This window comes from Pseudoduganella sp. OTU4001 (assembly GCF_038440195.1).
GTDB lineage: Bacteria > Pseudomonadota > Gammaproteobacteria > Burkholderiales > Burkholderiaceae_D > Rugamonas.
Genome location: NZ_JASATG010000001.1, coordinates 225,581 through 437,148, shown reverse-complemented (window position 1 = coordinate 437,148; position 211,568 = coordinate 225,581). Strand labels below are relative to the sequence as shown.

General features: G+C 63.2%; 198 protein-coding genes and 14 tRNA genes (1 of these 212 cut by a window edge). 119 read left to right on the top strand and 93 right to left on the bottom strand.

The genetic code is table 11. The features are described 5' to 3' along the window. Positions 1-81: 81 nt before the first annotated feature. Positions 82-1,443, bottom strand: coding sequence for a diguanylate cyclase domain-containing protein (locus tag AAHE99_RS02020; protein ID WP_342113865.1), 1,362 nt, complete (start codon positions 1,441-1,443; stop codon positions 82-84). Positions 1,444-1,713: 270 nt separating this feature from the next. On the opposite strand from AAHE99_RS02020, the gene AAHE99_RS02015 reads away from it, so the two are divergent. Both AAHE99_RS02015 and AAHE99_RS02010 read left to right on the top strand, forming a co-directional pair. Beyond that, positions 1,714-2,517 (top strand): SPFH domain-containing protein, encoded by an 804-nt coding sequence (locus AAHE99_RS02015; protein WP_342113863.1) that lies wholly within the window; start codon positions 1,714-1,716, stop codon positions 2,515-2,517. 49 nt (positions 2,518-2,566) lie between these two features. Then, positions 2,567-3,394 (top strand): substrate-binding periplasmic protein, encoded by an 828-nt coding sequence (locus tag AAHE99_RS02010; RefSeq protein ID WP_342113861.1) that lies wholly within the window; start codon positions 2,567-2,569, stop codon positions 3,392-3,394. On the opposite strand, the gene AAHE99_RS02005 is transcribed toward AAHE99_RS02010, so the two are convergent. The 6 genes from AAHE99_RS02005 to AAHE99_RS01980 form a co-directional block, all read right to left on the bottom strand. Beyond that, positions 3,395-3,859 carry a hypothetical protein gene (locus tag AAHE99_RS02005; protein WP_342113858.1) on the bottom strand — a complete coding sequence of 155 codons (465 nt, stop codon included), beginning with the start codon at positions 3,857-3,859 and terminating at the stop codon, positions 3,395-3,397. 2 nt (positions 3,860-3,861) lie between these two features. Next, complete coding sequence (locus AAHE99_RS02000; protein ID WP_342113856.1) at positions 3,862-5,154, bottom strand: esterase/lipase family protein; 1,293 nt, start codon at positions 5,152-5,154, stop codon at positions 3,862-3,864. Positions 5,155-5,309: 155 nt separating this feature from the next. After that, positions 5,310-6,503, bottom strand: a complete 1,194-nt coding sequence (locus AAHE99_RS01995; RefSeq protein ID WP_342113854.1) for an aminotransferase-like domain-containing protein — start codon at positions 6,501-6,503, stop codon at positions 5,310-5,312. Between the two features lie 15 nt (positions 6,504-6,518). After that, positions 6,519-6,980: a RidA family protein gene (locus AAHE99_RS01990; protein WP_342113852.1), complete on the bottom strand. Its 462-nt coding sequence runs from the start codon at positions 6,978-6,980 to the stop codon at positions 6,519-6,521. Positions 6,981-7,048: 68 nt separating this feature from the next. Continuing rightward, positions 7,049-7,981 carry a DMT family transporter gene (locus tag AAHE99_RS01985; protein ID WP_342113850.1) on the bottom strand — a complete coding sequence of 311 codons (933 nt, stop codon included), beginning with the start codon at positions 7,979-7,981 and terminating at the stop codon, positions 7,049-7,051. After that, entirely contained in the window at positions 7,978-8,955 is a 978-nt protein-coding gene (locus tag AAHE99_RS01980; protein ID WP_342113848.1) for a threonine dehydratase, read from the bottom strand. The genes AAHE99_RS01985 and AAHE99_RS01980 overlap by 4 nt, the downstream gene beginning before the upstream one ends. 102 nt (positions 8,956-9,057) lie before the next feature. Between AAHE99_RS01980 and AAHE99_RS01975 the strand changes: the two genes are divergently transcribed. Then, positions 9,058-10,494: an aminotransferase-like domain-containing protein gene (locus AAHE99_RS01975; protein WP_342113846.1), complete on the top strand. Its 1,437-nt coding sequence runs from the start codon at positions 9,058-9,060 to the stop codon at positions 10,492-10,494. Here AAHE99_RS01975 and AAHE99_RS01970 read toward each other — a convergent pair. From AAHE99_RS01970 to AAHE99_RS01870, 21 genes are all read right to left on the bottom strand, one after another. Continuing rightward, positions 10,491-13,469: a beta strand repeat-containing protein gene (locus AAHE99_RS01970; RefSeq protein WP_342113843.1), complete on the bottom strand. Its 2,979-nt coding sequence runs from the start codon at positions 13,467-13,469 to the stop codon at positions 10,491-10,493. The two genes, AAHE99_RS01975 and AAHE99_RS01970, sit on opposite strands and share 4 nt — an antisense overlap. A gap of 43 nt (positions 13,470-13,512) precedes the next feature. Then, complete coding sequence (locus AAHE99_RS01965; protein WP_342113842.1) at positions 13,513-14,769, bottom strand: LytR C-terminal domain-containing protein; 1,257 nt, start codon at positions 14,767-14,769, stop codon at positions 13,513-13,515. Positions 14,770-14,782: 13 nt separating this feature from the next. Next, entirely contained in the window at positions 14,783-15,736 is a 954-nt protein-coding gene (locus AAHE99_RS01960) for a type II secretion system F family protein (RefSeq protein WP_342113841.1), read from the bottom strand. 9 nt (positions 15,737-15,745) lie between these two features. Then, the gene (locus AAHE99_RS01955) at positions 15,746-16,723 is read right to left on the bottom strand and encodes a type II secretion system F family protein (protein WP_342113839.1); all 978 of its coding nucleotides are present in this window, start codon (positions 16,721-16,723) and stop codon (positions 15,746-15,748) included. 3 nt (positions 16,724-16,726) lie between these two features. After that, positions 16,727-18,100: a CpaF family protein gene (locus tag AAHE99_RS01950; RefSeq protein ID WP_342113836.1), complete on the bottom strand. Its 1,374-nt coding sequence runs from the start codon at positions 18,098-18,100 to the stop codon at positions 16,727-16,729. A 36-nt stretch (positions 18,101-18,136) separates the two neighbouring features. Beyond that, entirely contained in the window at positions 18,137-19,297 is a 1,161-nt protein-coding gene (locus AAHE99_RS01945) for an AAA family ATPase (RefSeq protein ID WP_342113834.1), read from the bottom strand. Between the two features lie 13 nt (positions 19,298-19,310). Beyond that, the gene (locus AAHE99_RS01940; protein ID WP_342113832.1) at positions 19,311-19,841 is read right to left on the bottom strand and encodes a TadE/TadG family type IV pilus assembly protein; all 531 of its coding nucleotides are present in this window, start codon (positions 19,839-19,841) and stop codon (positions 19,311-19,313) included. A gap of 7 nt (positions 19,842-19,848) precedes the next feature. Continuing rightward, positions 19,849-20,310 carry a TadE/TadG family type IV pilus assembly protein gene (locus tag AAHE99_RS01935; protein ID WP_342113830.1) on the bottom strand — a complete coding sequence of 154 codons (462 nt, stop codon included), beginning with the start codon at positions 20,308-20,310 and terminating at the stop codon, positions 19,849-19,851. Between the two features lie 5 nt (positions 20,311-20,315). Continuing rightward, on the bottom strand, positions 20,316-21,902 hold the full coding sequence (locus AAHE99_RS01930) for a TadE/TadG family type IV pilus assembly protein (protein WP_342113828.1): 1,587 nt from the start codon (positions 21,900-21,902) through the stop codon (positions 20,316-20,318). Positions 21,903-21,911: 9 nt separating this feature from the next. Further along, on the bottom strand, positions 21,912-22,187 hold the full coding sequence (locus tag AAHE99_RS01925) for a hypothetical protein (RefSeq protein ID WP_342113826.1): 276 nt from the start codon (positions 22,185-22,187) through the stop codon (positions 21,912-21,914). A 9-nt stretch (positions 22,188-22,196) separates the two neighbouring features. Beyond that, entirely contained in the window at positions 22,197-23,729 is a 1,533-nt protein-coding gene (locus AAHE99_RS01920) for a type II and III secretion system protein family protein (protein WP_342113823.1), read from the bottom strand. 13 nt (positions 23,730-23,742) lie between these two features. After that, positions 23,743-24,585, bottom strand: coding sequence for a Flp pilus assembly protein CpaB (gene cpaB, locus AAHE99_RS01915; RefSeq protein ID WP_342113821.1), 843 nt, complete (start codon positions 24,583-24,585; stop codon positions 23,743-23,745). Between the two features lie 9 nt (positions 24,586-24,594). Continuing rightward, on the bottom strand, positions 24,595-25,908 hold the full coding sequence (locus AAHE99_RS01910; RefSeq protein ID WP_342113819.1) for an ATP-binding protein: 1,314 nt from the start codon (positions 25,906-25,908) through the stop codon (positions 24,595-24,597). Positions 25,909-25,920: 12 nt separating this feature from the next. Beyond that, positions 25,921-26,538 carry a methyltransferase family protein gene (locus AAHE99_RS01905; RefSeq protein WP_342113817.1) on the bottom strand — a complete coding sequence of 206 codons (618 nt, stop codon included), beginning with the start codon at positions 26,536-26,538 and terminating at the stop codon, positions 25,921-25,923. Further along, a complete protein-coding gene (locus AAHE99_RS01900) occupies positions 26,535-27,119 on the bottom strand; it encodes an A24 family peptidase (protein ID WP_342113815.1) in 585 nt (194 codons plus the stop codon). The genes AAHE99_RS01905 and AAHE99_RS01900 overlap by 4 nt, the downstream gene beginning before the upstream one ends. After that, the gene (locus AAHE99_RS01895; protein ID WP_342113813.1) at positions 27,116-28,168 is read right to left on the bottom strand and encodes a phosphatase PAP2 family protein; all 1,053 of its coding nucleotides are present in this window, start codon (positions 28,166-28,168) and stop codon (positions 27,116-27,118) included. The genes AAHE99_RS01900 and AAHE99_RS01895 overlap by 4 nt, the downstream gene beginning before the upstream one ends. Continuing rightward, complete coding sequence (locus AAHE99_RS01890) at positions 28,165-28,341, bottom strand: Flp family type IVb pilin (protein WP_342113812.1); 177 nt, start codon at positions 28,339-28,341, stop codon at positions 28,165-28,167. Before AAHE99_RS01890 ends, AAHE99_RS01895 begins: the two co-directional genes overlap by 4 nt. A 73-nt stretch (positions 28,342-28,414) precedes the next feature. Beyond that, positions 28,415-28,588 carry a Flp family type IVb pilin gene (locus AAHE99_RS01885; protein ID WP_342113810.1) on the bottom strand — a complete coding sequence of 58 codons (174 nt, stop codon included), beginning with the start codon at positions 28,586-28,588 and terminating at the stop codon, positions 28,415-28,417. Positions 28,589-28,658: 70 nt separating this feature from the next. Continuing rightward, positions 28,659-28,802, bottom strand: coding sequence for a hypothetical protein (locus AAHE99_RS01880; RefSeq protein ID WP_342113807.1), 144 nt, complete (start codon positions 28,800-28,802; stop codon positions 28,659-28,661). 247 nt (positions 28,803-29,049) lie between these two features. Next, on the bottom strand, positions 29,050-29,736 hold the full coding sequence (locus AAHE99_RS01875) for a response regulator transcription factor (protein WP_342113805.1): 687 nt from the start codon (positions 29,734-29,736) through the stop codon (positions 29,050-29,052). Between the two features lie 7 nt (positions 29,737-29,743). Further along, positions 29,744-31,405, bottom strand: a complete 1,662-nt coding sequence (locus tag AAHE99_RS01870) for a sensor histidine kinase (protein ID WP_342113803.1) — start codon at positions 31,403-31,405, stop codon at positions 29,744-29,746. 154 nt (positions 31,406-31,559) lie between these two features. On the opposite strand from AAHE99_RS01870, the gene htpG reads away from it, so the two are divergent. After that, positions 31,560-33,440 (top strand): molecular chaperone HtpG, encoded by a 1,881-nt coding sequence (gene htpG, locus AAHE99_RS01865; protein ID WP_342113802.1) that lies wholly within the window; start codon positions 31,560-31,562, stop codon positions 33,438-33,440. Here htpG and AAHE99_RS01860 read toward each other — a convergent pair whose 3' ends face one another. The 3 genes from AAHE99_RS01860 to AAHE99_RS01850 form a co-directional block, all read right to left on the bottom strand. After that, positions 33,441-33,863, bottom strand: a complete 423-nt coding sequence (locus AAHE99_RS01860) for a GtrA family protein (protein WP_342113800.1) — start codon at positions 33,861-33,863, stop codon at positions 33,441-33,443. Continuing rightward, positions 33,863-35,725: a hypothetical protein gene (locus AAHE99_RS01855; RefSeq protein WP_342113798.1), complete on the bottom strand. Its 1,863-nt coding sequence runs from the start codon at positions 35,723-35,725 to the stop codon at positions 33,863-33,865. The genes AAHE99_RS01860 and AAHE99_RS01855 overlap by 1 nt, the downstream gene beginning before the upstream one ends. Positions 35,726-35,938: 213 nt before the next feature. Further along, positions 35,939-36,157: a hypothetical protein gene (locus tag AAHE99_RS01850; RefSeq protein WP_342113796.1), complete on the bottom strand. Its 219-nt coding sequence runs from the start codon at positions 36,155-36,157 to the stop codon at positions 35,939-35,941. Between the two features lie 21 nt (positions 36,158-36,178). Here AAHE99_RS01850 and AAHE99_RS01845 point away from each other — a divergent pair, with 21 nt between their 5' ends. The 6 genes from AAHE99_RS01845 (at position 36,179) to AAHE99_RS01820 (ending at position 43,817) form a co-directional block, all read left to right on the top strand. Continuing rightward, positions 36,179-37,636 carry a hypothetical protein gene (locus AAHE99_RS01845; protein ID WP_342113794.1) on the top strand — a complete coding sequence of 486 codons (1,458 nt, stop codon included), beginning with the start codon at positions 36,179-36,181 and terminating at the stop codon, positions 37,634-37,636. Positions 37,637-37,705: 69 nt separating this feature from the next. After that, positions 37,706-38,902, top strand: a complete 1,197-nt coding sequence (locus AAHE99_RS01840) for a hybrid sensor histidine kinase/response regulator (protein ID WP_342113792.1) — start codon at positions 37,706-37,708, stop codon at positions 38,900-38,902. Then, positions 38,895-39,902 carry an ABC transporter substrate-binding protein gene (locus AAHE99_RS01835; protein ID WP_342113790.1) on the top strand — a complete coding sequence of 336 codons (1,008 nt, stop codon included), beginning with the start codon at positions 38,895-38,897 and terminating at the stop codon, positions 39,900-39,902. The genes AAHE99_RS01840 and AAHE99_RS01835 overlap by 8 nt, the downstream gene beginning before the upstream one ends. A gap of 6 nt (positions 39,903-39,908) precedes the next feature. Next, the gene (locus tag AAHE99_RS01830) at positions 39,909-42,440 is read left to right on the top strand and encodes an ATP-binding protein (RefSeq protein ID WP_342113788.1); all 2,532 of its coding nucleotides are present in this window, start codon (positions 39,909-39,911) and stop codon (positions 42,438-42,440) included. Continuing rightward, positions 42,430-43,287, top strand: a complete 858-nt coding sequence (locus AAHE99_RS01825) for an RNA polymerase sigma-70 factor (RefSeq protein WP_342113786.1) — start codon at positions 42,430-42,432, stop codon at positions 43,285-43,287. Before AAHE99_RS01830 ends, AAHE99_RS01825 begins: the two co-directional genes overlap by 11 nt. 86 nt (positions 43,288-43,373) lie before the next feature. Next, complete coding sequence (locus AAHE99_RS01820) at positions 43,374-43,817, top strand: carboxymuconolactone decarboxylase family protein (RefSeq protein WP_342113784.1); 444 nt, start codon at positions 43,374-43,376, stop codon at positions 43,815-43,817. Between the two features lie 3 nt (positions 43,818-43,820). Here the strand turns inward: AAHE99_RS01820 and AAHE99_RS01815 are convergent, their stop codons facing one another. From AAHE99_RS01815 to kynU, 5 genes are all read right to left on the bottom strand, one after another. After that, positions 43,821-44,408: a CHRD domain-containing protein gene (locus tag AAHE99_RS01815; protein ID WP_342113782.1), complete on the bottom strand. Its 588-nt coding sequence runs from the start codon at positions 44,406-44,408 to the stop codon at positions 43,821-43,823. 36 nt (positions 44,409-44,444) lie between these two features. Beyond that, positions 44,445-44,999: an RBBP9/YdeN family alpha/beta hydrolase gene (locus tag AAHE99_RS01810; RefSeq protein ID WP_342113780.1), complete on the bottom strand. Its 555-nt coding sequence runs from the start codon at positions 44,997-44,999 to the stop codon at positions 44,445-44,447. Next, positions 44,996-45,664 carry a ribonuclease T2 family protein gene (locus AAHE99_RS01805; RefSeq protein WP_342113778.1) on the bottom strand — a complete coding sequence of 223 codons (669 nt, stop codon included), beginning with the start codon at positions 45,662-45,664 and terminating at the stop codon, positions 44,996-44,998. The genes AAHE99_RS01810 and AAHE99_RS01805 overlap by 4 nt, the downstream gene beginning before the upstream one ends. 143 nt (positions 45,665-45,807) lie before the next feature. Beyond that, positions 45,808-46,650 carry a tryptophan 2,3-dioxygenase gene (gene kynA, locus AAHE99_RS01800; RefSeq protein WP_342113776.1) on the bottom strand — a complete coding sequence of 281 codons (843 nt, stop codon included), beginning with the start codon at positions 46,648-46,650 and terminating at the stop codon, positions 45,808-45,810. Between the two features lie 5 nt (positions 46,651-46,655). Beyond that, positions 46,656-47,900 (bottom strand): kynureninase, encoded by a 1,245-nt coding sequence (gene kynU / locus AAHE99_RS01795; protein WP_342113774.1) that lies wholly within the window; start codon positions 47,898-47,900, stop codon positions 46,656-46,658. A gap of 637 nt (positions 47,901-48,537) precedes the next feature. On the opposite strand from kynU, the gene flhD reads away from it, so the two are divergent. From flhD to AAHE99_RS01720, 15 genes are all read left to right on the top strand, one after another. Further along, a complete protein-coding gene (gene flhD, locus AAHE99_RS01790; protein WP_055936061.1) occupies positions 48,538-48,855 on the top strand; it encodes a flagellar transcriptional regulator FlhD in 318 nt (105 codons plus the stop codon). A gap of 10 nt (positions 48,856-48,865) precedes the next feature. Next, positions 48,866-49,414, top strand: coding sequence for a flagellar transcriptional regulator FlhC (flhC, locus tag AAHE99_RS01785; RefSeq protein ID WP_342113771.1), 549 nt, complete (start codon positions 48,866-48,868; stop codon positions 49,412-49,414). Next, the gene (locus AAHE99_RS01780; RefSeq protein WP_342113768.1) at positions 49,389-50,156 is read left to right on the top strand and encodes a class I SAM-dependent methyltransferase; all 768 of its coding nucleotides are present in this window, start codon (positions 49,389-49,391) and stop codon (positions 50,154-50,156) included. Before flhC ends, AAHE99_RS01780 begins: the two co-directional genes overlap by 26 nt. A 95-nt stretch (positions 50,157-50,251) precedes the next feature. Beyond that, positions 50,252-51,112, top strand: coding sequence for a flagellar motor stator protein MotA (motA, locus tag AAHE99_RS01775; protein ID WP_342113766.1), 861 nt, complete (start codon positions 50,252-50,254; stop codon positions 51,110-51,112). A gap of 18 nt (positions 51,113-51,130) precedes the next feature. Next, positions 51,131-52,069, top strand: coding sequence for a flagellar motor protein MotB (gene motB, locus AAHE99_RS01770; RefSeq protein WP_342113764.1), 939 nt, complete (start codon positions 51,131-51,133; stop codon positions 52,067-52,069). Between the two features lie 11 nt (positions 52,070-52,080). After that, the gene (locus AAHE99_RS01765) at positions 52,081-52,629 is read left to right on the top strand and encodes a chemotaxis protein (RefSeq protein ID WP_342113762.1); all 549 of its coding nucleotides are present in this window, start codon (positions 52,081-52,083) and stop codon (positions 52,627-52,629) included. Positions 52,630-52,663: 34 nt separating this feature from the next. Beyond that, positions 52,664-53,029 carry a response regulator gene (locus tag AAHE99_RS01760; protein WP_028104148.1) on the top strand — a complete coding sequence of 122 codons (366 nt, stop codon included), beginning with the start codon at positions 52,664-52,666 and terminating at the stop codon, positions 53,027-53,029. A gap of 14 nt (positions 53,030-53,043) precedes the next feature. Then, positions 53,044-55,287: a chemotaxis protein CheA gene (cheA, locus tag AAHE99_RS01755; RefSeq protein ID WP_342113758.1), complete on the top strand. Its 2,244-nt coding sequence runs from the start codon at positions 53,044-53,046 to the stop codon at positions 55,285-55,287. Further along, a complete protein-coding gene (locus AAHE99_RS01750; protein WP_342113757.1) occupies positions 55,284-55,763 on the top strand; it encodes a chemotaxis protein CheW in 480 nt (159 codons plus the stop codon). The genes cheA and AAHE99_RS01750 overlap by 4 nt, the downstream gene beginning before the upstream one ends. Positions 55,764-55,832: 69 nt before the next feature. Beyond that, entirely contained in the window at positions 55,833-57,536 is a 1,704-nt protein-coding gene (locus tag AAHE99_RS01745) for a methyl-accepting chemotaxis protein (RefSeq protein ID WP_342113755.1), read from the top strand. 27 nt (positions 57,537-57,563) lie between these two features. Then, on the top strand, positions 57,564-58,436 hold the full coding sequence (locus tag AAHE99_RS01740; protein ID WP_342113753.1) for a CheR family methyltransferase: 873 nt from the start codon (positions 57,564-57,566) through the stop codon (positions 58,434-58,436). Between the two features lie 10 nt (positions 58,437-58,446). Continuing rightward, positions 58,447-59,046 (top strand): chemoreceptor glutamine deamidase CheD, encoded by a 600-nt coding sequence (gene cheD / locus AAHE99_RS01735; RefSeq protein ID WP_342113751.1) that lies wholly within the window; start codon positions 58,447-58,449, stop codon positions 59,044-59,046. Between the two features lie 17 nt (positions 59,047-59,063). Then, positions 59,064-60,143: a protein-glutamate methylesterase/protein-glutamine glutaminase gene (locus tag AAHE99_RS01730; RefSeq protein ID WP_342113749.1), complete on the top strand. Its 1,080-nt coding sequence runs from the start codon at positions 59,064-59,066 to the stop codon at positions 60,141-60,143. Between the two features lie 112 nt (positions 60,144-60,255). Next, positions 60,256-60,645, top strand: coding sequence for a chemotaxis response regulator CheY (gene cheY, locus AAHE99_RS01725; protein WP_028104141.1), 390 nt, complete (start codon positions 60,256-60,258; stop codon positions 60,643-60,645). Between the two features lie 67 nt (positions 60,646-60,712). Continuing rightward, the gene (locus AAHE99_RS01720) at positions 60,713-61,924 is read left to right on the top strand and encodes an EAL and HDOD domain-containing protein (protein ID WP_342113740.1); all 1,212 of its coding nucleotides are present in this window, start codon (positions 60,713-60,715) and stop codon (positions 61,922-61,924) included. Between the two features lie 123 nt (positions 61,925-62,047). On the opposite strand, the gene panC is transcribed toward AAHE99_RS01720, so the two are convergent. Genes panC through AAHE99_RS01700 form a run of 4 tightly spaced genes read right to left on the bottom strand, consistent with a single transcriptional unit; the run spans position 62,048 to position 65,107 of the window. Then, positions 62,048-62,887 carry a pantoate--beta-alanine ligase gene (gene panC / locus AAHE99_RS01715; RefSeq protein ID WP_342113738.1) on the bottom strand — a complete coding sequence of 280 codons (840 nt, stop codon included), beginning with the start codon at positions 62,885-62,887 and terminating at the stop codon, positions 62,048-62,050. 14 nt (positions 62,888-62,901) lie between these two features. Next, positions 62,902-63,819 (bottom strand): segregation and condensation protein A, encoded by a 918-nt coding sequence (locus tag AAHE99_RS01710; RefSeq protein WP_342113736.1) that lies wholly within the window; start codon positions 63,817-63,819, stop codon positions 62,902-62,904. A 20-nt stretch (positions 63,820-63,839) separates the two neighbouring features. Then, positions 63,840-64,049 (bottom strand): DUF3460 family protein, encoded by a 210-nt coding sequence (locus AAHE99_RS01705; protein ID WP_342113734.1) that lies wholly within the window; start codon positions 64,047-64,049, stop codon positions 63,840-63,842. A 50-nt stretch (positions 64,050-64,099) separates the two neighbouring features. After that, positions 64,100-65,107 (bottom strand): porin, encoded by a 1,008-nt coding sequence (locus AAHE99_RS01700; RefSeq protein ID WP_342113732.1) that lies wholly within the window; start codon positions 65,105-65,107, stop codon positions 64,100-64,102. A 164-nt stretch (positions 65,108-65,271) separates the two neighbouring features. Here AAHE99_RS01700 and AAHE99_RS01695 point away from each other — a divergent pair, with 164 nt between their 5' ends. From AAHE99_RS01695 to AAHE99_RS01675, 5 genes are all read left to right on the top strand, one after another. Next, on the top strand, positions 65,272-67,125 hold the full coding sequence (locus AAHE99_RS01695) for a hypothetical protein (protein ID WP_342113731.1): 1,854 nt from the start codon (positions 65,272-65,274) through the stop codon (positions 67,123-67,125). A gap of 48 nt (positions 67,126-67,173) precedes the next feature. Further along, positions 67,174-67,353, top strand: coding sequence for a hypothetical protein (locus AAHE99_RS01690; protein WP_342113729.1), 180 nt, complete (start codon positions 67,174-67,176; stop codon positions 67,351-67,353). A gap of 48 nt (positions 67,354-67,401) precedes the next feature. After that, the gene (locus AAHE99_RS01685) at positions 67,402-68,304 is read left to right on the top strand and encodes a DMT family transporter (RefSeq protein ID WP_342113727.1); all 903 of its coding nucleotides are present in this window, start codon (positions 67,402-67,404) and stop codon (positions 68,302-68,304) included. A gap of 326 nt (positions 68,305-68,630) precedes the next feature. Next, the gene (locus AAHE99_RS01680; protein WP_342113725.1) at positions 68,631-68,984 is read left to right on the top strand and encodes a hypothetical protein; all 354 of its coding nucleotides are present in this window, start codon (positions 68,631-68,633) and stop codon (positions 68,982-68,984) included. A gap of 168 nt (positions 68,985-69,152) precedes the next feature. Further along, positions 69,153-71,129 (top strand): TonB-dependent receptor, encoded by a 1,977-nt coding sequence (locus tag AAHE99_RS01675; RefSeq protein ID WP_342113723.1) that lies wholly within the window; start codon positions 69,153-69,155, stop codon positions 71,127-71,129. A gap of 424 nt (positions 71,130-71,553) precedes the next feature. Here AAHE99_RS01675 and AAHE99_RS01670 read toward each other — a convergent pair whose 3' ends face one another. Together AAHE99_RS01670 and metG are read right to left on the bottom strand one after the other, a co-directional pair. Then, positions 71,554-72,033 carry a GNAT family N-acetyltransferase gene (locus AAHE99_RS01670; RefSeq protein WP_342113721.1) on the bottom strand — a complete coding sequence of 160 codons (480 nt, stop codon included), beginning with the start codon at positions 72,031-72,033 and terminating at the stop codon, positions 71,554-71,556. Between the two features lie 3 nt (positions 72,034-72,036). After that, entirely contained in the window at positions 72,037-74,190 is a 2,154-nt protein-coding gene (gene metG, locus AAHE99_RS01665) for a methionine--tRNA ligase (RefSeq protein WP_342113719.1), read from the bottom strand. An 82-nt stretch (positions 74,191-74,272) separates the two neighbouring features. Between metG and apbC the strand changes: the two genes are divergently transcribed. The 3 genes from apbC to AAHE99_RS01650 are packed head-to-tail and all read left to right on the top strand — an operon-like array spanning position 74,273 to position 76,810. Further along, the gene (gene apbC, locus AAHE99_RS01660; RefSeq protein ID WP_342113717.1) at positions 74,273-75,355 is read left to right on the top strand and encodes an iron-sulfur cluster carrier protein ApbC; all 1,083 of its coding nucleotides are present in this window, start codon (positions 74,273-74,275) and stop codon (positions 75,353-75,355) included. An 11-nt stretch (positions 75,356-75,366) separates the two neighbouring features. Further along, complete coding sequence (locus AAHE99_RS01655) at positions 75,367-76,413, top strand: hypothetical protein (RefSeq protein ID WP_342113715.1); 1,047 nt, start codon at positions 75,367-75,369, stop codon at positions 76,411-76,413. Positions 76,414-76,423: 10 nt separating this feature from the next. Then, positions 76,424-76,810 (top strand): DUF4399 domain-containing protein, encoded by a 387-nt coding sequence (locus tag AAHE99_RS01650; protein ID WP_342113713.1) that lies wholly within the window; start codon positions 76,424-76,426, stop codon positions 76,808-76,810. On the opposite strand, the gene AAHE99_RS01645 is transcribed toward AAHE99_RS01650, so the two are convergent. Next, a complete protein-coding gene (locus tag AAHE99_RS01645) occupies positions 76,803-77,429 on the bottom strand; it encodes a Crp/Fnr family transcriptional regulator (protein ID WP_342113710.1) in 627 nt (208 codons plus the stop codon). The genes AAHE99_RS01650 and AAHE99_RS01645 overlap by 8 nt on opposite strands. Positions 77,430-77,513: 84 nt before the next feature. On the opposite strand from AAHE99_RS01645, the gene gltX reads away from it, so the two are divergent. The 18 genes from gltX (at position 77,514) to AAHE99_RS01555 (ending at position 88,592) form a co-directional block, all read left to right on the top strand. Continuing rightward, complete coding sequence (gene gltX / locus AAHE99_RS01640) at positions 77,514-78,923, top strand: glutamate--tRNA ligase (RefSeq protein ID WP_342113708.1); 1,410 nt, start codon at positions 77,514-77,516, stop codon at positions 78,921-78,923. Between the two features lie 75 nt (positions 78,924-78,998). Then, positions 78,999-79,074, top strand: a tRNA-Ala gene (locus AAHE99_RS01635). 37 nt (positions 79,075-79,111) lie between these two features. Then, positions 79,112-79,187: transfer RNA gene (locus AAHE99_RS01630), tRNA-Glu, on the top strand. Between the two features lie 26 nt (positions 79,188-79,213). Then, a tRNA-Ala gene (locus AAHE99_RS01625) sits at positions 79,214-79,289 on the top strand. A gap of 37 nt (positions 79,290-79,326) precedes the next feature. After that, a tRNA-Glu gene (locus tag AAHE99_RS01620) sits at positions 79,327-79,402 on the top strand. Positions 79,403-79,427: 25 nt separating this feature from the next. After that, positions 79,428-79,503: transfer RNA gene (locus AAHE99_RS01615), tRNA-Ala, on the top strand. A 31-nt stretch (positions 79,504-79,534) separates the two neighbouring features. Next, positions 79,535-79,610: transfer RNA gene (locus AAHE99_RS01610), tRNA-Glu, on the top strand. 114 nt (positions 79,611-79,724) lie between these two features. After that, positions 79,725-80,228, top strand: a complete 504-nt coding sequence (locus tag AAHE99_RS01605; RefSeq protein ID WP_342113707.1) for a hypothetical protein — start codon at positions 79,725-79,727, stop codon at positions 80,226-80,228. Between the two features lie 82 nt (positions 80,229-80,310). Further along, positions 80,311-81,408 carry a cytochrome c oxidase subunit II gene (locus tag AAHE99_RS01600; RefSeq protein WP_342113705.1) on the top strand — a complete coding sequence of 366 codons (1,098 nt, stop codon included), beginning with the start codon at positions 80,311-80,313 and terminating at the stop codon, positions 81,406-81,408. Positions 81,409-81,419: 11 nt separating this feature from the next. Further along, positions 81,420-83,222 (top strand): cytochrome c oxidase subunit I, encoded by a 1,803-nt coding sequence (gene ctaD, locus AAHE99_RS01595; protein WP_342113703.1) that lies wholly within the window; start codon positions 81,420-81,422, stop codon positions 83,220-83,222. Then, positions 83,219-83,830 carry a cytochrome c oxidase subunit 3 gene (locus AAHE99_RS01590; protein WP_342113701.1) on the top strand — a complete coding sequence of 204 codons (612 nt, stop codon included), beginning with the start codon at positions 83,219-83,221 and terminating at the stop codon, positions 83,828-83,830. Before ctaD ends, AAHE99_RS01590 begins: the two co-directional genes overlap by 4 nt. A gap of 3 nt (positions 83,831-83,833) precedes the next feature. After that, positions 83,834-84,490, top strand: a complete 657-nt coding sequence (locus AAHE99_RS01585) for a heme-copper oxidase subunit III family protein (protein ID WP_342113699.1) — start codon at positions 83,834-83,836, stop codon at positions 84,488-84,490. Positions 84,491-84,499: 9 nt separating this feature from the next. Next, positions 84,500-84,835 carry a cytochrome C oxidase subunit IV family protein gene (locus AAHE99_RS01580; RefSeq protein WP_342113697.1) on the top strand — a complete coding sequence of 112 codons (336 nt, stop codon included), beginning with the start codon at positions 84,500-84,502 and terminating at the stop codon, positions 84,833-84,835. Positions 84,836-84,874: 39 nt separating this feature from the next. Next, positions 84,875-84,950: transfer RNA gene (locus AAHE99_RS01575), tRNA-Glu, on the top strand. A gap of 29 nt (positions 84,951-84,979) precedes the next feature. Further along, positions 84,980-85,055 (top strand) — tRNA-Glu (locus AAHE99_RS01570). 46 nt (positions 85,056-85,101) lie between these two features. Beyond that, the gene (gene earP / locus AAHE99_RS01565) at positions 85,102-86,238 is read left to right on the top strand and encodes an elongation factor P maturation arginine rhamnosyltransferase EarP (protein WP_342113695.1); all 1,137 of its coding nucleotides are present in this window, start codon (positions 85,102-85,104) and stop codon (positions 86,236-86,238) included. 65 nt (positions 86,239-86,303) lie between these two features. Continuing rightward, entirely contained in the window at positions 86,304-86,879 is a 576-nt protein-coding gene (locus AAHE99_RS01560; protein ID WP_342113694.1) for an elongation factor P, read from the top strand. A 135-nt stretch (positions 86,880-87,014) separates the two neighbouring features. Beyond that, positions 87,015-88,592, top strand: coding sequence for an amidase (locus AAHE99_RS01555; RefSeq protein WP_342113692.1), 1,578 nt, complete (start codon positions 87,015-87,017; stop codon positions 88,590-88,592). Between the two features lie 75 nt (positions 88,593-88,667). Here AAHE99_RS01555 and dbpA read toward each other — a convergent pair whose 3' ends face one another. From dbpA to AAHE99_RS01515, 8 genes are all read right to left on the bottom strand, one after another. Beyond that, positions 88,668-90,080, bottom strand: a complete 1,413-nt coding sequence (dbpA, locus tag AAHE99_RS01550) for an ATP-dependent RNA helicase DbpA (protein ID WP_342113690.1) — start codon at positions 90,078-90,080, stop codon at positions 88,668-88,670. Between the two features lies 1 nt (position 90,081). After that, the gene (locus AAHE99_RS01545; protein WP_161026129.1) at positions 90,082-90,315 is read right to left on the bottom strand and encodes a hypothetical protein; all 234 of its coding nucleotides are present in this window, start codon (positions 90,313-90,315) and stop codon (positions 90,082-90,084) included. An 82-nt stretch (positions 90,316-90,397) separates the two neighbouring features. Next, positions 90,398-90,940, bottom strand: a complete 543-nt coding sequence (locus AAHE99_RS01540; protein ID WP_342113686.1) for a hypothetical protein — start codon at positions 90,938-90,940, stop codon at positions 90,398-90,400. Between the two features lie 47 nt (positions 90,941-90,987). Next, positions 90,988-91,064: transfer RNA gene (locus AAHE99_RS01535), tRNA-Met, on the bottom strand. A gap of 48 nt (positions 91,065-91,112) precedes the next feature. Continuing rightward, a complete protein-coding gene (locus AAHE99_RS01530) occupies positions 91,113-92,264 on the bottom strand; it encodes a class I SAM-dependent methyltransferase (protein WP_342113684.1) in 1,152 nt (383 codons plus the stop codon). 74 nt (positions 92,265-92,338) lie between these two features. Further along, positions 92,339-93,277: a hypothetical protein gene (locus AAHE99_RS01525; protein ID WP_342113682.1), complete on the bottom strand. Its 939-nt coding sequence runs from the start codon at positions 93,275-93,277 to the stop codon at positions 92,339-92,341. Positions 93,278-93,339: 62 nt separating this feature from the next. Further along, a complete protein-coding gene (locus AAHE99_RS01520; RefSeq protein WP_342113679.1) occupies positions 93,340-93,552 on the bottom strand; it encodes a hypothetical protein in 213 nt (70 codons plus the stop codon). 32 nt (positions 93,553-93,584) lie between these two features. Beyond that, positions 93,585-94,073: a putative metalloprotease CJM1_0395 family protein gene (locus AAHE99_RS01515; RefSeq protein ID WP_342113678.1), complete on the bottom strand. Its 489-nt coding sequence runs from the start codon at positions 94,071-94,073 to the stop codon at positions 93,585-93,587. An 83-nt stretch (positions 94,074-94,156) separates the two neighbouring features. Between AAHE99_RS01515 and AAHE99_RS01510 the strand changes: the two genes are divergently transcribed. Then, entirely contained in the window at positions 94,157-94,321 is a 165-nt protein-coding gene (locus tag AAHE99_RS01510; RefSeq protein WP_342113674.1) for a hypothetical protein, read from the top strand. Here the strand turns inward: AAHE99_RS01510 and AAHE99_RS01505 are convergent. The 3 genes from AAHE99_RS01505 to AAHE99_RS01495 all read right to left on the bottom strand — a co-directional run bounded on the left by AAHE99_RS01505 (position 94,310) and on the right by AAHE99_RS01495 (position 102,087). Further along, a complete protein-coding gene (locus AAHE99_RS01505; protein WP_342113672.1) occupies positions 94,310-98,125 on the bottom strand; it encodes an AAA family ATPase in 3,816 nt (1,271 codons plus the stop codon). The two genes, AAHE99_RS01510 and AAHE99_RS01505, sit on opposite strands and share 12 nt — an antisense overlap. Continuing rightward, a complete protein-coding gene (locus tag AAHE99_RS01500; RefSeq protein ID WP_342113670.1) occupies positions 98,122-99,411 on the bottom strand; it encodes an exonuclease SbcCD subunit D C-terminal domain-containing protein in 1,290 nt (429 codons plus the stop codon). Before AAHE99_RS01500 ends, AAHE99_RS01505 begins: the two co-directional genes overlap by 4 nt. Before the next feature lie 66 nt (positions 99,412-99,477). Further along, a complete protein-coding gene (locus AAHE99_RS01495; RefSeq protein WP_342113667.1) occupies positions 99,478-102,087 on the bottom strand; it encodes a sensor domain-containing diguanylate cyclase in 2,610 nt (869 codons plus the stop codon). 212 nt (positions 102,088-102,299) lie between these two features. Between AAHE99_RS01495 and AAHE99_RS01490 the strand changes: the two genes are divergently transcribed. From AAHE99_RS01490 to AAHE99_RS01455, 8 genes are all read left to right on the top strand, one after another. Further along, positions 102,300-103,532: a winged helix-turn-helix domain-containing protein gene (locus AAHE99_RS01490; protein ID WP_342113665.1), complete on the top strand. Its 1,233-nt coding sequence runs from the start codon at positions 102,300-102,302 to the stop codon at positions 103,530-103,532. Further along, positions 103,529-104,521: a DUF2804 domain-containing protein gene (locus AAHE99_RS01485; protein ID WP_342113663.1), complete on the top strand. Its 993-nt coding sequence runs from the start codon at positions 103,529-103,531 to the stop codon at positions 104,519-104,521. The genes AAHE99_RS01490 and AAHE99_RS01485 overlap by 4 nt, the downstream gene beginning before the upstream one ends. A gap of 17 nt (positions 104,522-104,538) precedes the next feature. Continuing rightward, the gene (locus AAHE99_RS01480; protein WP_342113660.1) at positions 104,539-106,896 is read left to right on the top strand and encodes a bifunctional acetate--CoA ligase family protein/GNAT family N-acetyltransferase; all 2,358 of its coding nucleotides are present in this window, start codon (positions 104,539-104,541) and stop codon (positions 106,894-106,896) included. Between the two features lie 192 nt (positions 106,897-107,088). After that, positions 107,089-107,676: a hemerythrin domain-containing protein gene (locus AAHE99_RS01475; protein WP_342113659.1), complete on the top strand. Its 588-nt coding sequence runs from the start codon at positions 107,089-107,091 to the stop codon at positions 107,674-107,676. Positions 107,677-107,754: 78 nt separating this feature from the next. Continuing rightward, positions 107,755-110,268 (top strand): DUF349 domain-containing protein, encoded by a 2,514-nt coding sequence (locus AAHE99_RS01470; protein ID WP_342113657.1) that lies wholly within the window; start codon positions 107,755-107,757, stop codon positions 110,266-110,268. Beyond that, positions 110,265-110,717 carry a molybdopterin synthase catalytic subunit MoaE gene (moaE, locus tag AAHE99_RS01465; RefSeq protein WP_342113655.1) on the top strand — a complete coding sequence of 151 codons (453 nt, stop codon included), beginning with the start codon at positions 110,265-110,267 and terminating at the stop codon, positions 110,715-110,717. The genes AAHE99_RS01470 and moaE overlap by 4 nt, the downstream gene beginning before the upstream one ends. A 54-nt stretch (positions 110,718-110,771) precedes the next feature. Continuing rightward, positions 110,772-113,354, top strand: a complete 2,583-nt coding sequence (clpB, locus tag AAHE99_RS01460; protein WP_342113653.1) for an ATP-dependent chaperone ClpB — start codon at positions 110,772-110,774, stop codon at positions 113,352-113,354. Next, positions 113,335-113,949 carry an HD domain-containing protein gene (locus tag AAHE99_RS01455; protein ID WP_342113650.1) on the top strand — a complete coding sequence of 205 codons (615 nt, stop codon included), beginning with the start codon at positions 113,335-113,337 and terminating at the stop codon, positions 113,947-113,949. Before clpB ends, AAHE99_RS01455 begins: the two co-directional genes overlap by 20 nt. Here AAHE99_RS01455 and AAHE99_RS01450 read toward each other — a convergent pair. Next, on the bottom strand, positions 113,920-114,708 hold the full coding sequence (locus tag AAHE99_RS01450; RefSeq protein WP_342113648.1) for an AraC family transcriptional regulator: 789 nt from the start codon (positions 114,706-114,708) through the stop codon (positions 113,920-113,922). The genes AAHE99_RS01455 and AAHE99_RS01450 overlap by 30 nt on opposite strands. A gap of 75 nt (positions 114,709-114,783) precedes the next feature. Here AAHE99_RS01450 and AAHE99_RS01445 point away from each other — a divergent pair, with 75 nt between their 5' ends. Further along, entirely contained in the window at positions 114,784-116,010 is a 1,227-nt protein-coding gene (locus AAHE99_RS01445) for an MFS transporter (RefSeq protein WP_342113647.1), read from the top strand. Here AAHE99_RS01445 and AAHE99_RS01440 read toward each other — a convergent pair. The 10 genes from AAHE99_RS01440 to soxC are packed head-to-tail and all read right to left on the bottom strand — an operon-like array spanning position 116,000 to position 124,256. Beyond that, complete coding sequence (locus tag AAHE99_RS01440) at positions 116,000-116,428, bottom strand: DsrE family protein (protein ID WP_342113646.1); 429 nt, start codon at positions 116,426-116,428, stop codon at positions 116,000-116,002. The genes AAHE99_RS01445 and AAHE99_RS01440 overlap by 11 nt on opposite strands. After that, complete coding sequence (locus AAHE99_RS01435; RefSeq protein ID WP_342113645.1) at positions 116,425-117,399, bottom strand: MBL fold metallo-hydrolase; 975 nt, start codon at positions 117,397-117,399, stop codon at positions 116,425-116,427. The genes AAHE99_RS01440 and AAHE99_RS01435 overlap by 4 nt, the downstream gene beginning before the upstream one ends. Beyond that, a complete protein-coding gene (locus tag AAHE99_RS01430) occupies positions 117,396-117,800 on the bottom strand; it encodes a hypothetical protein (protein ID WP_342113644.1) in 405 nt (134 codons plus the stop codon). Before AAHE99_RS01430 ends, AAHE99_RS01435 begins: the two co-directional genes overlap by 4 nt. Before the next feature lie 12 nt (positions 117,801-117,812). Further along, positions 117,813-119,531 carry a thiosulfohydrolase SoxB gene (soxB, locus tag AAHE99_RS01425; RefSeq protein ID WP_342113643.1) on the bottom strand — a complete coding sequence of 573 codons (1,719 nt, stop codon included), beginning with the start codon at positions 119,529-119,531 and terminating at the stop codon, positions 117,813-117,815. 5 nt (positions 119,532-119,536) lie between these two features. Further along, the gene (soxX, locus tag AAHE99_RS01420) at positions 119,537-120,148 is read right to left on the bottom strand and encodes a sulfur oxidation c-type cytochrome SoxX (protein ID WP_342113642.1); all 612 of its coding nucleotides are present in this window, start codon (positions 120,146-120,148) and stop codon (positions 119,537-119,539) included. A 13-nt stretch (positions 120,149-120,161) separates the two neighbouring features. After that, on the bottom strand, positions 120,162-120,968 hold the full coding sequence (soxA, locus tag AAHE99_RS01415; RefSeq protein WP_342113641.1) for a sulfur oxidation c-type cytochrome SoxA: 807 nt from the start codon (positions 120,966-120,968) through the stop codon (positions 120,162-120,164). 12 nt (positions 120,969-120,980) lie between these two features. After that, positions 120,981-121,292 carry a thiosulfate oxidation carrier complex protein SoxZ gene (soxZ, locus tag AAHE99_RS01410; protein WP_342113640.1) on the bottom strand — a complete coding sequence of 104 codons (312 nt, stop codon included), beginning with the start codon at positions 121,290-121,292 and terminating at the stop codon, positions 120,981-120,983. 36 nt (positions 121,293-121,328) lie between these two features. Continuing rightward, the gene (gene soxY, locus AAHE99_RS01405; RefSeq protein WP_342113639.1) at positions 121,329-121,787 is read right to left on the bottom strand and encodes a thiosulfate oxidation carrier protein SoxY; all 459 of its coding nucleotides are present in this window, start codon (positions 121,785-121,787) and stop codon (positions 121,329-121,331) included. Between the two features lie 34 nt (positions 121,788-121,821). Beyond that, positions 121,822-122,922, bottom strand: coding sequence for a c-type cytochrome (locus AAHE99_RS01400; protein WP_342113637.1), 1,101 nt, complete (start codon positions 122,920-122,922; stop codon positions 121,822-121,824). Next, entirely contained in the window at positions 122,922-124,256 is a 1,335-nt protein-coding gene (gene soxC / locus AAHE99_RS01395; protein WP_342113635.1) for a sulfite dehydrogenase, read from the bottom strand. The genes AAHE99_RS01400 and soxC overlap by 1 nt, the downstream gene beginning before the upstream one ends. Before the next feature lie 169 nt (positions 124,257-124,425). On the opposite strand from soxC, the gene AAHE99_RS01390 reads away from it, so the two are divergent. The 5 genes from AAHE99_RS01390 to AAHE99_RS01370 all read left to right on the top strand — a co-directional run bounded on the left by AAHE99_RS01390 (position 124,426) and on the right by AAHE99_RS01370 (position 130,310). Further along, positions 124,426-125,958: a methyl-accepting chemotaxis protein gene (locus tag AAHE99_RS01390; protein ID WP_342113633.1), complete on the top strand. Its 1,533-nt coding sequence runs from the start codon at positions 124,426-124,428 to the stop codon at positions 125,956-125,958. A 40-nt stretch (positions 125,959-125,998) separates the two neighbouring features. Beyond that, positions 125,999-126,499 (top strand): ribonuclease E activity regulator RraA, encoded by a 501-nt coding sequence (gene rraA / locus AAHE99_RS01385; RefSeq protein WP_342113631.1) that lies wholly within the window; start codon positions 125,999-126,001, stop codon positions 126,497-126,499. A gap of 214 nt (positions 126,500-126,713) precedes the next feature. Next, positions 126,714-128,012 (top strand): isocitrate lyase, encoded by a 1,299-nt coding sequence (gene aceA, locus AAHE99_RS01380; RefSeq protein WP_342113630.1) that lies wholly within the window; start codon positions 126,714-126,716, stop codon positions 128,010-128,012. 48 nt (positions 128,013-128,060) lie between these two features. Continuing rightward, complete coding sequence (locus AAHE99_RS01375) at positions 128,061-128,975, top strand: 23S rRNA (adenine(2030)-N(6))-methyltransferase RlmJ (protein WP_342113628.1); 915 nt, start codon at positions 128,061-128,063, stop codon at positions 128,973-128,975. Between the two features lie 66 nt (positions 128,976-129,041). Continuing rightward, complete coding sequence (locus AAHE99_RS01370; RefSeq protein WP_342113626.1) at positions 129,042-130,310, top strand: EAL and HDOD domain-containing protein; 1,269 nt, start codon at positions 129,042-129,044, stop codon at positions 130,308-130,310. Here AAHE99_RS01370 and AAHE99_RS01365 read toward each other — a convergent pair whose 3' ends face one another. Both AAHE99_RS01365 and AAHE99_RS01360 read right to left on the bottom strand, forming a co-directional pair. After that, the gene (locus tag AAHE99_RS01365) at positions 130,311-131,036 is read right to left on the bottom strand and encodes an SAM-dependent methyltransferase (RefSeq protein WP_342113625.1); all 726 of its coding nucleotides are present in this window, start codon (positions 131,034-131,036) and stop codon (positions 130,311-130,313) included. 70 nt (positions 131,037-131,106) lie between these two features. After that, positions 131,107-131,724: a Maf-like protein gene (locus tag AAHE99_RS01360; protein ID WP_342113621.1), complete on the bottom strand. Its 618-nt coding sequence runs from the start codon at positions 131,722-131,724 to the stop codon at positions 131,107-131,109. A 117-nt stretch (positions 131,725-131,841) separates the two neighbouring features. Between AAHE99_RS01360 and AAHE99_RS01355 the strand changes: the two genes are divergently transcribed. The 31 genes from AAHE99_RS01355 (at position 131,842) to AAHE99_RS01205 (ending at position 152,931) form a co-directional block, all read left to right on the top strand. After that, the gene (locus AAHE99_RS01355; RefSeq protein WP_342113620.1) at positions 131,842-132,339 is read left to right on the top strand and encodes a YceD family protein; all 498 of its coding nucleotides are present in this window, start codon (positions 131,842-131,844) and stop codon (positions 132,337-132,339) included. A 135-nt stretch (positions 132,340-132,474) separates the two neighbouring features. Beyond that, positions 132,475-132,657 (top strand): 50S ribosomal protein L32, encoded by a 183-nt coding sequence (rpmF, locus tag AAHE99_RS01350; RefSeq protein WP_028104096.1) that lies wholly within the window; start codon positions 132,475-132,477, stop codon positions 132,655-132,657. 86 nt (positions 132,658-132,743) lie between these two features. After that, entirely contained in the window at positions 132,744-133,844 is a 1,101-nt protein-coding gene (gene plsX, locus AAHE99_RS01345; protein ID WP_342113610.1) for a phosphate acyltransferase PlsX, read from the top strand. Next, complete coding sequence (locus tag AAHE99_RS01340; RefSeq protein ID WP_342113607.1) at positions 133,798-134,784, top strand: beta-ketoacyl-ACP synthase III; 987 nt, start codon at positions 133,798-133,800, stop codon at positions 134,782-134,784. The genes plsX and AAHE99_RS01340 overlap by 47 nt, the downstream gene beginning before the upstream one ends. Positions 134,785-134,876: 92 nt before the next feature. Further along, a complete protein-coding gene (gene fabD, locus AAHE99_RS01335) occupies positions 134,877-135,818 on the top strand; it encodes an ACP S-malonyltransferase (protein WP_342113605.1) in 942 nt (313 codons plus the stop codon). A 15-nt stretch (positions 135,819-135,833) separates the two neighbouring features. Beyond that, complete coding sequence (gene fabG, locus AAHE99_RS01330; RefSeq protein ID WP_342113603.1) at positions 135,834-136,580, top strand: 3-oxoacyl-ACP reductase FabG; 747 nt, start codon at positions 135,834-135,836, stop codon at positions 136,578-136,580. Positions 136,581-136,723: 143 nt separating this feature from the next. Next, positions 136,724-136,963: an acyl carrier protein gene (gene acpP, locus AAHE99_RS01325; protein WP_055936274.1), complete on the top strand. Its 240-nt coding sequence runs from the start codon at positions 136,724-136,726 to the stop codon at positions 136,961-136,963. Positions 136,964-137,002: 39 nt separating this feature from the next. After that, complete coding sequence (gene fabF / locus AAHE99_RS01320) at positions 137,003-138,247, top strand: beta-ketoacyl-ACP synthase II (protein WP_342113587.1); 1,245 nt, start codon at positions 137,003-137,005, stop codon at positions 138,245-138,247. Between the two features lie 128 nt (positions 138,248-138,375). Further along, complete coding sequence (locus AAHE99_RS01315; RefSeq protein WP_342113586.1) at positions 138,376-138,708, top strand: protein YgfX; 333 nt, start codon at positions 138,376-138,378, stop codon at positions 138,706-138,708. 23 nt (positions 138,709-138,731) lie between these two features. Beyond that, complete coding sequence (gene rpoE, locus AAHE99_RS01310) at positions 138,732-139,310, top strand: RNA polymerase sigma factor RpoE (protein ID WP_342113585.1); 579 nt, start codon at positions 138,732-138,734, stop codon at positions 139,308-139,310. A gap of 11 nt (positions 139,311-139,321) precedes the next feature. After that, on the top strand, positions 139,322-139,546 hold the full coding sequence (locus AAHE99_RS01305) for a hypothetical protein (protein WP_342113584.1): 225 nt from the start codon (positions 139,322-139,324) through the stop codon (positions 139,544-139,546). A gap of 105 nt (positions 139,547-139,651) precedes the next feature. Next, entirely contained in the window at positions 139,652-141,136 is a 1,485-nt protein-coding gene (locus tag AAHE99_RS01300) for a DegQ family serine endoprotease (RefSeq protein ID WP_342113583.1), read from the top strand. A 192-nt stretch (positions 141,137-141,328) separates the two neighbouring features. Beyond that, entirely contained in the window at positions 141,329-141,628 is a 300-nt protein-coding gene (locus tag AAHE99_RS01295) for a hypothetical protein (RefSeq protein WP_342113582.1), read from the top strand. Then, on the top strand, positions 141,628-141,870 hold the full coding sequence (locus AAHE99_RS01290; protein ID WP_342113581.1) for a glutaredoxin family protein: 243 nt from the start codon (positions 141,628-141,630) through the stop codon (positions 141,868-141,870). The genes AAHE99_RS01295 and AAHE99_RS01290 overlap by 1 nt, the downstream gene beginning before the upstream one ends. A gap of 137 nt (positions 141,871-142,007) precedes the next feature. Further along, the gene (gene lepA / locus AAHE99_RS01285) at positions 142,008-143,801 is read left to right on the top strand and encodes a translation elongation factor 4 (RefSeq protein WP_342113580.1); all 1,794 of its coding nucleotides are present in this window, start codon (positions 142,008-142,010) and stop codon (positions 143,799-143,801) included. Then, positions 143,798-144,724, top strand: coding sequence for a signal peptidase I (gene lepB, locus AAHE99_RS01280; protein ID WP_342113579.1), 927 nt, complete (start codon positions 143,798-143,800; stop codon positions 144,722-144,724). The genes lepA and lepB overlap by 4 nt, the downstream gene beginning before the upstream one ends. Before the next feature lie 21 nt (positions 144,725-144,745). Next, positions 144,746-145,123 (top strand): DUF4845 domain-containing protein, encoded by a 378-nt coding sequence (locus AAHE99_RS01275; RefSeq protein WP_342113578.1) that lies wholly within the window; start codon positions 144,746-144,748, stop codon positions 145,121-145,123. 6 nt (positions 145,124-145,129) lie between these two features. Further along, a complete protein-coding gene (gene rnc, locus AAHE99_RS01270) occupies positions 145,130-145,918 on the top strand; it encodes a ribonuclease III (protein ID WP_342113577.1) in 789 nt (262 codons plus the stop codon). Between the two features lie 17 nt (positions 145,919-145,935). After that, on the top strand, positions 145,936-146,838 hold the full coding sequence (era, locus tag AAHE99_RS01265; RefSeq protein WP_342113576.1) for a GTPase Era: 903 nt from the start codon (positions 145,936-145,938) through the stop codon (positions 146,836-146,838). Positions 146,839-146,886: 48 nt separating this feature from the next. Further along, positions 146,887-147,708, top strand: coding sequence for a DNA repair protein RecO (gene recO, locus AAHE99_RS01260; RefSeq protein WP_342113575.1), 822 nt, complete (start codon positions 146,887-146,889; stop codon positions 147,706-147,708). A gap of 8 nt (positions 147,709-147,716) precedes the next feature. Beyond that, entirely contained in the window at positions 147,717-148,475 is a 759-nt protein-coding gene (gene pdxJ, locus AAHE99_RS01255) for a pyridoxine 5'-phosphate synthase (protein ID WP_342113574.1), read from the top strand. Continuing rightward, complete coding sequence (gene acpS, locus AAHE99_RS01250) at positions 148,472-148,870, top strand: holo-ACP synthase (RefSeq protein ID WP_342113573.1); 399 nt, start codon at positions 148,472-148,474, stop codon at positions 148,868-148,870. The genes pdxJ and acpS overlap by 4 nt, the downstream gene beginning before the upstream one ends. After that, on the top strand, positions 148,863-150,716 hold the full coding sequence (gene uvrC / locus AAHE99_RS01245) for an excinuclease ABC subunit UvrC (protein WP_342113572.1): 1,854 nt from the start codon (positions 148,863-148,865) through the stop codon (positions 150,714-150,716). The genes acpS and uvrC overlap by 8 nt, the downstream gene beginning before the upstream one ends. A gap of 65 nt (positions 150,717-150,781) precedes the next feature. Beyond that, entirely contained in the window at positions 150,782-151,372 is a 591-nt protein-coding gene (gene pgsA, locus AAHE99_RS01240; protein WP_342113571.1) for a CDP-diacylglycerol--glycerol-3-phosphate 3-phosphatidyltransferase, read from the top strand. Positions 151,373-151,452: 80 nt separating this feature from the next. Beyond that, positions 151,453-151,528: transfer RNA gene (locus AAHE99_RS01235), tRNA-Gly, on the top strand. A gap of 76 nt (positions 151,529-151,604) precedes the next feature. Beyond that, positions 151,605-151,680: transfer RNA gene (locus AAHE99_RS01230), tRNA-Gly, on the top strand. A gap of 47 nt (positions 151,681-151,727) precedes the next feature. After that, a tRNA-Gly gene (locus tag AAHE99_RS01225) sits at positions 151,728-151,803 on the top strand. A 17-nt stretch (positions 151,804-151,820) separates the two neighbouring features. Continuing rightward, a tRNA-Gly gene (locus AAHE99_RS01220) sits at positions 151,821-151,896 on the top strand. Between the two features lie 45 nt (positions 151,897-151,941). After that, positions 151,942-152,015 (top strand) — tRNA-Cys (locus AAHE99_RS01215). Between the two features lie 85 nt (positions 152,016-152,100). Next, on the top strand, positions 152,101-152,352 hold the full coding sequence (locus AAHE99_RS01210; protein ID WP_342113570.1) for a hypothetical protein: 252 nt from the start codon (positions 152,101-152,103) through the stop codon (positions 152,350-152,352). A gap of 75 nt (positions 152,353-152,427) precedes the next feature. Beyond that, a complete protein-coding gene (locus tag AAHE99_RS01205; RefSeq protein ID WP_342113569.1) occupies positions 152,428-152,931 on the top strand; it encodes a hypothetical protein in 504 nt (167 codons plus the stop codon). 1 nt (position 152,932) lies between these two features. On the opposite strand, the gene AAHE99_RS01200 is transcribed toward AAHE99_RS01205, so the two are convergent. The 8 genes from AAHE99_RS01200 to AAHE99_RS01165 are packed head-to-tail and all read right to left on the bottom strand — an operon-like array spanning position 152,933 to position 159,664. After that, positions 152,933-153,364 carry a nuclear transport factor 2 family protein gene (locus tag AAHE99_RS01200; protein WP_342113568.1) on the bottom strand — a complete coding sequence of 144 codons (432 nt, stop codon included), beginning with the start codon at positions 153,362-153,364 and terminating at the stop codon, positions 152,933-152,935. Continuing rightward, positions 153,361-154,137 (bottom strand): SDR family NAD(P)-dependent oxidoreductase, encoded by a 777-nt coding sequence (locus AAHE99_RS01195; protein ID WP_342113567.1) that lies wholly within the window; start codon positions 154,135-154,137, stop codon positions 153,361-153,363. Before AAHE99_RS01195 ends, AAHE99_RS01200 begins: the two co-directional genes overlap by 4 nt. Next, the gene (locus tag AAHE99_RS01190) at positions 154,125-154,655 is read right to left on the bottom strand and encodes a DUF3833 domain-containing protein (protein WP_342113565.1); all 531 of its coding nucleotides are present in this window, start codon (positions 154,653-154,655) and stop codon (positions 154,125-154,127) included. Before AAHE99_RS01190 ends, AAHE99_RS01195 begins: the two co-directional genes overlap by 13 nt. Then, entirely contained in the window at positions 154,600-155,862 is a 1,263-nt protein-coding gene (locus AAHE99_RS01185; RefSeq protein ID WP_446728884.1) for an MFS transporter, read from the bottom strand. The genes AAHE99_RS01190 and AAHE99_RS01185 overlap by 56 nt, the downstream gene beginning before the upstream one ends. Before the next feature lie 20 nt (positions 155,863-155,882). After that, on the bottom strand, positions 155,883-156,395 hold the full coding sequence (locus AAHE99_RS01180) for a chalcone isomerase family protein (RefSeq protein ID WP_342113563.1): 513 nt from the start codon (positions 156,393-156,395) through the stop codon (positions 155,883-155,885). A 16-nt stretch (positions 156,396-156,411) separates the two neighbouring features. Next, positions 156,412-157,626, bottom strand: a complete 1,215-nt coding sequence (locus AAHE99_RS01175) for a cyclopropane-fatty-acyl-phospholipid synthase family protein (RefSeq protein WP_342113562.1) — start codon at positions 157,624-157,626, stop codon at positions 156,412-156,414. After that, positions 157,623-158,387 (bottom strand): DUF1365 domain-containing protein, encoded by a 765-nt coding sequence (locus AAHE99_RS01170; RefSeq protein ID WP_342113559.1) that lies wholly within the window; start codon positions 158,385-158,387, stop codon positions 157,623-157,625. Before AAHE99_RS01170 ends, AAHE99_RS01175 begins: the two co-directional genes overlap by 4 nt. Then, positions 158,384-159,664 carry an NAD(P)/FAD-dependent oxidoreductase gene (locus AAHE99_RS01165; protein WP_342113556.1) on the bottom strand — a complete coding sequence of 427 codons (1,281 nt, stop codon included), beginning with the start codon at positions 159,662-159,664 and terminating at the stop codon, positions 158,384-158,386. Before AAHE99_RS01165 ends, AAHE99_RS01170 begins: the two co-directional genes overlap by 4 nt. A gap of 94 nt (positions 159,665-159,758) precedes the next feature. Here AAHE99_RS01165 and AAHE99_RS01160 point away from each other — a divergent pair, with 94 nt between their 5' ends. Then, positions 159,759-160,364 (top strand): TetR/AcrR family transcriptional regulator, encoded by a 606-nt coding sequence (locus tag AAHE99_RS01160; RefSeq protein ID WP_342113554.1) that lies wholly within the window; start codon positions 159,759-159,761, stop codon positions 160,362-160,364. 15 nt (positions 160,365-160,379) lie between these two features. On the opposite strand, the gene AAHE99_RS01155 is transcribed toward AAHE99_RS01160, so the two are convergent. After that, positions 160,380-161,279, bottom strand: coding sequence for a LysR family transcriptional regulator (locus tag AAHE99_RS01155; RefSeq protein WP_342113552.1), 900 nt, complete (start codon positions 161,277-161,279; stop codon positions 160,380-160,382). 108 nt (positions 161,280-161,387) lie between these two features. Between AAHE99_RS01155 and AAHE99_RS01150 the strand changes: the two genes are divergently transcribed. The 5 genes from AAHE99_RS01150 (at position 161,388) to groL (ending at position 165,257) form a co-directional block, all read left to right on the top strand. Next, the gene (locus tag AAHE99_RS01150) at positions 161,388-162,152 is read left to right on the top strand and encodes an SDR family NAD(P)-dependent oxidoreductase (protein ID WP_342113550.1); all 765 of its coding nucleotides are present in this window, start codon (positions 161,388-161,390) and stop codon (positions 162,150-162,152) included. 88 nt (positions 162,153-162,240) lie between these two features. Continuing rightward, a complete protein-coding gene (locus AAHE99_RS01145; protein ID WP_342113548.1) occupies positions 162,241-162,510 on the top strand; it encodes a hypothetical protein in 270 nt (89 codons plus the stop codon). 23 nt (positions 162,511-162,533) lie between these two features. Continuing rightward, positions 162,534-163,163 (top strand): diguanylate cyclase, encoded by a 630-nt coding sequence (locus AAHE99_RS01140; RefSeq protein ID WP_342113546.1) that lies wholly within the window; start codon positions 162,534-162,536, stop codon positions 163,161-163,163. Between the two features lie 147 nt (positions 163,164-163,310). Further along, the gene (locus tag AAHE99_RS01135; protein ID WP_342113544.1) at positions 163,311-163,625 is read left to right on the top strand and encodes a co-chaperone GroES; all 315 of its coding nucleotides are present in this window, start codon (positions 163,311-163,313) and stop codon (positions 163,623-163,625) included. A 27-nt stretch (positions 163,626-163,652) separates the two neighbouring features. Then, the gene (gene groL, locus AAHE99_RS01130; RefSeq protein WP_342113543.1) at positions 163,653-165,257 is read left to right on the top strand and encodes a chaperonin GroEL; all 1,605 of its coding nucleotides are present in this window, start codon (positions 163,653-163,655) and stop codon (positions 165,255-165,257) included. 54 nt (positions 165,258-165,311) lie between these two features. Here groL and AAHE99_RS01125 read toward each other — a convergent pair whose 3' ends face one another. From AAHE99_RS01125 to AAHE99_RS01105, 5 genes are all read right to left on the bottom strand, one after another. Further along, positions 165,312-165,473, bottom strand: a complete 162-nt coding sequence (locus AAHE99_RS01125) for a hypothetical protein (protein ID WP_342113542.1) — start codon at positions 165,471-165,473, stop codon at positions 165,312-165,314. 114 nt (positions 165,474-165,587) lie between these two features. Continuing rightward, on the bottom strand, positions 165,588-167,765 hold the full coding sequence (locus tag AAHE99_RS01120) for a beta-glucosidase family protein (protein ID WP_342113541.1): 2,178 nt from the start codon (positions 167,763-167,765) through the stop codon (positions 165,588-165,590). A 151-nt stretch (positions 167,766-167,916) separates the two neighbouring features. Continuing rightward, positions 167,917-169,200, bottom strand: coding sequence for an ABC transporter substrate-binding protein (locus tag AAHE99_RS01115; protein WP_342113540.1), 1,284 nt, complete (start codon positions 169,198-169,200; stop codon positions 167,917-167,919). Further along, positions 169,197-170,624, bottom strand: a complete 1,428-nt coding sequence (locus tag AAHE99_RS01110) for a sensor histidine kinase (protein WP_342113538.1) — start codon at positions 170,622-170,624, stop codon at positions 169,197-169,199. Before AAHE99_RS01110 ends, AAHE99_RS01115 begins: the two co-directional genes overlap by 4 nt. A 6-nt stretch (positions 170,625-170,630) precedes the next feature. Then, positions 170,631-171,308 carry a response regulator transcription factor gene (locus AAHE99_RS01105; protein WP_342113536.1) on the bottom strand — a complete coding sequence of 226 codons (678 nt, stop codon included), beginning with the start codon at positions 171,306-171,308 and terminating at the stop codon, positions 170,631-170,633. 263 nt (positions 171,309-171,571) lie between these two features. Here AAHE99_RS01105 and AAHE99_RS01100 point away from each other — a divergent pair, with 263 nt between their 5' ends. From AAHE99_RS01100 to AAHE99_RS01090, 3 genes are all read left to right on the top strand, one after another. Further along, positions 171,572-172,774 carry a sugar MFS transporter gene (locus AAHE99_RS01100; RefSeq protein ID WP_342113888.1) on the top strand — a complete coding sequence of 401 codons (1,203 nt, stop codon included), beginning with the start codon at positions 171,572-171,574 and terminating at the stop codon, positions 172,772-172,774. A gap of 119 nt (positions 172,775-172,893) precedes the next feature. Beyond that, a complete protein-coding gene (locus tag AAHE99_RS01095; protein WP_342113534.1) occupies positions 172,894-175,557 on the top strand; it encodes a TonB-dependent receptor in 2,664 nt (887 codons plus the stop codon). Between the two features lie 77 nt (positions 175,558-175,634). Further along, entirely contained in the window at positions 175,635-176,591 is a 957-nt protein-coding gene (locus AAHE99_RS01090) for a glycoside hydrolase family 6 protein (RefSeq protein ID WP_342113532.1), read from the top strand. 33 nt (positions 176,592-176,624) lie between these two features. Here the strand turns inward: AAHE99_RS01090 and AAHE99_RS01085 are convergent, their stop codons facing one another. Both AAHE99_RS01085 and AAHE99_RS01080 read right to left on the bottom strand, forming a co-directional pair. Continuing rightward, on the bottom strand, positions 176,625-176,972 hold the full coding sequence (locus AAHE99_RS01085; protein ID WP_342113530.1) for an energy transducer TonB: 348 nt from the start codon (positions 176,970-176,972) through the stop codon (positions 176,625-176,627). A 121-nt stretch (positions 176,973-177,093) separates the two neighbouring features. Continuing rightward, on the bottom strand, positions 177,094-177,561 hold the full coding sequence (locus AAHE99_RS01080) for an Lrp/AsnC family transcriptional regulator (protein WP_342113527.1): 468 nt from the start codon (positions 177,559-177,561) through the stop codon (positions 177,094-177,096). 132 nt (positions 177,562-177,693) lie between these two features. On the opposite strand from AAHE99_RS01080, the gene AAHE99_RS01075 reads away from it, so the two are divergent. Further along, positions 177,694-181,227: an indolepyruvate ferredoxin oxidoreductase family protein gene (locus tag AAHE99_RS01075; protein ID WP_342113886.1), complete on the top strand. Its 3,534-nt coding sequence runs from the start codon at positions 177,694-177,696 to the stop codon at positions 181,225-181,227. A gap of 12 nt (positions 181,228-181,239) precedes the next feature. On the opposite strand, the gene AAHE99_RS01070 is transcribed toward AAHE99_RS01075, so the two are convergent. After that, positions 181,240-182,055: an NAD-dependent epimerase/dehydratase family protein gene (locus tag AAHE99_RS01070; RefSeq protein WP_342113525.1), complete on the bottom strand. Its 816-nt coding sequence runs from the start codon at positions 182,053-182,055 to the stop codon at positions 181,240-181,242. Between the two features lie 179 nt (positions 182,056-182,234). Here AAHE99_RS01070 and AAHE99_RS01065 point away from each other — a divergent pair, with 179 nt between their 5' ends. The 5 genes from AAHE99_RS01065 to AAHE99_RS01045 all read left to right on the top strand — a co-directional run bounded on the left by AAHE99_RS01065 (position 182,235) and on the right by AAHE99_RS01045 (position 191,133). After that, complete coding sequence (locus tag AAHE99_RS01065) at positions 182,235-185,189, top strand: polysaccharide lyase family 8 super-sandwich domain-containing protein (protein ID WP_342113523.1); 2,955 nt, start codon at positions 182,235-182,237, stop codon at positions 185,187-185,189. 68 nt (positions 185,190-185,257) lie between these two features. Then, complete coding sequence (locus AAHE99_RS01060; RefSeq protein ID WP_342113521.1) at positions 185,258-185,935, top strand: PEP-CTERM sorting domain-containing protein; 678 nt, start codon at positions 185,258-185,260, stop codon at positions 185,933-185,935. A 26-nt stretch (positions 185,936-185,961) separates the two neighbouring features. Further along, on the top strand, positions 185,962-187,023 hold the full coding sequence (locus AAHE99_RS01055) for a LacI family DNA-binding transcriptional regulator (RefSeq protein WP_342113519.1): 1,062 nt from the start codon (positions 185,962-185,964) through the stop codon (positions 187,021-187,023). Positions 187,024-187,183: 160 nt separating this feature from the next. Then, positions 187,184-189,622, top strand: coding sequence for a TonB-dependent receptor (locus AAHE99_RS01050; RefSeq protein WP_342113517.1), 2,439 nt, complete (start codon positions 187,184-187,186; stop codon positions 189,620-189,622). An 80-nt stretch (positions 189,623-189,702) separates the two neighbouring features. Beyond that, complete coding sequence (locus tag AAHE99_RS01045) at positions 189,703-191,133, top strand: glycoside hydrolase family 88/105 protein (RefSeq protein WP_342113515.1); 1,431 nt, start codon at positions 189,703-189,705, stop codon at positions 191,131-191,133. A gap of 421 nt (positions 191,134-191,554) precedes the next feature. Here AAHE99_RS01045 and AAHE99_RS01040 read toward each other — a convergent pair whose 3' ends face one another. The 6 genes from AAHE99_RS01040 to AAHE99_RS01015 are packed head-to-tail and all read right to left on the bottom strand — an operon-like array spanning position 191,555 to position 198,522. Next, positions 191,555-193,276, bottom strand: coding sequence for an MFS transporter (locus AAHE99_RS01040; protein WP_342113513.1), 1,722 nt, complete (start codon positions 193,274-193,276; stop codon positions 191,555-191,557). Continuing rightward, positions 193,257-194,387 (bottom strand): N-acetylglucosamine-6-phosphate deacetylase, encoded by a 1,131-nt coding sequence (locus AAHE99_RS01035; protein WP_342113510.1) that lies wholly within the window; start codon positions 194,385-194,387, stop codon positions 193,257-193,259. Before AAHE99_RS01035 ends, AAHE99_RS01040 begins: the two co-directional genes overlap by 20 nt. Then, positions 194,387-195,160, bottom strand: a complete 774-nt coding sequence (locus AAHE99_RS01030) for a DeoR/GlpR family DNA-binding transcription regulator (protein WP_342113508.1) — start codon at positions 195,158-195,160, stop codon at positions 194,387-194,389. The genes AAHE99_RS01035 and AAHE99_RS01030 overlap by 1 nt, the downstream gene beginning before the upstream one ends. Continuing rightward, positions 195,154-196,449: a D-tagatose-bisphosphate aldolase, class II, non-catalytic subunit gene (locus AAHE99_RS01025; RefSeq protein WP_446728883.1), complete on the bottom strand. Its 1,296-nt coding sequence runs from the start codon at positions 196,447-196,449 to the stop codon at positions 195,154-195,156. The genes AAHE99_RS01030 and AAHE99_RS01025 overlap by 7 nt, the downstream gene beginning before the upstream one ends. Next, on the bottom strand, positions 196,449-197,396 hold the full coding sequence (locus AAHE99_RS01020) for an ROK family protein (protein ID WP_342113505.1): 948 nt from the start codon (positions 197,394-197,396) through the stop codon (positions 196,449-196,451). The genes AAHE99_RS01025 and AAHE99_RS01020 overlap by 1 nt, the downstream gene beginning before the upstream one ends. After that, positions 197,383-198,522 carry an SIS domain-containing protein gene (locus tag AAHE99_RS01015; protein ID WP_342113503.1) on the bottom strand — a complete coding sequence of 380 codons (1,140 nt, stop codon included), beginning with the start codon at positions 198,520-198,522 and terminating at the stop codon, positions 197,383-197,385. Before AAHE99_RS01015 ends, AAHE99_RS01020 begins: the two co-directional genes overlap by 14 nt. A gap of 168 nt (positions 198,523-198,690) precedes the next feature. Between AAHE99_RS01015 and AAHE99_RS01010 the strand changes: the two genes are divergently transcribed. Further along, a complete protein-coding gene (locus AAHE99_RS01010; protein WP_342113502.1) occupies positions 198,691-199,968 on the top strand; it encodes a glycoside hydrolase family 88 protein in 1,278 nt (425 codons plus the stop codon). A 29-nt stretch (positions 199,969-199,997) separates the two neighbouring features. Continuing rightward, a complete protein-coding gene (locus AAHE99_RS01005; protein WP_342113500.1) occupies positions 199,998-201,302 on the top strand; it encodes an MFS transporter in 1,305 nt (434 codons plus the stop codon). Here AAHE99_RS01005 and AAHE99_RS01000 read toward each other — a convergent pair. Further along, on the bottom strand, positions 201,290-202,447 hold the full coding sequence (locus tag AAHE99_RS01000; RefSeq protein ID WP_342113498.1) for a glycoside hydrolase family 88 protein: 1,158 nt from the start codon (positions 202,445-202,447) through the stop codon (positions 201,290-201,292). The genes AAHE99_RS01005 and AAHE99_RS01000 overlap by 13 nt on opposite strands. Positions 202,448-202,549: 102 nt before the next feature. Between AAHE99_RS01000 and AAHE99_RS00995 the strand changes: the two genes are divergently transcribed. The 4 genes from AAHE99_RS00995 (at position 202,550) to AAHE99_RS00980 (ending at position 209,976) form a co-directional block, all read left to right on the top strand. Then, entirely contained in the window at positions 202,550-204,733 is a 2,184-nt protein-coding gene (locus AAHE99_RS00995) for a glycoside hydrolase family 88 protein (RefSeq protein WP_342113496.1), read from the top strand. A gap of 15 nt (positions 204,734-204,748) precedes the next feature. Next, entirely contained in the window at positions 204,749-207,145 is a 2,397-nt protein-coding gene (locus tag AAHE99_RS00990; RefSeq protein ID WP_342113494.1) for a polysaccharide lyase 8 family protein, read from the top strand. Between the two features lie 51 nt (positions 207,146-207,196). Continuing rightward, positions 207,197-208,540 carry an MFS transporter gene (locus AAHE99_RS00985; protein ID WP_342113492.1) on the top strand — a complete coding sequence of 448 codons (1,344 nt, stop codon included), beginning with the start codon at positions 207,197-207,199 and terminating at the stop codon, positions 208,538-208,540. Positions 208,541-208,638: 98 nt separating this feature from the next. Then, complete coding sequence (locus tag AAHE99_RS00980; protein WP_342113490.1) at positions 208,639-209,976, top strand: 3-oxoacyl-ACP reductase; 1,338 nt, start codon at positions 208,639-208,641, stop codon at positions 209,974-209,976. A gap of 17 nt (positions 209,977-209,993) precedes the next feature. On the opposite strand, the gene AAHE99_RS00975 is transcribed toward AAHE99_RS00980, so the two are convergent. After that, positions 209,994-210,215 carry an MFS transporter gene (locus AAHE99_RS00975; RefSeq protein WP_342113488.1) on the bottom strand — a complete coding sequence of 74 codons (222 nt, stop codon included), beginning with the start codon at positions 210,213-210,215 and terminating at the stop codon, positions 209,994-209,996. A 253-nt stretch (positions 210,216-210,468) separates the two neighbouring features. On the opposite strand from AAHE99_RS00975, the gene AAHE99_RS00970 reads away from it, so the two are divergent. After that, the gene (locus AAHE99_RS00970; protein ID WP_342113487.1) at positions 210,469-211,050 is read left to right on the top strand and encodes a substrate-binding domain-containing protein; all 582 of its coding nucleotides are present in this window, start codon (positions 210,469-210,471) and stop codon (positions 211,048-211,050) included. A gap of 19 nt (positions 211,051-211,069) precedes the next feature. On the opposite strand, the gene AAHE99_RS00965 is transcribed toward AAHE99_RS00970, so the two are convergent. Continuing rightward, positions 211,070-211,568, bottom strand: partial view of a substrate-binding periplasmic protein gene (locus AAHE99_RS00965; protein ID WP_342113484.1) — the 3' portion only. It continues 326 nt past the right edge of the window; only the last 499 of its 825 coding nucleotides appear in the window; the start codon falls outside the window, past its right edge — the gene reads right to left on this strand; the stop codon is at positions 211,070-211,072.

The following is a 211,568-nucleotide window of genomic DNA, read 5'->3' as shown; positions in this document are numbered from 1 at the left end:
CCCCCCCCCCCCCCCCCCCCCCCCCCCCCCCCCCCCCCCCCCCCCCCCCCCCCCCCCCCCCCCACTTCTATCGCTCGGATGTCAGATCTGGCCCCGAATTGCGCGGGCGGCTTCGATGGCGGTGGTGGGGGGGCGCGTAGCGCGCACCTGGTTGCGGCCGTCTTCCTTGGCGACGTACATGGCGCGGTCGGCGGCGACGAAGAGGGATTCGATATTGTCGCTTGGCGTCGGGCACAGCGTGGCGACGCCGATGCTGACGGTGATGAAGGGCGAGGTTGCGGAACGCGGGTGCGGAATGCGCAGCGACTCCACATGGGTGCGGATCGATTCGGCCATCTGGAAGGCGGCATCGGCGTCGGTCTCGGCAAACAGCAGCACGAATTCTTCGCCGCCGTAGCGCGCTGCGAGGTCGGTCACGCGCAGTGCGTGGCCGCCGATGGCCTGCGCCACCTGCTGCAGGCAGACGTCGCCCTGGGCGTGGCCCAGGGTGTCGTTGTACAGCTTGAAGTGGTCCACATCGAGCACCACCAGCGACAGCGGGGCGCCGGTGCGCATGGCGCGCTGCCACTCTTTCTCCAGGAAGGAGTCGAAGTGGCGCCGGTTGGCAATCTTGGTCAGCGGGTCGATCATCGCCGCGCGCTGCAGCGCGTCTTCCGACAGCTTGTGGTGGGTGATGTCGTGCAGCAGGCCGATGAACAGCGGCTGGCGCAGGAACATCGGGGTCAGGGTCAGGTCCATGCACACCGACTTGCCGGTGCGGTGGCGGATGATCACTTCGCGCGTGCCGTGGCTGTGCGCCGTTTCCGGATTGGCGGCGTAGCGGGCGAAGTATTCCAGGTATTCGTCGGCCACCAGTGGGTTCAGCAGGTCGGAGATCGACTTGCCTGCCAGCTCGTGCGCCATATAGCCCAGGTGCTGGTCGCAGGCCGGGTTGGTGAACTGGATGCGGCCGTCCGCTTCGATGATCAGCAGGCCCTCGGCCATATTGTTGACGATGGTGCGCAGGCGCTCCGACTGCTCCTGCTGCGTTTCGGTGGCAAAGCGGATCTGCAGCTGGGTGCGCACGCGGGCGCACACTTCGGCCATGCGCAGCGGCTTGCCGATGTAATCGACCGCGCCCAGTTCAAAGCCGGTCACCACGTCTTCCTGCTCGTTGCGGGCGCTCATGAACAGCACCGGGATGTCTTCGGTAGCGGGGTGGGATTTGAGCTGGCGGCAGGTTTCGAATCCGTCCATGCCGGGCATGATCACGTCCAGCAAGATCAGGTGCGGGTGCACGCGGCGCGCGATTTCAAGCGCGCGTTCGCCGGAGTTGGCGACGTACGTCTGGTAACCCTGCTCGACCATCAACTTGCGCAGGACGGAGAGGTTGTCCGGCGCATCATCAACAATCAAAATCACGGCATCCCGCCGTGGGGAAAAGCTGGTACCGCCTTGATTCATGCTGACTAGGGGTGAGTAGGATGTGCTTTGGATGATACCGTGTTGCCAACTGGAATTGTGAAAATTCAAGGAAGGTTTTGCTGAAATAAGACGAAGAATTAATGATAGTTGGTCAAAGTTTCCGACAAGCTAAGGGGTTTTGTGACATTTTGTGATCATTGCGCGAGCGCGTTGGCAAAGAATTAACGGTAATTTCCGTGATTTTTCTATGATTTTTTTGTGTTGGTAAAGCAATAAAATGCAGGCTCACTTAACTCATTGAGAAAGATCATGAAAAAAATTGCGCTGCTGATGGTTCCTGCCCTGTTTTCGGTTGTTGCGCTGACAGGCTGCAAGGTGATCGACACCGGCGAAGTAGGGTTGCGCGTCAACTTCGACAAGACGGTGGAGGCGGAGGAGCGCGTGGCGGGCAGCTTTAACCAGACCATCGTGGGTTCGATCCTGACGTTCCCGATCAAGGACGTCAGCGTCGATGTGCGCGACCTGATGCCGCTGGCGGCCGACAACTCCACCATGAAGGACTTCGACCTGGCGGTGATCTACAACATTACGCCGTCGGCCGTGTCGGACCTGTACATCAACAAGAGTCGCGCCTTCCACACGCAAGATGCGAGCGGCGACATCTACCTGATGCACGCCTATATTTCGCAGACTGCGCGCAATGCGGTGTACAAGGTGGCGCGCAAGTACGAGGCGCTGAACATGAACGACAACCGGACCCAGATCGAGCAGGAGATCCAGGCTACCATGATCGCCACCCTGGCCGATGAAAAGCTGAACGGCATTGTGATTTCCCAGGTGCGCGTGGGCAGCATGGTGCCGAGCGATGCGGTGAAGCAGAGCGCCGATAACCTGGTGCGCGCCAAGAACGAGGAGAAGACCAAGGAAGTCGAGGTGCAGATCGCGAAGAAGGAGGCGGAACGTATCGCTGCCCTGAACGCGAATGCGGGCGCCATCTCCTACATGCAGGCGCAGGCGCAAATGCGGATTGCTGAAGGCATTGCTGCGGGCAAGGTGCAGACTGTGGTCATTCCGTATGACTTCAAGGGCATGGTCAACATCACCAGCAAGTAAGCCTGCCGTGTCATAATCCCCTTAGTGCAACCGGCTAAGGGGAAGCAGCATGCAGTTCGTGTCGCGTAGCTTGTGCCGCCTGGCGTTGGCGGCTTTTGCATTGCAGGGATTGTGGCTGCCGGCGTGGGCGCAGAAGGGCGGTGCGCCGGCCTGCCCGGCGCGGCCCATCGTCGTCGGCCTTTACGAATTCGGGAATTTCTACCGCTCCGGCGTCGGCCTTGATAAGGACCTGGCGGACGAATTGAGCAAGCGTAGTGGCTGCAAATTCGTCTCCAGGGTGATGCCGCGGCGCGCGATCTGGACCGGCATGCAGGCCGGTACAGTCGATATGACCCTGTCCGCCGCCGCCACGCCAGAGCGCCTGGTGTTCGCATGGGCGGCGCCGTATATGCTGGTCAAGAATGTGGTCGTGCTGCGCAAGGATGCCGACCCGAATGTCCATTCCATGTCCGACTTCATCGCCTCGCCCGAGCTGAGGCTGGGCTTCGGCCGTGGATTTGCGGCCGGCCCGGCGTACGAGGATTTTGTCACCCAATTGCGCAACATCGGCCGTGTCGAGGACGTGGACGAGGGCGACCGGCTGTATGCGATGTTCAAGGCCGGCCGTTTCCAGGCCTTGCTGGCGCCAAAGATGGTCTACGCCCATTACCTGAAGGACGAAATCATGGCCGGCGCCATCCGGGTGGAGGATTGGGGCAATGGCCGGCAGCATGGGCCGGCCCATCTCATGATGGGCAAAAAGCTGTTCAGCGCCGAGGATGCGCGGCGCTGGGGTGATATGCTGAAAGCCATGACGGCGGACGGCACCATGGCGCGCCTGCTGGCGCAATACGTCGGCAAGGACGATGCGGTGAAGATGCTGCTGACGGCGCCGTAGTTATTGGCGTAGCGTGGGGGCTTCGTAGCTGCCCAGCAGCGGCAGTTCTTCCGCAGTGAAGCGGCGCGAGCGTTCGCCGGCGCAGTCGGATGCGCGCGTTTCGCAGGCGGAGCGCAGTGCTTTCACGCGGCGCTGCCACTCGGATTCGGCCGCTTCCATCGCCGCCAGCTCGATGGCTTGCGCTGCGGGCAGCTGCGCGGCACGCAGCCGGTGGGCTTCGTTTTCGCCGCGCCCGCTGAGGCGCGCCTGCCGCACCTGGACTTCAACGGAATGGATGGACGCTGCTGTCTCGGCGGCTGCTGCGGCGGCAGTGGCGCCGGCCGCTGGCGTGGCGGCGCCGGCGCGCACCGGCGATGCGGCCGGCTTGAAGGCCGCTACGGCAGCAGGGACGCTGCGTGTCCCGCCATCCCCCCACAGTGCAATCACAATGGCGGCAATCGCCGCAATGGCAAGCACGAGCCGCATGGTCAGAGCCTCGAGAGGATGGACAGCAGGTTGTCGTAAATCGGATAGACCGCCCATGGCGCGGCATCCCATCCGATCACATCGAAATGGTCGTACTGGTCGTAGTAGCCGATGTAGTTCCAGCTGCCCTTGGACGGCGTACCGTCGAACAGGCGTTGCGGCTGTCCGTCCGGTCCGCGCATGCTGCTGGTATTGACCACGCCATCATTGGCATACCAGTCCGGTGCGCGGTACGAGCCCATGCCGCGCTGCAGGATGGACGGCACCACCCATTCGCCCGCCGTGTTCTTCAGGAAGAAGATCATGTCGTTGCGCGCGTACTGGTAGGCGCTGCTTTGGAAGGGTGCAATCACGCGGTCGGTGTTGTTGCAGCACCAGTGGCCTTGCTCGGTAGCGCGCGAACCGATCGAGAAGTAGTAGACGTTGGGCGATGTCTTCACCCATCCGTTCAACTGGGCGGCACCATCGGGGCCAAGGTCCCATTGCGCCGCATCGTGGTTGGCTAGCTGCCAGAACGGTGCGCCGCGGGTGCGGCCGATATAGTCGCCGATGGATTCGGCCGGCCCCTGCGCCAGGCCGTATTGTTCGAGCCGGAATTTATAGCCGGTGCCGCCGGAGCCGCCCAGTCCCGCCACTTCGACGATGCTGCCGGCCAGCTCGGACACCTTGGGCACAAAGTCCACCACCACATCGCGCAGGGTGGTGCCATTGTGCGGCGACGAGATGGTTGTCGCGCTCTTGACCCAGCCCGTCTTGCCCCCGCTATACAGCGTGCCGCCGCCTTCGCTGCCGGCGCCATTGGGCGGGCCGTTCTCCAGCAGCTGGATCAGGGTGCGCACAGTCTGGCCGCCCTGGCTGTGGGCGACGAGATGCACCGGATGCTGGGCATCCCATTGCGGATAGAGCGCGAGCGGATAGTTGTTCGGGTTGTTGGCAGGATCGGCCGCCCAGCATTTGCCGGCCGGCTTCTGGATATGACCCGCGGCCGCATGGTCCGCCGTATGGCGCACGCCATAGTCGGCGCAGCCGCCCTTGATCTGGTAGTACAGCTCCACTGCGCGGTCCCAGTTCGAGCTGACCGGACCCATGGCGGCCGTGAATACCGGGCGCTGGGTGGCGCGTATATGCGCGGCGACGTCGTTGAACCCGCCCCAGTATTTGAAGCCGGTGGCGGCGAAGGTGTCGGGGCCGAAACCAAGGAAGCCATGGACCAGGACAATCGGGTCGTTGTTGGCGGCTTGGACGGAGGAGGCGGCCAGCACGGTGGCCAGGGCGATGGAAGTGAGCGTTTTCATGGGCTCATTTCATCACGGGGAGAGAGCGCACGGTTGCATGACAACCGTGCGTTTGGAGCCAATCGCATGCCGCGGCGAGCCACGGCTACGGTCGCGCCCGTGTCTCGATTTCGCCCCTAGGGGCAACCCCAAGGTGGACACGGGCTGGGCTGTTGTTACATGCGGGCTTTGATCAGCTTGCCCAGCACTTCGATGCCGGCGCGGATGCGCTCTGGCGGCACGGTCACGAAGGACAGGCGCAGGGTGTTGGTGGCTGGTTCGTTGGCGTAGAACGGGGCGCCTGGTACGAAGGCGATCTTGTTCTTGATGGCTTCGTCCAGCAGTTCCATGGCGTTGATGTGCTTTGGCAGCTCAACCCAGATGAACATGCCGCCGTCCGGCTTGGTCCAGCTGGCTTCTTTCGGGAAGTGCACGTCCATCGCGTCCAGCATGGCCTTGCATTGGTCGCCGTACAGCTGGCGGATGGTCGGGATGTGCTTGTCCAGGAAGCCGTCCTTCACCACTTCGTGCACCACCATCTGGGTCAGCTGGGCGGTGTGCAGGTCGGCGGCTTGCTTGGCCAGCTCGAGGCGGCGCACCATCGGCAGCGGGGCCACCACGTAGCCGAGGCGGATGCCTGGGGTCAGCACCTTGGAGAAGGAACCCATGTAGATCACGCCTTCCGGATTCATGGCGATCATCTTCGGGCTTGGCTGGCCGGAGTAGGACAGCGCGCCGTATGGATCGTCTTCGATCAGCGGCAGGTTCAGGCGGGCGCAGGTCTCCACCAGTTCCTGGCGGCGTTCCACCGACAGCGAGCGGCCGGTCGGGTTCTGGAAGTTCGGCAGCGCGTACAGCAGGCGCGCGCCGTCGGCGATCGAATCCAGGGCGGACGGGATCAGGCCGTGATCGTCGGAAGGGACCGAGTGGAACTCTGGACGGTACACCGAGAACGCCTGCAGGGCGCCCAGGTAGGACGGGGTCTCGACCAGCACCTTGCTGCCTTCGTCGATCAGCACTTTGCCGATCAGGTCCAGCGCTTGCTGGGAGCCGGACACCATCAGTACCTGCTCGGGGGAGATCTTGGCGCCGTTCTGCGACAGCGAGTCGGCGATCCATTGGCGCAGCGGCATGTAGCCGTCGGTCGGGCCGTATTGCAGGGCGACTTTGCCGTTGGTCGACAGTACTTTGTCGAAGGCCGCTTGCATGATTTCGACCGGGAAGGTGGCTGGCGATGGCAGGCCGCCGGCGAAGGAGGTGATTTCCGGCTGCTGGGTGACCTTCAGGATTTCACGGATGAAGGATGCCTGCATGCCTTTGGCGCGCTCGGAGAAGTTCCACTGCAGTGGGTTTGGGGTCTCGATTTTCATAATAATTTCTCAGGTTTAAGCGATTTCGGCGATCAGTTCAATTTCTACGCAGGAGCCGCGCGGGATTTGCGCTACGCCGAAAGCGGAGCGGGCGTGCTTGCCGGCGTCGCCGAACACTTCGCCCAGCAGCTCGGAGCAGCCGTTGGTGACCAGGTGCTGTTCGGTGAAATCAGGGGTGGAATTCACCAGGCTCATCACCTTGACGATGCGCTTGACGCGGGTCAGGTCGCCGCCGCAGGCTTCCTGCAAGGTGCCCATCAGGTCGATGGCGATCGAGCGTGCTGCCTGTTTGCCTTCTTCGGTCGAGATATTCTTGCCCAGCTGGCCCACCCATGGGTTGCCGTCGGCTTTCTTGGCGATGTGGCCGGAAATGAACACCAGGTTGCCGGTCTGTACGTACATGACGTAGGCGGCAACCGGGGCGGCTGGCGGGGCCAGGGTGATATCGAGCGACTTCAGTTTTTCGTAGACAGACATGTGATTTCCAAGAAAAAAGGTTCCGTGAATACGCTATTGTACTCTGCGCATTGCCGAATTCGTCACGGTCAACGGGCCACTTTCATGCGTTTTCCTGCGCCGACGACGGCAATAACGGCAAAAGTGAACAGAATATGCTCAATATGCAAAGTTTCATTCAGGACCAGGGCGGCGCCGGCCAAAGTTAATCCGGGCTGCACCAGCTGCACCTGGCCGACGCGCGCCACGCCGCCCAGGGCCATGCCGCGGTACCAGAAGAAGAACCCGATGAACATGGAGAACACGGAGACGTAGCTGAAGCCCAGCCAGGCGCTGGCTGGTGCGGCAGCGATCATGGCCCAGTCGCGCCACAGCAGCCAGGCGGTGGCGGGAGCGGCGACCGGCAGGGACAGCACCAGGGCCCAGCCGATGACCTGTTCGCCGCCCATGGTTTGCGACAGGCGTCCGCCTTCGGCGTAGCCCATGGCGGCCAGCAGCACGGCGGCGAACACGGCCAGGTCGGCGCGGTGCAGGCCGCCGCCACCCTGGCGCAGGGCGAAGCCGATCACCAGGGCGCTGCCGAGCGCCGCCATGGTCCAGAAGCCGGCGGAAGGGCGTTCGTGGCCGCGCAGGGCGGAAAACAGGGCGGTGGCCAGCGGCAGGATGCCGACCAGCACCGCGCCGTGCGAGGCGGGCAGGGTGCGCATGGCGATCGAGGTCAGCAGGGGGAAGCCGATCACGCAGCCGACGGTGACGGCTAGCAGGGTAGGCAGCTGGGCTCTGGCCGGCAGGGGCGCGCGCTTCCAGCGCAGCCAGGCGATCGAGAGCAGGGCGGCCGCCAGTGCGCGCGCCATGGCGACGAAGACCGGGTCGAGGTGGGCCACCGCCAGCCGCGTGAACGGGAGCGTCAGGCTGAAGATGGCGACACCGATCAGGCCGAGCAGCATGCCGCGCGTTTCAGGGCTGGCGGGGGCGATGCTGCGTGGCGGCCACGATGCGCCGTCGTGCGAATGCGGCGTCATGGCAACACCTCCGATAAAACGCGCATCACCTTCTCCGCATCCAGATTGGCGCCGGTCAGCGGCAGCCCGACCTTTTGGCCGGCCACGCGCGGATCGTGTTTTAAGCGCAGTGCCGCCGCCAGCGCCGCCGCGCCCGCACCCTCGGCCAGGTTGTGCGTGGCCCGGTAGTACAGGCGGATGGCACGAGCCACTTCCTCATCGCTGACCGTCACCACGTCATCGGCATAGCGCTGCACAAGCTCCAGCGAGCCCGGGTCAGGCCGGCGGCAAGCCATGCCATCGGCCAGCTGGGTGCTGACCGGCGACTCCCGTAATTCACCGCTGCGGAAGGAATCCAGGTAGCCGGTCGCATGGCTCGATACCACGCCGACCACACGCGTGCGCAGCCCCAGCGCCTCACGCGCCGCGATGGCAGCGCAAAAGCCCGAACCCTGGCCGATCGGCACAAACACCGTATCCAGCGCCGGCTGGCCATGGAACAGTTCCATCCAGTAGCTGGCCACGCCCGCCACCAGGTCCGGATGGCATGGCGGCACCATATGCAAGCCGTGCTTGCGCGCCAGCGCGTTGGCGTATTCGCGGCTGGCCTGGAAGTCGTCGCCGTATTCGATCAGCTCCGCCCCCATGCCGCGCATGGCCGCGTTGGACTCGGCGCTATTCCCATGCGGCACCACGATGGTGGCCTTCACGCCGTGGCGGCGCGAGGCGAAGGCGATCGATTGCCCGTGGTTGCCGCGGGTGGCCGAAATCACGCCGGGCAGGCCGGGCTCGCGCTGCAGCAGGCGGTTCAGGTATACCAGGCCGCCGCGCACCTTGAAGGCGCCGGTCGGCGTGTGGTTTTCGTGCTTGACCCAGGCTTCGGTGCCCAGGGCTTCGTTCAGCAACGGCCAGGAAAACTGCGGCGTGGCGGGCATGGCGCCGTAGACGATGGCAGCGGCGGCGTCGAGGTCGTTACGGGATGGCAGCAGGTTCATGGCGCGGTTTCCTTTTTGGGGTAGATGGGTGTATCGTAGAATAAGTAACCAGTACAGTACCAATACACTTGCACGGATAATTTCACGCACTGTGATGGTGATATGACCAATACAATCCTGTTATCCCGCGAAGGCGGGGAGTCGCTCAGCGACCAGATCGTGCGCAGCGTGGCCGCCCGCATCGATGACCGCGTGCTGCGCGCCGGCACGCGCATGCCGTCCATCCGCCAGTTCGCCACCAGCCACGGCGTGTCGCCGTTCACCGTGGTGGGGGCCTACGACAAGCTGGTGGCGCGCGGCTACCTTGAGTCGCGGCGCGGCGCCGGCTTCTTCATCCGCGACCGCGCGCCGCTGCAGGCGCCGCAGCCGTCGGCCAGCGCGGCCGGCCTGGCGCCGCCCGACAGCACCCACTCGCTGGACGTGGTGTGGCTGGTGCGCAATATGTTCCGTACCGTGCCGCACCAGTACATGCCCGGTACAGGCGTGCTGCCGGCGGACTGGCTGGACGGGGTGGCGATCGGCAATGCGCTGCGCGCTATCAGCCGCCAGCACAGCAGCATCCTGCTGAATTACGGCGTGCCGCAGGGTTATCTGCCGCTGCGCCAGCACCTGCAGCACAAGCTGGCGGAATTGGAAATCGGCGCCGCGCCGGAACAGATCGTGACCACGGCCGGCGTGACCCAGGCGCTGGACATGGTGGCGCGCGAGTTCACACGTCCCGGCGATACGGTGTTCGTGGACGATCCGGCCTGGTTCCTGATGTTCGGCTCCTTTGCGGCGCTGGGGGCGCGCGTGATCGGCATCCCGCGCCTGGCCGACGGGCCCGACATCGCGCAGCTGGCCGAACTGGCCGCCATCCACAAGCCCAAGCTGTACGTGATCAACTCGGTGCTGCACAACCCCAGCTCCACCTCGCTGTCGGCAGCCAAGGCGTTCCAGATCCTGCGCATCGCCGAGGAGCACGGCATCACCATCGTGGAGGACGATATCTACTGCGACCTGCACCCGGGCAGCAGCGTGCAGCCGGCCACGCGCATGGCGGCGCTGGACCAGCTGAAGCGCGTGATCTACCTGGGCGGCTTCTCCAAGACCATGGCGGCCAACCTGCGCGTCGGCTTTATCGCCACTTCGGAGGAACTGGCGCTGCGCCTGGCCGACCGCAAGATGCTGCAGACCCTGACCACCAGCGATATCGGCGAGCGGGTGGTGCACAAGGTGCTGTCGGAAGGCAGCTACCGCAAGCACACGGAGCGCATGCGCGCGCGGCTGGACGGCCTGCGTGCGCGCGTCGTGCGGCAGCTGGAAAAGACCGGCATGCGCATCGCCAGCGCGCCGCCGGCGGGCATGTTCGTGTGGGTGGATGCGGGGTGCGACACCAATGTGCTGACCGAGAAGGCCATGGCGGAGGGATTGCTGCTGGCGCCGGGTAGCCTGTTCTCGCCAAGCCAGCTGCCGTCGCGCTACATGCGCCTGAATATCGCCGCGCTGCAGGCACCGGAAATCTGGCGGTTCCTGCAGCGCGAACTGGGCCGTACTTAATCGATGTTGCGCGAGGCGGAGGTTTGGACTCCGCTTGGCGACGTCACCGTGACGATGAAGCGGCCCGGGTTATCGACTAGTGGACAGCTGATGGTGACGTTATATGTCGGGATCGACAGCGGCTGGCCAACTCCAAGCACCACGTTCGGTACGATCGCTCCGGCCGGGAAGGTGCCGCCACCGTTGGTCGTTTCAAACTTGATGGTGGAGCCGGCCGGCATCATGAGGCCGTTCAAATCGCTGACCAGTACCACGACGTCGACCGCGGCGCCAGGCGAGCAACTGATCGTGGTGGCTGGCGCGATGGCGATATTTGCGCTGCTGGTGCTGAATTGCTGCACCAGCGCCGACGATACATACAAGGTCTGGTTGCTCGGCTGCTGCGGCGAGCGCAATACGCCGTTGTAGACTCCGTCGCCGGCCGTGGTGCACAGGCCGTTGGAGTTGGGGCCAACGCAAGCCTCGCCGGCATCCCAGCGGCCGTTTTCATTATCGTCGCGGTAGATGTCAGGGCTCTTGTCGAGGAAGGTATCGCCGGCGTCGTAGGTATTATTGCCGTTGTTGTCGATCAGGTTTTCCTCGCCCAGCGCGAAGGCCATGATGGTGACGCGGCCGCCGGTCGGGCGCGGGTTCGCCGAGTACAGCGGCACCGTGCAGAGGCCATCCTTGGTCACGCAGGAGGCGCCGATATTGCCGCCTTCCGCCGTGAAGTTGACCGCCGTGCCATCCGGGACCGGGTTGCCGAAGTGGTCGCCCAGGATGACTTTGACCGTGCTGCACAGCTGGTCGATGACCCAGCCTTCGCAGTTGCCGATGGCGGTGGATAGCGAGAAGTGCGCCTGGTCCGGCACGCCGTTCGATACCACCAGCAAGCTGGAGACGGTGGTCAGCGGCGGATTGCTGTTGGCGACCTTGGCCACCACGCGCACCGATGTAGGCTGCACGCCATTGCTCACCGTTGTGGTCACGGTGCCGTCGGCGGCGGAGACGACGGCGGCTGGACTGAGGCTCAAGCCGCCGGTCGTGGTGGTGGTGCCGCTGTCGGAGAAGGTGAAATTGACCATGCGTCCCGACAGGGCCGAGCCATTGGTGTCGAACAGCTGGAATTTGACCGTGGCCGATTCCGGGCGGCCCGGGCCGCCGGTGCCCTTCAGCGCGATATTGGCGGTGTCGACGCCGACAAACTTGATCGAACCGACCGATGGCGGCAGCACCGTCACGTTGCCGCTGGCGCTAAGGGTGGCGTTCGGCAGGATGGCCGTGGCGGTCACGGTGTCGGTCGCGGCACAGCCTTTGTCGGTATAGCTGGCGATGGCGACACCGCCTTGCGTGACGACCGGCGTGCCGATGGTGGCTTTGCCGGAGGCGACGCAGGAGGAGGTGAAGCTGACGGCAACCGGCTGGGTATATGGCGCACCGCCGCTCTGCAAGGAGATGGTGATGCTGGCGTTGCCGCCGGCCGGCACCGAGGTGGGGTTGAACGACATGGTGCTGAAGCTCACGACCGGGAAGGTGACCGTGTAGCCGCTCGATACCCTGAGATTGCTGCCACTGACGGTCGTTGCGGCGCTGGCGGTAAAGGCGCCAGCCTGGCTGCCGGCGGCCAGCTGCACGCTGGCGACGCCGCTGGCATCGGTCAGCGCAGTGCCGGTGGCGGGCGAGAATACCCCCGACAAATCGGTGCTGGTAAAGGTCACCACGGCATTAGGCACCGCCAGGCCCTGGTTGTCGCGGACGGTGGCCTGCAGGCGTGCCGGCCGCGTCGGGGTCAGCGCATTGAAGGCGGCGCCGCTGTTGTCCAGCATGGCCAGTACCACGGTAGGGGCGTTGCTGCCGCCCGGCAGGCTGACCGTATAGTTGGCCGAAGCGCGCGCGCTGCTGCTGCCGCTGCCGTAGCTGGCGTTCAGGGTAAAGGCTCCGGCCAGTGCACCGGCCCCCAGCTGGGTGCGCGCGACGCCGCTGGCGTCGGTCAGGGCGGTAGGGGTGTTCAGCACTGCCGTGCCGTCAGTGCTGCTGAAGGTGACCAGGGCGCCGGCAATCGGCAGGTTCTGGTTGTTCTTCAGCGTGGCGCTCACGCTGGCGCCTTTGGATGGCGTCAGGGCGTTAAAGGCGGCGCCGCTGCTGTCGGTCATCGCCAGCGCCATGGTCGAGGCGCTCTCGCTGCTGCCGGCGAAGCTGACCGTGTAGTTGGCGCTGGCCTTGGTGGCCGGCGCGCTGGCGGCATAGGTGGCGGTGACGGTATAGGCGCCGGCCTGGGTGCCGGCCGCCAGCTGGACGCTGGCCATGCCGTTGGCATCGGTCAGTGCGCTGCCGGAGGTCGGCGTGAATACGGCGCTGCTGTCGGTGCTGGTGAAGGCGACGACCGCGTTGGCGATGGCCTGGCCCTGGCTGTTTTTCAGCAGGGCGGTCAGCTTGGCGCCCTTGGATGGCGTCAGGGCGTTGGTGGCGGCGCCGCTGGTATCGGTCATCGACAGCGCGATGCTGGGGGCGTTACCGGTCGGGAAGGACACGGTATAGCTGGCCGTGCCCTTGATCGTTGGCGTGGCGCTGTAGGTGGCTGTGATGGTGAATGCGCCGGCCACGGTGCCCGCCGCCAGTTGCACGCTGGCGGCGCCGCTGGAGTCGGTCAGCGCGGTGCCGCTGCTCGGCGAGAACACGGCGCTCGGGTCGGTGCTGGTGAAGGCGATCACCGCATTCGCCACAGCCTGGCCCTGGGCGTTTTTCAGCACCGCGGTCAGTTTGGCCCCTTTGGCAGGTGTCAGCGCATTGAAAGGCGCTCCGCCGGAGTCTGTCATGGCCAGCGTCAGCGTGCCCTCGGTGGTCGGCGTGCCGCCAGTGCCGGGACTGGTGCTGCCGCCGCAACCGGGCAAAGCGCTTGTGCGCGACGGGTCGATGTTCTGGCATCCGTCGTTGCTGCCGCCACCACCGCATGCCGCCAGCACGAGTGCCAGCAGGCAGGCGACCAGGAAGTTCATCAGGCTGTTCGTCCTCAATTGCGTCAACATGTGCGACCCCTTTTTAGTTGTTGTCGTCGTCGTGCAGGGCTACCAGCGACAGGCCGGCGGCTTCGGTAGCTGCGGTCAGGCTTTGGCTGGCATCCTTGCCCAGCACCAGGCGTACGTCGCTGGCGGTCAGCTGTTTGCTGGTCAGCTGCGCCTTGCCTTGCAGGGCTTTCTGCAGGCTGGCGGCCTGCTTTTCAAAGCCCGGGCTGTACTGGATGGTGGTGGCGACCTGCTTGTATGGCTTGTCGTTGCTCAGGCGGTCGACCGGGATGCCCATGGCGCCCAGCAGGTGGCGGAAGCGGCGCGCCATGCCGGTGACGCCGTTGCCGTTGGAGACTTCCAGGCGGGCCATGCGCAGCTTGGACGCTTGCGGCACGGCTTGCGCGGCAGGCTTGGGTGCGGCAACGGCCAGCGCCGGTGCGACAGGGGCGGCCACAGGTTCGGGCGCGGGGCGGGTCTTCAGCTCGAAGACGTTGGAGGCTACCTTGACCAGTTCCATATGGCTGCCGATCTCGCGGGCGGAGCTGGGGATGACGGTCAGCAGCTGCGGTTCCTTGCGCGGGACGGCGGCGACAGGCGCCGTGGTCTGCGCATCCGCCGCCGGGGTCACCGTCGCCACGGCAGGCGTGGCGGCGGCCGCGGCGGCGGTTTGCGCAGGCGGGATCGCCGCAGAACGTGCGGCTGCTGTTTCGGTTACCGTGACAACGCCTGGTGCGCTGGCTACGACCGCTGGCGCAGCCGCCGCGGCCGGTGCGGCGGCGATTTGCGGCTCGTCGGCGGCCGGCATTGGTGCGTTGCGCAGCGAGGCTTCCGCCAGCTGCAGGTTCTGGAACGCTTTCGGCCCGGCGCCCAGCGCCATGGCCCGGCGCAAGGTCTTGGCGGCCCCGGCATGGTCGCCCATCAGGTGCTGGACATAGCCCAGGTTGGTGTGCGGCTGGGCTTCGCCCGGATAGTCATTGACCAGCGCCACCAGGGCGCGCCGGGCCGACTCCAGGTTGCCCTGCTGCGCCTCCAGCACCGCCACCGCGTTGCGCGCCTCCAGCTGGTTCGCATCCAGCGCCAGCGATTGCGCATACGCCCCCAGCGCCAGTGCCAGCTGGCCGCGTTCGTGATGGAAGCGCGCCAGCCGGTTCCAGCTGGCGGCCTGGTTGCCCGGCATATCGCCGCGCACCACCGGCGATACGGCCAGCGGCCGCTGTGCGGTAGGAGCATTGCACGCTTGCAGAAGGCCGCAACCCACTACGGCCAACGCGATTGGCTTGAGCTTGATCATGGCGAATCCTTTCTTAGCCGTTGCCGGCCATCGTTGGCAACAGCACGCGATAGATGGAAATGAAGGCAGGCCCCATCAGTACCACCAGCAGCGATGGGAAGATAAAGAAAATCAAAGGGAACAGCAATTTCAAGGCAATCTTGGCGGCGGCTTCCTCGGCACGCTGGCGGCGCCGTGTGCGCAGCTGGTCCGACTGCACGCGCAGCGAATCGGCGATGCTGGTGCCGAAGCGCTCGGCCTGGATCAGCATGGCGACCAGCGCATCGACATCCTCCACCCCGGTACGCAGCGCCAGGTTGCGCAGCGCGCGCTCCTTGGCCAGGCCGGCGCGCAGTTCGAGCGTCACCAGGTGCAGTTCATCGGCCAGGATCGGGCTCTTGATGCCGATCTCGTCGCCTACCCGCAGCAGGGCCGCGTCCATCGCCAGGCCGGCTTCCACGCACACGGTCAGCAAGTCCAGCGCATCGGGGAAGGATTCGAAAATTTCCAGCTGGCGGCGCTGGATTGCATAGTGCAGCAGAATGTTCGGCAGGTAATAGCCGGTGCCGGCAGCCAGCAACAACCAGAACATCAGGCTGTTGCCAGTCATGCGAGAGTTCATCAATACCAGCGCACCATACATAGCCAGTGGCAGGATAATCGCCAGCGTGGTTTTCGCCGCGAAATACAGCACACCCATCGACGAATGGCGCAGCCCCGCATTCATGAAGCGTGTGCGCAGCGCAGACTTCTCCCATTCTTCCGTTTCGGCGCCGGACAGTTTGGCGATCGGCGCCAGCATGGCGGCGATGCGCGCCAGCAGGTTTGGATTGATGCGTTCGCGGCGGCGTGCCGTGCTTGGCCGTTCCGTCACCTGTTTCAGGCGGCCTTGCACCGGGTCGGTGCTGAAGCGCGACATGACCAGGTAGGCGCTGCCGAACACCAGCAGGAACACCAGGGCGAGGAAGGCGATTTGAATTAAAGTCATCTCAATCTCCTAGACGCGAATCCGGATAATCTTGCGCATGACGAATACGCCGGCAATCATCATCATGATGGCGGTGGCCACCATCTTGCGACCGGCCGGGTCGGTGTACAGCACCGACAGGAAGCCGGGGTTGGTGAGCTGGATCATCAGGCCCGCGCCGAAGGGCAGCAGCCCCAGTACCCAGGCCGACATTTTTCCCTCGGCCGACAGCACGCGGATCTGGCCCAGCAGCTTGATGCGCTCGCGCACGATGCGGCTGATGTTGTCCAGCAGTTCGGCCAGGTTGCCGCCGGTCTCGCGCTGGATCAGCACCGCGATCACGAAGTAGCGCAGGTCGGTGCTGGGCACGCGCGTGGCCAGGTTCATCAGCGCGTCGTGCATGGAGATGCCGAAGTTGACTTCGTCGAACGTGATGCGGAATTCGTCGGCAATCGGCTCGCTCATTTCGTCGCCCACCATTTTCATGGCGGTAGGGAATGCATGGCCGGCGCGCAGGGCGCGGCCGATCAGGTCCAGCGCATCGGGCAACTGATGGTCGACTTTCTGCAGCCGCTTGGTCTTTTGGTTGATCACCCAGAGCAGCGGCAGGCTGATGGAAAAGGCCATCAGCCCCAATACGGCAAACAGCGGCAGGTTCAGATAGAGCGTCAGGCCGCCCACCAGTACCGGGCAGATCACGGACAGCACGATCAGGTCCGATACCGTCCAGGTCAGGCCCGATTGCTCCAGCAGGCGGTCGACCTGGCTCACGCGCGGCATCTGCAGTAGCAGGCGCTGGAGCAGCGGGGATTCGCTCAGCAGGCGCTTCTTGATCATTGACTGGTTTTCGCCGCCCGTGTGGCCGCCGGCCGACATCATGCGCAGGCGACGCGCGATGCGCTCGGCCTCCGGACCCTTGGCCGAGTTCCAGGTCAGGTACATGCCCTCAATCAGCAGCACCACCGCCACGAACACCAGGATGCCGGTAATGTAGTAGAGATAGTCCATGACTTACATCCTCTTTTGCATGGTAGGGTCGAACATGTCGTCGGCCAGGCTGACGCCGAAAGTGCGCAGGCGTTCGCCGAAGCGCGGCCGCACCCCGGTGGCGCTGAAGTAGCCCTGCACCGAGCCGTCGGCGCCGACGCTGGTCTGCTTGAAGCAGAAGATCTCCTGCATGGTGATCATTTCGCCTTCCATGCCGGTGATCTCCTGGATCGACATCAGCTTGCGCTTGCCGTCGGTCAGGCGCGCCACCTGCACCACCACGCCGATGGCGGAAGAGATCTGCTGGCGCATGGCTTTCACCGGCAGGCCGGCGGCGCCCATGCTGATCATGTTTTCCAGGCGGGTCAGTGCGTCGCGCGGGGTGTTGGCGTGGATGGTCGCCATCGAACCTTCGTGGCCGGTGTTCATGGCCTGCAGCATGTCCAGCGCCTCGGCGCCGCGCACCTCGCCCAGGATGATGCGGTCGGGGCGCATGCGCAGTGCGTTGCGGACCAGGGCGCGCTGCGTCACCTCGCCCTTGCCTTCGATATTGGGTGGCCGCGTTTCCAGGCGCACGATGTGCGGCTGCTGCAGCTGCAGTTCGGCCGCATCTTCGATGGTGACGATGCGTTCGCTGTGGCTGATGTAGCCGGAAATGGCGTTCAGCATGGTGGTCTTGCCGGAACCGGTACCGCCCGAGATCAGGATGTTCACCTTGCTCTTGCCCAGCGCCTGCAGGATGGTGGCCATGGCCTCGGTCATCGAGTTGAAGCTGATCAGCTCCTGCAGACCGAGTGGATCGGCCGAAAAGCGCCGGATCGACAGCACCGGGCCGTCGATCGCCAGCGGCGGGATGATGGCGTTGACGCGCGAGCCGTCGGGCAGGCGGGCATCCACCATCGGACTCGATTCGTCGATGCGGCGTCCCACGCGCGAGACGATCTTGTCGATGATCTTCATCAAGTGGGCGTCATCGTTGAAGCTGACCGAGGTCAGTTCCAGGCAGCCCTTGCGCTCGACATAGACCTGGCGCGCCCCGTTGACCAGGATGTCCGATACATTGGGGTCGGCCAACAGCGGCTCCAGCGGCCCGAAACCCAGCACCTCGTACTGGATGTCGCGCGTCAGCGTACGCCGCTCGCTGTCGTTGATCACCACCATGTTCTCTTCCAGCAGGCGCTCCACCAGGATCTTCAGTTCGTCGCGGATCTGGTCCTGGGTCAGGCGCTGCATGCCTTCCAGGTCGACCCGGTCGAGCAGGGTCTGGTGGATGCGGTGCTTGAGCTGCTGGTAGGCGCGGTTGTCAATCGCGTCGGCATTACGCAGGCTGGCGACGTTGCCATTGACAGGCGGCGTGGCGCCAAGGCGGTTGCGGAGGGTTTGGGCTGGGATCTGCATGATCGGCTCCGTGGTTTTTTATTGCGTTCCTGGGGGCTAGGCGCGCTGGAGAATGCGGGACAGCCAGCCGCGCGATTCGCTCGCGCTGTCGCCGGCAAGGGTACGCGCCAGGTCCTGCAATGCTTTGGAAATCGGACTGGTGCGCTGCAGCTGCAGGATCGGCACGCCCTGGTTGACCGAGGCTGCTGCGGCTTCATAGTGGTTCGGAATGGTGCGGTACATGTCCATGCCGTAGGCTTGTTCGCAGTCGCGCAGGCGGATGTCGCCACTGTTCGAATGGCGATTGACGATCAGGTGGATTTTGTCCTTGCGATAGTCAAGCGAGCGAAAAACTTGCAGCAGCCGTTTGCCGTCGCGGATATACGGCAGCGTGGCCTGCAGGATGGGGAAGATCATGTCGGCCTGGTCCAGCGCGCGCACCGAAACGGCGTCCAGGCTGCGGCCGATGTCGAGCAGGACGAAATCGTAGTGCTGGCGCGCCAGGCGCAGCAGGGCGTCCACATGTTCGGGGTGCACGTCGTTGGCCTGGGTCGGGTCGTCCGGCGCCGCCAGCACGTGGAAGTTCGGGGTTACCTGCACCATGCTGGAAAACAGCAGCGAGGCGTCCAGGCGATGGATCTGCTGCGCCACGCTGGCCACGCTGGCGGCCGGGCGCTGGTCCGAGACGAACAGGGAGGCGTCGCCGAACTGCAGGTTGAGGTCGAACAGGGCCACCTTCTTGCTCTCGGCCGCGGCCAGCGCGTAACCCAGGTTGGTGGCCAGGAAGGTGGCGCCGCTGCCGCCCTTGCAGGAGATGAACGCCAGTACCTTGCCCAGCGCGCGCGTGCTGTAGCTGCGCTTGTCGTCGATGCGGCGCACGGCAGCCTGCAGCGCGTTGCCATCGATCGGCATCGGCATCACTTCGCGCACGCCGGCGCGCATCGCCTGCAGCAGGAAGTCGGGGGTCTGCTGGGTGCAGGCCAGGATCACCGCCATGTCGGGATACTGGGCGCTCAGGGTTTCCAGCCGGTCCAGGTCGTCGCCATTCAGCAGCGGCTGCGCCACCAGCAGCAGGTCCGGTGAGCCGCTCTCGAAACGCGGCAGCTTTTCCAGCAGGCCAGGCAGCACGTCCACCTGGTCGGACTGGCTGCGTTCGCGCAGGATGCGGGCAATCTCGAACAGTTGCTTATCGTTGCTGGAGATGGCGGTGATCTTCATGATAGGTCTCTATCTAGTTGGCAAAGCCCATGCTTTCGGCGTAGACGGTGGTGGTGGCCCGTGGCAGGGTGGTCGCTATTTTCGAGACGCTCATCTTGCCGGGTTTGAAAATCACGGGCGTGTAAACCACGTTTTGGACCGAAACTTCCACGTACATGATGCATTCCGTGGTGCGGGTGGCGTCGATGCAGGCGGCCAGGTTGTCGCCGGCGTCGAGCGGTGTAGTGGTCACTTCATCGATGCCGTTGGCTTGCAGGTAGCGGATGAAAATATTTGCGTCGGTAACTTCCGGACCGCCGGGCAGCGTGGTGGAGCCGAACAGGGCCAGCCGCTTGATGGTGCTGGTTTGGTCGACCCAGCGCACGGTGGCTTCGCGCGCGCCGCGACGGGTGATTTCCTGCATGCTGCTGTAGACGAACAGCATGCGGCTGAATTCGAATATGGCGTAGATCAGCGCAATCAGCAGCCCGCCGATCAGGGCGAATTCCACCGCGGCGGCGCCGCGCTGGCGTTTCAGGGAAGGCAGCAATGGGCTGGCTCGCATGGCATCCTCACAGCATATAGCGCATGGTGGTGCGCGGTGTCAGGTAAATGTTGCGCACCGAATTGCCGATCAGCGGAATGGTCTGGCCGATGCTGACTTTATAGTTGACGATCTCGACGCGGATGCTGGCCGGTGCTTCGTTATCGGCACAGTCGGGAGTCTCCTTGTTGGTGGAGTCGATGCAGGTAACCAGCACCTTGCTGCTGTTGAAGTCGGGCACCTTGGCCGCGGTGGCGGCGGCCGCCACCAGGTCCTGCGCCTTGCCGACCGAGATGGTCTTGATGCCGGCCTTCTTGGCCACGCTCATATAGCGGGCGCCGTCGCGGGTGGCCTTGGATAGCGCGTCGTAATAGGCAAAGGCGCGTCCCAGCTCCCAGGTGCCCGCCAGCAGCAGGACCAGCAGGGACGCCACCAGCGCGAATTCGATCAGGGCGGCGCCGGATTGCTGGTTTGATGGACGGGTGCGCATGGCGTTCACTTATACAGTTTGACTTCGGACGAGGGCACCGGTTCCACCAGGCCCGTAAATTCCAGGAACAGTTCGTTCGCGGCAATGTCGGCCGGTTTCAGCATGAAGAACTTGCCGATGCCGACGGCGTCCATCACGCCGCAGGAGGCGCTGCCGGTTGGCGGCTTGCTGCAGTCGATCAGGACGATATTCAGGATGCGGCGGTCTTCGACGCCGGGTCGGCCGGTGGGCGCCAGGAAGGTTGGTCCGCTGGCCTGGTTGTAGGGAGCCGCGTATTGCGAGGTAAAGCCGTTACCCACGGTGTCGGGGTATTTGTCGGTACCGCTCTCCTTGATGTAGTCGATCGCCGTGCCGAGCGAACCATACATCTTGCTGGTGGTCTTGGTGCTGTTGGCCTGCGCCGGCAAAATGGCGGTGCTGCCGTCGGACTGCACGGCCGGGGTGTAGGCCCAGGTCACGCCATGCCCGGCATAGCTGGCTTGCGGCGAGTTGACCAGGGCGCCTCGGTCGAAGGAGATCGAGGGCCAGATATCGGTGCCCTTGGCCGTGGCTTCATGAGGCAGGGCATAGGCTGGCGTCTTCAGGCCGCTCTTGACAGGATCGGTGACGGTGTTGATCGACATCTGGCTGGGCAGGCTGGTGCCGCCGGAGTCCTGCCAGTTGGCCGGCGGATTGCCGGCGCCGGAACTGAAGGGCTGGATATTCTTGTCTGGCGGCGCGGTAGCCGGGTCGCACTTGGAGCCGCCGGAATAGTCGTTAAAGCGCGAATTGAAGGCTTTCGACAGCGTGGCAGCCACACCGGTATTGGTGTACACCTGGCCGATGCCGGTCGGCAGCACGGCGCTGTTGCCCGCACAGATGAAGGGGGCGGTCACATTGGTCGAGGAGTTGGCCGGGACACAAGTTGGCGGCGAGTTGATGGGGTTGATGGTGTAAGGGTCGGAGCTGGCGCCACCCAGCGTACCCAGGCCGAACAGGTTATACGACATGCCGCGGCGGAAACCATATTCGACGATTTCTGTGAAGGCGCCGTAGTTGTAGTTGGCTGTGCGGCGGGTCGGGTCGATGGCGCAGATTCCGATCGGCGTCACGGTGTTGACGAAGCGCCCGGCCACGGCAATGCTGTAGGTCGAGGTGCTGTTGTCGCCGGCAATTCTCATCAGCCACGTATTGATCGTGGTGGAGGCGCCGCCATTGCCGCCGCTGCGGGTATCGACTTCGACGAACGTGCGGCCGGTGGCGTTGCCCTTGCTTTGCGCCAGCGTGTACCACGGTCCTTCGGGGTTGTCGGCGAAACGGAAATTGGCGGACGTCATCGTCATGGTCCGGCCAAAGTCGTAGCGGTTCTTGCTGGCCAGCGCAATGCCGGAAGCGACCGCCTTGTCCAGCCCCGCATCGGTATTGTCGAGGTCTTTGCCGGCCGCCAGGGCAGCCGAATCGGCCATGTTCTGCAGTTCGGTCTTGACGATGTACAGGTGGCCCAAGTCGATGACCAGGCCGGACACCGGGATCAGGACCAGCATCAGCATCAAGCCCGTCATCACGGCGACGGAGCCGCGCTGCTGGTGTCGATTGGGGACGGGCTTGCGCATGGCGCCCTCCTACTTGCCCAGGCCAAGGGTGAAGCCGCCGGTGTTCTTCTCCGGCGCTTTGAACGATTTGGTGTACTGGTCGTAGCCCAGCTTGGCGGTACTGGCAGGCATGCCCGACACCGTTGCCATATTGCGGTCGGCGGCCGGATTGATGACCTGGGCATTCTTCATGTCGGTCAGCGAGTGGCCCAGCACCTGGTCGGTATGCGGCGCGGGCGCGCTGCAGGCGGCCAGCGCCAGCGGCAGCAGGACGGAGCCGGCGCGCAGGTAGTAGCGATGGTTCATGGTGCCCTCCTAGTTCAGGTCAAAGCCGCCGCCGGCAGGCTTGGCGGGTGGGTTCTGTGGCTTGCTGCCCTGCGGTGCGGGGCCTTCCATCTTGCCGTTGAAGATGCGGGAAACGCGTTCCGGATCGGTCACCTGGGCGGTCGGCAGGCGCTCGGCGAAGTCCGGCGGCAGCGGTTTGACCAGGCGTGGCGTGACCACGAACACCAGCTCGGTGCGGTCGTTCTGGAAGTCGTTGGAGCGGAACAGGGCGCCCAGCACCGGTACTTCCCCGAGCACGGGCACGGCCTTGATATTGGTGCTGGAGTTGTTCTTGATTAATCCGCCGATGGCAAAGCTCTGGCCGTCGTACAGCTGCACCACGGTGGAGGCGCGGCGCGTGGTGAACGAAGGCAGGATGGCGCCGCCCGTGATGCCGGCGGCGGTAATGCCCACGCCTTCCTTGTTCAGTTCCGATACCTCCGGCGCCACTTTCAGGTTAATGCGGCCATCCGCCAGCACCGTCGGCGTGAAGCGCACCGCCACCCCGAATTCCTTCTCTTCCAGGGTGATGCGGGTAAAGCCACCTTCCGGTGTGGAGGCCACTGGGATGTAGATGCGGCCGCCAGCCAGGAAGCTGGCTTCCTGGCCGCTGATGGCCATCACGTTCGGTTCGGCCAGCATCTTGACCAGGCCGTCGCGCTTCTGCGCGTCGATGGTGAGAAAGTTGCCGTTGCGTTTGTTGAAGGCGTCCAGCAGGCCCGGATTGCCGGTCAGCAGGTTCGACAGCAGGGTGTAGGTCCAGTTGCCGATCGCATGGCTGGCGCCGATGCTGGCGCCCAGCTGGTCGACCAGCGATTTGGACACTTCGGCCACCTTCACTTCCAGCATGACCTGCTGCGGTGCGGCGATCGTCATCATATTGATAATCTTGATCGAGGTCGCCCCTTCGGCACCGCCAGCAGGCGCGGCGCCGCCGGCGGCCGGGCGTGGCCGCGTGACGTAGGCGTTGGACAGCTGCAGCACATGGTCGGCCACCACCACGTCCGGCACCACGCCGCTCAGCATGATGGAGTCGGCCGCCGGGGTCACCTTGACCATGCCTTTCTGGCCGGTCAGCTTGTCGATGCCATCCTGCAGCGTCACCACGTCGGTGCTGACGGTCAGGTCGGCGATGATGGTGTCGCCGGTCTTTTGCCACAGGATCAGGTTGGTGGTGCCGACGGTACGGCCCAGCATGTACAGTTCTTTCGGATTGAGCAGGATCACGTCGGCAATGCGCGCATCGCCCACTGCCACCCGCGCCGCCGGATGCTGCAGGCGCACGATGCTGGACTTGCCCTCGGCCAGCTGCATGGCCGGGGCCAGCTCGGTACGGCCTTCAGCCACCGGCATCGAACCCTGTTCCGGTTTCTTTGCCTCCAGCGTGCCCCGGGCCTTGATCTTGGGCTTCTGCGTGACCACGGCCGCTTCGGCAGCCACCTGGGCGGCGGCAGGCATGGGCAGGGCGGGCAGGACCAGCAGGGCGCCACAGATGGCCGGTACAGCGGTGCTTATTCTTTTCATGGGTAGGCTCCGTTCAGAATTGTTGGCTGCTGCGATCCAGTCCTTTGATCAACTCTACTTTGACGCCTGGCGGCGGCACATTGGCCACCTTGCGTACCGGGGCGGCGGGCTTGGGGGCTTCAGCCTTGGGCGCCGGCGCTGCCGCGACCTGCGCGCCCAGCAAGGTAGTCTTGGTGGCGCCCTTGGTCAGCACCGGATTGGGGTCGATCTGGTTGCGCAGCACCAGCGACAGGCTGCCGACGCTGCGCGCCAGGTCCAGCTTTTCCACTTGTTCCGGTGTCAGTTCCAGCGTCACCGCATTGACCACCTTTGGCTTGGTCTCGTCGCGAGAGGATTCCTGCGCCACGGCCAGCACCAGGATGCGCTCCAGCACGATCTTGGAAATGGTCGGGTCCTTGCCGCCGCTGCGGCTGCCTTCTTCCTGGGTGTTGACCAGGATGTCGACGTAGTTGCCGGGCAGGGCAAAGCCGGCTACGCCCACCACGTCGTTGACGCGCACCGTCATGGCGCGCTTGCCTTCGGCCACCACCGCCGACAGGCCGCCCTGGGTGCCGGGCGGCGCCAGCTTGGTTTCCAGGATCGGTTCGCCGCGCGTGATGCTGCTCTTGGTGACGCGCGACTCGAGCAGCTTGTCGTCCTTGATGGCGCCGGGCGGCTGCACCGAGGCCGGCCAGTCCACCAGCCGGATCATGTCCGGCGTGATGCGGGCGCCCAGGCTGATGTCAACCTGGGCCACCGCCACTTTGGCGGTGGCTGTGGTGGCTTGGGCGTTGATCCAGCGCGCCGCCACCACCACAGCCACGAAGGCCAGGCCGATGGCTACCACCATCATGATCATTGCTCGCGTATTCCTCATGATTTTCCCCTATGCCGCAAAATAGTTGTTCCAGGCCCATTCCAGCGCATCGACATCGAGGGTGGGCAGGCGTCCTTCGTAGGCGGCCAGGTCGCGCAGCTGCGAGACCAGGTCGCGTGGGTAGCAGGCCATCAGGGGCCGCTGCTGCAACTGGTGGTGGCGCATCAGCCAGGCAAAGGTTTCGGCCTCGAACGGCACCGAGTAGCGCTGGCACACCTGGCGGAACACGGTTTCGTATTGCTCCGGCTGCAGCGGGCCGACATGGATCTTGTAGCCCAGGCGGCGCAGGAAGGAACCATCGGCCAGCGATTCCGGCGGCAGGTTCGACGAGAAGATCACCACCACATCGAACGGCACCGGGAACTTGTAGCCGTTCTGCAGCGACAGGTAGTCGACCTGGCGATCCATCGGCACGATCCAGCGGTTCATCAGCTCCACCGGCGAGCAGCGCTGGCGGCCCAGGTCGTCGATGATGAAGATGCCGCCGTTGGCTTTCAGGTGGGGCGGCGCCTGGTACAGGCGGGTGGCGGGATCGAAGCGCAAGTCCAGCATATCGAGCGTCAGTTCGCCGCCGGTAATCACGGAAGGGCGCTGGCTACGTACCCAGCGCTGGTCGCGCGGTGAGCGTCGGTCGAACAGCATGCCTGGTGGCGCAATATCCTCAATTGCGGTATGCACCACGGGGTCGAACACGGGGATGATGTCGCCGTCCACCAGCAGTGCGTGCGGAACGGCGATCTGGCCATGCAGCAGCCCGTTCAAGCGCTCGGCCAGGTAGGTCTTGCCGCTGCCGGCCGGGCCGTGCACGAAAATGGCGCGGCCGGAATTCATCGCGGCGCCCAACTGGTCCAGCACCGCAGGACTGGCGACAATACCGTCGAATACTTTACGGATATGGTCGCGCTTGATGCGCATATTGGCCACGCTATTGCCTTTTACCCGCTCGGCGTAGTCGGCAAAGGTGACCGGGGCCGCGCCGGCGTAGGCGTCGCGCCGCACGAATTCGGCAGCGCGGGCGCGGCCGATGTCGGTCAGGTTGTAGACGATGTCGGCATCGGTGTTGCTGATCCCGCGGCGCATCATCTCGATCAGCTTCTCGGTGCGCATGAAGGCGATCACCGGGTCCAGTACCGACAGCGGCAGCTTGAGGTGGCTGGCCAGCTCATTCAGCTTGACCTGGCCGCGCTGGTACAGGATCTTGGAAGTCAGTTCCACCAGCAGCAGGAAGGGCAGGCCGGTCTCTTCCACCGTGCGCGGCGCAGGAACCCGCAGCGGGTCGTCGGCCCAGGGGCGCTTGCTTGGTTCTTCAAAATCGGCAGGCATGGCAGCCCCCTTTCAAAATACCATCGGCAGGACGCGGTACTTTACGCGCCGCATATACAGGACGTAATTGCTGTCGAGCGCGAGGAAGCGCTCTTCGCGGTGCAGGCGCGCCACCAGCAGCGCGGCAGCTGCCAGGCAGGCCACGATGTTGCTGATGCTGGTATTCGACAGCACGTAGCCGATATAGCTCAGCAAATAGCTGGCATACAGCGGATGGCGAATCACGCGGTACAGTCCCGTGGTCTTGATTTCGCGCCGTGCCGCGACCAGGCCGAAGCTGCGATTCAGCGATAACAGGCCGGCAATCTGCAAGAGCACGGCAGCGACGATCAGCGCACGTCCGGCCGGCAGTACGCCTTCGGTGGATGGAATGAAGAGGAAGGGGGCGCCGGTCGACATGATGGCCAGCGCCCAGTCGAGCGGCGAGTGCGACACGGCGGCCGGCTCCGAGCGCAGTACGAACAGGACGGCGACCAGGGTTTCGGAAGCGACGAACAGCAGGTAGGTCCAGTCGCCCGAGTTCTGGAAAGCGCGCAGGTGGGCAGCGGAGAACAGCAGCCAGACGCAGGCCAGGGCCGTGGTGGCCAGCACGTTGACGGCGCGCGAAGCCAGGATATTGGTCGTGTTCATAGTATGCTCCAGCCGAGGTAACGGGTCAGCAACAGGTAGGCAACAGTACCGGTGGCAATCGCCACGGCATAGGGCAACTGGCCAGTGGCGGCAACCGGCGCATCGACGCGGGCGCTGCCACCCGACATGCTGCGCAAGACGCTGCCAAGCACCATCACCTTGACATTGGAGCCCACCTTGCGCAGGCTGCCCTGGAACAGCGCCACCAGCAGCGCCAGCACGCCGCCCGCCAGCACGCTGGACAGACCGGCGCCGAGCGTGTCGAGCGGGCCGAGGAAGGCGCCGATGGCGGCCATCAGCTTCACGTCGCCAGCACCCATGGCGCCCAGCGCATACATAGGCAGTAGCAGGAACAGGCCAAGCACCATGCCGGCCGCGCCTTTCAGCAGGCCAATGGCGCCAAACGGCACGCTGAACAAGCCGGCGCCCGGCGTCACAGTGGCCTGCAGCGCCAGGCCCGCCAGCATGCCTGCCAGTACCAGCTGGTTGGGTATGCGGCGGCTGCGCACATCGGTCGCTACCGCCCAGGCCAGCAGGCCGGCCAGCAGCAGCGCGGGCAGGGCGCTACGGAGGTCCATCATGGTGCGCTCCGTTGGACGATGCGGCCGCAGGCGTGCCAGATGATCCATGCACCCAGTCCGCCGGCATAGCCATCCAGCGCGTAATGCCAGGCCAGGTGCACCGAACCGATCATGACCAGCATGGCAAACACGGTGAGTGCGATTCCTGCTGCGCGGTTCAGGCGCCAACCCAGCAAGGCAAGCAAGACGGCGGTGCCCACATGCATGCTGGGCATGGCGGCAATACTTAGCGCGTTCGTACCGGCGTGGGTGTTGAAGTCGTTCCAGAGCATGTCCTGCACTTGCAGTGCCAGTACCGGGATGGACTGGTCGGCTTCGCGCAGCGCCGCCAACTGCGCCGCGAAAGGGTCGGCGCCTGGCACGACGAAACCGTAGAAGCACGGGCCGACGGACGAAAACATCAATGCCACCACATTTCCCAGCACAATCCAGCTCACGACAAAGCTGAGCAGGAACTGCATGCGCAAGGTGCGGCGCTCCATATTGAAGGCCAGCCAGTACACGCACGACAGCATGATGAAGAACCACAGGTGGTAGTTATAGTTGACGATGGCAGTCATGACCGGATGGCCGAACACCGGCTGCAGCCATTCCCATGGCTGGCGTCCGAAATGCAGCCACGCGTCGGCGGCGGCGAGGCGCGCATCCCAGGCGAAAGGCTGGAACATCGGTACGGCGGCTTTCACCACGGTGAAGCTGGTGGCGAACAGGGGGATGAGGGCCAGCACGGGCAGCGCGAACAGCAAGCGCTCGACGCTCAAGTAGGCGCGCAGGTTCTGATACAGATAGTGCACCAGGCGCGCCGGGCGTTTGAACAACATGACATAGATCGTGTAGCCGCACAGTGCAAACACCAAGCCCATGGCCAGGCTACCCAGGTAGCCGCCCAGTCCCAGGTTCTGGTGGTATTTTTCAGGGAAGGCCCAGGCCAATGCCAAGGCCAGGGAAAAGTGCAAGGCCACGACGGCGATCAGTACGGCGTGCTCGGCATACAGCTTGCGTAGCAAGGCGCTGCGGGCCGCACTGGGCGTGGTGAGTACAGCGCTCATGACATGGCCTTGGAAACTTCGGTGGAAACGTATTCGAACAGGGTACGCAGCTGCGTGCCGACAAAATTGACGCTGATTACGATCACGACGGCAATCAGCCCGCCCAGCAGGGCATATTCAATGGCAGAAACTGCGTGCTCGTTGCGGATGAAACGTTGGATGGCGGACTTCACGATCATCCTCCCGGCAAGTTAAAAAAACGCCTGGGGAAGCGGGGGGGGCAACCCCAGGCACAGGCACATGCTGTTAGCTGTTGGCGGCTTTGAGCTCGGTGCCGATTTTGTCGAAAGTTTTGTCCAGCTCGGTGCCGATGATCTTCACGGCAGCGATGATCACAACGGCAATCAGGGCGGCAATCAGGCCATACTCGATAGCGGTTACACCTTGTTCATCGCGGATGAATTTTTGAATGGCTTTCATGATGATTCCTTTCAGTACTAGTTAGAGTGGTGCACCAAAGTGTTTGCAGCTCCACGGAACAGTGCCCGCTTCACCTGCCTTTTCCAAGCGCTAGAAGCACAATGATGCCGACGACAACTGTCAGTGAGGCTACAAGTACATATTCGTAGAACATGCTGCCGCGCTCATCTGTAATGAAGCTTGCGATTGCTGGCGGTAACAGTGGATCACGCATTCTGTACTCCGGACATGGTTGTGTTGGCCTTGCCTGGTTCTAGTCTCAGCCGACATGTCTGCCGTGCTGATGAGTTCACTTTAGGCTTGGGCGTTTTGACTTCCATCAAACATCTGTCCTTTTGTGGGCAGGACAGCTGTCACTTTTTTCTGTGACAAATCGGGACATTTGTCCCGGCTCAATGAAGATGTGTAGATAGAAAGATTTTTGGCGCCACTGCCGGTAGGGCTAGTGGGCAAAGTTGACGCTACAGGTCGGCCTGGTCGAGCCTGTGCTTGGTAGCAAAAACGTAGAGATCCAGGCGGTTTGACACGCCCAGCTTGTGATAAATCGCGGTCAAATGGTTGCGCAAAGTGTGCTCGGAAATAAACAACTGTTGCGCCAAAGCCTTATTTACGGCCCCCCCACCTGTGGCAATCAGGCTACAGATCCGGCGCTCCTTGGCGGTGAGCTGGGCAATCTTGTCCATGTCGGGATCCTGGCGCCGCGTGGCTTGCGGATTGCGCATGGCTTCGAATACGCGGCTCAGCATCACGCCGTCCAGCCACAGTTCGCCTTCATGGACTTTCTCGATCGCCTTGAGCACGGTTTCCGCCGGCTCATCCTTGCTGACCACGCCGCGCGCGCCCAGCATCACGGCTTTGTCCAGCAGTTCGCGGTCGCGCGTGCCCGACAGTACCAGTACGCGCGCGCCCTGGTTGCAGGCCATCAGGCGCGGCATGATGTCGAGCGAGCTGGTGCCGCCCAGGTCCAGGTCCAGCAGGATCACGTCGGGGATCACTTCATCGGCCATGGCCAGCGCACTGTCGCAGTCGCGCGCCGCGCCCACCACGATCATGTGGCTGGCCTCGCTTTCAATCAGCTTACCCAGGCCCCACAGCAGGGTCTTGTGGTCATCGACCAGCATGATGCGGATTCGTTTATCAAGCCCCATATGCACCTCACACCGGAATCACGATCTGTACTGCAGTGTTGTTCTGGCGGCCGCGCTGCACGCGCGCCATGCCGCCCAGGGCGGCAGCGCGCTCGGCGATCGAGCTAGGAGTAAAGTCTAGCACTGGCTGGCCTGAACATTCATTCTCAATCCGCACCGTGAGCTGGCCGGCGGCGCAGGCCAGTTCGATAAAGCCGTTGCGCGCCGTGGTGTGCTTGCAGATATTGCTCATCCCTTCATTGACGATCTGGAACACTTCGGCGGCCAGGCGGTCGCTCATATGCAACTCACCCTTGGTTTCCACGTTGATGTGGACGTCGTAGAACTGGCGCACCTGCGTCGCTTGCCGGCGCAGCGCGATCAGCAGTTCCGGTTCCTTCATTTCCAGCCCGCCGCGCAGGCTCTTGGCGTAGTTGCGCAAGTCGCGGATCACCTGCGAGGTCATATCCAGCAGGTTGTCGAGGTCCGGCACCAGCGGATTGCCGGGATCGGCCTTGAGGCGGATGCCGGACACGCCATGGCGCAGGCCGATATACGGCTGGATGGTTGTATCGTGCAAGTCGCGGGCGATGCGCTCGCGTTCGCGCAGCACCGCTTCCGACGCCATGCGGTCAAGTAGTTCGATGTTTTCGATCACCGGGAAAGCCTGGGCCGCGATCTGCAGCAGGAACAGGGCGTCCGAGCGGCTGAAATGGTGGCGCTGCGACACTACGATCAGGCGGCCCGAGCCGCGCCGCAATGGCAGTGGGACGGCTATCAGGGACAGCGCATCGAGCAGTTCGGCCAAGGTTTCGCCCGATTCCGATTCGACCGCCACCCAGCGGTGGTGTTCGGCGTCATAGCTTTTCAGCTGCATCTGGCGGCGCAGCCAGCGCCCGCGCGGCTGGCGCAGCAGCAGGATAGCGTCCTCGCCGCAGACCAGCAGCGGCGCGGCGGCGTCCGGCGCCAGGTTGCTGGCATGGATGGGGCGGCCCGCATTGGCCGCGTTGGCCGAGCGCAAAGTCCAGCTGGCGGCACTGTTGTCGTGCATCAGCAGGATGCAGCTGTGGGCACGGTAAAACTGGCGGGTCTGCTCGAGCACGGAGCTGATGGTGCGGTCGACGCCAAAGCGCGGGTTGGACATCTGGCTCACCGCATGCAGCAAGCCCATACGCTGGCGCTGGATCATGGCCATGCCGCCCCAATGCGCGATCATATAGCCCAGGGCCAGCAGGAAGGTGGCGCGCAGCATCAGCAGCGCCATTTCGGAGTCGCTGTGGGTGTAGAACGAGGTCAGGGCGAAGGCCAGCGAGGCCACCATGGTGATGCGGGCGCCTTCCTCGAAGCCGTGGCTGAAGGCCGAAGTCAGGATGGCAAAGAAGAACAGTAGGAAGTAGAAGCTGGAATTGCCGCCGGTGACGTAGACCATCAGGGTGAACCAGCCGACGTCGAGCCAGTACACCAGCTTGCTGCGCACCAGGATCGAGCGGTTGGCCAGCAGCAGCAGGGTCACGCTTTGCAGCAGGTAGGCCAGGAACACGCCTAATGACAGGAAATCCAGGCGGCCGGCCGGCTCCACCACCAGGGTGAACAGGCAAGCCACTGCCAGGACCAGGCGCATCCAGCGCACCATGGAAGCATCCGAAGTATCCTTCGGCAGATTGGCGTGCAACAGGCCTTCGTTGGTCACAGTATCTCCGGTGCTTCTGTTAATACCATGCTAAGAGAATGATAACTGCTTGTCCATCACAAGTTGTATTTTTGAAACGTTGCCGGGCCCTTGAAATGGCGCCTGGCGGCCCTATATGGATGGTTCCTAAGCACTTCCTGATCAGACAGAGAATATGACAGAAAATAAACAAACCATGGGGTTCCAGGCGGAAGTCAAGCAGCTGCTGCAGCTGATGATCCATTCGCTGTATTCGAACAAGGAAATTTTCCTGCGCGAGCTGGTGTCGAACGCATCCGATGCGGCCGACAAGCTGCGTTTCGAGGCGATCAATAACGACACCTTGTATGGCAATGACCATGAACTGAAAATTCACGTCAGCTTCGACAAGGAAGCCCGCACCATCACCATTTCCGACAACGGCATCGGCATGAGCCGCGAGGAGGCGATTTCCCACCTGGGCACCATCGCCAAGTCGGGCACCAAGGAATTCTTCGGCCGCCTGTCCGGCGACCAGCAGAAGGATGCCGCCCTGATCGGCCAGTTCGGCGTGGGCTTTTACTCCGGCTTTATCGTGGCCGACAAGATCACCGTTGAATCGCGCCGCGCCGGCCTGGACGCCAGCGAAGGCGTACGCTGGGAATCGGCGGGCGAGGGCGACTACTCGGTCGAGCAGATCGAGAAGGCCGGCCGCGGCACCGACATCATCCTGCACCTGCGCGAAGGCGAGGACGAACTGCTGAACGAGTGGAAGCTGGAATCCATCATCCGCAAGTACTCCGACCACATTTCCCTGCCCATCCTGATGAAGAAGGAAGGCGCCGAGGCGCCGGCCGCCATCAACCAGGCCAGCGCCCTGTGGGCCCGCAACCGGAACGACATCACCCAGGAACAGTACGAGGAGTTCTACAAGCACGTGTCGCACGATTTCGGCGCGCCGCTGACCTATACCCATAACCGGGTCGAAGGCCGCAGCGAATACACCCAGCTGCTGTACATCCCGGCCAAGGCGCCGTTCGACCTGTGGGACCGCAACAAGCGCGGCGGCATCAAGCTGTACGTCAAGCGCGTGTTCATCATGGACGATGCCGAGCAGCTGATGCCGACCTACCTGCGCTTTGTCAAAGGCGTCATCGATTCGGCCGACCTGCCGCTGAACGTGTCGCGTGAAATCCTGCAGGAGTCGCGCGACGTGAAGGCGATCCGCGAAGGCTCCACCAAGCGCGTGCTGGGCATGCTGGAAGAACTGGCCAATGCCGACGAGCAGGAAAAGAAGGACAAGTACGCCACCTTCTGGAGCGAATTCGGCCAGGTGCTGAAAGAGGGCATCGGCGAAGACTTCGCCAACAAGGACCGCCTGGCCAAGCTGCTGCGCTTCGCCTCGACCCATAATGAGGGCGAGGTGCAGGACGTGTCGCTGGAAGCCTATATCGGCCGCATGAAGGAAGGCCAGGACAAGATCTTCTACGTTACCGCCGACAGCTTCGCCGCCGCCAAGAACTCGCCGCACCTGGAAATCTTCCGCAAGAAGGGCGTCGAAGTGCTGTTGCTGACCGACCGCGTCGATGAGTGGATGCTGTCCTTCCTGAACGATTTCGAAGGCAAGGAGCTGCATTCCGTGGCCAAGGGCGGCCTGGACCTGGGCGCCATGGAAGACGAGGCGGAAAAGAAGGAACACGCCGAGACCGAAACCCAGTACCAGGAACTGGTTGGCAAGATGAAGGAAGCACTGGCCGACAAGGCCAAGGAAGTGCGCGTCACCTTCCGCCTGACCGATTCGCCGGCCTGCCTGGTGGCGGACGAACACGAACTGTCTGGCAACCTGCTGCGCATGCTGAAGGCCGCCGGCCAGGCTGCGCCGGAGTCCAAGCCCATCCTGGAAATCAACCCGCAGCACCCGCTGGTGACGCGCCTGAAATACGAGGACGCCGCCAGCGACAAGTTCAAGGACTGGGCCCACATCCTGTTCGACCAGGCGCTGCTGGCCGAAGGCGGCACCCTGGCCGACCCGGCATCCTTCGTCAAGCGCATGAACGAGATGCTGCTGTCGAAATAACTACTTTCGCGGGCGTTGCAAGGTGATGGCTGAAAACAGCAGCACCTTGCGCGCGGTGAAGTTAAACAGCAGGATCAATGCTCCCGCGTACAGCTTGGCCGTCAGGTAGGCAAAACCGAATACCTCGACGCCCAGGCTGATCAACAAACCATTCAGCACCAGTCCAGCGATTCCGATCGAGAAAAAAATCGCAAATTCGTGCTGCCAATGCGCTACCCGGCGGAAACCAAACACCCAGTGGATGGAGCACATGTAGTTGCAAACCATGCCGGCCAGGTAAGCCAGGCAGGCGGCGGCTACATAGTGCATGCCGGCAAACTGCACCAGAAGGTAGAGGGACAGGAAGTCCACCACAAAGGCCATGCCGCCAACGACTGTATAGCGCAGGAACTGGGCGATATTGCTCTGGGATTTATTGAGCATTATGGCTTACCTCCGCGCATCCGCGCACAGTCGTATAGATAATAGGTTTTATCGTAAGGCGCATCTTGCGCTTGCGCGACGGCCCCGCCCAATTGCGTCGTCAGCACGACAAAATCCAGAGCAGTATCGGCACAAACATATTGCAGGCCAGCGGCACTCGCGGCAGGCAGTGATTTGACCCCCTTCATTGCCTGCAGATTGTTTTGCACAATAAGGGAGTCCAGCCCGCCAAGCCTTTGTATGCGCTCCATGCGGCGCTTGCCTTCGATGGCGGTACCCTTGTTAAAGACGACGCCAATCATCTGTGCCACGGAGGCATAGCCGGAGCGCTGCAGCGTGAACCAGCTGACCAGTACATTGTTTTGCCAGTACACCACCGCATGCTGAGGGATCAGCGGCAGGAATGCAGCCTGCACCGCGAGTTTTCCTTCACGCGACAAGTCATATTTTCCTTTGCCGGGATAGGCCGCATAGAGTGCCGCATAGAGCAGGACGGCGAAAGCCAGGGAAAAGCCGCCCAGTTGCAACCCTTTGCGGTGGCTTCCGCACCAGCGCCAAACGACCAACAATAAGACGGTGCCAGCGGCCGCCCCTAAGCCGAAATTGAAAGCGTTCATGACCCATAAGACGGCCAGCCAGGAAGGCTCCGGCGATGAAATTTCTGCCGCGATTTCCTTCGTCGTGTGCGACACTTCCAGTACCCATGCGATCAGCAGCACTCCTGCACTGGCCAGTGCCACCAGGTTGCCCCAGCGCGGCCAGTGGACTGGCGGGCGCGGTACGTAATAGCAAAGGGCGGCAGCGGCGGACAATGCAATCGCGCCGCCGACGGTATTGCGCGTCAACGCCGCCAGGCAGAGCGCCAGCAGCAAGGCTTGGATGAAGCGTTCGCGTTGCCAGAATTGGCCGAGCAGCCAGGCCAGTGCAATCCAGGCGCAGAGTTGCGTCAGCCACAGCGCGCGCCATGGCTGGACCTGGATGATCAGCAGGTTGTCATAAATCCCGGTACCTATCCAGCACGCCAGCAGGGAGCCCCCGCCTAGCAGGGCGGTGCAGAGAAACAAGCGCGCAGCCAGTCCACTGGAGAGGCGCGCGGCGGCCAGCACCAGGCACAGGGCCACGAGAGTGCGGCTGATCCATTCGTGTGCCTCCCATGCCTTCCAACTCACCATCGGGGCGATCTGCGACACAACCGCAAACCATTCGGCGTCCATGCTGAGGGAGAGGCGATCAAATACGGGAAGTCCAGACCTTGTCGCAATCCACGCAGTGGCGGCGAACAGGGTCGATGCAGCGCCCAAGGCCCGCCACTTGCCCCAGAATAGGAACAGCATGCCTCCCATGATCGGACCGATGGCGATAAGGGGATGTAATACCAGCCCAGCAACCGCTGGCAGCATGCCCAGCTTGTAGCGTCCGCGTACAAAGCAGCCCAATGCAAGCATGCCCAGGCCTTCTACAAAGAGGCGCGGCGTAAGGAACGGTTCGCCCGTCTGGAAGACCTCTGGATCGGGCCCATAGCTGGCAGGCCATATCATGAGCATCGTCAGGCCTAGCCAGAACGAGAGACCGCCCAACATGGCGCGCAAAAGGAAAATGGCGGCGCCAACCCAAAGTCCGCTGCCGAGTGCTTGGAGCAGGAGCGCAGCGCTGTCCAGGCCAAACAATTTGATGAAGGTGGCGTACAGCGGACTGAATACAGTGAACGCGTCCTGCGATCCATATAGGAAGTACAGGTCGTTCTGGTAGTTCGCAGGCGATAAGCGGCGAAGTGCCTGCACGGCGTACAGGATGCTGTCGTGCCATAAGCCTCGCCAGGGGTGGCTGGCCAGCCATAGCGCAAGTATGGTCATGATGGTCATCGCAGTGCGATGACTGGAGGCGCCCGTGAGCGATTGCGGGCTGGCTGGCAGCTCGTGCGGGCTTTCCTGAGGGGCCTGGCGTTGGGGTGATTGCATTCCATGCTGCCATCGGCCCAGAAAATAGGCGGCGGCTGGAACAATTCTAATAGTGGAAAAAGCTCAGCGCTATTACTCATCAGCAAATCAGCCGCGAGTGTGGCGTGGAATCCTCAGTTAGCCGAATGCCCGTTCGATTTCCTGAACAAGCCCAACCGGAATTGGAAACCGCGCAGGACGAAGCAGTACGTTGCCGGTGAGCCCAGTGCCCAGCCAGGTCAGCAGCAGGCCGAGCACGCCCACGATGGCCAGACGGCCCAGGGCGCCCGGCGCTGTGCCTGACCGGGGCATGAGGCATTCTGGCAGGCACAGCTTTTTGTTGTTAAGATCGCTCAAGCCCATCGACAGGAACCCGGCATGTCAGACAGCTTCCTTGAAAGCAGTGCACTCCCGGAGCCGGCCTTGGCGGCGCGGCGCGGCTGGCTGCAGCTGGCGCCGCCGCTGCTGGTGCTGCTGTCAACTGCTTGCGGCCTGGCCGCCTGCTTCTTCTACGTCTTCAACCATGATGTGTCGTACCTGCTGCACGCGGCCGGAAGGTTGTTGCGCGGCGAGACGCTGTATGTGGATGTCATGGAGATCAACCCGCCGCTGATCGTGTGGCTCAACCTGCCCATCGCCTGGCTGGCGCAGCTGACCGGGGTTGGCGGTGAACAGGTGTTCCGGCTGTGTGTCCTGGCATTGGGACTGCTGTCGCTGGCCTGGTCGGCGCAGCTGCTGCGGGGCGCGCTGAGTCCGGGGCACTGGTGGAGCTGGCTGGCGGCGGGCAGTTATGTGGCGCTGCTGCTGCCGGGATATGAGTTCGGGCAGCGTGAGCACATCGTCTTCTTGTGCATCCTGCCCTACCTGGCGGAAGCGGCGCGCCGCTGCGGGGGCCAGGCGCAATCGCGCACCGTGCAGGCCGGCGTCGCGGCGCTGGCCACGCTCGGACTGGCGCTGAAGCCGCACTTCCTGCTGGTTCCGATGCTGGTCGAGGCGTTTGCCTTCCGGCGCGAGCGCCGGCTGGCCGTGGGCTGCCTGGTGGCGCTGGCGCTGTTGCTGGCGTACCTGGCCGCCGCCTGGCTGTTCGCTCCCCACTACCTGGAAATGCTGCGGGTCCTGGCCATCGGCTACTGGGGCTATACCGAAGGCTGGATGGTGTTCCTGGACGTGCCGTACTTTTACGTGACCTGCATCCTGGTGTTCCTGGCGCTGCTGGTGCGCGGTTTCGACTCGCCACTCAAGACCGTATTGGGCCTGGCGGCGCTGGGTTTTGTGCTGGCCGCCCTGGTGCAGCACAAAGGCTTTTCCTACCACTGGATCGCTGCCGTTTCCCTGGCCTGGATGCTGTTTGGCCAGGCGGCAGCGGCGGCGATGTCGCACCGCCATGCGGCCGTGATTCCAGCCATCATGCTGGCCGTGTCATTGCTGGCGCTGGCGGGGGCAGTCCGGCACGGCGGCACGGTCAACCCCTATCCGGCGCAGTTCGGGCCCGTCATCCGCGAGCTGGGCGGTGGGCCGGTCATCATCTTCTCCACCTGCCAGATGAATTTTCCGCTGGTGACCGAACCTGGCATTGGTACCTCGACGCGTATCCCGACCATGAGCTTTGTGCTAGCCATGCAGCGCTCCGGCCAGCAGAACGCGATACGCTGGGTCCACGCCACGTTTGCCGAAGACTTTTACCGTAAGCCGCCCCGGCTGTTGTTGCTGGAAACTGACGAGCAGGGCCGCCCCATCTTCGATTTCATCAATTATTTCAGTGCCGACGTGCCCGAACTGCTGGAGTACCGCGTGGTACACCGCTTGCCGCGCTTCCAGGTGTTGTCGCGGCGTTAGATTTGGTGAGACTTTAACCAGTTGTGGAACGGCATAATCGATGCAACTCCCGCATCCCGCGAGGATTGCATGACGGATGTCCGCAAGCTGCGTATCCTGATCGTCGATGACCAGAGCGCCCAGACCGGGGCCCTGTGCGATGTGCTGCGCCAATACCAGTATGAAGCCGAGGGTTGCGGCAGTGCCGAGTCGGCGCTGGAACGCTTGCAGGCGCAATCGTTCGACCTGATGCTGTCGGACCTGAACATGCCCGGCATGGACGGTATTGAACTGGTCAAGGCCGCCATGCAGCGCGACCCCGACCTGGCCTGCATCATCATGACGGGGGAAGGCAGCATCGCGACCGCGGTGCGCGCCATGCAGGCCGGCGCCCTCGACTACATCGTCAAACCGTTCAAGGCTTCCTCGCTGCTGCCGGTGCTGGCGCGAGCCCAGGCCACGCGCAGCCTGCGCCTGGCCAATGCGGAACTGGAACGCCAGCTGCGGCTAAACGTGATAGAACTGGCGGAGGCCAACCAGCGCCTGGAGCAGGCGCGCACGGCGGCCGAGCATGCCAACGCCGAGAAATCGCGCTTCCTGTCGAATATGAGCCACGAACTGCGCACGCCGTTGAACGGCATCCTCGGTTTTGCGCAAATCCTGGCGGCCGACAAGCTGCCGGCCACCCAGCTGGAAAAGCAGCGCTTCGCACGCAATATCGTTCAATCCGGCCAGCATTTGCTGAAGCTGGTCAACGAAATCCTCGACCTGGCGCGCATCGAGGCCGGCAAGGTGCCGCTGGCGATCGAGGCGGTCGACCTGCCCACCGTGCTGCAGGAGTGCCGCATGATGGTGACGCCGCTGGCCGCCAAGCACGACGTGAGCCTGGGTTTTGGCGCGGTGCCGCCGCTGCGCCTGCGGGCCGACCGCACGCGCCTGGTGCAAGTGCTGATCAACCTGTTATCCAACGCCATCAAGTACAACCGCGAGCAGGGCAAGGTGGCAGTGGCCTGCAGCGCAGCGGAGGGCCAACGCTTGCGCATCTCTGTGACCGATACCGGACCGGGGCTGGACGCGGACCAGCTGCAGCATATCTTCCAGCCGTTTAACCGGCTGGCGCGCGATGAGGCCGAAGAGGGCAGTGGCCTGGGCCTGGCGCTGACGCGGCGCGTGGTGGAAGCCATGCAGGGCTTTGTCGGCGTGGAGAGCAAGCCGGGGCAGGGTAGCACGTTCTGGATCGAGCTGCAGCTGGCGCCGGAAACGACGCAACTGGTGCAACATGCGTAGCCGCACCATGCAAATCCTGGCGCTGCTGTTCCTGCTGCTGGCAGTGGCGGTGGCCTGGCTGTGGCATCGGAACCGGCAGCCCGCGTCGCCGGCGGAGCCGCTGGTGATCGCCGCCAATACCGAATATGTCGGCACCTGCGCCGTGGTGGCGGCCCAGACGCGCGGCTATTTCGCGGCCCAGGGCTTGCAGGTCAAGGTGCTGCCTTTCTCGAGCGGCAAGGCGTCGCTGCAGGCGGTCCTGGACGGCAAGGCCGACGTGGCCACCGTGGCCGACATCCCGATCGTGTTCGCCGCCATGGACGGCCTGCCGGTCAAGGTGCTGGCCACCTTGTTCCGCACCGGCAAGGACCACGGCATCGTCGGCCGCCGCGACCATGGGGTGGTGACGCCGGCCAGCCTGAAAGGCAAGCGGATCGGCGTGTCGCAAGGCACCTCGGGCCACTTTACGCTGGACGTGTTCCTGAACTGGCAGCGCATGGAAGGGCGCGAAGTGACGATGGTCAATTACAAACCGGAAGAGCTGGGCCAGGCGCTGCAGCGCGGCGAGGTTGATGCGATTTCGGGTTGGGAGCCGTTCCTGGGCGCCACCGTCAAGCAGCTGGGCGATGCGGCGGTCAGCTTTTCCGGCGAACAGGCCTATGAAAGCATCTACAACCTGGTGGCACTGCAGCGCTTTACCAGCCAGCACGCCGCCGTCATCCCGCGCGTGCTGCGCGCCCTGGCCGAAGCGTCGGCCTACTGCGAGCGCGCGCCGCAGGAGCTGTACGGCGTGCTGCCGGCCACCGCCCATCTGAACCGCGACGAGGTGCTGAACGCCTGGCCGAACTACCACTTCGGGCTCGAGCTGGACCAGTCGCTGCTGCTGGCGCTGGAGGACCGCGCGCGCTGGGCCATCCGCAACCGCCTGGGCAGCTCGCGCGAGATGCCCAATTTCCTCGACAATATGTATCTGGAAGGCCTGGTTGAAGTGCGGCCGGCCGCCGTCACCGTCATCCATTAGAACGCCATGAAAATAATCACCCGCCTCAAATGGGCCCAGTGGCTGTGCCTGGCCGGCGTGGCGCTGGCGGTGGTGCTGATGCTGGGCGCCACGCGCCAGGTCAAGCTGGAGCTGATGCGCAACGAGCGCGCTGGCGAAATCGCGTCGGGCGTGGTATCGCTGCGCTACCTGTCGCTGGAATTTGCCCAGACCCAGGAGCGGCGCGCCAACGTGCAATGGCAGCTGCGCAAGGAGTCGCTGCAAGGATTGCTGCTGCGCGACGACGTGTTCCGCGGCCGCGAAGAAGAGCGCCTGCTGAACTCCCTGCAGCAGAACCTGCCGCTGCTGGCGCGCCATTTTTCCGAACTGGTGGTGGTGCGCCAGGACCTGCGCGACGCGCCGGACAAGGCGGACGTGCTGCGCCAGCTGGAAGCGCGCCTGTTCGGCCAGCTGATGGCGCGCACCCAGGCCATGATCGGCGATGCCGAACTGCTGGCCCGCCTGAGCCGGGAAGGGGTTCTGGCCGCGCAGCAGAACGCTACCGTGGTGGCGTCCGCCCTCGGCCTGCTGCTGGCCTTCACCGTGCTGGCCGCCCTGGCCTTGACCATCCGCAGCGTGGCGCACCCGCTGGAACGCCTGCGGCGCGGCGCCGAACAGGTAGGGGCGGGCAAGCTGGACTTCCGTATGAATCTGAAGGCGGTCGACGAGGTGGGCGACCTGGCGCGCGCCTTCGACAGCATGACCGAACGCCTGCGCACCACCACCGTCTCGCGTGATGAGCTGGTGCAAGCCAATGCCGCCCTGCACAGCGAAATGGCGGAGCGCCAGGGCGCCGAACTGAAAGTGCAGGCGCAGCTGGCCCGGCTCAGCCTGCTGCACCAGATGACGCGTTCGATCGGCGAGCGCCAGGATCTGCGCAGCATCCTGCAGGTGCTGGTGCGTAACCTGGAAGACCAGCTGCCGGTGGATTTCGCCTGCGTCTTCCTGCTGCAGGACGGCGTGCTGGAGGCCAGCTGCGTCGGCCTGGGCAACGCCCGCCTGCCGGGCGATGCGGCGCTGAAGGAGGGCGCCCAGGTGTCGATCGATAACAACGGCCTGTCGCGCTGCGTCAAAGGCCAGCTGGTGTATGAGCCGGATATCGGCGGTTCGGACTTCCCCTTCCCGCGCCGTCTGGCGCGCGGCGGGCTGGGTTGCCTGGTGCTGGCGCCGCTGCAGGCCGAAAGCGTGGTGTTCGGGGTACTGGCGGTGGCGCGCGTGGCGCCCAACGCGTTTTCCAGCGGCGAATGCGAATTCCTGCGCCAGCTGAGCGAACACGCGGCCCTGGCGGCGCGCCAGGCCCAGTTGTACGGCGCCTTGCAGCAGGCCTACCACACGCTGCATGCGACGCAGCAATCGGTCACCCGCGAGGAACGCTTGCGCGCGCTGGGCCAGATGGCGAGCGGCATTGCGCACGACATCAACAACGCCATCTCGCCGGTGGCGCTGTACACCGAATCGCTGCTGGAGACCGAAAGCGGCCTGAGCGCGGCCGGGCGCGGCAACCTGCAGGTGATTGCGCGCGCTATCGACGACGTGGCGGCGACCGTGGCGCGCATGCGCGAGCTGTACCGGCGCCGCGAGCCGCAGGTGGAGCTGGGCGCGGTCAGCCTCAACGTGCTGGCGCAGCAGGTGGTCGACCTGACCCGCGCGCGCTGGAGCGACATGCCGCAGCAGCGCGGCGTCGTGATCAATATGAAGCTGGAACTGGCGCCCGGCCTGCCGTCCATCATGGGGGCGGAACCGGAAATCCGCGAGGCGCTCACCAACCTGGTGTTCAACGCGGTCGACGCCATGCCGGACGGCGGCGCGCTGACGCTGCGCACCCGCAGTACCGGCGAGCATGTGCTGGTGGACGTGGTGGACAGCGGCGTCGGCATGGATGAAGCCACGCGCCGCCACTGCCTGGATCCCTTCTTCACGACCAAGGGTGAGCGCGGCAGCGGCCTGGGGCTGGCGACGGTCAACTCGATGGCCGAGCGCCACAGCGCCCTGGTGCAGGTGGAGTCGGCGCTGGGCGTGGGCACCACGGTATCGCTGGCCTTCCCGCTGCCGCAGGCGCACGCCAATATCCCGCCGCTGGAAGCGCCGGCCGCCAGCGTGGCCATTGCCGAACCGATGCGCCTGCTGGTGATCGACGACGACCCGGCGGTGCTGGCCTCGATGCGCTCGATCCTGCAGCGCGATGGCCACATGGTGGTGGCGGCCGATGGCGGCGCGGCCGGCATCGAGCGCTTCCGCATGGCGCAGGCGTCGAGCGAACCGTTTGACGCGGTGTTCAGCGACCTGGGCATGCCGCACGTGGATGGCCGCAAGGTCGCGGCCAGCATCAAGGAACTGTCGCCGGCCACGCCGGTGATCCTGGTGACAGGCTGGGGCCAGCGCCTGATCCCGGAAGGCGACGTGGACGCCAAGCCGGCCAGCGTGGACGAGGTGCTGAGCAAACCGCCGCGCGTGCGCGAACTGCGCGAGGTCCTGCTGAAAGTGAACAAGGTCGGGTATAGTCCCGTGCATGACCGATGAAATCACTTTCGCCGCGCACCGCCCGCGGCTGTTCGCCATCGCCTACCGCATGCTCGGCATCCGCGCCGACGCCGAAGACGTGGTGCAGGACGCCTGGCTGCGCTGGCAGGGCGCCGATACGCGCAGCGTGCAGTCGGCCGAAGCCTGGCTGGTGACGGTGGTGACCCGGCTGTCGATCGACCGCCTGCGCGCCGCCATCGCCGAACGCGAAGCCTACGAGGGCCTGTGGCTGCCCGAACCCCTGGTTGCCGTCGACGAGGAAACGCCGGAAGTGCAGGCGGAGCGCGCCAGCGACCTGTCGCTGGCCTATATGTGGATGCTGGAGCGCCTGGGGCCGGAGGAGCGCGCCGCCTTCCTGCTGCGCCAGGTGTTCGATTACGACTACGACGAGGTGGCCGAGCAGCTGGGCAAGTCCGAGGCGGCTTGCCGCCAGATGGTGAGCCGGGCCGGCGAGCGGGTGCAGAAAGGCCAGTCGCGCTTCGACGTGCCGGCCGGCACCCACCGCCAGCTCTTGCAGCGTTTCGTGGAGGCTGCGGCGAGCGGCGACAAGGCTGCCGTGCGCGTCTTGCTGGCCGAGGACCTGGAGCTGGTGGGCGACGGCGGCGGCAAGGTCAAGTCCTTCGGCATTGTCATTACCGATCCTGACAAGATTGCCGCGCTGTATGCCGGCATGCACAAGCTGGGTGCCATCGAATACCGCCCGGCCATGGTCAATGGCGAACCTGGCCTGCTGCGCTTTGTGGACGGCCAGCTGGAGTCGGCCCAGGGCTTCCTGAGCGACGGCCAGCGCATCACCGGCATCTATGTGGTGCGTAATCCCGACAAGCTGGCAGGGATTTTCCACTGAGCTGTCACAAAACGCAGGGCTGCTCCGTCTAATGGACAAGAAGGCCGCACAGTGCGGTCTTCACCATCAGACTGAAAGGATCCACCATGAGCACCCTGCGCTACAACTACTTCCAACTGTCCCAGAAATCGTTCCAGCACCTGCTGGCCCTGTCGAATGGCCTGAACCGCGAGCTGCTGGGTAAAAAGCTGGTCGACCTGGTCTTGTTGCGTATTTCGCAAATCAATGGCTGCGGTTTCTGCATCGATATGCACTACCAGGACTTGCTGAAGATGGATGTCGACCCGCGCCATGTGAACGCGGTCGCGGGCTGGCGCGAGGCGCCATTCTTCTCCGAACGCGAGCGCGCCGCGCTGGAATGGTCGGAACTGATCAACGCGATTCCGGTGCGCGATCCCGACGACGCAGCGTATGCCCGCGTGCAGCAGCATTTCTCCGCCGAGGAGATCGCAGAATTGGGCTTCGTGGTTGCGGTGATCCGTTCCTGGAATATGCTGAACGTGGCGGCGCGCAACCCGATCCCGCGTTAAGCCTCAGGCGCGCCGGCGCCGCAGCCAGAGCAGCGGCAGGCCGGCCAGCAGCAGGAAGGCCTGGGCCGGCTCTGGAATCGGCGCCAGGAAACCGCGGATTTCCCCCGCCGGATAAACCGACGAGTGGATGTTGAAGTAGGACGTGCCGGATCCCAGGGCTTCCAGCAGGGCCGCTTCCGCACCGGATGTGGTGCCGCCGTTATTGGTGATGAAGGTGGCGTTCCAGAACGAAGCCTGCGAGGTATCGAAGACGGCGGCGTAGCTGCCGCTGTTCACCCCGGACGGGAAGCCCGCAAACGTCGGCACCATGGTGGCAACGCCGGCCGCATCGACACCCGGAACGGCGGTGCAGCAATGGATGTGGGCGGCCCCGGTTGTGCCAACCAGGCCGCTGAAGCTGGACGAGATGCTCAGGTAGTGGGTGGCGATGTCAAAGACCACGGTCACGCTGCCGGTGCCGGGCGAGGCGTTCGGTGTGGCTTCCGCTGCACCGCTCAGGTTGGCGGTGTAGGTGGTGGGATCGGCTTGCGCGGCCGCGCTGCCGATCAGGAGGGCCAGTGCAACCAGCCCTTGGCGCAGATGAGTTTTCATAACGGCTCCTCGTAATCCCCCGAGCCGATTGTCCGCTTAACGTGTGCTGGTGCGGCGCACGAATCCGAGAAGCAATTCTTCACCTTCCGGCCAGGGGCCGTAGCCGGCGTCGCCGTTGATGTGGCCTGCCGCGCCGACCAGGTGCAGTTCGCTGCCCCAGGCCTGCGCAAACTGGCGCGCACGCTCGGTGCTGACGTAGATGTCGTCGGTGCTGGCCACCACGATCGAGGGGAAAGGCAGGCGCGCCAGCTGCATCGGCTGGAAGCCGGTGGTGCAGGTCGGGTAGCTGGGCGCGTCGACATCGCTTGGCGCGACCAGGAAGGCGCCGGCGATACGCGCTGCGCCTTCGGGCGTTTGCGCATGGGCGGCGGCCCACCAGGTCACCAGGGTGCAGGACAGGCTGTGCGCGGCCAGTACCGGCGGGCGTTCGCAGGCGGCGATGGCCGCATCCAGTTCGCGCACCCATTCTTCGCGGTCGGGTGTTTCCCAATCGCGGTGCGGGGCGCGCTGCCAGCCGTGTTTTTGTTCCCAGTGGGTTTGCCAGTGCTGCGGGCCCGAATTCCACAGGCCGGCCAGGGTAAGGACGGTCATTTCACATTCTTCATCAGGAAGGTGGATTGGCCGCAGCTCTTTTGCGAATAGGCGATGGCTTCCGTCGAGCAGCTGCGGGACTTGCCATCCCTGGCGTAGCAGACGCGCGCTTCACGCAGGAAGCGGCCGCCGGAGCCGCACACCGGCAGCACCGAGTCTTTCGCCAGCCATGGATTGGCCTTGTGGAACTCGGCTTCGAACTGGCCGGGGCTGACGCGCACCGGCTGTTGCGGGCGGGCGAAGGCAGCCGGGATCTTCAGGCCGTCTTTCAGTTTGGCGCTCAGGGACAGGTAGTCCTGCGGCGCGAGGCCGGAGCAGGTGCCGTGCTTGTTCCACTCGTGGTAGAGCAGCTTGGGGGAGGGGTAAAGGCTTTGGTACTGGTCGCGCAGGCGGCCCGGGATGTTCACGCGGCCGCAGCTTTCAGGGTAGCCGCGCTCGAATTGCGGCCACAGGCCATGCAGCACGAAGCCGAGCTGGCGGCCATCGGCGCATTGCACCGGATCGTTGCCGCCGCGGCCGGCGCAGTATTCCGGCGACCAGGACAGCGACATCACGTAATAGTCAAACACCCCAGCGCGGTCATCGCGCGCCTGGGCCGGCGCCGCGCACAGCAGGGCAGCGGCCAGGACAAGCGCCCGCGCCGCCACGCTCGAGCCCGTGTCCACCCTGGGGTCAGGCTCTTTCGTGGACACGAGGTCGGCTGTAATGGCGACCGAAGGGGCGAGGGGCAATGGCGAACGCAAAGCTGAGGTCGTGTCCACCAAAGAGCCTGACCCCAAGGTGGACACGGGCTCGAGCGTGGTGGCGGTCATAGCGCGGTCCTCAGGGCGAACAGCTCGGGGAACAGCACCACGTCCAGCATCTTGCGCAGGTAGGATACGCCGGCGGTGCCACCGGTGCCGGTCTTGAAACCGATTACGCGTTCGACAGTGGTGACGTGGCGGAAGCGCCAGAAGCGGAACGCGGTCTCCATGTCGACCAGCTTTTCCGCCAGCTCGTATAGCGCCCAGTAGCGGCTGGTGTCGCGGTAGACCTCGAGCCAGGCGTTCTTGACCGATTCGTTGGCCACGGTCGGCTGGGTCCAGTCGCCGTCCAGGCGCTCGGCGTCGATCTGCAGGCCGTTGCGGGCCAGCAGGCGGATCGCTTCGTCGTACAGCGAGGGCGCGTGCAGGGCGGCGTCGAGCACCGCGTGCGCTGCGGGCGCCTGCTGGTGCACCGCCAGCATATTGGCGTTCTTGTTACCGAGGATGAATTCGATCTCGCGGTACTGGTGCGACTGGAAGCCGGAGGACGAGGCCAGGTAAGGGCGGATCGCGGTGTATTCCGGCGGCGTCATGGTCGCCAGCACATCCCAGGCATGCACCAGCTGGTCCATGATGCGCGCCACGCGCGCCAGCATCTTGAAGGCCGGCGGCAGGTCGTTGCGGCGGATATGGTCGACCACGGCGTGCAGCTCGTGCAGCATGAGCTTCATCCACAGTTCGCTGGTCTGGTGCTGCACGATGAACAGCATCTCGTTATGGTTGGGCGACAGCGGGTGCTGGGCGTTCAGGATTTTCTCCAGCCCCAGGTAGTCGCCATAGCTCATGGACTTGGAGAAGTCCATCTGCGCGCCATGCCATTCGGCGCCGGTTTTCTTTTGATCGGTCATGATGTTCAGGTTACTGCGCCGCGTGCGGCGCTGATGTCGTAGGCTTTATCGTCCAGGATCTGCTTCAGGATTTCCACCGCATCCCATACGTCGGCAAAGCTGGTGTACAGCGGGGTGAAGCCGAAACGCATGATTTCCGGCTCGCGGTAGTCGCCGATCACGCCGCGCGCGATCAGGGCCTGCATCACGGCGTAGCCATGCGGGTGGGTGAAGCTGGCTTGGGAACCGCGGCGCGCGTGCTCGCGCGGCGTCACCAGGCCCAGGGGATGGTTGGCGCAGCGCTGCTCGACCAGCGCGATGAACAGGTCGGTCAGGGCCAGCGACTTGGCGCGGATCGCGTCCATGCCGGTTTGCGCGAACACGTCCAGGCCGCATTCCACCATCGCCAGCGAGGTCACCGGCTGGGTGCCGCACAGCGCGCGGCCGATGCCCTTGGTCGGCGCGAAGTCGGGCGCCATGGCGAACGGGTTGGCGTGGCCCCACCAGCCGGACAGCGGGTGGGCGAATTTTTCCTGGTTGCGCTGCGGAACCCAGATGAAGGCTGGCGCGCCGGGGCCGCCGTTCAGGTATTTATAGGTGCAGCCGACCGCGTAGTCGGCGCCGTCCGCATGCAGGTCGAGCGGCACGGCGCCGGCGGAGTGGGCCAGGTCCCACACGATCAGCGCGCCATGCTGGTGGGCGAGGGCGCTGGTGGCGGCCATATCGTGCTGGTAGCCGGTGCGGTAGTTCACGTGGGTCAGCATCACCACGGCGGTGTCGGCGGTGATGGCGGCCGGCAGCTGCTCCGGGCTGTCGACCAGGCGCACTTCGTAACCGCGGTCCAGCCAGGAAGCCAGGCCCTGGGCCATATAGATATCGGTCGGGAAGTTCGAGCGTTCGGTGAGGATGACCTTGCGGCCGGGCGCGGCTTTGGCCTGGTCATGGATGGCGGCGGCCAGGGCCTTGAACAGGTTGATGGAGGTGGTATCGGTGACCACCACTTCGCCCGCCTGGGCGCCGAGCAGCGGGGCCAGCTTGTCGCCCAGGCGTTTCGGCATCTCGAACCAGCCGGCGCTGTTCCAGCTGGTGATCAGGTCCTTGCCCCATTCTTTCGCGATCACTTCGGTGGCGCGGGTGAGGGCGGCCTTCGGGCGAGCGCCCAAAGAGTTGCCATCCAGATAAATAACACCGGCGGGCAGGTCGAACTGCTCGCGCAGCGGCGCCAGGGCGTCCGCGGCATCGCGGGCCAGACAGTCGGAGCGGGAAATCATGCGGGGCTTTCCTTGAGGCTTAAAGAAAGTGAGATTGTAGCAACGTTTGAACGCTGAAAACCGGCAAACCGGTACCTGACCCGCCGGGTCAGGTACCAGCCTGCGGCGGTTGCCAGTCGGGTGCCTGACCCTGCTGGTCAGGCACCGGGGTGCCGGTTTTCGCATTAAGTCATTGATTTGCAAGGAATTAAAAAATTTTCAAAAATTTTTTCAAAAAACCCTAAAGTTCCCCAAAGTCCTGCCGTTACCGTTTTTAGAAGCCCGGTAAAAGGCTTGCTGTTCGGCAGTTTGGGTGGTGCGAAAAAAATTTAAAATTTTTTGCGTAAAACCCTAAAGTTCCTCAAAACCCTGCCGTTACCAGTTCAGATGTCGCAAAAAAGCATCTCCGCGATATCGCATTTTTACCCTCGGCTCCTGAGTTTTTGGCGAGCCCGACCGCCCCGCAAACCCGCACCAATACTGGTGTTGCCCCTCTATGGGCAGAGCTCTGTAGGACAAAGTCCTACGGGGTCACTTCGTCTATTCCCGGCTCAAAATACAGATTCCCGCCTCTTTGTGCTTTTTGGCCCCTCCAGCAGAATGTGTCTCAACGGCAACGAACATTTGCGTTGCAAGCTGAAACCGACAGGAGATGGACATGACCGCAAACGACATGATGGCTGAAATCCGCGACGCGAACCTGAGCTACCTGATGCTCGCCCAGCAAATGATCCGCGCCGATAAGGTCACCGCAATCTTCCGCCTGGGTATCTCGGCTGATATCGCCGACCTGATCGAAGGCATGAGCAATGCCCAGATCCTGAAACTGGCAGGCGGCAATATGATGCTGGCCCGCTTCCGCTTCGACGACAGCGCCATCCTGGGCATGCTGACCAACTACAATAAGGACCGTTCGCTGGCCCAGTCGCACGCCGCGATCCTGATGGCCGGCCAGGCAGTCGAAGAAATCGCTTAAGGAGCGCGCCATGACCAAGAAGAGTGTGGTGACCGAGGCCCAGGAAATCCAGCTGGCCATTGAGCTGATCAACCTGGGCGCCCGCCTGCAGCTGCTGGAATCGGAAGTGTCGCTGTCGCGCGAACGCCTGCTCAAGCTGTATAAGGAGCTGCGCGGCGTGTCGCCGCCGAAAGGCATGCTGCCTTTCTCGACCGACTGGTTCCTGACCTGGCAGCCGAATATCCACTCTTCGCTGTTCATGAACATCCATAACTTCCTGGTCGAACACGCTGGCGCCAGCGGCATCCGCGCCGTGATGAAGGCTTACCAGCTGTACCTGGAACAAATGCCGCCGGCGCCGGGCGAAGAGCCGCTGCTCTCGCTGACCCGCGCCTGGACCCTGGTCAAATTCGCTGGCAGCAATATGCTGCAGCTCAAGCCTTGCACCTGCTGCAAGGGCAAATTCGTGGTCGACGCCATGGACCTGAACCGCGACTATAAGTGCGGCCTGTGCCATATGCCTTCGCGTGCCGGCAAGACCCGCAAGGCCAAGGATGCCGCCGAAGCGCTCGCCGCTTAAGATTCCCGCCCTCCAGGCGCTGCTGGTCCAGGCCGGCGCGGTGCTGCCATGCGCCGCGCTGGCTGTTGCCGCTGATGCGGCGGGCGCCGGCCTGACGCTGCTGCAAGCGGCGCTGCTGCAAGGCGGTCTGGCCGCCGCCCTCAGCTGGAAGCTGGGCCTGGCGCGCTGGTGGCTGGCGATCCAGCTGTTGTTCCCGCTGGCGCTGCTGGCCGGCCTGGCGCTGCACATGCCGACCTGGCTGGCCGCCGCCGCCTTCCTCATCCTGCTGGGCTGGTACTGGTCTACCTACCGCACCCAGGTTCCTTACTACCCGTCCAACCGCGCCGTGTGGCAGGCTGTGCTGGCCGAACTGCCGCAGGGCAGGGCGCTGCGCATGATCGATATCGGCAGCGGGCTGGGTGGCTTCACCTTGCATATGGCTGCCGCACGGCCGGAGTCCGAAGCCATTGGTATTGAACTGGCCCCGGTGCCATGGCTGGTGTCGCGCCTGCGGGCCGCGCTGGCCGGCAGCCGCGCGCGCTTTGTGCGGGGCGACTATGACCAGTTGAACTTTGCCGATTACGACCTGGTGTTCGCTTATCTGTCGCCGGCCGCCATGCCGGCCTTGTGGCGCAAGGCCCAGCACGAGATGCGTCCCGGCAGTTTGCTGGCCAGTTACGAATTTGATATTCCAGCCTCAGGCGGCGTCAAGACCATCCTTACCACAGAGGGCGGGCCACCACTCTATATAAGAGTGATTTAGAGGCAGTTTTCCTTGCCGCAGAGGCGTCTTCACGTTATTGTAGTTCCACTGTGGAATATTATTGCTTTTAACTAGCTTTCGGGGAGTTTGCGCGCTTGTTAGTCATCGTCGGTTACATCATTGTCGTCGCGTCCGTCTTTGGCGGTTTCGCGCTGAATGGCGGCCACCTGGCATCCCTGTTCCAGCCCCTCGAACTGCTGATGATCGGCGGGGCGGCGGTTGGCGCTTTCTTCGTCGGTAATAACGGCAAGGCGATCAAGGCGACGCTGGGTTCGATTCCTGGCCTGTTCAAGGGCTCGCGTTATACCAAGGACCTGTACATGGAGCTGATGTCGCTCCTGTTCGATGTGCTGTCCAAGGTGCGCAAGGAAGGCCTGATGTCGATCGAAGGCGATATCGACAAACCGGAAGAAAGCCCGCTGTTCAGCAAGTACCCGGCCGTGCTGGAAGACCACCATATCGTCGAGTTCATGACCGACTACCTGCGCTTGATGGTGTCGGGCAATATGGATGCCTTCCAGATCGAGAACCTGATGGACAACGAGATCGAAACCCACCACCAGGAAGGCCATGTGCCGGCCCATTGCATCGCCAAACTGGGCGATGGCTTGCCGGCCTTCGGTATCGTGGCAGCGGTGATGGGCGTGGTGCACACCATGGAATCGGTGGGTATCCCGCCATCCGAGCTGGGCATCCTGATTGCGAAAGCGCTGGTCGGTACCTTCCTCGGTATTTTGCTGGCATACGGTTTCGTCGGCCCGCTGGCCAGCCTGCTGGAGCAGAAGCTGGAAGAGTCGACCAAGATGTTCCAGTGCGTGAAGGTGACGCTGCTGGCCAGCCTGAACGGCTATGCGCCGGCGCTGGCGGTGGAGTTCGGCCGCAAGGTTCTGTATTCGACCGAGCGCCCAAGCTTCGCCGAGCTGGAAGACCATATCAAGAAATCGAAGTCGAAGTAATGGAAGCGAGGACCTGCCATGGCTGAAGAAGGCCTGCGGCCCATTGTCGTCAAGAAGATCAAAAAGGGCGGGGGCGGCCATCATGGCGGCGCCTGGAAGATCGCTTACGCCGACTTCGTGACGGCCATGATGGCCTTCTTCCTGTTGATGTGGCTGCTTGGTTCGACCACCAAAGGCGACCTGAACGGCATTTCCGAATATTTCAAGACGCCGCTCAAGGTGGCGATGCAGGGCGGCTCGGGCAGCGGCGACAGTTCGTCCGTGATCCAGGGCGGCGGTTCCGACCTGTCGCGCAAGACCGGCCAGGTCAAGATGGCGGACGATCCGCAGCAGCAGAAAACCTTCAACCTGGATGCGGCCAAGAAGGCGCTCGAGGCGGAGGAGCGCAACCGCCTGCAGCAGCTGCGCCAGCGTATCGAAATGACCATCGACACCAGCGCCGAGCTGAAAAAATTCAAGGAACAGCTGTTGCTGGACTTTACCAGCGAAGGCTTGCGCATCCAGATCGTGGACTTGCAGAACCGCCCGATGTTCAGCGCCGGCAAGGCCGACCTGCAGCCCTATGCGCGGGAAATCCTGGAAGCCATCGCGCCGGCCCTGAACGATGTACCGAACAAGATCGGCCTGTCGGGCCATACCGACTCCACCCCGTATTTCACTGAAACGGGGTACAGTAACTGGGAGCTGTCGGCCGACCGCGCCAACGCTTCGCGCCGCGCCCTGGTGCATGGCGGCCTGGCCGATAACAAGATGCTGCGCGTGGTGGGCCTGGCCGGCGCCGCCCACCTGGACCGGCAAGATCCGTTCAACCCGATCAATCGCCGCATCAGCATTATCGTGATGAATAAGAAGACGGAAGAAAACGTGCTGCGCGACGGCGGCAAGCAAGTGCAAGTCGGTGCTGAAGCCGAAGCGCCGCCCGCTGCGGCCGCCCCGGCCCCGGCAGGGAAGAAATAATAGAGACAGTTATGACAAGAAAGAAAATCCTTGGCTCCCACGTGAAACGGCTGCTGTCCGGCGTCTCGGACCACGGCCGCCGCCACCTGACGGAAGTCGAGACCGACCTGCTGCAGACCAATCTGCTGCTGGAAGAAGCGATCGACAAGCTGACCCGCAACTTCATGGCCATCCATGAGGCGGTCAGCGCGCAGCAAGCCACCATCGAGCTGCTGCTGCAGGGCGGCGAGCCATCCGATGAGGACAAGGCAAGACTGAAAGAGATGAACGAGCAGGTGAGCGGCTATGTGAATGCCGCCATCACCAGCATGCAGTTCCAGGACATGACCAGCCAGCTGATCGACCGCACGCTGAAGCGCGTGACCGGCTTGCGCGAATTCCTGGGGACGCTGGGTGCCCACGGCGCCGAAGTGGTGCCGGAATCCGGTAGCGACGAAATTGTCGACCTGCTCAGCAAGGTCAGCATGGCGCTGGCGATCCAGAGCCTGGAGCTGCGTAGCGTACTGCGCAAGGCGGTCAGCCAGAAGCACCTGGAAAGCGGCGACATCGAACTGTTCTGAATACGATAAAAATTTTACTTAGTGAGATAAAAAGATGGCTAAAACAATTCTTGCAGTCGACGACTCCAGCTCGCTGCGCCAGATGGTGGCATTCAGCCTGAAGGCCGCGGGTTACCAGGTGGTGGAAGCGGTCGACGGACAGGACGGTCTGGAAAAGGCCAAGCTGCAAACCGTGGACCTGGTGCTGACCGACCAGAACATGCCGCGCATGGACGGCCTGCAGCTGATCAAGCTGCTGCGCGAACAGCCGGCCTATGCCAAGGTCCCGATCCTGATGCTGACCACGGAATCGTCCGATGAGATGAAAGCCAAGGGCCGCGCTGCCGGCGCCAACGGCTGGCTGGTCAAGCCTTTCGACCCGCAACGTCTGATTGAGGTAGTGAAGAAGGTCATTGGCTAATTAAGGGGTATGGCATGACCATCGATATTAGCCAGTTCTACCAGGTCTTCTTCGACGAAGCGGAAGAACTGCTGGCTGAAATGGAGCGTCTGCTGCTGGGCGTCGATGTAGAGTCGCCCAGTGAGGAAGACTTGAACGCGATTTTCCGCACCGCGCACTCGGTGAAGGGCGGCGCGTCCACGTTCGGCGTGACCGACATGAGCGAGATCACGCACGTGCTGGAAACGCTGCTGGACCGTATTCGCAAGGGCGAAATGGCGCTGACGTCCACGCACGTGGACGCCTTCCTGGCGGCCAAGGACATCCTGAAGATGCAGCTGGACGGCCATCGCCTGGGCAGCGCCGTCGACCTGGAAGCCGTGGGCGATGTGCGCATGATGCTGCAGGAGCTGGCGCAGGACGTGCATATTGAAGCGATGGCGCCGGTGGCGTCAGGCTTCAGCACGCCGGAAGTGCAGGCGGTCGACCACAGCGGCGGCAAGCGCTATCGCCTGGAGCTGCCGCCGATGGTGCACCGGGAAGTGGAAGCGCTGGCGGCCGAACTGGGCCTGATGGGCCATGTGGAACTGATGCCGCTGGACGCCGAGCGCCACGCCATGATCGTCACCACCCACGAATCGCTGGACGATATCGTGGCGATCTGCTCTTTCGTGATCGACGCCGACCAGATGCAGGTGAGCGAACTGCCGGCCCTGAGCCCGACCCAGGCCGCGCGCGAGAATGCCGAGCGCCAGCGCAAGGAAACGGAGATGGGCTACGGCTTCTTCGACCCGTTGCCTGCAGGTGGTGGCGCCGCAGCCGCGCCGTCCGCTGCGCCCGCACCGGCGGGCGACGGCGAAGGCTATGGCTTCTTCCAGCCGCTGGACGAGATCCGCGCCAATGCAGCCGGCGCCAGCGACGATGCGCGCGGCTACGGTTTCTTCGAGCCGCTGGACGTGATCCGCGCCAAGGCCGGCATCAAGGATGCCCCGCCGGAAGCGCCCAAACCGTCCGAAGAACAGGAAAAGAAAGCCGCCCGCAAGGAAGCCGAGAAGCAGGCCCACGCGCCAGCCGGCGCCGAGTCGTCGTCGATCCGCGTGTCGGTGGAAAAGGTCGACCAGCTGATCAACCTGGTGGGCGAGCTGGTGATCACGCAAGCGATGATCGAGCAGCGCGCCAGCAATATCGATCCGGTACTGCATGAAAAGCTGTTGAGCGGTATTTCCCAGCTCACCCGCAACACGCGCGACCTGCAGGAATCGGTGATGTCGATCCGCATGATGCCGATGGACTTCGTGTTCTCGCGCTTCCCGCGCATGGTGCGCGACCTGGCCGCCAAGCTTGGCAAGAAAGTCGAATTCGTCACCAGCGGCGCCGCCACGGAGCTGGACAAGGGCCTGATCGAACGCATCGTCGACCCGCTGACCCACCTGGTGCGCAACTCGATCGACCATGGCATCGAAATGCCGGAGGCGCGCCGTGCCGCAGGCAAGGGCGAAACCGGGCGCCTGTTCCTGTCCGCCTCGCACCAGGGCGGCAGCATCATCATCGAAGTCTCCGATGATGGCGGCGGCTTGAACCGGGATAAGATTTTGGCGAAAGCCCGCCAGAGCGGCCTGCCGGTGACCGACAATATGAGCGATGCCGATGTCTGGCAGCTGATTTTCGCGCCGGGCTTTTCGACGGCGGACCAGGTGACCGACGTCTCCGGCCGCGGCGTCGGCATGGATGTGGTCAAGCGCAACATCACCGCCATGGGCGGCACGGTCGATATCCGTTCCGCCAAGGGCTTCGGCACCACCATGTCGATTTCGCTGCCGCTGACGCTGGCCATCCTGGACGGCATGCTGATCCAGACCGGCGAGGAAGTGTATATCCTGCCGCTGGGCTTCGTGCTGGAGTCGCTGCAGCCGGCGCCGGAAGATGTGAAGGAAATCAGCGGTAAGGGCCGGGTGATCAAGGTGCGCGGCGAATACCTGCCGCTGGTGCCGCTGTACCAGATTTTCGATATCGAACCGCGCTTCACCGACCCGTGCCAGGGCATCCTGGTGATTGTGGAAACCGAAGGCAAGAAAGCCTGCCTGTTCGTGGACGAACTGGTTGGCCAGCAGCAGGTGGTGGTCAAGAACCTGGAATCGAATTACCGCAAGGTGACCGGCATTTCCGGCGCCACGATCCTGGGCGACGGCGGCGTATCGCTGATCCTGGACGTGACCGCACTGGTGCGCTCCTCGCGCCAGCTGGTAGATGAATCAAACTTAGTGAAGGAAGAACCATGAGCGAAGCAGAAAACGCAGGTGCAGCTTCCCAGGAATACCTGGCGTTCAAGCTGGGTGCCGAAGAATACGGCATCGACATCCTGAAGGTGCAGGAAATCCGCGGCTACGAAGCGGTGACCCGCATCGCCAACGCGCCGGAGTTCATCAAAGGCGTGATCAATCTGCGCGGCATCATCATCCCGGTGGTGGATATGCGCATCAAGTTCAAGCTGGGCGAGCCGGTGTACGACCAGTTCACCGTGGTGATCATCCTGAACATCAACGGCCGCGTGGTCGGCATGGTGGTGGATGCGGTGTCGGACGTGACTTCGCTGACGCCGGACCAGATCAAGCCGGCGCCGGACATGGGCACCGCCTTCAGTTCCGAATACATGATCGGCCTGGGCACCATCGATGAGCGTATGCTGATCCTGGTGGACATCGGCCGCTTGATGTCCAGCCCTGAAATGGGCCTGAGCGAGAAGCTCGCGGCTTGATCCGCAACCGGGGCGCCCCGCGCCCCGTATAAAAACTAGATACACAGGATACGAGAGAGAGACAATAAAATGAACGTGCGAGAATTCAAGATAGGCACCCGGCTTGGTTTCGGGTTTGGCGCGATCCTGCTGATCCTGGTCGCCACTGTCCTGCTGACCAATGTCCTTAACTACCGCAACAAGTCGGCCCTGATGACCGGCCTGGAACTGGCCGACGCCAAGGAATTCCAGGCGCAGTCCATGAAGAGCGCCATGCTGGAAACCGGCATCGCGATGCGTAATATCGGCCTGCAGTCGGACGTCAGCCTGATGCAGAAGGAAGAAGAGAAGGTCAAGGCCAACCGCGCCCGCTATGACGCGGCGCGCACCAAGCTGCAGGGCCTGGGCCTGAACGATGTCGAGAAAAAGACGCTGAGCGATATCGCCAGCCTGCAAAACGACGTCGACGCCGCCTTCAAGGAAGCCATGGGCCAGATCATGGCCTTCAACGCCGAAGGCGCCGCCAAGGTGATCGCCGGCCGCATCGACCCGCTGAACCAGCAGGCCCTGGCCGCGCTGAACAAGCTGGTGGACCTGCAGCAGGCGGCCACCACCCAGTTCAAGGAAGCTTCCAACAAGGGCGACCGCAGCCTGACCATGTGGATGGTGGTGCTGGCAGCGGTGGCAGTCGCCGTCGGCGTGGTATGCGCCCTGGTGATCACCCGTTCCATCACCGGCCCGCTGTCCGGCGCGGTAGGCGTGGCCCAGCGCGTGGCCGCCGGCCAGCTCGATTCCAACGTTTCGGTGGAAGGCAAGGACGAAACCTCCGAGCTGCTGCAAGCGCTGAAAGACATGAATGACAGCCTGGTCAAGACTGTCGGCCAGGTGCGTATCGCAACCGATACCATCACCACCGCCTCGCAGGAAATCGCGACCGGTAACGCCGACCTGTCGGCCCGCACCGAATCGCAGGCTTCCTCGCTGGAGGAAACCGCGTCGTCGATGGAAAACCTGACTTCCACCGTGAAGCAGAACGCCGACAACGCACGCCAGGCCAACCAGCTGGCGGTATCCGCTTCCTCGGTGGCGGAGAAAGGCGGCCAGGTGGTGTCGCAGGTGGTCGACACCATGGGCTCGATCAAGGAATCGTCCAGCAAGATCGTGGATATCATCGGTGTGATCGACGGCATCGCCTTCCAGACCAATATCCTGGCGCTGAACGCCGCGGTGGAAGCGGCGCGCGCCGGCGAACAGGGCCGCGGCTTCGCGGTGGTGGCATCGGAAGTGCGCAACCTGGCGCAGCGCTCCGCCGCAGCAGCCAAGGAAATCAAGCACCTGATCGACGACTCGGTGACCAAGGTCGATACCGGCGGCCGCCTGGTGGACGAAGCCGGCCAGACCATGGGCCTGATCGTGACCTCGATCAAGCAGGTGGCCGACATCATGGGCGAAATCACCGCCGCCACCCTGGAGCAGAGCCACGGCATTGAAGAAGTGAATGCCGCCATCGGCCAGATGGATGAAATGACGCAGCAGAACGCCGCCCTGGTGGAAGAAGCCGCCGCCGCCGCCGAATCGATGCAGGACCAGGCCAACAACCTGGCCGAAGCCGTATCGATCTTCAAGCTGGCGGGCGACGAATTCGCCAAGCGCGCAGCACCGGCGCCGCGCAAGGCCAAGCCGGCCGCGCCGGCACGCCGCACGGCCGTGGTGCCTGCCGCAGCAAGTGAACCCAAGCCGCCGAAGAAGCTGGCTGCAGCGGCGCCATCCGGCGACGACTGGGAAGAGTTTTAATGTAGTCCACCGCGGAGGCCAAACAATATGGCGCTGACCAGAGAGACCGTGAAAGAGTTTGATTTCAACGGCAAGGATTTTGAACGGGTCCGCGCGATGATTTACAAGCGGGCCGGCATTGCGCTGGCCGACAGTAAGCAGGAAATGGTGTACAGCCGCCTGGCGCGACGCTTGCGCGCCACCGGCATCACGACCTTCGTACGCTACCTGGATGACCTGGAAGGCGGGCGCCTGGGCAACGGCGAGTGGGAAGCGTTCACCAATGCGCTGACCACCAACCTGACGTCGTTCTTCCGCGAATCGCACCACTTCCCGCTGCTGGCCGAGCATATCAAGGCCAAACGCGGGGAGCCGATCAATATCTGGTGTTCCGCCAGCTCCACTGGCGAGGAGCCGTATTCGATCGCGATCACTTGCTGCGAAGCGTTCAACACGCTGACGCCGCCGGTGCACATCCTGGCTACCGACATCGACACCAATGTGCTGGCCACGGCCGCCAACGGCGTCTATCCGATGGAGAGGATTGAAAAGCTGACGCCCGAGCAGCAGCGCCGCTTCTTCATGAAGGGGCGCGGCGCCAACGAAGGCATGGCGCGCGTGCGCCAGGAGCTGCGCCAGCTGATCACCTACCGGCAAATCAACCTGCTGGACGAGAAATGGGACATCCGCCCCGGCTTTGACATCATCTTCTGCCGCAACGTGATGATCTATTTCGACAAGGAGACGCAGCGCAAGATCCTGAAGCGCTTCGTGCCCCTGATGAAACCGGACGCCTTGCTGTTCGCCGGGCATTCCGAAAACTTCCTTTACGTGTCGGACGCTTTGAAGTTGCGTGGCAAGACCGTTTATGAGCTGGACGAGCGCAAGCTCGCGCCGGGCCACGCAGCAGCACAACGATAGTGAGCATGACATGGACAAAGAACATTTCGCCACCAACGTCTATTACGACAGGACGTTCGACTGCGACGCGGCCAAGATCCTGCCGGGCGAGTACTACTACACCCACAAGGAAATGCTGATTGTCACCGTGCTGGGTTCCTGCGTCTCGGCCTGTATCCGCGACCGCGTGACGGGGGTGGGCGGTATGAACCACTTCATGCTGCCGGACGGCGGCGCGGATACCGGCAGCCCGGTGTCGGCCTCCGCCCGCTACGGCACCTACGCCATGGAGGTGCTGATCAACGATCTGCTGAAAGCCGGCGCGCGGCGCGAAAACCTGGAAGCCAAGGTGTTCGGCGGCGGCGCGGTGCTGAAGGGCTTCACCGCCATCAACGTGGGCGAGCGTAACGCCGCCTTCGTACAGACCTTCCTGAAGAACGAGAAGATCCGCATCGTGGCCGAGGACCTCAACGACATTTATCCGAGGAAGGTGTATTTCTTCCCGCGCACCGGCAAGGTGCTCGTGAAAAAACTGATGCAAACCCATAACGACACCCTGGCGCAACGTGAAAACGAATACGCCAACCGCCTCAAGTCGAAACCGGTGGCGGGCGAGGTCGAGCTGTTCTAAGAAACTAGGTATTAAAAATGAACAAGATCAAAGTCCTGATTTGCGACGATTCGGCGCTGATCCGCAGCGTAATGACCGAAATCATCAAAAGCCAGCCCGATATGGAAGTGGTGGGCGTGGCGCCCGACCCGCTGGTGGCGCGCGAACTGATCAAGCAAACCAATCCCGACGTGCTGACGCTGGACGTCGAGATGCCCAAAATGGATGGCCTCGACTTCCTCGAGCGCCTGATGCGCCTGCGCCCGATGCCGGTGGTGATGGTGTCCTCGCTGACCGAGCGCGGCTCCGAAATCACGCTGCGCGCGCTGGAGCTGGGCGCGGTCGATTTCGTGACCAAGCCCAAGATTTCGATCCAGACCGGTATGCGCGAGTACACCGACCTGATCGCCGACAAGATCCGTGCGGCGTCGAAAGCCAAGGTGCGGGCGCGCACCTTGCCAGCCGCCGGCGCGGCCGGGGAGGGCAGTGTCGCCCTGCCGCAATTACGGAATCCGCTGATGTCTTCGGAAAAACTGATTATCGTGGGCGCCTCGACCGGTGGCACGGAAGCCATCCGCGAATTCCTGATGCAGATGCCGTCGGACTGCCCGGGCATCCTGATCACCCAGCATATGCCGGAGGGCTTCACCAAGTCCTTCGCCAAGCGCCTTGACTCGCTGTGCAAGATCGCCGTGATCGAATCGCAGGGCAATGAGCGCGTACTGCCGGGCCACGCTTACATCGCCCCAGGCCATTCGCACCTGACGCTGACCCGTTCCGGCGCCAACTATATGACCAAACTGGACCAGGGCGAACCGGTCAACCGCCACCGCCCGTCGGTCGATGTGCTGTTCCGTTCCGCCGCGCAAAACGCCGGTAAAAACGCGGTTGGCGTTATCCTGACCGGCATGGGTAAAGATGGTGCTGCCGGTATGCTGGAGATGAAGAACGCCGGGGCGTATAATTTCGCGCAGGACGAAGCCAGCTGCGTGGTCTTCGGCATGCCGCGCGAGGCGATTGCCGTCGGCGCTACGCACGAAGTCGGGGCATTGCAGGCGCTGCCGGGCATGGTTCTGGGTTATCTGGCCCAGCATGGCTCGCGCGCATTGCGCGTTTGATACGGTTTTGGGGTAGTTTGTTCGCTTTGGAGCAACGAAAATGCTATCCTACAACTTGCTGGGTACACCACTTTAATTAATAACCGCGTAAGTAGAAACAACGGAGCAATTCATGGCTGATCCAAAGATGAAATTTTTGGTTGTTGACGATTTCTCGACGATGCGTCGCATCGTGCGAAATCTCTTGAAGGAACTGGGTTATGCCAACGTGGACGAAGCAGAAGACGGCGTCATGGCGCTGGCCAAACTGCGCGCGGAGCAATTCGACTTCGTGGTGTCCGACTGGAATATGCCGAATATGGATGGCCTGACCATGCTGCAGAACATCCGCGCCGACCCCGCGCTGGCCAAGCTGCCGGTATTGATGGTGACCGCCGAGGCGAAAAAGGAAAACATCATCGCGGCTGCGCAAGCAGGCGCCAACGGCTACGTGGTGAAGCCGTTCACTGCCGCCACCCTGGATGAGAAGCTGAACAAGATCTTCGAGAAACTCGGCGCTTGATTCTGGCGATTTATCCTGCCGGGCCGGCCGCTGAGGCGGACGGCCCGCGCTACGCATAAGACCACGTATGCATCAAACACATTTCCTGGTTCGTGAACCCTTGCTCGATCCCGAGCAGAGCGTGGTCGGCTACGAACTGACATGGCAGCAGGACACTGCAAGCCACGTACCAACGCAAGCTGAACTGGAAGACCTGGTCGGTTTTGTGGCGGGCCAAGTCAACCATCCTGACCATGGCTGGATGCTCAAGGCAAAGACCCTGTTCTTGCAGTCGGTGCCGGGCATGCTGTCCACCGATTCCCTGTTCGACATGCCGCCGGAGCACACGGTGCTGTCGATCAAAACTTCCGAACTGGCCAACCCGACCACGCTGGCTGCCGTGCAGGCGCTGCGGGCAGGCGGGGTAGGCATCCTGCTGCGCGACGCCGACCTGGCGCGTGTGGGCAGCCGATTGGGCACCATCTGTTCCTATGTTGAAGTGCGCTTTACCGGCGCCGATGTAGCGGCGCAGGCGCGCGCCTATTCGCTGCTGAAGACGTCGAATATCCGCATGGTGGGCCGTCCGGTCACCACCTGGGCCGATTTCGATGCCTGCGCGGCGCTGGGGCTGGATGCCTTTGTCGGCAAGCTGCACCTGACGCCGCGTCCCGGCTCCGAGGGGCAGGGATTGAATCCTTCCCAGACCATCATTTTGCAGCTGATGCAGATGGTGAATGCGAATGCCGATGTGGTGCAGATTGAGAATGTGCTGAAGCGCGATGCGGCGCTGTCGTACAAGCTGCTGCGTTACATCAATTCCGCCGGCTTCGGCGTGGGGCGCGAAGTGCAGTCGCTCAAGCAGGCGATCCAGTTGCTGGGGTACCAGCCGATGTATCGCTGGCTGACGCTGCTGCTGGCCACCGCCTCGACCTCCGGCTTCTCGCCGGTGCTGCTGGAAACCGCCGTGGTGCGCGGCCGCCTGGCCGAACTGCTGGGTACCAAGGCGCTGGGCAAGGCTGATGCGGAGAACATCTTCGTGGCCGGCATGTTTTCGCTGCTGGACCGCCTGCTGGGCATTCCGATGAAGGAAGTGCTGGAGACTATCCAGCTGAATGAGGAAGTGGTGAAGGCGTTGCTGACGCGCGGCGGCAAGTACGGCCCGTACCTCGCGCTGGCCGAAGCCTGCGAATTGAATTCGAACCTGGTCAGCAGCCTGGCCGGCACCTTGTCGCTGACGCCGGAAGACGTCAACAAAGCACATCTCTCCGCGCTGGCCTGGACCCAGAGCGTCACCACCTAACAGCCGAGCCCGTGTCCCACCTTGGGGTCACACCCCAAGTGAGACACGGGCTCGTCCATTTTCCGCACGAGTCCGTGTCCCACTTGGGGTGTGACCCCAGGGTGGGACACGGGCTGAGCCGTATTAGATTTCGAGGTTGTCGATCAGGCGGGTGGTGCCCAGCTTGGCGGCTGCCAGTACCACCAGTTTTTCACCTTGCGCGAGGTCGCCGGCATTCGGCGGTTGCAGGTCGTTGCGCTTGCGGATCGAGATGTAATCCGGCTTCCAGCCGCGCGCGGCTAGTTCATCCATCGCCTTGTGCTCGAGCTGGAACACATCCAGATGGCCGGAGCGTACTTCATCAGCAACCTGGTTCAAGGCGCGGTACAGCGCCGGCGCCTCCGCGCGTTCGTCGGCCGACAGGTACATATTGCGCGAGGACAGCGCCAGGCCGTCATCCGCACGGTAAGTCTCCGCCGCGATAATTTCGGTCGGCATCCCCAGCTGGCGCGCCATATTCCGCACGATCATCAGCTGCTGGTAATCCTTCTTGCCAAACACCGCCACCTTCGGCTGCACGCACGAGAACAGCTTGGTCACCACGGTGCACACGCCGCCAAAGAAGCCCGGACGGAACTCGCCCTCCAGCGTATTGCCCAGGCCATCCGGCGGCTGCACGCGGTACTCTTGCGGTTCCGGATACATATCCTTCTCGGTCGGCGCGAACAGCACGTACACGCCTTCCTTCTCCAGCTTCTCCACGTCGGCCTGGAAGGTGCGCGGATATTTGTCGAAGTCCTCGTTCGGGCCAAACTGCAGGCGGTTCACGAAGATGGACGCCACTACCGGGTCGCCATGCTTGCGCGCCAGGCGCATTAGCGACAGGTGGCCTTCGTGCAGGTTGCCCATGGTTGGCACGAATGCGGTGCGCAACTGGCCGCTGAGCTGGTCGCGCAGTTCTTCGATATTGGAGATGATTTTCATAGTTTTTTGGGGTGTTAAGCGGGCGAATACGCGAGACGCACGTAGATCGGTGCGAACGGTTCCGCCTGGGTAATTTCAATCAGGGTTTCCTTGGCCAGCTCCAGCATCGCGACAAAGTTCACCACCACCACCGGCGGTGGGGATTCCGGGTTGAACAACTCGGTGAACTCAATGAAGCGGCTCGATTGCAGCTTGCGCAGGATGGTGGTCATATGCTCGCGCACCGACAGCTCTTCGCGCGTGATCTTGTGGTGCTGCTTGAGCGTGGCGCGCTTCATCAGCGTGCGCCAGGCCTCCTGCAAGTCCACCACTTCGACTTCCGGCCAGTTTGGCACCAGGCTTTGCTCGATGAAGATCTGCGTCCGCACGAAATCGCGGCCGACCTGGGGCACAGTGTTCAGCTCGTAAGCTGCCAGCTTGATCTGTTCATACTCCAGCAGGCGCCGCACCAGTTCGGCACGCGGGTCTTCCGCTTCGACTTCGAGGTCGTGCTGGCGCTGCGGCAGCAGCATGCGCGACTTGATTTCGATCAGCATGGCCGCCATCAGCAGGTATTCTGCCGCCAGCTCCAGGTTGGTCTTGCGGATTTCTTCGACGTAGCTCAGGTATTGCAGCGTCACCTGGGCCATCGGGATGTCGAGGATGTTGAAGTTCTGCTTGCGGATCAGGTACAGCAGCAGGTCAAGCGGGCCCTCGAATGCTTCGAGGAAAACTTCCAGCGCGTCGGGCGGGATGTAGAGGTCGTTCGGCAGCTTCAGCACCGGCTCGCCGTACAGGCGTGCAAAAGCGGCGCCGTCGTCTGGCGTGGCGCCCGCTTCGGGTGGCGCGTCGTCCGCGCCGCTGTTTGTTCCGCCTGCATCAGGCGGCAAATCCGCGGCGACTGACAGATCAGCCTGTTCGGCCTGTTCGTCCACCGCGTCTTTTGGCGACATGCTGTGTGCCGTCCCGGCTTTTATACCTTGTTCTGGTACACGTAAGCCTGTTGCTTGACGGTCGAAGCCTTGTTACGGGCCTGGTCGTCCAGCGAAGTCACTGGCTTATCCCACAGGAGGGAGCGGCCGGTTTGCTGGCCCGCTTCGATTTCTGGGTTCTTCGCCTTCAGTTCCTTGATGAACAAGGTGTGGTCGGACTCGTACTTGTGATTCTGCTTAAGGAATTTCATATCGTGAAAGTAACTGGGTTCAGCAACGGACATTTTAACGCCTTTTCTCGTCAGAAACGATGGCGAATGCCTGCAATATAGGTATTTCCCTTGCTTGCGTTGCTAATCTTGTCATACATCACGACGGCGTAGACGTCGGTGCGCGGTGACAGGTTGTAGTCGTAGCCGGCCGAACCGGTATCGCGGTGGAATTCCGGCACGTTTTTGGCGTCTTCGGTCATGCGCGACCAGGCCACCATCCAGCGTCCCGCGCCGCCTTGCGAGGGCACGGTGAAACCGGCTTGCACCGAGTGGCCATCGCGCAGGCTGACCTTGGTTTCGTGGTCGGTGTAGGAAGCGAACAGCTTGACCGACTTCAAATCATAGGAAACAGCGGCCATATACGTGCGCTGGGACGGTGCGGCGGCGCTAATGCCAGGGCCGAAGCGCGCGTTCTGTGCGCCGAGCGTGACGGCCAGCTCCTTGCCGACGTACTTCGCCACCGCCGCCCAGTTATTGTTGTGGGCGCCCGGCTGCTCGCCCAGCGAATAGTGGGCGATAAAAGTGGTGTCGTTGATCGGGTTGGAGGCGTACTGGATCGAATTGCTCCAGCCGGTATCGCCCAGTGTGCCGTTGCCGCCCGCTGCCGTGAAGACCTGGTTGATCAGCGGCGAGAAGCGGGTGGAGGGGCCGAACGGGTTGATCTGGCCGGCTGCGATGAACAGCGGGTTGCCGATACGGCCCAGGCGCACCATGCCGAATTCGCCGGCCAGGCCGACGTTGGCGTTACGGGCGAACATGGCTTCGCCAGGGAAGCGGCCGGCATCGCCGGTATCGCCGCGGAAGAAGCCTTCGAGCTGGAATTGCGCCTTCAACCCGCCGCCCAGCGCTTCCGTTCCGGAAAAGCCGTAGTAGGAGGTAATCATGCCGCCGCTGTTCAGGGCGGTGACGGCGACTGGCGCGCTAGCCGTCGCATTGCGGCCGGCAAAGGCGTCGAGCACGCCGTAAATGGAAACCTGGGTTTGCGCCGAGGCGGCGAAGGGGAGGGTAAGGACGAGCGCAGGGAGCAGCTTTTTCATGAGTACCTTCTCAATATTGTTGTTTAGGCTTCGTGCTGGAAGTCATTGTCACCGGGGCCTAACCCTGCGACAAGGAAATCTTCCTGTTCCGTGGGTAGTTGACCACGCAAGCGCCGCGTTACAATGCTTGAAATCTAATTAAATTGACAAGGGGATCCTGCGGAATGAACAGGCGTACGCTGATGATCGGGCTGGGGATCTGGCTGTTGCATGCACTCTTGCTAGCATACGCTTTCCCGGTCACCGAGCTGTTCACCCCTGCCGCGCTCAACAACATTGACTCTCCCTTCCACCAGTACCAGGCGATCGTGGCGCGCGAATTGTGGGCCAGCCATGCCCTGGTGGGCTACGATCCCTGGTTTGCGGCCGGCCATATTGGTGGCGTCAATTTCAACCTGAGCGCCAAAATCCCGGCCTTGCTGGCGGTAATGACCGGTGAAATTGCGACGGCCTACAAGCAGTATGTTTTCCTGGCGGCGCTGCTGGCGCCAGGTTTCCTCCTGCTGGCCTTGTGGCAGCTGCGGGCCGAATCGGTGACCGTGGCCGCAGCCATGGTGCTGGGCATCCTGTTGTGGTGGATTTCGTCCATGCACTGGTACCACACGGCAGGGATGGTGTCCTTCGTATTGGCCTGTTATGCGGTATTGCCTTATATCGTCCTGGCCTGGCGCAGCGCGACCGAAGCGCCGCAGCTGTCGCGTTTGTTGGCATTGGGCGCATTTGGCGGGCTGGGCATGCTTTTGCATCCACTGTTTCCACTGCCCGTGCTGTTTGCCGTGCCGGCGCTGGTGCTGCTCGACTGGCGCGAAGTGCGGGTGAAATCCTTGCTGGCCGTGGCGCTGCTGGTGCCGCCGGTTTGCGTCCTGCTCAATATTTTCTGGCTCCTGCCATCCCTGAAATACACGGGCGGGTCGGGTGGCAGTCATCCGACGTTCCAGAACCTGGTCGACATCAATATGCTGTGGCTGGAGGCGCTTGGCCAAATTGCGGAGCCGGCGCGCGGGGCACGGCTGAATCCACTCTTGTTGCTGCTGGCGCCCTGGGCGCTGCTGCCGTCCACTCCGCCGAGGCTGCGCCGTTTTGCTTTGGGCATGGTGGTGGCTGGGGTGGCGCTGGCTGTCTTTGCCGCACTCGGCGGCGCTATTCCCTTGCTGGGTAACTTGCAGCCGAACCGCCAGTCGGCGGCAGCTTACTTGTTCCTGGTCATTCCGGCAGCGATTGGCGTTGGCAATATTGTGCGGGGGCTGCGCGGGGCAGGCGCTATGCGTCTGGGTTCGCTCGGCATGAGCGTGCTGCTGTTGGCGGGGGGGATGTTCCTTGCCAAAGAGCTTGCGAACGAAGTATCGCGCGCTCCCACGCCTCACCATGGCCGCAGCGCTCCGGAGGTGCGCGGAGCGGGCGAAACGACGGTCTGGCTGGCGGACTGGCTCAAGCGCAACACGACGCCCGAGGCGCGCGTGCTGTTCGAAACCTCGCTCGGGCGCATCCACGATGGCAGCCATATCGCCGGTCCGTTGGCTTATGAAACGCAGCGTGAATTCATCGGCGGCCCGTACGTGCTGATGCATCATGCAGGTTTCTGGGATGGCACCCTGTTTGGGCAACCGATCGCCAATTTCCCTGCGGATGAGTTCACCAAGCGCATGGCGCTGTACAACATCGGCTGGGTTGTTGCCCATTCGGCAAGCAGCAAGGCCTATCTGGCCCGGCACCCGGGGCTGGCGCAGGTGGCGGCTCAGGGCCCCGTGACGGTCTTTGAAGTGCGCCAGCCGCACAGCTACTTCGCTGCCGGCCAGGGTCGCGTCGCAGGGCGCGGCTTCAACCGGATCGAGCTCGATGGGGTGGCGGGGGAGGCGGTTACCTTGAAATACCATTATGTGGATGGCCTGTCCGTGGAGCCAGCCGCCCGGATCGAGCCGGTATTGCTGGACGGTGATCCGCAGCCTTTTATCCGGATTGTGCAGCCGCCGCAAAAACTGACGTTGCGGTTTGGCGTTCCCCAGCGCACAGACCCGTAACGGTGCGCGCGGCACAGTGGCGGCTCATTTCCAGTAAAGGAGGCCGCCATGGCTCAGAGCAAACAGCAAGGCAACCAGAACCGCCAGTCGGTGCAAAACGTCGAGTCCGACCAGACCGGCAATAAGAACACCGCCAAGCGCAATACCAAGAACGAACAATCCCGCACCAAGGCGGGTAAAGACGAGGGCGCTGGCGGCGGCGCCAAGCAGAAGGCCAAGCGCGGCTGACCGGGTCGCCAGCGAAAATTGCCCGCTTGGCGTATGCTTGCGGGCAACATGAAAACCCGTACCGCCATCCTCCTGACGATACCGCCCATGCTGTGGGCGGGTAATGCCATCGTTGGGCGGATGGTCGCGCCGGACGTTCCGCCGGTCATGCTGAACTTCCTGCGCTGGGCGATTGCGCTGGTTTTGCTGCTTCCATTGGCCGGGCCGGTCTTTCGCGGCGACAGCGGATTGTGGTTGAATTGGAAACGTTTTGCGGTGCTGGGCCTGCTCGGCATCGGGCTCTATAACGCTCTGCAATACCTCGCCCTGCAGAGTTCGACACCCATCAATGTGACCCTGGTGGCGTCCGGCATGCCGGTCTGGATGATGCTGACCGGCTGGCTTTTCTTTGGCGCCGGCGTCTCGCGGCGACAGGTCGCCGGTGCCGTGCTTTCAATTGCCGGTGTGCTGCTGGTATTGGCGCGCGGCGAATTGGCGCATTTAATGGAAATGCGCCTGGTGGCGGGCGATCTTTTTATGATCCTGGCGACCATTGCCTGGTCGTTATATAGCTGGCTATTAACGCGCACGACCGGCCCGGCGGATATCCGTTCGAATTGGGCCAGCTTCTTGCTGGCGCAGGTGGCATTTGGCGCCGTGTGGTCCGGCGTATTTGCCGCTGGCGAAGCGGCATTATCGCCGGCGACGATTAACTGGAGCTGGAAGCTGGGTGCGGCGCTGGCTTATGTCGCCATCGGTCCGGCGATTATTGCATTCCGCTGCTGGGGCGCCGGTGTGCAGCAGGCCGGTCCGGCGGTCGCGGCATTTTTTGTAAATCTCACGCCTTTATTTACTGCCTTGCTTTCTTCGCTGATTCTGGGCGAAGCTCCGCATTTTTATCACGCCATCGCATTTATGCTGATTGTCGGGGGGATTATTATTTCCTCCGGCCGTGCGACAGCTCGGCGCTGATTCTGATAATTTCAAGTTTTATCCGCCGGAGGTTGCCATGCGTATCCTCGCCCTTGCCGCGCTGGCTGCGGCCATCCTGCTCACCGCCTGCGAGAAGCCGCCACCCAAGCCGCCGAAGCCGATCGCGACGAGCCAATCCCTGGCCTGATCGCGCCAATAGTTGGCGCAACTGAAGTAGAATGGCTGAGTGTAAACACTCCTGCCGTTTCCGCGCCGTGAAAGCCCTTGCAATCAGCGTCATATTTGTCGCCCTTGTCGTCTATGTATTTTGCAAATGAGAATTGCGGGCCCGCTTGTTTATTCCGCTGCTGATAGTGGCAGCCATCATGGCGATGCTGGAACCAGGACGGCGCCAGCATGAGGAGTTATACCGTGAAGGTGTTCCGGTAAAGGCTCGGGTTGACCATATTCACTGTTATTCCCAGACCATGGAAATAAGCTATTCCTTTGAGGCTCGCGGCAAGCGATATGCCGGGGAATACCGTGATTGGGATTGTGGGGAAATTGCGGTCGGTGAATTCTTCGATATGGTTTATTTGGCCAGGGCGCCGGAAATCCATACCTATAATCCAGGCAAGCCTTCCGGTTTTCTGCCCCATTTTGGGCTGGCGGTATTTTTCTATGTCTTTATTTACGCAATGAATGCAGCGGTGACGCAGGATCGCGTTCGGAATCCTTAATCCAGGTCAAGCGGATATTAAGCGGAGCACCGATAGAATGAGAATCATTCTCGTTTAATTGGTGTCCCAATGGCCTCTTCCCGTACCCGCATTGCACTTGCTGTAACCGCAATTTTCTCTACCAGTATCGCCGTCGCCAATGACCCGCAAATCCTGCCTCAGGTAAATGTGCTTGGCTCAACTGAGCAGGGTTACTCGCAGGCCGGAATCTCGACAGCGACCAAGACCGATACACGGCTGCTCGACACTCCTCAAGCCATTACCGTCATCACCCGCGACTTGATCAGCGACCAGGCGATGGCCAGCATGGCAGACGCCATCCGTTATATTCCTGGCATTGTTGTTTCGCAGGGCGAGGGCAACCGGGATGCGGCCATTTTCCGTGGCAACAGCTCGACCGGTGACTTCTATATGGACGGTATCCGTGACGACGTCATGTATTACCGCGACTTCTACAATATCGAACGGGTGGAGGCGCTGAAAGGTTCCAGCGCGATGATTTTTGGCCGGGGCGGGGCCGGCGGGGTGATCAACCGTGTCAGCAAACAAGCACGCTACCAGCCTGTGCGCGAGGCGGTACTGAGTTTCGGCGCGCATAGCCACAAGCGCGTGGCCATCGATCTTGGCGATGCGGTCAACGCGGAATTTGCCGTACGGGTCAACGCGATGGCTGAGAATTCGGATAGTTTCCGAAATGGCATGCACCTGGAGCGCAAGGGCATCAATCCGACCGCAACCTGGCGCGCAGGCCGCAATACGGTGCTTAGCGTTGCTTACGAGCATTTCCAGGACGAACGGGTGGGAGACCGTGGCTTGCCGTCGCTGAATGGCCGGCCATATGGAACGGATATCTCGACCTTCTTTGGGAATGCCAGCCTGAGTCCAAACGCGGTGCGGTTGAACGCGTTCAGCGCGCTGCTTGAGCACGATTTCGGCAGTGGCCTGACGCTGCGCAATCGCGCACGCGTGGCCAATTACGATAAGTATTACCAAAACGTGTTTGCTGGCGGTGCGGTGTCGGCGGCCACCGGCCGTCTCGCGGTTGGCGCCTATCGCGATGAAACCAGGCGCGACAACCGCTTCAACCAGACTGACCTGCTGTATTCGCTCGCCATGGGCCCGGTTCGACACAAGCTGGCTTTCGGCGCCGAATTCGGCCGGCAGGAGACAGACGGGGTGCGGCGCAATGGCGTGTTCCCGGGTGGAGCCCCGACCATGCCGGCGAGCGCGCCGCTGTATACGGGCGGCGTCAGCTTCGCAACGATCAGCAGCGACAGCGCCAGCATCGCCCATGTGGCATCCGGCTACCTTCAGGACCAGCTGGAGCTTTCGCCGCAATGGCAGGCGGTGCTGGGTGTGCGCTATGACCGTTTCAACGTTGAACACCGCAACCGCCTCACCGCGGCGGAGCTTGAGGTCACCGATACGCCGGTGTCGCCGCGCGCAGGGCTGATCTATAAGCCAGTGCCGACAGTGTCGATCTACGCCAGCTATAGCCGCGCTTTCGCGCCGCGCAGCGGCGACCAGCTGACGTCGCTAAGCGTCACCAACAAGACCTTTGACCCGGAGCGCTTCAGCAATTACGAAGCGGGCATCAAATGGGACGTGGCGCCGGGCCTTGCGGCGACAGCGGCAGTCTATAAGCTTGATCGCAGCAATGTGATCGTACCGGGGGCGGTGGCTGGCACCAGCATCCTGGTGGACGGACAGACCAGCAAAGGCGTGGAGCTCGGCTTGTCTGGACAGGTAACACGCGCCTGGAGTGTGGCAGGCGGCTATGCCTACCAGGACGCCGAGCTGACCGCCGACCAGTCAGCCACGGTCAAAGCCGGAGCCCGCGTGGCCCAGGTGCCGCGCCATACCTTCTCGCTGTGGAACCGGGTTGACGTGAACGCGCGATTGGGCGCCGCGCTGGGCGTGGTGTACCGCGACTGCATCTTCACTTCCACCGCCAACACGGTGTTGCTGCCATCGTACACCCGCATCGACGGCGCGCTCTACTACAGTATCGGCAACGACTACCGCCTGCAGCTGAACGTGGAGAATTTATTCGACAAGAAATACTACGCATCCGCCCATGGCGACAACAACATCATGCCCGGCGCCCCGCGCAGCTTCAAACTGACGTTGAACGCGCAGTTCTGAAAGCCTGGTCCGCTATTCCTGCCCGCGTTTGCGGGCAAGAGCAGCGCGCGCAGCGAGACGGGCTTTCGTCCGTTCCGACGGGTACTTTTTGTTCGTATCGATAATTGACCAGATTGAGACGCCAAGGCCCTCACTTGGCTAGCCGATGTAAAACCACGAGACTTACAAAAGTCGAAATGGCAGCAAGGAAAAGACTGCTTATCAGAACGGCCCACGAGTCCAAGTGCGATGACATCGACAGCTGCAAATGGCTCGATCAGACCATGATTCGTCGTCACCCACGCAAGCAACCGGGTTAGCATTGGAATGATGCCGACCATGAGGGTGTAAGCTAACCACTTGCTCTTGGAGAAACTCATTGCCATGAAGAGGGAAGGGAGCCTTCCCATCATAGGCGTGGTGCGCAGCGCTGTATTGAAGTTCGTCAGTACTTCAGCAGGCGGCGCATGACGAGCGGCGCTGGTTCGAGCGGGTTGGCGTGGGAGTATTCGAGTTCTTCGGCGAGGGAGAATTCGTAAGCGGTGTAGAAGTCGATCAGCTTGGGTTGGTCGCTGCGCACGGCCAGGCGCAGTTCTTCGATGCCGGTGGCGAGCGCGTGGTGGATCACGGCTTCCAGCAGGTGCTGCGAGAGGTTGGTGCCGCGGTAGTCGGCGACCACGCCCATGCGCAGGATTTCCCATACGTCCGGATAGCCTTCCAGCGGCAGCCAGCGCACGGAGCCGATCGGCTTGTCGCCATCGAGCAAAATAAAACCGCCGCCGTCGCGCAGGTGGTCGGCGACGTTTACGGCGGTTTCACGGTGTCCGCTGGAGGTGACGTGCACTTTGCCGGCCCACGCTTTGCGCGTGAGCTCGGCGATCAGTGACGCATCTTCAGCGGTCGCTTCGCGAACTATTATGTCCATTGCTTAGCGGACGCGCATGCCTGGCTCGGCGCCTGGCCATGGGTTCAGGACGTAGATGCCTGGGTTGGCTTTTTCATCCTTGGCGGAGGCGGCCAGCACCATGCCCTCGGAAATGCCGAATTTCATCTTGCGCGGCGCCAGGTTGGCGACCATGACGGTCAGCTTGCCGACCAGGTCTTCCGGCTTGTACATCGATTTGATGCCGGAGAAGACGTTGCGGTGGCGGCCTTCGCCCACGTCCAGGGTCAGGCGCAGCAGCTTGCCGGCGCCTTCCACGTGTTCGCAGTTGACGATCCTGGCGATGCGCAGGTCGATCTTGGCGAAATCGTCGATCGAGATTTCCGGGCCCAGTTCTTCGATGTCGCCGGCGGCTGGTGCTTCAGCCGCGTCGGCGGGGGCGGCAGCGGCAGCCGCAGGGGCCGCGGCTGCTGCGGCTTGCTGAGCCGGCGCGTCGAACAGGTCTTCGATCATCTTGGCATCCACGCGGGTCATCAGGTGGCTGTAGGCGCCGATGGTGCGGCCCAGCAGCGGCTCGAAGGCGGCGCCGGAAGCGACCGAGGTGTCCGCCCAGGTGTAGGCCGCGTCGTTCAGGAAGCTGCGCACGTTGGTGGCAACGCCTGGCAGCACTGGCGACAGCAGGATGGTCAGCTGGCGGAACAGGATCAGGGCGGTGGTGCACACGTCGTGCAGCTCGGCAACCTTGGATTCGTCCTTGGCCAGTACCCATGGCTTGTTTTCGTCCACGAAGCGGTTCGCGACGTCTGCGATTTCCATGATCTCGCGCAGCGCCTTGCCGAATTCGCGCGATTCGAAGTTGGCGGCGATGGACGCCTGCCGTTCGGTGCCGTCTTCCGCCACCAGTGCCTTCTTGATCCACTCCTGCGAGGAGGCGGACAGCGAGGATGCCAGTTTGCCGTCGAACTTCTTGGCGATGAAGCCAGCGCAACGGGATGCAATGTTGACGAACTTGCCAATCAGGTCGGAGTTCACGCGCGCCACGAAGTCGTCGCCGGTGAAGTCCAGGTCTTCGACACGGGAGTTCAGCTTGTAGGCCAGGTAGTAGCGCAGCCATTCCGGGTTCATGCCCAGGTTCAGGTAGCGCAGCGGCGAGATGCCGGTGCCGCGCGACTTGGACATCTTTTCATTGTTCACGGTCAGGTGGCCGTGCACCGCAACCTTCATGCGGTCGATGGTCGGATGCTTGGCGAACTGCAGCATCGCTGGCCAGAACAGCAGGTGGAAGGACACGATGTCCTTGCCGATGAAGTGGATCTGTTCGGTGCCTGGATCGGCCAGCAGTGCGTCGTAGTCGAGGCCTTTCTTGCCGCAGTAGTTCTTCAGCGAAGCCAGGTAGCCGACCGGCGCGTCCAGCCAGACGTAGAAGTATTTGCCCGGTGCGTCCGGGATCGGGATGCCGAAGTAGGGCGCATCGCGCGAAATGTCCCAGTCGGCAAGCTTTTCGCCGGCTTCTCCCAGCCACTCGGAAACCTTGTTCACCATCTCCGGCTGCAAACGGCCCGGGGTGTTCAGCCAGTCGCGCAGGAACTCGAAGCAGCGCGGGTCGGACAGCTTGAAGAAGTACTGTTCCGAAGGCTTGAGGATCGGGGTGGCGTTGGTGAAGACCGAGAACGGGTTAATCAGTTCGGTCGGCTGGTAAGCCGCGCCGCACACTTCGCAGTTGTCGCCGTATTGGTCCTTGGCGTGGCACTTCGGGCACTCGCCCTTGATATTGCGGTCGGCCAGGAACATGCCTTTGACCGGGTCGAAGAAGCGGTCGACGGTCTTGGTCTGGATCAGGCCTGCATCGCGCAGCTTGCGGTAGATGCCTTGCGAGAGTTCGACATTTTCCGGCGAATCGGTGCTGTACCAGTTATCAAAAGCGATATGGAAACCGTCCAGGTATTGGGCGCGGCCAGCGGCAATCTTGGCAACGAATTCCTGCGGGGTGATGCCTTCCTTTTCAGCGGCGATCATGATCGGGGTGCCGTGGGTGTCGTCGGCGCCCACGAAGTGGACTTCGCGCAAACCGTTGCCCTCGGCCTGCATTCGCTGGAAACGGACCCAGATGTCGGCCTGGATGTACTCCATCATATGGCCGATGTGGAAGGCAGCGTTTGCGTATGGCAGGGCAGTGGTGACGAACAGCTTGCGAGTCATAATTGATGCGCTATTAAGGTGGATAAAAAGAGCATTTTACCAGCGGATGCGCTAGACTGCGCCATCACCAATGGAGAATTGCATGAGTATCACCGTAGAAGACGTCAAATCTGCCCTGTCTAAAGTAATTGACCCGAATACAACAAAAGACTTCGTCTCCTCCAAATCGGTCCGCAACCTGAAGGTCGAGGGCGGCGAAATCTCCCTGGAAATCGAGCTGGGTTATCCGGCCAAATCGCAGATCGATGCGATCCGCGCCAATGTGCTGGCTGCCTTGCAGCAGCTGGGCGCTAAAGTCAACCTGGACGTCCACAGCAAGATCATCTCCCACACCGTGCAGCGCGGCCTGAAGCTGATGCCGAACGTGAAGAATATCATTGCCGTTGCCTCCGGCAAGGGCGGCGTGGGTAAGTCGACCACCGCCGTCAACCTGGCGCTGGCGCTGGCGGCCGAAGGCGCTGCGGTTGGCGTGCTGGATGCCGATATTTACGGTCCGTCGCAGCCGATGATGCTGGGCGTGTCCGGCCGTCCGACCACGTCCGACGGCAGGACCATGGATCCGATGGAAGGCCATGGCGTGCAGGTTTCTTCGATCGGTTTCCTGATCGATCCGGACGAGCCGATGGTGTGGCGCGGCCCGATGGTGACCCAGGCCTTGCAGCAGCTGCTAGAGCAGACCAACTGGCGCGACCTGGATTACCTGATCGTGGATATGCCGCCGGGTACTGGCGACATCCAGCTGACCCTGTCGCAGAAGGTGCCGGTCACCGGCGCGGTGATCGTGACCACGCCGCAGGACATCGCACTGCTGGATGCGCGCAAGGGTCTGAAGATGTTCGAGAAGGTCGGCATCCCGATCCTGGGTGTGGTGGAGAACATGAGCACCCATATCTGCTCGAATTGCGGCCATACCGAAGAGATCTTCGGCCATGGCGGCGGCGAGAAGATGTGTGCCGATTTCGGCGTGGATTTCCTGGGCGCGCTGCCTTTGAAGCTGGCGATCCGCGAGCAGGCGGATTCGGGCAAGCCGACCGTGGTTGCCGAGCCGGATGGGCCGGAGGCGGCGATCTATAAGGCGATCGCGCGCAAGGTGGCCGTCAAGGTCGCTGAGAAGGCCAAGGATATGAGCAGCAAGTTCCCTAGCATCGTCATTAAACACGACTGATGCGGCGCGCCGTGAGCCTCGCGGCTAGCGCCGCCATCGCCTTCGCCGTCGCCACTTCCGCCGCGGCGACGACGGCTGCGGCGTGGCAGCGGCAGCCGGTTGCCAGCGAGGCCGAGCTGCGCGGCCTGTCGGTCGTCAGCGCCAAGGTCGCCTGGGCCAGTGGCGCCAAGGGCACCGTCCTGCGCACCGTCGACGGCGAGACCTGGACACGCCTTCCGGTACCGGACGCGGAAGCTTTCGACTTCCGCGACATCGAAGCATTCGACGCCAACACCGCCATCATCATGGGCGCCGGCCCCGGCGCTGCCTCCCGCATGTACCGCACGCGTGACGGCGGCGCCACCTGGCAACTGCTGGTGGTGAACAAGGAGTCCGAAGGCTTCTGGGACGCCATGGCGTTCTGGGACAGCAAAAACGGCATCGTCTTCGGCGACCCGGTACGCGGCGCGTTCCAGGTGCTGGTCACCAACGATGGCGGCGAAAACTGGCAACTGGTCGACGATCCGAAAGGCCTGGCAGCCTTGCCGCAGGAGGGCGCCTTTGCCGCCAGCGGCACCTGCCTGAGCGTGGCCGGGAATGGCGACGCGTGGTTCGTCACCGGCGGCGCAGCCAAGGCGCGAGCATTCCGTTCGGCCGACCGTGGCCGTAGCTGGCAGGCCGCGGAGCTGCCGATTCCTGCGGCGGCAGCGACCAAGGGCGCGTTTTCGGTCGGCTTTGGCGCCGGTGGACGCGGCTTCGCCGTCGGCGGCGACTACAAGGAAACCACGCTGGACACCCTGAACGGCGCCGCCAGCAGCGATGGCGGCGCGGGCTGGGCACCGGCGCAAATCCTGCCGGCGGGCTTCATGTCCGCCGTGGTGCCGGTGCCGGGCGCGCGCGACACCTTTGTGGCGGTCGGCCTGGCCGGCTCCGGCTACACCAGGGACGGTGGCAAAAGCTGGACAATTATCGAAAAGGAAACGAAACTGAATGCCGTTGGCTTTTCTGCATCCGGTGCCGGATGGGCAGTCGGACCAAAGGGCCTGATCGTGAAGTACGTTGGTATCCCACTTAAATAAGGAGACAAACATGCAGAAGATCCTGGCGGCCATTACTTTGGCCCTGGCGGCAGGCGGCGCGGCGGCGCAGTCGGTGGATTTCACTGAGCCCAAGAACGGCGCGGTAGTCAGCAGCCCGTTCAAGGTCAAATTCGCCGTGACTGGCATGGAAGTCAAACCTGCCGGCAGCATGGACAACAACACCGGCCACCACCACCTGATCATCAACGGCGACAGCATGAAAGTAGGGGAGTCGATCCCGTTCGACGAGAAGCACCTGCACTTCGGTAAAGGCCAGACCGAGACCGACGTCACCCTGCCGCCTGGCACCTACAAGCTGACCATGCAGTTCGCCAACGGCGCCCACCAAAGCTACGGGCCGGGCCTGTCCAAGACGATTACGGTCACCGTCAAGTAATTTTCGCTTCCCGGCGTAGCAACTGCGAGAAATAAGCAGGGGTTACGCCGATATAGGCGGCCAGCGTTTTCTGCCGCACGCGCGACTCCAAGCCCGGATATTCGGCGCGGAACTGGGCCAGTTTTTCCTCGGCCGACAGACTTGCCACGCGCGCCTGCTCCTGCACCGAGTAGTCTTGCACGATATGGTGCAGGGTGCGCTGGTAATGGCGCTCCATCTCGGGATGCGCGGCCCGGACCCGGACCAGGTCATCCCAATCGAAGGCATACGCCAGCAGCGCCGTTTCGGCAGCGATGAAATAGATGCGTGCAAGCTCGCCACCAAGGGCGAGGATGTCTTCGTGCGCGTTGGCGCTATCGCCTTCGGAGGCGAAGCGCACCGTCACCATATCGCCGTCCGGCGTTGCCAGGCCGTTGCGCGCTACGCCCTCGGCAATCCAGAAGATCGTGGTGGCGGGTTCGCCGACCTTTTGCAGGAATTCATCCTTGCGCGCCCTGACCGGGCGCACAATCGGCTGCAGCAGGCGTGTGATCTGGTCATAATCCTCGCGGCTGATCTGGTGGCGGCGCATCCGCAGCTGGGCATGGCGGTCGCGAAATGTCAGGAAGTCATCGTACATAGTCGTATTATGCGCGAGGGCAGGGGGCGTTGGCAGGGTTTGCAGGTAAAATAGCGGGTTTTATATCTTCCGCTTGTTACCGAGATGACCACCGCACCAGCAAAACCTGTCCGTACCCGTTTCGCTCCGAGCCCGACCGGCTTCCTGCACCTGGGCGGCGCACGCACTGCGCTGTACTCCTGGGCTTACGCTCGCCACTTCGGCGGCACTTTCGTGCTGCGTATTGAGGACACCGACCTGGAACGTTCGACCCCGGAAGCGGTGCAAGCCATCCTCGACGGCATGGAGTGGCTCGGCCTGCAGCACGACGAAGGCCCGTTCTACCAGATGAAGCGCATGGACCGCTACCGCGAAGTGGTAGCGCAGATGCTGGCCGCCGGCACCGCCTACCATTGCTATTCCTCGCCGGAAGAAGTGCAGGCCATGCGCGACAAGGCTACCGCCGCCGGCGAGAAGCCGCGCTACGACGGCACCTGGCGTCCGGAAGAGGGCAAGACCCTGCCGGCCATCCCGGCCGACCGCAAGCCGGTGGTGCGCTTCAAGAACCCGCTGGATGGCGACGTGACCTGGGTTGACGTGGTCAAAGGCCCGATCACCATTTCCAATAAGGAGCTGGACGACCTGGTAATCGCCCGTCCTGACGGCACCCCGACTTACAACTTCTGCGTGGCCGTCGACGACTGGGACATGCAGATCACCCACGTGCTGCGCGGCGACGACCACGTCAACAACACCCCGCGCCAGATCAACATCCTGCGCGCGATCGGCGCCGACCTGCCGGAGTACGGCCACCTGCCGATGATCCTGGGCGCGGACGGCTCCAAGCTGTCCAAGCGCCACGGCGCCGTCAGCGTGATCGACTACGCGGACAAGGGCTACCTGCCGGAAGCGATGAAGAACTACCTGGCGCGCCTGGGCTGGTCGCACGGCAACGACGAGCTGTTCTCGATGGAGCAGTTCATTGAATGGTTCAACCTGGAAAGCCTGACCGCTTCGTCGGCCCAGTTCGATTTCGACAAGCTGGCCTGGGTCAACAACCACTGGATCAAGCAGGCCGACAACGCCCGCCTGGCCGAGTTGGCCAAAAAGCCGATGCTGGCGGCCGGCGCCGTGTTCGAAGGAGCGCCTGAGCTGGCCACCGTGATCGGCTTGCTGAAGGACCGCAGCAACACCATCGTGGAACTGGCTGACGCCGCCATGCTGTTCTTCCGCGCCCCGCAGCCGGACCCAGCCCTGATGGCCCAGCACTACACCGACGCCGTCAAGCCAGCCATGGCCGACTTCGCCGCGCGTATTGCCACCGTTGAGTGGAGCAAGGAAGCCATCGCCGCCATGATCAAGGAAGTGCTGGCCGCCCACGACCTGAAGATGCCTCAGCTGGCCATGCCGCTGCGCCTGATCGTTGCGGGCCAGCTGCAGACCCCGGCCATCGACGCGGTGCTGGCGCTGTTTGGGCGCGACACTGTGGCGGCACGCCTGGCAGCCCACGTCTAAATATTTTCGACAATCTTGCAAATTAGCATTTGCAAATTACGGAAGGGCTGCTATACTTCTGTCTCCTTCGAAAACGGGGGTATAGCTCAGCTGGGAGAGCGCTTGCATGGCATGCAAGAGGTCAGCGGTTCGATCCCGCTTACCTCCACCAGTTTAGCGAAGGAAAAGCAGTAAAAAGTTAGTCCAGGGTCCCCATCGTCTAGAGGCCTAGGACATCACCCTTTCACGGTGAGTACCGGGGTTCGAATCCCCGTGGGGACGCCAAGAGCAGTAACAATCTGTGCCAGCATGGGGGTATAGCTCAGCTGGGAGAGCGCTTGCATGGCATGCAAGAGGTCAGCGGTTCGATCCCGCTTACCTCCACCAACGCGGCAGAGATTGAGTAGTACGGAAAGTCCATATGGTCCCCATCGTCTAGAGGCCTAGGACATCACCCTTTCACGGTGAGTACCGGGGTTCGAATCCCCGTGGGGACGCCAGCTTTTCGCAATATGTTGTGCCCAGGGGGGTATAGCTCAGCTGGGAGAGCGCTTGCATGGCATGCAAGAGGTCAGCGGTTCGATCCCGCTTACCTCCACCATCAAAGGCACAACGTAGCATCAGTCCAACAGGTCCCCATCGTCTAGAGGCCTAGGACATCACCCTTTCACGGTGAGTACCGGGGTTCGAATCCCCGTGGGGACGCCATCAATTCTTCTTACCAGCTTCCAAGACTGCCTAAAAAGCGTGCAAGCTTAACTCCTTTGCATCTTCGTGGTTTGCGTACTAATATGAGTTACGAACCCTGCTCAGGAGGAAGTCATGGAACTTCGCATGCTGCAATCGCATCGCTGGGTGGCGCGCCAGGCTGACTGGACCGCCGCAGCCATCGCCGGTTTCGGAGCTGGCGGTATCCTGATGTTGCTGGAGTTGATGTGGGCCACCGCCCAAGGCGGTGACCGTTGGCTGACAACCCGCATGGTGGCAGCAATGGTCATGGGCTGGGAGGTGCTGCAAACCTCCGGCTACGACCTCACTGTCGTGATTGCAGCGCTGGCAGTCCATTACATCCTCGGTATTACCTTCGCCATGATGCTGGCGGCCATCATCGCCCCGTTCCAGCTCGATTCGAGCTTGGGACTGGTGACGCTGACGGGCGCGGCCTTCGGCGTACTGCTGTATGTGCTGAATTTTTACGGCATGTCGGAAGCCTTCACCTGGTTCTCGGAGATACGCGGCTGGGGCACCTTCGCCGCCCACGTTGTCTTCGGCGCTTGCTGCGCATTGTTCTACCGCATGCTGGAACGGCCTGAAAAACGCGAATAAATAAGCCTTAGCAATAGCGCCCCGCCCATCGGCGGGGCGTAGCCGTGTGTAGTTTCCCCATAACTAACCGGGCTTATCATTTATGGCGTTGGCAATCTCCCTCATCCTGATTGTTCTTGGCGCAATAATTTTTCATTGGCTCAGCCCCTGGTGGCTGACTCCCATCGCTTCCAACTGGCAGGCGATGGATGATGCTTTCATGATCACCCTGGTGATCTGCGCCATTCTCTTCATCGTTATCCACTTGTTCGTCGCCTACGCCGTGGTCAAGTTCCGCCACCGCGAAGGCCATCGCGCCGCAGCGGAGTCGCATAACCGCAAGCTGGAGTGGTGGCTGATCGGCGCCACCTCGCTCGGCATTGTCGCCATGCTGGCGCCGGGCTTGCACGTGTATGCCCAGCTGATCGACCCGCCGCCGAACGCCACCGTGTTCGAGGTGATGGGCAAGCAGTGGGACTGGCATTACCGCCTGCCGGGCAAGGACAACAAGCTCGGGGCGACCGATGTGCGCTTTATCAATGCCACCAATCCTTTCGGCATCAATCCGGAAGATCCGGCCGGGCAGGACGATGTGCTGGTCGATGGCGCCGAAATCCACATCCCTCTCAACCAGCCGGTCAAGGTGCTGCTGCGCGCGCAGGACGTGCTGCACGACTTCTATGTGCCGCAGTTCCGCACCCGCATGAATATGGTGCCGGGCCTGGTAACGCATTTCTGGCTGACGCCGACCCAGGTCGGGCGCTTCGAAGTGCTGTGCGCCCAGCTGTGCGGGGTGGGGCATTCGAATATGCGCAGCGCGGTGGTGGTGGACGAGCAGGCTACCTACGACGCCTGGCTGGCGAAGCAGCCGACGTTCAGCGGCGCCAATGCGCCGGGCGGCGTCGGCGGGCCGGCCGAGCCGGGCAAGCAGGGCCGGCTGATCGCACAGTCCAAAGGCTGCGTGGCCTGCCATAGCGTCGACGGCGCGCCCAGCGTCGGCCCGACTTGGAAAGGATTGTTTGGCAAACAGGAGACGCTGGAAGGCGGCGCCACCATCGCAGTCGATGAGGCCTACCTGAAGCAAGCCATCAACGACCCTAAGGCCACTGTGGTCAAGGGCTATCCGAACATCATGCCGCCCAATCCTTTGACGGATGAGGAAATGTCGGCACTGATCGACTACATCAAGACGGTACGCTGAGGAGACCTCGCATGTCTTATGGTGAACAGCACAACCACGATGAAGAGCACCACGAACCGCAAAGCTTCTGGACCAAATATGTCTGGAGCCAGGACCACAAGGTCATCGCGATCCAGTACACGATAACGGCGCTGTTCATCGGCACCGTCGGCCTGATCCTGTCCGACCTGATGCGCCTGCAGCTTGGCTTTCCCGGCAAGTTCAACTTCATCGACCCGAACAGCTATTACCAATTCATCACCATGCACGGCATGATCATGGTGGTGTATCTGCTGACGGCATTGTTCCTTGGGGGCTTCGGCAACTACCTGATCCCGCTGATGGTGGGCGCGCGCGATATGGTGTTCCCCTTCCTGAACATGCTGTCGTACTGGTTCTATTTGCTGGCGGTGGTGATCCTGTGCGCCAGCTTCTTCGTGCCGGGCGGGCCGACCGGGGCAGGGTGGACGCTATATCCCCCGCAGGCGATCCTGCCCGGTACGCCGGGCGTGGAGTGGGGCATTGTGGTGATGCTGGCGTCGCTGGCGGTGTTCATCGTTGCGGCCACCATGGGCGGTTTGAATTACGTCACCACCGTGCTGCAGGCGCGCACGCGCGGCATGACGCTGATGCGCATGCCGCTCGCGGTGTGGGGCATCTTCGTTGCGACCGTACTGGCGCTGCTGGCGTTCCCGGCGCTGTTCGTCAGCGCGGTGATGATGCTGTTCGATAAGCTGCTTGGCACCAGCTTCTTCATGCCGGCCCTGGTGTCCATGGGCCAGCAGCTCGATTACAAGGGCGGCAGCCCGCTGCTGTTCCAGCACCTGTTCTGGTTCTTCGGCCACCCCGAGGTGTACATTGTTGCGCTGCCGGCCTTTGGCGTGATCTCGGACCTGATCAGCGTGCATGCGCGCAAGTGCATCTTCGGCTACCGCATGATGGTGTGGGCCATCGTGATCATCGGCGGCCTCAGTTTCGTGGTGTGGGCGCACCATATGTACGTGAGCGGCATGCACCCGTGGTTCGGCTTCTTCTTTGCGACGACGACGCTGATCATCGCCGTGCCGACTGCGCTGAAGGTCTATAACTGGACGCTGACCTTGTGGCGCGGCGATATCCACATGACCGTGCCGATGCTGTTTGCGCTGGGCTTTATCAGCACCTTCCTGATCGGCGGCCTGACGGGGCTCTTCCTCGGCAACGTCAGCGTCGACATTCCGCTCTCGAATACCTACTTCGTGGTGGCGCACTTCCATATGGTGATGGGCGTGTCGCCGGTGCTGGCGGTATTTGGCGGACTGTATCACTGGTACCCGAAAGCCACGGGCCGCATGTATAACGAGGCGCTGGGGCAGGCGCACTTCTGGATCACCTTCATCGGCTCCTACCTGATCTTCTTCCCGATGCATTACCTTGGCATCCAGGGCATGCCGCGCCGTTACTTCGCTTACGAGAACTACGCCTTCATTCCCGAATCGGCGCATACGCTGAATGCCTTCATCACCGTGGTGGCGCTGATCGTCGGCGTGGCGCAGCTGCTGTTCCTGTTTAACTTGTTCTGGAGCGTACGCAGCGGCCAGCCGGCGGGCGGCAATCCATGGCGCGCGGCCAGCCTGGAATGGTTCACGCCGCAGACGCCGCCGGGCCACGGCAACTGGGGCCCCGAGCTGCCATCCGTCCATCGCGGCGCCTACGAATACGGCGTCGACGGCCCGGGAGGCGACTACATTCCGCAGAACGCCGGCCCCGAATTTGGCGCGGACCCGCACGCGCCGCCGCCACGACCGCCGTCACGTTCGGCGCCACACCATGACCCGGCGGAGGTGCCGAAATGAGCGCCAACGCAGCCCTGCGCGCGGGCGACGGCGGCGGCCCGGCCTGGCCGCAAGGCGCGCGCCGCATCGGCCTGTGGGTCTTCATGGTGGTGGTGACCACCTTGTTCGGCCTGTTCGGCGTGGCCTACATGATGCGCGCGGCTTATGAAGACTGGCGGCCAATCGGCTACATCCCCTGGCAGCTGTATTGCAGCACCGGCCTGCTGGTGCTGTGCAGCCTGGCGTGGGAGCTGGCACGGCGCCACGTTGCCGCCGGCCGCCGCGAATCGGCGCGCAGCACGGCGATCGGTGCGCTGGTGCTGTCCGCCATGTTCGTGCTGTCCCAGCTCTACGCCTGGCAGGCTATGGCGGCGGCCGATTATGGTGTGGCGGCCAATCCCGCCAACAGCTTCTTCTACCTGATCACCGGACTGCACGCGGTCCACGTCATGGGCGGCATGGTGGCGGGCGCTTTCGCCGTGCGCAGGGCAGGGGAGGCAATTGGTCTGTGCGCGCAGTATTGGCATTTCCTGTTTGTCCTGTGGCTCGTGGTGTTCAGCATGATTTACATGGTGACGCCGGAATTCGTCCGCGCGTTCTGCACAACGATAGGCATTCCAGTGAGGTGAGGTATGGATACCGGCACCAATGACATCAAAGGCTTTGTCTCGGATTGGGCGGGCGACAAGGCCGCCTTCCGCGTCCCCTGGGGCAAGGCGATGATGTGGATTTTCCTGCTCAGCGACACCTTCATCTTCGGCACCTTCCTCACCGGCTACATGTCGGTGCGCATGGCCACCACCACAGCATGGCCCAATCCCAGCGAGGTGTTTTCGCTGACCATTGCCGGCACCAACTATCCGCTGATCCTGATTGCAATCATGACCTTCGTGCTGATCACCAGCAGCGGCACGATGGCGATGGCGGTCAACTACGGCTACCAGCGCAACCGCAAGATGGCGGCCATCCTCATGCTGGTGACGGCGGCCTTCGGCCTGGTGTTCGTCGGCATGCAGGCCTTCGAGTGGAGCAAGTTGATTCACGAAGGCGTGCGGCCATGGGGCAACCCGATGGGCGCGGCGCAGTTCGGATCGTGCTTCTTCATGATCACCGGCTTCCACGGACTGCACGTGTCGGCGGGCGTGGTGTATCTGTCGATTATCGCGAAGCGCGTACTAAGCGGTCATTACGAGAAAAAGGGTTATGACATCGTCGAGATCACCGGCCTGTATTGGCACTTCGTCGACCTTGTCTGGGTATTCATCTTTGCATTGTTCTATCTCTGGTAGGAGGCAACCATGTCCGAGACCGCCACCGCCCATCAGCAGCATCCGATAGGGACTTACGTCAAAGTCTGGATCCTGCTGTTCGTACTGAGTTTCTTCTCTTACCTGGTGGATTTCTTCCACGTGCAAGGCGTGTTGCGCTGGGGGCTGATCCTGGTGCTGATGGCGCTGAAGGCCGGTTTTATCGTCGCCATTTTCATGCATATGAAATGGGAAAGATTGGCACTGATTTACGCGATCATCATGCCGCCGCTGGCGATACTGGTGCTGGTGGCAATGATGGCGACGGAATCGCACTACGTGCACGACAACCGCACCGAACACTTCGCCGTTGCGCCCTTGAAATGAGGCTTGCACGCTGATATAATTCGCGCACGCTTTTACGACGTCCCCATCGTCTAGAGGCCTAGGACATCACCCTTTCACGGTGAGTACCGGGGTTCGAATCCCCGTGGGGACGCCAAGATTTTTAAAGCGTAGTGCAAGTCCAGGGTCCCCATCGTCTAGAGGCCTAGGACATCACCCTTTCACGGTGAGTACCGGGGTTCGAATCCCCGTGGGGACGCCACAGATTAGAATGAAGCCGCCTTGTGCGGCTTTTTCATTTTCAGCCTATGCCACGTTTGTCCCTCGATCTATTTTGCAAAGTTGTCGACAACTTCGGCGACATCGGCATTTGCTGGCGCCTGGCGCGCCAGCTGGAGCGCGAGCATGGCATCGCGGTGCGCCTGTGGGTCGATGACATGCGCACCTTCCAGCGCATTTGCCCGCAAGTCGATCCAGGTGCGGCCGAGCAGACCGTGGATGGCGTGGCCGTGCGCCATTGGGCTTCGCAGGACGGCGAGTACACGCCGGCCGATGTGGCGGACATCGTGATCGAATTTTTCGGCTGCGACATCCCGCCCGGCTATATCGCCGCGATGGCGCAGCGCCAAGTGCGCCCGGTGTGGCTGAACCTCGAAGGCCTCAGTGCCGAAGAGTGGGTAGAGGGTTGCCATAGCCTGCCGTCCAAGCATCCGCGCCTGCCGCTGACCAAGTATTTCTTCTTCCCGGGCTTCACCGACAAGACCGGCGGCTTGCTGTGCGAGTCCGGCCTGGAAGCGGAGCGCGCAGCGTTTGCCGCTGACCCGGCCGCCGCTGGCGGCTTCCTGGCCACGCTCGGCGTCACCGCGGCCGAGGCGGCGGCACTGAAAGTATCGCTGTTCTGCTATCCCTACGCACCGGTCGCCGAGTTATTCGCGGCGTGGCGCGACGGCGCGCAGGCAGTGACCTGCCTGGTGCCGGAGGGCGTGGCGACCGACGCGGTGGCTGCCTTCCTCGGCCAGCCGGCCGTGCCGGGCGCGGTGCGCAGCGAAGGCGCCCTGACAGTGCGCGTGCTGCCATTCGTGCCGCAGCAGGATTACGACAAGCTGCTCTGGTCCTGCGACCTGAACTTTGTGCGCGGCGAAGATTCCTGGGTGCGCGCACAGTGGGCAGGCAAATCCTTCATCTGGCACATTTACGCGCAAGACGAAAACCTGCACCATAAAAAACTGCGCGCCTTCCTGCAGCGCTACGCCGGCGGCAGCGCGTTCGATGAATTCTCGCTGTGCTGGAATGGCGCAGCGCAGGGCGACTGGCCGCAGCTGTGGAAGGGCCTCGCCACGGCGATGCCTGAAATTTCGGCAAAGTCGGCAGAATGGCAACAAAAAATCCTGGCTAACGGCGATCTGGCCACGAATTTGACTAAATTTTGTGCATCGCTGACGTAACACAACCCAACCCCGTGCTATAATGCGCGGTTACTGCAACTCCCCTTAACCGGTATATATTCGCTATGAAATTCGCAAAAGAGATTCGTGTCGGCAACATCATCATGGTTGAAGACAAGCCATTCATCGTTCTGCGTTCCGACGTCAACGGCTCGTCCCGCACTGGCTTCACCTACAAGTGGAAGATGAAGAACCTGCTGACCGGCGCCCCGCTGGAAAACGTGTTCCGCGGCGACGACAAGTTCGACGTGGTCGTTCTGGACAAGAAGCCAGTGACCTACTCGTACTTCGCTGACCCACTGTTCGTCTTCATGGACGAAGAGTACAACCAGTACGAAATCGAAGAAGAGAACATGGGCGAAGCCGTCAACTACCTGAAAGACGGCATGGAATGCGAAGCTGTTTTCTACGACGGCAAGGCAATCTCGGTGGAACTGCCAACCACCATCGCTCGCCAGATCATTTACTCGGAGCCAGCAGTCAAGGGCAACACCTCCGGTAACGTGACCAAAGAAGCCAAGCTGGAAAACTCCATCGAAGGCCGTAACTTCGTGATCCAGGTGCCGCTGTTCGTGTCGCAAGACGACGTCGTCGAAATCGACACCCGCACCCACGAGTTCAAGAAAGTCGTGCGCGGCTAATCTGCACTTGTTGCAAATCCGCAATAAAAAGCCCGCTTATGCGGGCTTTTTTACTTTCCGACAGTATTATTTACTTGCAAACTGCTGGTATTCTTCTGGTTTCGTGCTGTTCTTATACAAAAGAGGGCGTACCAGATGGATCGACGGGGTTTCGTGAAGTTGGGGCTGGCTGCCGGTGGCGCAGCCACTTTGCCGCGTACGCAGGCGGCGGTGCCGTCCGTGCTCGATGCCGGCGTGCAGCAACAGCAGGAGCTGATGGCGGCCAACAAGCTGACCTCGCACTCGCTCACCTCCCAATACCTGGCGCGCATCAACGCGATCGACAAAGCCGGCCCGCGCATCAACTCCATCATCGAGATCAATCCCGAAGCGCTGAAGATCGCGCGCGAGATGGACCGCGAGCGCCTGCAGCGCAAGCTGCGCGGCCCTTTGCACGGCATTCCCGTGCTACTGAAAGACAATATCGCCACCGCTGACCGCATGAGCACCACCGCCGGTTCGCTGGCGCTGGCCGGCGTGCGTGCCGCGCGCGACTCGCATGTCGCGGCCAAGCTGCGCGAGGCGGGTGCCGTCATCATCGGCAAGACCAATTTGAGCGAATGGGCGAATATGCGCTCCAACCACTCCGTCAGCGGCTGGAGTGCGCGTGGTGGCCTGACCCGCAATCCTTACTCGCTGGACCGCAACTGCAGCGGCTCCAGCTCCGGCTCCGGCGCCGCGATTGCCGCGGGCCTGGCCACGCTGGCGGTCGGCACCGAGACCGACGGCTCCATCGTATCCCCCGCATCGATTTGCGGCCTGGTTGGCATCAAGCCCACCATTGGACTGGTCAGCCGCAGCGGCATCATCCCGATTGCACGCTCCCAGGACACTGCCGGCCCGATGGCGCGCAGCGTATCGGACGCCGCCCTGATGCTGGCAGCCATGGCTGGCGTCGACCCGCGCGACCCGGTCACGCAAGACGGCGCCGGCAAAGCCGGCGACTACGCCGCAGCGCTGAAGCGCGACGCCTTGCGCGGCAAGCGCCTCGGCGTCGCCCGCAATTTCTTCGGCGGCAGCGATGGCGTCGATGCCGAGATTGAAAAAGCGCTGGAAGCATTGAAAGCCCAAGGCGCAATCCTGGTCGACGTACAGGTGCCCAACACCGAGAAATACGGCGACAGCGAAACCGAAGTACTGCTGCACGAATTCAAAGTCGACCTTGCAGCCTACCTGCGCGATTACGCCCCGGACGCCAAGGTCAAAAACATGGCCGACCTGATCGCCTTCAACAAACAGAACGCGCAGCTCGAATTGCCATACTTCGGACAGGAATACCTGGAACGATCCGAAGCCAAACCGGGCCTGGACAGCAAGGCCTACCAGGAAGCGCTAGCGAACAACCACCGCTATTCGCGTGAAGAAGGCATCGACTTGGTACTGAAAGCCCACGAACTGGACGCCCTGGTCGCACCGACCGATGGCACCGCGTGGCTGACCGACTTCATCAACGGCGACCATTACCCGAAGAGTTTCTCCTCACCTGCAGCAGTGGCAGGCTATCCCCACGTCACAGTTCCCGCCGGCTACGTACGCGGCCTCCCGGTCGGCCTATCGTTTGTCGGCACCGCCTACAGCGAAGCCTCACTGATTGGCATGGCCTACGCCTACGAGCAAGCCACCATGATCCGCCGCGCCCCCCAATTCCCCGCCAGCGTTTCCATTCGTGCTTAAAAAGTCGGGGTCATGTCTGACATTCGGACATTTCGCGCGCGAAATGTCCGAATGTCAGACATGACCCCGACTTTTTCATATTTCGATGAAGCGCATTTTGAAGTTGCGGCCTTTGAAGCTGCCGAACTCGCCACCTTTCATGGTGCTGGCGGCTTTCAGGCGGTCATAGGCGGCGTGGGCGATGCGGCGGTCTAACGCGACGTAGGTCTGGAATTCGGTGACGGCAATCTTTCCGACCTGCTCCTTGGTCAGGCCGCCGTCGCCGCACAGGGCACCCAGCACGTCGCCGGCGCGCAGCTTTTCTTTCTTGCCGCCGGCGATGCACAACGTCAACATCGGGGCCGGTTCGGCGTGGGCGTATTCGTCTTCTTCCAGCGCGTTGAGGTCGTGCCATTCGACCGGCTCGCCGCCCTGGTATTCTTCGATCAGCTTGACCCACTTCTTCTCGTTCGGCGCGCACAGCGTCAGCGACAGGCCTTTTTCGCCGCCGCGGCCGGTGCGGCCGATGCGGTGGATGTGGACTTCGGTGTCGCGCGAGACGTCGGCGTTGATCACGGCTTCCAGGTTGGCGATGTCGATGCCGCGTGCGGCGACGTCGGTGGCGATCAGGATCGAGCAGCTGCGGTTGGCGAACAGCACCAGCACTTCGTCGCGTTCGCGTTGTTCCAGTTCGCCGTACAGGGCGAGGGCGGAGAAGCCTTCGGCCCGCAGTTCGTCCAGCAGCTCCTTGCAGTGCGCCTTGGTGTTGCAGAAGATAAGCGCGGACTGCGGCTGGTACACGCGCAGCAGCTTGCCCACGGCGCGGTCGCGCTCGTCGAAGCCGATTTCGTAGAAGCGCTGTTCGATCTTGCTGCTGGAGTGCTGCGCCTCCACCGTGATCTCCAGCGGATCGGCCAGGAAGGCTTCCGTGGCCTGGCGCATATCGTCCGGGTAGGTGGCCGAGAACAGCAAGGTCTGGCGGCGTTTCGGGCATGCCTTCACGATGCCGGCGATTTCGTCGTAGAAGCCCATATCGGTCATGCGGTCGGCTTCGTCCAGCACCAGGGTGCGCACCGTGGACAGGTCGAGCGTTTCGCGCGACAGGTGGTCGCGCACGCGGCCTGGGGTGCCGACCACGATGTGGGCGCCGAATTCCAGCGAGGCGATTTGCGGGCGCATTGGCGTGCCGCCGGTCAGCACCACGACTTTCACGTTCGGTACGCAGCGCGCCAGGCGGCGCAATTCACCTGCCACCTGGTCGGCCAGTTCGCGGGTGGGGCAGAGCACCAGGCCTTGCACGGCGAACCAGGCGGTATTCAGGCCGCACAGCATGCCGATGCCGAAGGCGGCGGTCTTGCCGCTGCCGGTCTTGGCTTGTGCGATCAGGTCGCGGCCTTCCATTACCGCGGGCAGGCTCTGGGCCTGGATGTCCGTCATTTCGCGGTAGCCCAGCGAGTCCAGGTTGGCGAGAAATGCTTCGGACAGCGGCAGGGTAGCGAAAGAGGTCATATTAGTCTCGGCGCCAGATCGGCAGGCCGCTCAAATCGAGGTTGGGATCATTCTGCCAGATCGGCAGGCCGCTGGCATCGGTGGGGCCTAGCTCGCCGAGCAAATCCATTTGCTCCTGCTTGCGTGGCGCGCGGCGGACACGCGGCGGAGGCGGAAGCTTGGCTTCCGGTGCCATCGGCGCTGCTGGCTCGAAGCCGGGCAGGTCGATTGTCGCGTTGTCTTTTTTATCTCTCATGATAAGCCGTAGAAAACAAAAGCCCGGCTGAATCAGTCGGGCTTCCTTTTAAAACGGGCGGATTGTAACACGGGCAACGCTGTCAGCGGAAGGAAAGCGCTCCACGCTGGTAGGTTTCGCGCACTTCGGCAATCGGCACATTCTCCGAGGTGTACAGCACGGCGTTGTGCTCGAACAGCGCGTCGCCTGTCATCAGCATGCGGGTGGCGAAGGTGCGGCGGTAGGGCTTCAGGGGCTGCACCACCTTGCCGAACGGGGTATCGGTCTCCTCCAGCAGCTGGTTCATGGCGGCTGTGAGGCGGCCGGGCACGTACCAGTTGTCGGCTTCGGACATCAGGTGCTCGCCGCAATATAGTTGGACGCGGCGGTATTTGAGTGGGGTTTCGGCGTCAACGCTGAGGCGGGCGCGCTGTTCTTCGCTGGCTGGCTTGTCGCTGCCGCGCAGCAGGCGGGCCTGGATGCGGGCCGGGGTGGCCATGGCATGCTCGGCGCACCATTTTTCCAGGGCTAGGGTGGCACTGCTGCTGGCGAGGATGTTGGCGTTGAGGGCTTGGGCCAGGTCATGCGCCGGTTCGGCGTGGGCTGGCAGCGCCAGGGCGAGCAGCAAGGGCAGATAGGATTTCATTGTCGGAAATGAAAAAAGCCGTTGCTTGGCAACGGCTTTCTAGAATCTGGTTGCGGGGACAGGATTTGAACCTGTGACCTTCGGGTTATGAGCCCGACGAGCTGCCAGACTGCTCCACCCCGCGTCTGAGGCAAGCATTATAGCCCGCCTGACGCGGTTCCGCAAGGTCGATTTATGCAATACCCAAACGCCAGAGCGAAGTCACCTCGGCGGAGCGGGCTGCGTGCAGGGGATCGCTGGCGTCGCTGGCCTTGGGGTGGACCGGGCGGGCGTCCAGGCGGCCCAGCAATTTCAGGCCGCCGGCGGCAATCCATTCCTCCAGCTCGGCGCGCGTGCGCAGGCCCAGGTGCTCGGCCAGGTCGGACATGATCAGCCAGCCTTCGCCGCCGGGCGCCAGGTGGGCTTTCAGGCCGGACAGGAAGCCGCGCAGCATGCGGCTGTCCGGGTCGTACACCGCCGCCTCGACCGAGGAATTCGGGCGGGCCGGCACCCAGGGGGGATTACACACGACCAGCGGCGCTTGGCCGGGCGGGAACAGGTCGGCTTCCAGCAGTTCGACCTGGCCGTCCAGCAGCAGGCGCGAGATGTTGTCACGCGCACAACTCAGGGCGCGCTTGTCCATATCGGTGGCGACCACGCGCTTGACGCCGCGCTTGGCCAGCACCGCCGACAGCACGCCGGTACCGGCGCCGATGTCGAACGCCAGCTCGCTGGCGCCGCGCGGCAGGGGCGCGTCGGCCACCAGCTGTACATATTCGCCGCGTACCGGCGAGAACACTCCGTAGTGCGGGTGGATGCGCTCGCCCAGCGCGCCGACTGGGACGCCGGCCTTGCGCCATTCGTGGGCGCCGATCAGGCCTTGCAGCTCGCGCAGGGAGATGATGAAGGCGTCTTCGCCGCGTCCATAGGCTTCATTGCAGGCCAGGGCTACGTCGGGTGCGCGGCGCAGCGGGATGCGGTAGCCGGGCTCGAAGGGGATCAGCACCATGGCCAGCGTGCGGGCGCGCTGCGATTGGGCCTGGCGGTGCAGGTGGAAAGCTTCGGTGGCGTTGGCCGGTTCTTTGGCGGCGCGCGCTTTGCTGCCTTTGCCGCCCTTGGATTTCTTATGGTCGGCGCGGCGCGCCAGCGCTTGCAGCAGCTGGCGGGCGTTCTGGAAATCGCCGCGCCACAGCAGGGCGGTGCCTTCGCAGGCCAGGCGGTAGGCGACATCGGCGTTCATGGTGTCGTCGGCAACCTGCACGCGCTTGGGCGGAGGGTTGCCTGCTTCGGAATGCCAGCGCGCGGAGCGCGGCTCGCCTTGTTCTGTCCAGTGGATTTCTTGCATTGATGGCCCGGGATGTAAACGACGAAACCGCCTGAAAAGGCGGTTTCGTCAGGAAGGCATGATTATACGCGCGCTCAGGCCTCTGGCGGATCGATAGGCGCGGAGGCCTCAGCCGGTGGATCGATTGGCGCTGCGGCTTGCGCTGGCGGATCGATGTCGGTCGCCGGCGGGTCGATTTCACCACCCTTGGCTGCATCGCGCGCTTCCTTGGCGGCGTGCGCCAGTTCGGCGGCCTGGCCAGGCTCGGTTTGCAGGCGGCCATAAGCCTTGGCCTTGTCGCTGGCGTTCGGCGGCAGGTAGGTGTCGAGCGGGGTTTCCGCATCCACCATCTTGAGCAGGCGCATGGTCAGGTTGCCGGCCTCCTGCTCCTGGCCGTCTTCGCCCAGCTGCTTGATGGCGGCGCTGATATTGCGGTCCATCAGGCGGAACAGGTCGGCCAGGCTGCCTGGGAAGTCGATGTCCGGGAATTCCACTTCCGGCAGCGGCATGGCCGGGTTCTGGCTAGCCATGTCCTGGCGGCGCGACGGCACGCTGCTGGCCGCGGCGGCGGTCAGGCTGGATTCGTATTTGATCTCGACCTCAAAGGCCAGCTTGCGGCCGTCGGCGGTGGTGATGGTGCCTTTGCCGATGAAGTGGGAGTCTTCGTTCAGGCTGAAGCCGAAAGCGTCGGTGACGCCGTTGGCGCCTTCCGCATGCAGGGCGCCGGCGGAGAAACTGGAACTGGCTTCCAGCTCGACCGAGTCGAAGTCGATAGTTGCACCCTTGGCATTATCGCCAAGCAACTTTTGTGCAAAGCTGCCAATCAGGTTCTGAGCCATGTCCACGGTCTTGTTGCCCAGGCGGTCGACGCGCTTTTGCAGGTCGACGGCGTTGCTGGAGAGCGAAACCGCGTTGTCAGAAGACACTTCTTTGATCGCGTTGGCGCGCGAAGTCTTGCTGTCGACCTGCGGCAAGGCAGGGGTCAGCTGAGAGTTCTGGAACTGGCGTGGACCAATGGAATTCAGAGAGTTCATGATAGGAAACCTTTAGGGTGCTACCCCTATCTACGGCAAGTTACGAATTTTCTTGAGCCAGATCAATGATGATGAGTCCACAAGCCATTCGATTCCAGGTAGGACTTTACTGCATCCGCGTTGCCGGTGGCGTGCAGTTTGACTTCGCCGCAGGAGCAGACGCCGTAGTAAGGCGTGATATGGGAGCAGGCGGAGGTTTTCTGCAGCGAAACTTTAACTGCTTTGGAACATTTAACGCACTTGAAGGTCAGGGTGCGGGGGGCTTTCAGCAACATGGGCCAGGACTCCAGGCAAAAGATCGATTTTATCAGGCAAAGACATCGATCGTTGATTGCTTTTCGGAAAGGCCATAGCTGCGGGCGAGCTCTTGTTGCTTGGCTGAAATTTCAGCCTGGGCTTGCTGTTGCAGCTGGGCGGCGCGGGCGGCCACGCTGCGGTCCTGGCTGGAGGGTTCGGCCGGGGCCAGGGCGGCGGCTTGCACCTGGCGTGCTTTTTCCACTGTTTCTTCGGGCGTGCGGCCGGGCGAGGTATCGATATTGACTTCGCCGCCCACGGCGTAGTTGACGCCATTCGGCCCGCGTTCATAGGTGTAATTGGCGCCGGAGGTGGCCAGGCTGCCGGCGGCGGCCAGGTGGGCCTGTTCGTGCTGGCGCACTTCCAGGTCGCGCGCCTTGAGCTGGTCCACTTTGGCCTGGTCTTCGGGGGACAGTTCCGATTCGACGGCCGTGCGCAGCCGGGCAGACGCGCTGGCCTGCGGCGCATAACTGGTCGACGATGAAATGGCACCGATTCCCATTTACACATCATAACAAATTGGTCGTCAACGGGCGGCAGCGGCAAGCGTTGAAGGAGTGACCGTCATGCCGATGGAGGTGAACGATGGAACAGTCCAAGCAACCAAGCAAGGAAGCAGTGCGCAACTGGCTGCAGTCGCGCCAGGAGGAACGCCGGCCTTTGCCCGACCCGCAGCAGATCCGCCGCGAGCTGGGTTGGGAGATGGTGCGCGTCGAACAGGACGAGCGCACCTGGCGTTTAGCCGACTGAGACTGTGCTGCGACCGTTGGCTGCGGGCTGCACCACGATCCGTGTAGCGATCCGCTCGGTCATCTCCTGCACGTGGGAGATGACGCCCACTTTTCTTCCCATTGCCTGCAAACCATCCAGCGCGTCCATCGCGACGCGCAGGGTTTCCGCATCGAGGCTGCCGAAGCCTTCGTCGATGAACAGGGACTCCACCCGTACCCGGTTGGAGGACAGCGAGGCCAGGCCGAGCGCCATGGCCAGCGATACCAGGAACGATTCGCCGCCCGACAGCGAGTGCACGGAGCGCAGTTCGTCGCCCATGTGCAGGTCCCGCACCAGCAGGCCTAGCGAGGGCTGGGCGGGGTTGTCGATACGCTCCAGCTGGTAGCGCGGCGCCAGCTGGGCAAGGTGGGCGTTGGCGTAGCCTAGCAGGACGTCCAGCGTAAATTGCTGGGCGTAGTTGCGGAATTTTTTGCCGTCGGCGGAGCCGATCAGCTCACTCAGTTGCGCCCAGCGCCGTTCGGTCTCCTGCTGGCTGGCGATGTCGGCCAGCAGGTTTTCGGCGGCTTTGCGGCGGGCGTCGTCCTGGGCCAGTTGCAGTTGCAGGGCGGCGGCCTGGTCGTGCGCTTGCTTGCGCTCCTCGGCGGCGGTTTGCAGGGCCTGTTCCAGTTCGGCGGCAGTGCGCTGGTCGCCCGGCGGGGGGCTGGCCAGGTGGGCGGCGTATTGTGCTTCGCGTTCGGCTTGCACGGCTTTGGCCGAGGCCAGGACTTGTTCGATGCCTTGCAGGGCGAGGCGTTCGTCGCGGATGGCCTGCTGCGGGTGGGCCAGCAGGGCGCGCAGCTGCTCAGGACTGTCGATGCCTGGCGCCAGGCCTTCTGCCAGCCACGATTGCAGGCGGGCGGCGGCTTCTGTCGCGGCGGCGTCCAGCGTGGCGAGGCGCTGGCGGCCCTGGGCCAGGGCTTCGTCGGCGCGGGTGCGTTGCTGGGCCGCCTGCTGGGCGGAGTGCTGGCGGGCTTGCAGGGTGTTGCGGGCCTGCTCAATTGCTGTGCGCAGGCTGTCCTCTACTGCGCGCACAGGGCGGCCTTGCCACAGGGCCTGGCGTTCGGCGCTGGCGCTTGCCAGTGCGGCGTGGGCGGCGTCGGCGGCGGCTTGCGTGGCGCGGGCGTCGGCGCTGCTGCGGTCCTGGGCGGTGGCGAGGGCTTGCAGTTCGGTTGCCATCGCTGCCAGGGCGGCTGCTTGGTCGTCGCTGGACTGGCGCTGCGCCAGCCATTGCTTGCTTTCGCGGGTGCGCTGTTCGTGGAAACGGGCGGGGCTCTGTTTCCATTCCTCCTGCCAGCGCGTGTGGTCCTGCGCTGCGTCCAGCTGGTCGAGCAGGGTGGCGATTTGCAGGGCGGTGTCGATGCGCTGTTCTTCCAGGGCCTTGTGCTGGGCTTCGGATTGGGCCAGGGAGGTTTGCGCGGCGGCCAGCGCTTGCTGGTGGCGCTGGCATTCGGCTGCGGCTTGCTCGCAGGCTGTTTGCGCGACTTCGCGGGCGCGGGTGGCGCGGCGGTGGGCTTGCTCCTGGGCTTCCAGGTCGCGCAAGGCGGATTGCAGCGCTGTGGCTTGTGCTTCGAGCCAGGCCGGCACTTCGTCGTCGGCAGGGACGGCGGCGCCGGGCGCATCAGGCGTCGCGGCCGTTGCGGTGGACGCGGCGGCGTGGCCGGCAAGCGTGGCGATCGCACCTGCGGCAGGGCTGGCGGCGAGGGCGGTGCTGGCGGTTTGCCAGCGGGGCTGGACGCTGGCGAGGGAAGCGGTGATGCTGTGCTGTTCGGCTGCGAGGGCGGCCAGCTGCTCGGCGCTGGCTTGCAGGCGGGCCTGCTGCTCGGCCTCGTGCTTCATATTGCGCTGCAGCTTGTCGCGGCAATCGTGCACTTCCGCCTGCAGCTGCGCCAGCATGGATTGCAGCGGGCCGTCTTCGTGGCGGTAGGGGTGCTCGAGGGCGCCGCACACCGGGCACGGCGTGTCGTCATGCAAGGCGGCGCGCAGTTTTTCAACGCTTTCGCCGGTAGCGGCTTCGGCCAGCTTGAGCGAGCGCTCGGCCTGGGTGGAGGCGGCCACCAGGGCCAGGTTGGACTGGCGGGCGGCGGCGGCTTCCTGCTCGGCGCTGTCGCGCGCGGCCTGCAGGCTGGCGGTACGCAGTGCGATGTTTTGCTGGCGCTGGGTGAGCTGGGTCAGTTCCTGCCAGGCGGCGCTGGCGTGGGCGTGGGCGGTACGGCGCTGGTCGAGCTGCTGGCGCTGGGCGGCCAGGAGGTCGGGATCGATGCCGGCCAGCGCGGCCACGGCTTGCTCGCGCTGGAGTTCTGCCTGGCGCAGGCGTTCGGTGGCGCTTTCCAGGCCGCTGCGGGCGTGCGCCGCGTCCTGGCGCTGGCGTGCGGCGGCTTCCTGCACGGTGGCCAGCGCTTGCGATTGCTGCGCGGCGCGTGCGGCTTGCTGGCCGGCCTGGGCGAACAGGACATCCCAGCGCGGCCAGTCGCGCGCCAGGGCGGCCCACGCCTCGTGCGCGGCGAGCCATTGCTGGCTGGTTTCATGTTCGCGCATCAGCGCTTGCTGCTGCCCTGTGCGGGCCTGCAGGCTGGCGCGGGCGGCGGCGTCGGCCTGGGCGGCGGCGTCGCGTGCCTGGGCGGCCTGGGTGAATGCGGCTTGCAGCGATTCCAGGCGTGTATCGAGTGCCTTGGCCTGGTCCAGCTGGGGCGCGGCAGCGTGCTGCGCGCTTTCGGCGGCGGCCAGTGCGGCGGCGGCTTGCTGGGCATCGCTGGCCAGCACGTCCAGCGCCAGGCGTGTGCGTTCGGCTTCCAGTTCGGCGAGGGTGATGGTTTGCTGCGCCGCGTGGCGTTCGGCGGCCAGGCGCGACACTTCGTCGGCCATTGCGCGGGCTGGCTGGACGGCATCAAGCTGCGCCAATGCGGCGTGGCGAGGGGCGGCAGCGTCGGATTCGGCCTGGCGCTGCTGGCATTGTTCGCGGGCCTGCTGGGCGGCGGCGGACAGGCGTTCGGCTTGCTGGTGCCAGCGCAAGTCGGCTTCCAGTGCCGTGACGCGCTGGCCGGCTGCTTCCAGCGCGGCGCCGGCGGCTTCGGCCTGGGCGGCGAGGTCGGCGCGCTGTTCGGGCGGCAGCGGCTGCTGGTTGGCCAGGCCGGCGGTCAGGGATTTCAACGCCAGTTCTTCGGCGCGCCAGCGTTCGTAGGCCCGCTTGGAGATGTCGCTGTAGATGCCGCTGCCGGTCAGGGTTTCAAGCAGGGTGCCGCGTTCGTCGTCCGGCGCTTTGAGGAAGGCGGAGAACTCGTTCTGCGCCAGCAGCACGGCGCGGGTGAACTGTTCGAAGCTCAAGCCGATGCGCTGGGCGATTTCCGCCATGACTTCGGTCTTGGTGTGGCCGAGCGGCTGCAGGCCGGGCAGCTTTTGCAGCGACATGGCGCTCGGTTGCAGGGCGCCGGCGGCCTTGCTGCGGGCGCGCCAGACTTTCCAGCGCGCGCGGTAGGAGGCGCCGTCGTTGCCGACGAAGTCGACTTCGGCCCAGCCTTCGGCGGCGCCGCGCCGCAGCAGGGTGCGCGGATCTTGCGAGGAAACGTGGTCGCCTACGTCGGGCGTTTTGCCGACGGCTTTGTGCAGGCGCGGCGTGTCGTCATATAGCGCCAGGCAAAGGGCGTCCAGCAAGGTGCTCTTGCCGGCGCCGGTGGGGCCGCTGATGGCAAACAGGCCGGCGTCGGCCAGCGGCTGGGCGGTAAAGTCGACCGAGAACTCGTCGGCCAGCGAGGCAAGGTTCTTGCCGGCGATACGCAGGACCTTCATGGCTGCACCAGTTCCGCGAAGGCGGCCAGTTGTTCGGGCGGGGCGTCGCTGCCGTAGCGCTGCTTGTACAGGCGTTTGAAAATGTCGTCGGGCTGCAGGGTGGCCAGCTGGTCGAGCGAAATGGCGGCTTCTTCAAACGATGCGCGGGCGGCGCTGGTGGTTTCGATCTTGGCCAGGCGGACTGGTTTGCCTTCCAGTGCCTGTTCGATGCTGGCGCGCAGGCCCGGTTCGGGGGCGCTTAATTTGATGCGGACTTCGAGCAGCGGTTGCTGTTCGAGCGGGGCGTCGGGCAGGTCGAGCGCTTCCAGGGCGGCGATGACTTCTTCCAGCGGGGCTGGTTTGTCGGGGATGCGCAGGAGCTGCACTGCGCGTGGGATTGGCAGGGGCTGGATTGCGCTGACCTGCGGGCCCTTGAAGTCGATGCGCAGGATCTGGTGCGGGTAGCTGGTCTCGGCGAACGACAGCGGGATCGGGCTGCCGCAGTATCGGATGTGTTCATTAGGGCCGACTTGCTGGGCCAGGTGCAGGTGGCCGAGGGCGGCGTAGGCGATCGGGGGCGGGAAGATGCCGGTGGGGAGCATCTCGGTGCCGCCGATGACGATGCGGCGCTCGGAGTCGGCGGACATGGTGCCGTTGACCATGTGGCAATGGCCCATGGCGATGATGGCTTGCCCTTCGTTGGCGCGCGCGGTGGCCAGGTCGATGGCCTGGCGGTATAGCTCGGCGATGCCGGCCAGGTAGGGATCGGGCTGCGGTGCGGCAGTTGCGTCCGGCGTGGCGTCCGGCAGGCTGTCGGCGCCGTCGGCGTCGGGCGCTGCGGGCGTGGCGGCGGGGCGCGGGACGTCGCCGTGGCGCAGGAATGGGACGGCCAGGATCCAGGCGGCGATGGCGCCGTCCTTGCCGGTCAGCGGCACCAGCATGCGTTCCATGGCGATCAGGCCGTCGGCGTCGCGGTGCGGGTAGCCGATAACGGTGGTGCCGTGCACTTCGAGTAGCGGGCCGGGCGCTTCCAGGCGGCCGGGCGAATCGTGGTTGCCGGCGATGACGACGATATCCAGCTGCGGCGCGCGGGCGCGGGCCTGCTGCAGGAAGGTGTAAAGCTGGCGCTGCGAGGCTGCCGACGGGTTGGCGTTGTCGAAAATATCTCCCGCCACCAGCAGCGCGTCGGCCTGTTCGGACACGATGGTGTCCAGCAGCCAGTCGAGGAAGCACTGGTGTTCGTAGTGGCGGTCAAAATTATGCAGCGACTGGCCAAGATGCCAATCGGAAGTGTGCAGCAGGCGCATGGAAATAAAGCTGGGCGTGGGAAGCGCAAATATAGCGCAAACGGCAGGCTGCTGTCTTGATCCTTATCAGGCCGCGTTCGGGGAGCGCATTTCCGGTATCGGCGCACCGCTGCGGAAGGTGTTGCGGCCGGCCTGCTTGGCTTCGTACAGCAGCAGGTCGGCCCGTTTCAGCAATTCCGCCGGGCTGACGTCTTCGTCGCGGTAGAAAGTCAGGCCGATACTGGTCGAGACATTGGCCAATACGCCATCCAGTTCAAATGGCTGCTGCATGGCATGCACGATCTTGGAGGCGGTGGCGGCGGCATCTTCCGGCTTGGAGATGCGGTCCATGATGATGGTGAACTCGTCGCCGCCCAGGCGCGCCACGGTATCGCTGGCGCGCACCGTGTTGGACAGCCGCGCCGAGAAGGCCTTGAGCAGGGCATCGCCCACCGCATGGCCGTAGGTATCATTGACCGGTTTGAAACGGTCGATATCGAGGTACATCACCGCCATCAGGTTGCCGCTGTCGCGGCAAACGGTCATGGTTTCGCTCAGTTTTTGCAGGAAGCCGGCGCGGTTGGTCAGCCCGGTCAGCGCATCGACCTGCGACAGCCGCAGCAGGCGCTGCTTCTCGCGTTTTTGCGCCGTCACGTCCTGCCGCATCACGTGGAAGCCGACCACGGTGATGCCGTCCTCGTCCAGCTGGGGGATGTAGACCACGTCGAACGTACGCGGGTAATCGCCGCTTTCGTCGTCTTCCTCAAAGGTCAGCGTCTCGCCGCCCAGCGCACGCGCAATATAGGGCTGCAGCACAGCGTAGCGTTTTTCGCCCACGGTTTCCAGCACGGTGCGGCCGGTCACGTGCAGGCCGGTCTTGCTGAACTCGCGCTCATACGCCAGGTTGTGGAAGCGGTAGACTTCTTCGAAATCGATATACGCGATCATGGCCGGCAGCGTATCGGCAATGGTGCGCAGGCGCGATTCGCTCTCGCGCAGCGCCATCACCGATTTGCGCACCAGGGTAATGTCGTCCAGCGTGCCGACATAGCCGCCGATCACATTATCGATCACGATCGGCGCCACCTTGATCGAGGTCCAGACGATCTTGCCGTCTGGGTGCACGCAGCGCAGGGTTTCCTGGAACGCTTGCTGGGTTTGGGTCAGATGGCGCAGCGAGGCTTGCAGCATTTCCCGGTCGTTCGGATGCACTGCGCTGAACCAGCCGTCGCCCAGCGCGGCGTCGCGCGCCATGCCGGTGATCGCCTCGAAGGTGCGGTTGACATAAGTGCATTTGCCCTCGGCGTCGGCGCGCACCAGGCCAAGCGGGGAGGCGTCGTTGACGGCCTGGAGTTCGGCCTGGTTGCGGCGCACCGCCAGCTCCTGCCGTTTGCGCTCGGTGATGTTGCGGGCGGTGACCGCCACGCCGTCCTCGATGGCGACGATCTGGTGGCGCACCCATGACGACTCGCCAAACAAGGTCGATTCCAGTTCCTCTTCCAACGGCTCGCCGGTGCGCAGTACGCCCAGGCATTTGTCGAAAAAGCCTTCGCTACGCCACTGCGGCAGCATATCGCCCATGCGCTTGCCCAGCGCTTCCTCGGCTGGGTAGCCCAAGGTGCGCGCGCCGCGCTCGTTCACGTCGGCCAGGGTAAAGTCCATGATTTCACCGCCGGTGCCGCCGCTGCGGCAGGCCTTGATCAGGAACAGGGCGTCCAGGCTGGCATCGACCGCCGCATGCAGCTTTTCGCGCGCCTCGGTCGATTCGCGTATGCTTTCGCGCAGACGGCGCGCCTGCCGCGTGAGCAGGAAACTGAATGCCAGCACCACGATGGACACTACGGTGGTCACCGCAAAATACAGGCGCCGCTGGTTATAGAACTTGGCCAGGGCGTGGACCTTGGCATCCCCCACCACGGCAGTCAGCGAGTAGCGCGGCATGTCGCGGAAACCGTAGATGCGGTCGATCTTGTCGATCGGGGTCTTCAGCAGCAGTTCTTCGGGCAGGTTGATCGGGTCGGCCGGCGCCACGTAGTCGATGACATCGCTGATGAACAGTTTTTCATCGACACGGCCGGTCACCAGCGCGGTATCGCGGCTGATCAGCATCACCAGGCCGCCTTCCTGCACGTGCAGGCGGTCGTAATCTTCCACAAAATAGGCCGGGTCGATCATCAGCACGATGGCGCCGGCGAACTTGCCGGCCCGGTCGTCCAGGCGGCGCGCGATCTGGATCTGCCATTTCTTGGTCAGGGGATCGACCATCGGGTTGGTGACCAGGGCGGCGTCGCCAGCCGTGGTGGCCAGCGTCTTGAAGAATCCCAGGTTGGCGGAATTGGGCGGGAACATGCCGTGCATGCTGTCCACCAGGCGGCCATTGGCGTCGATCAGCGCGATCGGCAGTTCAAGCCGCGCCGGCATGACGGAATCCAGCAGGCCGCCGCGCTTGACGAATTCGGGCAGGCGCAGGGCGCCGTCGGTTTCCTCGAACTTCAGCTTGAACAACTGGGTGGCGTGGTCGGCCTGGCGCAGCAGGTGGCCCGAATGTTCGGCCAGGGTGCGCGCCAGCGAATGGCTATGCTGTACGGCGTCGTAATGCGCGCTTTCGCCCTCCTGCTCCAGTTGATAAAACACGTTGGCCCACATCAGCACCAATAACACCAGTGTGAAGGATGGCAGCAGTATCATGCGGTACATGCGGCGCATGAGCTGGCGGGCAGGGGATGCAGGGGGCGTCAATTGTCCTGGTCCGTATGAAATGTCACGTTCCTATTCTGCACTCAAACCCATCCAGCGGGGCGAAAAAAAACCGCCGGGTGCTGCTTCGGGGCCACCGTCGTTCGCAAAATGCCAAGAAATACTGTCAATTAGCTATTAGAATAGGCGTTCACTTTTATAGGAACCGAGTCTTGACCGAATTGACCCTTAGCCTGGCGGCGGCGCGTGCACTGCACCTGGCGGCCCAGGGCTTGCTGCAGCCGCGCCGGCGCAAGGCGCAAAAGGCGGACGTGCTGGATGCGATCCGCTGCATGGGCGTGCTGCAGATCGATACCATCCACGTGGTGGCGCGCAGCCCTTACCTGGTGCTGTGGAGCCGCCTGGGCGACTATTCCCAGCCTTGGCTGGAGGAGCACCTGGCCGAAGGTTCGCTGTTCGAATACTGGGCGCATGAGGCCTGCTTCGTGCCGGTCGAGGATTACCGCCTGCTGCGCCACCGCATGGTCAATCCGGGCGCCATGGGCTGGAAATATTCCGAGCAGTGGATGCGCGAGCGGCGCGCCGACGTGGACCGGGTGCTGGAGCATATCCGCAGCAACGGGCCGGTCCGTTCGGCCGATTTCGAACGCACGGACGGCAAGGGCGGCGGCTGGTGGGAGTGGAAGCCGGAGAAGCGCTCGCTGGAAGTGCTGTTTACCGCCGGCGAACTGATGATCGCGCGCCGCCAGAACTTCCAGCGCGTGTACGACCTGGCCGAGCGCGTGCTGCCCGGCTGGGACGACAGCCAGATGCCGCATATGGATGTGACACGCCGCGAACTGGCCCTGAAAACCGTGCGCGCGCTGGGCCTGGCCCGCAGCGCCTGGGTGGCCGACTATTACCGCACCAAGCCGCCGCGCCCCGACCTGGAGGCCTTGGCTGATGAGGGCTTGCTGCTGCGCGCCCGCGTGCAGGGCTGGAACGACACCGTCTACATCCATCCCGACCTGGCCGACCTGGCGCAGGCCGCGGCCGACGGGGGCCTGTCGCCAACCATGACCACCATCCTGTCGCCGTTCGACCCGGTGGTGTGGGACCGCCGCCGCGCGCTGGAGCTGTTCGATTTCGACTACCGGCTGGAGTGCTATACGCCGGCCGAAAAGCGCCGCTACGGCTACTTCACGCTGCCGATCCTGCGCCGCGGCGCGCTGGTGGGCCGCATCGACGCCAAGGCGCACCGCAAGGGCGGCATCTTCGAACTGAAAAACGTGGCGCTGGAGCCGGGCGTGCGGGTGACGGAGCGCTTTGTGCGCGACGTGGCCGCCGCCATCCAGCGCCTGGCCAACTGGCATGGCTGCCCGCACGTGCAGGCGGCCGCCAGCGAGCCGCCCGAATTCGCAGCCACGCTGCAAGCAGAACTGGATATGCAGGGAGTGGAACAATGAGATTGCCGGTAGCACCTGAGCGCGTCGTCAGCGCCGGCGGCCAGCCGCAGCTGGGCCGCTTTGCCGGCGCGGCGCAAGCATTCGACTGGCATTTGCTGGCCGGCGAGCATGCGCGCAGCAGCCTGTGGCGCCGCTTCCACCACAAGAAATGGCATTACGTGTCGCTGGTGTCGGAGCAGGTCATGGCCGCCGTCGCCATCGTCGACCTGGGCTGGACCAGCACCTGCTTCGCCTACGCCTTCGACCGCAACGACAGCGATATGATGGCCAACTTCTCGCAGGACGGCTTGCCGGGCCGCCTGTCGGTCGGCGTGGGCGACCATGCCGGCGCGCCAAGCTGGTTCCGTACGCGCAGCACCCAGATCAGCATCGACCCGCTGGAAGGTGGACGCTATCGCCTGACGCTGCGCTGCCCCTACATGGAAATCGACGCCGAGTTCGGCCCGCCGATTGCACCGCTGCTGCTGGCCACCGGGCCGGTGGCGGGCGGCGCCCTGCACGGCACGCAGAAGTCGCCCGGCATGCCGCTGACCGGCGAGGTGCGCACCTTCCGCGATGAATACCAGCTGGCAGGCGGCGTGGCCAGCTTCGATTATTCGAACGGATTGCTGGCGCGTGAGACGTCGTGGCGCTGGGCCTCGGCGCACAACCTGGAACTGGGCTTCAACCTGCAATCGGGCTATTTCGGCGCCAACGAGAACGCCTTGTGGATCGACGGCGACGTGGTGCCGCTGGGCCCTGCGCACTTCATCTTCGAGCCGGGCGACCCGCTGCAGCGCTGGCATATCTTCACCGAAGACGACCAGCTGGAGCTGTTCTTCACGCCGGACGGTGCGCGCAAGCAGGACCGCAACCTGCTGGTGGCCGCCAGCCGCTATATCCAGCCGGTCGGCCATTTCAGCGGCTGGGTGCGCAGCGGGCCGGATGAACCCAAACGTATGGTCACCCAGCTCGCCGGGGTGACCGAGGACCATTACTCGCGCTGGTAAGCGGGAAGGAGAGGGCAATGAGCGTAAGGAATATGGACAGCCTGTTCGAGCCCGGCTCCGTTGCCATCTTTGGCGCGTCGCTGCGGCCGGACCGCATCGGCACCCAGGTCATGAACAATATGGCGGAAAGCGGCTTTGCCGGCGCCATCTGGCCGGTCAATCCCAAGTACAGCGAGCTGCTCGGCATTCCCTGCTATCCGCGCCTGTCGGCGCTGCCGCGCGCGCCCGACCTGGCCATCATCTGCACGCCGCCCGATACGGTGGCGGGCCTGATCGCCGACCTCGGCGCCAAGGGAACGCGCGGCGCCATCATCCTGACGCCGGTCAGCGACAGCATCCGCCAGGAGATCATGCGCGCGGCGCGGCCGCACCTGCTGCGCATCCTGGGTCCGGGCGGCATCGGCCTGGTAGCGCCGCTGGCGGGCCTGAATGCCAGTGCCGCCCACGGCGGCGCCAAGCCCGGCAAGACCGCCTTCATTTCGCAATCGGCCGCCGTGATGTCCGCGGTGCTGGACTGGGGCAAGCAGCACGGCATCGGCTTCTCGCGCGTGGTGTCGCTGGTGGAAGGCGGCGATATCGACCTGGGCGACATGCTGGACTACCTGGCCGCCGACGACGACACCGCCGCCATCGTGCTGCACATCGAAGCCGTGACCTGCGCCCGCAAATTCATTTCGGCAGCGCGCCTGGCCGCGCGCGGCAAGCCGGTCGTGGTGCTGAAGGCCGGCCGCAGCGGCGACGACAAGGTGTACGACGCCGTGATCCGGCGCGCCGGCATGCTGCGCGTGTATTCGTCGTCCGACCTGTTCGACGCGGTGGAAACCGTGGCGCGCGCGCGGCCCACGCGCGGCACGCGCCTGGCCATCATGAGCAATGGCAGCGGACCGGGCAAGCTCGCGGCCGATGCGCTGGAATACGTGCATGGCAAGCTGGCGCAATTCTCTCCCGATACCGTCAAGCGCTTGCGCCACGAACTGCCGGCCGGGCTAGCGCTCGCCAATCCGATCGATATCGGCGGCGAGGCGGGCGCCGCGCGGCATGCCGAAGTGGCCAGCGCCTTGCTGGCTGATCCCGACGCCGACGCGCTGCTGATCGTGCACGCGCCATCGTCGGCCGCGGACAGTACCGGCGTGGCGCAGGCGCTGGCGCCGCTGCTGCGCGCGAGCGGCCGCAGCGTACTTTCCTGCTGGCTGGGCGGCGCTTCGGTGGCGGAGGCAAGGCAGATATTTGCGGATGCCGGCCTGCCTTCCTACGACACGCCGGAGAAAGCAGTGCGTGCCTACAGCCAGGTGGTGCAGTATGCGCGCAACCAGGCCCTGTTGATTGAAGTGCCGGGCCAGGTGCCGGCGCATTCGGTGCCGGAGCGCCAGGCCGCGCGCAACCTGGTGGTGGCTGCACTTGCCGCCGGCACGGACGAACTGGGGCGCGCCGACCTGGCCGCGATACTGGCGGCGTATGGACTGCCGATGGCAAACGTTGCAAGCGCCGGCGATGTGCAGCAGCTCCGCATCGCGATGCACGTCGACCCGGTATTCGGTCCTGCCATCAGCGTCGGCCTGGGCGGCAGCGCCGGCCGCGTGGTGGACGACCGCGCCGTCGGCTTGCCGCCTTTGAATACGGTATTGGCGCGCGACATGCTGCGGCGTACCGGTGTCGGCCGCGCGCTGGTGGCCGAGCGCGATATCCTGTGCGGCGCCCTGGTGCACGTGGCGGAACTGGTGGCCGATATCGGCGAGATCGCCGCCCTCGAGATTGATGCGCTGACCGTGGTTGACGGCGTGCTGCAAGTGCATGCCGCCCGCGCCACGCTGGGCCCGCGCCGTGCCGAAAGCACGATGGCGATCAGGCCCTATCCGCACGAGCTGGAGCAGGAAATCCAGTGGCAGGGCGGGCCGCTGCTGCTGCGCCCGATCCGTCCGGAAGACGCGCCGGCCCACGTGCGCTTCTTCAGCCAGTTGGCGCCGGACGATGTACGCCTGCGCTTCTTTTCCGCCATGAAAGAGTTGCCGCCAACCCAGCTGGCGCGCCTGACGCAGATCGATTACGACCGCGCCATGGCATTCATCGCGACGCGCACCGGGGCCGATGGCGCGCCAGAAACGCTGGGCGTGGTACGGGCGGTTGCCGATCCCGACAACCAAAAAGCGGAGTTCGCGATCATCGTGCGTTCCGATCTGAAAGGCAAAGGATTGGGAAATATCCTGTTCCAGAAATTGCTTGACTATTTCCGCAGCCGCGGGACGCAGGAGATTACGGGCGAAGCGTTGTCCGAGAATATCGGAATGCAACAACTGATGCGCAGATTTGGCGGAATCGTGACGCCGTCGCAAGAAGCTGGTATGGTAGACCTCCGCCTTGAAATAAAAAAACATTGAAAAAAGGCGGTCGCGACGACACAGTACATTGATGAATGTCAAAGCGAAACCGTTGGGCTAATTTACACTCGTACTTCCGTTTCCGCGTAGCGATATTTGGGAGCAAGAATGTTAACGGCCACATACACACTAGTTGCGCTATCCGTTGAACAGGCTAACGTGCGCCTTAGCCTGCTGTCGTTTCAAAAATACGTGCAATCGACGCTGCTGCGCCAGCAGCGCCTGTCCCTGTCCCAGCTTGAATATGCCTGTGAAACCCTGGAACGCCTGTACCAGGCCTGCCATTGGCGTAAGATAGAGCTGTACCTGATCCCTGCCTTGCAGAACGCTACCGAACAGGCCAACCAGTTGCTGGATGAATTGAGCCGCCTGAACCAGGCCGCCTTGTCGGTCATCCGCCGCTTGCAGGCCGAACTCGATACGGCGACGGACCGCAGCGAGCAGCAGGTCACTGACATCTGCGCATCGATTGAATCGTTCTGCACGGTGCTGTTGCAGCGCCTGGAGAAAGAGGAAAAGGAACTGTTCGCCATCGCCCGCCACGCCATCGGCGGCGAAGCATGGTTTGATATTGCGAACAAATTCCTGGCCCATGACGCTCAAGTGGTCGAAGCGCGGCGAACGCCGGCTTCCGCCGAGAAAGACAGGAAAGCCCTGTCCCAAGCCCGCCAGGTGCGTGCCTCCCTGCGGGAAGAAGACGAGGTCGTAGTTCCTGTGCCGAAGCTGCGCTACCACCGGCGCATGCGTTCGGCCCATCGCGCCGCTGCAGACACGGCTTAACACGCTGAGCCTGCATTCGCCGCCCTTTGGGGCGGCGCTGCGCTATGATGGTGGTTTTGATCCATTCATAGCACAACTATGTTTGAGTTCCTCTTCAAGCAGCAGGCCAGCCAGGCCAGCGTTGCCGGGCAGTCGAGCGCCGGCGGATCGCAGGCGCCGCTTGGCACTCCCGCAGAACGCCGCGCGGCGCAAGCCGAGCTGGCCCGCAATTTGGCGGGCGACGAGGCCGCTGCGGTCGAGCTCATCCTGAACAGCGAATTTGCCGACGTGCGGCTGGCAGCCGCCGAGCACGTCGTGTCGCAGGATGCTTTGGAGAAAGTCCAGCACGCGGTGCGGAACTCGGACCGGCGTGTGGCCAAACTGATGCAGGGCCGCCTGGACGCTATCCGCCACTCGCAGGCGGAGCAGAAGCAAGCTGGCGCCTGTATTGCGCTCGCGCAGCATTTGTTGGCGGATGAAAAGCTCACCCCCAACCAGGTGGCCGACCTCGACCGGCAATGGAAAGTCATCGACGCGGCGCCGGCCATGGCGGCCGAGTTCGCGCACGTCCGCCAGGCCCTGGGCGAGCGCCTGGAAGCCCAGGTTGCCTTGCAGCGCGCCATGATCGATGCGCTGGCCGCCGTACGCAAGCATCCCGATGCGGCCGAGTTCGAACGCCTCGCGGCCGAGCATGCCGCGCACCTGGCTTCGCCCGAGCGCGGATCGCTGCCGCGCCACCTGTTGAACGATTTCGACGCTGCGCTGGCGGCTGAGCGCGCCACCCGTGCCGATAGCGCGGCCGCTGCACCGGCCAATCCGGCGCCGGAACCAAGCGCCGTCCAGCCCGCAGCAGCGGCCGCGGAAGCAGCGGCCGGCGAGGCCGCGGACGCCACTGTTGCGCGGATGCCGCGCCCGGCCAGGGAAAAGCACAAGTCGACACCGGCCGAACAGGAAGCCAACCGCCACTTCATGGACCTGGTGGAGGCGATGGAAGCGGCCCTGGCGCAAGGCCAGTTGCACCTCGCCGCCGAGCATGACAAGGCACTCAAGGAAAGCAAGACCGGCCGCCTGACTCCGGCCCAGGCCGAGCGCCTGGCCCATGTGCGCGCTGACCTGAAGCGGCTGGGCGACTGGGCGCGCTGGGGCGGCAATGTCTCGCGCGAGGAACTGGTGCATGCCGTCGAACAACTGCCGGCCGAAGGCCTGGGCATGAGCGAGCTGGCGAAAAAAGTCGGCAGCATGCGCGAACGCTGGAAGTCGCTGGACGGCGTTTCCGGCGCCGCCCCCAAATCGCTGTGGGAAAAATTCGACGCCGCCTGTACTGCCGCCTATGCGCCGGCCGCCGCCCATTTCAAGCATCTGGCCGACGAACGCCACTCGAATGCTGCTAGGGCGCAGCAGCTGGTGGATGAAGCCAACGCCCTGCTCGAGAAGGATGCCGCCCAGCTGGAAGCGGCCGGCGGCGCCCAGGCCGACCGCGAAGAGTCGGCCTCCGGCAACCTGCCGCACACCCATGACTGGCGCGCCCTGGCTTCCACCACGCAGCGCCTGCGCCAGGCCTGGAGCCGCCTCGGCACCATCGACCGCAAGGACAAGAAGCGCCTGGATGCCGCCTTCAGCAAGGCGATGGACGCCCTGATGGCGCCGCTCGATTCGCAGCGCAAGATCGAAGTCGCGCGGCGCGAGCAGCTGATCGAGGAAGTGGGCAAACTGAACCCGCTCGACCGCCACACCATCGACACCCTGCGCGGCCTGCAGGAATCGTGGCAGGGCCACGCGCGTGCCTTGCCGCTGGAGCGCAAGACCGAGCAGGCGCTGTGGCAGAAATTCCGCAGCGCCTGCGACATGATCTTCGCCAAGCGCAAGGAGCACGCCCACGCCGCCGACCATGAACGCAAGGCCCACCTGCACGCGCGCGAAGCCATTTGCGCCGGCCTGGAGAGCGCCAAGTTCGAGGGCGAGGACAAGGCTGTGCTGGCCGCCATCGGCAAGGCTCTGAAGGATGCGGCCGGCGCCTGGCATGCTTCCGGCGTGGTGCCGCGCGCCAGCGAGCAGCGCATCGACCAGCGCTACCGCGCCGCCGTGGGCGCGCTGCAATCGCAGGCCGACGCCATCCGCAAGCGCGCCGGTGCGGCCCAGGCCAACGCCATGCGCGAGAAACTGCGCCTGGTGCAGGCGCTGGAACGCGCCATTGCCGATGCGGGCGAGATCGACAGCGCCGGCTGGGGCGAGCGCTGGCAAGTCTTGCCTGCGTTGCCGAATGAGCAGGAACGCACCCTGCGCGCCCGCTTCGACGCCGCGCTGAAAGCCGCCGGGGAGGGCGCTGCCCGTGCCGCCTACGCCGCCCAACTTGAAAACAACCGACAGCGCCTGCTGTCCGCAGTGCTGCGCCTGGAAATTGTGGCCGGCATCGACAGCGACGCGGAATTTGCGAAAGACCGACTCAAAATGCAGGTAGAAGTATTGCAATCGTCCCTCAAGTCCGGCCAGAAGCCGGCCAGCCACGCCGCCCAGTTCCTTGCCTTGTGCGCCATGCCCGCCCTGTTGGATGACCGCACAGCCAGCCGCATCGAGCAGCTGTTCCGCAAGATTGGCGCGGCGGAGGGGAAATGAGCGACGTCCGTATCCAGAGCGAGGACTTTGACTTGTCCCATGAAGTGGCACAACTGCGCGCCGGAAACGCCAAAGTTGGCGCTATAGTCACCTTCGTTGGCACGGTGCGTGACCTGAATGACGGTGCTGCCGTCGCTGAGATGGAGCTGGAGCACTATCCGGGCATGACTGAGCAGTCGATCCAGGCCATCATCGACCAGGCCAAGACGCGCTGGCCCATTTACGGCGCGCTGGTCATCCACCGCGTCGGGCCGCTCAAGCCAATGGACCAGATCGTGCTGGTGGCAGTCACCTCGCCGCACCGGGGCGAGGCTTTTTCGGCTTGCGAATTTGTTATCGATTATCTCAAAACCGAGGCGCCGTTCTGGAAGAAGGAGCAGACGCCCGAGGGCGCCCGCTGGGTCGATGCCCGTACCAGCGACGACGAAGCTTTAAAAAAGTGGTCTTGAAAACTGTCAACGCATCCTTAGATTGTTGTTGACAATGATTCAGGAGCGTTAGACATGCGCCAAGACAAACTTACAACCAAACTGCAAGAAGCCCTCGCCGATGCCCAGAGCCTGGCCGTCGGCAACGATAACCAATACATCGAACCCGCCCACCTGCTGCTGGCTCTATTGAACCAGGAGGATGGCGGTGCGCGTTCGCTGCTGCAGCGCGCCGGCGTCAATGTCGGCGGGCTGGCGCAGGCGATCAAGCATGCGCTGGAACGCATGCCGAAGGTGTCCGGCGGCGACGTCACTGTCAGCCGTGAATTCGTCAACATGCTGAACCAGGCCGACCGTGAGACGCAGAAGCGCGGCGACCAGTTCGTATCCAGTGAAATGGTGCTGCTGGCGATTTCCGAAGATAAGTCCGACGCCGGCAAGCTGGCGCGCGAGAATGGCTTGCAGCGCAAGGCGCTGGAAACCGCCATCGACGCCGTGCGCGGCGGCTCCAAGGTTGACTCGCAGGAAGCGGAAGGCCAGCGCGAGGCCTTGAAAAAATACACGCTGGACCTGACCGAGCGTGCCCGCATGGGCAAGCTGGATCCGGTGATCGGCCGCGATGACGAGATCCGGCGCGCTATCCAGGTGCTGCAGCGCCGTACCAAGAACAACCCTGTGCTGATCGGCGAACCCGGTGTCGGCAAGACGGCTATCGTGGAAGGCCTGGCGCAGCGTATCGTCAATAACGAAGTGCCGGATTCCTTGCGCGGCAAGCGCGTGCTGTCGCTCGACATGGCGGCGCTGCTGGCGGGCGCCAAGTATCGCGGCGAGTTCGAGGAGCGCCTGAAATCCGTGCTGAAAGAGCTGGCGCAGGACGAAGGCCAGACCATCGTCTTCATCGACGAGCTGCACACCATGGTGGGCGCCGGCAAGGCGGAAGGCGCGATGGACGCCGGCAATATGCTGAAGCCAGCGCTGGCGCGCGGCGAGCTGCATTGCCTGGGTGCGACCACGCTGGACGAGTACCGCAAATACATCGAGAAGGATGCCGCGCTGGAGCGCCGCTTCCAGAAGATCCTGGTCGACGAGCCAAGTGTGGAAGCGACCATCGCCATCCTGCGCGGACTGCAGGACAAGTATGAGTTGCACCACAAGGTCGAGATTACCGACCCGGCGATCATCGCGGCGGCGGAGTTGTCGCACCGCTACATCACCGACCGCTTCCTGCCCGACAAGGCGATCGACCTGATCGACGAAGCAGCTTCCAAGATCAAGATCGAGATCGATTCCAAGCCGGAGGTGATGGACAAGCTCGAGCGCCGCCTGATCCAGCTGAAGATCGAGAAGGAAGCGGTCAAGCGCGAGAAGGACGAAGCCTCGCGCGCCCGCTTGCAACTGCTGGACGACGAAATCGCCAAGCTGCAGCGCGAGTACAACGATTATGAGGAAGTGCTGAAGGCCGAGAAGGCCAATGTTCAGGGCACCACGCACATCAAGGAAGAAATCGAGCGCATCAAGCAGCAGATGGAAGAGGCCACGCGTGCGTCCAACTGGCAGCGTGTGTCCGAGCTCCAGTACGGCAAGCTGCCGGAGCTGGAAGCCCAGCTGAAGCACGCGGAGTCCGCCGGGGCGGGCGAGCAGGACGGCGACAAGCCCAAGCTGCTGCGCACCCAGGTCGGCGCGGAAGAAATCGCCGAAGTGGTGTCACGCGCGACCGGCATCCCGGTCTCGCGCATGATGCAGGGTGAACGCGACAAGCTGCTGCACATCGAGGAAAAGCTGCACGAACGCGTGGTGGGACAGGACGAAGCGATCAACGCCGTGGCCGACGCCATCCGCCGCTCGCGCGCCGGCCTGTCGGACCCGAACCGTCCGTATGGCTCCTTCATGTTCCTGGGTCCGACCGGTGTCGGCAAGACCGAGCTGACCAAGGCGTTGGCGAACTTCCTGTTCGACAGCGAGGAATCGCTGATCCGCATCGACATGAGCGAATTCATGGAGAAGCATTCGGTGGCCCGCCTGATCGGCGCGCCGCCGGGCTATGTGGGCTACGACGAAGGCGGCTACCTGACCGAGGCCGTGCGCCGCAAGCCGTACAGCGTGATCCTGCTGGACGAGATCGAGAAGGCGCACCCGGACGTGTTCAACGTGCTGCTGCAAGTGCTGGACGATGGCCGCATGACGGACGGGCAGGGCCGCACCGTGGACTTCAAGAACACGGTGGTGATCATGACCTCCAACCTGGGTTCGCAGAAGATCCAGTCGCTGGACGAATCCGATCCGGCGGTGGTGAAGCTGGCGGTGATGGCCGAGGTGCGTGGCCACTTCCGTCCGGAGTTCATCAACCGTATCGACGAGATCGTGGTGTTCCACGGCCTGGACGACAAGCATATCGGTTCGATCGCCCGCATCCAGCTGCAGATCCTGGAGCAGCGCCTGAAGCGCATGGATATGGGCATGCTGGTCACCGATGCCGCCCTGCAGAAGATCGCAGAAGCGGGCTACGACCCGGTCTACGGCGCCCGTCCGCTCAAGCGCGCGGTGCAGCAGCAGATCGAGAACCCGCTGTCGAAGCTGATCCTGGAAGGCCGTTTCGGCCCGAAAGACACGATCCGCATCGATGCCGAGGGCAGCGAGCTTGCCTTCCACAAGGCCTGACCCCGCACGCCTGGCCGGCCGCCTCGCCTTCCTGCGCGAGGCGGAGCGGCTCAAGAGCGTGCTGCGCAGCGGCTTCACCTCCACCGGCCGTCCCGAAAGCACCGCCGAACATAGCTGGCGTCTGACGCTGATGGCGCTCGTCTTCGCCGACGAGCTGCCCGGCCTCGACCTGGCGCGTGTGCTGAAACTGTGCGTGGTGCACGACCTGGGGGAGGCCATCCACGGCGACATCCCCGCCATCCACCAGCACTCCCATCCCGACAAGTCCGCCCAGGAGCGCGCCGACCTGCTCACCCTCACGCGCGAACTTGACGAACCGTTGCGCGCCGAGATCATCGCCTTGTGGGACGAATACGAAGCCGCCGCCACGCCGGAAGCGAAAGCAGTAAAGGCCTTCGACAAGCTGGAAACCATCCTCCAGCACAACCAGGGCGACAACCCGCCCGACTTCGACTACGCCTTCAACCTCGGCTACGGCCGCCAGCACACCGCCACCGCGCCATTGTTTGCGGAACTACGTGAAATGCTGGACCGCGACACCGCCCGGCGAGCGGCCATTGCGCAGCTAGCGCGCGAAGAAGACACTGGGCGGTGAGCCGAAGGTCTTGCGGAACATGGCGGTGAAGGCGGATTGGCTGGTGTAGCCAAGTTGCTCGGCTACCTGCGAAAGCGGCATGCCGCGCGCGATCATCGGGGCGGCGTGGGCCAGGCGGGCTTGCTGACGCCATTGGCCGAAACTCATTCCCAGCTCTTTCTCGAACAGGCGAGCCAGCGTGCGTTCCGACGCGCCGACCTGCTGCGCCCAGTGTTCCAGCGTCTGCTGGGCACCGGGGTTGGCCAGAAGGGCATCGCATAGGGATTTCAGGCGTTTGTCGCGCGGCATCGGCACGCGGATCGGGCGGGTGGCCAGGCGTGGCAGTTCGTCCAGCATCAGGTCGCTGATCATGCGTGAGCGGGCGCTGGGCGCCGCCGGGTCGAGTTGTTCGAGCGCCATCACCAGTTCGCGCAACAGCGGCGACACTTCCAGCACCTTGCATGGCTCGCCAGGGAAGGGATCGTGCGAGGCGGAGATGTAGACAGGGCGCAGGCGTGCCGCTTCCACCACCGTTACCGCATGCTCAACGTTGGCGGCCACCCAGATGGCGCGCTGTGGGGGCACGATCCAGCTGCTGTCCTCCGCCGTCACTTGGAGCACACCTTCCAAGGCGAGCGTCAGCTGAGCGTAGGCATGCCGGTGCGGCCGCAGGCTGCGGGCGGCACTCAGGTCGCGGGCAATCATGGTGACCGGCTGCTCGCTGTTAGGCGAACGGTGGCCCGCAAAGGGCTCGGTATGCGTGACGACGGTGACAGGCATGTCTTGGCGGTTTTGCGATAAATGATGTCATATTAGCGGAAAACAGTCGGTTCGCGCTTGCGTACACTTCCTGTTATGGATACTAATACTCTGCTCAAACAAGACGCCCGCGTGATCGGCCTGATTGGCCTGGCGCATGGCGTATCCCACTTCTACCACCTGATCCTGGCAGCCCTGTTCCCATGGTTGAAGCCTGCTTTCAACCTGTCGTATGCGGAGCTGGCGCTGCTGATGACCGTGTTCTTTGTCGTTTCCGGCATCGGCCAGGCGCTGGCCGGCTTCGTGGTCGACCGGGTCGGCGCGCGGCGCGTGCTGTTCTCGGGGATGGCGATGCTGGGAGTTTCGGCTCTGGTACTGTCGAACGCCCAGAGCTATACAGGACTGCTCACCGGCGCGCTGTTGGCCGGCATGGGCAACAGCATTTTCCACCCGGCGGATTACACGATTTTGAATCAACGCGTTTCGCGCGAGCGGCTGGCGCATGGGTTTTCGGTGCATGGCATCAGCGGCAATCTGGGGTGGGCGGCGGCGCCGCTGTTCCTGACCGGCATGGCTGCGGCGACAGATTGGCGTACGGCCTTGCTGTGTGCCGCAGTACTGCCGGCAGCTGTATTGGTGGTGCTGTGGCTGAACCGTGAGTCGCTGCGCCCAGACCCGATCATGCCGCACGCTGCAGCTGCCGGCGCGGGTGCGGCCGGCGGGACGCTCGGCTTCCTGCGCCTGCCTTCCGTGTGGATGTGCTTTGCCTTCTTCTTCCTGACCGCGCTGGCGCTCGGCGGCATCCAGAGCTTCGCTTCGGTGGGATTGCTCAAGTTATATGGGATGTCGCTGGCGATGGCGACCAGTGCGTACACCGCCTACATGCTGGCGTCGGCTGCGGGCATGCTGCTGGGCGGCTTCCTCGGCGCGGGGCGCCAGAACCACGACCGCACGATTGGCGCGGCCTTTGCAATTGCCGCCGTGCTGGCGCTGATGCTTGGGCTGGCGCTGGTTCCGGCTTGGGGCGCGGTAGTGCTGATGGCGCTGGTGGGTTTCTTTTCCGGCATCGCGGGGCCGTCGCGCGATTTGATGATCCGCGCCGCAGCGCCCAAGAATGCAACGGGGCGTGTGTATGGCGTGGTGTATTCGGGCCTGGATAGCGGCCTGGCAGTCGGACCTCCGATGTTCGGGCTGATGATGGATGCGGGCAAGCCGTCGATGGTGTTCGCCACCATCGCCTTCTTCCTGCTGCTTGCCATCGCCACGGCGACGGGTGTCGGAAGCCGCACCCGCGCCAGCGCCGCCAAAGGCCTTACGGCTTGATGTAGGCGTAGCCTTCCATCGATTGCAGGCGGCTGATTTCGGCGACGCCGGAGGGGACGATGGTGGCTTCGGGCAGCACCTTGTCCTTGCCGATGCCAAGCCCGGTCAGGGTGTTGTTACAGACGCGGAATTGCACATTGCGGGCAGCCAGCTCCTGCACCACGATGTCGTAAGGGTTGCCGTTCTTGTCCTTCGCGCCGTCCAGCAGGAAATCGATGCCCGAGCTTAGCGCCACCACCACGATCTGCGCTTTCGGGCTGGCGTTCAGGTGGTTGCGGATATTGCGCAAACCTTGCATTGGGTTGTTGTTGTCGCTGAAGTGGTAGACCACTTTTTCCACGCGCGGTGCTTCGGCTTGGGCGGCGCTGGCGCCCAACAGCAGGAGCAGTGGCAGCAGCAGGATACGGATCAGTTTCATGGTTTGGCCTCGGCTTGTAATGATTCTTGCTCCATCAGCAGGTAGGTACCGTAGGCGTTAAGCCGGTTGGCCTGGCTGAAGGCTGGATAGTCCTTGAACGCGGACCAGTCGGTGCGGGCATACGCTTCTTCAAATGGTAGCAGCTCCTGCACGGCGTTACCCATTTGCTCACGCAGGTGGCGCAGGTAGCGTTGCGTGAGCAGCATGTCTTCACGCGGTGCGCGGGAGGCTGCGCCGTGGCCGGGAATGACCACCGTGGGCTGCGCATCCAGCATGCGGTCGAGGGCTTGCAGCCAGCGTTTGCTGTTGGCGTTGCCGACGTAGGGGAGGCGGCCGCTGAAAAACAGGTCGCCGGCAAAGAGAGCTTTATCTTCTTCGACGTAGAGCAGCAGGTCTTCGGGCGAGTGGGCGCCGCTGCTGTCGATGACACGGAAATGCAGGCCGCCAAGCTGGAATCGCCAGGGTTGGCCGTCGGCGAAATCCAGCCATTGTGTTGCGCCGACCAATTCGGTGCGGGCGTCGATCCATGGGGACATGTCGGCGCGGCGCTGCGCCAGGCGTTCGCGGGCGGCGTCGGATGTCAGGTAATCGCGGCCGTTGCGGTGGGCGGCAATGGTGACGCCAGGCTGGCGCAAGGCTTGCAGGCCGTAGATATGGTCGGCGTGGTAGTGGCCGACGACCACGATCTTGATCGGCGCGGGCGTGATTTTGCGGATGGCGCGCACCATTGCCTGGCCGAGCGCTGGGGTGGCGAGGGCGTCGTACACGACGACGCCTTCGCGTGTGACCACGAAGCCGGCGTTGGACATGAAGCCTTTGTTGGCTTTGCTGGCGATGCCGGCCTGGCCCTGGAAGTAGTAGGTGTGGGGGCTGACTTTGACCGGTTTGAGTTCGATGCCGGGTGCGGCTGCCGCTGTTGTCAGCGCGGGCAGGAGGGCGGCCAGCAGCAGTAGGCGGCGCGAGAGGTTCATAGTTTGTCCTTGGCTTGCTGCAGGCGGGCGTCCAGGTAGGCGCCGTAGAAGCCGGAGTGGTCGGCGCCGAGCAATGGTTCGGCCAGCGTGCGTCCATCTGGGCCGAGGAATAGCACGGTGGGGAAGAAGCGGACGCCTAGCTGGCGCAGAATGGCGGCGATGGGCTGGCGCTGGCCGCTGGCGTCGGGCAGGTCGGCGACGGTGTCGCTTTCCAGCTCGCGGAATGCCAGGCGCGGTGTGCCGGCGCGGTGCAGCGGGGCCAGGTAGTTGCGGCGCACTTCCAGGCAATAGGGGCAGTCCTGGCGCGACACCAGCAACACCAATACCGCACGCTGCGCTGCCAACGGCGCCAGTTCGGCGTGCAGGTTGCGCAGCGGCGGCAAAAGCGCGTGGCCTGGCATGGCTGCGTGGCCTCAGGCGGCGATGCCGGGGTTGCCGGCGGTGCCGACCAGCGTGGGCTGGTTGGGCTGGCGGGCGCTGACGACGGGATGGGCGCGGAGGTAGGTTTCCATGACGTCCCAGATCGGCGCGCCGGCCGCGCCTTCGGCCACGGGCGCCCAGCTGGCGACCTTGTATGTCTTGTCGGCCTCCAGCAGCTTGCCGTTAAGCCGCATATCGCCGATACGCTGCCCGCTGGCCGCGCCAGGCGTGCAGGAATAGCTCATGCCGCCCACGCGCACCATGTCGCCGCCTTGCTGGTAGTACGGGTCCGGGTGGAACAAGTTGTCGCACACGTCTTCCATGATGGTCTTGATGGTGGCGCCGGTCATCTCGGTCAGCGTGGTGGCCGGGTAGGTGATCGCCAGCTGGTCCATCAGGTGGCCGCGCGTGATGGTGTCGCCCGGCAGCAGCGAGGTGCCCCAGCGGAAGCCCGGAGAGAAGGCGAGGTCGGCGCCTTTCACCTCCATCAGCGCATCAACGATCAACTGGTCCCAGCTGCCGTTGAAATTGCCGCGCCGGTACAGCAGGCCTTCGGTGACGGCCAGTTTTTCGTCGAGCTTGGCGCGGTAAGGCGCACGCACGGCATCGATATGCGCCTGCATCGCGCGGTCGGCTGGCAGCAGGTTGGAGAATACCGGCAACAGGCGGTACTGGTAGCCCTGGATGCGGCCTTCGCGCACATCGAAGTCCAGCACGCCGAGGAATTTGCCGTTGGAACCCGCATTGGTGACCAGGGTCTGGCCGCCTTTGTTGGCGACCACCACCGGCGCCGGCATGCCGTCGTGCGTGTGGCCGCCGAGGATGGCGTCGATGCCGGTCACCCGGCTGGCCAGCTTCAGGTCCACATCCATGCCGTTATGCGACAGCAGGACCACCACCCGGGCGCCCTTGGCGCGGACTTCCTGCACCAGCGCCTGCAAGCGCTCTTCCTGGATGCCGAAGCTCCATTCCGGCACCATATGGCGCGGGTTGGCGATCGGCGTGTAAGGGAAGGCCTGGCCGATCACCGCCACCGGCACGCCGTTCATCTCGCGCCAGCTGTAGGGCGCAAACACCGGATCGCCGAAATCGTTGGTCACCACGTTCTGCGCCACGAAATCGACCTTGCCCTTGAAGTCTTTCTGGACGATCTCCTGCACGCGCTGCGCACCAAGTGTGAACTCCCAGTGCGGCGCCATGATCTCGACGCCCAGCAGCTTGGCGGCATCCACCATGTCCTGCCCGTTGGTCCACAGCGAAGTGGCGGAACCCTGCCAGGTATCGCCCCCATCGCACAGCACCGCATGCGGACGGCTGGCGCGCACCTGCTTGACCAGCGTGGCAAGGTGGGCGAAGCCGCCGACCTTGCCGTAAGTCCTGGCCGCCGCCTGGAAATCCAGGTAGGTGAAAGCATGCGCACGCGCCGTCTTCGGCACGATCCTGAATTCCTTCAGCAGCTTATCGCCCACCAGATGCGGCGCCTTGCCGGCGGCCGTGCCGATGCCGAGGTTGACGCTCGGTTCGCGGAAGAAGATCGGCTGCAGCTGGGCATGGCAGTCGGTAATGTGCAGCAGGCTGACATTGCCAAACTTCGGCACGGCGTACAGCTGTTCAGAGGCGCCCGGCGCAGCGGCCAGGGCCTCCTTGCCGGCCAGCGCCAGGCCGCCGGCGCTGGCGATGGCCAGCATTTGCAGGAAATCGCGACGTTGCATAGGCTTTACTGGTTGACGGGCGATTCAGGCGCCAGCAGCAGCGACATCACGTCCTTGAGCTGTTTTTCGGTCAGGATGCCGGCGGCGCCGAAACGCGGCATCACCGAGCAGGCCTGGAAGGCGTGCGAGTTATAGACCTTGGCCCAGGTGTACTTCAGCATTTCCGGGGTAGGGCCGCCGCGCAGCTTGCCGTAGTTGTGCAGGCTCGGGCCGATATTGCCGAAGGCGATTTCCTTCTTGTCCAACTGGTGGCAGGCGTAGCAATTGCCGCCGGCTGCGGTGCCTTTCGGGTCGGACGACTGCATCCCGCGCCCACTTTGCGCGATCTTTTCTCCTTCCTTCCAGTCGCCCAGGTAATTGCCATCGGCGGGGTAGACCACGGCGGCGGTGGCTTGCGCTTCGATCTTCTTGCGCTGCGCGGGCTTCAGCGGTTTCTGGCCGTCCTGTGTGCACAGGCGCTGTGCCTCGCTTTGCTCCAGGCGCTCCACGGTGGCTTCGTTCTTGTCGCGGAACGAACCCTTGAAACCGGCCAGCGCGGCGTCGTCTTTCGGTGCGGCCAGCGCCGGGCTGGCGGCCAGTGCGCCCAGCAGGGCGGCGGTGACAAGCTTGCTTTGCATAGGTTCTCCTGGATCAGCGTTTCAGGCCGGGCGCCGCCATCGTGCCACCACTGGCTTTGACGCCAAGGTAGGTAATCAGGTCGATGGCTGCCTGGGAGTTGTAGTCGAGCTGCGGGAAGCGCTGCTGGCGGAAGCAGTCGGCCATGCGCCATTGCATGGTACGCAGCGCGCCCTGGCTGACGCGGTAGGCCGGCCAGCTGGCGAAGGCGCCTTGCGCGGCCGCTGCCTGCTGCAGGTTAGGCAGGTCTTGCAGGCGGATGCGCTGGCTGTCCTTGCTGTGGCAGGAGGCGCAGGCGAAATCATACGGGCCGGCGCGGTAGTAGAAGGCTTGCTTGCCGCGCTCGAAGGCGGCTTTTTCCTCCGCGTGCTTTTGCGGGATCATGATCTTCATGCCGCGCGAGGCGGCCGACACATAGGCTGCCAGCGCTTCCATATCGGTGGCGCGTTCGCCCTGCTCGGAGAAGGGCTTCTTCACGATATCGGCGCGTTCCAGGCCTTGCAGGGTCACCATGCAGTGCACCAGGCGCGCTTCGGCATCCATCACTTTGCCGGTGTCTTTGAAATAGCGCGGCAGTTCGGCGTAGGCGCCGGCCACCACGCCCGGGCCTTTGCCCAGGTCGCAGGCTTCCAGGCTGGCTTGCTTGGGACCGCGCTTGGTGGCCCACAAGGCTTCACCCTGGGCTTCCACCAGCTCGGCGGGATTGCCGTCGGCCAGCATGGCGCGGTATTTGGCGATTTCGTCGGCAGTGCTTTGCGCTCCAGCGCTGCCTGCAATGGCCAGCCCTAGCAGGCCGGCGCAGATGGTACGGGATGGATGCATGTGGTGGCCCTTTCAGGCAATGGTGGCTTCGTCGGTTCGGGAATCGCCCTTGTTGTCTTGCCAGCTGACGCTTACTTTTTCGCCCTTGGCGCCGCCTTTGAACTTGAAGGCGAGGTAAGGGTTTTGCGATACCGACTGGCCCCACATGCATTGCAGGACCACGCGGTCGCCGTGCTTGACGGTGACGTCGGTGATGTAGTGCGCCGGGACCACATTGCCGGATGCGTCTTTGCGCACGCCGGTTTCCATCGGGTGGGCCATCAGTACTTTAACTTCCGTCACGCCGTTGGCGGTGTTGGCGCGGATTTTCATTGGATCTGCCATCTCTGCTCCTGTGTCCTTGTCGTTTGGTGCTTTGCCTTAGCCGCCGCAGCCGCCCAGCGTCACCTTGGTTTCCTTGGTGGCCGAGTACAGCTTGCCGTCGGCGGTTTTCACCACGGCCACGATGTTGGTGCTTTGGCCCAGTTTCAGGCGGCCTTGCACGTTGGCGTGGGTGTCTTCGGGGATCTTGAAGATGGCAGCCAGTGGGTTGGGGTTCTTTTCGACCAGGATGTAGATTTCGCTGGTGCCTGGGACGGTGGAATTGACGCCGACCGGCACCACGGCGCCGTTTTCGGCGATGTCGGGCGAGATGATGGTGATTTCCTTGCTGTCGGCCGGAGTGCCGCCTACTGCGGCCAGGGCATCGGCCAGGCTCTTGGCGCTGAAGGCTTCGCGGCCGCCTGCCGCCAGCGCTTGCCGCGTGGTCAGCACGCCGCAGGCCACCAGCAGGCCGAGGGCCGAGGTGGACTTCAATACGGAACGTCGAGTTGGGTTCATGCAGTCTCCTGTTTATATTCGCGGGTCGCCCCGTTTATTGCGCGCCGCCTGCCAGCCATTGGGAAATGGCTTTGGCATCGGCTTCCTTCAATTGGGTTTGCGGGGGCATGGGCACGCTGCCCCAGGCGCCCGAGCCGCCGTTGCGGATCTTTGCGGCCAGATAGGCTTCCTTGTCGGCGCGGTCGCGGTACTTTGCGGCGATGTCGCGGAAAGAGGGGCCGAGGATCTTGTTGCTGATGGCGTGGCAGCCGGTACAGCCGTTTTTGTTGAGCAGCGCCTGCGCGTCAGAGCCCGCCGAGCGGATCGGGGCCTTCGCCGCCGCGGCGCCAGCGCCTGCGCCGCCCGTTTGAGCGCGCGCGCTGCCCGCCGCCGCGACCGGGGCCGCCGGTGCGGGACGCGTCGTATCGGCCCCGCGCAGGCCGCCGAGCGGCCGATTCTGCTCCGCCAGGTTGCCGTGCGCATTGCGCGCGAAGTCGGGCAGCGAAGAAGTCACCTTGCCGTCGACCGGGCAATCCTTCATGCAAGCGGTATTGGCGACATCCGGCTTGCCTTTGGTCTCCCACATGCCCTGCTGTCGCACCAGCCCATTCCGGTTCGGCAGCAGCTTCTGGACTGAAGCGATATTTTCATCGCTCAGCACAAAGTCGGCAGGCACCACACCGCCCAGGTTGAGGATATGCGCAGTCACCGCATAGACCTCGTCGGCGGTCAGCGTCTTGGGTGCATTCCACGGCATGGCGCGGTTGATATAGTCCCAAAGGGTCGACAGGTGCGCAGCTTTCATCAGCGTCGTACGCTGCGGAACGCTGCCGTTGGAAAGCGCCGCAACACGGCCGCTCTTGATATCGGCCTCAGTGGTGCCGCCCACAATCGGCGTAAACACTTCATTCGACTCGCCAAAGCTGCCATGGCAGCTGGCGCAGCGCGCTTCCCAGACTTGTTCGCCCAAAGCGACCGAGCCGCGGCCCTTGGGCAGGCCGGTGAAGTCGGCGCGGACATCGATATCCCACGCTTTCACCTCGGCCGGCGTTGCGGGGCGGCCGATCGACTGCCAGGGCGGAGTGGGCGCCGCGCCGGGAGCGGCGGAGGCGAGGGCGCAGGTACCCAGCAGCGCAGCGGCGATCAAGTTCTTCATCAGCTCACCTGTACATTGGATACTTCGCCATTCGGCGACACCTTCCACGACTGGATGGCGTTGTTGTGATAGATCGAACGCGTGCCGCGCACCGCCCGCAACTGGTTCATTTTCGGCTGTACATAGCCCGTTTCGTCGATCGCCCGGCTTTGCAGGACCGCAGGATTACCATCCCACACCCAGTCAATATTGAAGCGCGTCAGCGCCTTATTCTGGATCGGCCCTTCCAGCCGCGCCGTGCGCCAGTTGCGCCCACCATCCGTGCTCACATCCACACGCTTGATGCGCCCGCGGCCTGACCACGCCAGCCCGCTGATGTTGTAGTAACCATGATCGAGCAGCGTCTGCCCGCCGGAAGGCGTAGTGATCACGCTCTTGCACTCCTGGACCGAGGTGTATTGACGGTGCAAACCGTCCGGCATCAAGTCCACGTAATGGATGGTCTCGTCCTTGGTGTCGTATGGCTGGTCGCCCACTTCAATGCGGCGCAGGTACTTGACCCAGCTAACGCCCTGCACGCCCGGTACCACCAGGCGTAGCGGATAACCATTCTCCGGCCGCAGCATCTCGCCGTTCTGGCCCCAGGCCACCATCACGTCGTCCAGTGCGCGGTCGATCGCGATGGTGCGCGTCATGCTTGAACCATCGGCGCCTTCCGCCAGGATAGTGCGCGCCCGCTTGCGGTCGATGCCGCACATATCGAGCAGGGTGGAAAGCAGCACCCCGGTGTATTCGGAGCAGGCCAGCATGCCATGCGTGTACTGCACCGTCGGCAGCGCCACATTGGCCCATTCCGCGCCGGTATTGGCGCCGCATTCGATGAAGTGGATGCGCGACACGGACGGCAGCCGCATCAGGTCGTCCATGGTGAACACGCGCGCCTCGCGCACCAGGCCATTGACCATCAGGCGGTGCTGGCTCGGGTCGACGTCGTGCCAGCCCTGATGGTGGCGTTCAAAGTGCAAGCCGCTTGGAGTGATGATCCCGAACAGGCCCTGGAGTGGCGTAAAACTGACAGACGCCTGCCGGACGCGGGTCAGGCCCGGACTCTCGCGGCGCTGCAGGTTGGCCTCCCATTTGGAGGGCAGGCCGTAGGGCATGGCGCCAACAGGCTGGCCAAGCGTCTTGCTATGTTCGGGGAGGGACAGGATCGCGTCGTCGCCAGTTGCCGACTGGGCCGCTGCAGCACCGCCGGCGGCAACGCCGGCACCCATCGCCAGCGCCTTGCCCATGAAACTGCGGCGCGCCTTACGCGCCACTTCCAGTTGTTCGTCGCCGAGGAAATTTTCAGGGGCGCGTAAAAGCCTCCCGATGGTCCGACTCAGGTCCGTCACGGCGTGTCTCCTGTGTTTTTTGTGCAGGCAAGCTTGCCCGGAATCGTTCCACTATGCAAGAATTTTTCAACCTTGTTGCGCTTGCCACCAAAGTATCGCCAGTTGATTTGCGATGCCCACGGGATTGATTATTATGTTTCCGAAAGAAAACTAATAAAGGATGAATTCCATGAAATTACGCAACAAGATGGTGTTGTGTATGGCGGTTGTGTGTGTAGCGTTCATCGTTGCGCTGGCGGTTGCGCTGACGGGAATGAATAGTGCGCGCAACCAGTTCCAGCGCTTCCTTGAAGTGGACCAGGCGCAGCTGCAAACAGCGACCAACCTATATGCGCAGGGACTGCAAATGGGGCAGGCTTTGCGCAATGTCGTGATCGACCCGAGCAACAAGACTGGCTACAAGAATCTGGAAGAAGCGGGCAAGTCATTCCAGGAATACATTGAGACGGCCAAAGGCCTGGCGGAACCACAAAGCGCGGCGGCGTCCACCTTTGCCGAAGTGGCGCAGCTACGCCAGAAACAAGCCGGCTTGCAGGCCAAAGTGCTGTCGCTGGCGAAAGATGACCAGCCAGGTGCGGTGCAAGTGCTGAATAAGGAAGAAACGCCGGTGTGGCGCGAAATGCGCACCCGCTTGCTGGATTTCATCAAGGCCAAAAAGGAAGATGTGAAGGCGACCGAGGCGGCGGTGATTGCGTCGACCCAGCGCACTTTGTGGATTTGTATTGCCCTCGCCGCAGCAGCGCTGGCTGGAGCAGGCGTGGCGACCTATATGTTATCGTCCAGCGTGATGCGCCAGCTGGGTGGCGAGCCGGATTATGCGGCAGGTATTGCGCACCGCATTTCCGCCGGCGACTTTACCGAGGAAATTGAGACGGCACACGGCGACCGCGATAGCCTGCTTGCCGCGATGAAGTCCATGCAGCAAAGCCTCGCACGCATTGTGGCGCAGATCCGTACCGGCGCCGATACCATTTCCACTGCATCAAGTGAAATCGCAGACGGCAATCTGGACCTCTCCAGTCGCACCGAAGAACAAGCCAGCTCGCTGGGGCAGACCGCCAGCGCGATGGACCAGCTGACCACTACCGTCAAACAGAATGCGGGCAGCGCACGCCAGGCCAGCACGCTGGTTGCAGCGACATCCGAAGTGGCGGTAAAGGGCGGCTCGGTGGTGTCGGAAGTGGTTAACACCATGGGTGCTATCAACGAATCTTCGCGCCGCATCGTGGACATTATCGGCGTGATCGATGGTATCGCTTTCCAAACCAATATCCTGGCGTTGAACGCCGCAGTCGAAGCGGCGCGCGCAGGAGAGCAGGGCCGCGGCTTCGCCGTGGTGGCATCCGAAGTGCGCAACCTGGCGCAGCGCTCGGCCACGGCGGCCAAAGAGATCAAGGAATTGATCGGCGAATCGGTGCAAAGCGTGGAACAGGGCGCGCGCCTGGTGGAGCAGGCGGGTGCGACGATGGACGAAATCGTGGCCAGCGTGGCGCGCGTCAGCTCCATCATGGGCGAGATCGCGGCCGCAAGCGAGGAGCAGACTTCCGGCATCGACCATATCAACGATGCGATCGTGCAGATGGACCAGGTGACGCAGCAGAATGCGGCGCTGGTCGAACAGGCTGCGGCTGCCGCGCAGTCGATGCAGGAGCAGGCGGCGCAGCTGGCTGGTGCGGTCAGCATCTTTAAACTGCGGCGCTAAGCTAGAATCGATGGCATCTTCCACTACAGTGAGTGATGCCATGACGTTTGCTACCACCGACATCTGCGATGAGAACCCTGGCTTGCTGGAGGATGGCACGCTGAATGTGCTGCCTCCGGTTTTCCATCACTTCGGCAAGCGCGCTCAGTTTGCCGGGCCGGCGGTAACGCTGAAAGTCCACGAAGACAATGCCCTGGTGCGCGCCACGCTGGAAACGCCGGGCGAGGGCAGGGTGCTGGTGGTGGATGGCGGCAGCAGCCTGCGCCGCGCGCTGGTCGGCGGCCAGCTAGGACTGCTGGCGCAAAATAATGGTTGGGCCGGCGTGATCGTCGATGGCTGCGTGCGCGACAGCATGGAGCTGGCGCAGTGCGACGTGGGCATCATGGCGCTGGCCACGCATCCGCAGCGTAGCGCGCGCGAGGGCGTCGGCAAGCGCGATGTGGTGGTGCAGGTCGGTGGCGTGGCCATCGCGCCGGGTGACTGGATCTATGCGGATGCTGACGGCATCCTGGCGTCGAAGCGCAATCTTCTCGCAATGTGAAACGCCCATTTCATGCGGTGAAAAGTGCATCATTTCAATTCCTGCCATTTCTCCCAAAAGGAGAAATATCGTTCCGTATCATGGAATGTCTGGCGTAAGTGCTTGATATGGCGGGAGTTGGAGTTGCTCATATGTCTTATATAAGAGCATTGTTGCGCTGAACAATTCATCCTAAGATGTCCTTAACGATTAAGGCATTTTCAGGAGAATAATCATGGCCACTCGCGCCGAACAAATCGCAGCCCTGCAACACGATTGGGATACCAACCCACGCTGGAAAGGCGTCACACGCAGCTACACCGCAGAAGATGTGGTGCGCCTGCGCGGCTCCCTGCAAATCGAGCACACCATCGCCAAGCGCGGGGCGGAGAAGCTGTGGGAGCTGGTGAACAACGAGCCGTTCGTCAATGCCCTTGGTGCGCTGACCGGCAACCAGGCCATGCAGCAGGTGAAAGCGGGCTTGAAGGCGATTTACCTGTCCGGCTGGCAGGTGGCGGGCGATGCCAACCTGGCGGGCGAGATGTACCCCGACCAGTCGCTGTACCCGGCCAACTCGGTGCCGATGGTGGTGCGCCGCATTAACAATACCTTCCAGCGCGCCGACCAGATCCAGTGGTCGGAGGGCAGGGACGATATCGATTACTTCGCGCCGATCGTGGCGGATGCGGAAGCAGGTTTCGGCGGCGTGCTGAATGCATTTGAGCTGATGAAGGCCATGATCGAGGCTGGCGCATCGGGCGTGCATTTTGAGGACCAGCTGGCGTCGGTCAAGAAGTGCGGCCATATGGGCGGCAAGGTGCTGGTGCCGACGCGCGAGGCGGTGGAAAAGCTGACCGCTGCGCGCCTGGCGGCCGACGTGATGGGTACGTCCACCCTGGTGATCGCGCGTACAGATGCGGAAGCGGCGGATTTGCTGACCTCCGACATTGACGACAACGACAAGCCATTCTGCACCGGCGAGCGCACCGTGGAAGGCTTCTACAAAGTGCGCAACGGCCTGGAGCAGTCGATTTCCCGCGCGCTGGCTTATGCGCCGTATGCGGACCTGGTGTGGTGCGAGACCGGCAAGCCGGACCTGGCGTTTGCCAAGGCCTTTGCCGATGCAGTGCACGAGAAATTCCCTGGCAAGATGCTGGCCTATAACTGCTCGCCGTCTTTCAACTGGAAGAAAAACCTGGACGACGGCACGATCGCCCGCTTCCAGAAAGAGCTGGGCGCCATGGGCTACAAGTTCCAGTTCATCACCCTGGCCGGTTTCCATTCGCTGAACTACGGCATGTTCAACCTGGCCCATGGCTATGCGCGGCGCCAGATGTCGGCTTTCGTGGAGCTGCAGGAGGCGGAATTCGCGGCGGCGGAGCGCGGTTTCACGGCGGTAAAGCACCAGCGCGAGGTAGGCACCAGTTACTTCGATGCGGTCACGCAAACCATCCAGCAAGGCCAGTCTTCGACGACGGCGCTACATGGTTCGACCGAGGACGAGCAGTTCTTCGACGCCAAGAAGGTCGCCTGAAGGCCCCAGCATGAGATAATGCGAGATTGATTCCCATATCTCGCATCCATGTTCAGTTACCGCCACGCATTCCATGCCGGCAATCATGCCGACGTCCTCAAGCACTTTGTCCTGGTCCAGATCCTTGAATACATGAACCAGAAGGACGTCGCCTACACCTATGTCGACACCCACGCCGGCGCCGGCGTCTACTCGCTGGATAGCGCCCAGGCCACCAAGACCGCCGAATTCGAAACCGGTATCGGCCCGCTGTGGGACCGCGACGACCTGCCGGAAGCGCTGGCCGAATACGTGCAGCTGGTGAAGGACATGAACCCGAGCGGCAAGCTGCGCTTCTACCCAGGTTCGCCTTACTGCGCCGAGATCGTCGCGCGCGAAGAAGACCGTATCCGCCTGTTCGAGCTGCACCCGTCCGACGCCAAGATCCTGGACGAAAACTTCCGCAAGCTGGAGCAGCACCAGGCCGCCAACGGCCGCCGCCCGGCCACGCGCGGCAAGCGCGTGATCGTCAACAAGGCCGACGGCTTCCTCGGCGTGAAAGCGCTGCTGCCGCCTCCATCGCGCCGTGGCGTGGTGCTGTGCGACCCGCCGTACGAGGACAAGCAGGATTACAAGAAGGTCTCCGACATGCTGGGCGATGCGCTGAAGCGCTTCCCGACCGGCACCTACGCGGTCTGGTACCCCGTGCTGCAGCGCATCGAAGCGCGCAACTTCGCCGAGCGCCTGAAGCACCTGCCGGCCAAGAGCTGGCTGAATGTGACCTTGTGCATCAGCACGCCAACGCCGGATGGCATTGCACTGCACACCAGCGGCATGTTCTTGCTGAACCCGCCCTATACCCTGGAGCCGATGCTGCGCCAGGTTATGCCGTACTTGGTACAAGTACTGGGCCGCGATGCTGGCGCCCAGTTCACGCTCGAAAGTGGCGAGGCCACCACAGCGCGTGCCACGAAAGGGAAATAAAAAGGTTGTCAAGACTGCACCGAAAGGTTTAGTCTTGTAACTATGAGATTAGCGATGGGGAAACCCATGACAGCCGTGGCGCAGAGTGAGGTGCAGCTCCCGATGCCGTATGCGAACCAGTTCTTCCTGGCACGGCAACCTATCCTCAATCGTTCCCAGCGGCTTGTCGCTTACGAGCTGCTTTACCGGAATGCCGAGGTCCACGAAGCGCGTGTGACCGACGGCGCCCACGCCACCGCTTCTGTCATCGCCCATGCTTCCGAGCTGGGCATGGAGCAGGTGGTGGGCGACCAGCTTGCCTTCGTCAATGTGGATACGACGGGGCTTATGAGCGACTTCATCCACTTCCTGCCGAACGACAAGGTGATCCTGGAGGTGCTCGAATCCGTCGAGCCCACGCCGGATGTCCTCAATCGCCTGCAGGAATTGAAGCAGGCCGGCTACAAATTCGCGCTGGACGATGTGGCGAGCGAGAGCGAAGCAGTGGCTGCGCTGCGGCCGCTGATGGATGTGATCAAGGTCGATCTCAAACAGATCGAGCGCGGCAGCCTGCCGGCGCTGGCGCGCAACCTGCGCAATCCCAACCAGAAGCTGCTGGCCGAGAAGGTCGAAACGGTCGAAGAATTCCGCGAGTGCATGGATCTGGGCTTTGAATACTTCCAGGGCTATTACTTTGCGCGGCCGGTGATTTTGAGCGGCAAGAAGATCGCGCCTTCACAGCTGTCGATCATGAAGCTGCTGGATTTGCTGGGCAAGGATGCCGACCAGCGCGAGGTGGAGCGCAGTGTCAAACATGATCCCCTGATTTCGCTGAACCTGCTGCGGCTGGTGAATACGCCGGCGGTGGGGGCGCGCTTCCGCATCAACTCGGTTGGTCATGCGCTGGTTGTGCTGGGGCGGCGGCAGTTGCAGCGCTGGCTGCAGATCCTGCTCTATGTAAAAGGCGCGGAATTCGATTCGCCGCTGCTGCAAATGGCGACCACGCGCGGCAAGACCATGGAGCTGGTGATGGGCCACGTGCGGCCTGCCGAGAAAGTGGCGGCGGATATCGGCTTCACGGTTGGCATCATGTCGCTGATGGATGCGCTGTTCTCGGTGCGCATGGGCGAGATTCTCGATTGCGTGAACGTGCTGGACGAGGTGCGCGATGCGCTCTTGCATCGCGAAGGCGACTATGGGGACGCCTTGCGCCTGATCGAGCTGATCGAGCGCGCGCAGGAGGGGCAGGAGCTGACCGGCATCCTGCACAAGCTGGAGCTGGCGCCCTCGGCGCTGTATGCCTTACAGCGCGAGGCCTTCGAGTGGGTCAACGAGTACGCCCACCACGTGGGCTGATTATTGGGCCAGCAGCAGGAAGACGGTCGGCTTCTTGTGGAAGTCCGGCCCCTTGCCGGCGGTGAGCTGGCTTTTCCATTGCGCGCCCGTCTGGGTGCGGATCGTTTCCGTTGGCAGGCTGATGTCGGTCGCCACGCAGATCAGCGTGGTGCCGTTGCATGCCGCGACCAGGGCTTCCAGCATGGCGGCGTTGCGGTAGGGTGTTTCGATGAACAGCTGCGTTTGCTTTTCCTGGCGCGAGCGGGCTTCCAGGTCTTTCAGGCGCTTGGTGCGCTGCGCGGCGTCGGTCGGCAGGTAGCCGTTGAAGGCGAAGCTTTGACCGTTCAGGCCGCTGGCCATCACCGACATCAGAATCGAGGAGGGACCGACCAAGGGGCGGACCGGGATGCCGTGGGCGTGCGCCAGGCGCACCAGGTCGGCGCCGGGGTCGGCCACCGCCGGCACGCCGGCTTCGGACAGCAGGCCGACGTCGTGGCCGGCTTTCAGGGGCTCGAGCAGCACCTGCAGCGCTTGCGCGGGGGTGTTGATGTTCAGTTCGCTGATCGTGATTTCCTGGATCGGCTTGGCGGTGCCAACTTGCTTCAGGAAGGCGCGCGCGGTTTTGGCGTTTTCGGCAACGAAGTGGGTGAGCTGGCTGGTCAGTTGCTGGACGTGCCGGGGGATGACCTGGTCGAGGGAATCGGTTGGGCCGAGGGTGTTGGGGATGAGATAGAGGGTGCCGTTCATATTTTTTAAACCGGTAAATCTGGGTCAGACCCAAGGGTCTGACCCTGTCTGATCAAATTGTGCTGGTACTTTATTGGTTGGCCGGTGACCCTGGTTTACCGGTTTGGAAGAACTCCACCCCCGCAGCGCGCAGCATGCCGGTCAGGGCGATCAGGGGCAGGCCGGTAAGGGCGGTCGGATCGCTGGAGTCGATGCGTTCGAGAATGGCGATGCCTAGCGCCTCATTCTTGGCGCTTCCGGCACAATCATAGGGCTGCTCGATGCGCAGGTAAGCGTCCAGCTCCTCATCCGGCAGGTCGCGGAACTTGACCACGGTTTGTACGTCTTCCAGCTGGTGCGTATTGTTGCGCCCATCCCACAGGCACAGCGCCGTATGGAAAATGACTTCGCGCCCGCGCATCTTCTGCAGCTGCGCCAGCGCATTGGCATGATCGCCAGGTTTGCCGATTTGCTCATCGTCCAGCGTCGCCACCTGGTCGGAGCCGATCACCAGCGCGCCCGGATGGCGGGTCGCTACAGCGGCAGCCTTCTCGCGCGCCAGGCGCAGGGCAGTGGCGGACGGCGTTTCGCCGGCTTTCGGGCTTTCGTCGATATCCGGCACATCGACCGTAAACGGCAGTTGCAGCCGCGACAACAGCTCGCGGCGGTAGGCCGAGCTGGAAGCGAGAATGATGTTTGTTGTTTTCATCGGGAAATTGTTATATGCTCTCTGCGCCGTCGAAAAAGAGCGAAAAGTCTCGCAAGTCTTTGACGCGGCGTGGAAAATCCTGTTATTATCGCAGGTTTTCGAGGGAAATTTTAGCCAATGAATGCTTTTGAGATCGACGCTTTTGAATTCTGTCGGACCAACAGCAGCCGTGAGGGAGTCACTCCTGTCGCTGAAATGACCCGACTGAGCAAGGAATGCGCCAATACTTCCGGTGAGGTGACCTGGAAAGTGGAAGGCGGTTCCAGTAAACATGGTTATCCGCAGCTGCGACTGACCGTTGCCGGCGACGTGCAACTGGTGTGCCAGCGCTGCCTGACCCCGTTTGGCTACAAAATCGATTCGTCCACCGTCCTGATGCTCGGCAAAGACGATGCTGACGCGGACGAGATCGAAGAAATCATTGACGATGAAAGCATCGACGTTATCGTCGGTGCCAAGTCCATGAACATCATGGACCTGGTGGAAGATGAGGCCCTGCTGGCCTTGCCACAAGCGCCGAAACACGAAGTATGTCCCGATACTTCGCTGGTTGACAGCGCCAAGAGCGAGAAGGCATCGCCTTTCGCTGGCCTGAAGGGCCTGAAAACGAATTAACCCAGTTTTGTAGTAGTAAAGAACGTGTCAAAACGCGTGCAGTAATCGAGTTTGACATGGATGTAGAAGCTCGATTCGCATGTTTTTGTGCATCGGATGTGTTAAAATCTTAGAACTTTAGTATTAGGAGTCATCATGGCTGTTCAACAGAACAAGAAGTCCCCATCGAAGCGCGGCATGCACCGTTCGCACGATTTTCTGGTAGCACCGAACCTGGCCGTTGAGCCAACCACCGGTGAAACCCACCTGCGTCACCACATTTCGCCTAACGGCTTCTATCGTGGTCGCAAAGTGCTGAAGACCAAGAACGACGAGTAATCGACGTTTCTTTGCCTTTGGCTACAAGACAAAGCGGTGCTACGCAGGTTCTCTGACGTCGCGCCGCTTTTTCTTTGAGTTATACAATGACAATCAAAATCTCTATCGACTGCATGGGTGGCGATCACGGCCCCTCTGTCACGATTCCTGCTGCACTTTCCTTCCTTAAGCACGAACCTAACGCCGAGTTGATCCTTGTCGGCCTGGAAGACGTTATTCGCGCTGAACTGAAGAAGCACCACGCCGACGCCGAGCCGCGTCTCACCGTCCTTCACGCTTCCGAACAGGTCACCATGGATGACCCGCTCGAGGTCGCCTTGCGCCGCAAGAAGGATTCGTCGATGCGCGTGGCGATCGAACAAGTCAAATCCGGCAACGCTGCCGCCTGCGTTTCCGCCGGCAATACCGGCGCGCTGATGGCGGTGTCCCGCTATGTGCTGAAAACCATGCCTGGCGTTGACCGCCCGGCCATCTGCAGCATCCTGCCGAACCAGAAGGGTAATCCAACTTACATGCTGGACCTGGGCGCCAATGTGGATTGCGAACCGCACCACCTGCACCAGTTCGCCATCATGGGTTCCGTGCTGTGCCAGGCTGCCGAAGGCATCGAGCGCCCGAGCATCGGCCTGCTGAATGTAGGTACCGAAGACATCAAGGGTAACGAAGTGGTCAAGACCACGGCGGAACTGCTGAAGGCGGACCACGCGCGCGGCGCCCTGAATTTCCACGGCAATGTGGAAGGCAATGATATTTTCAAAGGCACCGTCGACGTCGTGGTATGCGACGGCTTTGTCGGCAACGTGACGCTGAAGGCCATCGAAGGCATGGCGCGTTTCGTGAAGTCGGTGCTGACGACTGAATTCAAGCGCAACCCAATCACGATGTTGGGTGCGCTGATCGCGCGCGGCGCACTGCGCATGATCGCGAACCGCCTGAATCCTGCACGCTATAACGGCGCCGGCCTGCTGGGCCTGCGCGGTCTGGTGTTCAAGAGCCATGGCGGTGCGGAGGCGGAGGCCTATGAGTGGGCGATCCGCCGTGCATTTGATGCGGCGAAAAACGACGTACAAGAGCATCTGTCGGCCATGATTGCCGAACTGATGCCACAAGAAGAGCCGCCAACCGAAACGAGAGACACGCATGACCCTGTACAGCAAGATCGTAGGCACGGGCAGCTACCTGCCTGAAAAACGCGTCACCAACGATGAACTGGCGGCCCAGCTGGCAGCCAAGGGCATCGAAACTTCGGACGAGTGGATTGTGTCGCGCAGCGGCATCTCCGCCCGTCACTATGCGGAACCGGAGCAGGCATCGTCCGACCTGGGCGTGATTGCCGCGCGCCGCGCGCTGGAAATGGCTGGCATGCAGCCGGACGATATCGATCTGATCATCGTCGCCAGCTCGACCCCTGATTTTTACGGCAGCTTCCCAAGCACTGCCTGCATCGTGCAGAAGAAGCTGGGCATGACCAATAACTGCGCGGCAGTGGACGTGCAGGCTGTGTGCAGCGGCTTCGTGTACGGGGTGTCGACGGCGGACAGCTTCATCAAGTCCGGCATGCACAAGAATGTGCTGGTCATTGGTGCCGAAGTGTTCTCGCGCATCCTGAATTTCGAAGACCGCACCACCTGCGTGCTGTTCGGCGACGGCGCCGGCGCGATTGTCATGAGCGCGTCTGAAGAGCCGGGCGTATTGGCCTGCAAGCTGCACGCCGATGGCCGCCACTCCGATGTGCTGCGCGTTCCGGGCAGCCTGTCCAACGGCGCGATTGCCGGCAGTGCTTTCCTGTACATGGATGGCCAGGCGGTGTTCAAGCTGGCGGTGTCGGTGCTGGAGAAAGTTGCCTATGAAGCGCTGGACCATGCAGGCATGACTGCCGACCAGATCGACTGGCTGATCCCGCACCAGGCCAATATCCGCATCATGAACGGCACCGCCAAGAAGCTGGGCATGGATGCCGAGAAGATGGTGGTGACCGTGGACCAGCATGGCAATACTTCCGCTGCTTCGATCCCGCTGGCGCTGGATGTCGCTGTGCGCGATGGCCGCGTGAAGAAGGGCGACGTCGTCATGATGGAAGGTGTGGGCGGTGGCTTCACGTGGGGCGCTGTCCTGGCGCGCATGTGATGAGCTTTGTTTCCGCGCTAGGACTAGGCTCGCATGTAAGCGGCTGCTAAAATTGCAGTCCTTTTTAGAATAAGAAGTCTAAAGGTTGAAGAATGAATAAATTTGCATTCGTATTCCCAGGCCAGGGTTCCCAGGCCGTGGGCATGATGGAAGGCTTCGCCGGCAACCCAGTGGTTGCCCAGACCCTGGCGGAAGCATCCGATGCATTGCAGTTTGACCTGGCCAAGCTGATCGCCGAAGGTCCAAAAGAAGAACTCGACCTGACCACCAATACCCAGCCGGTCATGCTGACCGCTGCCGTGGCAGCTTACCGCGCCTGGATCGCCGCCGGCGGCCCAGTGCCGACCGTGGTGGCCGGCCACTCGCTGGGCGAATACTCCGCGCTGGTCGCGGCAGGCGTGATCTCGTTCAAGGATGCGGTGCCGCTGGTGCGCTTCCGCGCGCAAGCCATGCAGGAAGCCGTGCCGGTAGGCCAGGGCACCATGGCCGTGATGCTGGGCCTGTCCGACGAAGACGTGCGCGCCGCCTGCGCCGAAGCCGCGGCCGCCGTGCCGGGCGAGATCGTGGAAGCTGTTAACTACAATGCGCCAGCGCAAGTCGTCGTGGCAGGCCACACCGCCGCTGTCGACAAGGCATGCGAAATCGCCAAGGCCAAGGGCGCCAAGCGCGCCATGCGCCTGCCGGTTTCCGCCCCGTTCCACAGCTCGCTGCTGAAGCCAGCCTCGGACCGCCTGCGCGACTATATGGAAAACATCCATTTCAATGCACCGCAAATCCAGTTGATCAACAACGTGGACGTGGCCGTGCTGACCGACCCGGCCTCGATCAAGGATGCCCTGGTGCGCCAGGCCGCTTCCCCGGTGCGCTGGGTGGAGACCATGCAAAAGGTCGCCGCCGACGGCATCACCAATGTGGTGGAATGCGGTCCGGGCAAGGTCCTGATGGGCCTGGCCAAGCGCATCGACAGCAATCTGGTTGGCGAAGCCATCTACGACCAGGCGACCCTCGAGCGCATGCTGGAAACCCTTAAGTAAATAAGAAGGACAATAATGACACTCGCTAAACAAGTAGCACTGGTGACCGGCGCATCGCGCGGCATCGGCAAGGCAATCGCACAAGAGCTGGCCCGCCAGGGCGCCATCGTGATCGGCACCGCCACCAGCGAATCCGGCGCGCAAGCCATCTCCGCCTACCTGGCCGAGATCGGTGCGGAAGCCGGCAAGGGTATGGTGCTGAACGTCACCAACGCCGAGCAGTGCGCCGCCATCATCGACGACATCTCGAAAACCTACGGCGCCGTCGGCATCCTGGTCAACAACGCCGGCATCACCCAGGACAACCTGGCCATGCGCATGAAGGATGAGGAATGGGACAGCGTGATCGCGACCAACCTGACTTCCGTCGGCCGCCTGTCGCGCGCCGTCCTGCGCGGCATGATGAAAGCGAAGACCGGGCGTATCATTAACATCACCTCCGTGGTGGCATCGTCCGGCAATCCGGGCCAGATGAATTACGCTGCCGCCAAGGCGGGTGTTGAGGGCATGACCCGCGCGCTGGCCCGCGAAATCGGCAGCCGCAACATTACCGTCAACAGCGTCGCCCCTGGCTTTATCGATACCGATATGACCAAGGCGCTGGGCGAAGACCAGCATACAGCCCTGCTGACCCAGATTCCCCTGGGCCGCCTGGGCCAGCCGGAAGATATTGCTGCAGCCGTTGCTTTCCTGGCTTCGCCAGCTGCCGCCTATATTACCGGTACCACCCTGCACGTTAATGGTGGTATGTATATGAATTGATACGGAAGTGCGGCATAATGCTGCACGTTCGCATCATTTAATAGTGATTTCAACGTAGATCAAATCAAACGCTGAAATTAGTTTATCGGCGCGCAAACCTGCTAAAATGCGCGCTTTCGTAACAAACATAATGGAGCCATAACATGTCGGATATCGAACAACGCGTTAAGAAAATCGTCGCTGAACAACTGGGCGTCGCTGAAGCAGACATCAAGACCGAATCCTCCTTCGTGGACGACCTGGGCGCCGATTCCCTCGACACCGTTGAGCTGGTAATGGCACTGGAAGACGAGTTCGAAATGGAAATCCCTGACGAACAAGCTGAAAAGATCACCACCGTGCAGCAAGCGATCGATTACGCAACTGCACACGTCAAGGCCTAATCAGCCCGCTGACTCTCCGATCCACTCCGGGAGACTCGCTTGAGTTCTAAAAACCGTCGTGTAGTGGTAACCGGTCTTGGTGTGATTTCCCCCGTCGGCAACACGGTTGCCGACGCGTGGAAGTCGATTACCGAGAGCAAATCCGGTATCGCTGACATTACCAGTTTTGACGCGTCGGCCTTCTCCACCCGCTTTGCGGGCGAAGTGAAGGGCTTCAACGTTGAGGATTACCTCGACGCCAAAGAAGCGCGTCACATGGATAAGTTTATCCATTTCGGCATGGCAGCTGGCATCCAGGCTATCCAGGATTCCGGTATCACCGTGACCGAAGAAAACGCCGACCGTATCGGCGTCATCATTGGCTCTGGCATCGGCGGTCTGCCGATGATCGAAGCACAGAAGGAAGATTACGATAAGCGCGGTCCGCGCCGTATCTCCCCGTTCTTCGTGCCGGCCTCGATTATCAATATGATTTCCGGCAACCTGTCGATCAAGTACGGCATGCGCGGTCCAAACCTGTCCATCGTGACGGCTTGCACCACCGGCCTGCACTCGATTGGCGCGGCTGCGCGCCTGATTGAATACGGCGATGCGGACGTCATGGTCGCCGGCGGTGCGGAATCCACCGTGTCGCCGCTGGGCCTGGGCGGTTTCGCTTCGGCTCGTGCACTGTCATCGCGCAACGATGACCCAGCTACCGCGTCCCGTCCATGGGACAAGGACCGCGACGGTTTCGTGCTGGGCGAAGGCGCAGGCGTCATGGTGCTGGAAGAGTACGAACACGCGAAAGCGCGCGGCGCCAAGATCTATGCAGAACTGCTGGGCTTTGGCATGAGCGCCGATGCGTATCACATGACCTCGCCTCTGGAAGACGGCGCTGGTGGCAGCAAGTCGGCGCAGAACGCGCTCCGCAACGCTGGCATCAACCCTGACCAGGTGAACTATGTGAACGCGCACGGCACCTCGACCCCGCTGGGCGACGTGGCTGAAGTGCAGGGCATCAAGCGCACATTCGGCGACCACGCCAAGAAGCTGGTGGTCAGCTCCACCAAGTCGGCCACCGGCCACTTGCTGGGCGGTGCCGGCGGCCTGGAATCGGTGTTCACGGTACTGGCGATCCACAACCAGGTGATCCCGCCGACCATCAACCTGTTCAACCAGGATCCGGCATGCGATCTGGACTTCTGCGCAAATACTGCGCGTAGCGCCACGATCAACTATGCGCTGAAGAACTCCTTCGGCTTTGGCGGCACCAACGGCAGCCTGCTGTTCGGTAAAGTCTAAACGGAACTTCCAAGCCTCGCCCCGGTCTTAGTACCGGGGCGAGCGCTTCCGCTGTGCCCCCCCATTCATTTTCGTCTATGTCGATCGCGGCTACTGTCGCTGTTCGTCCGTCGCCATGCCTGTGCGTTTTGCGGGCAGGACTTGTTGCGTCCGCGCTGGCCGTGGCGGCCTGGGGCGGCGTGCTGCCGCTGGCGGCGGCAGCGCTGGCCAGCCTGCGGCGGCCAGCCAATTGCACCCGCCTTGATATTTCCGGTGTCGGAGAAATCCGGCTGACGGTATACCAGCAACAGTGCCGGGCGCAACTGCTGGGCGATTGCACGGTCTGGCCGGGCGCGGTCTTGCTGCACGCCGAGCTGGAGGACGGCAGGCGCCTGTGGCTGGTCTTGCTGCGCGACTCGGTGGCCAGTGGCGACTGGCGCCGGCTGCAGGCGGCGGTGCGGGCGCAGCTGCAAATAATTTGAACCAACAACGCGGGGCGAGGTCTATGAAGGCGGACCCAGATCGTGAGCTGGTGGAGCGGGCCCGGGCTGGGGAGCGGGCGGCGTTCGACCTGCTGGTGGCGCGCTACCAGCGCCGCCTGCTGCGGCTGGTGTTGCGGCTGCTGCGCGACCCGGCGGAGGCGGAAGATGTGGTGCAGGAGACTTTCCTGAAAGCTTACCGGGCGCTGCCACGGTTCCGGGGCGAGGCGGCCTTTTTCACCTGGCTGTACCGGATTGCGGTAAACGGGGCGCGCAACGCCATCCTGCGGCGCCGCCAGCGCAGCGGGCCGCAGGGGATCGCGCCCTCCCAGGCGCCGGCCCAGCCGCCCGAGATCGGCACGCCGGAGTCCATGCTGCTCAGCAAGCAAGTGATGCAGGCGATCGATGCCGCCCTAGAGGCCTTGCCTCTGGAATTGCGCACCGCCATCGTGCTGCGGGAAATTGAGGGCTTGAGTTATGAGGAAATTGCGCAAATCATGGAGTGTCCGATGGGAACCGTGCGCAGCCGTTTGTTCCGGGCGCGCGAATCCATCGCGCGGCGGCTGCGGCCTTTGCTCGATTTGCCGGTCGATAAACGTTGGTGAGGGGAGGGGTGATGATTGTGCTGCCGGATGAGGATGGCTTGCCAGTAGGCGAACAGGTGAATGCGCTGATCGGGGACGCCTTGCGCGAGAGCGTGGCCGACGCCGAGCTGAGTCCTGGCTTTGCCGCCCGGCTGGCGGCGGCACTGGATGCGGCTGGCGGTGCTGCGGTCGCGCCAGCGCAGGAGCCGGCGCCGGTGGCAGGGCAGTGCGCGGACACGGTTGCGGCATCCTCTTGAAAACCGTCAATCGAACCGCAACATATCGTCACAAAATCACGCGCCCTTTTCGGGGCAAGCTGATTTATATTGCTCCTACTTCATTTACTTTCACAGATCGCAACCATGAAAAAAACCATGATTTCTGCGCTGGTATTGAGTGCAGCTTCCCTCGGCCTGCCAGCCATGACCGGCCTGACCCCTGTATATGCCGCCGCCGCGCCCGCGATTGCCGGTTTGCCCGATTTTGCCGACCTGGTTGAGCGGGTCGGCCCTTCGGTGGTCAATATCCGCACCACCGAACGTATCACCCAGAAGGATGTCGATGCGGCCGGCCAGGCTGACGAGATGCAGGAATTCCTGCGCCGCTTCTTCGGCGGCCAGATCCCGCGCGGCCAGACCCCGCGCCGCCGCAACCTGCCGACCCCGGGCCAGGAAGTCCAGCGCGGCATCGGTTCCGGCTTCATCGTCTCGGCCGACGGCTATGTGCTGACCAATGCCCACGTGGTCGATGGCGCGGACGAGGTCTATGTGACCATGACCGACAAGCGCGAATTCAAGGCCAAAGTGCTGGGCGCCGACGCGCGCGCCGACGTGGCTGTATTGAAGATTGACGCCAGCAAGCTGCCATTCCTGACCGTCGGCGACCCGAACAAGTCGCGCGTGGGCGAGTGGGTGATCGCCATCGGCTCCCCGTTCAACCTGGAAAACACCGTCACCTCCGGCATCATCTCGGCCAAGGCGCGCGACACTGGCGACCTGCTGCCGCTGATCCAGAGCGACGTCGCGGTCAACCCGGGCAATTCGGGCGGCCCGCTGATCAACCTGAAAGGCGAGGTGATCGGCATCAATTCGCAGATCGCCACCCTGTCCGGCGGCTATAACGGCATTTCCTTTGCGATCCCGATTGACGAGGCGATGCGCGTGGCCGACCAGCTGAAGAAGTCCGGCAAAGTGACCCGCGGCCGCCTGGGCGTGCAGATCGGCGAACTGAACAAGGATGTCGCCGAGTCGCTGGGCCTGAAGAACAACAAGGGCGCCGAAGTGACCCTGATCGAACCGGGCAGCCCGGCCGACAAGGGCGGCCTGCGGGTGGGCGACGTGGTCCTCAAGTACAACGGCAAGGACGTCGACCGTTTCGCCGACCTGACCCGCATGGTGCTGGGCACCACGCCGGGCAGCAAGGCCACCCTGACCGTGTGGCGCAAGGGGGCGCCGACCGACCTGCAAGTCACGGTAGGCGAGGCCGATCCGGACAACAAGGTCGCCAGCAAGTCAGGCGGCAAGCGTGGCGAGCAGAAGGGCAGTGCGACACCGGCCTCCGCCGCCAACGCACTTGGTTTCGTGGTCAGCGACCTTACAGCGGCGCAAAAACGCGAGCTGGGCGTGACCGGCGGCGTGATCGTCGAGGACACCGAAGGTGCGGCCGAACTGGCCGGCCTGCGCCAGGGCGATATCCTGCTGATGCTGAATAACCAGGACATCGTGGACGCCAAGCAGTTCAACGCTGCCGTCGCCAAGCTGGACCCGAAGCGGGCAGCCGCCGTGCTGGTGCGCCGCGGCAACCAGGCCCAGCACTTCTCGCTGCGCCCGATGCCAGCCGCCAAGTAAGCCGCAGCACTCCCGCGCCGCCGCGCGTTTGTCGCCCCGCAAGGCGGCAAGCCCGTGGCGGCGTTACATTTGGCTATCAGCCGCCAGGGAGCCAAAAATGTCCATGCTTGAGTTTGACAACTACCATGTGCGCGCCGAAGATGAATCTATTCGCACCAGGGTGACAAAGTGGAAAAGGATTCAGAGGCCATCTTGCAGCGCCTGGATCGGGAAATGGCCACGAAGGCTGACCTCGAAAGGGCGGTTGCCACGCTGATCAAATGGATGATGGGCTCGCTATTCGGCTCCATGGCGCTCATGATCACGGTTATGACGTTCGTCATGAATTACGCGCCGCCACCGCAGGGGCGATTTGCCAAGCCGGAGCCGGTAGCCGTCGCGGCTGCACCGGTGACGGCCCAGCCGCCGGCCATCATTATCAACATCCCGCCCGGCGCGCTACAATGGCAGCCCGCGCCCGAGGGGGCGCAGCCAAGCCAACGCAAGCACTGATGCATTTCACCCTCTACTCCCGCTCCTACTGCCACCTGTGCGACGACATGCTGGCCGCCCTGAACGCCCTGCAAACCCCGGAACAGCCCTTCACCGTCGAAGTGATCGACGTGGATGCCGACGAAGCCCTGGTGGCGCGTTTCGACGAGCTGGTGCCGGTGCTGTTTGCCGGCCTGGACGAGCCGGAGCTGTGCCACTACTTCCTGGATGAGGCCAAAGTACGGGCCGTGTTGTCGAAATAATTGTTTTTCTCACAACCCCTCTCTAGAAAACCGGCTTTCCCCTCTGAAATCCGGTAAAATGCCGGGGGTTACCCTTGCATTGATTTCCATAAAAAGGCGCTCGAGCGCCTTTTTGTTATAGCTCGCTTCGATTTTTAATGAATAACATTCGCAATTTCTCCATCATCGCCCACATCGACCACGGCAAGTCCACGCTGGCAGACCGCATCATCCAGCTGTGCGGCGGCCTGTCCGACCGCGAGATGGAAGCGCAGGTCCTCGACTCCATGGACCTGGAACGTGAACGCGGCATCACCATCAAAGCCCAGACCGCAGCCCTGAAGTACAAGGCGCGCAATGGCGAGATCTACAACCTGAACCTGATCGACACCCCGGGCCACGTCGACTTCTCCTATGAAGTCAGCCGTTCCCTGTCGGCCTGCGAAGGCGCGCTGCTGGTGGTCGACGCGTCGCAGGGCGTGGAAGCGCAAACCGTGGCCAACTGCTACACCGCGCTCGACCTGGGCGTGGAAGTGGTGCCGGTGCTGAACAAGATCGACCTGCCGAACGCCGACCCGCCAACCGCCATCGCGGAAATCGAAGACGTGATCGGTATCGAAGCGGGCGACGCCGTCCATTGCTCGGCCAAGACCGGCCTGGGCGTGGAAGACGTGCTGGAATCCATCATCGCCAAGGTGCCGCCGCCAAAGGGCGACCCTGAAGCGCCGCTGCAAGCCCTGATCATCGACTCCTGGTACGACGCCTACGTGGGCGTGGTGATGCTGGTGCGCGTGGTGAACGGCACCCTGAAGCAGAAGGAGCGCATCAGCATGATGGCTACCGGCGCGACGCAGCTGGTGGACGACGTCGGCATCTTCTCGCCGCGCTCGGTCTCGCTGCCGCAGCTGTCCGCCGGCCAGGTAGGCTTCGTCATCGCCGGCATCAAGGAACTGAAGGCCGCCCGCGTCGGCGACACCATCACCCACGAGAAAAACGGCGCCCCGGCGCCGCTGCCAGGCTTCAAGGAAGTGCAGCCGCAGGTGTTCGCCGGCCTGTTCCCGGTGGAAGCCAACCAGTACGACGCCCTGCGCGACTCGCTGGAAAAGCTGAAGCTGAACGACGCCGCCCTGATGTTCGAGCCGGAAGTATCGCAAGCGCTGGGCTTCGGCTTCCGCTGCGGCTTCCTGGGCCTGCTGCACATGGAAATCGTGCAGGAACGCCTGGAGCGCGAATTCGACCAGGACCTGATCACCACCGCACCGACCGTGGTGTACGAGGTTGAGAAGCGCGACGGTTCCGTGATCTTCGTCGACAACCCGTCGCGCATGCCGGACCCGAGCCACATCAACGAAGTGCGCGAGCCGATCGTGACCGTCAACCTGTACATGCCGCAAGAGTATGTCGGTTCCGTGATCACCCTGTGTATCGCCAAGCGCGGCATCCAGATGGACATGGCCTACCACGGCCGCCAGGTCAAGCTGGTGTACGAAATGCCGATGGCCGAGATCGTGCTGGACTTCTTCGACAAGCTGAAGTCGACCTCGCGCGGCTACGCCTCGATGGACTACGAGTTCAAGGAAAACCGCGCCGCCGACGTGGTCAAGGTCGACATGCTGATCAACAGCGAAAAAGTCGACGCGCTGGCCATCATCGTGCACCGCGCCAACGCGCCATACCGCGGCCGCGCCGTGGCCGCCAAGATGCGCGAACTGATCCCGCGCCAGATGTTCGACGTGGCGATCCAAGCCGCGATCGGCTCCAACATCATCTCGCGTGAAAACGTGAAAGCGATGCGCAAGAACGTCCTGGCCAAGTGCTACGGCGGCGACATCAGCCGTAAGCGCAAGCTGCTGGAGAAGCAGAAAGCAGGTAAGAAGCGCATGAAGCAAGTGGGCTCGGTCGAGATCCCACAAGAAGCATTCCTGGCCATCCTTCAAGTGGAAGAGAAATGACATTGCAAGCCATCCTGGGCAATTTCGCACTAATCCTGTTCGTCCTGATGGTGGTGACCGGGATCATCTGGGTCCTCGATGTAGCGGTGTTGGCCAAGCAGCGCCGCGCCGCCGCCGACAGGGCGCTGGCCGAATACGACGAGCGCATGGCGCGCTCGGCCGCCAACGGCATCCGCATGGACGAGCAGGGCAACGCCCGCTCCAGGCTGGAAGCGGACATCCTGCGCCAGCCGACCTGGATCGAATATTCGGGCAGCTTCTTCCCGGTGATTGCGCTGGTGTTCTTCCTGCGCTCTTTCCTGTGGGAGCCGTTCAAGATCCCATCGTCGTCGATGGTGCCGACCCTGCTGGTGGGCGACCTGATCCTGGTGAACAAGTACACCTACGGCATTCGCCTGCCCATCCTCAACAAGAAGGTGGTGCAGCTGAACGACCCGCAACGCGGCGACGTGATGGTGTTCAAATATCCGAAGGATATGAGCCAGGATTACATCAAGCGGGTGATTGGTGTGCCCGGTGATAAAATTGTTTATCAAAACAAGCGCTTAACCGTGAACGGCCAGGAAGTCGGCTACACCCCGATGGAAGACTACCTGGAAGAGGGCACTCTTACTTACCAGAAACAGTTCACCGAACAGCTGGGCAATGTCCAGCATCGCATTCTCAATAATGAGAAGGCGCCGGCGGTGATCCTGGGCCAGGTGGAAGATTTCCCGGGCCGCGAAGCATGCAGCTACAACTACGAAGGCTTTTCGTGTGTAGTGCCTGAAGGAAATTACTTTATGATGGGCGATAATCGGGACAATAGTGCCGACAGCCGTATCTGGGGTTTCGTACCGGACAGGAACATCGTAGGCAAAGCCTTCTTCGTCTGGATGAACCTCGGTAATTTCAATTTCGATCGACTTGGCGGCATCCGCTAAGCAGACAAGGGGAAGAGATTTATGCAAAAGCAGCGTCAAAGCGGTATCAGCCTGGTAGGCCTGATTGTCGTCATCGCGATCCTGGGTTGTATTGGCTTGCTGGGCATGCAGATTTTCCCCACGTATATGGAATACCGCGCCATCCAGAATGCGATTGAGCGCGCCAAGAAGGACGGCGGCGGTTCGGTCAAGGATATCCAGGACTCCTTCAACAAGAGTGCCGAGGTGGGCTATATCAGCGCCATCAGCGGCCGCGACCTGATGATCGAGCGCCAGGGTGGCGAGTTCGAGATCAGCTTCGCCTACGAGAAGAAGATCCCCCTGGTCGGCCCGGCCAGCCTCCTGATGGAGTACGAGGGCACCACCGCCAAGGCGGGCGTGAAAAAGAAAGCTGAATAATACGTGATGAATTTACAGTTATTGCAAACCAGATTGGGCTACACGTTCCAGGATGCTGGATTGCTCCAGCAGGCCCTGACGCACCGTAGCCACAGCAGTTTGCATAACGAACGTCTGGAATTCCTGGGCGACTCCATCCTGAACTGTGTGGTCGCCGCGATCCTGTACGAACGCTTCAACTCCCTCGACGAGGGCGACCTGTCGCGCGTGCGCGCCAACCTGGTCAAGCAGCAATCCCTGTTTGAAATCGCCCAAAAGCTGGAGCTGTCGCAGTTCCTGCGCCTGGGCGAGGGCGAACTGAAGTCGGGCGGTTTCCGCCGCCCATCGATCCTGGCAGATACCCTGGAAGCCCTGCTGGGCGCGGTATACCTGGACGGCGGTTTCGACAAGGCCGCGGCCGTGGTGCGCGCCTTCTACATCCCGATCCTCGATTCGGTCGATGTGCAGACCCTGGGCAAGGACGCCAAGACCCTGCTGCAGGAATTCCTGCAATCGAAGAAAATCTCGCTGCCGCTGTACAACGTGGTCGCCACCCATGGCGCCGCGCACAGCCAGGAATTCGAGATCGAGTGCCTGGTGCCCAAGCTGGGCATCCAGGTCTTCGGACGCGGCGGCAGCCGCCGCGCCGGCGAGCAGGCCGCCGCCAAGCTGGCCCTGGAAGTCGCGGAAGAAGCACTGAAGAAGGCCCCGGCCGCCGGCCGCAAGCCACGCCAGCGCTCCCCGCAGCTCAAGCTGGCCGGCATTGCCACGGTCCAGAGCGACACGGCAGCTGAAAAAAAGCTGGCCAAACAATAAACGAATAGAGTTTGATCATGACTACCGCACCTACTCCCGCCGGCTTCCGCTGCGGTTACATTGCCATTGTCGGCCGCCCGAACGTCGGCAAGTCGACCCTGATGAACACCCTGATCGGCGCCAAGGTCAGCATCACCTCGCGCAAGGCGCAGACCACGCGCCACCGCATCACCGGCATCCAGACCGTGAACGATGCCCAGTTCATCTACGTCGACACGCCAGGCTTCCAGACGCGCCACTCGAACGCGCTGAACAAGACCCTGAACAAGACGGTGACCAACACCCTGGAATCGTCCGATGTGATCCTGTTCATCGTGGAAGCCGGCACCTTCGGCCCGGCCGACGAGCAAGTGATGAACCTGCTGCCGAAGAACGTACCGGTGCTGCTGGTGATCAACAAGTCCGACCGCGTGAAGGACAAGGCCGTGCTGATGCCGTTTGCCCAGCAAGTGGCTGCCAAGTTCCCGTTTGCCGCGATTGTGCCGGTCAGCGCCAAGCTGCGCTTCCAGCTCGACGGCCTGCAAAACGAGATCAAGAAGCACCTGCCGGAAAACGAACCGATCTTCGGCGAAGACGACATCACCGACCGCAGCGAGAAATTCCTCGCGTCCGAGATCGTGCGCGAGAAGCTGTTCCGCTTTGTCGGCGACGAACTGCCGTACACCAGCACCGTACTGATCGAAAAGTTCGAACAGGAAGGCAACCTGCGCCGCATTTTCGCCGCCATCCTGGTGGAACGCGACGGCCACAAGTCCATGATCATCGGCAATAAGGGCGCCCGCCTGAAAGAGGTCAGCACCCAAGCCCGCCTCGACATGGAAAAACTGTTCGGCGGCCCGGTCTACCTCGAGATCTGGGTCAAGGTTAAATCCGGCTGGGCCGACAACGAAGCCGGCCTGCGCGCCTACGGCTACGAGTAATTTTTGTCGCCCCGGGGTCAGGAACAAAAGTGGACAAAATTTGCCGTGATGGAAGAGAACTCCATTAATGTTCCTGCCGGGGCGCCGGACCGCCCCAAATCAGACATTTCTCCCCCGCCGGCACAAAGGCGGCGGGCGCCGGGGCAGCAGCGTACGGTCGGTACGCGTGTTGGCGAGCAGCCGGCGTTCGTGCTGCATAGCTATCCTTACAAAGAAACCTCCCTGATCATCGAGCTGTTCACGCGCGATTTTGGCCGTGTGGCGCTGATCGCGAAGGGCGCCAAGCGTCCGCATTCGCAGCTGCGCGGGGTGCTGCAGACCTTCCAGCCGCTGACTACCGGCTGGACAGGCAAGAATGAATTGCGCACGCTGACCGACGCCGATTGGGTCGGCGGCATGCGCCCGCTCGAAAAGACCGCGCTGCTGTGCGGCTTCTACCTGAACGAGCTGCTGGTCAAACTAACCGCGCGCGATGATGCGCATCCCAAGCTGTTCGACCACTACGTCTCGACCCTCAACCAGCTGGCCCATAACGAACCCGCGCCCATCGTGCTGCGCAAGTTCGAAATGGCGCTGTTGAAGGAGACGGGCGTGGCGGCAGACCTCACCCGCTGCACGGTCACGCGCACAAAAGTCCTGCACGATGTACATTACGTGGTGGATCCCGAGCGCGGCCCACGTCCAGAACGTGCCGACGACAGCGCGCCGCGCGTCGCCGGCAAAACCCTTCTGGACATGGAGCGCGAGGATTACACCGACCCGGCCACGCAGGCGCAAAGCAAGCAGCTGATGCGCTACCTGCTGTCCTGGCACCTTGGCGGCGCGCCATTGAACACGCGCCAAATATTGATCGATTTGCTGCAACTTTAAGAAAAAATATGAGCTTCCTGTCACCCTCCGGCACTGTCGTTGATCTCGGCGTGAATATCGACCACGTCGCCACCCTGCGCAACGCGCGCGGCACCGTGTATCCGGACCCGATCCGCGCCGCGCTGCTGGCCGAACAGGCCGGCGCCGACTGCATCACCCTGCACCTGCGCGAAGACCGCCGCCATATCAAGGATGCCGACGTGATCGCGCTGGCGCCGCAATTGGTCACCCGCATGAACCTGGAAGCCGCCGTGACCCAGGAAATGATCGACTTCGCTTGCCGTATCAATCCGGCCGACGTCTGCCTGGTACCGGAAAAACGCACCGAGATCACCACAGAAGGCGGCCTGGACGTGGTGCGCTTCCACAAGGAAGTGGAAGCCGCGGTGAAGCAGCTGCAAGCGCAAGGCATCCGCGTCTCCCTGTTCATCGACGCCGATGAAGAGCAGATCAAGGCCGCAGCCGTCGTCGGCGCGCCGGTGATCGAGCTGCACACCGGCGCTTACGCCGATGCGGAAGGGGACGCGCAAGCGCGCGAACTGCAGCGCATCAAGGATGGCGTGCGCTGGGGCGTGCAGAATGGCCTGAAGGTCAACGCCGGCCACGGCCTGCACTACACCAACGTGCAGGCGATTGCCGCCATTCCGGACATCGCTGAACTGAACATCGGCCACGCCATCGTGGCGCATTCGATCTTCGCCGGCTGGGAAAACGCCGTACGCGAGATGAAGGCCATCATGGTGTCGACCCGCCTGGGCGCCAAATGATCTACGGCATCGGCACCGATGTTTGCAAAGTGCCACGCATCGCCGCCGCGCTGGAACGCAGCGGCGAACGCTTCGCCCGCAAGATCCTTGGTCCCGAAGAATTCGCGGTCTACCAGGAGCGCCGCGAGCGCAGTGCCGTGCGTGGCATCCGCTATGCGGCCACGCGCTTCGCTGCCAAGGAAGCCTTCTCCAAGGCGCTCGGCCTGGGCCTGCGCTTTCCGATGACCTGGCATACCGCCCAGCTGCTGAATGATGATTTGGGCAAGCCCTACATCGCCTGCAGCGGCGCGCTGGGCGAGTTCATGTTGCAGAACGCGCTGGTCGCCCATATCTCGGTCAGCGATGAAGAGGATTACGCGGTCGCCTATGCGATCGTCGAGCGAGCGAATGACTGAAGAAACACAAGACCCACGCGAACAGGTACTGGCCACGGTTGCCAAGCTGCCAAACCTGCCCGGCGTGTACCGCTACTTCGATGCCGAAGACAAGGTGCTCTACGTGGGCAAGGCGCGCGACCTGAAAAAGCGCGTCTCCAGCTACTTCCAGAAGAATCTATCGAGCCCGCGCATTGCGCTGATGGTCGAGCGCATCGCGCGCCTCGAAACCACCGTCACGCGCAGCGAAGCCGAAGCCCTGATCCTGGAAAATAACCTGATCAAGGCCCTGCAGCCGCGCTACAACATCCTGTTCCGCGACGATAAGAGCTACCCATACCTGAAGCTGACCGGCGACGAGATCCCGCGCATGGTCTATTACCGTGGCTCGGTGGACCGCAAGCACCAGTACTTCGGTCCCTTCCCATCGTCGTGGGCAGTGAAGGAATCGATGCAGATCCTGCAGAAGGTGTTCATGCTGCGCACCTGCGAGGACAGCGTGTACATGAACCGCACGCGCCCCTGCCTGCTGCACCAGATCGGCCGCTGCAGCGGTCCTTGCGTGGGCCTGATCGCGGCCGAGGACTACCGCAATGACGTCAACAACGCCGCACGCTTCCTGCGCGGCCGCCAGTCGGAGGTGATGGAGGAACTGGAACAGAAGATGCTCGCCTACGCCTCCGAGCTGAAGTTCGAGCAGGCGGCGGTGGTGCGCAACCGCATCCAGTCGCTGTCGAAGGTGCTGCACCAGCAGTCGATGGAGACCACCGGCGACCAGGATGTCGATATCCTGGCCGTGGTAGTGCAGGGCGGTCGCGCCTGCGTCAACCTGGCCATGGTGCGCGGCGGGCGCCATCTGGGCGACCGTGCCTATTTCCCAACGCATGTGATGGATGCGGAAGTGGTGGCGGAGCGCCCGATCGAAGAGGAGGTGCTGGCGGCTTTCCTGGTGCAGCATTACGTCGATAAATCGATTCCCGGCACGTTGATCCTGAATATCGAATTCGACCAGCCGGAATTGATCCTGGCGCTGCAGGAGCAGTGCGGCCATCGTATCCACCTGGTGTTCCAGCCGCAGGGCCAGCGCCGCCAGTGGCAGGAACTGGCGCAGAAGGGCGCCGAGATTTCGCTGGCGCGGCTGCTGTCGGAGCAGGGCTCGCAGCAGGCGCGTACCCGCGCGCTGGCCGAGGTGCTGGCGCTGGAGAACGAGGACCTCGATACGCTGCGCGTGGAGTGCTTCGACATTTCTCACACGGCGGGCGAGGCGACGCAGGCTTCCTGCGTGGTGTTCCATCATCACCAGATGCAGAACGGCGAATACCGCCGCTATAACATCAATGACATCACGCCCGGCGACGACTACGCCGCGATGCGGCAGGTGCTGACGCGCCGCTACGAAAAGGTGGCTGGCGGTGATGGCGTCATGCCCGACGTTGTGCTGATCGACGGCGGCAAGGGCCAGGTTGAAATGGCGCGCCAGGTGTTCGTTGAACTGGGGCTGGATATCAGCCTGATCGTCGGCGTGGCGAAAGGCGAGGGCAGGCGGGTTGGCCTGGAGACGCTGGTGTTCGTCGATGGCCGCGAACCCCAAGAACTGGGCAAGGAATCGGCCGCCCTGATGCTGGTCGCCATGATCCGCGATGAGGCGCACCGCTTTGCCATCACTGGCATGCGCGCCAAGCGGGCCAAGACGCGCCAGACCTCGCGGCTGGAGGAGATCGAAGGCATCGGCGCCAAACGCCGCCAGAAGCTGCTGGCGCGCTTTGGCGGGCTGAAAGGCGTGATGAACGCCAGTGTCGAGGATTTGAAGTCGGTGGAGGGCATTTCCGACACGCTGGCTGAGGAAATCTACAAGCAGCTGCACTAAACTGGCATTGCCCCCGCCGCCGTTATACACTAGCGGCGCGTCATTACAATTCTTATACACCGCATATGCCTTTCAACATACCGATCCTGCTGACCTGGTTGCGCGTCGCGCTGATTCCCCTGGTCGTAGGCGTGTTCTACTTCCCGGACACCTGGCTCTCCGCCCATGAACGCAATTTCACCGCCACCGCGATCTTCATCGTAGCCGCCGTCACCGACTGGTTCGACGGCTTCCTGGCCCGGCGCTGGAACCAGACATCGGCATTTGGCGCTTTCCTCGACCCCGTAGCCGACAAGCTGATGGTCGCCGCAGCCCTGCTGGTGATCGTCAACCTGCGCCAGGACCCCTGGCACCCAATCCTGGCCCTGGTCATCATCGGCCGCGAAATCACGATTTCCGCCCTGCGCGAGTGGATGGCCCAAATCGGCGCCTCCAAATCCGTGGCAGTGCACTCCATCGGCAAGATCAAAACCGCGGCCCAGATGACCGCCATCCCGCTGCTGCTGTACCAGGACGTGCTGTTCGGCGCCATCGACACCCGCGTGATCGGCCACATGCTGCTGTGGGTTGCCAGTGTACTGACCGTGTGGTCCATGTTCTACTACCTCAAGAAGGCCTGGCCATTGATCAAGGAACGTTCCGGTTCGTTGACGTAAATAACAATGTTGCCCCTTGACAGCCAGTTTGGATCATCTATAATGCTGGCCTGCTGTTGATGACAACGCAGCGATGCGAAGCGGGAGTAGCTCAGTTGGTAGAGCGCAACCTTGCCAAGGTTGAGGTCGAGAGTTCGAGACTCTTCTCCCGCTCCAAAAGTCATCAGCAAGTGCGATAACGTCGCACTGGAAATATGAGAATGTTTCTGCGATAATGCGGTTCCTCTGAAATGCGGGAGTAGCTCAGTTGGTAGAGCGCAACCTTGCCAAGGTTGAGGTCGAGAGTTCGAGACTCTTCTCCCGCTCCAGTTCACTGGAGCAGCAGTAAAAGTAGTAAAGTTGAAATTCACTCCAAGCGGGAGTAGCTCAGTTGGTAGAGCGCAACCTTGCCAAGGTTGAGGTCGAGAGTTCGAGACTCTTCTCCCGCTCCAAGTATTTCAAACCCAATGCGGGAATAGCTCAGTTGGTAGAGCGCAACCTTGCCAAGGTTGAGGTCGAGAGTTCGAGACTCTTTTCCCGCTCCAGAATTCCAAGAGAACGCGATCTGCCGCGACTCTGAACACCCCTTCGGCGGGGTAGCAAAATGGTTATGCAGCGGCCTGCAAAGCCGTCTACGCCGGTTCGATTCCGGCCCTCGCCTCCAGAAGAATGAAAAATCCCTGCCTCGGCGGGGATTTTTCATTTTCGGCGTCGATTTTTGCGTAATTTGCACCGTTGGTGAAACAGTCATGGAAAAGCCCGTCAAAACTCCCCAAGAAGCGCTCAAGCTGATCGCGGCCACCTGGCGCCGCTCGGCCGGCTTCCTCACCAGTATCGAGGTATGGCTGATGGTGCTGGTGGCGGCCGCGATGGTCGGCGGCGCTTTCCTCGCCGCCATGGGCGACGTCCGCAGCTTGCTGGCAATTGGATTCGCAGTCGGCTACCTGGTGCTGCGGCCTGTACTGCACGCCAAAGGCATTCTCAGCTGGCCGTTTATTTGAGAAGTTTGCGTAGCGCATTTTTGTGGGCAATTGGCAAAGCAGTTAGAATGCCAAAAAATTCACAAAAGGCGACGTATGAAATCTGTCATTGCACTGCTGCTGGCCGCAACCATGTCCACCTCCGCGCTGGCGGACAATCCAAATCCCGATGCAAACCAGGTCCAGGCCGCCCATAAGCTGCTGACCGCCATGCAGGCCGAGAAGATGCTGCGCATGAAGGCTGGCATGAGCCGTTACGCGACGCCGCAAGAACGTGACCGCATCATGGGCAAGGTGATGGCCACCCCGTCGGAATACGTCTATACGAAAATGGCCAAGCCAGTGGCCCGCTTACTAAGCCCGGAAACGGTGGTCGAAATGACGCGCTTTTACGAGTCCACGTACGGCAAGAAGGTTTTGGACAGCATCTACAACAGCGGCGCCCAACTCTATCCGACCATGCCGAAGGCGACGAAGTCGGAGCAGGCTGAATTGAAGAAGCCGGCCTACCTCAAGGCCGACCAGGAGTTCAAAGCGAATGAACGGGCCATTCAGCAGGAAACGTTCCTACTGCTTAAAGAGATCGCGAAGACTAAATAAGTTATCGCGTGCCGCGGCTGGCTGAAAAACGGCGGCGCAGAAGCCTGAACAATCCACCAATGACCGGCAGTTTTTGGAACAGCTCTTCGGCTGCATCCCAATAGTCGCGGTGTGCGCACACGAAACCGTCAGGGCTGAAGGTGATATGTGAAGCGCCTTCCACCGTATAGGGCTTGCCAAGCAGCTGGAATTCGAAGACCCAGGTGACGAATGCCTGTTCGCCCTGAAGCAGGCGCTCGCGGATGATAAAGCGTGGCGCATTGGTGGACTCGAACATGTGCTCGAAGATGCGCTGAATTGCGGGCGTTCCCACAACGTCATTGAAGGGATCGCGAAAGGAAGCATTTGCGGCGTAGAACTCCCCAACGCGACTGACGTTTTGCGGCGCCAGGTTTTCATACCAGTCCAAAAGCTTGTCGAGTGCTGGCTTCATGTTTTAATCAGTTGACCTATGAGAGCGAAGCGAAGCCTGTAGGGAAGCATCCGCACCAATTTAACGAGCAGGGTAAAGCGCCAAGGGAAGTGTATCTCGAAGCGTCCTGCAGCAATGCCGCGCAAGATGACCGACGCTGCGTCGTCCGGCGTTTGTAGGGCCGGCATGTGGAAGTCGTTGCGCGCTGTCAGCTGGGTACTGACGAAGCCTGGGTTAATCAGGTACACATCAAGGCCGCGTGGCCGCAGGTCGCTATAGAGAATCTCGGCGAGGTTGATCAAGGCTGCCTTGCTGGGGCCATACACGCTTGCCTTGGGCAGGCCGATCCAGCCCGCTACGCTGGCGACAATCGCGATGCCGCCCGTGCCGCGCTCCAGCATGTCGGGCAGGATGGCGGCCAGTCCCGCGTAGAGGCTGCCCAGGTTGACCCCCAGTGTGCGCCTTGAGCCGCTGGGCGTGACTTCCCAAATGCGTTCGGGGCGATACTCCGCCGCGCAGAATATAACCAGGTCAACACCGCCCATGCGCTGCCGGATCTGGCAGTGCGCATCGCTCCAGGATTGCTCGTCGAGTACGTCGAAAGCAATGGCAAACGCATCGGGGCGGCCGCCGGCAACGGCCTGCAGCTGTTCTTCGCGGCGCGCCGACAGCGCAACCTTCGCTCCGGCATTCAATGCCTGGCTGGCGATCGAGGCGCCGATCCCGCTGGATGCGCCGATAATCCAGAGCCGCTTGCCGTGCCAGTCTTCAATCGGTCGATTCAAGGGGAACATGATCTTTTTCTAAACATTAAAGTCACCTGGCCAAGTTCGATGCCGAACTTGCGCATGCTGGCGCGATTCATCATGGTGCAGCCGTCGATCAGGAACATCCAATCGTCGAAATGCATTTCGTACGTCGTGCCGTCCACCGGTAACAGCAAGGTGTACTGCCAGCGGAACGCATTGCCGGCTACTTCACCATGCGCTTCGCCTTTGACATCGCCCGCAGTCCCTCGCCAGAGGCCGCCGGCTTGCGGCTCCAGGCGCCAAACGCGGCGCTGGGTGCTGCCATCGTCGTACTTGAATCGTTCGTCCAATTGCAGCGCGTCGCCGACTTTGCTGCCTTCAATCTCGACATGGAAGCGCTTGACGACCTCGCCGCCACGCTTCTGGAACATTCCCCAGGCATCGGTCGTGCCGCTAAAGAATTCGTCAACGGCGAGTTTGGGTTGGACGTGCGCGTAGTGCTGCACGTCATTTCCCGCACATGCCGTCAGTAGCAGGGCAAGGCAAATCGCTAATTTCTTCACGGGTCCTCCTGAGCGAAAACATGGCCGCAAGCTTCAATAGGCAGGGCAGGCCGGCATAGATGGCGACCAATAGCGGGCTCGCTCCGTTGCCCGGCTGGTAGCCAAATGCTGCCAGCAGCGGTAGTGACAGCCCGCTCAAGGCCAGGGCCAGCTTGCCAAGCAAGGTGTAGAAACTGAAGTAGAGCGCTTTGCCGGGAGCCTCGCTGATGGCCTGGGCAAACAGCACGGATGGGAGAGCGAGGTCGGCGCCGAGCGCCGCACCGGCCGCCACGCACACGAAAAAGAAAGGCATGGAATCACCCGGCCCCAGCAGGGATGTGCCGGCGAATGCGCCAATGGCCATCAGCATGCCGAGCTGCCAGGCCTTGGCCGTGCCGATGCGCTTGGCGAGGCGGACCCAGAGCGGCAGGCAGCACATCGCGGCGGCGAAATATGCGACCAGGAAGATGGCGCCTAGTTCGGGTGCTTGCAGTTGGTCGCGGATATAGAGCATCACCAGCGTCGCCGGCAGGGACACCGAAAGTGCGTTGAGCAGGTAAGGCGGCAGCAAGCGCATGAAGCGGCGGTTGGTGGAGACGGCGCGTAAGGCCTTTCCCCACTGCGTTGCAGGTCGCCCGGTTGGCTTCCATGCCGGTGCGCCGGACAGCAGGGCCGCCACGGCAATGAAGAGCAGCGTGGCGAAGCCCGCGCTGTACCAGCCCATGCTTGATGCAACCTGGCTGGCATCGCCCGCCATCACGGCGGCCGGAATCGCGCTGGCCAGCAATACGCCGACCAGGCCCGCTCCCTCGCGCCACGCTGCAGGGCCGAGCAGGACATGTGCGCGTGCCTGGGGGCCATCCAGGCTTGCGCCCCAGGCGAGGTAAGCGATGGACAGGAAGCTGTGGGCGCTATACACCAGGACGAGTGCTATGCCCAGCCAGGTGATGGAAGCGGCCGGGCCGCTGGGTGGCATCCAAAGGCCGGCGAAGGCAAGTGCGAAGACCGCAGTTGCGCCGATCAACCACGCGTTCAAGCGGCGCCCAGGGCGATCAATCAAGAGTCCCAGCAGGGGCTCCTGGACGGTGTCGAACAAGCGTGCCGCAAACAGCACCCAGCCCAGTTGCGCCAGGCCTGCGCCATGGAGCAGGGCATAGTAAGCGGGGACGTGGACGTACACAGGCAGTGCCGCCATCGCAAGCGGAAGCCCAAGCAGGCCATAGGCCATATAGCGTGCGGTCAGGGCGCTCACCGCTGGCCTCCCAGCAATTGACGCCGCAAGGCCTGGTCGCGGCTCGCTTCATGCAGCCAGATGCCGAAAAAGGCGCGCGCCAACTGCTGATCGGGGATGTCGGCCACCAGTTTACGTGGGTCATACAGGCGCATGCCATAGCCGGGCAGGTTCACGCCAATCAACTGGTCGCCAGCCGCGACATCAATGAATGCCTTGCGCAGCTGGGCTTCCCATTTTTCGAGCATGGACGAATCGGATGGCGCAGTGCCCAGGCGGCGCATTTCATCGAGGCTGGTCTGTACCAGGCGTTCACGGCTGATGCTGCGGTGGTAGGTCAGTTGTAAAGCGAAGCGTGCCGTCTGGTCGAATGGTTGCTGCCCGCTCCACAAGGCTGCGTTGTAGATGCGCAGGCCGAACCAGCGCAGCTCACCGCTGCCGATGGTGACCGCCCCCGGCAGCTCATCGCGCCAGTTGCCTGTAGCTTCGCCGCCCCGCACAGGCTGGGTAGCGGCCAACAGCAGGAACAAGACGGCGTGGACCAGCTTAAAGCACAGCCGGTTTCGCCAACAGGAATTGGACAACATTGGTGCGTCCCTCGTCGAATGCGGCCTCGCAATAAGCGAAATACAGGTGCCAGATACGCTGGAAGTGGGTGTCGAAGCCTTGCGCGCTGATCTCCTGGCGCTTTGCGCCGCATTCCTTGTCCCAGCGCCGCAGGGTTTCGGCGTAGTCCTTGCCAAATGCGTGGATATCCTGTGTCGCGAGGCCGGCGCGCGCTGCCTGCTGGATGAAGCGTTCCACGCTTGGCAGCATCCCGCCGGGGAAAATGTATTGCTGAATGAAGTCGGTGCTGCTGCGATAGCGTTCAAAGTGCCGCTCGCCGATCGTAATCGACTGCACCAGTGCCTTGCCGCCTGGCCGCAGCCGGCGCGAGACGGCCTTGAAATAGTCGGGCCAGTACTGTTCGCCGACCGCTTCAAACATTTCGATCGATACGACGGCATCGTAGTCGCCATCGATATCGCGATAGTCGCGCAGCTCAAGCTCTACCCGGTCATCCAGGCCCTGGGCGGAGATTCTCTGCTTTGCATGCTTCAGCTGGGAGGGCGAAATGGTCAGCCCATGCACGTGGATGCCCTGTTGCGCCGCCTGCTCGGCGAACCCGCCCCAGCCGCACCCGATTTCCAGCACCCGCATGCCTGCCCGTAAGCCGAGCGTGTCGATGATGCGCTGGTACTTGCGCGTCTGCGCCTCTCGCAGCGGCAGCGTGAAGTCGCCGTCGAACAAGGCGCTTGAGTAGGTCCAGCTTGGATCAAGCCAGAGCGCGTAAAAGTCGTTGCCCAGGTCGTAGTGCGCGTGGATATTGCGCTTGCTCCCGGCGCGCGTATTCGGGCGCAGCAAGTGGCGAAAGCGATACCAGCAGCGCGCCAATGCGCCGCCAAAGAACGCTGGTTCGAGTGCTTGCTCATTACGCAGCGCGAGGCGCAGCAGGCCGGTAAGGTCCGGGCTGTCGACCCATCCAGCGCCATAGGCTTCGGCGAAGCCGATGTCGCCAGAGCGCAGGATGCGCGAGCATGCTCGCCAATCGTTCACCTTCAGCGTGGCGCCGTGCGGCGTATGGACGTCGCCAAACTCCATGCGGGTTCCGTCCGGCGTCACCAGGGTCAGGTGGCCGTGCTGGATGCGCCCCAGCAAAGACAGGAAAAGCTTGGCGCCTTGTGGTGCTGCCAGCTGGCGGATCGATAAGGTATGGTTCATTGCTGGACTTCCTCTTGCAGGGTAATGTTTTTATGGCCATCCATTCCGAAGAAAGGCACGCCCTTGCACCAAAGGCGAAACGCTTGCCAATGGATGCGTACCACGATGCCGACCGTCAGCAATGGCTGGCGCAACAGGGCCTTCAACAGCGCACTGTCGCTGCATGGCTGCGGCTTGCCACTGATAGCGGTCTTGAGCAGCAGCCCATCGCCGTCGTGGTAGTCGATCTTTGTCAAATGGTTGCGGTTCCCCAGGCGGAAGCGGAAGCGATATTCGCCCTCCACCTGGCAGAAGGGCGAGACGTGGAGGCGCTTGACGCATGCTGCCTGGCCATCGTGCGCAACGGGCTGCAACAGGTAGCAGTGGCTCTGGCCAAAGGTGTTATTGACCTCGGCCAGCACGGCTTTCAAGGTGCCTTGCGCATCGTGGCAGTGCCAGAAATTCACCGGGTTGAAGGAAATTCCTGCGATGCGGGGGAAAGTCTGGAGCCAGATTTCACCTTCGGCGCTGACACCTTGTTCATGCAGCAGCCGCCGCATCCAGGCCTCCAGGCTGCTGCCATCGCGCGGCCCGTAATCGCGTGTGCGGATCGATACCAGGCGCGGTGTGTCGACCCCGAACCAGCGCGATGTGCATTGGTCGAGCCGTGCCACGTCCAGCCGCAGGTAGAACACGGGATAGCTGAAACGGTTGCGGCGAGGGCGCAAGCGGTCATGCATCACCAGGCCTTGGACCAGCTCAATGGGAGCGCGGGCGTTCATGGCAGGACAGTCCAATCCGGCGCGGCAGCGAAAGCCTGGGCCACCCGCAAGGCGGATTTCAGCCCGTCCTCGTGGAAGCCATAACCGGTCCACGCCCCCGCATGCCATACCTGGCGCTGTCCCTGGATCGACTGCAAGCGCTGTTGCGCATCGATGGTGGACTGGTCCATGATGGGATGCTCGTACTCGAAGCGCGCCTGCACTTTCCCATCGGCTGGGGCTTGCTGGGGATTCAGCGTGACGATCACCGGCGTTTTGAAGGGCAGGCTTTGCAGCTGGTTCAGCCAGTAGCTGACGCAGACAGGGCGCTGGCCATCGTGCAGTTCGCCGGACAGGTAATTCCAGGCGGACCACAGCTTGCGCCGGCGCGGCATCAGCTTTTCGTCCGTGTGCAGCCAGGCCGTGTTGGACTGGTAGCGTACGCCGCCGAGAATATCGCGCTCTTCGGCACTGGCATCCGCGAGCAGGGCCAGCGAGGTTGGGGCGTGGGTGGCCAGGACCACAGCGTCAAACGTTTCCGCGCCAGCCGCGCTATGCACCGAGACCTTGCCGCCACTGCGCTCAATCGATACGACTGGCGTGTTGAGGCGGCAATCCGGCAAGCTTGCCGCAATCCGGCGCACGTATTCGCGCGCGCCGCCTTGCACCGTGCGCCACTGCGGGCGGTCGTTGACCTGCAACAGTGCGTGATTGAGGCAGAAGCGCAAGAAGGTCGCGGCCGGGAATTTGAGGATGTCGGCCGGTGTGCTGGACCAGATCGAGGCTGCCATCGGCAACAGGTAGGCGTCGCGGAACATCGCACCGTAAGCATTCTCCTGCAGCAGTTCACCGAGCGAGACCGGCTTGCCGTGGACTTGCGCCAGATAGCGCTGCGAATTGCGGTTGAAGTGCAAGATGTTTGCCACCATGCGGATGAAGGCGGGCGACAGGAGACGGAAGCGCTGGGCGAACAAGGTATCCAGGCTGGTTCCCGCCCATTCGAGGGCGCCGTCATCCACCGAGACGGCAAACGACATGTCGCTGGCGATACTCGCTACGTCCAGTTCGCGCAACAGTTCTATAAAGTTGGGGTAGGTGCGCTCGTTAAATACGAGGAAGCCGGTATCGACGCCGCAGGTAATGCCCTCGAGCGTGACGTCGACGGTGTTGGTATGGCCGCCAAGGTACGCGCCAGCTTCAAACAGGACTACATCATGGCGGCGGTTCAGGAAATAGGCCGAAGCCAGGCCGGAAATGCCGGCGCCGATGACTGCAATTCGTTGATGTGTCTGGTTCATTATTAGCTGGTGATGAGGTTGGGCTCGCTACCCTTGTGCTAATATTACTACCGACAAATAACAAAAGCTACTGATTAGTAGCGAAATTTTACCAATGAGTATCCTCTCAAAATTTAGCTTTAAAGATCAGGCATTTAAGCTCCGCGAGAACGCAATTCTCGATGCTGCGACGGTTGTCTTGAGTAGCAAAGGCTACGATTTGATGACGATGGATGATGTGGCGGGGGCGGTGGGGATCTCCAAACCCAGCCTGTATAAGCACTTCAAATCGAAAGATGAGCTGGTCGGCGAAGCGATGATCCGCCTGCTGGACGGTGCGATCGAACAGGTCGACGCCTTGTCGCAGCAGCTGAGTGCGCGCGAAAAGCTGGAAGCGCTGCTGGAATGGGCCTTGCGTGTCCGGCTGGGAGGCGGGCTGCCGTTCCTGCCCTCGACCAGCCCGCACGTGCGGGACATGCTGATGCGGAATTTCAAGTACATGACGCGCGTGCTCAAGCTGAACCGCATGCTGGAGCAACTGGTCAAACAGGGCCAGAAGGATGGGCAGTTGGACGCATCGCTGCCGACCGACGTCATTTTGTTCAGCTATTACGCCCGCACCTGCGACCCGGCGGTGGAGTACCTGCAGAAGTTCAGCAAAATGAGTGACGACGATATCGTCAAGCACATGATCAAGGTTGCTTTCTCCGGGCTGCGATAAAGCTGGCTGCCTGTATCACGCAAGTTCTGCGAACAGGCTGGCGGTCCAGTCGATGAACACGCGCAGCCGGTTGCTCACGTAGCGATTGGACGGATAGACCACATAGAAGGGGTAGCGCGCGGGCTGCCATTTTTCCAGTATCGGCACCAGGGCGCCGCTCGCCAGGTGCGGTGCGGCGGCGTACCTGAATGTTTGAATCACCCCCAGGCCCGCCAGTCCGGCTGCGACATGGGCGTTGCTCTCGTTGACGCCTACCGAGCGGGCGCCGGCCAGCTCGATCTTTTCTCCATTTTTCTCGAAGTGCAGCGGCATGCCGCGCCCGGTCCGTGTCGACAGGTATTGCACGATCGCGTGACCTTGTTCCAGGTCCGCGGGCTGCTTGGGTATGCCGTGCTGGCGCAAGTATTCCGGCGTGGCGCAGGTCACCCACGAAGCACTTCCGACCTGGCGGCCGACCAGCGACAAGTCGGTCAGCGCACCGCCGCGTATCACGCAATCCACATTATCGCCAACCAGGTTGGCATGTTTGTCCGAAACGCCGAGGTCTATCCGGATATCAGGGTAGCGTGCGAGGAAATCCGGCAACGCCGGCAGCAGCACCATGCTTGCCGTGGAACTGCCGATGTCGACGCGCAGGTGGCCGCGCGGCTTGGATTGGGCGGCGCTGAAACTGGCATCCACATCATCGAGTTCCTTCAGGAGGCGCTGGGTCTTTTCGTAGTACTGCGCGCCCTCCGGCGTCACCGATACGCGCCGGGTAGTGCGGTGCAGGAGCTTGACACGCAAGTGGGCTTCCAGCGCCTGGATCGACTTGGTGAGCGAGGCGTTCGGCATGCCTAGCGTGTCGGCGGCTTTGGTAAAGCTGCCGGCTTCGACGACGCGGGCGAAGGCGCGTATGGCGAGTAGCTGGTCCATGCTTTGATTATTTATGGATGGGAATAATGTATTTGTTTAGCGCTACTTTATTCAACAATCTGCCAGGCGTAAAGTTCATTCATCGCATCCAACCTAAGGAGAAACAAAATGAACAACGCAAAGAAACTGGCAGGGAAAGTAGCACTGGTCACCGGCGGCACCACGGGCATCGGCCTGGCGTCGGCGCAAGACTTCGCGGCACAGGGCGCGGTGGTGTACATCACCGGCCGGCGCCAGGCGGAACTGGAGGCCGCAGTCGCAACGATTACGGCAACCGGCGCCACGGCGTACGGCATCCAGGGCGATGTCGCAAAACTCGCGGACCTGGACCGCATTTATGCTGTCATCCGCGAGCGCTCCGGCCATCTCGACGTGCTGTTCGCCAATGCGGGTGGCGGTGACATGATGCCGCTGGCGGACGTTACCGAGGAGCATTTCGACCGCGTCTTCGGCACCAACGTCAAAGGCACGCTGTTCACGGTGCAGAAGGCCTTGGAATTGCTGAAAGACGGCAGCTCGATCATCCTGACGGCATCTACCACCTCGGTGAAAGGTACGGAAAACTTCAGTGTCTACAGCGCGAGCAAAGCGGCGGTGCGTAACTTCGCCCGCAACTGGCTGCTGGACTTGAAACCACGCAATATCCGTGTCAACGCCATCAGCCCTGGCCCAATCCACACACCGGGCCTGGCGGGCCTGGTGCCGGAAGAGTATCAATCCGGCCTGCTGGGGCACCTGGCGACCCTGGTCCCGATCGGCCGCCTCGGCCAACCGTCGGAAGTGGCGAAAGCGGTGACCTTCCTGGCCTCCGACGACAGCACCTTCATTAACGGCATCGAGCTGTTCGTGGACGGCGGCCAGGCGCAGATTTAAGCAGGGCGGCCCGGCCGCCGGGGATCTTGATTTCGTCCATCGCAGCCCCTAGATAATTTGCCCTATTGTGTATTCATGAGGAGTGACTATGGAGCATGATGAGGCACTACTGGACAACCTGGCGGCCCTGCGCGCCGCGCATGACAAGGCTAGCCGGCAGTTGGCGGACATTACCGCCCTGGCGGCGAGTGCCTTGAAAGGGCGGGGCACCCTGCCATCCCTGGTCCAGCTGCAGAACTACGCGCAAGCGTTGTCCCAGGCGCAGCGGCAAGCCGCCCATTGCGAAGATCTGATGCTGGGCAGGCCTGCCCCAGCCACTTCCGGGAAGGCGGCGGGCAGCAGGCCCTATGTGCATTGAAATGCTGGCGGGAGGACTGTGCCATGCGAATCTTCGATGCAGTTTCTGCGCAAATTTCCGCCATGGGTTTGCCGCTTTTCGCGGTCAGCGCCACGCGCGCCGAGTGGCCCGATACCCCCTTGCTGCTGTTCCTGCACTGGCACGGCTTCCGCCGCGCGACGCCATTGCAGCTGGAGGGCGTGCCGATGCCGGCGCGGGCGGTGCCCAGTTCGGCCTTGCAGTTCGACGGTCCCGGCTTGAGCGCCATGGCGGCGGAAGAGGCCTTGCTGGAAGCTGCCTGGCGGCTGGGCGCCTGGCAGCTGGAGCGCCTGCAACTGCGGGCCTGCAATACGGCCGGCGCGCCCTATAGCGAAGCGTTTGCCTGCCGCCTGGCGTTCGGCGACAACGCGGCCGGCTACCCGGACGAGCCGGTGCTGGGCGGCGACCAGGACCTGCGCCTGGCGCAGATGGCGCTGGCGGCCCAGCGCGGCTACCAGCAATGGCTGTTCCAGCCCGTCAAAGGCGGCCTGTGGGCGGGGATTGGCCCGCCCGACGACAGCCTGGGCGCGGATGGCGGACGGCAGTCTAATTGTCCGGTGCGGCCGTCACCGCCGGCGCCCGGACAGCGCGTGGTGTACCAGCTGGGGCACCATCACCGGCTGATCCTGCCATGAAACATTTTGTTACAAAGTGCCCGCGGCAGCCGTCTTGAAAACAAAAGTCCGAAAACATATTTCCGAAAACGCTGAAGTCTGGCTCCAGCAGCTGTCTGGACCGATTCACTTTTTAAATGATCTGACCACCATTTGGAGATTGAAGAGATGAATATTCGTCCCCTCTATGACCGGGTTATTGTGAAGCGAATTGAAAAACAACGCCAAACTGCCTCCGGCATCGTTATCCCTGATTCCGCCACCGAGAAGCCCGAGCAGGGCGAAGTGCTGGCGGTTGGCCAAGGCCGCGCCTTGGCCGATGGCGGCCTGCGCCCGCTGGCCGTCAAAGTCGGCGACTCCGTCCTGTTCGGCAAATACGCCGGCCAGGCCGTCAAGCTTGACGGCGAAGAATTGCTGGTGCTGCGCGAGGAAGACATCCTCGGTGTGATCGAGCACACCGCAGCCAACGCCAAAGCCGCCTGAGTCCAACTTGTATCAGGGAGAAAGAACATGACTGCAAAAGACGTTCAATTCAATGAGGACGCCCGTACCCGCATCGTCAAGGGCGTCAATGTGCTGGCCAACGCCGTCAAGGTCACGCTGGGCCCGAAAGGCCGCAACGTGGTGATCGAGCGCAGTTTCGGCGCACCGACCATCACCAAGGACGGCGTCTCGGTCGCCAAGGAGATCGAGCTGAAAGACCGCCTGGAAAACATGGGTGCGCAAGTGGTCAAGCAGGTCGCGTCCAAGACCGCCGATGTGGCGGGCGACGGTACCACCACCGCTACGGTGCTGGCCCAGGCCATCGTCCAGGAAGGCATGAAGTACGTGGCGGCCGGCATGAACCCGATGGACCTCAAGCGCGGCATCGACCTGGCTGTCGGCGCCGCGATCAATGAGCTAAAGGCGATCTCGCGCCCGATCGCCACCGGCAAGGAGATCGCGCAAGTCGGCGCCATCTCGGCCAACTCGGACAGCGCCATTGGCGACATCATTGCCCAGGCGATGGAGAAGGTCGGCAAGGAAGGCGTCATCACCGTGGAAGACGGCAAGTCGCTGGAGAACGAGCTGGAGGTGGTGGAGGGTATGCAGTTCGACCGCGGCTACCTGAGCCCATTTTTCATCAACGATCCGGACAAGCAGCTGGCGCGGCTGGATGACCCGCTGGTCCTGCTGTACGACAAAAAGATCAGCAATATCCGCGAACTGCTGCCGGTGCTGGAGCAGTCGGCCAAGGCCGGCAAGCCGCTGTTCATCGTGGCGGAAGACATTGAAGGCGAAGCGCTGGCCACCCTGGTGGTGAACTCGGTACGCGGCATCCTGAAAGTGGCCGCTGTCAAGGCGCCGGGCTTCGGCGACCGCCGCAAGGCCATGCTGGAAGATATCGCCGTGCTGACCGGCGCCACCGTGATTTCGGAAGAAACCGGACACACGCTGGAGAAGGCGTCCCTGGAACACCTGGGCAGCGCCAAGCGCATCGAGGTACAGAAGGAAGCCACCACCGTTATCGACGGCGCCGGCGAGCAGCAGCGTATCGATGCGCGCGTAGCCTCGATCCAGGCCCAGATCGAGCAGGCCACCAGCGACTATGACAAGGAAAAACTGCAGGAGCGCGTCGCCAAGCTGGCCGGCGGCGTGGCTGTGATCAAGGTTGGCGCCGCCACCGAAGTGGAAATGAAGGAAAAGCGCGACCGCGTTGACGATGCGCTGCACGCCACGCGCGCGGCGGTGGAGGAGGGCATCGTGCCGGGCGGCGGGGTGGCCCTGCTGCGCGCACGCGCCGCGATCACCCAGCTGAAAGGCGCCAATGCCGACCAGCAGGCGGGCGTGCAGATTGTGCTGCGCGCATTGGAAGCCCCGCTGCGTGTCATCGTCTCGAATGCCGGTGACGAACCGTCCGTGGTGGTGGCCAAGGTGGCGGAAGGCAAGGGCAACTTCGGCTACAACGCTGCCACTGGCGAATATGTCGACATGGTGGAAAACGGCGTGATCGACCCAACCAAGGTCACCCGCACCGCACTGCAGAACGCCGCCTCCATTGCCGGACTGCTGCTGACGACCGAAGCGACGATCGCCGAAGCCGCGCCGGAAGAGAAGGCGACCCAGCCTGCCTGATCAGGGTTCAACTTTGCGGGATCATGCCGGTTTCCGGGGCATGGTCCCGTTTTTTTATTTCGATTTTTTGCCGGACTGGGACTGCGTGCTCTTGCCCGACTGGCTGCCTTTATTTCCCGGCTCGGCGGACTGCTTGTTGCCGGTGTTCTTGCTGTTCTGCGTCTCTTCCAGCTTGCTATTGCGGCCGCTCTTGCCGGCTTGGGTGGGCTTGCTCATGATGTGCCTCCTTGTAGACGAGAGTGCCCATCATAATCAGGGTGGCGCGGGACGGGCACTCGATTGAAACGCAGCAATCGAGCGCCAGGTGTTGCCTTGAATGCGCGCTGCCGCTTAGCGCGCTCCGGCGGCGAATTCGCGCGCCGGCAAGCGTACTTTGACCGTGGTGACCGGCGCATCGGCGGCCTCGGCCAGCGTGACCAGGTAATCGCCCGCTGCAATCTTCCACTTGCCACGGCGGCTGTCAAAGACGGCCAGCGTGCGCGGATCGATCTCCACCCGGGTGCTGCGCGCTTCGCCCGGCTTGAGTGCCAGTTTGTCCCAGCCGCCCAGGCGCTTCGGCGCTTCCCAGCCCGCGCCAATCTTGCTGACATAGATCTGCGGCACTGCCTTGCCTTCGCGCGCGCCGCTGTTGGCTACCTTGAAGGACACGCTGATCGTGCCATTGCTGGCGCTGGCCTGCAGTCCTTCGTAGTGGAAGGTGGTGTAGGACAGGCCGTGGCCAAAGGCGAACAGTGGCTTGAGGTTCTTCTTGTCAAACCATTTGTAGCCGACCGCCGCACCCTCGATGTTGTAATCGGTGGCGAAGCGCACGTCTTCCTTCAAGCCGGTGCCGTCGATCACGGGGCGCGGCAGTTGCGCTTCCGACTGCGGGAAGGTGGCTGGCAAGCGTCCCGAGGCATCCACTTCGCCGGTCAGGACGCGGGCAATCGCTTCACCGCCTGCGCTGCCGGGGTACCAGGCTTCCAGCACGGCGCCTACCGAGCCCAGCCACGGCATGGTCACCGGGGTGCCGGTTTCCAGGACCACCACGGTGCGCTGGTTGGCGGCGGCCACGGCGGCGATGGTGTCGTCCTGCCCGTGCGGCAGCTTCAGGTCGGCCTGGTCGAGCGATTCCGCTGTCCATTGGGTGGCGAACACGATGGCCAGGTCGCTGCTGGCAGCCAGCTTTGCCGCTGCGGCGGCGTCCTTGCCGTCGTGGTAGACGAATTTGGCTTTCAGGCGCTTGGCCAGGGCCTGCATGGGCGACGAGGGCAGGTAGACGATGGGGCCGGGGAAGCTGGCTGGGCCTTCGTTAGGCACCGCCGAACCGCCGGCCGGATAGACCTGCGACGAGCCGCCGCCCGACAGCACGCCGACATCGGCATGGCCGCCGATGATGGCGATGCTGGCATAACGGTCGGCCAGCGGCAGCAGCTGCTGATCGTTCTTCAGCAGGACCATGCCTTCCTCCGCACCGGCCTGCGAGATGGCGGCATTGGCGGCGAAATCAATCTTGTCCTCGGCAACCGCTACCGGATGCTCGAGCAGCCCATTGGCAACCATAGGGCGCAGGATACGCAGCGCCATGTCGTCCAGGCGGCTGGCCGGGACGTGGCCATTCTCGACCGCTTCTTTCAGCGGCTCCTTGAAGTAGGGCGACAGGTCGAACGGCCAGCCGGACTGCTGGTCAAGCCCGTTCAGTGCGGCCGGGATAGTGGAATGCGTGGCGCCCCAGTCCGACATCACATAGCCCTTGTAGGCCCAGTCGCGCTTGAGGACCTGGTTCAGCAGGTAATCGCTCTCGCAGGCGTAATGGCCATTCACGCGGTTGTAGCCGCACATTACCGAACCCGGATTGCCGCGTTCGATGGCGATCTGGAACGCCAGCAAATCCGACATGCGCGCCGCCGCGTCGTCGAGTTTGGCATCGACCTTCATGCGTCCGGTTTCCTGGTTGTTCAAGGCGAAGTGTTTGACCGTGGCGATCACGTGGTTCGACTGGATGCCACGGATCTGCTCGCCGGCCATGACGCCGTTCAGCAGCGGGTCTTCGCCGCCATACTCGAAATTGCGGCCATTGCGCGGCTCGCGCTGCAGGTTGGCGGCGCCGGCCAGCATGACGTTGTGGCCCGACAGGCGCGCTTCCTGGCCGATCATGGCGCCGCCGGCATAGGCTACGGCGGGGTTCCAGCTGGCGGCGGTGGAGATGCCGGCGGCCAGCGCGGTGCGTGCACGCGGCGCCGGGCCGGGCTGGGTTGCCACGCCCATGCCGGCATCGGTCAATTGCTGGTGGGGGATGCCCAGCCGCTCAATCCCGTACACGAAGCCGGCCGAGTAGGGGACACCTTGCGCCGGTTTGGCGACACCTTTGAAGTCGGTGGAGAAATAGCCGAACACCAGCTTGAGTTTTTCGTCCAGAGTCATCTGCTGCACCAGCGCCTTGGCGCGCTGGTCGGCGTCTACCGGGCTGGCGGCGTTTGCCGCAAGCGGGGTGAAGGCGGACAGTACGGCCAGCGCGGCGGGAAGCATACATTTGAAAACGTTTTCAAGAACGGCTGAAGATGGGAGCGGGGAACGTGATTGGGTCATGGATGTCTCGTCAGCGCCCGGTAGGCGCAATATTGTTATGAAAGAGGAACGGCGAGGAATACTAGCACGATTATTACAGAACGTTAATAAATTATCGTCCAGCCTGGCCGGCGGCGCGCGCGAGTTGCGCTGCCGCTTCGCCCGCGCCCATGCGGTCATTGCTCCAGAAGCGGTTGATCACATCCCACATGCGCGCCACCGTATGCGCCGGTTGCGCCATGCCGTGCGCCAGGCTGGGCAGCAGCGTACCGCGCCGGGCGCTGGCTTTGAAATCGGCGCTGGCGCGGCGCGCGCACTCGTCGAACTTGTCCAGGCTCACGTCCTGGCGCACCGGAATGGAACCTTTGGCCAGGTTAAAGGCTTGCTGGAAATCCTTGTCCATCACGGCATGCGCCAGGTCGCGCTGGGCCTGCTTGTTGCGGTCGCTGACCTGGAACATGGCCAGGGCATCGACGTCGAAGGTGAAGGCGTGCGCCGTGCCCGGCATGGCAATGCACAGGATGTCGCTGCCCGGCCGCCGGCCGGCCGCTTGCATTTCCGCCTTGGCCCAGTCGCCCATCAGCAGCATGCCGGCACGGCCATGCGTCAGCATGGAGGTCGAGGCAACCCAGTCCTGGCCGCTCGATGCATTGCTGCTGTACTGCTTGATGCGGCGGTAGGTGGTCAGCGCCTGGATCATTTGCGGGCTGTTGAGGGCAGCCGGATCCAGCTGGATAAAGGCGCGCCGGTAAAAGTCCACGCCTCCGACAGCGATCGCCACGCTTTCAAAGGTACCCATGTCCAGCCAGGACTGGCTGCTGTAGGCGACCGGGATGATGCCGGCCTTTTTCATCGCCTCGGCCACGGCGAAGAACTCGTCCCAGGTCGCGGGCGGCTTGGCGTTGGCTTTCCTGAGGGCGGCGGCATCGATCCACAGCCAGTTCACCCGGTGCACATTCAGCGGCGCCGCCACGTAACGCCCGTTGTATTTCATGGTGTCGCTGACATTGCGCGGCAACAGCGCATTCCACTTGTCCGTGTTGGCCACGTCGTCAATGCTGGAGAGGGCGCCGGTGTGCGCCCATTCCTGGATGGCGGCGCCTTTGATCTGCGCCGCCGTGGGCGGGTTGCCGGAATTGACGCGGGAGGCCAGCATCACCATCGCCAGCCCGCCGCCGCCATTGGCCACTGTGAAGTTTTTCCACAAATGTCCTTTGCGATGCAGGGTGGACTGGAGTTCCGCCAGCGCGCCCGCCTCGCTGCCGCTGGTCCAGAAGTGCAGGACTTCGACTTCCCCGCCCGGCGCGCGGTTGCCGCCTTGCGCCGGCGCCAGGCTGGCCAGCAGCAAGGCGGCCAACAGCGGGCCGCAAACGCCGCGCCGCAAGGCGCGCTTCACGGCTCGCTCCGTTGCGCGGCGGCTGCGCTGGCAGGCAGGCGCAAGGTGACGGTAAGACCGTGCGGCACGCTGTCGGACAGGATGATGTGGCCCTGGTGGCGGTCGACGATTTCCTTGACGATGGACAGGCCAAGGCCGCAGCCATCGGCCTGCTCGGTGGCGCGCACAAAGCGTTCAAAGACACGCTCCCGGTCCGCCGCTGCGATACCGGGGCCATGATCGACCACGCGCAGCAGCGCAAAGTCGCCGTCGGCATGGACGCCTACCGTGACTTCGGCCTGCGGTCCCGCGTAGCTCAGCGCGTTGTCGATCAGGTTGGTGAGCGCCTCGCGCAGCAGGGGGGCATTGGCAAACACCATCACCGGCTGCGCGCCCATCGTTTCGTAGAGACCCAGGTCGGCACCGGCCCGCAGCGCGCGCGGGACCAGTTGCGCCACCAGTTCCTGCGCCAGCCTGGACAGGTCGAATTCATTGCGCTCCAGCGCCGGCCCCGCGCCAGGTTCGGCGCGCGCCAGCAACAGCAGCTGCGAAACCAGGTGGGCGCTGCGGCAGGCGCTCTGGTACACCAGCGCCAGGCGGTTGCGCTGTGCCTCGTCGGTGGCGGCTTCCAACGCCAGCTTGGTCTGGCTTTTCAGGCCGGCCAGCGGGGTGCGCAACTGGTGCGCGGCGTCGCCGATGAAGCGCTGCTGGGCGCCCACCTGGCTGCGTACCGACTGCAGCAGCTGGTTCAGGGCATTCGCCAGCGAATGCAGCTCCACCGGCGCCAGGTCCAGCTTGAGCGGCGTCAGTTCGTTGGGGGCGCGCTGCTCGACTTCGCGGCGCAGGCGCGCCAGCGGCACCAGGCCCGCCTTGATACCGGCCCAGACGATCAGGCTCATGGTCAAGACCAGCAGCGACAGGGGCAGCAGGGTATCGGCCAGGATGGAGCGCGCCAGCTCCTGCTGGTTGGCGCTGCTGCGCGCCACCTGCACCAGCATGGTCTGGTTCGGCTCGGTCAGGGCGCCATACGCGACATACAGGGCGACGATGCGCATCGGCTTCTTGCCTTCACCGGGGCTGGCCGCCACCTCGGCATCATAGAAATACGGCGTATCGAGCTTATGGCTGGCCGCCGCCGGCGGCGCGGGCAGCTGGTTGTTGCCGAGGATGAAGCGGCCAGGCGGCGTGCTGACGGTATACATCACGCGGTCCTTGGGGTCGGCTTCCAGCACTTCCTGGGCGGCGCGCGGAAAGTCGATCAGCAAACCCTGTTCGATGGGTTTGACCTGGCGCAGCAGGGCGCGCGAGCTTTGCGCCAGGCTGGCATCGATGGCGCGATTGGCGTAGCCGGCGGCGAGCCGGTAGGTGGCCACGCCACCGGCCAGCCAGAGTATCAGCTGCGGCAGCAGCAGCCAAAGCAGCAGCTTGCGCTGCAGGGATACCATTGCCGCCTATCCCTTGAGCAGGTAACCCAGGCCGCGCACGGTGCGGATCTCGATCCCCGAGCCTTCCAGGCGGCGCCGCAGGCGGTGGATATACACCTCGATGGCATTGCCGCCGCCGGCGCCGGCGGCATCGCCGGACCAGCCCTGGGTAATCTGTTCCTTGGTGACGACGTTGTCGCGATTGACCAGCAGCAGTTCCAGCAGCGTCCATTCGCGCGGGCTCAGGTCGAGCGCTTCGCCGCCGATGTGGGCCCGGCGCAGCATGGGGTTGAAACTCAGCTTGCCGAAACCCAGCTCGGTATTGGCCGGCACGGCGGAGCGCACGCTGGCGCGGCGCAGCAGGGCGCGCACGCGCGCATCGAGTTCGGGGAAATCAAACGGCTTGGTCAGGTAGTCGTCGGCGCCGGCATCGAGCCCGGCGACGCGGCTGTCCAGCGAGTCCTGCGCGGTGAGCACGATGACCGGCATTTGCTGGTTGTTGCTGCGCATATTCCGCAACACATCGAGTCCCCCCACCATGGGCAGGCCCAGGTCCAGAATGCTCAGGTCAAAGCTCTGGCGCTGCAGGAGAAATTCGGCCACGGGGCCATTGGGCGCATGTTCCACGGCATAGCCAGCGCCGCTCAGGTGGGCAATCAGGGCGTCGGCCAGGATGGCGTCGTCTTCGGCAAGGAGGATGTGCATGCCGGCAGTGTAAACATGTCGGAAAGGATTGACCAGATTTTTAAGCTACCTGACAAAGCTTTACGAATTATTAATGCAATGCTAGAATTTATTATCGATCGTTAATATTGATCGGCGGAGACGCACCGACGGCCGCAATGGCCTCCGTGCTCCATAACAAGACTAATAGAGGAAACATTGTGGCCAATTTCTCGTCGACGCTGGACGCCAGCGTGTCGTCCGGCGCCGCGCAGCCGCAGCGCGGGGCGCTGGTGATCGTCACCATGCTGTTTTTCATGTGGGGCCTGCTGACCTCGCTGAACGACGTGCTGATTCCCCATTTGAAGGCGGTGTACACCCTGAGCTACCTGCAGGCAATGCTGGTGCAGTTCTGCTTCTTTGGCGCTTACTTCCTGGTATCGCTGCCGGCCGGCCTGCTGATCCGGCGCATCGGCTACCAGCCGGGCGCGGTGACCGGCCTGCTGGTGGCCGCCGCCGGATGCGCCTTGTTCTATCCCGCCTCGCTGGGCGGCTACGGCTTGTTCCTGACCGCGTTTTTTGTTCTCGCTAGCGGCATCACGATCCTGCAAGTGGCGGCCAATCCCTATGTCACCAGCCTGGGGGACGCGGCGACGGCGTCCAGCCGGCTGACGCTGACGCAGGCTTTCAATGCGCTGGGCACGACGGTCGCGCCATGGCTGGGCGGGATGCTGATCCTGTCCGGCGCCATGCCGGCGGCCGAGCTGGCGCAACTGCCGGCCGCGCTGCAGGCCCAGCAGAAAGCGCTGGAAGCGGCCGCCGTCCAAGGACCGTACCTGGTGCTGGCCGGCCTGTTGCTGCTGACGGCCATCGCGTTTGCCCTGGTGCGCCTGCCGCGCATCGCCCAGGCGCAACAGCATGCACGTGGCGCCGTTTCCTTGTGGTCGCAGCGCCGCCTGGTGCTTGGGGTGATCGCGATCTTCCTCTACGTTGGGGGCGAGGTTAGTATCGGCAGCCTGTTGATCAATTTCCTGGGTGAGCCCGGCGTGGCTGGCCTGAGCGCCGCCGCCGCGGCTACCTTTGTCAGCTACTACTGGGGCGGCGCCATGGTAGGGCGCTTCATCGGCTTTGCCGTAATGCGCAAGGTCAGTCCAGGCAAGGCGCTTGGCTTCAATGCGGCCTGTTCGGTCGTGCTGATCCTGTGCGCGGTGTTCACCCAGGGCAAATTGGCCATGTGGGCGATCCTGGCCGTGGGCCTGTGCAACTCCATCATGTTCCCAACTATCTTCAGCATGGCCTTGCATAAGCTGGGGCCAGCCACCGGTCAGGGCTCCGGCCTGTTATGCATGGCCATCGTGGGTGGCGCCATCGTGCCGTTCGCGCAAGGCTGGCTGGCCGACCAGGTCGGCGTGCAGCAGTCCTTCCTGCTGCCGGTGTTCTGTTACTTGTACGTGATGTTCTTCGGCATGCGCTACGCGAACCTGTATGCGGGCGCCGCTGGCGAGTAATTTTTTTTTCACATTAGTGAAAACGATTTCATCAAAATCGGCGAAAATAGCCGCTTTTTGCCAATTTTTTAGACAACGATTTCAGCGGCACCTTTTCATAACAACAATCTGGGAGGCACATGTATCCAAGCAAGCGTAAGCAACTATTCGGGGGAGGGCTGCTCAGCGCGCTCCTCTTCACCGGCGGCATCCTGTCCGCCTCGGCGCAGAATGCCGATCAAGCCGCGGGCCCGGACAAGGCCGCCGCGGCCAATGCCGACCCGGACGGCTTGCAGGCCGTGGTCGTCACCAACCGGCGCCCCGAAGGCAGCCAGAAAGTCGCGGGGGTGGTGCAATCCCTCACCGCGGAGCAACTGCGCCGCGACGGCATTACCGACCTGCGCCAGTTGCAGGTGGCCGTGCCTGGCCTGAACATGGCCAACCAGGAAGGCAATCTCGAGATTTACATCCGTGGCGTCGGCTCCAGCAACAATACCGAACTGGGCGACCCGGGCGCCGCGCCCCACCTGAACGGCACCTACATTCCGCGTCCGCGCGGCCTGGGCGCCATGTTCTACGACCTGGAACGGGTGGAAGTCAACAAAGGCCCGCAGGGTACGCTGTATGGCCGTAACGCGATGGCCGGCACCCTCAACATCATCACCCAGAAACCGGTGATCGGCGAGACTGGCGGCTACCTGCAAGGCGAGGTCGGCAACCGCAAAGGCCACGGCCTGGAAGGTGCGTTCAACATCCCGCTCACGTCGACCATGGCGCTGCGCGTGGCGGGCTATGAATCGAAGAAGGACGCCGGCTTCAAGAATATGTCGACCGACGCGCAGGCCAGCAAGCTGCCGCCGGCGGGCCAGGAACATAATCGTGCGGCGCGACTTTCGCTGCTGTACAAACCCAGCAACGACTTGAGTGTTTCCCTGGTCGGCGACACCGGCAAGGAACGCGGTACCGGTTATCCCGGCTCGAATATCTATCGTGCCGTGGTGACGACGGGCTTGCGCGCCGACGACCTGGATCTGCGCAAGCAGGTTTATCGCGGCGAAGCGGGTGAATTGAACAACCAGCTGGATGGCTTGCAGGGCAAGCTCAATTACGATTTCGGTCCGGTGACGATGGAGTTCAGCGCAAGCCAGCGCGAGGTGGACTTCCTGCAGCGTAATGCCTCGTCGGAGGGCGTAGCCTATCCCGGCCTGGATTTGTCGACCGTGAACTACGATAACTACTCGACCGTCTACTGGCAGACCAAGTCCAAGAGCAAGATCTATGAAATGCGCCTGGCGTCCGATACGCCGAGCCAATTCAAATGGAGCTCGGGCCTGTTCCACTTCAAGGAAGACCAGCAGGTCGGTTACCTGTCCACCTCGGACCGCGGCTATTGCTGCTTCTCGGGCACTGAGTTCACCATGCCTGTGGTGAAGGGCTCTTCCAGCGCGGCCTATGGCGACGCTTCCTATGACTTTTCCGAACAGCTGCGCGTCTTTGGCGGCGTACGCTATTCCGAGGAGAAGAAATACCGCTACGGCATCGGTGGCAACTGGGCCTTGACGCTGGGTGGGGAAAACTGGGACTGCTGTATCGGCACCCGTCTCGGCACGCCGGGCTTTGTGCCGGCGCTGCTCGCGCGCCCCAACTTCAACCTGTCGGAAGTGACGACCCCCGCGCAGATCGCGCAGTTCCTGCTGGAAGGCACCAAGACCCCGGGCGAACGCGATACCCTGGTGGCGCAGATCCAGGCGATTGCCAACGGCAGCAATCCGAACGGGACTTGCTTCACCCGTCCCGACATCAGCAACGGCAAGTCCTGCCCGACCACGAACCCGGGCAATACCAACGGCGGCTTCAGCTACGCGAACCTGACCATCCCAACCCAGCAGGTCGGCAGCAGCAAGGATTCCTTCCGTGATTGGCGCCTCGGTGCGGAATACAACATCGACCGCAATCACCTGCTGTATGGGAAAATTGCGACCGGCCACAAGTCGGGCGGCTTCAACGACAGCTTCAACGGCAGCACGATTCCGGAAACCTATCGTCCGGAAAAACTGGTCAGCTATGAGCTGGGCAGCCGCAACGCCTTCACCCTGTTTGGCCGCCATGCGATCCTGAATGCCACGGCTTTCCACTACGCCTACGACAGCCAGGTGTTCCAGGACCTGACCTGCATTAACATGGACACCACCCAGACCCCGGCGCAGTGCAAGGGTTACTCCCTGTCCAACCGCAACATCGGCAAATCGCGTATCGATGGCCTGGAAACGGAAGCCAAGTTCGTGCTGCCGAACCGCTTCCGTCTGGACCTGAACGTGACCCTGCTGGACACCAAGATCAAATCCGGTGTGGTGGCCGATGCGCGTGCTGTGGACTACAGTAACGGCGGCAAGTCGCCGTTGATCGACCTGGCCGGCAACCGCCTGCCGCTGGCATCGACCTTCAACCTGGCCAGCCGCATTACGCAATCGATCGACCTGGGTTCCGGCACGCTGGATTGGCAGGCCCTGGTGAACTATCGCTCCTCGTTCTTCCTGACCCAGTTCAACGAACGCGACATCGTGTTCCTCGATGGTAAGCGCCAGACGGCACTGCAAGCCGGCTTCCCGGACAAGCAGAACGGCTTTGCGACCGTCAACCTGGGCCTGGGCTATACCCTGGACCGCTATCGTTTCGAACTGTGGGGCTCCAACGTCTTCAATACTGAAGCGTCGCAAAAAGCCCTGGTCGGCCCAAGCGAAAACATCCGCTTCCTGAACGATGCCCGCGCTTACGGCATGCGGATGCGTTACAACTTCGAATAAGCTGCGACTTATGATCGTGCAGGCCGTTCCCCGGCGACGGGGCCGGCCTGCAGTTATTTGAAAATATGGAGATTCGCTTGAACATTACGACCAAGCTGTGGGCTGCGGCGGCCTGGCTGACCGTTTTCAGCCTGGCACATGCGGAAGCGCTGCCGGCCCCGGCCACTGCAGCGTTTCCAGGGCTGTACGTGGACCCGCAATCGAGCGCCGTCGCCTGGGTGCGCGACAATCCAGCCGACCAGCGCGCCGCCGATATCGCGCGCCACATCGCCAGCCAGCCCGGCGCGCGCTGGTTCGGTGGCTGGAGTGGCGATATCGCCAGCGCAGTGGGGCAGCATGTGGCCAATGCAGCGCAGGCGCAGCGCACGCCAGTGATGGTGGCCTACAATATTCCGAACCGCGATTGCGGCCAGCACAGCGCCGGCGGCGAGCGCTCGATGCAGGCCTACCAGAACTGGGTGCACGCCTTCGCCAAGGCCATCGGCGAGCGGCCCGCCATCGTCATCCTCGAGCCGGACGCCTTGCCGCAACTCGATTGCCTGGACGCGCAGGGGAAGGCCGAGCGCGTGCAACTGTTCCAGTTTGCCGTGCAGGCGTTTTATGACCTGGCGCCGCGCACCCTGTTGTATATCGACATAGGCAACAGCGACTGGCTGCCGCCTGCCGAAGCAGCCAAGCGGCTACTGCTGGCCGGCGTGGCAAGCGCGCAGGGCTTTTCCCTGAATGTGTCCAACTATCGCGCGGACAGCGAGAGCAGGGCGTACGGGATTGCCGTCACCCAGGCGCTGCAGGCAATGGCGGGCTTGAGCAAATCGTTTGTGGTGGATACCAGCCGCAACGGCGCTGGTCCCAATGGCAAGCAGTGGTGCGATGCCGCCGGGCGTAAGCTGGGCCAACTGCCGCGCATCCATGGCGCCGGCAGCCAGCCCGAGATGTCCCTGTGGATCAAGGCGCCGGGAGAATCGGATGGCTGCGCGGGGCCGGCCGGAAGCTTCATGCCGGAACTCGCGCACCAGCTGATTGGCGGCCACTAAGCGATACCGGGGCAGCGGCTGCTCGCATTCGCGTCAGTTCACGACCCACTGGTATTGCACGGTGGTCCAGCCCGGTTTGCTGTCGCTGCCCTTCGGTGCCGCCCCGAACTTGCAGTTGGCGCCGGCGCGCAGCGTGGCCTTGTCCAACTCGCGGTGGCCACTTGAACTGACGACTTTCCTTTCCTTCACCGAACCATCAGCTTCCACCAGCAGGGCCAGGTGGACGGTACCTTCCAGCCCGTCTTTGATCCAGGCCGTCGGGTAGTTGGGAGTGCTGCAAATGGCAGTGTTGGGGGCCGCAGCGGTTTCGGCAGCGTTGGCGGCGAACCCGGTCATCGACAGGGTGAAAGCGATTGCGACAGCGTGCAGTTTGCCAATCATGATGAGCTCCAGTAGCAGGTTAAGTTCAAAATATCGCTTGAGTGAACTCAATATACTGCGCTGCATCATATGTTGAAAATTTATTCTTTGAATCCTTTGTATTCACACAATGAATAACTTGTCAAACCGGCAGCGCGGTCTCGTACTTGACCTCGCGCAGCGCTACGCTGGTGTTGACCTGCGAAACGCCAGGTAGTTTGAGCAGGACGTTGTGCAGGAAGTCGTGGTAGGTATTCATATCGGCTACGATCAGCTTGACCAGATAGTCCGAGGTGCCTGTCACCTCATAGCACTCCATGACTTCTGGGCGGACGCGCATGGCATTCTCAAAACTCTCCACCACGCCCGGATCGTGCCGCGCCAGTGAGATGTGCAAGAGGCACACCTGGCGCAGGCCCAGCTTGTCGCGGTCGACGATCGCGACATAGCGCGTGATGACGTTTTTCTCTTCCAGCTCCTTTTGCCGCCGCCAGCATGGCGTGGCGGACATGCCGACCTTCTCGGCCAACTCATTGGTTGAAATTGCGCTGCTCTTCTGGAGTTCCTCCAGGATTTTGAGCGAAGCGGCGTCAAAAGTGAAATTTTCCATGTATTGCCTACTTTGAGAAATATTTTTCCCATTGTGCCAGTTTGTCTTGCAAAGTAGGAATAATTTTCTGGTCCCGAAAACCTACCATATCAGCTCCGATTACAAGATTAAACAGGGGACACAATGGGTTCGATGAAGGGTGCCGAGGAACTGGCAAGCGCGCAGGAAAAGGTCTATGAAGCAGAGGCGCCGCTGGTGGACCCGGATTATCGTCTTGACGATAATTTGAGCCGCGAGAGCGGCCGCATTTTCATCACCGGAACCCAGGCCCTGCTGCGCATGATGCTTGCGCAAAAACGTTTCGATGAAGCGCGCGGCCTCAAGACGGCTGGTTTCATCAGCGGTTATCGCGGCTCGCCGCTCGGTGCGGTGGACCAGGAGGTGTGGCGCGCTTCCAAGCTGCTCAAGGCAAACCAGATCGAATTCCTGCCGGCGATTAACGAGGAGCTGGGCGCGACGGCGGTGCTGGGCACGCAGCAAGTGGAAGCCGATCCAACGCGCCAGGTCGAGGGCGTGTTCGCGCTGTGGTACGGCAAAGGTCCGGGTGTGGACCGCGCCGGCGACGCCATCAAGCACGGTAATGCATACGGATCGTCCCCGCATGGCGGCGTGGTGGTGGTGCTGGGCGACGACCATGGCTGCGTCTCGTCGTCGATGCCGCACCAGAGCGAGCAGGCCTTGATGGCCTGGCTGATGCCGGTCCTGAACCCGGCCAACATCGAGGAGTACCAGGAGTTCGGCTTATACGCCTGGGCCTTGTCCCGTTATTCGGGGACTTGGGTGGGCTTCAAGGCTATTTCGGAAACGGTGGAGGGCGGGGCGGTCGTCAACATTCCGCCAGCGCCGGAGTTCCGCATGCCGACCGATTACCAGCCGCCCGCGGACGGCCTGCATTACCGCTGGCCGGACCTGCCTGGCCTGGGCATTGAAGTGCGCATGCATGAAAAACTGAAGGCCGTGCTGGCCTTCGCCCGCGCCAATCCGATTGACAAGCTGGTGGTGCCGGCCCCGGTGGCGACGCTTGGCATTATCAGCGCCGGCAAGGCCTACCTGGACCTGGTGGAGGCGTTGCAGCGCCTGGGATTGGACTTCGATAAGCTGGAGCAGCTCGGAATCCGCCTGTACAAGCCGGGCCTGACCTATCCGCTGGAAGCTACCCGCCTTCAGTCGTTTGTGCAGGGCCTCGAACAGATCCTTATCGTCGAAGAGAAGGGCGCGGTGATCGAAGAGCAGGTCAAGCAACTGCTCTACAACCAGCCTGCGAACCTGCGTCCGATAGTCATCGGCAAGACCGACGCAACGGGAGCGCCATTGCTGTCGGCCCTGGGCGAACTGCGTCCATCGCGTATCGCGCCGGTGCTGGTGCGCTGGCTTGCTCCGCTGCGGCCACAAGCCGGCCTGGCCGGCCAGCTGCCTGATTTCTGCGCTTCCAGCGGCCTGTCGCAGGATGCTGTGCGGCGCACGCCATTCTTCTGCTCCGGCTGCCCGCACAATACCTCGACCAAGGTTCCTGAAGGCAGCCGCGCGCTGGCCGGTATCGGCTGCCATTTCATGGCGACCTGGATGGACCGCGACACCGTCAACCTGACCCAGATGGGCGGCGAAGGCGTGCCTTGGGTGGCTGCCTCGCGCTTCGTCTCGGAACCGCATGTGTTCCAGAACCTGGGCGACGGCACCTATTACCACTCCGGTTATCTCGCGGTGCGCCAGGCGATTGCGGCCGGCACCAACATCACCTACAAGATCCTGTATAACGACGCTGTCGCCATGACGGGCGGCCAGCCGGTGGACGGCGGCTTGAGCGTGCCGCAGATCGCGCAGCAGGTGCTGAGCGAAGGGGCGGTGAAGGTCATCGTTGTCACCGACGACACGGAGCGCTACCGCAGCGTGGTGCTGCCTGCCGGCGTGGCAGTGGAAGACCGCAAGGAGCTGGACGCCATCCAGCGCGAGCTGCGCCAGCTGAAAGGCGTCTCGGTGCTGATCTACGACCAGACCTGCGCGGCCGAAAAGCGCCGCCGCCGCAAGAAGAACCGTCCAGGCCAGGAAGTGTTCCCTGACCCGCAGCGCCGCATGGTGATCAACCCGGCGGTGTGCGAGGGGTGCGGCGACTGCGGCGTGCAGTCGAACTGCCTGTCCATCATGCCGCTTGAAACTGAGCTCGGGCGCAAGCGCCAGATCGAGCAGGCGTCCTGCAATAAGGACTACTCCTGCGTGGAGGGATTCTGCCCGAGCTTTGTTTCGGTGATCGGCGGAACCTTGAAGAAGCCGGCAGCGGCAAAAGTCACGCTGGCGCAACTGGAGCTGGCGCTGGTCGGCTACCCGGCGCAGCAACAGCACGATTTCCAGCGGCCATTCGAAGTGCTGGTGGCAGGCATTGGCGGCACCGGCGTGGTGACGCTGGGCGCGCTGGTCACGATGGCGGCGCACCTGGAAGGCAAGGGCGCCTCCACGCTGGACTTCATGGGCTTCGCGCAAAAGGGCGGCGCAGTGATGTCGCATATCCGCGTCGCGGCATCACCGCAAGTACTGAACCAGGTGCGTATCGACTTGCGCCAGGCCGACGCCTTGATCGCGTGCGACCTGGTGGTGGGAGCGATGCCCGATGCGCTGGCCGTGATCGGGGAAGGCCACACCCAGGTGCTGGCCAACAGCCGCGAAACGCCGACCGCCGAATTCACCCGCAATCCCGACGCGGTGGTGAACAAGGACGCATTGATCGCCAAGCTGCAGCAAGCGGCCGGCAGCGGCCAGGTGGTGAGCCTGGACCCAACCGAGCTGGCGAGCCGCGCGCTCGGCGAACCGATCACGGCCAACATCGTGCTGCTTGGCTACGCATGGCAGAAGGGCCTGGTGCCGGTGTCGAATGCGGCCATGATGCGCGCGATCGAACTGAACAACGTCGCCATTGACCTGAATAAGCGTGCCTTCCTTCTGGGCCGGCTGGCGGCAGCCAATCCTGCGGCGCTGGAGCAGGCGATCGGCACCCGTTCGCAGGTCGTGCAGTTCGTCGCGCCTCAGGGCCTGGAGCAGATTCTTGAGCACCGCAGCCGCTTGCTGGCCGCTTACCAGGACGACGCCTACGCAGCGCGCTATGTCGCGCTGGTGCGCGCAGTGGAGCAGAAAGAGCGCGCCGTCGAGGGCGAGCAATCGAAGCTGGTGCTGGCCCGCGCCGTGGCGCGCAACCTGTACCGCGTCATGGCCTACAAGGACGAATACGAGGTGGCTCGCCTGCATAGCGACGGCGCCCTGACCGCGCAGATTGCCGCGCAGTTCGAGGGCGACTACTCGCTGCAATTCCACCTGGCGCCGCCGCTGCTGGCGCGCAAGGGCAGCGATGGGCGGCCGCGCAAGCAGGTCTATGGGGCGTGGATGCAGTCCGGCTTCCGCGCACTGGCACGTATGAAACGCCTGCGCGGCACGCCGTTTGACCCGTTCGGCTATACCTCGGAACGGCGCCAGGAGCGCGCCTGGCGCGACGAATACACGGCAGCCGTGGCCGAGTTCCGGCAAACGCTCACCGCCAACAACAAGGATCTTGCCTTGCGCCTGGCGCAGCTGCCTGAATCGGTGCGCGGCTTCGGCCACGTCAAGCTGCCGGCCCTGGCGGCTGGCCGCGAACGACTGGCGACGCTGAAGCAGCAGATCGCGGCGGCGCTTGCTGCCTGAGCGGGGAAGAGGTCAGTCGTAAATCGGCCCGGTGGTGATGAAGGGCCCGCCCTGATAGAGGCGGGCCAGGTCATCTTCGGCGGGATAGTCGGCGTTGTCGGGGAACAGGTGGGCGAACTCGCGTGAGCTGCGGCGCGGCTGGTAGCCCAGGTGGCTGGCCTTGCTGTTGTCCCACCAGCTGGTTGAGTTGTCCGACATGCCGTAGGCGATGGTATGTCCGACGCGCGGTGTGAACAGGGAGCAGCGCAGCAGCTCCACCAGGTCGTCGTAGTGCAGGAAGGTGACCATATTGCGGTAGGTCTTCGGCTCGGGGAAGGAGAAACCGATGCGGATGCATACCGTCTCCAGCCCGAAACGATCCCAGTAATAGCGCGACAGCTGCTCGCCGAATACCTTGGAGACGCCATACAGGCCATCCGGCCGGGTAGGGCTGTCGGCGTCGAGATGGGTGGTGGTGGGGTGGAAGCCGATGGCGTGGTTCGAGCTGGCGAACACGATGCGCTTGACGCCGGCCTTTTGCGCCGCCTCGTACAGGTTCTTTACGCCGACGATATTGGCCTGCAGGATAGGGTCCCACGCTACCTCGGTCGATACACCGCCAAAATGCAGCACTGCGTCCACGCCTTCCAACAGCTTGAGCATAGCCTGGCGGTCCGACAGGTCGCAATAGACGATCTCTTCGCCGGGGCGAGCTTCGCCCAGACCGCCCAGGTCGGACAGGCGCACCACATCGGCCCAGGCGCCGATACGTTCGCGCAAAACGCGTCCAAGGCCGCCGGCGGCCCCAGTCAGCAGGATGCGGCGAAAGGGTTTGTTAGATTGAGCCATTTTTCTGATCTCCTAAGGAAGCAGTGGCTATGATAACGTTAACCTTCCATCGAATTCAATGGTCCTTTGAGGCTTCCCAACAACGCACGTGGCTTGCTTCTTGGAATTCGCCATGATAACGTTACCCTATAACTATAAAGAATTAGGTTGCATTCCTATAAAGAATCTGGAGGAGATTTATGAGAGTCGCACCCCTGGCCCGCCACGGGCTGTTCTTGGCTGCATTGCTGCAGATCTGCGCCGCCCCGGCACACGCCGACACCTTCGATGACCTGCGCATCAAGTGGAAAAGCCGTTCATCCAGCGCGCCGCCGTTGCCTGCCAATGACCCCGATGTCGCAATGCAGGTTGCCAGTGCAGGCAATGCGGCGGAACAGTACTGGACCACAATGGACTTGTCGGCCGGCCGTACCTCGCTATGGGCGGATCTTCCATTCGGCATCAAGAGCGGAAATATCAACAGCACCGTTTCTCGCCTGAACACCCTGGCCAGTGCCTACAATTCCTCAAGCTCGCCGTACTACCAGAATCCCGATGTGCGCCAAGCGGTGCTCGATGGTTTCGACTGGCTGCTGGCAAACGTGTATTCCTCCACCGGCACCGGCTACGACAATTGGTACGACTGGCAGATTGGCACGCCGCTCGGCCTGACCGGCTTCATGATGACATTCTACAGCGAGCTGTCGCTAACCCAGATCGCTGCAGCATGCGCATCGATTGACCACTACTTGCCCGATCCGACCGTGCGCGCGGCAATGGATGGCACCATTCCTGCCGGCGCGACTGTGGAAACGGGCGCCAACCGCCTCGACAAGGCGCTGGCGTTCGTATTGCGCGGCATCCTGGGTAAGGACGGCAGCAAGATCGCGGCGGGGCGTGATGCGATTCCGGCTGCACTGGCCTATGTCACCACGGGCGATGGCTATTACACCGATGGCTCCTTCATCCAGCACCTGCACGAACCGTATATCGGCGGCTATGGCACGGTACTGCTGGCGGACATCAACAAGCTGTATTACATCCTGAAGGATTCCGACTGGCCAATCAGCGGCGATCCCAATTACCTGAATCCATTCGATTGGGCGATGAATGCCTACCGCCCGTTTATCTTCGATGGAGCGGTCATGGACAACCAGCGCGGGCGCACCAGCTCGCGCCAGTTTGCGAATGACCACTTCAACGGGCGGCAGATCGTCAATACGCTGGCCGAACTGGCGCAAGTGCTGCCAACGGCACAGTCCAATCAACTGAAATCCGTGCTCAAAGGCTGGGTCGAGCGCGATGGTACGTTTGGCGAGAGCTATTTCACGCCGGTCCCAAGTGATGCCGTGGGTGGCATGAGCGGTGTGCCGACGTTTGATATCGCGCTGATCAAGGCGATCATGAACGATTCGTCGATCCCGTCTGCGCCGGAACCGATCGAGACCCGTTTCTTCCCGTCCGCCGACCGTGCCGTTTCTCGCGGCGACGGTTATGCGTTTGCACTGTCCATGTTCTCGAAGCGCATGAGCGCCTTCGAGTACGGCAATGGCGAGAACCTGCGCGGCTGGTGGACCGGCGTGGGCATGACCTATTTGTACAACGCGGACCTGACCCAGTACAGCAACAATTTCTGGGCCACGGTCGACATGTGGCGCCTGCCCGGCACCACCACCGACCGCAGCGGCAGCGGCACGCCGGTGGCCTGGAAGCACTACGGCAATACCAAGAGTGGTGTCGGCGGGGCGGAGTTGAACCGCAGTTTCGCGACTGCGGCCATGGAGTTCGCGCTGGATAACAACACCGGCAGCAAACTGGCGGGCAAGAAAGCGTGGTTCATGTTCGGCGACCGTATCGTTGCCGTGGGTTCCGGCATTACCGGCATCAGTGGCGCCAGCGTCGAGACCATTGTCGAAAACCGCGCCCTGAACGGCGTTGGCGACAATGGCCTGACTGTGAATTCCGTTGCGAATACCAAGCCCGCCACCCTGGGCTGGAGCGAATCGATGCCGGCAACCAGCTGGACCCACCTGGCGGGGAATACTTCCTGGGGTTCGGACATCGGCTATGTCTTCCCGGACCAGCCGGCCGTATCGGCCTTGCGCGAAACGCGGAGCGGCGCCTGGAGTGATGTGAATACCGGCGGCACCGCCGATGTGGTCAGCAATAACTTCCTGAGCCTGGCGTTGGACCATGGCGTCAATCCGACCAATGCAGCTTATACCTACATTTTACTGCCGAATCGCACAGCGCAGGAGACCGCCGAATTTGCAGCGGCCAATCCGATCACGGTGATCGAGCGTTCCACCTCGGCGACGGCGGTGAAGGATACCGCGCAAGGCGTGACCGGCGTCGTGTTCTGGAATGATTCGTCCAAGACTGTTAACGTTACAGGCCAGCCGTTCCTGACCAGCGACAAGAAGGCCGTGGCGACGCTGCAGCAAATCGGTAACGACATGCAGCTGGCGGTGGCCGACCCAACGCAGCTGAACACGGGTGTCATCAACCTGGAATTAAACCGCAGCGCCGACAGCATCGTCAGCAAGGACGCCGCGATCACAGTCAGCCAGTTGAGTCCAACCATCAAGATGCAGGTGGCGGTCAACGGCTCGCTGGGCAAGTCCTTCAAAGCTCGCTTCGCCCTGAACAACCTGGTCACGCTGGCACCGGGCGGTGATGCCTACGTACGTGACGGGACCTATGCCAACAACAACTTTGGCAGCACGACTACGCTGACTGTGAAGCAGGATGCCACCAGCTTCTCCCGCAAGTCGGTGCTGAAGTTTGACCTGTCTTCGATCAGCGGCACGATTACCAGCGCCAAGCTGAAGCTGGTTCCGGTAGTGGTCGGCACCACCGGCATCGTCCATAACTTGTACCAGACCACCACCGACAACTGGACTGAAGGCAGCATGACCTGGAACACCTTGCCAGCCAATGGCAGCCTGCTCGCCAGCTGGACCGTGCCAGCGGTGAATACGCCGGTCGAAATCAACCTGACCAGTGCAGCCAATGGCGTTTTGAGCGGCAGCAAAGTGCTTTCGCTGAAGCTGGAGTCCGCAGCCAACTATGGCGGTTCCGGTTCGGTCGATTATGCGTCGAAAGAGCATAGCAACCTTGGCTACCGGCCAGTCCTGGTAGTGACCTCCCAATAAGAAGGATCGCGCAACCTTTGGGCCCGTCCTGGCTGCCGGCCTGGTGGGCCCTTTTTTTGGAGATCAGTATGAAAAAGTTTTTTGCCGTGGCGGCCTTGTTGAGCGCCACCCAGGCGGGGGCGGGCGTCCTGAATATTTCGCTGACGGATATCGGCCAATTCAGCGGTACCAGAAATACGAACACCGCTGCCAGCTATGCGGGCACGGGGTACATCGGCATGTACAGCAATGCCTGGGGCCATGTGTTCGGCGCTGAGCGATCGAACCTGAGCCGGACCTTGATGCAGGTTGATATTGCGGAATTGGCTGGCAAGACCATCTCCAGCGCATTCCTGAGTTTTGACTTGCTGGATGGCGACAGCGGCAACCAGGCCGGTACCGTAGTGGGCTTCGATGCAGGCGCCGGTCAACTGGCATTCAGCTGGAATGCGCCGACGGCAAATTACGGTTCGGTCGCCGCGACGCTGGTAGGGCGGGGCACCAGCACTATCGACATCACCAGCCTGCTGGCGGCCAGCGTGGCGGCGCAAGACGATTGGTTCGGCCTCCACTTGCGCGGTTCGACCCGCTATCAGTGGACTTCCACTGCTAACGACGCGGACCGGGCGCATATGCGGCTGACCGTCAATTATGAAGATGCGGTGCCAGTTACCAGCTTGCCGGAGCCGGCTTCACCCCTGCTGATCGGCGTTGCGTTGCTGGGATTGGCGTGTGTGCGGCGCAAGCGTACAATAATGTATCGTTAACGGAAAAATGCGCTGCAGGGGGCTAAATGAAGAAGTCTGGCGTCACACTCGTCGATGTGGCAAAGCTGGCAGGAGTGTCTGTGATGACCGCTTCGCGCGCGCTCAGCGGCGAAGGCTATGCTTCGGAAGAAACCAAGACCAAGGTGCAGGCAGCGGCCAAGCAGCTTGGTTATGCTCCCAACGCCCTGGCCCGCATGATGAAGGGCGGTAAAACCAATGTGATCGGCGTGGTGGTCAATGACCTGTCGTCTTCCGTGGTTAACTGCTTTGTCACCGCGCTGAGCGAAGAAGTGCGCAAAGTCGATATGGACCTGTTCATCTATAACTCGCTGGGCGATATGGGCGGCGGCAAAGGCAAGCGTGTCAGCCAAATGCTGCATGGGCTGTGGGATGGCCTGGTCTACGTGTTGCCGCGCATGACCGACGATTATCTGGAAACGCTGGAAAAGACCACCAGCCCGGTGGTCATGATCAATTACTTCCGTCACGAGACCACCTTGCCGGTGGTGCGCGGCGATAACGTCAACGGTGCGCACGATGCGGTGTCGCACCTGGTGGAGCTGGGACACCGCCGCATTGCTTTTATTCGTGGTAACGCCTATACCGGCCAGAGCGACCTGCGCGAGCGCGGTTATGCGGCGGCCCTGGCCGATGCCGGCCTGGAGCTGGACCCGGCGCTGGTCTGCCAGGGGGATTTCAGCGAAGCGTCGGGCATGCAGTGCGCGCACAAGCTGCTGGAGCTGCCCGAGCCGCCGACGGCCATCTTCGCCGCCAATGACGGCATGGCCCTGGGTGTAATGAATGCCATCCGCGAGAAGGGCTTGCGGATTCCGGAAGATATTTCGGTGATCGGTTTCGACGATATCCCCGCAGCGGCAATGACCCGTCCTCCGCTTACTACCTTGCGCCACCCGTTCGAGGCGATGGCGCAGGCCACGGTGCAGGAGCTGGTGCGCCGCATCCGTGGCGAACCTGGCCGCCGCCACCGTATCGAATTCCCAAGCGAATTCGTGGTGCGCGAATCCACCGGCCCGGCGCCGGTTTCGGCCACCACGCCTGCCAAGCGCAGTCGTTTGCGTCGCGCGTAGTTTTTTTGCACATCCCAACAAAAATGCTTGAGTTGGCGTTAATTTGAATGGTATCGTTATCACATGAATCGCAGCTTTACCACGGCTGCGTTTTTAAAACAGAAGAATGATAACGTTACCCTATTGGGGGCGTGCTAGATTTCAATGAGGAGGAGTGGCTGTGAACAGTAATCATCAAATGCAGGGCAGCAAATTGGTCGTCAAGCCAGCAGTGGCTGCCGTAGCCCTGGCGGTAGCGAGCATTGCCCATGCACAGGAAGCCAAAAAAGACGAGCCGGTGCAACTGGAAAAAGTGGTGGTGACCGCGAACAAGCGCGCCCAGAATCTGCAGGACGTACCAGCCGCAATCACCGTGCTGAATGATGCCGTCCTCCAGCGCAACAACGTCAAGGATTTCGATGACCTGCCAGCACTGTCGCCAGCCCTGAGCGTGACCTATAGCACCCAGCCTGGCAACTACAGCATCAATATGCGCGGCATCGGTACTTTCTCGCTGGGTGTGGGTGTGGAAGCCGATGTGTCGGTGATCATCGACGACATCCCCTACGCCATGCAGGCCAATGCCTTCAAGGACCTGGCCGACGTGCATCGCATCGAGGTATTGAAAGGCCCGCAAAGCACCCTGATGGGCAAGAGCTCGATTGCCGGCGCGGTGAACATCGCCACCAAACCGATCGACGGCCAATGGAAGACCAAGCTGTCCAGCTATCTGACCAACGACCATGAGTACCGCGTCAGCGGCTCCGTCTCCGGCGGGCTGACCGACACTTTGCGCATGCGCCTGGCGGCGAGCAAGTCCGACCACGATGGCGTGGTGAAGAATCTGACCGATGGCAAGCGCCTGAATGGTTCCGATAACACCAACTTTATCGGCAAATTCGAATGGAATCCGGACGACCAGTGGAGCGTGGTGTTTTCTCCGCGCGCCAGCAAGTTCACCAAGAACTGCTGCGTCAGCCCGCTGCGCATGATGACGAGCACCGGCGGCCTGTATAACCTGAATAACGGCTTCACCTACGCATCCACCAGCGACCGCATTCCGGTTTCCCAGGTGCTGAACGGCATCGTTCCGGGTCCGGACAATGTCTCGGTGCGTAACGACTATCCGGCCGGCGGCAAAGCGAAGGACGTGGGCGCGGGCCTGAAGGTCAACTATGCCTTTGGCGATGGCGGCCTGCTGGCCAACCACACCCTGACGTCGATCACCTCCTGGTCGCACTACCAGATGGACGATTACCAGGATGGCGACGGTACCGATAGCGATGTCCTGAATAAGACCCTGGTGGGTGGCAAGCCAACCAACCTGCACGGCGGTCTGTACCAGCTGGGTAATTTCGACGTCAAGTCCAAGACCCAGGAATTCCGCCTGACGTCGCCGGACAAGGGCAGCGTGCGTTACGTCGCCGGCCTGTTCTACGGTAAGAATGAGCTGGGTCGCCACCTCGCGCGCTATCCGGCCGGCACCTATATCACCGACTACACCGCGTTTTCCTCCAACACCAACTACGCGGTTTTTGCGAATGGCGCCATCGACCTGACGCCAAACACCAGCATCATCGGGGGCCTGCGCTACAACAAGGAAGACTTGGCCTACACCTTCGATAGCCCGCTGCTGGCGCCGACCGTCGCTTCCCGCACCCGCAACCACTACGAGGACACGGCTAGCGAAACCAAGGTGACCGGCAAGATCGGCCTGGAGCACCGCCTGGATGCTGCGACCATGGGCTATGTCACTTACTCGACCGGCCATAAGGGCAAAGGGATCGACCTGACCAGCACCTTCAACGACAACAACTTCAGGAACGGCTACGTGCCGGGCGAAGATGCGAAGAGCATCGAAGCTGGCGTGAAACTGAGCCTGCTGGAGAACCGCATGGCGCTGGACCTGGCCGTGTTCCGCACCGACTTCGAGGGCTTCCAGCAATCGGCGGGCATGACCGATCCGGACGGCATTTTCCGTACCCAGCTGCATAGCATCGGCAATGTGCGCACCAGCGGTTTCGAAGCTGACCTGAACTGGCGCGTGGCACGCGACCTGTCGCTGAACGGTTCCTTTGCCTACACCAAGGCGATCGTCACCGAATTCCGCAATGGCCCATGCTACAACCGCTTGAACGACGCAGGTACCGGTTCGACCCAGGTTGGCTCCGGCAACTGCATCGCCAGCAATCCTGAATTCGGCAAGACCAATACTGCAGATCTGGCCGGCAAGCCAATGCCGAATGCGCCGAAGTACAAGTTCAATATCGGCGGCCAGTACGATATCCGCCTGGATAAGAGCTTCGACGCCTTCATCACCGGTGCTTATCGCTGGCAGAGCAAGATCAACTTCCGTATCGACCAGGACCCGACCACTATCCAGCCGGCCTTTGGCATCCTGAACCTGGGTGCTGGCATCAAGGACAAGAAGGGCGACTGGAAGCTGAGTTTCAGCGTGAACAATGTGTTCAACAAGTCGTATGCGGCCTCCCTGGGCAACGTTGGGTGGGGTAATACGATGTGGGGCAGCACGGCAACCGCTCCGGTGCACGTCCAGGCCTGGACCCCGGCGCGCGACTATCAGCGCTACTACGCGGTACGTGCGGACTTCGCTTTCTAAGGTCTTCTAAAATCTATCTCATGGCGTACGGGGTCCCGTCCTTGTACGCCTTTTTTATTGTGTCAAAGGGAATAATAAAAATGACTATTCAGCGATTCAAACGTCTTCCGCTGGCGCTGTTGTGCGCCGGCTTGTGCCTTGGTGGTTTGTCGGTGCAGCCGGTGTACGCCGCCACGCCGGTCGTCGCAGGAACGCAAGCTCTGGCGCCGCAGACGGTGCTGGCGACCATGGAGAAAGTGGCTGACTGGCAGTTGGCCAATCCGACCGGTTATCCGTTGGATGACTGGACCGAAGGCGTTGGCGATGCTGGTTTCATGGCCCTGTCAGGGGTATCGCCAGATCCAAAGTACCGCGAAGCGATGCGCGCGGCGGGCGAGAAGCTGCGTTGGCGCTTGGGGCCAAGTAAATTCCATGCCGACGACTATGTGGTCGGCCAGATGTATGCCGAGCTTTATCTTCAGTTGCGCGATCCGCGCATGATTGCGCCGATGCGCGCGCAGTTTGACGAAATGCTGGCCGAACCGCGTCCCGGTTCCCTGAACTGGCTGGTGCCGGATGTGCTGCATCGCTGGTCTTGGTGCGATTCGCTATTCATGGGGCCGGGAGCGTGGGCGCGCCTGACTGCCGTCACGGGTGACCAGCGCTACCTGGACTTCGCATTGAAGAATTGGTGGATTACTTCGGACTATTTGTACGATAAGGAGGAACACCTTTACTTCCGCGATAGCCGTTACTTCACGCAGAAGGAGGCTAATGGCAAGAAGGTGTTCTGGGGCCGTGGTAATGGCTGGGTGCTAGCGGGGCTGGCGCGCATGCTGCAGTACATTCCGGAGCATCGCCCGGAGCGTGCGCGGTTTGTGCAGCAGTATCGTGAGATGTCGGAGCGTTTGCTTGGCTTGCAGCAGGCGGATGGGTTGTGGCGCGCCAGCTTGCTGGATCCGGACAGCTATCCGAATGCGGAAACCAGCGGCACAGGTTTGTATGCCTATGCGCTGGCCTGGGGCGTGAACCAGGGCATCCTGCCGCGTGCGCAGTTTGCGCCGGCAGTCAAGCGTGCCTGGCAGGCGCTGGCTGGCAATGTTCAGGCCAATGGAAAGCTGATTAATGTGCAGCCGATTGGGGCCGATCCGAAGCGCTTCGATCCGCAGTCGAGCGATGTGTTTGCGGTGGGGGCGTTCCTTATGGCTGGCGCGGAAATGTATCGCATGGGGTTGGAGGAGGCTGGGCCTTTGCGTGTTGTGACGGTGGCGAATGAGGGAGCTTCGGCGCGGCTGGATCAGCAGGTCGAGGTGGCGGATGTGGGGGATGTGGCGGTAATGGATGCGTTGACGACGCGTCTGCTTCACACTGTGGCGGTTGGCAGGGGTGTTCAGTTTCGCATCGATGTGGCGGGTGGCGAGAGCCGCCGCTATTTGTTGATTCCGCGTGCGCGCCTTTCCGCGCCAGTAGCCGTCAAGGCGGCTGCTTCCGGCGCCGGTGCCAGTGGGCTGAAGGTGAGCTTGTCGCGTTAAGTTACGCCTCCTCCTATCGGGTAAAGGCCCGGCCGTTTCGATGGCCGGGCCTTTTGTTTTGCAAGATCGCGTGCACCGTTCACGCGACCGCGTCGCTATCTAAACTGCGCAGGAAGTCGCCGGCTGTGCGAGCCGCAAGCGACGAGCGGCGGGAGACTGGTGGTGGATTGTGCGCCTGCCACGTGCCGTCTTTCGCCAGCCGCCCGCCGGCCCGTCCGGCTTTAGCCGCCCCGCGCCCGGCTCCTGCCTCCCGCTGTCCGCTATCCCGCGGTGGGGCATGTGGCTGGCCTCCCCGGTGAAGGACGTTGGAAGGCGCGCGAAATGTGGCCGCTTGCCGGCTGACGGTTGCGGCCTGGCGGGAGGTTGCCGAGCGGGGAAGTGTGAGCGGGGAAGGGCGCTGGGGAGAGCGCCCGGGAGTAGATTACTTGGAGCTGGCGAAGTGGCGGCCGATTTCTTCCAGCGTCTTGCCGCGCGTTTCGGGGAGAATGAAGGTGGCTGCGAGGAAGTAGATTGCGGTGCAGCCTGCCCAGGCGAAGAACATCGGCGCATATCCATGCTGGCCAACGGTGGGCAAGAAGACGGCCGCAATCACCGTGGATACGAACTGGTTGAGCAGCAGCGCGACGCTCATCCCATTAGAGCGAATCCTAGTCGGCATCAGCTCCGACAGCGCCAACCACACGCAAACCCCTGGACCAATCGCAAAACTGGCGACAAAACCCAGCAAGCAAGCCAACACCAGCCATCCCTGTTCCGGCTTAGGCGCCTCGCCAATGCGAGCACGCTCAATGACGAGCGGCGCGTTGCGGGCAAGCTGCATGTCCGGAAACGGATTGAGATGCACACGGCGGAAAGTCGCGCCAATCACGCTGTCGCCATCGACAGTGTCGGGAGCAGCGATAAGCAAGTCCTGGCCAGGACGCCAGGTGCGCACCTGGGTCAAGGGCCCGTAGCTGTAGGCGACTTCGAGGACATAGTCATCGCCGCCGATATAGCGTAACTCGCTGGCTTTCATTGACAGCCCATTGCCGGCGATACGATGGTTGAACAACTGGCTGGCATCCAGCTGCTCGCGTTCGGCGGACAGGAACAGCAGTCCCGCCGCCGTGAGGCTAACGATGATACCGCCAGTACCCAGCATCAGCAGAAACTTGCGTCCCTTACGGTCAACCAGCATCACCGCCAGCACCGTCATCAGACAGTTGACCAGCTTGAGCGCGAAATCGCCGACATTGGCCATCGAACCATTCAGTCCGCCCGCCTCGAAAATGTTGACGGCATAAGCCAGCACCGAATTCATGCCAGTCGCCTGGTTGCAGGCCAGGATCAGGCACGCCAGCAGGAATGGCAGCACATAGCGGCGCTGCAGCAGGCTGCCCGACTCAGTGGCGAGAGCAGGGCCATGGTCGGCACCAATGGCTGACAGTTCATCGCGCGCCGCGGCGGCAGGGCGGGTACGCTGCAATGCCTGGAGTGCCGCGTCCTGCGCGCCGCGGGCCAGAAGCCAGCGTGGCGATTCGGCCAGCAGCAGCACACCGCCGGTGAACAGCAAGCCCGGTGGAAGACTTAACCAGAAAATGCGGCGCCAGGCGCCATCCTGCACCGCTTGCAGGGTGGCGGGTGCGCTGCTGGCAGCTGCTTCCACTTCGCGCGCCACCAGCAAACCAATGGCCGCAGCAAGCACCAGTCCCACCGTCAGCAACAGCTGGAAAATGCCCGTGCCGCGCCCACGCACCTCGGCCGGCAGCGATTCGGCAAGGTAGAGCGGCACCACCACGCCAATCAAGCCGCCGCTAATCCCCTGCAGCAGGCGCCCCAGTAGCAGAGGCACATAGCCGTCGGCCAACGCAATCACCGGTATGCTCAGGCTGAACAGCAGCCCGGAGAGAAACATCAACCGCTTGCGGCCGAAAATTTCGGCCAGCGTGCCTGCCGCCAGCGATGACAGAACAGACCCCAGCAACACCGCCGCCACCACGAAGCTAAGCTGCTGCGTCGACAATTTCCAGATTTGGGCGGCGCTGGCTTCCAGGTACGGCAGGGCGCCCGCAATGATGCCAACATCAATCCCGTACAGCAGCCCACCGAGGCCTGCAACAAACAGCAAAAAGCGGGTATGGGCTTCAGGCGTAGATAACTTCATGGCTTGCTCCTTTGGTTAGAGACAACTGGCGGCCGGCCAGCACTACGCTCTGCAATTGAAGCGCTTTATCCAGTACGACATAGTCGGCACGCATGCCGCGCGACAGACTGCCCCGGTCGCGCAGACCGAGGTATTCGGCCGGGAAGCGCGAGACGCGGTCGGAGGCGGCGGCCGGCGACAGCCCAATGTCGACCAGGTTGCGCAGCGCCTGGTCCATCGTCAGCGCGCTGCCGGCCAGCGAATCGCCGACCGCCAGCCGCACGCAGGACTGGCACTTCATGACGCGTTGGGTGCCCAGCATGTATTCGCCGTCCGGCATGCCAGTCGCGGAGGTGGCGTCGGTCACCGCATACAGGCGTGGAATGGCGCGCATGGCCGCCCGGATCGCACCCGGCTGCACGTGCTGCAGGTCGGGAATGATTTCGGCGAATTCAGCATGCGCAATGGCCGCCGCCAGCATGCCCGGCGCATACTGGTTCAGGCCCGACATGCCGTTGTAAAGGTGGGTGAAACCGGCCAGGCCAGCCTTGATGGCCGCCAGTCCATCGTCGTAAGTGCCGGCGCTGTGGCCGGCCTGCACGCGGATACCAAGCGCCACCAGCTGCGGGATCAGTGTCAGGTGGCCCGGGATTTCCGGCGCCAGGGTCAGCACCCTGATAGGCGCGATGCCGTGCCAATGCTGCACTTGTTCGATGGTGCCGCCGACCGTCAGCGGCGGTTGGGCGCCCAGCCTGGCCTGGTTCAGGAACGGGCCTTCCAGGTGTACGCCGATGATGTCGGCTGCATCGGGCGCATTGGCTGCCATCGCGCTGCGCACGCCCTGCAAGGCACGCTCGATGTGCTCCGGCGGCGCCGTCATGGTGGTGGCGAGCATGGTGGTGGTTCCGTGGCGGGCATGCAGGCGGGCCACGCGCTGCGCTGCGTCGCCGCCTTCCATGATGTCTGTGCCGCCGGCGCCGTGCACGTGCAGGTCGATAAAGCCCGGCAGCACCAGCACGTCATCCGGCGCCGACGGATCGGCCTCGATAGAGGCGATCTGCGTAGCGTGGCGCAGGCAGCCGCGCAGCCAGCCGGTAGGGGTCAGGATCTGGCCGCGGATTTCATCGGCCATCACTCGTCCTCCGCAATCAGGATCTCAATGCCGCGTGCGGACAGCGCAGCGCGCATGGCCATCGGCATGGTGGCGTCGCTGATGACGGTGTGGACGTTCTCCAGCCCGCAAATAAGATGCAGGCAAAGCCGGCCAAACTTGGAGCCGTCGGCCAGCACGATAACCTGGCGCGCGTGTTCCACCATGCGTGCGTTCAGGCGCGCATCTGCCATATCGTGGGTGGACAGACCAAAGTCCGGGTCGAAACCGTCGGCGCCGAGGAACAGCTTGTCGAAGAACAGCGATTGCAGGCTGGCCTCCGCCTGTGGACCCTGCAGCGATTGCGAAGCCTGGCGCAAGGTACCGCCAGAAACGATCAGGCGCATGCCGGCCGCGTGGTTTAGTCCATTGGCGATGGGCAGGCTGTTGGTGAATACAGTGAGCGGCATGCCGCCGGGCAGCCGCTGTGACAGCATCAGCGTTGTGCTGCCTGCGTCGAGAATCAGTTTATCGTCCGGCGCCACCAATTGCGCGGCGCGCGCGGCGATACGCAGTTTTCGGTCACGATGGATGACGCGCTTCTCCGACAACGGTGCCTCCGGAACCGCTTCGCCGACCAGGCGCGCCCCACCGTGCTGGCGGGCCAGCAGCCCGGCCGAGGTCATGGCGCGCAGGTCGGTGCGGATAGTGACGGCCGAAACACCAAAATGTTGCGCCAGGCGCGACACACGTACCTTGCGCTGTTCCTGCACCGCCTGCAGGATCTGGTCGCGGCGGGCCACGGTACTCAGCATACGGCCTCCGCCCGGTTGGCATGGCAGGCGCGGATATAGCGCCCGAGTACCAGGCCGACTTTATAGCGCGCCAGTTTGGCGGCGCACGGCACAAGATCACCGCGCTGTACCGGTTCGACCAGCTCCGGCAGGTACTGGCTGAGTAGCGGCAGCGGAATGCCAATTTGGTCAAGATTGGCATACAGCTTGGCCAGTGCGTTCTGCACGCTGGTCTCGCCCCAGTAGTAGCGGCTGCGGTCGGAGAGCGCGAAGCGGCGCAGCACGCGCAGCTCCGCCGGACTGCCGGCGTAATGCTTTTTCCAGTGGCGTGGGTCGGCCTGCATGCACTGGTCCAGCAACTCCACCAGGTGCGAGCGCTGTTCCATTGGCAGCAGCTCGTCCTCAATGGCGGCCAGCGCGAAGCAGGCCTCACGCAGGGCGTAAGTGGCGGCTGGTCCAACCTTCAGGATGGCGAAATGGTCGCGCACCAGAGCGTGCAAGGCTTCCTCCGTCTGGTAGTCGGTGGAGTGCGCTTCGAACACCAGGCCCGGATGGCTGGCGATAAAGGCCGACAGCTCGCGCGCTTCCTGCGGCGCGTATTGCTGCACGCTGCTATGGTCGAAGTCCACGCCCGGCTGCACCACCAGCGCGATCACGCGCTCCCAGGCGCTGTGCAGACCCAATGCTGCGAAGGCTGCGCGATGCGCTTCCAGCGTTGCCGCTGCGGCCGCGGGACGGGTCACCTGCACGCCGCCGCCGAGCGAAGCTTCGCCGCCGGGAATCGGGACTTCGGTGCCGACGATATACACCGGCGCCGGCAGGCCGGCGGCTAGCGCGGCCTGTTCCGCCACCAGTGCCAGTTGGGCGGAGCGTTCCGCCACAACCGCGTCCGGCAAGGGTGTTGGATCGCCGGCGCAGGACATGCTGCAATCGAGGTGGATCTTGTGGAAGCCGGCGCCGGCGTAGGCGGCGATCAGCACGCGGGCGTTCTCCATCGCCGCTGCCGGCGGCAGGTTTTGCCAGGTATTCGGGCCCAAATGGTCGCCGCCAAGGATCAGCCGTTCGAGCGGGAAGGCGGCCTCGCTGGCCAGACCTTGCACATACTGGACGAAATCGGCCGGCTTCATACCGGTGTAGCCGCCATACTGGTCGACCTGGTTCGAGGTGGCCTCCACCAGCAGTGGCGCATCGTTCGCCAGCGCGGTCTCCATCGCGGCCAGCAGCACTTGCCGGTTGCTGCAGCAAACGCTTGGAATGCCAACGGCACGGCCCGCGTGGTGTTCGCGGATCAGGGTCTGGAGTGGAGACATCATGCTTCCTCAGTAATGGGTTGGGCCGCCTGGGCGGCCAGCAGGGCGGCGCCGCGCGCACCGCCGGCATCGCCGAACCAGGGCGGCAGGATCGGCGGCACGGACATGCCCGGGATCAGGTGGGCCGCAGCGGCGGCCGGCAAGGCACGGTACAGGTGCGGCAGCTGCGACAGGCCGCCGCCGAGCACCACCACGTGCGGGTCATAGGCCAGGACGATCTGGGCCAGCGCGGCGCCCAGCAAGTCGAGGTGCACGGCGAAGACAGCGCTGGCCAGGGTGTCGCCGCTATCGCGCAGGGTGGCCAGTTCTTCGGCGCTCATTCCTGCGGTGCCGGATAAATGCGCGTGCAGTTTGCGCAGTCCGCTGCCGGAGACATAGCATTCCAGGCAGGCTTGCCTGCCGCAGGCGCAAGGCAGGATCGGCAGCTGGTACTGCTTCAACAGCGAAGGTGCGATGGGCCAGTGGCCCCATTCTCCGGCCACGCCATTACGGCCGCGTACCAGGCGGCCATCGGCGACGAAACCGGCGCCGGCGCCAGTGCCGATGATCAGTCCGAACATGCTGGCCGCTGCATGCGCCGCGCCGCCGTGCGCCTCTGACAAGGCAAAGCATTGGCAGTCGTTGCCGAGCGTGACGTCACGCTCCAGACGCCGGCGCAATACCGGCAATAGCTGGCGCCCCGTCAGGCACGGTACGTTGGCGCTCAAGTGGGCGCCGGTAGCGGCGTCGATAATGCCCGGCACGCCGAGTCCAAGCGCAGCGCGCTCGCCGAGCTCCTCATCCGCTTGCCGCACCATGCCGCACAGCGCGTTGACGAAGACGTCGAAATCATGTGTTGGCGTCGGCACCCGCTGGCGGTAGCGGACCTGGAGCGCCGCGTCGCACGCCACCAGTTCCATCTTGGTGCCGCCGATATCGATGCCGTAAAAGATGTCAGGCGCTGGCATAGGGATGGATGATGACGCCCTGGACAACGCGGTTGACCGTGCCGTCAGGGAAGGGGTTGTCGGGAGTGAGGGACAAGCGCACCGAATGGTGCAGGGCCAGCACCTGGGCGAAGACAACATAGGCCGCCGCCAGCCAGGCATCGGACAAGGTGGCCGGCGCACCCCGCTCGCGGCCATCGATCGCCAGCACGGAGCCGGCAATCCCGTCGCGCTGCAGTTCGTCCAGCAAATCCTGGTCGTAGCGGCGCACATGTTCGTCCTGGCTGCGGAATACCACCACCATGGTTTGTGCGTCGACCACCGATTTCGGGCCGTGGCGGAAACCCAGCGGCGAGTTGGACAAGGCCAGGATGCGGCCAGCGCTCAGTTCCAGCACTTTCAGGGCGGCTTCGCGCGCCAGTGCTTCCAGCGGCCCGCCGCCGAGATAGACGATGCGGTGGACCTGGGACTGGGCGCAGGCGTGCCAGGGGCCTGCCAATTCGCTGATCCAGCGCTGGGCCAGCGCGGCCACCTGCTCGACCCGTGCCGCGGATTCGTCCAGCGGGCCAGGGCCCAGCAGGGCCAGTGCCGTCAGCAGCATGCTGGTGAAGCTGCTGGTCATGGCGAAGCCCTGGTCGCAGCTGGCGGCCGGCAGCACCACGTTGATGGTGTCGTCGCGTCCTGCGCCGTGGCGGGCCAGCTTGCCCTCCGCATTGCAGGTGATATTCAGGAACAGGGTGCCGGGCGCCAGCTGGCGCACCAGGTCGACGATGGCCTGGCTCTCCGGGCTGTTGCCGGACCGTGCGAACGATACTACCAGCAGCGGCGCTTGCGCATCGACAAACAATGCAGGGTGGCTCAGCAGGGTAGTGGTGGCGACCGCGCGGACCTGGGCCGGCCAGGCGGCATTCAAGGTGTCTGCCGCCAGCTCGCCGGCGAAGGCCGAGGTGCCGGCGCCAGTCAGGATCACACTGGCCTGCGGGTTGGCAAGGATGCCCTTGATGCGTAAGCGGCTCGCGGCCGGCACGTCATTCCAGCATTGCGGCAGCTGGCGCCAGACCGTTGGTTGCTGGGCGATTTCGCGGGCGGTGTGGCCGCCGCCCAGGGCGTCCCAGTGTGCCTGGGGGCGATGATGGAGTTGGGTCATATCCTGTCCTTTCGTGTTTTTCGTATGGTAACGTTCACTTATTGACTTTTCCAGCAGCGCTTTCGGTTTTTTCTTTCGCTGTGGCGGATGAAAGACGGCCTTGAATGTATTGCTTGCTAATTGCCGTCTCGGGTGATAACGTTATCTCATAACGGGCAGGAGACAATCATGGCAAGCCTTGACAGGGCAGGGGTGTTGCGCGCTGCGCAGCGTACCGCATTGGCCCAGCTGGAAAACAATGCAGCGACTTTTGGTACGCGCTTTCCTGGCGATACCAGCAGCGGCCAGGTGTATCGCCCGCGCCAGCAAGCCGGCTACTGGGAAGGCTCGAATGTCGGCTGGAGCACCGGGTTCTGGAACGGCATGTGCTGGCTCGGTTTTGAGATGAGCGGACGGCCCGCCTTCCGCTCCTGGGCGCAGCAGCAGAACGCCAGCTTTGCCCAGCGCCTGGCACGCCGCATTGACCTGAACCGCCATGAGCTGGGCATGCTGTATGGCCCCTCCTTTGCGGCTGCTTATCGCATCACCGGGAACCAGTGGTACCGCAGCCAGGTGCTGGAAGCGGCCAAGTTGCTGCATGCGCGCTTCGAGCCGCTATCGGGCGTTGTGCAAGCCTGGGGCAGGCTGGATGATGCGCGCGAACGGGGCCGCATCATTATCGAAACGGTCATGAATATGCCCTTGCTGCATTGGGCCAGTGTGCAGAGCGGCGACCCGGCATATGCCGCCACGGCCGCCACCCATCTGGAGCGCAGCCGCGAACTGCTGGTACGCCGCAACGGCTCCATCAGGCAGTGCTGCCAGCTGGGAAGCGATGGCGCGCTGAATCAATTCCACACCTGGCAAGCGCATGGTGAAGATACCTGCTGGTCACGCGGTCAGGCGTGGGCGCTGTATGGCTTTGCGCTCAACCACCGCCTGGCGCCGCATCTGGGTCTGTTGGAAACGGCGCGTGAAATGGCGGAATACCTGCTGGCGCGCCTGCCGGCCGATGGCATCTGCCATTGGGACCTGGAACTGGACTGGCGCAGCGGGCAGGAACGCGATAGTTCCGCCACCGCCATTGCGGTGTGCGGACTGCTGGAACTGGCCGGCCAGCTGGGGGAGGGCGGCGCGCACTATCGGGAGAAGGCGCTGGAGATGCTGGAAAGCCTGGTGCGCAATTGCGCGGCGGAGAATGGCCATGGCAGGGGTCTGCTGGCGCATGGCATCTACAGCATGCCGGAAGGACGCGGCGTCGACGAATCGAATTTGTGGGGCGATTACCACTACCTGGAAGCGTTGGCCCGAGTGAACCATGGCTGGTCGAGCTTCTGGTTCGTGCCGGGCCAGGCTGCGCTCGCCCCGGCGCCGCAAGCGGAGGCGCCGCTGTGGGCGGATTTCGACTTTCCCGGTGTGCTGCCCGGCAGGCAGCAAAGTTTCTGGCGCACTGGCGCGCTGGCTTAAGAGGGGGCGATTTGGGCCAGCAAAATGCCGTGCGCCGCGAAAATCGCCCCGCGTTGGCTGCGGTTGCCGGCATTGCAGGCGCGGGCTTGCTGCCGCTGTTTTGCTTCCTTCTGCTGGGCGACCTGGCGTGGTCGCTCAAGGAGCGCTCCATGCCGGACCTGTTCAAGGTCCAGCTGCGTGAATTCAGCCAGGATGCGGTGCTGCTGAACGTCCTGTTCGGCGCCTTGCCTTCGGCCATTGCCATGCTGGTCGGCCCCGCGGTGGGCGCCTGGAGCGACCGCACGCGCACCCGCATCGGCCGCCGCATCCCGTTCCTGCTGGCTTGCGTGCCGCTGGTATCGGCCAGCATGGTGGGGCTGGCGTTCAGCGAGCCGCTCGGCGACATGCTGTGGCATTGGTCCGGCGCCGCGCCGGGAATGCGCGTGCGCTATATCGTTGCCTGCATGTGCGTGTTCTGGACCATGTATGAGCTGTTCACGATTCTTGCCAATGCGCTGTTCGTCGCGCTGGTGAACGACACCGTGCCGAAGCAGATATTGGGCCGCTTCTTCGGCATGTTCAGGATCATCAGCCTGGGTGTGGGCGTGGTGTTCTTCTGGTTCGTGTTCGGCAATGAGCTGCCGGCATTGGTGCGGCCGGTGATGCTGGCCATTGCGGCGGCATACCTGCTGGGTTTCCTCGTGATGTGCCGTGGGGTCCGGGAACCATCTTACCCACCGCCTGCGCCGGCGCCAAAGGCGGGCCTGCGGCTGCTGGCTGGCGATGGCGCCGCCCCATGGTCCTATGTTCTGCTTTTTTTCACGCTGGCCATTGCCACCATCTGCGTGCTGCCCGTGAATATCAACAGCTATAACGCGATCGAGCAGTTCGGCGTAGACCGCAGCGATTACGGCCGCGCCGTTGCTGCAGCCTACAGTATTTCAATCGTACTGGCGTTGCCGGTCGGCTGGCTGGCCGACCGCTTCCATCCACTGCGCGTCGGATACGTCCTGTTGGGCATGTATGCGCTGTGCATGCTGGGCGCCTGGGGACTGGTCGAAGGGCGGCTGTCGTTCCTGGTCTGGCTGGTGGTGCACGCCGTGCTGGCCGGCACCTTTTTGACTGGCACGGCTTCCCTGTTGCCCGCCGTGCTGCCGCGCGCGCGCTTCTCCTCGCTGGCGGCATTGTCCGCTTCGATGACGGGCTTGATGACGGTGTTCTTCACCTTGGGCATGGGCGCACTGCTCGATGCGAACGGGCGCGACTTCCACGTGATCTTTTTGGTGGCAGGCTTGCTGGCAGCGTTGGGTACCATGTGCTGGCACCGCCTGCTGGTGCTGCATCAGCGGTCGTAGCTGATCCAGCCATAGTGCAGGCGGGCCAGCGCTTCGAGATAGTAATAGTCGCCCCATAAGGTGCATTCTTCGACACCCAGGTTGGCCAGCCGGTGGTAGGTGCCGTGCGTAAGCAGGCCGCCGGCGTCGGGCCACACGCCCGCGCAGTGACGCGTCAGGGCTTCGACCAGGCGCTTGCCGGCCGCCGCGTAATGCTGTTTTTGCGCGCCCGGCGGCAACTGGTTGGCCAGTTCCAGCAGGCCGCAGGCGGCAATCGTGTTAGCGGAACTATCGCGCGGCTCGCCGCTATCGTGGGCAAGGCCCAGGTCCCACAGCGCGATCTGGTCCGGCGGTAAATGGTCCAGGAAATAATCGGCAACCCGCATCGCCGTATCGAGCAGGCCGAGGCCGGGCAGGTGATGGTGGTTCAATACCAGGCCGTACAGGGCCCAGGCTTGCCCACGCGACCAGCAGGACGAATCGGCCAGGCCCTGGTGGGTTACTTCGCGCAACGGCGCGCCGGTGTCGGCATCAAAGTAATAGGTGTGGCAGGTCGAGCCGTCGGGGCGGACCAGGTAGTCGCAGGTGCGCAGCAGATGGCTGCGCGCCGCCGCTTTGTATGCCGGATCGCCGCTGGTGGCGCTGGCCCAGTGCAGCAGCGGCAGGTTCATGACGCAGTCCACGATAACGCGGCCACGTTCCTTTGGATTGTCCAGCTTGCCCCAGGCCTGGATTACACCGGCGCCAGGCAGGAAGCGGCCCAGCAGGCGGTCGGCGGCAGCGAGTGCGGTGGCGCGTGCGCCAGGCAACCGCGCAATGCGGTCGGCTGCGACATTGCTTAGGAGGTAAAGAAAGCCAAGATCGTGGTGATCGAGGTCGATGCCTCCCTCCAGGCGGTGCGCGAAATCGGTTGCCTGCACGGAGGCGGCATCGCGGAAGTGTTTCCAGCCTGTCAGTTCATAGCCAAGCCACAGCATGCCGGGCCAAAAGCCGCTGGTCCAGCCGACGTTGGCGCCGGGGGCGTGCTCGCCTTGCTGCCGCAGTTGGTAATGCAGGCGCTGGCTGGTGTCGTCCGGATAACGGTTGCCGAAGGTACGCAGCATGCGGTCCAGTTGGGCGATGGCGTGCTGCAATGCTGGCGGACAGGGTTGGAGTCTCGCGTTCATGAGGTAACGATACCACTATGTGTGCTGCCGCTCAAGCGAAGTGGCTGCTTTTTCGAAAATATGTGGTATCGTTAACCTATTCGCATAACAACGGAGCACACAATGTTTAAGCACTCATCCACGCGTCATGTATTGGCTGGCCTGGTTGCCAGCGCCTGCCTTGTCCAAACTGCCCAAGCCGGCGCTGAAGCGCAAGCACTGGCCCCGGCCGTGGTGCTGGCCACCATGGAGAAGGTGGCCGACTGGCAGTTGGCCCATCCGACCGGTTATCCGCTCGATGACTGGACCGAAGGTGTGGGCGATGCGGGTTTCATGGCGCTGGCCGGCATTTCCGGCAGTGATAAATACCGTGAGGCGATGCGCGCGGCAGGCGAAAAGAACCAATGGAAGCTTGGCCCGAGCATGTTCCACGCGGACGATTACGTGGTGGGCCAGATGTATGCGGAGCTGTACCTGCACACCCGCCAGCCGTATATGATCGCGCCACTGCGCGCCCAGTTCGATTACATGCTGGCCAATCCGCGTCCTGGATCGCTGGACTGGAAAACGCCGGGCGTGCAACACCGCTGGTCGTGGTGCGACGCCCTGTTCATGGGACCTCCAGCCTGGGCGCGCCTGACGGCCGCTACCGGCGACCAGCGCTATCTGGAGTTCGCCATCAGCGAATGGTGGCGTACCTCCGACTACCTGTACGACAAGGAAGAGCATCTGTATTTCCGCGACAGCCGCTTCTTCGACAAGCGCGAAGCAAACGGCAAGAAGATGTTCTGGGGCCGCGGTAATGGCTGGGTGATGGGCGGCCTGGTACGCATGCTGCAGTACATCCCCGAGCAGCACCCCCAGCGCGGCCGTTTCATCCAGCAATACAAGGAAATGGCCGAGCGCTTGCTTGGCCTGCAGCAGCCGGACGGCTTGTGGCGTTCCAGCCTGCTGGACCCGGTCACCTACAGCAAGCCGGAAAGCAGCGGCACGGCGCTGTACACCTATGCGCTGGCGTGGGGCGTCAACCAGGGCATCCTGCCGCGCGAGCAATTCGCGCCGGCCGTAAAACGCGCCTGGCAAACCCTGTCCAGCCATGTGAAACCTGATGGGAAGCTGGTGCACGTGCAGCCGATCGGTGAAGATCCGCGCTTCTTCGACCCCAATTCGAGCGACGTCTTCGCCGTGGGCGGGTTCCTGCTGGCGGGCAGCGAGATGTACCGCATGGCGCTGCAGGAGGGCAGCCAGCCGCGCGTAGTCACGGTGAGCAATGGCACTGGCTTGTTCCGCCCGGAGGAGTCGGTGGAAGTGGCTGGCGCCGGTGATGGTCTGGCGGTGATGGATGCACTGACCTCGCGCATCCTGCCAAGCCAGGTGCTGGGCAAGACCTTGCTGTTCCAGGCCGACCTGGCGCCCAATGAAACCCGGCGCTACCTGCTGCTGCCGCGCAAGCAACTGCCGGCTGTGCCGACCGTGGTGTCGCGCGCCCACGCGCGCTTCGTGCCGGAGCGGCTGGACGATTTCGCGTGGGAGAACGACCGTGTGGCGCATCGTACCTACGGCCCGGCCATTATGAACGAGCCGAAAGAGATGCTGGTGTCGAGCGGCATCGACGTATGGTCGAAGTCGGCCCGCAAGCTGGTGCAGGACGCCTGGTATCGCGGCGGCGACTACCACAAGGACAAGGGCGAGGGCATGGACTTCTACCATGTCGGCAAGACGCGCGGTTGCGGCGGCCTTGGCATCTACGACGGCAAGGAACTGCGCACCTCCAGCAACTACAGCAGTTGGAAGGTGCTGGCCGACGGCCCGCTGCGCACGGTGTTTGAACTGAAATACGATGCCTGGGATGCTGGCGGCCGCCTGGTCTCCGAAACCCGCCGCATCTCCCTCGACGCCGGCAGCAATTTCAACCGCGTCGAGAGCAGCTTCACCAGCCCGTCGGCCGCGACGTTGACCATCGGTGTCGGCATCGTGCAGCGTGAAGGGCAGGGCCGCTACCAGCAGGGCGCCGGCACCATGAGCTACTGGGAACCGGCGATGGGCGAGAATGGCAGCAATGCCTGCGCCGTGATCGTGCCCGGCGCCAGCGGCTTCCTGAATGTCGCGGCGGCCGCGCCAAAAGCGCTGGAGGCGGGCCACTACCTGGCGTTGGCGTCGGCCCAGCCTAAACAGGCCTTTGTGTATTATCTGGGCTCCGCCTGGAGCAAGGGCGGCGATTTTGCCGATGCCAAGGCGTGGGAGTCGTATGTGGCCACGACAGCGGCCCGCGTTGCGGCGCCGGTCAAAGTCAGCGTTTCGCGCTAATACCTGGGGATGACGATGCGTAAGAATTGGGCAATCGCACTGGCAATGGCGGCAAGCCTGTCATCCGCCGCAGCGACGGCGGGCGACGCCTATGACGCCATGCTGGAACGCTGGCAAGCCAAGCTGACCGGGCCAGCCACGCTTGATCGCCAAGCGCCCGACGTGGTTGCGCAACTGCGCGTACAGGCCGACACGGCGCGCGATGCATTGGCGCGGATGAAGCGCGAGCCTGGCGCGTCCGCATTGTGGGACGACCTGGCCGACTTCGCGAACCCCAAGGTCATCATGGCGTCGGCGGTCGTGGTGTCCAATGCATCGCGCCTGCTGGCCATGGCGCAGGCCTACGGAACCCCCGGCGGGCCGCTCTACAAGGACGCCGCGCTGGGGCAGGGCATCGCCTATGGCCTGGACTGGCTGGTGCGCGAGCATTACCACGCCGGAAAGCAGCAATACGGCAACTGGTGGTCGTGGCAAATCGGCGCGCCGCAGCATCTGCTGAACGTTCTTAGCCTGGCGGGCGGCGCACTGCCGCCGGAACTGCGCCAGCGCACGCTGGCCGCGGTCAACTGGTTCGTGCCCGATGCCCGTTACAAGACCCGGCCGGATGGCAGTCTCGATAAGAATCACCTTGAGACAGCAGCCAACCTGCTGGACAAGGCCCAGGTGGTAATCCTGAGCGGCATGCTGGGCAAGGACGGCAAACAGATTGCCGCTGGCCGCGACGCGATCGGACCGGCGCTGCAATACGTGACGGCCGGCGATGGTTTTTACCGCGACGGCTCGTTCATCCAGCACGGTCATGTGCCGTATGCCGGCAACTACGGCGTGGTCGCCCTGCAAGTGTATGGCCGCCTGCTGCATTTGCTGAACGGCTCCGAATGGGCCATTACCGACCCGAATGTCGCCAACGTCTACACCTGGGCGCGCGTCAGCTTTGCCGACCTGCTGGTCGATGGCGCCATGCCGGACGCCATGCGTGGCCGCAAGGTGGCGATGCATAACCAGGGTGACCACTCGGTAGGACGGGGCGCGGTGGCCGGCCTGGCCTCCATCGCCGAAGTGGCGCCGGCGGACGTCCAGGCGCAGCTGCGTTCCATCATCAAGGGCACCATGCAGCGTGACCGCACGTTCGGCGCAAGCTATCTCTCTGCCGCCGGCGGCGCAGGAACTTCCGGCATGCCACTGTATGAACTCGGTCTGCTGAAAGCAATCCAGGGCGACCCTGCGATCCAGGCGGCGCCCCCCGCCAGCGGTCCGCGCCTGTATCCATCGATGGACCGGGCCTTTTTGCGCGGCAAGGGATTTACCGGAGTGCTCGCCATGGCGTCCCCGCGCGTCAGCGCCTTCACCACCGGTAATGGCGAAAACGTGCGTGGCTGGTGGCAGGGCATGGGCATGCTTTACCTGTACGACGCACACCAGGAGCAGTTCGGACAAGACTTCTGGGCCACGGTCGACGCACGCCGCCTGCCTGGCACGACCAGCGACGACAGCGGCAAGGCGCGGCTGCCGGATTGGACGCGCACGCCCAATCCCGAGACCTGGGTCGGTGGCGCCAGCCTGGGCCAGCATGCCGCGCTGGGCATGGTGTTCAGCATGCGCGACGTGACCGGTTCCGACCTGCGTGGCCGCAAATCCTGGTTCATGCTGGGCGAAGACCGTATCCTGGCGATGGGTTCGGGCATCAGCGGCGGCCAGGGCTCGGTCGAGACGATTGTGGAAAACCGCCGCCTGGCAGATCCGGCCGGTGCGAAGCTGCTGGTCGACGGCGTGCCAATGGCGAACGGTAAAACCGCCAGCGCGCATTGGGCTTACCTGCAGGACGACAAGGCCGGCAGCCGCATCGGCTATGTATTCCCCGCCGCCACCGCGCTGAAGACTGAGCGCGGCGAGCGGCAAGGCAGCTGGCGCGACATCCATGAAGACGGCCCGGTCCAGGTGCGCCAGAATACCTTCCAGCTGCTGTCGATTGCGCATGGCAGCCCGCAGTACGCCTACCTGCTGCTGCCGGCGAGCAGTGAAGCGGCGACGCGCGCTGCGGCGGCCAAGCCGGGCATCCGCATCGAGTCCAACAACGACGCCGCGGCGGCAGTCTCGGTCCCGGCGCAGGGCGTGTATGCCGCCAACCTGTGGCAAGCCGGCAGCGCCCCGCGCGGCGGCCAGGCCTACGCCTGGGCCTCGGCGCCGGCCGCGCTGATCGTGTCGCACAGGGGCAAGCGCTTGCAGCTGGCGGTCGCCGAACCGACGCAGGGCGGGGCGGTGCTTGAAGTCTCGGTCAGGGAAGCGGCGGCGCAGGCGGGCAAGCTGGCGCCAGGCGTCACCGTGCTGGAACTGGCGCCTGTGCTGCGCTTGCGCATCGACACCACGGCCGCCGCCGGCGCCACCTTCGAGGCCGAATTTACGCTGAAATAGCCGCCGGCGTAGCGCTGTTATACTCGTCGTACCGAATTTTGCGGGTACGACGTGCACGACGACTTCCTGATGGCCAAAGGAGTACGCAAGCAAGCCGCAGTGCTGACTGCCGGCGGCCTGCTTGCGCAGCTCCCCCTGTATTGCTTCCTGCTGGTGGGCGACCTGGCCTGGTCGCTCAAGGAACGCGCCGTCCAGGAATTGGCCAAGGTCCAATTGCGTGAATTCAGCCAGGACCCGCTGCTGTTCGGGATACTGTTTGGCGCGATACCGGCGCTGCTGCTGTTCTTTTGCGCACCAACCGTCGGCGCCTGGAGCGACCGCACCCGTACACGGGCAGGGCGCCGAATTCCCTTCTTGCTGGCGATTGCGCCGCTGCTGGCTGGCAGCCTGGCGCTGCTGGCCTTGAGCGAACCGATTGCCGATTTCCTGCTGCGCCTTGGTGATGTCGATCCCGCCCGGCGCGAGTTTGCCGTGGTGGCCTGTATTGCAGCTTGCTGGACCTTGTTCGAAGTGTTTTCTCTCGCCAGCAATGCCTTGTTCATTGCCCTGGTCAACGATACCGTCCCCCATCACATCATAGGACGATTCTTCGGCCTGTTCCGCATTGTCAGCTTGTCGGTGGGTGCGGTTTTCTTCTATGTGGTGTTTGATGAAGACTTGCCGGCCAAGGCGAGCAACGTCATGCTGGTGGTCGCGGCAATTTACCTGGCGGCCTTCCTCATGCTGTGCCGCTATGTGCGCGAACCGGCCTATCCACCAGCAGTACCGGCCCAGCGCGGCTTCACTGGACGGTTGCGTGCGGACCGCTCTGGATTTCCCTGGTTTTTCGTCGCTTTGTTTGCGGCGGTGGGCATTGCCACCATTTCCTTTCTGCCGGTGAATGTCAACGCCTACAACGCCTTGGCGCAATACGGCGTGGGCCGCAGCAGTTTTGGGCAGGCCCTGGCGCTGACATATTGCATCTCCATCGTTCTGGCGATGCCCCTGGGGTGGCTGGCCGACCGCGTCCACCCGCTGCGCATTGGCCTGGGAACCCTGGCCCTGTATGCCGCCTGCATGGTCTGCGGCTGGCTGCTCGTGACGGGGCCAAGGTCGTTCCTGGTGTGGCTTGTGCTGCATGGCGTATTGTCGGGCGCATTCTTGAGCGGCACGGCAGCTCTGCTGCCCAGGGTTCTGCCGCGCGAACGGTTTTCCGAACTGGCGGCATTTTCGGCAGCCATCACAGCTGGCCTGGCGATGGCGGTGTCGCTCGGCGTGGGGCTTTTGCTTGATATGAGCGGCCGCAATTACAGCCTGATCTTCCCCGCAGCAGGCGCGCTTGCCGCCATCGGTGCCGCCACTTGGTACTACGTCATGCACCAACATGAAGACATTGAAAAGACTCGGTGCCAATAGGCGCGGCGAGGCAATTCGGTCAAATAAGGCGGGGCGCTCGCGAGGTAATACAATACTACCCCGGCCATTGGCTTCGACTATTTCGACCGTTATATTTCATGGATACTCTGATTCGCCTGCACCGTTCTCCGATCTGGGGCCCCCTGGTCCGCCTGGTTGGCCTGCCGAAACCGGTTGAACTGGCCCGCCATGCGGGCGCTTATGTCGGTGAGGCACTGGCCGGCAGGACGGCCGCCGTGCTGGCTGCCAAAGGCGGCACCTGCATGGCGCAGCTGGAGGCCGCAGTCCGCAATGCGGGCGGCGCGCGCTGGAATGCGGCTGACGCGCAGGCGTTGGACGTGCTGATCGTCGATGCGACAGCCTGCGCGGCGCTGGCTGATTTCCGCGAACTGTATGAAGTTTTCCATCCGCTGGCCGGCCGGCTAGCCCGCAACGGGCGCGTGCTGCTGGTGGGTCCGGCGGCTGGCGAAGGCCCGGTTTCCCAGGCCGTGGCGCGTGGGATGGACGGTTTCCTGCGCTCGCTGGCCAAGGAAGTGGGGCGGCGTGGGATTGCGGCCAATCTGCTGCAGGTGGAGCAGGGTGCTGCGGACCGTATCGAAGGCGCGCTGCGCTTCTTCTGCGGCCCGCAAACGGCCTATGTGACGGGCCAGGTGGTGCGCATCGGCGCGATGACGGCGGCGCCGTCCGCCGTGCCGCAGGTTGCCGCGCTGGCGGGCAAATCTGCATTGGTGACAGGCGCCGCGCGCGGCATCGGCCTGGCGATCGCGGAACGGCTGGCGCAAGAGGGCGCCCATGTTGTCGCGGCGGACGTGCCGGCGGCCGAAGCGGACCTGCGCGCGCTGTGCGCCCGTATCGGTGGCAGCGCTTTGCCGCTGGATATCACCAGCCCGGATGCGCCGGGCGCCCTGTGCGCCGCCTTGCGCGAGCGTGGCGGTGTGGACATCGTGGTCCACAATGCCGGCATCACCCGCGACCGCACCATGGCGAAAATGGAAGCGTCCCAGTGGCAGCAAGTGCTGGACGTGAACCTTGAAGCGGTCGCCCGCATCGACGAAGCCTTGCTGGCGGACTCCGTGCTGCGCGACCATGGCCGCGTAGTGTGCCTGTCGTCCATCAGCGGCATTGCCGGCAATTTCGGGCAGACCAACTACGCCACCAGCAAAGCCGCCCTGATCGGCTACGTGGCGGGCCAGGCGCCGCGCTACGCGGCGCGCGGCATTACCTTCAACGCCGTGGCGCCGGGCTTTATTGAAACGGCGATGACGAAGAAAGTGCCGTTCATGACGCGCGAAATCGGCCGCCGCCTCAACTCCCTGCTGCAAGGCGGCCAGCCGCGCGATGTGGCGGAATTGGTGACCTTCCTTGCCTCGCCCGGCGCCTACGGCATCAGCGGCCAGACCGTGCGGGTCTGCGGCCAGGGACTAATGGGCGCCTGAGCGACGCCGCATCGCATTCAGCCTTCCATCTGCTCGAGCTCTTTGCCGCGCGTTTCATAGACGTAGCGGAGGACGAAGAACAGCGAGATGACAGCGGCAACGGTGTAGATGCCGTAAGCGCCGGGCAGGCCGATGCTTGCCAGCAGAACCGGGAAGGTGATGGTGATGAGGAAGTTCGAGGTCCATTGCGCCGCACCGGCGACGGCCAGGCCGGAACCCCGGATCTGGTTCGGGAACATTTCGCCAGCAATCCGAGTGCCGCCTACCTGAGCGAATTCCTGGTCGGCTTGCTGAACCAGGCCAGCTTGAGCAATGCCCAGATGGTGATCGAAAAATGCGACGGCGCGCAAGGGCAGGAAAGGACGCAGCGCCTGCTGGATAACGGGGTGGATGGCATCATCCTGCCGCCGCCGCTGTGCGACGCGGAAGACATCATCAACCTGCTGGCTAGCGCCCGGGTGCCAACGGTGGCGGTGGCCTGCGGCCTGCCGGATGCGCGCGGCCGTCAGTATCGACGACTACCAGGCCGCGTACACCATGACTCGGCACCTGGTTTCACTGGGCCACCAGCGTATCGGCTTTATCATCGGCCATCCCAACCAGACCGCCAGCGCGCGCCGCAAAGCGGGCTACCGGGACGCCATGAAAGACGCCGGACTGGAAGTGCCGGATGAACCGATGGTGCAGGGCTTGTTCACCTACCGCTCCGGCCTGGATGCCGCCGACCAGCTGCTGAACCTCGCGCAGCGTCCCACCGCGGTTTTCGCCAGCAACGACGATATGGCGGCGGCCACCGTGGCAATTGCCCACCGCATGGGCCTCGACGTACCGGGCGACCTGACCGTGGCCGGTTTCGACGATACCGCGCTGGCTACCACGATCTGGCCGGAGCTGACCACCATCCGCCAGCCGATTGCCAGCATGGCGGAAACTGCGCTGAAGCTGCTGGTGCAGGACATCGCATCGCAGCGCGACGGCAGCCGCGGCGCGCCAGCGCATCAGGTGCTGGAAGCTTCCCTGATCCGGCGCCAGTCGGATGCCGCGCCGCGCGCCAGGCCATCGGCGATGGCCTGAAAATATCCCAGGCAGAAAGCTATTTTGCATGCGCCGCCGCGCCGCCCGCTTCCGATATCGTCATGCCGCGGTACTTTTGCTGGATCGCGCGCAGCCTGGCGCGGAACGCCGGACTTTGCATTGCCGTTTCGATTGCCGCCACTAGTTTGCGGCTGCCTTCCAGCGACTTGCGCACGCCGATGTGGAACGGTACCTGGCTGTTCGGGATAAAGCTGACCTGGCGCATGGCCATCTGGTCGCTATAGCCCTGCATCCGGGCGTAATGGATGGCTTGTTCCACCGGCATGATGAAAAAGTCGCCGGTCTTGCGCTGGAAAGCCATGTGCATGATGGCTGTCGGGTTGTAAACGGTGTAGCGTGGAATGTAGGAGGGGACGTTTTCCTTTTCCCACTGCACCATGTCCTGGCTGATGAACACCAGGCCGCGCAAGTCTTCGAAGCTGCGTGCGGCGAGGATTTTTTCGGTATTGGGATTGCCAATCCGGTAGACCAGGTTACCGTAATCCATCGTGAACACC

What these genes read in the sequence shown, in the direction of transcription:
- plsX (WP_342113610.1), top strand. Translation starts at nt 132,744, where the DNA reads ATGACAATCAAAATCTCTATCGACTGCATGGGTGGCGATCACGGCCCC.
- AAHE99_RS01645 (WP_342113710.1), bottom strand. Translation starts at nt 77,429, where the DNA reads ATGTACGATGACTTCCTGACATTTCGCGACCGCCATGCCCAGCTGCGG.
- kynU (WP_342113774.1), bottom strand. Translation starts at nt 47,900, where the DNA reads ATGATTTCCCGCTCCGACTGTCTGGCCCGCGATGCCGCGGACGCCCTG.
- AAHE99_RS01150 (WP_342113550.1), top strand. Translation starts at nt 161,388, where the DNA reads ATGAACAACGCAAAGAAACTGGCAGGGAAAGTAGCACTGGTCACCGGC.
- AAHE99_RS01205 (WP_342113569.1), top strand. Translation starts at nt 152,428, where the DNA reads ATGAAATCTGTCATTGCACTGCTGCTGGCCGCAACCATGTCCACCTCC.
- recO (WP_342113575.1), top strand. Translation starts at nt 146,887, where the DNA reads ATGGAAGAGAACTCCATTAATGTTCCTGCCGGGGCGCCGGACCGCCCC.
- AAHE99_RS01880 (WP_342113807.1), bottom strand. Translation starts at nt 28,802, where the DNA reads ATGCGTGATCCACTGTTACCGCCAGCAATCGCAAGCTTCATTACAGAT.
- AAHE99_RS01155 (WP_342113552.1), bottom strand. Translation starts at nt 161,279, where the DNA reads ATGGACCAGCTACTCGCCATACGCGCCTTCGCCCGCGTCGTCGAAGCC.
- AAHE99_RS01840 (WP_342113792.1), top strand. Translation starts at nt 37,706, where the DNA reads ATGACGGATGTCCGCAAGCTGCGTATCCTGATCGTCGATGACCAGAGC.
- AAHE99_RS01370 (WP_342113626.1), top strand. Translation starts at nt 129,042, where the DNA reads ATGACAGCCGTGGCGCAGAGTGAGGTGCAGCTCCCGATGCCGTATGCG.
- AAHE99_RS01110 (WP_342113538.1), bottom strand. Translation starts at nt 170,624, where the DNA reads ATGGTATCCCTGCAGCGCAAGCTGCTGCTTTGGCTGCTGCTGCCGCAG.
- moaE (WP_342113655.1), top strand. Translation starts at nt 110,265, where the DNA reads ATGAGCGACGTCCGTATCCAGAGCGAGGACTTTGACTTGTCCCATGAA.
- soxZ (WP_342113640.1), bottom strand. Translation starts at nt 121,292, where the DNA reads ATGGCAGATCCAATGAAAATCCGCGCCAACACCGCCAACGGCGTGACG.
- AAHE99_RS01910 (WP_342113819.1), bottom strand. Translation starts at nt 25,908, where the DNA reads ATGCCTGCCGATTTTGAAGAACCAAGCAAGCGCCCCTGGGCCGACGAC.
- AAHE99_RS01520 (WP_342113679.1), bottom strand. Translation starts at nt 93,552, where the DNA reads ATGTTGCTGAAAGCCCCCCGCACCCTGACCTTCAAGTGCGTTAAATGT.
- AAHE99_RS01605 (WP_342113707.1), top strand. Translation starts at nt 79,725, where the DNA reads ATGGAACTTCGCATGCTGCAATCGCATCGCTGGGTGGCGCGCCAGGCT.
- AAHE99_RS01210 (WP_342113570.1), top strand. Translation starts at nt 152,101, where the DNA reads ATGGAAAAGCCCGTCAAAACTCCCCAAGAAGCGCTCAAGCTGATCGCG.
- AAHE99_RS01750 (WP_342113757.1), top strand. Translation starts at nt 55,284, where the DNA reads ATGAGCGAAGCAGAAAACGCAGGTGCAGCTTCCCAGGAATACCTGGCG.
- ctaD (WP_342113703.1), top strand. Translation starts at nt 81,420, where the DNA reads ATGTCTTATGGTGAACAGCACAACCACGATGAAGAGCACCACGAACCG.
- AAHE99_RS01045 (WP_342113515.1), top strand. Translation starts at nt 189,703, where the DNA reads ATGACTATTCAGCGATTCAAACGTCTTCCGCTGGCGCTGTTGTGCGCC.
- AAHE99_RS01200 (WP_342113568.1), bottom strand. Translation starts at nt 153,364, where the DNA reads ATGAAGCCAGCACTCGACAAGCTTTTGGACTGGTATGAAAACCTGGCG.
- AAHE99_RS01585 (WP_342113699.1), top strand. Translation starts at nt 83,834, where the DNA reads ATGGATACCGGCACCAATGACATCAAAGGCTTTGTCTCGGATTGGGCG.
- AAHE99_RS01515 (WP_342113678.1), bottom strand. Translation starts at nt 94,073, where the DNA reads ATGGGAATCGGTGCCATTTCATCGTCGACCAGTTATGCGCCGCAGGCC.
- AAHE99_RS01930 (WP_342113828.1), bottom strand. Translation starts at nt 21,902, where the DNA reads ATGCGCAAGCCCGTCCCCAATCGACACCAGCAGCGCGGCTCCGTCGCC.
- AAHE99_RS01955 (WP_342113839.1), bottom strand. Translation starts at nt 16,723, where the DNA reads ATGGACTATCTCTACTACATTACCGGCATCCTGGTGTTCGTGGCGGTG.
- AAHE99_RS01400 (WP_342113637.1), bottom strand. Translation starts at nt 122,922, where the DNA reads ATGAAGAACTTGATCGCCGCTGCGCTGCTGGGTACCTGCGCCCTCGCC.
- AAHE99_RS01970 (WP_342113843.1), bottom strand. Translation starts at nt 13,469, where the DNA reads ATGAACTTCCTGGTCGCCTGCCTGCTGGCACTCGTGCTGGCGGCATGC.
- AAHE99_RS01555 (WP_342113692.1), top strand. Translation starts at nt 87,015, where the DNA reads ATGGATCGACGGGGTTTCGTGAAGTTGGGGCTGGCTGCCGGTGGCGCA.
- AAHE99_RS00980 (WP_342113490.1), top strand. Translation starts at nt 208,639, where the DNA reads ATGGATACTCTGATTCGCCTGCACCGTTCTCCGATCTGGGGCCCCCTG.
- AAHE99_RS01525 (WP_342113682.1), bottom strand. Translation starts at nt 93,277, where the DNA reads ATGAACTCTCTGAATTCCATTGGTCCACGCCAGTTCCAGAACTCTCAG.
- AAHE99_RS02020 (WP_342113865.1), bottom strand. Translation starts at nt 1,443, where the DNA reads ATGAATCAAGGCGGTACCAGCTTTTCCCCACGGCGGGATGCCGTGATT.
- AAHE99_RS01055 (WP_342113519.1), top strand. Translation starts at nt 185,962, where the DNA reads ATGAAGAAGTCTGGCGTCACACTCGTCGATGTGGCAAAGCTGGCAGGA.
- AAHE99_RS01125 (WP_342113542.1), bottom strand. Translation starts at nt 165,473, where the DNA reads ATGAGCAAGCCCACCCAAGCCGGCAAGAGCGGCCGCAATAGCAAGCTG.
- AAHE99_RS01000 (WP_342113498.1), bottom strand. Translation starts at nt 202,447, where the DNA reads ATGAACGCGAGACTCCAACCCTGTCCGCCAGCATTGCAGCACGCCATC.
- AAHE99_RS01980 (WP_342113848.1), bottom strand. Translation starts at nt 8,955, where the DNA reads ATGAACCTGCTGCCATCCCGTAACGACCTCGACGCCGCCGCTGCCATC.
- AAHE99_RS01505 (WP_342113672.1), bottom strand. Translation starts at nt 98,125, where the DNA reads ATGAAGGTCCTGCGTATCGCCGGCAAGAACCTTGCCTCGCTGGCCGAC.
- AAHE99_RS01960 (WP_342113841.1), bottom strand. Translation starts at nt 15,736, where the DNA reads ATGACTTTAATTCAAATCGCCTTCCTCGCCCTGGTGTTCCTGCTGGTG.
- AAHE99_RS01390 (WP_342113633.1), top strand. Translation starts at nt 124,426, where the DNA reads ATGAAATTACGCAACAAGATGGTGTTGTGTATGGCGGTTGTGTGTGTA.
- rpmF (WP_028104096.1), top strand. Translation starts at nt 132,475, where the DNA reads ATGGCTGTTCAACAGAACAAGAAGTCCCCATCGAAGCGCGGCATGCAC.
- AAHE99_RS01995 (WP_342113854.1), bottom strand. Translation starts at nt 6,503, where the DNA reads ATGAAAATCGAGACCCCAAACCCACTGCAGTGGAACTTCTCCGAGCGC.
- AAHE99_RS01560 (WP_342113694.1), top strand. Translation starts at nt 86,304, where the DNA reads ATGAAATTCGCAAAAGAGATTCGTGTCGGCAACATCATCATGGTTGAA.
- AAHE99_RS01025 (WP_446728883.1), bottom strand. Translation starts at nt 196,449, where the DNA reads ATGTCTCCACTCCAGACCCTGATCCGCGAACACCACGCGGGCCGTGCC.
- cheD (WP_342113751.1), top strand. Translation starts at nt 58,447, where the DNA reads ATGGACAAAGAACATTTCGCCACCAACGTCTATTACGACAGGACGTTC.
- AAHE99_RS01440 (WP_342113646.1), bottom strand. Translation starts at nt 116,428, where the DNA reads ATGAAACTGATCCGTATCCTGCTGCTGCCACTGCTCCTGCTGTTGGGC.
- AAHE99_RS01140 (WP_342113546.1), top strand. Translation starts at nt 162,534, where the DNA reads ATGCGAATCTTCGATGCAGTTTCTGCGCAAATTTCCGCCATGGGTTTG.
- AAHE99_RS02000 (WP_342113856.1), bottom strand. Translation starts at nt 5,154, where the DNA reads ATGAAAACGCTCACTTCCATCGCCCTGGCCACCGTGCTGGCCGCCTCC.
- AAHE99_RS01105 (WP_342113536.1), bottom strand. Translation starts at nt 171,308, where the DNA reads ATGCACATCCTCCTTGCCGAAGACGACGCCATCCTGGCCGACGCCCTG.
- acpP (WP_055936274.1), top strand. Translation starts at nt 136,724, where the DNA reads ATGTCGGATATCGAACAACGCGTTAAGAAAATCGTCGCTGAACAACTG.
- AAHE99_RS01855 (WP_342113798.1), bottom strand. Translation starts at nt 35,725, where the DNA reads ATGACCATCATGACCATACTTGCGCTATGGCTGGCCAGCCACCCCTGG.
- AAHE99_RS01495 (WP_342113667.1), bottom strand. Translation starts at nt 102,087, where the DNA reads ATGTACCGCATGATACTGCTGCCATCCTTCACACTGGTGTTATTGGTG.
- AAHE99_RS01810 (WP_342113780.1), bottom strand. Translation starts at nt 44,999, where the DNA reads ATGACCGTCCTTACCCTGGCCGGCCTGTGGAATTCGGGCCCGCAGCAC.
- pgsA (WP_342113571.1), top strand. Translation starts at nt 150,782, where the DNA reads ATGCCTTTCAACATACCGATCCTGCTGACCTGGTTGCGCGTCGCGCTG.
- AAHE99_RS01300 (WP_342113583.1), top strand. Translation starts at nt 139,652, where the DNA reads ATGAAAAAAACCATGATTTCTGCGCTGGTATTGAGTGCAGCTTCCCTC.
- AAHE99_RS01975 (WP_342113846.1), top strand. Translation starts at nt 9,058, where the DNA reads ATGACCAATACAATCCTGTTATCCCGCGAAGGCGGGGAGTCGCTCAGC.
- AAHE99_RS01060 (WP_342113521.1), top strand. Translation starts at nt 185,258, where the DNA reads ATGAAAAAGTTTTTTGCCGTGGCGGCCTTGTTGAGCGCCACCCAGGCG.
- AAHE99_RS01170 (WP_342113559.1), bottom strand. Translation starts at nt 158,387, where the DNA reads ATGAACGCCCGCGCTCCCATTGAGCTGGTCCAAGGCCTGGTGATGCAT.
- AAHE99_RS01695 (WP_342113731.1), top strand. Translation starts at nt 65,272, where the DNA reads ATGAACAGGCGTACGCTGATGATCGGGCTGGGGATCTGGCTGTTGCAT.
- AAHE99_RS01100 (WP_342113888.1), top strand. Translation starts at nt 171,572, where the DNA reads ATGCTGTTTTTCATGTGGGGCCTGCTGACCTCGCTGAACGACGTGCTG.
- AAHE99_RS01185 (WP_446728884.1), bottom strand. Translation starts at nt 155,862, where the DNA reads ATGGCCTATGGCCTGCTTGGGCTTCCGCTTGCGATGGCGGCACTGCCT.
- lepA (WP_342113580.1), top strand. Translation starts at nt 142,008, where the DNA reads ATGAATAACATTCGCAATTTCTCCATCATCGCCCACATCGACCACGGC.
- AAHE99_RS00995 (WP_342113496.1), top strand. Translation starts at nt 202,550, where the DNA reads ATGTTTAAGCACTCATCCACGCGTCATGTATTGGCTGGCCTGGTTGCC.
- kynA (WP_342113776.1), bottom strand. Translation starts at nt 46,650, where the DNA reads ATGACCGATCAAAAGAAAACCGGCGCCGAATGGCATGGCGCGCAGATG.
- AAHE99_RS01360 (WP_342113621.1), bottom strand. Translation starts at nt 131,724, where the DNA reads ATGAAAACAACAAACATCATTCTCGCTTCCAGCTCGGCCTACCGCCGC.
- AAHE99_RS01985 (WP_342113850.1), bottom strand. Translation starts at nt 7,981, where the DNA reads ATGACGCCGCATTCGCACGACGGCGCATCGTGGCCGCCACGCAGCATC.
- AAHE99_RS01510 (WP_342113674.1), top strand. Translation starts at nt 94,157, where the DNA reads ATGGAACAGTCCAAGCAACCAAGCAAGGAAGCAGTGCGCAACTGGCTG.
- metG (WP_342113719.1), bottom strand. Translation starts at nt 74,190, where the DNA reads ATGACTCGCAAGCTGTTCGTCACCACTGCCCTGCCATACGCAAACGCT.
- AAHE99_RS01965 (WP_342113842.1), bottom strand. Translation starts at nt 14,769, where the DNA reads ATGATCAAGCTCAAGCCAATCGCGTTGGCCGTAGTGGGTTGCGGCCTT.
- AAHE99_RS01705 (WP_342113734.1), bottom strand. Translation starts at nt 64,049, where the DNA reads ATGAAATTCCTTAAGCAGAATCACAAGTACGAGTCCGACCACACCTTG.
- AAHE99_RS01895 (WP_342113813.1), bottom strand. Translation starts at nt 28,168, where the DNA reads ATGAGCGCTGTACTCACCACGCCCAGTGCGGCCCGCAGCGCCTTGCTA.
- AAHE99_RS01780 (WP_342113768.1), top strand. Translation starts at nt 49,389, where the DNA reads ATGCCGCCGAAGCGCTCGCCGCTTAAGATTCCCGCCCTCCAGGCGCTG.
- AAHE99_RS01845 (WP_342113794.1), top strand. Translation starts at nt 36,179, where the DNA reads ATGTCAGACAGCTTCCTTGAAAGCAGTGCACTCCCGGAGCCGGCCTTG.
- AAHE99_RS01175 (WP_342113562.1), bottom strand. Translation starts at nt 157,626, where the DNA reads ATGAACCATACCTTATCGATCCGCCAGCTGGCAGCACCACAAGGCGCC.
- AAHE99_RS01710 (WP_342113736.1), bottom strand. Translation starts at nt 63,819, where the DNA reads ATGTCGCCAAAAGACGCGGTGGACGAACAGGCCGAACAGGCTGATCTG.
- AAHE99_RS01030 (WP_342113508.1), bottom strand. Translation starts at nt 195,160, where the DNA reads ATGCTGAGTACCGTGGCCCGCCGCGACCAGATCCTGCAGGCGGTGCAG.
- AAHE99_RS01305 (WP_342113584.1), top strand. Translation starts at nt 139,322, where the DNA reads ATGATTGTGCTGCCGGATGAGGATGGCTTGCCAGTAGGCGAACAGGTG.
- earP (WP_342113695.1), top strand. Translation starts at nt 85,102, where the DNA reads ATGCCACGTTTGTCCCTCGATCTATTTTGCAAAGTTGTCGACAACTTC.
- cheY (WP_028104141.1), top strand. Translation starts at nt 60,256, where the DNA reads ATGGCTGATCCAAAGATGAAATTTTTGGTTGTTGACGATTTCTCGACG.
- AAHE99_RS01145 (WP_342113548.1), top strand. Translation starts at nt 162,241, where the DNA reads ATGGAGCATGATGAGGCACTACTGGACAACCTGGCGGCCCTGCGCGCC.
- AAHE99_RS01700 (WP_342113732.1), bottom strand. Translation starts at nt 65,107, where the DNA reads ATGAAAAAGCTGCTCCCTGCGCTCGTCCTTACCCTCCCCTTCGCCGCC.
- pdxJ (WP_342113574.1), top strand. Translation starts at nt 147,717, where the DNA reads ATGAGCTTCCTGTCACCCTCCGGCACTGTCGTTGATCTCGGCGTGAAT.
- gltX (WP_342113708.1), top strand. Translation starts at nt 77,514, where the DNA reads ATGACCACCGCACCAGCAAAACCTGTCCGTACCCGTTTCGCTCCGAGC.
- AAHE99_RS01340 (WP_342113607.1), top strand. Translation starts at nt 133,798, where the DNA reads ATGACCCTGTACAGCAAGATCGTAGGCACGGGCAGCTACCTGCCTGAA.
- fabD (WP_342113605.1), top strand. Translation starts at nt 134,877, where the DNA reads ATGAATAAATTTGCATTCGTATTCCCAGGCCAGGGTTCCCAGGCCGTG.
- AAHE99_RS00990 (WP_342113494.1), top strand. Translation starts at nt 204,749, where the DNA reads ATGCGTAAGAATTGGGCAATCGCACTGGCAATGGCGGCAAGCCTGTCA.
- motB (WP_342113764.1), top strand. Translation starts at nt 51,131, where the DNA reads ATGGCTGAAGAAGGCCTGCGGCCCATTGTCGTCAAGAAGATCAAAAAG.
- rpoE (WP_342113585.1), top strand. Translation starts at nt 138,732, where the DNA reads ATGAAGGCGGACCCAGATCGTGAGCTGGTGGAGCGGGCCCGGGCTGGG.
- AAHE99_RS01590 (WP_342113701.1), top strand. Translation starts at nt 83,219, where the DNA reads ATGAGCGCCAACGCAGCCCTGCGCGCGGGCGACGGCGGCGGCCCGGCC.
- AAHE99_RS01020 (WP_342113505.1), bottom strand. Translation starts at nt 197,396, where the DNA reads ATGCCAGCGCCTGACATCTTTTACGGCATCGATATCGGCGGCACCAAG.
- AAHE99_RS01825 (WP_342113786.1), top strand. Translation starts at nt 42,430, where the DNA reads ATGACCGATGAAATCACTTTCGCCGCGCACCGCCCGCGGCTGTTCGCC.
- AAHE99_RS02010 (WP_342113861.1), top strand. Translation starts at nt 2,567, where the DNA reads ATGCAGTTCGTGTCGCGTAGCTTGTGCCGCCTGGCGTTGGCGGCTTTT.
- AAHE99_RS01085 (WP_342113530.1), bottom strand. Translation starts at nt 176,972, where the DNA reads ATGATTGGCAAACTGCACGCTGTCGCAATCGCTTTCACCCTGTCGATG.
- AAHE99_RS01900 (WP_342113815.1), bottom strand. Translation starts at nt 27,119, where the DNA reads ATGATGGACCTCCGTAGCGCCCTGCCCGCGCTGCTGCTGGCCGGCCTG.
- era (WP_342113576.1), top strand. Translation starts at nt 145,936, where the DNA reads ATGACTACCGCACCTACTCCCGCCGGCTTCCGCTGCGGTTACATTGCC.
- flhC (WP_342113771.1), top strand. Translation starts at nt 48,866, where the DNA reads ATGACCAAGAAGAGTGTGGTGACCGAGGCCCAGGAAATCCAGCTGGCC.
- AAHE99_RS01080 (WP_342113527.1), bottom strand. Translation starts at nt 177,561, where the DNA reads ATGGAAAATTTCACTTTTGACGCCGCTTCGCTCAAAATCCTGGAGGAA.
- AAHE99_RS01015 (WP_342113503.1), bottom strand. Translation starts at nt 198,522, where the DNA reads ATGACCCAACTCCATCATCGCCCCCAGGCACACTGGGACGCCCTGGGC.
- AAHE99_RS01820 (WP_342113784.1), top strand. Translation starts at nt 43,374, where the DNA reads ATGAGCACCCTGCGCTACAACTACTTCCAACTGTCCCAGAAATCGTTC.
- cpaB (WP_342113821.1), bottom strand. Translation starts at nt 24,585, where the DNA reads ATGAGGAATACGCGAGCAATGATCATGATGGTGGTAGCCATCGGCCTG.
- AAHE99_RS01765 (WP_342113762.1), top strand. Translation starts at nt 52,081, where the DNA reads ATGACAAGAAAGAAAATCCTTGGCTCCCACGTGAAACGGCTGCTGTCC.
- AAHE99_RS01740 (WP_342113753.1), top strand. Translation starts at nt 57,564, where the DNA reads ATGGCGCTGACCAGAGAGACCGTGAAAGAGTTTGATTTCAACGGCAAG.
- AAHE99_RS01905 (WP_342113817.1), bottom strand. Translation starts at nt 26,538, where the DNA reads ATGAACACGACCAATATCCTGGCTTCGCGCGCCGTCAACGTGCTGGCC.
- AAHE99_RS01920 (WP_342113823.1), bottom strand. Translation starts at nt 23,729, where the DNA reads ATGAAAAGAATAAGCACCGCTGTACCGGCCATCTGTGGCGCCCTGCTG.
- AAHE99_RS01355 (WP_342113620.1), top strand. Translation starts at nt 131,842, where the DNA reads ATGAATGCTTTTGAGATCGACGCTTTTGAATTCTGTCGGACCAACAGC.
- AAHE99_RS02005 (WP_342113858.1), bottom strand. Translation starts at nt 3,859, where the DNA reads ATGCGGCTCGTGCTTGCCATTGCGGCGATTGCCGCCATTGTGATTGCA.
- AAHE99_RS01600 (WP_342113705.1), top strand. Translation starts at nt 80,311, where the DNA reads ATGGCGTTGGCAATCTCCCTCATCCTGATTGTTCTTGGCGCAATAATT.
- AAHE99_RS01545 (WP_161026129.1), bottom strand. Translation starts at nt 90,315, where the DNA reads ATGAGAGATAAAAAAGACAACGCGACAATCGACCTGCCCGGCTTCGAG.
- AAHE99_RS01470 (WP_342113657.1), top strand. Translation starts at nt 107,755, where the DNA reads ATGTTTGAGTTCCTCTTCAAGCAGCAGGCCAGCCAGGCCAGCGTTGCC.
- AAHE99_RS01720 (WP_342113740.1), top strand. Translation starts at nt 60,713, where the DNA reads ATGCATCAAACACATTTCCTGGTTCGTGAACCCTTGCTCGATCCCGAG.
- aceA (WP_342113630.1), top strand. Translation starts at nt 126,714, where the DNA reads ATGGCCACTCGCGCCGAACAAATCGCAGCCCTGCAACACGATTGGGAT.
- AAHE99_RS01940 (WP_342113832.1), bottom strand. Translation starts at nt 19,841, where the DNA reads ATGCGAGCCAGCCCATTGCTGCCTTCCCTGAAACGCCAGCGCGGCGCC.
- AAHE99_RS01860 (WP_342113800.1), bottom strand. Translation starts at nt 33,863, where the DNA reads ATGCTCAATAAATCCCAGAGCAATATCGCCCAGTTCCTGCGCTATACA.
- AAHE99_RS01275 (WP_342113578.1), top strand. Translation starts at nt 144,746, where the DNA reads ATGCAAAAGCAGCGTCAAAGCGGTATCAGCCTGGTAGGCCTGATTGTC.
- uvrC (WP_342113572.1), top strand. Translation starts at nt 148,863, where the DNA reads ATGACTGAAGAAACACAAGACCCACGCGAACAGGTACTGGCCACGGTT.
- AAHE99_RS00970 (WP_342113487.1), top strand. Translation starts at nt 210,469, where the DNA reads ATGCGCGCGGCCGTCAGTATCGACGACTACCAGGCCGCGTACACCATG.
- rraA (WP_342113631.1), top strand. Translation starts at nt 125,999, where the DNA reads ATGACGTTTGCTACCACCGACATCTGCGATGAGAACCCTGGCTTGCTG.
- AAHE99_RS01935 (WP_342113830.1), bottom strand. Translation starts at nt 20,310, where the DNA reads ATGCGCACCCGTCCATCAAACCAGCAATCCGGCGCCGCCCTGATCGAA.
- AAHE99_RS01835 (WP_342113790.1), top strand. Translation starts at nt 38,895, where the DNA reads ATGCGTAGCCGCACCATGCAAATCCTGGCGCTGCTGTTCCTGCTGCTG.
- acpS (WP_342113573.1), top strand. Translation starts at nt 148,472, where the DNA reads ATGATCTACGGCATCGGCACCGATGTTTGCAAAGTGCCACGCATCGCC.
- clpB (WP_342113653.1), top strand. Translation starts at nt 110,772, where the DNA reads ATGCGCCAAGACAAACTTACAACCAAACTGCAAGAAGCCCTCGCCGAT.
- AAHE99_RS01445 (WP_342113647.1), top strand. Translation starts at nt 114,784, where the DNA reads ATGGATACTAATACTCTGCTCAAACAAGACGCCCGCGTGATCGGCCTG.
- AAHE99_RS01165 (WP_342113556.1), bottom strand. Translation starts at nt 159,664, where the DNA reads ATGAACCAGACACATCAACGAATTGCAGTCATCGGCGCCGGCATTTCC.
- apbC (WP_342113717.1), top strand. Translation starts at nt 74,273, where the DNA reads ATGAGTATCACCGTAGAAGACGTCAAATCTGCCCTGTCTAAAGTAATT.
- AAHE99_RS01365 (WP_342113625.1), bottom strand. Translation starts at nt 131,036, where the DNA reads ATGAACGGCACCCTCTATCTCATCCCCAACACCCTCGGCCCAACCGAT.
- AAHE99_RS01925 (WP_342113826.1), bottom strand. Translation starts at nt 22,187, where the DNA reads ATGAACCATCGCTACTACCTGCGCGCCGGCTCCGTCCTGCTGCCGCTG.
- soxX (WP_342113642.1), bottom strand. Translation starts at nt 120,148, where the DNA reads ATGCAAAGCAAGCTTGTCACCGCCGCCCTGCTGGGCGCACTGGCCGCC.
- AAHE99_RS01580 (WP_342113697.1), top strand. Translation starts at nt 84,500, where the DNA reads ATGTCCGAGACCGCCACCGCCCATCAGCAGCATCCGATAGGGACTTAC.
- AAHE99_RS01540 (WP_342113686.1), bottom strand. Translation starts at nt 90,940, where the DNA reads ATGAAATCCTATCTGCCCTTGCTGCTCGCCCTGGCGCTGCCAGCCCAC.
- panC (WP_342113738.1), bottom strand. Translation starts at nt 62,887, where the DNA reads ATGAAAATCATCTCCAATATCGAAGAACTGCGCGACCAGCTCAGCGGC.
- AAHE99_RS01830 (WP_342113788.1), top strand. Translation starts at nt 39,909, where the DNA reads ATGAAAATAATCACCCGCCTCAAATGGGCCCAGTGGCTGTGCCTGGCC.
- AAHE99_RS01670 (WP_342113721.1), bottom strand. Translation starts at nt 72,033, where the DNA reads ATGGACATAATAGTTCGCGAAGCGACCGCTGAAGATGCGTCACTGATC.
- AAHE99_RS00975 (WP_342113488.1), bottom strand. Translation starts at nt 210,215, where the DNA reads ATGTTCCCGAACCAGATCCGGGGTTCCGGCCTGGCCGTCGCCGGTGCG.
- fabG (WP_342113603.1), top strand. Translation starts at nt 135,834, where the DNA reads ATGACACTCGCTAAACAAGTAGCACTGGTGACCGGCGCATCGCGCGGC.
- lepB (WP_342113579.1), top strand. Translation starts at nt 143,798, where the DNA reads ATGACATTGCAAGCCATCCTGGGCAATTTCGCACTAATCCTGTTCGTC.
- dbpA (WP_342113690.1), bottom strand. Translation starts at nt 90,080, where the DNA reads ATGACCTCTTTCGCTACCCTGCCGCTGTCCGAAGCATTTCTCGCCAAC.
- AAHE99_RS02015 (WP_342113863.1), top strand. Translation starts at nt 1,714, where the DNA reads ATGAAAAAAATTGCGCTGCTGATGGTTCCTGCCCTGTTTTCGGTTGTT.
- AAHE99_RS01815 (WP_342113782.1), bottom strand. Translation starts at nt 44,408, where the DNA reads ATGAAAACTCATCTGCGCCAAGGGCTGGTTGCACTGGCCCTCCTGATC.
- AAHE99_RS01010 (WP_342113502.1), top strand. Translation starts at nt 198,691, where the DNA reads ATGGCAAGCCTTGACAGGGCAGGGGTGTTGCGCGCTGCGCAGCGTACC.
- AAHE99_RS01070 (WP_342113525.1), bottom strand. Translation starts at nt 182,055, where the DNA reads ATGGCTCAATCTAACAAACCCTTTCGCCGCATCCTGCTGACTGGGGCC.
- rnc (WP_342113577.1), top strand. Translation starts at nt 145,130, where the DNA reads ATGAATTTACAGTTATTGCAAACCAGATTGGGCTACACGTTCCAGGAT.
- htpG (WP_342113802.1), top strand. Translation starts at nt 31,560, where the DNA reads ATGACAGAAAATAAACAAACCATGGGGTTCCAGGCGGAAGTCAAGCAG.
- flhD (WP_055936061.1), top strand. Translation starts at nt 48,538, where the DNA reads ATGACCGCAAACGACATGATGGCTGAAATCCGCGACGCGAACCTGAGC.
- AAHE99_RS01500 (WP_342113670.1), bottom strand. Translation starts at nt 99,411, where the DNA reads ATGCGCCTGCTGCACACTTCCGATTGGCATCTTGGCCAGTCGCTGCAT.
- cheA (WP_342113758.1), top strand. Translation starts at nt 53,044, where the DNA reads ATGACCATCGATATTAGCCAGTTCTACCAGGTCTTCTTCGACGAAGCG.
- AAHE99_RS01760 (WP_028104148.1), top strand. Translation starts at nt 52,664, where the DNA reads ATGGCTAAAACAATTCTTGCAGTCGACGACTCCAGCTCGCTGCGCCAG.
- AAHE99_RS01450 (WP_342113648.1), bottom strand. Translation starts at nt 114,708, where the DNA reads ATGCCTGTCACCGTCGTCACGCATACCGAGCCCTTTGCGGGCCACCGT.
- AAHE99_RS01650 (WP_342113713.1), top strand. Translation starts at nt 76,424, where the DNA reads ATGCAGAAGATCCTGGCGGCCATTACTTTGGCCCTGGCGGCAGGCGGC.
- AAHE99_RS01945 (WP_342113834.1), bottom strand. Translation starts at nt 19,297, where the DNA reads ATGAAGATCACCGCCATCTCCAGCAACGATAAGCAACTGTTCGAGATT.
- AAHE99_RS01160 (WP_342113554.1), top strand. Translation starts at nt 159,759, where the DNA reads ATGAGTATCCTCTCAAAATTTAGCTTTAAAGATCAGGCATTTAAGCTC.
- AAHE99_RS01950 (WP_342113836.1), bottom strand. Translation starts at nt 18,100, where the DNA reads ATGCAGATCCCAGCCCAAACCCTCCGCAACCGCCTTGGCGCCACGCCG.
- AAHE99_RS01375 (WP_342113628.1), top strand. Translation starts at nt 128,061, where the DNA reads ATGTTCAGTTACCGCCACGCATTCCATGCCGGCAATCATGCCGACGTC.
- AAHE99_RS01065 (WP_342113523.1), top strand. Translation starts at nt 182,235, where the DNA reads ATGAGAGTCGCACCCCTGGCCCGCCACGGGCTGTTCTTGGCTGCATTG.
- AAHE99_RS01195 (WP_342113567.1), bottom strand. Translation starts at nt 154,137, where the DNA reads ATGTTCCCCTTGAATCGACCGATTGAAGACTGGCACGGCAAGCGGCTC.
- AAHE99_RS01290 (WP_342113581.1), top strand. Translation starts at nt 141,628, where the DNA reads ATGCATTTCACCCTCTACTCCCGCTCCTACTGCCACCTGTGCGACGAC.
- AAHE99_RS01120 (WP_342113541.1), bottom strand. Translation starts at nt 167,765, where the DNA reads ATGCTTCCCGCCGCGCTGGCCGTACTGTCCGCCTTCACCCCGCTTGCG.
- AAHE99_RS01690 (WP_342113729.1), top strand. Translation starts at nt 67,174, where the DNA reads ATGGCTCAGAGCAAACAGCAAGGCAACCAGAACCGCCAGTCGGTGCAA.
- AAHE99_RS01530 (WP_342113684.1), bottom strand. Translation starts at nt 92,264, where the DNA reads ATGCAAGAAATCCACTGGACAGAACAAGGCGAGCCGCGCTCCGCGCGC.
- AAHE99_RS01095 (WP_342113534.1), top strand. Translation starts at nt 172,894, where the DNA reads ATGTATCCAAGCAAGCGTAAGCAACTATTCGGGGGAGGGCTGCTCAGC.
- AAHE99_RS01485 (WP_342113663.1), top strand. Translation starts at nt 103,529, where the DNA reads ATGAGATTGCCGGTAGCACCTGAGCGCGTCGTCAGCGCCGGCGGCCAG.
- AAHE99_RS01035 (WP_342113510.1), bottom strand. Translation starts at nt 194,387, where the DNA reads ATGGCCGATGAAATCCGCGGCCAGATCCTGACCCCTACCGGCTGGCTG.
- AAHE99_RS01040 (WP_342113513.1), bottom strand. Translation starts at nt 193,276, where the DNA reads ATGAAGTTATCTACGCCTGAAGCCCATACCCGCTTTTTGCTGTTTGTT.
- AAHE99_RS01430 (WP_342113644.1), bottom strand. Translation starts at nt 117,800, where the DNA reads ATGCCAGGCCACGCGCTTTTGCCGCCGCTGCGCAACCTGCACGCCGAA.
- AAHE99_RS01990 (WP_342113852.1), bottom strand. Translation starts at nt 6,980, where the DNA reads ATGTCTGTCTACGAAAAACTGAAGTCGCTCGATATCACCCTGGCCCCG.
- AAHE99_RS01730 (WP_342113749.1), top strand. Translation starts at nt 59,064, where the DNA reads ATGAACAAGATCAAAGTCCTGATTTGCGACGATTCGGCGCTGATCCGC.
- AAHE99_RS01075 (WP_342113886.1), top strand. Translation starts at nt 177,694, where the DNA reads ATGAAGGGTGCCGAGGAACTGGCAAGCGCGCAGGAAAAGGTCTATGAA.
- AAHE99_RS01875 (WP_342113805.1), bottom strand. Translation starts at nt 29,736, where the DNA reads ATGGGGCTTGATAAACGAATCCGCATCATGCTGGTCGATGACCACAAG.
- AAHE99_RS01435 (WP_342113645.1), bottom strand. Translation starts at nt 117,399, where the DNA reads ATGAACCTCTCGCGCCGCCTACTGCTGCTGGCCGCCCTCCTGCCCGCG.
- AAHE99_RS01685 (WP_342113727.1), top strand. Translation starts at nt 67,402, where the DNA reads ATGAAAACCCGTACCGCCATCCTCCTGACGATACCGCCCATGCTGTGG.
- AAHE99_RS01885 (WP_342113810.1), bottom strand. Translation starts at nt 28,588, where the DNA reads ATGAAAGCCATTCAAAAATTCATCCGCGATGAACAAGGTGTAACCGCT.
- AAHE99_RS01745 (WP_342113755.1), top strand. Translation starts at nt 55,833, where the DNA reads ATGAACGTGCGAGAATTCAAGATAGGCACCCGGCTTGGTTTCGGGTTT.
- AAHE99_RS01135 (WP_342113544.1), top strand. Translation starts at nt 163,311, where the DNA reads ATGAATATTCGTCCCCTCTATGACCGGGTTATTGTGAAGCGAATTGAA.
- soxY (WP_342113639.1), bottom strand. Translation starts at nt 121,787, where the DNA reads ATGAACCCAACTCGACGTTCCGTATTGAAGTCCACCTCGGCCCTCGGC.
- soxA (WP_342113641.1), bottom strand. Translation starts at nt 120,968, where the DNA reads ATGCATCCATCCCGTACCATCTGCGCCGGCCTGCTAGGGCTGGCCATT.
- groL (WP_342113543.1), top strand. Translation starts at nt 163,653, where the DNA reads ATGACTGCAAAAGACGTTCAATTCAATGAGGACGCCCGTACCCGCATC.
- AAHE99_RS01480 (WP_342113660.1), top strand. Translation starts at nt 104,539, where the DNA reads ATGAGCGTAAGGAATATGGACAGCCTGTTCGAGCCCGGCTCCGTTGCC.
- AAHE99_RS01680 (WP_342113725.1), top strand. Translation starts at nt 68,631, where the DNA reads ATGGCGATGCTGGAACCAGGACGGCGCCAGCATGAGGAGTTATACCGT.
- soxB (WP_342113643.1), bottom strand. Translation starts at nt 119,531, where the DNA reads ATGCAACGTCGCGATTTCCTGCAAATGCTGGCCATCGCCAGCGCCGGC.